The organism is Psychrobacillus sp. NEAU-3TGS (assembly GCF_029955155.1).
Lineage (GTDB): Bacteria > Bacillota > Bacilli > Bacillales_A > Planococcaceae > Psychrobacillus.
Genome location: NZ_JAPNOZ010000011.1, coordinates 57,672 through 288,357 on the forward strand (window position 1 = coordinate 57,672; position 230,686 = coordinate 288,357).

The window sequence follows — 230,686 nt, forward strand, 5'->3', positions numbered from 1 at the left end:
TTCTCTTTATCAAATTGTATTCTTTAACTGTTGGTTGGTAAACAAAAGTGACTTTCTGACTCTATTAATAGAAATGTGTTTATATTATGAAATAAGAGGTACATAAATAATAGGCACAATAACTTTTATAAATGGAAACGGAGGAAATAAACATGAAAAAAAGAATGATTGCTTTGCCTTTTGCACTATCAACAGCTCTTTTATTAGGCGCATGTGGAGATAATGATGATGACTTAGATGATGTGGAAGTAAACGACCCAATGTTAGAAGATGATGGTGAAAATGACATTGGCGTTCCAGATGATGAAAATGAGGAAGAGGTGGATGAGGGTACCGATTCTTCTGAAAGTTCTACACCTTAATAATTTCGTTACTCGAGAGTACACTTTCTCCTTAGTGGGGAAGTGTACTTATTCGTTTACACTAAAAGAAACCAATCATCTTATTCTTTCATTGGTTTACAATACTCTATCTAAAAACCTGTCTTAAGGTTAACGTCTTAGCTTAGTGTGGTTGAGAACGTCAACAACTCAACTATTATAGGGGTTTGTGCACTAATTGTAGAATGGACTGGGGCAATAGTTAAAGACTGGGTATTTACCGTATACAGCCCTCCCTCTTGAATTACACCATTGATATATAGATTGGCGTAGCCATTTGGGTTAAAGCTCATAAAGTTAGTTACTTGGTTTCCATCGTCGTCAGTAAATAGATTGGAAGAAATAGTAGTCCCACTAGCCAAATTCACATTGGCTTCTGGAATATAAAAATACCTTTTGACAGTCGGTATAACATTTACGACAGGGGGAGCTATTATCGTAATTTCATTGAAAGATTTACAGACAAACCTTCTTCTATTCGTATGACAATCGTATACTCGCATTATTTTTGGGGGCTTTTTATGTTTTCCCATCGTATGGACACCTCCTTCCTTTTACTATATGTACATAGTTAGTTTTTTGTTTATCTTTTAACGCTATTCGATATATACGTTATTTTCCATTAACTAACTTTTGCAAAATGATTCATAAAGTGAAACTTCAATCAGTGGGGTTTTCGACGCACAGGACGTGCTAGTGGGGACGTTGCGACATGGACGTCGCGCTTTTAGTCCCCGTCATCCCACACGATGTGGGTCACACAGACGTTGCAAACGCTCTTTTATTTTGCGACGAGCTTTGCGCAGGAGCAACACGATGTTGCGTACTTAGTCTGGGATCATTTCATCGGGCGCATGCCAGCAGTTGATCTCCCACTTATCTTTTCGCTTTTCTTTAATCTTGAAGTGGGAGTCTTACTGCCCGTTAATGCGGGATAAAATGAATTCCCTATCCCAACCATTAACTTACGTATTTCAGAATCGTAAATATTAAAACTGCCAGTGAATTACGTTCTAAATTCTTGATAGAAAATGAACGGGGTTATTCATTTATCCTATACACGCTCTGGATAGATTGGAATTACCCCATTCCTTATTTCAAAAAATTTAGGAAAACTTATTCAGTAACTTTTAGAACTTTTATTTTCATTAAATTACTGTAACTAAATCTACAGCTTCAACAACTAGAGGAGTCCCAGCAGTAATAATTCCATCGACATCATTAAAGGTCAATTCTGTAGCAGAAATTGTATATGCGTCGCCTTCTTGTAGTACACCGTTTACATAAAGATTATAGTATCCATTCGTAATTACTGGAAAAGCAGTTGCTGCCGTTCCACTATCATCTAAAAATGCAGTTGCAGGGATGGTTGTTCCATCAGTTACAACTAATGGTGCAGCCAATACATTAAAGAATCTTGTTGAGGTACCAGAAACATTTACATGAATATTCATCAGGGAAAGTGCCAATTCATTCACCTCCTTCCATATACTTTATAGTAAATGCGAAGTTTCAAAAGTTATTAGGGCTGACCACATAACAAATCTATAAAAACTTTATAAAAGAATTGTTTCTTTTTCATTCTAATATAAAGCAAAAAGCTGGCAGATAAATTACTTCTGCCAGCTTTTTGAGATTATATTTAAAATTCCTAATAATTATGTCGAAAATCTTAATAATCCATCGCTCTTAAAATCTACCCTGCAACTTAAAAACAATCTCCGCAAATAATGTTGCAAATAAGAAGGTTCCTGTGTAAACAACAAGAGAAATGACAACAATTCGCCAACCTAGCTTTTTAAAGCTTTCTAAGTCTTTCCCAAGGGATAGGCCAGCATATGCTAGAATCGGGGTAGCTAAGGCCATAAAATTAATCTCTGCCGTTTTTGCAACAATCCATTCATTCCCAGGAAAAATTGGAGTTGTCGCAATTAATGCTATCAACGAAATCCATACGACCGCTGGCATTTTAGGTATGAGCTTGTTTAAGCCTAAACCGATTACTGTAAACAATACGATAAGTAGCATTCCAGGAAGTGCTTGTACAGGAGATACACCATATCCCACCCAGTTTCCGAGAATTGCGATTACTCCTATTAATACTAATACTTTTGTTTTTTCTAGCATTATTTTGCACCCTCCTTACGTGTACGTCCTATTTTAGGCTCTAGCCATTCATAAAGACGCGCCGTTACAGGAAGTGAGAAAAATACACATAAATACGTTCCTAGAATTGTAGAGATCAAGTTGGCCGCAGCCGCAAACAAAGCGATATCTTCCGCATCATTTGGAAAAGTAACAGCCAGTGCCCCAGAAGCAGCCGCCATCATACTACCTGATCCAACCCCAGCTCCCATCGCCAATGAAATGGGATGGAAAATTCCTAAGCTTCCTAAAAAACCTGCTAAAATAGCCAAATAGATGGCCCCAAATACTGTTCCACAGATATAGACACCTAATGCTCCTCTTCCTTCTGGTGAATCTGCTCCGTACTTTTCTGAAATAATGGCTAAGTTTGGCTCTCGGTCGATCGAGAAGGTAGCTCCGATCGCCTCTCGTTTCATACCAATGAGTAATGCTATTGGCAATCCAATAATAATTGTCCCTAAAACATGTCCAACTTCTTGAACAGCTAATGATACTCCTGCATCGAAAATTTTAGGTAATGATGGGCCTAACATCGATCCAAGCTTTGCTACAAAAAGTAAAAAAGATATTCCTAGTATTCCAGCTGCACGCTTCATTTGTACTTCATTCATTAATTTCAGTTTTGGAAAACTAACTACTCCACCCATCAATAAAACATATAACATTGGAAACAAAGCAATTGTACCTACTCCTAAATTGAACTGTTTCACACCTATAGCTTCACCTATCAGAACGAAAAAAAGAACGATAATATGAAGCTTCCAATCTTTTAACAATAGTTTCTCCTCCTTGAAAATACCCTACCTCTTTTTTATGTAATTTGAAAATCTCTTATCGTTCCTAAATTCCTGCCAATCTACCTCCCCATGCTGTCTAAATCCTTCAAAACTCAATGATGAAAATGGAGACAGATATTTGTTAAAATAAAAAAATCCTTCTTGAAGAATACTTGCTGAACAAGTATTCATAGAAGAGGATTTTTTTTACCTTAACAAATCATAACATCTATGCTAGTTCATTCAAACAACTTTTTAAGTATTTACTAATTACTAAAATGGTCCCCAATTGATCGAAACTGCAATAATTAGCGTAATGACAGCGATAACCATCCAAATAAGGAAAAGAGGAAACATCCATTTGAACCATTTCGTATATGGTATTCCAGCTATCGCAAGACTTGCCATTAATGTTCCTGACGTTGGAATAATACTATTTGTGAACCCATCTCCGAACAAATACGTCTGAACAGCAACCTGTCTTGTTACTCCCAGCATATCCGCTAAAGGAGTCATAATTGGCATAATAAGTACAGCTTGTCCGCTCCCAGAGGGTACGACAATACTAATAATTGTGTTTGCAACGAACATCGCCATTGTAGCCATTATTGGCGAGAGACCGGTAAATAAATTCGATAAAGCATACACAATTGTATCTAATACTTGTCCCTGCTCCAATACGACTAATATGGCACGTGCTGCTCCTACAATGAGTGCTCCATACAATAATTTTTCAGCACCCTTCATAAAATGAACGATAAACTGATTGTAATGGATCTTTCCAATCACTCCAACCAAAATTGCAACACCCAAGAAGTATGCAGACATATGATCAAGTGTCCATTTGAACTGTATCGTACCATACACCATAAAAGCAAAAGCAAGGCCTACAAAAAGGAGAATCCCTTTATGTTTGTTCGTAAATTCACTATGCAGCTCACTTTCATCAAGGTCAGATTCCTCTAAAAATGAATGAGAAAGTATACTATTTTTAGGATCCTTTAACACTTTTTTAGCATAGCGCCATGTATACCAATGGTAATCGTTACAATTACGACAAAAACAATAACACGGAACAGTAGCCCAGAAAATAGTGGCAACTCAGCGATTTTATGTGCTATACCAACTGAGTAAGGATTGATGAAGCCCACATTAAACCCTGCAAAGGTAGCTCCAAAAGTAATCGCAACTGCAATAATCGGATCGAGTCTCAACGCTTTGGAAATAATAAGCCCAATGGAAACAAAAGCGATGACTGAGTTAGCGACAGCACCTACAGCTCCTCCTAAAGCAAAAAGAATCGTAATAACAGCTATTAAAATAAATTCATTTCCTCTTGTTTTATCTATCGCTTTCATTACTGCTGCTTTAATAGACCCAGTCGATTCAATGACCTCCATCAACCCACCGATAAATAACACTAGGAATATAATACTACCAGATTCCACCATACCTTTTGCATGGATAAAAGAATATCCATTACACCAACCCCACTGCTCTCCACACTCTGGTAAGTGCCAGGGACGACCATTGTTAGTCCATCTTTTTCAACTCTTTCAAACTGTCCTGCTGGAACTAGATACGTAGCTATTGCAGCGATCAATAAAATGCCAAAAAGTAAAACGTACGTATCTGGCATTTTCAAAGAAAATCGTTTCTTGTTTTTTGTTGCAGCTTTCATAGGCTCCTCCTTCTGTTAAAAGCAAACTATTTCACTTATCCATCATCAACCTAAAAGCTCTAAGGTTGCATGCACAAACATATTCATCCCTTTTGAAAAAGCATCTTCATCCAGATCAAAACGTGGATGGTGATGCGGGTAGTCAGTTCCCTTTTCTTTATTGCCTGAACCAATGAAAAAATAGGTGCCTGGGGCCTTCCGTAGGAAAGCAGAGAAATCCTCCGCTCCCATATTGGGTTTCACCTTAACTAACGCTTCTTCTCCATAAAGTTCACATACTGTTTCTTTGATTAAACGAGTTATCTCATTATCGTTAATGACTGGAGATGGACCTTCCATATATTCAAATTGATAAGTAGCTCCATGAGCTTCCGTTATCCCTTTTACCACTCGTTCCATCAAGTCCACAACAACTGGTCTAAGTTCCATATTAAAGAGGCGAACAGTCCCCGCAATTTCAACGGATCCTGTAATAATATTCATGGCAGTCCCTCCTGCAAATTTAGTGATAGATAAGACTAGTGTATCTAACGGATCTACATTTCGAGAGACAATATGCTGTAAATTAGATACGACTTGTGCTCCTACAGCAATAGCATCGACCGTTTGATGTGGAAGACCTGCATGTCCGCCTTGCCCCGTAATGGAAATAGTAAAGGTATCAGGAGATGCCATTACAGGACCAGCTGCAACTCCAATTTTTCCGGTTTCTAGTGGTGACCACAGATGAGCTCCAATGACCATATCTACTCCGTCCATAACTCCGGCCCGCACCATTTCTTCCGCTCCACCGGGAGCCAACTCTTCCGCATGCTGAAATAGAAAACGGACCTCGCCTTTCAATTGATCCTGCAAAGTAGAAAGAAGTTTCGCTGTTCCAAGTAAAATTGCCGTATGTCCATCATGACCACAAGCATGCATAACACCTGGATTTTGCGAGGAAAATGATAAAGAAGTTTCTTCTTGAATAGGCAATGCATCAATATCCGCACGAATTGCTATCACTTTACCCGGTCGCTTCCCTATTAGTCGTGCCATAACACTTGTTTTCGTGGGACGTAAAACTTCTAAATTATCGAAAGACTGAAGCGTTTCATAAATAAATTGAGCTGTCTTTTCTTCTTGAAAGGATAATTCTGGATGGGTATGAAGATACCTTCTCCAAGCAATCACTTCATCCTTAATCTCCTCTATTAAAGGAGGAATCGCTGTATTTTCCATCATATTTTCTCCTCACATTCTATGTATTAGCTTGCTGTAAATCATAGAATTCATTTAGGTTCATTTTCGGCTATGACCAAAATTATATATTAATTGAGACATTTGAATCAAGTGTTAATTTTCTAAAATCTATAAATAAACTAAAAAAACAAGACCATTTAAAGATCTTGTTTTAATATAATTTGATAAATTTTTCTTGGTCTACCCCTAGGGTGAGGGTTCTCTTCTCCAATCACTTGTGCAAAACCTTTAGACTCCAGCTCAGTCAAAATTCTTCTAGCACTTCTCGGCATAATACTCATATGTTGTGCTAAATCATGCGCATTGATTTCTATCTTGCCAATCTTTCTTAAAATTGATTCCAATCTACTTAAAGTTGCAATACTTAGTGATGTTTGCTCACTTAATGTTTGTAGATGTTTTGGGGCATATCCATATGTAATCTGCTCAGGTCGACCAAGTGGTCCAATAATTGTTTTATCGTCCAATATAACCATCGATGCGCCTTTGTGAAATTCTTTTGCGTGCAATAAGGCTGTCCCAGCATTAATCTCTGCCTCATAGACAGTTTTTCCAATTCCAATACCACTTGTCACTGCATCTTGTCCTTTCAACTGTAGAATCTCGAAATCTGGGATAATAGTGAAATCTCTTGTCATTTCTTTCAGAAGTCCATGCGTGGTAAATATGACAAACCGGCCTGGTCCCGCAGCTTTAAGGGAACCATTTATTTTTTTTGTATATTCCAATAGCTTTTCGGTCATTTTAATTTCAATTTTATAAATTTCATCTGTGCTAAAAGTATCTTTCGTTAAACTTGAAAAAGAATCGAATTCAATCATTTGCACCGCAATTTGTGTATCTTTAAAATGCATCGTCTCATGTGTTTGAAGAATAAGAGCTAATGTTGAAACGATAGCAGATTGAGTAGGAAGTACTCGAAATGCAGGAACACCAAGTTTACGAAGTTCATGTTGAGCATTTTTTAGACAAGTGACTGCAGCTAAGGTCTTTCCATTTTTCCAAAGTTCATAATGATAGTTTACTATTTCATCTGTAGGAACTTCCCCTTCGTAATATTTTAAATACGGTGGTTTTACAGCTATATTAGATTCTTTAAACACTCGCTCTAATTCATCAGGATGAAACATGTCAAAGCTAATTTGTTCGAATGGTATTTTCTGATTATAAGCAATTTGCAACAACGTTTTAAACAAGCTGGAGCCGGAAGATGGTACATAAAACATTGGTTGTACAATGCCCCCCCACTTCTTAGCAAATCCATATGGAATCTGTCCAGAGAAAAGCCACATATCTACATCGTTCTTATACATGGTCAATTTCTCTATTATCTCCTCATCATGCCAATATGAGATAGAAATATAGCTGAATTCAGGATATTGCCTAACAACTGATTCCATTATTTCAATAGAATCTTCCGCTCCGAACAAACCCAATCGAATTTTAGTCAATTTAACTAATCTGCCTTTCTATTAAAATTTTTCAGTCAATTATTAAATAATTTTAACATAATAATTTGTACTTCTCTTATTAATCTTTCATGGGAATTAGAGTCAGCTAATCTCCTATAATTGTACAGAATTATTTCCTGGTATTAATTTAATCTTTCAATTTAAAAAAACTCAAAACCGTTCCAAAAACGATTTTGAGTCACTTTTATTAATATACAGACGTATTCTCTTTTGTAATATTCTCCAAGATCTCTTTCACTCGTGCTAGGAAACGACCAGCAACTAAACCGTCTAGTACTCGGTGATCAAGTGATAAACATAGGTTTACCATGTCACGAGCTGCAATCATTCCACCGTCCATAATAACTGGACGTTTTACGATGGATTCCACTTGAAGAATGGCTGCTTGAGGGTAGTTGATAATTCCCATAGATTGAACAGAACCAAATGATCCTGTGTTGTTTACAGTGAATGTACCACCTTGCATTTCGTCTGATTTTAACTTCCCAGAGCGAACTTTTGCAGCAAGTTCATTGACCTCACGAGCGATGCCTTTGATTGTTTTCTCATCCGCATTTTTGATGACTGGAACAAAAAGTGCATCCTCAGTCGCAACAGCGATGGAAATATTGATATCTTTTTTCTGTATAATTTTATCTCCAGCCCACATCGAATTCATCATTGGGAATTCTTTCAGAGCTTGTGATACAGCTTTTACAAAGAAAGCGAAGTACGTAACATTAAAGCCTTCTTTTTGTTTGAAGTCATTTTTAATAGAGTCTCGGTATTGAACCATATTCGTTACATCTACTTCAATCATTGTCCAAGCATGTGGAGCTTCATGTTTACTGCGTAGCATATTCGCTGCTATTGCTTTACGAACACCTGTTACTGGTATTTCAATATCTCCAGCTGATACAGGAACATTTACAGGGGCAGCTTTTGGTGGAGCTGTCACTTGAGCTTGTGGTGTTGCTTGTGTTTGCTCAACTACTGGTTCAGCTTGTGCAGCTACTGGAATTTCTCCACTCTCAATGATTTTCAGTAAATCTTTGCGTGTAATTCGTCCTTCGTTGCCTGTTCCACTAACTAACGTAAGGTCAATTCCATGTTCTTGTGATAATTTTAGTACTGCTGGTGAATAGCGAGCTTTTGCTCCTTTTTCACGGTTAACCGGTGTAGCATGCTTTTGTACTTCTGCTGGTTTTACTGTTTCAGCAGTTGGTTGTTCAGGAGCGGCTTCCACTACTTCTTCGGTAACTCCACCTTCTGTTTCTATCGTACAAACGATTTCTCCAACCGCTAGTGTATCTCCTTCGTTTGCAATAAGCTCTTTAATAACTCCTGTAAAAGAAGAAGGTACTTCAGCTGTTACTTTGTCTGTATTTACTTCCGCTAAAGCGTCGTATTTATTGACATGATCGCCTGGTTTTACCAACCACTTTTCAATCGTACCTTCCGTTACACTTTCACCAAGTTGAGGCATTTTGATTTGTTCTAAAGCCATGTATGTTCCTCCTTAATATTCCGCTAGGTCGCGCATCGCTTTTTCGACTTTATCTGGATTGATCATAAAGAATTTTTCCATTGTTGGCGCATACGGCATAGCAGGAACATCTGGTCCAGCAAGACGCATAATCGGTGCATCTAGATCAAATAAGCAGTTTTCTGCAATAATTGCCGCTACTTCACTAATGACACTGCCCTCTTTGTTATCTTCTGTTACCAAAAGAACTTTTCCTGTTTTAGAAGCAGCTTCTATAATCCCCTCTTTATCTAATGGATAAATTGTCCTTAAGTCAAGAATATGTGCAGAAATTCCGTCTTTTTCTAAACGTTCTGCAGCTTGTAGGGCAAAGTGAACAGCAAGACCATACGTAATAACCGTAATGTCTTCGCCTTCACGTTTTACATCAGCTTTTCCGATTTCAATCGTATAATCCTCTTCCGGAACTTCCCCTTTAATAAGACGATATGCTCTTTTATGCTCAAAGAACATAACTGGATCTTCATCGCGAATAGCTGCTTTTAATAATCCTTTTGCGTCGTACGGAGTAGAAGGAATAACAATTTTCAATCCTGGTTGGTTCGCAAAAACAGCTTCCACTGATTGTGAGTGATAAAGAGCACCATGAATCCCTCCGCCAAACGGGGCACGAATAACAATTGGACAAGTCCAGTCATTATTCGAACGATAACGAATACGCGCAGCTTCTGAAATAATTTGATTGACTGCAGGCATGATAAAATCCGCAAACTGCATCTCCGCAATTGGACGAAGCCCGTACATTGCAGCACCAATACCAACACCTGCAATGGCAGATTCAGCAAGAGGTGTATCTAAAACACGGTATTCACCGAATTCATCATATAGGCCATTCGTTGCTTTAAAAACGCCGCCTTTTCTACCTACGTCTTCACCAAGAACGAATACGCGCTCATCGCGAGTCATTTCTTCTTTCATCGCAAGTGTAATTGCATCGATATAAGACATGATTGCCATTATACGATCCCCCCATCTTTTTCTGCATATACATGTTTCAATGCATCTTCTGGAGCAGCATATGGTGCGTTTTCTGCATAATCTGTTGCCTCATTTACTTCCTTCATGATGCGGTCGTTAATTTCTTTTTCTAATTCCGCAGTTAATATATCATTATCTCTTAGATATTTTGCGAACGTGATTAGCGGATCTAATGCTTTTCCTTCTGCAATGTCCTCCGCAGTACGGTACTGACGATCATCATCATCTGAAGAATGCGCCGTTAAACGATAGGTTACCGCTTCGATTAAGCTTGGTCCTTCTCCGTTACGAGCACGATCTGCAGCTTCTTTTACTACTTTATAAACCTCAATCGGATCTTTTCCATCTACCCTCACACCTGGCATTCCGTAACTAGATGCACGGTCTGCAACCGTTTTACTCGCAACTTGTCTTTCGAAAGGCACAGAAATAGCATAATTATTGTTTTCAACCATTGTGATACATGGCAACTGGTGAACTCCCGCAAAGTTTAATCCTTCGTGGAAATCTCCTTGGTTAGAAGAACCTTCTCCTAATGTTACAAACGTAATAAAATCCTTCTTTTCAATTTTTGCAGCTAAAGCAACTCCCACTGCATGTGGTAATTGAGTAGTAACCGGTGAAGAACCAGTTAAAATTCTATTTTTCTTTTGACCAAAATGACCTGGCATTTGTCGACCGCCAGAGTTTGGATCTTCCGCTTTTGCAAAAGCCGATAGCATTAAATCTTTTGCCGTCATACCAAAGTGTAAAACAACACCCATATCACGGTAATACGGTGCAATATAATCTTTTGTATTATCTAAAGCAAATGCTGCTCCTACTTGTGCTGCTTCTTGCCCTTGACAAGAAATAACAAAAGGAATTTTACCTGCCCGGTTTAATAACCACATACGTTCATCGATACGACGTGCCATAAGCATCGTTTCAAACATTTTTAACACATCTTCATTTGTTAACCCTAATTCTGCGTGACGATTTGTTGTCATATAGAACTCCTCCTTATTACATATGAATAGCTTTACCATCTACGGCAAGTGCCGCTTCTCCCATAACTTCACTCAGTGTTGGGTGTGGATGAATCGTATGTGCGATTTCCCAAGGAGTTGCATCCAGAACCATAGCTAGACCTGCCTCTGAAATCATATCTGTTACATGAGGTCCAATCATATGAACACCTAATATATCATCTGTTTTCTTATCTGCAACGATTTTGACAAAACCATCTGATTCGCCATAAACAAGCGCTTTTCCAATCGCTTTAAAAGAGAATTTACCAACTTTCACATCAAATCCTTGCTCTTTTGCTTGTTGCTCTGTAATTCCAACACTAGAGGCTTCTGGATTTGAATAAATACAACGTGAAACTAGTTTGTAGTCAATTGGTGAAATGTCGTTACCCGCGATATGCTCTATAGCTGTAATACCTTCGTGACTTGCCACATGTGCTAGTTGGAGACCTCCGATAACATCGCCAATAGCATAAATATGTGATTCTTTTGTTTGGAATGTTTCAGATACTTGGATAAATCCTTTTTCTACAACGATATCCGTATTTTCAATACCAATACCTTCAACATTTGCTTGGCGACCAACTGAAACAAGCATTTTCTCAGCTGTGAATGTTTTATTTTCCCCATTTATTTCCGCTGAAATGGTAACTTGATCGTTTGCCGTTTCCAATGTTTCTGGAAGGACTTTTGCACTTGTTGCAAAAGTGACTCCTTTTTTAGCAAGTAATTTTTGCATTTCTTTAGAAATATCTTTGTCTTCTGTTGGTATGATACGGTCCGCATACTCTATAACGGTCACTTTGACTCCGAAATCATTTAACATAGAAGCCCACTCAATGCCAATTACACCGCCACCTACTATTAAAATTGATTGTGGCAATTCAGTCATCGCAAGTGCTTCATCTGAACTCATAACAAATGTTCCATCAATTGTTAGCCCCGGTAAAGTACGTGGTCTGGAACCAGTGGCAATCACTACATTTTTAGGGATAAGCATTTCGTTTTCATCACCATTATTCATTTCGACTGAAATTGTTCCTCCTGGTGATGGAGAAAAAATTGAAGGACCAAGCATTCTTCCTGTACCTTCTAACACATCAATTTTACCTTTTTTCATGAGTCCCTGAACGCCTTGATGTAATCCGCTAACAATAGATTCTTTACGAGCCTGCACACGGCTGAAGTCCAGTGTCACTTCTCCTGTGTTTACACCGAAGTCTGCTGCATGATTTTTTGTTGTTGCATATACTTCTGCGCTACGAAGCAATGCTTTACTTGGAATACATCCTTTATGTAAGCATGTACCTCCAAGATTGCCTTTTTCTACAATTGCAGTTTTCAATCCTAATTGAGCTGCCCTAATAGCAGCCACATAACCGCCTGTACCGCCACCAATGATGACTACATCATATTCTTTTGCCACGACTTTGCCTCCTTAATACTGAACAAAACCAATTTAGAACGAAGAAGGCCGCTTTTTTCAAAGTCGGCCCATCATTTGGTTATCATTTATTTTCTATGATCCGTCTATTTAATATTATCGATTGGTAATAATATGTTTGCCATTTTGTAAAAATTGGCTACGAGATTTCCCAACACGCTCAATGCGTTCTTCAGCAAGTCGGTCTGCTGCTACATATGTTGGAATCTCATCTCTTTTAGAAATAGCGAAAATCTTTTCAATTGTATCATATATCCCAGAAACACGTTTCATTGCACGATCGTGATTGTAGCCATATAATTCGTCTGCTACGTTAATCACGCCACCTGAATTGATCACATAATCTGGTGCGTAAACAATGCCCATTTCATGGATGATATCCCCATGTTTTGTGTCTTTTAATTGGTTATTCGCAGAACCTGCAATTACTTTTGCTTTAAGTTGCGGAATTGTGTTGTCATTAATAATTGCACCTAGTGCACATGGTGCGAAAATATCTGCATCTTGAGAGTAAATTTCATCTACTCCAACTTGAACAGCATCAAACGCATTTACAGCTCGGTCAACTGAAGCCTGGTTAATATCAGCAACAATTAGCTTTGCACCTTCTTTGTGTAAATAATCGCATAATGTGTATGCAACATTTCCTACACCTTGAACAGCAACTGTTTTGCCTTCAAGTGAATCAGAACCAAAAGCCTCTTTTGCAGCAGCTTTCATCCCTACATATACTCCATAAGCAGTTACTGGTGATGGGTTACCCGATGAACCGAATGCTTCTGAAATACCGGTTACATAATTTGTTTCCTCATGAATAATATCCATATCTGCTACAGTAGTACCAACATCTTCTGCAGTAATATAACGACCGTTTAGCCCTTGGATGAAACGACCAAATGCGCGGAACATTTCTTCGTTTTTATCTTTTAATGGATCACCAATAATAACTGTTTTCCCACCACCAAGATTTAGACCAGCAGCAGCATTTTTATAAGTCATTCCTTTTGCTAAGCGTAGAGCATCTTCAATCGCCTCTTCTTCAGACGAATAATTCCACATACGAGTTCCACCGAGTGCAGGTCCAAGCGTAGTGTCATGAATTGCAATAATTGCTTTCAATCCTGATGTTTTGTCTTGGCAAAAAACTAATTGCTCATAATCGTAAGTCTCCATATATTTGAAAATTTCCATGTGTAATTCCTCCTAGATAGTAATTTCTGTTATATATATAAATACCCCTTGTTACGTGAAAATAACTCCCATTTTAAACTAACTGATATTTTTCTAACTTATAATATAGTGTGCGAAGAGAAATTTGAAGTTTTTTAGCTGTTTGCGATTTATTTCCCCCGGATGCTTTAAGCGCCCGCGCTAATACTTTCTTTTCCATCTCATCCATTTGTTCTGCTAGCGTGCCAATCGGCTCATCATCGTCATTATTTTCTAACGCAAGCATCGACTTTGGTAGATGCTGTTCTTCGACAAAACGATCGTTCGGCTGCAAGAAAATCATTGAACGACTAATAATGTTTTCAAGTTCTCGCACATTTCCGGGCCAATTATAGTCAAGTAAGCTTTCCATCGCTTCCTTTGTGAACCCTTCCACATTCCGACCAAATTCTTGGTTTAGCTTCACTAGTAAATGTTCTGCTATTATCGGAATATCTTCTTTACGCTCACTTAATGCAGGAATATGGATAGGCATTCGATTTAATTGGAAATAAAAATCTTCTCTAAATGTGCCTTCACGCATTGCTTTTTCTAGATTTAAACTACTAGATGCAATAACCCGTACATCTACAGGAATAGAAGAAGTCCCTCCAACCCGAATGATAATATCCTCTCGTAAAACGCGGAGCAATTTTGCTTGCGTCTTTTTCGTAAGTTCCCCAACTTCGTCCAAGAAAATAGTACCATTTACAGCATTTTCGATTAGTCCTGCTTGACTCAATCCGTTTTCTTCAAATCCAAATAATTCTTTTTCTAATAAATGTTCTTCCAATGCACTGCAATTCACCCGGATAAACGGATGAGACGCTCTGGGACTTTCACTATGAATAGCATGAGCAAATAAATCCTTTCCTGAACCAACCTCTCCCCTTAAGAGGACGGTAACAGGTACGCTTGCTGCTAGTCTTGCTTGATCAATCGCAAAATTTATCTGTTTCGAGGTTCCCGAAATATCCTTTAAAGAATACGATAATTCCAATGTGCGAATAAGCGTTTTTGCACGATCCAACTCTTTCATTAAACCACGCATCTCAGTCATGTCATGGATTACACCGACACTTCCTTTTAGCTCGCTATTTACAATGATCGGTGCAACATTTACAATCACTTCTTTTTTCTGTTTTCCAACTCGAAGATTCACCCCACGAATCGGCTTTTTCGTTTGCAACACTTTTAAATGAATACTTTCCCCTTCAGAAATATCCGCTGTCGCAGGCCTTCCGATTACTTCTTCTTCGCTAAAACCAGTAATTCGAGTATAGGCAGGGTTAATAAGAATCCCTTTTCCTTCTTCATCCACTACGGATATTGCGTCATCACTCGAATGTATAATGGCCTCTAGCATTTTTTGAATTTCTGTTAAATTGGTAATCTCTTCTGCAAGACGAAGCACCTCTGAAATATCCTTAAATACTGCAAATGCACCGATCCTTTTTCCCTCTTCATTAATCATCGGATACCTTGACGTAACAATTTTGGTACCGCTTTCAAGAGTGAGTTCTTTGTTTAATTCGACACTACCAGTCTCGAATATTCTCGGTAATTCACTTAAGCCTATTACTTCATGCACATGCTTCCCAATTGCCTTTTCTCTTGGCATTTTTGTCATTTTTTCTGCACTTTTATTGAAAAAATTGACGATTCCCCGGTCGTCTATCCCAATCATGCCTTCTTCGATGGAGTTAAAAATTAATTCTTGCATCATTTTTTACGATCGATGATTTGAATATAATCATCTTTCTCTTCCAATAACGTAACGATTAAGTTAGCTATTTCACCTGGTATAACAACCGCGGTAGCAGGTCTATTTGCAAGAAGTTCTTGAAAAACCTCTTTTTTTCCTGTTACATCAATGATGATTTGAATATTTCCGCTTAAAAGTGGTTTCCAGTCTGAATAAGTTGGAATCTTATGCTCTTTTGCGTAAATTATTCCAGGAGCTTCTTCGTTGATATCAACAATTGCTGTTACTTGTAAGTAATCCGCCTGTTCCATCAACTTCAGAAGTGCATATCCACCGTTACCTGCACCTACAATGAGTATGTTTTGCAAAAATATGCACACCCCCGTTTTCTTTTTCGCAACTTATTGCACTTCTCATTTATCATAACGTAAGTTTCTTTCGTTGACAATCATATTCTTGCATGTAAAATTAAAAATGTAGGAACAGGAGTGAAGAAAATGGGTCGTTTAGCGGCTTTAATCGTGTTATTAATTCCTGGTATTTTAGCAGCGTTCGGGATTAAATTAATGAGAGATACGTTTTTCGGATTACAGATTCTCCCTATTGGAGGCTTGGCCGTACAATTTATATGCGGAATTATTTTCACTGTTTTAGGGTTAGGCTTCTTTGCCGGATTTTTATTGAACAGGGATCGAAAAAACGGAAAAGTAGCTCCACGATTTCAAAAGAAGAAGGAATCTTGACTTTCTAAGTCAGATTCCTTTTTTGTCGCTGTATAACTTTTTCTGGATAATCTGTAATCCATCCTATGACGGATTCATGTGGATGGACGATATACTTTTCATTCCCTTTTACATTATAAAAGCGAAGTGGGAATCCTTCGTTCCATATTCTATACATTAACTCCGAATCATAAAATCTTTTGTTTAAATGGATTGCATCCCATTTTCTGATAGATAAAATATAATCCCAATCGGAGTTTTTTTTCCCGATAAAAGCTGTTTTGACGTTCAAACCAAGCGCATGAATTGCTTGCAATATACTAAATTCGAAAGAAGAAAAATGTACATCTTCTATCCCTTTTGTTTTTTCTACAACTTCTACAATCTTCTCTATTTTTCCCAAAAACGATTCCTTCAGTTCAATATTCAACTTTATACCGGTAGGAGCTACTAGTTGGATAAACTGATCGAATGTCATTACTCGACTGTACCAAAATTTACGATACAACGGACTTCCTAATTTAAGCTGTAAAATTTCTTCAGCTGTCATATCCGTAATACGTCGACTATTTCCAGCTAATCTAAAAAAGTCAATATCATGCGTAACGAATGCAACACCATCTGCAGAAAGCTGTAAATCAATTTCGATTCCATCTACTCCTAACATTAACACTCGCTTGAAAGCTTTTAAAGAATTCTCTACTGCACGATTTGGAGCTCCACGGTGTGCATATACGGGTATTTTAGACATTTAACTCCCCATTTTCTATTTTAAATTTCCCTTTCTTAGGATTTGATAACACAGAAGATTTGTAGCCTATTTGAATCATTGTCCCAGCATTTGCTTCTTTTGTAATATGAATATAATAATCATTAGACTTTCGTAACGTTCTTAAAATACGCTTAATCTCTGTATCGATTTCTTTTATTTCCACTTGCAATTGATTGTACTTTTGCTTTGTTTGTTCGAAAACAGCTATTTGTTGCACAGTAAAGGCATTTTTTAATTGGTCGATTTGAATTTCCAACTTCGACATTTCCTCTTGTAGTTTTATCATTTCCTGCGCTTTCTCTTTTGCGTTTTCTTTTAATATTTTCCGATCAATCCCTTGGACAATCAGTTCCGTTTTTCTTTCCAAACTATTACCAGAATATGCAGCGGTTATCGAATTGACCGCTATCGTCTTTCCACCAATAATTTTCCCTTTTCGTTCATCGAGGAAGATTTGGTTGGCTAAAATAGTAGAGCCGAGCGCATAAAATCCAATATTAATAGTATCTTTTGCTTCTAAAGTACATTCGTTCGCATGTTTAACAAAAATATTCTTGTATGCTTCGACTTTTGTAACACCACGTCCGAAAATGCCTCCTCTTATAAAGACATCTCCTTCTGCAGATTTTATCAATTCCGCCGCATTTACTCCTACTTTTCCATCAATCGATATGTCTCCTGATGCGATAACTGAATATCCTGCCATCACCGTACCTTTCACCTGTATCGAACCATCAAATGTTAGGTTTCCCGTTTCTAATCCAACATCTCCATCAATGACTAAATGTTTTTGAACGGATAGTACGCCATTTATCTCTCCTATAATACCCTTTGTTTTAGAACGAAGCACTGTTTTTCCGTCTTCCTCTACTTCGTATGCACTTTTTGTATCATATTTTAATTTTATATCATCTCCTGGTTCGGCCGGTACGTTTTCCCCAAATATATTTATGCCATCTACCCCTTTTTTGGGTGAGATTTTTTCTCCCAACCAGGAACCTTCTTTTATTTCGACAATAAAATTCATGTCAAAAAAGTCTGCGTTACCACCCTCTTTAATGACAGGCCTTTTTTCTGCTTGATCCAAATATGTCACTTTCGCATTTTCCCCTTTTTGAGGAGGTAAACCTGTTGCAACTATGTATGTTTTTCCTGACTTAACATTTAGTAAATCGATTGGTTTATGACCATAGATGATTTGTTGTTCCTGCAATACTTTTTGAATGTTTGTATGAATTTCTGCTAAATTTTCTTGGATGTATGCCTGCGATTCATAAATTGTAAGAAGTGCTTCCATTCTATCTGCACTTATTTCTAACTCCATGCTTTCAATCCAACTGCCTATCTCAATAGGATCATCCGTTTTGTGTTCCATTGCATTTTTTAACGCTAAAAAATTTGATACTTTCAGACGGGTGTGCTTGCGTGTCAATTCATCAAATTTCTTCAAGTTATATCCACCATTAGTTATCGCTATGAACACACGTCCATTCTTCTCAGTTAATGTAATTTCATCATTCTGTTCGATAATTTTCAAGTTCACACTTCCTCTCCTGCATTATTATACGTCTAATAATGATTAACGTACGAAAAAAATAGAATGGTAGTTGAATTTCCATAATAATACCTAACTCAGACACAAAATAATGAAAACTCAAAATATAAAACAGTACTTAAGTTATATCTGTCTTAGTTTTAATTAAGACTAAATATATAACCATTCTATCTTCCATATGAATTCGAAGATATTATCCCTATATAAAGTTGAAATTAAATCACTCACTTTAAATTCAACAGTCTATGTTTTATACTGCACTTATGCCCTGCAGCATTATGAGCAAGGACAGAAATCTTCAAAAGATCTAACATACCTGTCGTGTGTGCAATCTAGCTTATGGTAACGATAAAATACCTATTGTTTTTCCGCCCTGCAGTGAAAATTTTAACCCCACTTTATTCATTTCTCTCCCCCGTAGTTTTCCTATACTCATCAATAGGCTATAGAGCTTATAACTTTCTAAGCCATAAAAAAAACCAGCGAATCAATAATTCGTTGGTTTAGGTTATATATAGAATTAGTCCAGTATTACCAACGATTAACTAGCCATGTTCTCCATGCGAATTTTATCTGCAATCATCGCGATAAACTCAGAATTGGTAGGTTTTGACTTTAAATGGTGAACTGTGTATCCAAACATTTTCGAAATAGTTTCGTAGTTTCCACGATTCCATGCGACTTCGATCGCATGTCGAATTGCACGCTCTACACGAGATGGTGTCGTTTGAAATTTTTTAGCGATTTCTGGATATAATACTTTCGTAATGGAGCCAAGTAACTCAACATCCGAGTAAACCATTTGGATCGCCTCGCGTAAATACGAGTATCCTTTAATATGTGCAGGCACTCCAATTTCTTTAATAACGTTTGTAATTGTATGATCAATCATCCGTTTACTTTGTGCTGCTTCTTTTTCTGGATTAGACTTTACTGGAATGTCTTGGACAAATTCTTTTTTGCCTGCCACTTGCTTTATTTGGGTTACAAGGCGATCAAATTCAAAAGGCTTTAACATAAAATAAGATGCCCCTAGATCAACTGCCTGCTTCATAACATCTTCTTGACCAAAAGCAGTTAGCATAATAATTTGGATATCATTTAATTGGTTATTTTTTTGTAAGCTATCCAGTACTGCGATTCCATCCAGATGAGGCATGATAATGTCCAGTAAAAGAACGTCTGGTTTTTTAGATTCTAATAATTCCAAGCAAAGCTTCCCATTACTCGCAGTACCAATAACTTCTATTTCTGGATGTTGTTCAAAATAAGAACCCATTGTCCGTAGTAAGTCTTTGTTGTCGTCTACTATTGCAATTTTAATTTTTTCCATCATACTCATCCACCTTTATGTTTTTTGACTTTAGTACTATTCGCTATTTTTAGACTACTTCCTTTATTTTTGTTAAAAATAAGCCTTTCCTATTACACTTTCTACCTTTTTCGATAATTAAATAATTGTTTCGACAATTTCGTCCATTTCTCTCTAGCTACATTGTAACTTCTCTTCATGAAAAAGGGTAGACCCAATTTCGGTCTACCCTCATAATCATTTTCATGGATTTTTTTTCATCATTTCAGTAATTGCTAGTGCCGCACCATTTTTAGGCTTGTCCACATACATATGTGTTACGACACCGATTAGTTTATCTTTTTGGATGATCGGACTTCCACTCATACCTTGTAAAATTCCGCCTGTCTTTTCTATGAGCGATTTATCGGTAACAGTGAATTGAAAAAGATGTCCATCGACCGAAGAAATATTTATCGAAAAATCTTGTACTTTTTCACCATCGATGGATGTTCGCATAATTGCTTCACCTGACATTATTGTTTCTGCGTCTGCGATTTCTACTTGCTGCAATGGAATATTTTCTAGAGCATTTTCCTCTAACTTACCAAATATGCCATATACATTGTTTTCATCGACACCGCCTATTGGCGATGTATTTGCCTCATGGGATGTGATTTTATAACCTGGTTGACCTGGAATACTTTTCTTTATTTGTTCAATGGTAGATAAATAAATGGATCCTTCTGAAAACTTGGGAGTTACTCCTGTCGCATGGTCGACAATTTGATGTCCAAGTGCTCCAAATTCTTTTGTAGCGGGGTCAAAATACGTCAATGTGCCAATTCCTTCTGTAGCATCACGTAAAAAGGGGAGAAGTTTTAGAGTTTGTTCGGATGTAATTTCTTTTGTATGCATTTTTTTATTGTGCTCATACTGAATAGTAATTTGTTCTTTGTCTTTTACGTGCGTTTTTACATCCTCAACGTTTGATATCTTTTGATCATTAATTTGGTGAATGGAATCACCCGCGCGCAACCATTCTTCATCTGTAAGCATAACATCGTGACTAAGGAAAACAGCACCGTATTGAAGATCAATTTGTATTGATTGACCAAGTGGGACGACCGAGGTTTGCTCTGCAAAAGTAGGATTGCTTGCAAAGAATAATGTAATGAAAAGTATTGGCATTAGCGACCATTTACGATAGGTTTTTTTCATATTTCACCTCCTATACAAATACTATGTCCCGCAGAAAGAACTCTATGTGAGGTAAATAATTGATAAAAAATAAAGTACTGAAGTCACAAAAAATGAAGACCCAATTAAAGGGTCTTCATACATTTCTTAATATTTTTTTTCGATCCTTCGCTAATTTTTAATAGCTCTTTTGAATGTCGTAACGTTGTACTTGTAATTTCAGCACCAGACATCATGCGACTTAGTTCTTCAGCACGCTTATCACCTATTACTTCTTCTAAAACGGTAAATGTGCGATTGCCATTAACTTCTTTTTTAATCATTAAATGTTGGTCAGCCATCGCTGCGACCTGAGGCAAATGGGAAATACATAATACTTGGGAATTTGTAGCAATTCCTGAAATTTTTTCAGCGATTGCCTGTGCAACTCTCCCACTTACTCCAGTATCCACTTCATCAAATATAATCGACGTTATACCCTGATGTTTGGAGAAAATACTTTTCAAAGCAAGCATCATTCGGGATAGCTCGCCGCCTGATGCAATTTTAGTTAATGCTTTTAATGGTTCTCCTACATTTGTGGAAATATAAAAAGACAATTCATCTAATCCATTTTCATTATAGGCCATTTTCTCTGTTTCATGAAACATAACCGAAAAGGTAGCCTTTTCCATATAAAGCTCCTGTAATTGTTCCATTATTGCTTTGCTTAACTGTTTCGCTGCTACTTTTCGCTTCTCTGTTAAATCAGTTGCTTCTAGCTCTAAGTCTTTTTCGATTTGATTGATTTTGTCTGCCATTTTTTGTATTTGTTCATCTCTATTTACAAGTTGTCCTAAACTAAACTCGATTTGATCTTTGTATTGTAAAATTTCTTCTACGGAAGATCCATATTTTCTTTTTAAAGTTTGGATTAAGGCTAACCGATCTTCTACATGTTGTAATTGATTGCTATCGTATTCCATTTCATCTAATTCATTTTTTAATTGGTATGCAGCTTCTTGTAACATATAAAATGCGGTTGATACATTTTCACTTAAGTCATGCATATTTTTATCGACATCCGCAATATCCTGTAATTCAGCCATTGCTGTACCGATATAATCTAATCCTCTCGACTCGGCTAAAATGGCTTCGTAAGCATTCCCCATTTTATCGAAGACTTTATGGAAATTTTGTAGCTTCTTTTTTTCTTCCTGAAGCTGTTCTTCCTCTCCGACAACTAGACCGGCTTCTTCGATCTCGTCCACTTGAAAAGTATATAAATCTATTTTATGGGCAATTTGCTGTTCATTTTCCGTTAAAGTGGCAAGTTCTTTTTTCCATTTTTTATATTTCGTAAATAATTCTTTATACGATTCTTTTATGAGTTTTAAATTTTCTCCTGCAAATTGATCCAACAAATGGATATGCGCTTTGTCATCCATCAACTCCTGGCTTTCATGTTGCCCATGAATATCGATCAAGGAAGCACCGATCTCTCTTAGAATACCTATTGTTACAAGTTTCCCATTTACTCGACAAACACTCTTACCAGAATCATTAATATCTCTTCTTAAAATAATCGACTCTTCGTCTATTTCAATCCCGACATCCAACATTTTTTTGAATACACCATGTTTTGGGTTAGAAATGATAAACAATCCTTCTAATTCTGCTTTTTTTGCTCCATGGCGAATAAATTCTTGAGAGCCTCTTCCACCACATAATAAATGAACGGCATCAATAATTATAGATTTACCTGCCCCTGTCTCTCCGGTTAAAACGGTTAGTCCTTCTTCAAAACTAACCGTTAGTTCATCAATAATCGCAAAGTTTTTTATGGATATTTCCTTTAACAACTGTCCACACCTCTTTTTATCAATTAGGCGTTACCGCAAGGACGCAACGTCCTTAGAGAAGCTCTAGTAATAAACATTCAGTATTTGCTGAGCTATGTTATAGCATCTCCAGTAGTCTGCTTTTAACGATTTCACTATCCGCTTCTTCTCTGCATAAGATTAAGCAAGTATCGTCCCCACAAATTGTTCCAAGTATTTCTGTCCAATCTAAATAATCAATTAACGAACCAATTGCATGAGCATTTCCTGGTAACGTCTTCATGACTAGAAAATGGCTTGCCCCATCAATACTAACAAAAGCATCTGTTAATGCACGACGCAATTTTTGTGTCGGATTAAATCGCTGATCTGCAGGTAAGCTGTACTTATAACTACCGTTTGGAAGTGGCACTTTTACTAAATGTAATTCTTTTATATCTCTAGAAACAGTAGCTTGTATTTTAAAATCGACTAAATCGTCTTGTGTCTCAATTTCGTTATTGGCAATAATATCACGAATTCGTATATGCCTTTGTCCTTTATTCAAATAAGTCACCTCATTGTATATTTATTCGGAGTAACAGGGAATAATATTCTCACCACGACTTTTGTGAAAGAAAATACACTAAATAGTAGGGGAAAAATCACCTTTGCATCCCCGATTGTTTGGATCAACAGAATGTTGGTCACTCAGGCATTTCCGCACGACACGATGTTAAGGCCTGAGTCAATTTAAGCTGTTGGGAAAGAAAAATCTCCGTTGATGGAAGCTTCCATTTATATTAGTTACTTTATACATTAGCACTTCACCTTAAAAGTCACAAGAAAAAACGCGACTCTCGTGTAGAGCCGCGAATTATTTCAACGAATTATGTGCAACATGGACGAGCTTTGTAAAATCTATATCGTGAGGAATAACTTGTCCCTCATCTACGCTTATTAAATGAAAAAGAAACTCGATATTTCCTTCTCCACCGGTTATCGGTGAAAATGAAGCATTTTTCAATTGGAAATTTTGTGTTTCTGCGAAGCTCGCAATTTCATTTAATACATCTACATGTACTGCTGGGTCTCTAACAATACCTTTTTTCCAACTCGTTCCTTCCCCGCTTCAAACTGCGGCTTAACAAGGGCTATTACATCCCCGTTTGGAACCAGAATTGTTTTTAAAGTTGGAAAAATCAATTTCAAAGAAATAAAAGATACGTCAATAGAAGCAAACGAAGGTAGACCTTCTTTAAAATCAGATGGAGTCGAATATCTAAAATTCGTTTTCTCCATGACCGTTACACGAGAATCTTGACGAATTTTCCATGCTAATTGGTTGCTTCCTACATCTAGTGCATATGCATGCTTAACACCATTTTGTAGCCCACAGTCTGTGAATCCACCAGTAGAGGAACCGATATCTAACATGATCTTGTCTTGAACGGTAAGATCGAATTGCTCTAACGCCTTCTCAAGCTTTAGACCGCCTCTGCTTACATATTTCAATACTTGACCCTTAACGGTTAGTAAAGAATCGATTCCTATTTTTTCTCCTGGTTTATCTACGCGTTCTTCTTTGATGTATACAAGTCCCGCCATAATCGCGCGTTTTGCTTTTTCTCTCGTATCGAACAAACCTTGTTCCACTAATAGTATGTCTACACGCTCTTTCGGTACTTTTGTCATGACGAAATATACCTTGAACTTTCAGTTACAGAAGTTCTCACTAGTTTTACTATATCTTCTGTCGTAATATGAATTTCCTCTAACAATTGATCGACATCACCATGTTCGATAAATACGTCCGGAATACCAATGCGTTTAACATTTGCTTGCAAATGTTGCTCGTTGTAAAACTCTAGAACGGCACTTCCAAAACCACCTTGAAGTGCACTTTCCTCCACAGTAATAATGGGAATATTACGTTCCTGCAAGTTCACTAGCATCTGTTCATCCAGTGGCTTAATAAAACGGGCATTCACGACTTCGACAGATATATTTGCTTCTGCCAGTTGTTCTGCAGCTCTCATCGCCATTGGGATTGTCGTACCAAACGTTAAGATAACGGCTTGTGTACCCTCTTTTAATACTTCCCATGAACCAATTGGAATCGTTTTTAAATTCTCATCCATTGGCACACCTAAGCCATTTCCTCTTGGATAACGTATGGCAATCGGGCCATCCTCATATTCGAAGGCTGTTTTTACCATATGTTGACCTTCATTTTCATCTTTTGGCATCATAATAACCATATTAGGCATATGACGTAAAAACGAAATGTCGTAAATTCCTTGATGCGTTTCACCATCTGCTCCTACTAACCCCGAGCGATCAATACCGATTACAACGTTCAAGTTTTGGCGACAGATATCATGAAGCACTTGATCATACGCTCTTTGTAGAAATGTTGAATAAATAACTAAAAAAGGTTTCATCCCATCTGCAGCCATTCCAGCTGCCATTGTGGTTGCATGCTGTTCCGCAATTCCCACATCAAACATGCGATTCGGGAACTCAGAAGCAAATCCTTCTAGTTTAGAACCGACAGGCATAGCAGGTGTAATTGCTACGATACGCTTATCAGTACGTGCAAGTTTCCTAGCAGTTTCCGCAATTAATCCGCTCCAAGAAGGAGCATTAGTTGCAGATTTTACAAAAGCACCTGTTTCTGTTTTATAAGGACCAGTTCCGTGCCAAGTACCAATCTTATCTTGCTCAGCAGGTTTATATCCTTTTCCTTTTTTGGTGATAACATGAAGGAGAACAGGACCTTTCATTTTCTTTGCATTTTTTAAATTTTCTTCTAACGCTTCGAAACTATGCCCATCAATTGGACCTAAATACGTGAAGCCTAATTCTTCAAAAAATACACCGGATACAAGCAAGTATTTCAAACTGTCTTTTACTCGCTCAGCTGTCCCTGCAAGTTTCCCGCCAACTGCTGGAATCTTTTTCAGCAAATATTCTAACTCATCTTTAGCTTTATTGTACTTACCATGGGTACGTAGTTTTCCTAACACATTATGCAATGCGCCTACATTCGGAGCGATCGACATTTCGTTATCATTTAAGATGACTATCATATCCGTTTTTTCGTGACCAATATGATTGAGTGCTTCTAATGCCATTCCGCCTGTTAATGCTCCGTCTCCAATAATTGGTACGACAAAATTCTTTTTGTTTTGTAAATCACGCGCTTTTGCCATTCCCATTGCGGCAGATAGTGATGTGGAGCTATGTCCTGCCTCCCATACATCATGCTCGCTTTCAATTCTTTTAGGAAAGCCACAAAGCCCTTTAAATTGACGTAGCGTATCAAACTGATCTGCTCGCCCTGTTAATATTTTGTGCACATATGCTTGATGTCCAACATCCCACAGAAATTTATCTTCTGGACTATTAAACGCCTTATGAAGTGCAATTGTCAATTCTACAACACCTAAATTGGGTCCAATATGACCACCCGTTATAGATAATTTCTCTATTAGAAACGATCGAATATCTTCACTTAATTCCTTTAATTGTTCATTATCTAAACTTTTTAAAAAGGATGGGCTAGAAATTGAAGTTAGATCCATTGCCATCACACACCTTCTTTTAAGATTTCCTTCTTTACAACTAGTTAATATAATATCAATAAATCCTATTAAAACAAAGTTATACGCTGTCAGTTCGATCTTTTCGTAATATAATTGGCAAATTCTACAAGTATACCATTATGCATATTTACTTGTTCTAATGCAATGATTGCTGACTCATATTGTTTTTGCAACTGCTCTTTCGCACCGATGAGCGTTAATATTGAAGGATATGTATTTTTTTCACTTAATACATCTTTCCCCGCAGTTTTTCCAAGTTGCTCTGAGGTTCCTTCGATATCTAAAATATCATCTTGAATTTGAAAAGCCAAGCCAATATGGAAAGCATAGGTTTGTAATGCTTTCATAATTTCTTCAGAAGCATTGGCAATAATACCGCCGGCTAATATGCTGAAGGATAGAAGTGCCCCTGTTTTATTTATATGAACTTTTTCTAATTCCTCAAGCGTTAACGATTTTCCTTCACCTAATATATCTAGCACTTGCCCACCAACCATGCCTTCCGCTCCCGCTGCATAGCTTAGTCGTTCGATCAATTCTATTTTCTGGCTTGCAGTTAATTCAGGAAGTCGAGCTAGTATTCCAAACGCAAGTGTCAGAAGTCCATCTCCAGCTAAAATAGCGAGTGCTTCTCCAAATACGACATGATTCGTTGGTTTACCTCTTCGTAAATCATCATCATCCATTGCTGGAAGATCATCATGAATAAGGGAATACGTATGAATCATTTCTATCGTACTAGCAACAGTAGAAGCAACTTCGCTTGTTGTATTCAGTTCTTCTAATACAGCAAGTGTATAGAGTGGTCTAATTCTTTTTCCACCTGCTTGAAGTGAATAAATCATTGCTTCTTTTAATTTTTCAGGGGCATGTATCTCTTGTATTAATGTAAATAGCTTTTGTTCGATAATTGGCTGATTGTTTTGGATGAATGCTTGTAATCCATTACTCATTTTCTTTACCAGCTTCCTCTGTCGTTTCTCCCATGAAAGAGACAAGTTGCTTTTCTGCACTTTGTAGTTTTTCACTACAAAGCTTGGATAGCTCCATGCCTTTTTGATACAGTTCGATAGCGTTTTCTAATGGAACATCTCCTTGTTCTAATTGACGCACAATATTCTCTAGTTGTAGCATAGCTTCATCAAATGGAATTTCTTTTTTAGTCATAAAAATTAGTCCCCTCTCTCATTTCTATCTACTTCTTGAATAATCGCTTCGAGTCGGCCGTCTGATAAAGTAACAATGATGGAATCACCTTGCTGTACATCAGCCACTGATTTTACTAACTTACCGTTTTTATACGTAATGCTATATCCACGGTCCATTATTTTTAGTGGATTTAATGCTTCTAACGTACGAATAGAGGAGATAAATTGATGCCGATTTTTTTCAAATGTTGATATAGCTACTTGATTTAGTTGGTTTGTAATTGTTTGTATAGATCTTTGATGTTGGTCTATGACTTTCTGAGGTGAAAGTTGGATAAATCTATTCTGTATTTGCGTGAAAGAACGATTTTTATCTTTATATAAACGACTTGTTTCTCTTTGTAGTTGTTGCTCTACACGTACATATCTTTCTATAAAAGGACGATATAACTTTTCGGGAGTTGCAAGCACAGGCGATTCCATTGCTCGTTTGTATCTATTTTTCTCATCTGCTAATTTTTTTGTTATGAAATGTAAGCAGGCAGATTGATAGGATAAAACATTTTTCATCAAGTTTTCTTTGCTTGGAACAGCCATCTCTGCAGCTGCTGTTGGGGTTGGTGCACGTAAATCAGAGACAAAGTCTGCAATCGTTGTATCTGTTTCATGGCCCACTGCACTAATAATCGGTATATCACTTTTTGCAATGGCTCTAGCCACTACTTCCTCATTGAATGCCCATAAATCCTCAATGGATCCCCCGCCTCGTCCCACAATGAGAACATCTATCGATTGTAGACTATTTGCTTGTTCAATAGATTTTACAATCGACGGGGCTGCTTGAGGGCCTTGAACAATACTCGGAAACACTATTACTTCGCTAAGCGGATATCTACGTTCTAAAGTTGTTAAAATATCTCGAATTGCAGCTCCGGTTTTCGACGTAACTACTCCAATTTTTTTAGGGAAACTAGGAATTGGCTTTTTACGACTTGGATGAAACAATCCTTCTTTTTCTAATTTCTTTTTTAATTGTTCAAAAGCGAGGAAAAGTTCTCCAATGCCGTCCGGTTGCATACTGGATGCGTAGAGTTGATATTGCCCTGCCGCTTCAAAGACGTTGATATCACCGCGAATAAGTACATTCATGCCACTTTCAGGAATGAACTTGAGGGCCCTTGCATTCATCGCAAACATGACAGAAGTGACTCTTGCAGCATCATCTTTCAATGTAAAATAAATATGTCCGCTTGAATGGACTTTCACATTGGAAAGCTCTCCCTTTACATACACATCACGCAAGTGTGTATCTGCATCGAATTTTCTTTTTATGTATTTAGTTAATGCTTTTACCGTTAAGTATGTATGTGATGTCACGAACGAAACAACTCCTCAGACTTTCCACAATGTAAAAGCTGTCTTTCTGTAGAAAAACAGCTTTCCTTAGTATTAGTTGATTAGGGTATTTTCAGCCGATAAGCATGTATTTTCCATAAGCATAGCAATTGTCATTGGTCCTACTCCACCAGGAACTGGCGTGATTTTAGATGCTACTTCTTGTGCTGATGCAAAATCAACATCGCCACAAAGCTTGTTATTTTCATCACGATTTATACCTACATCAATAACAACTGCACCTTCTTTTATATAGCTTGCGTCAATCATTTTCGCACGCCCAGTAGCCACCACTAAAATATCCGCTTGTTTTGTAAATGTATGTAAATCTTTCGTTTTGGAATGGCAATAGGTTACGGTTGCATCTTTTTGTAACAACAATTGTCCCATTGGTTTGCCTACAATATTACTTCTCCCAATAATAACTGCATGTTTTCCTGCTATTTCCACATCACTGTATTCTAACAATTTCATAATGCCAAATGGTGTACAAGAAAGGAAAGTTGGTTGACCAATCATCATTTTACCAACACTTTCAGGATGAAAGCCGTCCACATCTTTAAGAGGAGAAATTGCTGCAATTACACGGTCTTCGTCTATTTGTTTAGGTAAAGGTAACTGCACTAAAATACCGTGAATTTTTGGATCATTATTTAATGTTTCGACATGTTTTAGAAGCTCCTCTTCTGAGATTGTCTCTTCTAATTCAATCATGACAGAATACATACCTAATCTTTCACATGTTTTTGTTTTGTTGTTAACGTAAGTTTGAGAAGCTGGATTATTCCCAACTAACACAACTGCTAAACCAGGTGTGACACCTTGAGCCTTTAAATTTTCCACACGTTCTTTTACTTTTTCTGTTACTTTACCTGCGATTTGTTTTCCATCAATTATATGATTAGTCACGATAAATGCTCCTTCATTGTAAAAAATTATTGCTCTGTATATTTGGATAATACGCCATTTACAAAACGACTAGATTTTTCATCGCCGAATACTTTGCAAATCTCTAAAGCTTCGTTAATAACTACTTTCGCTGGTGTGTCTTCCGTAAATAATAATTCATATACCGCAATACGAAGAACTGTTCGTTCTATTTTTGGTAATCTAGCGAGTGACCAGTTTTCTAACTTGTCTACTAAAGAAGCGTCTATCTCTTCTTTATGATCTATCGTTCCTCTAACTAATTGAGTTAAAAATGGGTCTTGTTTTTCCGTAACATGGCCAATTGCCTCTTCTATGGAAATCTCATGATTGTCTAACTGAAATAGTGCTTGCAATGCTAGCTCTCTTGCTTGTCTTCGTTTCATAAATAAGTTCTCCTTTAAATGTAGCTATCTAAAGAACAATAATAGCATATTTCCCTCCACAATGCGTAGGAGAAGAAAGAAAAAATGAAAAGAGCCACCCTCGGGATGACTCTTTTCCTATTATTCTGCTGTTTCGAATTGCACACCGGTAATATGAACGTTCACTTCTTTAGGAGTAAGACTTGTCATATTCTCGATTGCTTGACGAATTTGGGATTGCACTTCTCTTGCAACAACTGGAACAGAAGCACCGTATTTAACTAAACAATACACATCGATAAATAATCCATCGTTTGTGATTTCTGTTTTAATCCCTTTTCCATGGACTTTTTTTCCTAGCCGTTCTACAACGCCGGCAGCAAAGTTACCGCGAGTTCCGGCAATTCCTTCCACTTCATTCGTTGCAATACCCGCAATTACAGTAATTACTTCAGGAGCAATTTCAATTGTCCCTAAGTTATCTTTTCCTTCAGGAGTCATTTGAACAAATTTTTGTTCGTTATTTTCTGTCATTTAGAACACTCCTTTTATGAATTCATCACATCGTATTTTTCTAAAAACTTCGTATCAAAATCTCCAGATACAAACACTTCATGATTCATAAGTTTCTCATGAAAAGCAATGGTTGTTTCCACGCCTTCTATTGCAAACTCGGATAGTGCACGCTTCATCTTTGCGATAGCTTCCTCTCGTGTTTCTCCGTAAGTAATTAGCTTAGCTACCATGGAATCATAAAACGGTGGAATGCTATAGCCTGGGTAAACAGCCGAGTCTACACGTACGCCTAGCCCACCTGGAGGCAAGTAAAACTCAACTAATCCAGGGGATGGCATAAAGTTTTTGGCAGGATTTTCTGCGTTGATACGGCATTCCATTGCCCATCCGTTAAGTTTAATATCTTCTTGTTTAAATGCTAATTTTTCACCTGAAGCAACTAATAGCATTTGTTTGATCAAATCGATTCCAGTAATCATTTCTGTAACCGGATGTTCTACTTGGATACGGGTATTCATTTCCATGAAGTAGAATTTTTGATGGATGTGATCAAATATAAATTCTACAGTACCGGCACTTTCATAACCAACTGCAAGTGCTGCTTTTACAGCTGCTTCTCCCATTTCAGCACGAAGCTCTGGTGATAATGCTGGAGATGGCGCTTCTTCTACCAGTTTTTGCATACGACGTTGAACAGAGCAATCTCGTTCTCCAAGATGGATAGCGTGGCCGTGGCCGTCTGCAAGTACTTGAATTTCCACATGACGGAATACTTCAATGTATTTTTCTAAGTATACGCCTGGATTGCCAAATGCAGCAGCAGCTTCTTTTTGCGTAATTTTAATGCCTTTAATAAGATCTTCTTCGTCTTTTGCAACGCGAATTCCTTTACCACCACCACCAGCAGTTGCTTTGATAATGACTGGAAATCCGATTTCTCTTGCAACATTAAGTGCATCCTCTTCTGTTTCTACAATCCCTTTTGATCCTGGAACTGTTGGAACACCTGCTTTTTGCATCGTTTCTTTTGCAACGTCTTTAATACCCATACTTCTAATCGCTTGAGATGTCGGCCCGATAAATTTAATATCGCATTCCTCACATAGCTCCGCGAATTCTGCATTTTCAGCTAAAAATCCATAACCAGGGTGAATACCTTCACACCCAGTTAGTTTTGCTACGCTAATAATATTTGAAAAGTTTAAATACGAATCTTTTGATAATCTTGGTCCAATACAATACGCCTCATCCGCAATTTGGACATGAAGGGCTTCACGATCTGCTTCTGAGTAAACTGCAACCGTTTCAATCCCTAACTCCTTGCACGCACGTATAATTCGAACCGCAATTTCACCACGATTGGCGATTAATACTTTTTTCATTCTTTATGCCCCTTTCCTCGTCTATTGTTTTCTTAATTTCCTTTTACGAGGAACAACGGTTGACCATATTCAACTAATTGTCCGTCTTTCACAAGAATTTCTACGATTTCGCCTTCTACTTCCGCTTCAATTTCGTTGAATAGTTTCATTGCCTCTACAATACAAACGATGGAATCTGCATTTATTTTACTGCCAACTTGTACGTATGCATCCGCATCCGGAGAAGAAGATTGATAAAAAGTACCGACCATTGGGGAAGTAATTTTATGTAACGAGCTTTCTTCTACAACAGGTTTTGCTTCTGTCACAACTACCTCTTCCTTGATTTCGCTTACTGGCTCAGCCTTAACTTCTACCATTTTCGGTTCTTCCACTACAGAAGAGCTTTCAAATGATTGTCCACCTGTAGAGATTATACCTTTATCATTCTTCTTTAGTTTAATTTTTGTACCATCTGATTCATATAAAAATTCGTCTAATGAAGATTGATCAATCAATTTAATAATTTCTCTAATTTCTTGGATTTTCATGTGACTTGTCTCCCTTTTATATACATTATTAATACTTACTCTACCCATTTTAGACGTTTTTACGACAATTTGAAATAGCTACGGCGGAAATCTTCACGAAAGAATGAAAAAAAGCGCCCGCTAGAGGCACTTTTTTTATCATAAACCGTTGAATTTTACTTCCACATTGTAAGCTTGTGGCCATTCTCTTTTTACAGCATAAATAATATCTGATGCTTTTTTAGTAGATTGTTCGTTCGCCACAACATCTATTAATACATCATTATCTTCGATTCGAACAAGCGCGTCGTCATATCCTAACGATTTAATAATTAGCTCCAGCATCGCTTCTGTGGAATCTACCTTAACTAATTCTTCAATTTTGTTAAACGCTTCATCTTTTTGTTCTGCAGTAAATTCATTCGAACCGACTTTTGTCTCTAATTGGGCACGAAGCTGGCTACGTTGTTCTTGTACTTCCATTCTCATCTCTTCGAATGCATTATTACTAGAGGCAAATGATTCTTCGTTCGTAGAAGATGTTTCTACTAATTCCACGTCATCTAATGTGTCATTGGAAAAAAGAGCGATTCCATCAAAAGGCGATGGTCGATCTGATAAGTAGAAAACCGTCACTACCGCTGCTAAACTGATTAAAGTTAAAAACCAAACTGATCTCTTTTTTATATTCATATTATTTATCCTCCATTTCCATTTCTTGTATCACAATTCGATGTGGAGCTATTTGCAAAACAGATGAAAGGGTCTTAATCAAATTATTTTGTACGCGTTTATCCCTCGCTCCTTCCGCTACTACTAGTATTCCAATCAGTTCTTCCTTGTCCCCCCTACTGTCACTTGTCCACTGGAAAAATGATACCTCGCTTTCCGTTGTTTTTTCAGTGTTCTCTTTGTAATGAAAATAAACTTCCACGCGACCAACCCCATTGATTTTCTCCAATATGTAGCCTAAATCTTCTGTTGTTTTAGGAGCTAGTTTTGTTTCTTGTTCGTTGCTTTCATCATTCCAAAGGAACATTTCTGAAAAAAGTAGACTGATAATGAGAACAGCAATACTTATGACAACAAAACGAAAAGTGGGCTTTTGTTTAATTGATATAATGTTCACCCTTCTTTTCATGATGGTTACAATACTTTATGCAAGACAAACTATTTATATGAAGAGAAAGGACAAGATCCAGAAGATTATCGCAATTTTTACGAGAAAGTCTATCTTTTCACTGCCCGAACCTTCTAGTAATATCGTTAAAAGTTCACCGACAACGACAATCAGTAGCAATCCAAACAAGAAATTGTTAACGATTTTTCTTATCCTTTCACACTTATGAGTAATTTCGCAAAAAGCATCGTTAGAATAATGGTAAAAAAGAAAGCAAATGCGATTAATACTGAAATCACAGACAACACAAACAATGTTCTACCAATATCGTCTAGTAAACCACTGATATCACCATCGATAAAAGGATCGAGAATCGCTCCCAATAATCTGTATAAAAAAGCAATTAATATCGTCTGAATCGTCGGTATCGATACAAGGACTAGTACAGAAAACAGTACTGCGTTGCCTGTAACAACCGATGCGGATGATGAGTAACTTTTCATCGTACTAATACTTTCTGTTAACAGTGACCCAACAAAGGGAATATTATTGGCGATTAGTCTTTTTGCCGATTCGTTAACCGCCCCACTGACAGACCATGTAAATACACCGTTAACGGTCATAAAAAAACTATACAAAACTAAGATAATAGAGGTAGTCCCAACTAACGTCATGCGAATGAGATCAGACATTTTTGAAAACGAAGTAGCTGGATGTATTCTAGTTATTACATCAAATATGAATGCCGCCATAATGGAGGGGATTAATACTTTTTCAGCTAATATCGTTGTAAAAGAAGCAAACACCATAACCATTGGATTCCACAAGGTGATTAGTAACGCGCCACCAGATAAAGCTATTCCTGCCGTTAGTAATGGATACATCCCTAAAAACAAGGTTACTAATTGTTTGGAGAGCGCTTGGATCATATCTAACGTTCGAATTGCAGGCTCTAAACAATAAAACAAATAATCATGATAAACAAAAACTTTAATAACCGTTTACTAGATGGTATTAACCACTCTAAACATACAAATACCAATCCAAACAGTAAAATATACGTAAATGTTTGGATGACCTCTTTGACCGGCTGCATTAATGTCTGTAACATTTCATCCATCATTCATTGTTCATTCCTTCAAGAAAGTAATCCGAGTACGGAAAAAAACTTTTCGTAAAATTGCTTCATATGTTGCAGCCAAGCGAGAAGGATGATTGCTTTTGTAGTAAACGAAAGTATCGTTGCAAGGCTTGTATACTCATACTCCGAAAGAAGCTCTTCCACAATTTGAGTAATAAAAAGTAATAAGACCGAAAAAAGGAGTAATTTAAATACGGGTAGTAGGGCGACTGGAACTATGGAGAAATAGTGAGTTACAAACGGGATAATAAGGGAAATCACTAAATATGTTAAAAAAAGAAAGATATAAATAGTATAGATAATCGAATGTAAGCGCGGATACGTTTCTTTTACTAATTCCAGCAAGCAAAATGCGAGGATAATCGTCACATATACGATCATTGGCTAACTCGTCATAAGAAGCCATTCTAGAAATGTGGAAATCTCGTAAAAAAATAATCTTAATAAACGCAACAATTCGATTGTCATATATATATATCCAACAAAAAACAAGAAAAAAGCAAATTCTTTTTTACCAGTAGATTCAAAAAACAAGTGCAGAATCGCAATCAATAATCCTATACCCGCAACTCGAAGTACATCGTGAAGTTCCACAATGCCTCCCCCTTCCATACGAATAACATATGAACGGATATACGAGAATATGAAAAAGATTATCGCAAATTAAGGGAAGCTCCATTAAACATTAGAGCAGTGAGTAGAAACATAAATTTCCTTTTACAACTAAAAAGAGGTTTTTTACAACTAAACAGAGCAAAATTCCAACTAAAGCTTTAAATTTTCCAACTAAACCTCCTGTGCGAACATAAAGTTCTGCACATCAGGCTTTTAATATGTGAAAACAACAAAAAAACGAGCCTTCTCTCGAAAAAATCGAGAAAAGACTCCCTACTTATAGTTTTATTTTAAGCTCTTGATACGTATGAACCTTCATCTGTGTTAATGATTAATCTATCCCCAACGTTGATGAAAAGTGGAACTGTTACTACTAAACCAGTTTCAAGTGTTGCTGTTTTAGATCCACCACCAGAAGTGTCTCCTTTAATACCTGGTTCTGTTTCTGTTACTTCTAATTCAACTGATTTTGGTAATTCTACTCCAAGAGTTTCACCTTGATATTGAATAATATGAATTTCCATATTTTCACGTAAATATTTTAATTCTTCTTCGATTTGGTTTTCATTTAACTCTAATTGCTCATATGAATCAGTGTCCATGAATACGTGTTGATCACCACTTGCATATAAGTATTGCATTTTTTTGTTATCAATTTGTGCTTTTTCTACTTTTTCTCCAGCACGGAATGTTTTTTCATTCACCGAACCATTACGTAAATTTCTTAATTTTGAACGAACGAATGCTGCACCTTTTCCTGGTTTTACGTGTTGGAAATCCAATACTCGGTAAAGTACACCATCTACTACAATTGTTAAGCCTGTTTTAAAATCATTTACTGAAATCATCTATTTCCCTCCAAAATTAAGTTAGTATTAAAAGTTCTTTTGTCGAATGCGTAAGCTTTTCTAAACCATTTTCTGTTACTAGTGCATCATCTTCGATTCTTACACCACCGATATTCGGTAAGTAAATACCTGGTTCAATCGTAATAACCATACCTGGTTCTAACACAATATCCGAACGGAATGATAATCCTGGCCCTTCGTGAACCTCTAGACCAATTCCATGACCCAATGAATGTCCAAATGCTTCTCCGTAGCCTTTAGAAGCAATATAATCGCGCGCAATTGCATCTGCCTCTTTACCTGTCATACCCGGTTTAACCTTTTCTAAAGCAAGTAATTGCGAATCTAGGACAATTTGGTAAATTTCTTTCAACTGTTCGCTTGGCTCCCCAACTGCAACTGTTCGAGTCGTGTCAGAAATATAGCCATTATATATTGCACCAAAGTCTAATGTCACGAAGTTGCCTACTTCAATTACTTTATCCGATGCTACACCATGTGGTAGTGCAGAACGAACTCCTGAAGCAACGATTGTATCAAAAGAAGAAGAGGTTGCTCCACGCTTGCGCATGAAAAATTCTAATTCGTTGGACACTTGTAGTTCCGTCATCCCTGGTTTTATGTATGTAACGATATGCTCGTAAGCTTCATCTGCAATGCGACAAGCTGCCTTTATTATACTAATCTCTTCGTCCGTCTTTATCAAGCGAATTTTTTCCACAAGACCAGATAAAGGCACTAAATCTGCCTTGACAGCTTGTTTATACAATTCAAAGCTACTGTATGTCAAATCCTCTTTTTCAAATCCAAGCGATTGAATGCCCATTTCAGCAACTTGTTTAGCTACTTCTTCGATTAAAGTCTTCTCATGTTTTACAATGCGGAAATCTTTAATCTGGCTTGCCGCTTGTTCTGTATAACGAAAATCCGTGATAAAAACTGCATCGTTTTTAGAAACAATGGCAACACCAGCCGTTCCAGTAAATCCTGTCATATAGCGTCTATTGTATCCATTTGTAATTAATAATGCGTCAATTCCTTTTTCTTCTAACGCTGTACGTAACTTCGCAACTTTCATGATTACCCCTCATCTCATTTTCTAATAACTTCTGCCTATTATTTTAGCATACGAAATAAGGATGGTAAATTTTCATTTGCTTAATGGTTTATCTTGCGCATGAAAGATGGCGGATTCCATTAAAAATCGTGTAGCCACGATAATAATACAGATAAAGGGGATAGACATTTTTTTGATCGTTTTATCGATGGTATTAGCATCCAGAATAATCCATTCTAAAATAAAGGCGATTATTAATCCTAGTGCAATACTTGTAATAGCTACCGGGATTTTCATGAACACCAAACTAATATAATATAAAATGATGCTTGCTGCCCACACGACGATAAACAATATTATCCATTTGATAAAAACATTGCTATCCTTTAATACATGAAAAGTATCTGAAAATCCTACTGGATCCCATTTAATGAAATGAAAAAAATCTAATATTTTGAGCATAATTACAGTAATCAATGCCACCGTAAAACTAGTACTGATCGCTAAACCTTTCATGTAAATCTCCTCAACTTTTTTACTCTAGTGTAGGCTTTGAAAGGATTTTTTAAACAAGAAAAAGTAAATACATAAATGCTTATCTCCGATGGCTAAGGGCGACTAATCACTGATTGACAGCAACCAATTCACAAAATTGCAAACTTACATGAGATGAGAGGACAGTATCTGTAACTCTTTTTTAAATTTTGCGCGTAGGTACTACAATATTGCGAGTACCGCTTGAATGTAAGAAATTATTCTCTCCTTCAACTTGACATATCGAAATTTCTAGATATATAATTACCCTCATGAAACCTATTGATGTTTTCAAAGCATTATCTAATGAAACAAGACTCAAGATTTTAGAGTGGTTAAAGGAACCCGAGAAACATTTCCCAAAACAAGGCGCTCACCTACCCAAGGAGGTAAGTTACAAAGGCGGAGTATGTGTTGGAGATATTCAAGAAAAAGCCAAAATTTCTCAATCTACCGTTTCTAGCTACTTAAATATGATGCAAAGAGCTGGTTTACTTGAATCTATTCGTCATGGACAATGGACATACTACAGACGCAATGAAGAATTTATTCAACATTTAGCTGAATATTTTAAAACAGACATCTAATTAATATTGATTTCTGTTTTTTTTTACCACCTTATATCTATTTTTCTAGATATACAATTATACAGAAAAGAGGAATCGATCTATGCGCTTTATATCTTATATGTTAGCCCTACTAGCTGGAGCGGCACTTAGCTTTGAAGGAGCTATCTATGCTGAATTAGGAAAAACAATTGGACAAATAGAGACAAGTTTTTATAACTTCTTTATGGGCTCAATAATCATGAGTCTATTGTGGCTATTTTTTGGAAAAGGAAGAATTTCATATACTTTAGAGGCACCTAAGTGGTCATTACTTGGAGGTGTCTTGGGTGTTATTTATTTAACTTCCATTGTTGTCAGTGTCCCATTCGTTGGTGTTGGCATAACAATGGTTGCTGTTATAATCGGGCAATTAGTAATGAGTATGATTATTGAACATTTTGGATGGTTAGGTAGTCAGAAAAACAAGATTAATAAAGAAAAACTATTTGCAGTTCTTTCCATGATCATGGCACTAATATTAATAAACTAGGAGGTATGACCCTTATGGGTTTATTTATGATTATATTCACATTAATTGGTGGCATCACATTAAGCGCACAATCATCTATCAATGGTACATTTAGTCGAAAAGCTGGAACAATAGAAACAACATTATTAACCTTTCTCACTGGAACAATGTTTTTGACCATTTTTATTTTATTTTTTGGTAGCGGGAATATACTAGCACTTTTAGAAGCACCAAAATGGCAATTAAGTGCAGCATTTTTAGGCACTATGTATTTACTTTTCACTGTTATGGCAGTACCAAGAATTGGAGTAATAGCAACAAATATTGCTGGTATAGCTGGTCAACTAGTAATTGGGCTTATTATTGATCATTTTGAATGGTTCAATAGTTTAATCATAGAATTAGATATAAAACGGGTTTTTGCTTTATTATTTATGGTTATTTCCCTTTATTTTATATATAAAGGAAATAAACGCACTAGCGACGATACAGTTGCATAAATCCTAACAATGTTTACTTCAGAAATAGTATTAAATAATTTGAGATGATCGTTTTCTTTTGGACATAAAAAACACCCCTTTAGATATTTTTTATCCAAAGGGGTGTAACGGTAAAAGTTTATTTTAAATCTATATTTGTTTAATTCTTTATTATATTATAAACCACATTTTAACTGTGCATTACAGTTCGTGCATGTGTTACAGCCGCCCATTTCTTCTACCGTACCTTTTCGGCAAACTGGACAAGTATTTCCTACTTCTGAACCAATCGTTACATTCGTTGAGCGTAAATCTTGGATTGTATCGATTAATACAATAGGACGTTTTTCAAATACTTTTTCTTCTTCCTGCTCCTGATCGTCTAATGTATTTTCCTCCGCTTTTAGCGTTAATACTTGCGCATCACGACTTCCATCCACGTATACAGTGCCGCCTTTTGCTCCGCCATTGTATAAGCGTTCATAAACAGCTTCTACTTGCTCTACTGTGTAGCCACGTGGGGCATTTACTGTTTTCGAGATCGAACTATCAATCCAGCGTTGGATAATACATTGCACATCTGCATGTGCTTCTGGTGGTAATTCCATAGCTGTAACAAACCAGTTCGGAAGATTTTCTTCTTCCGCTGTTTCATTTTTAGCTAAATATTCTTTTACAATATCCGCTTTCACTTCGATAAATTTCCCTAAACGTCCACTTCTGTAATACGTAAACGAATAATAAGGCTCCAGACCTGTCGAAACACCAACCATTGTTCCAGTAGATCCCGTAGGAGCAACTGTTAATAAATGCGAGTTACGAATGCCTGATTCTAAAATAGCATTTCTAATTTCCTCTGGCATTGTTTGCATAAATCCTGTTTCAGTAAAAGCTTTACGAAGTCGATTCGTTTCTTCCTCTGTTTCCCCTGTTAGGAACGGGAAGCTTCCTCGTTCTTTTGCAAGTTCCGCCGAAGTTTCATATGCTGCAATCGCAATGGTTTTAAAGATCTCATCTACTAAAATATTGCCTTCTTCAGAACCGTATTCTTTTTCACAATAAATTAGTAAATCTGCTAATCCCATTACGCCAAGTCCAACACGTCGCTCGCCTAGTGCTTGTACTTTATTTTCTTCTAAGAAATATGGGGTTGCGTCAATAACATTATCTTGCATACGCACACCAACGCGTACCGTTTCTTTTAATGCTTCATAGTTTACTGTTTTTGTTTCTTTATTTGCAAATTGTGCTAGGTTCACAGCAGCTAGGTTACAAACTGAATACGGAGCTAATGGCTGCTCACCACATGGATTGGTTGCAACAACCTTTTGTCCATATGCTTTTGCATTTGTTTTTTCATTCGCATTGTCAATGAAGAAAACACCTGGCTCAGCTGAGTATGTCGCACAAATATTAATCAAATTCCAAAGTTCTTTCGCTTTTACTGTGCGATAAGTTCTTACTGCATAACCCATTTTCTCCCACTCACGAACGTCGCCAATCGTATGCCAATTTTCGTTATAGAATGCCATTTCCTCTTCTGTATATGATTCAGTCGCTGGGAATCGAAGATCAAAATCTTCATCATTTTCTACTGCTTTCATGAAATCATCTGTTAGTGTTACTGAAATGTTGGCACCAGTTAAAAATTCTGGATTATGAACAGTGTATGTACCACCATCACGAAGTTTCGTCTCTGCATCACGAATGATTTCATTGCTGAACCCACCAAGACCAGGGATTGCTTTATAGTTTATAATACCTTGATACATCGCTTCTTCCTGCAATGTCAACGGTTTAAATTTAAGCTTGTCCTTCGCTAATTGTTTAATCGTTTCGTCTTTTGTATTTTCGATTAGGAATCGTAAAATTCGCGGATTTTGCATTTTCGAAATGATGAATTCCGCAATATCCGGATGCCAATCTGCCAGCATTATCATTTGTGCTCCCAATTTTGTTACACCACCATATGTGGGGTTAGGTCATTTCTGCCTAACTCTTATGCTTTCACATAAGTTCAGACTATATCATCAAAGAAAAATCATTATTCTTTGTCTCGTGCCTTATAGAATCATTACTGATAACTATAATTTACTTCTTCCATAGCAATGCGTTAGGAAGTTTCAATAGTCGTTGAACGTTGATCTCCGTTTCCAAAGACCCTTCGCTGCTGATTGTCCAATCTCTCTTCTTTTCAAACCTTCACGCTCACTATTACTAGTCACGTTGTGGTGAAGGGAGCTCTAAGGATGTTCCAGCAATTCACGAGATTACGTCGCCGATATGTTAACGACGTGAACCACCTTGTTCGACAAGATGAGTCAATTTAGCAATATCATCTAACCAAGATACAGAACCGGAAGATTTACCATTTACCCCGCGTGCTAATGTATTACGTGGACGAAGTGTAGAACCATTTGTACCAACTCCACCACCGCGGCTCATAATCTCCATTACTTGTTTACGATGATCACTAATTCCCTCACGAGAATCAGCCACAAACGGCATAACGTAACAGTTAAAATATGTTACATCCGTTCCTGTGCCTGCTCCGTATAATACTCGTCCAGCAGGGATGAATTTTAAAGAAACTAATTGCTGATAAAACTTTTCGAACCATTCAGCTCTTTTTTCTTCCGTCTTCTCCACTGAAGCAAGTCCAGTAGCATTTCGTTTAGCAATTTGTTCATAGAATACTTCTAAAGGCTTTTCAATTACGCTAAGCGGGCGAGTTACAACACCTGATGCAACTTGATTGTTGTCATCAATTGCACTTCGATAATCTTCTTCAATCAATACATCCGCCGTTTTCGCTTCAACATCAATCGACACGATATATCCTAAACCGCGCGCTGGAAACTTTGGATCGTCTTTTACCGTTAATACGACAAAATCTCCTGTTTTTAACGTTTTTTTCTCCGTATCTTTAAAAGAGTAACGGTCAATCATAACTAGTTTAGATACACCTTTATGCGTTAATTTCATGTCCGTAGTAATTGGGTGTACTTGTGGAAATTGCTCAATATCTTTGTTTAATTGTTTAATGTTAATGGTTGCATTTGGGTTTTGAGATGCTAATACCATCATATTGCCTCCCTTTTAATAAAAAATAAAACACACCATATATAGTGTATCGCTGTTAATAAACGATACTATATGTTGTGTTATTTTGCAAATGAATAGATTTGACGCAAACCTAATGATCGCAGTAGTCAATGGACTAAATGACTAAAAAAAAATTATTTTCTAAAGTTCCATTCATCATTAGCATATCGCTTTGCTTCCAAATCTTTTACATACAACTCTTGTTCTTCTGTTAACTTATATTCCACTAATTCAATTTCCAAAGCGTCTTCAAAACCTTTTTTAAATGCCACCTTGCATTCATCGATCGTGACCGGATTTTTACTAATTTTGTTGATGGCAACCGCTTTTTTCGACAAACTCGCTTTTACTCTTTCCCTTAATTCATCAGAGGAAAACTTAAATGTTTGAATTAACTTATCTTCATCTAAATCCAATAAAATAGCTCCGTGCTGCAAAATGACCCCTTTTTGCCTTGTTTGTGCACTACCTGCCACTTTTCTACCCTCTACTACAAGTTCATACCAACTTGGAGAATCAAAACATACAGCAGATTTCGGTTTTTTTAGATCCTCTCTTTTTTGTTCCGTATCTGGAACAGAAAAATAAGCATCTAAACCGAGATTCTGGAAGCCAAGTAACAAACCTTCACTAATGACCCGGTAAGCTTCCGTTACAGTTGCAGGCATATCAGGATAACTTTCTGTCACAATTACGCTATATGTAAGTTCATGTTCATGGAGCACGCCTCTTCCACCGGTAGGTCTTCGAACAAATCCTAGTCCTAATTTTTCAATGGCATCCATGTCTATTTCTTTCTCAACCGATTGAAAATAGCCAATCGATAAAGTAGCGGGATTCCACTCATAAAATCGTATGACTGGTGGGATGAGCCCCTCGCTATGCCAATCTAATAGCGCCTCATCAAGTGCCATATTATATGCTGGACTACAAGGTCCAGAATTAATGAAATACCATTTGTCTTTTCCACGTAAGTCTTCTCCCTTCACAACGATATTCATTTTATCAAATAGATTGAATTGTATCTAGTGAATCTTTTATAATAGATATGGAAACATAGAAAGGGGAAAGACCGTGTCTAATACTTTATACTTTTTAATAGCCGTAATTGTCGTGTTAATAGTTTACGCTATTATTCAAGCATTACGATTAAAAAAAGCAGTTACAAACCTTACGCAAGAACAGTTTATAACGGGTTATCGTAAAGCCCAACTTATCGATGTGAGAGAACCAAAAGAATTCGATGCTGGACATATTCTTGGAGCAAGAAATATTCCTTCGTCACAACTTCGCCAACGTTTCAAAGAAATTCGCCCAGATAAGCCTGTTTACTTATATTGCCAAAGCAGCGCAAGAAGTTCTCGTGCAGCAATGTTTTTAAAGAAAAAAGGCTATTCTGATTTAAACCAACTTCAAGGTGGCTTCAAAACTTGGACAGGTAAGATTAAAACAAAATAATATTAAAAAGTGCTCCTTGTAAAATGAGCTGAAATTCTGAGTCTAGATATACATAAAGGTTCTTCTTTTAAAAGAGGGACCTTTTTCTATAATCATCCCGCTAATGGAGGTATTAGATGCAAAACATGTTTTATTTTCACATAATGAAGATTTCAGAGAAACACATCCAAACTACGAGGACTTTGCCATCGTATCCAAACGCATTATTCATTTGCTAAAAGAACGCAAATATGCTAATTGGCAAACCATCGATATAGGAGAATCTATTTTACAATTAGACGGAAACTTATTAGAAATGATGGAAAATAATCTCGTTACCTATGAAGTGTTAGCATCTATATTTGAAACAAGGGCACAAAGTAAAATTACAAGTAAATCACAATTGTCAGTAGAAAGTAAGCTAGAGATTGTTGATACCTTTGAAAATAATCTAATCTTTTTCCCCGAATATGATGTCGCAATGACATTCTCTTTTAACTACTCTGGCGGGAACAGTTGGCCAGAATACTATTTCTTTTCAATTTCGGCAGAAACAGCACTTACATTCTTGCAAGAAATCAATGAAAAAATGCGTCAGCTGCTTATGCAATCCGTTACCTATTTGGTAGATACCGAGCATGGGGTACAACGCAGAAAGTACGGCGAGCAAGCTGCGGTAAGTCGTGATGATGTATTATTATCTGAAAGCATTAAACAAGACATTTTCCGATCAATCGATGAATTTTTTAAAGAAGATGGACACTTTTTCAAAGATTATGGACTACCCTATAAACGCGGGATATTACTATACGGGTCACCTGGTAATGGTAAAACGACTTTAGTGAAATCGATTACCGGTTCTACCAAGGCTCCGGTCGTCTATTGGCAAATAACTGAATTCACTGGTAGTCATTCGGTACAAGAAGTATTTGGAATTGTCACTCGGCTAGCACCAGCAATTTTAGTAATTGAAGATATCGATTCCATGCCAGAATACACACGTTCCGTCTTTTTAAATACTTTAGACGGCGCTCAATCAAGAGAAGGGTTATTTATCATAGGGACGACAAACTACCCGCAAAAAATCGATCCTGCGCTTATTAATAGGGCTGGTCGTTTTGATCGTGCTTACGAAATCCCTTCCCCATCTGAAAAAGTGCGGGAAAACTATTTACGCAAACTGGATATTAAGCATATTTTCACGGATGATCAATTTGCAGATATGGCGAAACGTTCGAAAGGATTATCTATGTCTCAATTGAACGAGCTGTATATGTCGGTTGCGCTCAATTGGCATTATGATGGAGAACTCGCTTATGAAAAACGAATTGAGGAACTGATCAAGCAAAACAAACGATCCATAAAAAACGATTGGGAGAAAGACGAATCTTCTATAGGATTTTAACCATTTATCTATAAACAAAAAGAATCCGCTGTGATTCTTTTTTTCTTTTCATATAATTCCTGAAACTTCCCTCTTCTATTTTCGTATAACAATCAACATGATGTTTAATTATGAAATCATTTGAATGAGGTGGATTATTTTGGCACTAGGAAATCGCAAGGATTTGTTTTGGATTTTTGCACTTATTTTATTAATAGTAGCACCATTTGCTTGCATCCTCACTCCGGTCATTACGTCGATTACATTTTATAGCGGCCCTGGATCGATTGTTTTTGTACCACTTAGCACGAGTTTTTTGGCGCTTGCATGCTCATTTGTTTTTGCAATTATGCTTCTTTGTGCGTCCTATTTTTTAAAATCTAATATAGTTAGAGCGATAATGATTGTTATCGCAGCAATTGGATTTATACTCATTTTTACGTTAGGTATTCAAAACTATGTTTATCTACATGAAGATAAAATAGAATTTAATCCACTTCTCGGAAAAAAAGTAGAATACGAATGGGGAAACCTTGCGAAGGTAGTACATGTATTAGAGGAACCAGAAGAGAAACAAGATGAAATATATATTTTTGAGTTTACAGATGGGTATGTAATTGAATTTCCTGTATCCGGAGTTGTTAATGGATCAGTGCAAAGTGCAATTTACCAAAAAGCAAGGCAATACGAAATACCATTTGAAGACTGAAAAAGTGCGGACCATTTGAGGACCGCACTTTCTTTTTATGCTTTTGTATAACGTAAAACTGGCTTACGAGCAGCTTTTGTTTCATCTAAACGATTAATAACTGTTGTATGGGGTGCATTTTGAACAATTTCTGGATCCTCTTGCGCTTCTTTGGCAATTTGGATTAATGCATCACAGAATGCGTCTAATGTTTCTTTGGACTCTGTTTCTGTTGGCTCGATCATCATACCCTCTTCTACATTCAGTGGGAAGTAGATTGTTGGTGGATGATATCCAAAATCAAGCAGACGTTTCGCCATATCTAAAGTACGAACGCCAAGTTTCTTTTGACGACGACCACTTAATACGAATTCATGCTTACAATGACGATTGTATGGAAGATCGAAATACTCTTCTAGACGTCTCATCATATAGTTTGCATTTAGTACTGCATATTCAGTAACAGCTTTTAAACCATCCGGACCCATTGAGCGGATATACGTGTAAGCACGAACATTGATACCAAAGTTGCCATAGAACGGTTTTACACGACCAATTGCTTGTGGACGATTGTAATCAAATGTATATTTATCTTCTTCTTTTACCAGTACTGGACTTGGTAGGTATGGAATCAGGTCAGCCTTTACTCCAACCGGACCTGAACCTGGACCACCGCCTCCGTGAGGGCCAGTAAATGTTTTGTGTAAGTTTAAGTGAACACAGTCAAAGCCCATGTCTCCTGGACGTGCTTTAGACATAACCGCATTTAAGTTTGCGCCATCATAGTATAATTTACCACCAACACCATGGATGATTTCAGCCATTTCTAAAATGCTTTCTTCAAATAGACCTAATGTATTTGGGTTTGTTAGCATTAGGGCTGCTGTATCTGGACCAGCAACTCGACGCAAGTCCTCTAAATCTACTAATCCGTTTTCATCTGATTTTACTGTAATAGTTTCAAAGCCAGCTACAGTTGCAGATGCAGGGTTAGTTCCATGAGCAGAGTCTGGAACGATTACTTTTGTACGTTGTAAGTCGCCATTTGCTTCATGGAATGCACGAATCATCATTAAAGCAGTCCATTCACCGTGCGCACCAGCTGCAGGTTGAAGTGTCACTTCGTCCATACCAGTGATTTCGATTAAATGCTCTTGAAGATCATACATTAGCTCCATTGCGCCTTGAACAGAAGATTCATCTTGTAATGGATGAATGTTAGCAAAACCTGGGAAACGTGCAACCGATTCATTAACTTTCGGATTGTATTTCATCGTACAAGATCCAAGTGGGTAGAATCCTGTATCCACACCGTGGTTACGGTTTGATAGAGCAGTATAATGGCGCATAATATCTAGCTCGGAGACCTCTGGTAATTCCGCCTCTTCTTCGCGTAGCATACCTTGTGGTAATAATGACGCTATGTCTACTTCAGGAACATCTAATTCAGGTAGGTTATATCCTACACGACCTTCTCTCGTAATTTCAAAAATTAGTGGTTGGTTATCCTTATGCATGAAGAGCCCCCATTTCTTGCACGAGTGCATCTATTTCTTCTTTTGTACGTTGCTCAGTTACAGCGATTAATACGTGATTTTTAAGATCGGAATTCACTCTACCTAAGTCAAATCCTCCGATAATTCCTTTTTCAAGGAGTGCTTTGTTACTATCCGTAATAGAACCATTTACTTTCACAACGATTTCGTTGAAATGTGCTCCTTGGAAAGGTACTTCAAATCCTGCTTTTTCAAAAGCTTGTTTCGCATAATGTGTTTTTGTGATATTTTGAATCGCTATTTCTTTAACACCTTTTTTCCCAAGTGCTGTCATTGCAACAGAAGCTGCAAGTGCATTTAACGCTTGGTTCGAACAGATGTTAGAAGTCGCTTTGTCACGACGGATATGTTGCTCACGGGCTTGTAATGTTAACACAAATCCACGACGGCCATCTTCATCCGTTGTTTCTCCAACCAAACGTCCTGGAACTTTGCGCATCAATTTAGATGTTACTGCGAAGAAACCACAGTGAGGTCCACCAAAAGCTTCCGCGATTCCAAATGGTTGTGCGTCTCCAACTGTAATATCTGCCCCAAATTTACCAGGTGGCGTCAAAGCTCCAAGTGCAAGTGGGTTTGTAGAAACAACGAATAATGCTTTTTGAGCATGTGTTAGTTGTTCTACTTTTGCTAAATCTTCAATTTGACCAAAGAAGTTTGGGTACTGAACTAAAACGGCTGCTGTTTCTTCATCCACTAATTCTTCTAGTTTCGACAAATCAGTTAAGCCATTTTTTATTGGTACTGTTACCACTTGAACATTTTGCCCTTTAGCATACATTTTCACTACATCAATATATTCAGGATGAACGGCTTCAGAAACAATAATTTTTTTACGGCGAGTGTGCCCTGCAGCTAAGTTTCCAGCTTCAGCAAGCGCTGTACCACCATCATACATAGAAGAGTTTGCGATATCCATACCAGTTAATTCACAAATCATCGTTTGGAATTCAAAAATTGCTTGCAATTCCCCTTGTGAAATTTCTGGCTGATATGGAGTATATGCCGTATAAAATTCAGAACGAGAGATAACATGATCTACAATAATTGGCTTGAAATGATCATAAACTCCAGCACCAAGGAAAGAAGCGTACTTTTTGCTATCCGCATTTTTATCAGCAAGAGCTGCTAATTCTTTCAGTAACTCTGATTCTGCTTTCGCAGGTTTAATATTATACTCACCATTAAAACGTACTTTTTCAGGAATGTCTGCAAACAATTCATCAATAGAAGAAATGCCGATTACATCTAACATCTCTTTTTGATCTTGCTCAGTCATTGGTAAATAACGATGCTTCATGGAAGGACAACCTCTTTCTTGTCTTATTTTTCTCTTTTATAAAATGGAGTAGGTACGGTAACTGCTTTTAGTCGTTTATTTCTAATTTCTACTTCTAGCTCTTTTCCGATTTCCGCAAATTTTGTGTCAATTAACACTAAACCGATATTTTTTTTGAGCGTAGGAGATTGCGTTCCTGTAGTGACAAAACCTACTTGTTTATCCCCTGCATACACCGGATAACCAGTTCGTGGAATCCCTTTATCAATCATTTCAATACCAATACTTTTTCTTGGAACACCGTTTTCTTTTTGATCAGCTAAAATAGTTTTCCCATTGAAATCTTGTTCTTTTTTAAGCTTTACAACAAAGCCCAGACCTGCTTCTAGTGGGGAGATATCTTTTGAAAGTTCTTGACCATATAATGGTAAACATGCTTCAAATCGTAATGTATCACGTGCCCCTAGACCACATGGTAGAAGTCCCTCTTCTTTTCCAGCGTCTAAAATATTGCTCCATAAATCTCTTACATCATTACTAGCTGCATAGATTTCAAATCCATCTTCTCCTGTATAACCGGTACGAGAAACAAGAACTGATTTTCCAGCTACTTCGACATCATCCGAGAAACGGAAGAATCCAATTTCATCTAGGTTTATGGAAGTAAGCTTTTGTAAAATCCCTTGTGCAAGTGGTCCTTGGAGTGCAAGTAAACCGTATTCATCCGATTTATTTACAAGTTCTACATCATCTGTCACGAATTGTTTCATCCAGTCAAAATCTTTTTCAATGTTGCCTGCGTTTACTACTAATAAATAATGGTTATCTTCTACTTTATAGACCAATAGATCATCTACAATGCCACCATCTTCGTAACACATTGCAGTATATTGCGCTTGCCCATTTACTAATTTGGAAACATCATTTGTCATGATCTTTTGTAAAAACGTCTCACTAGCTGAACCTGTAACGATAATTTCTCCCATATGAGAGACATCAAACAATCCTGCTTTTGTCCTTACTGCTTCATGCTCTTCTTTAATACTAGAAAACTGTACAGGTAATTCCCAGCCACCAAAATCAATTGTTTTTCCTCCATATGTTGCATAATCATCAAATAGAGGTGTACGCTTCAACTGTTCTGACAATAAAATCTCCTCCTTAAGTTTTTCACACATGAAAAAGGACAGAGTACCCCCTTTAGATTAACAAGGGGTCTCTGTCCTGGCACCTGAAAGTTTACCAAAATGGCTTTCCTCTTTGGTGGCTTTGCGTGATACTAAACGAAAGCACTCTCCAGAGTTGCGTCCTATACGAGTTCTTTTGCCTGAGAGATTCATAATAGTGATTACTTGCTCCTTCGGCGACGCTACTTACAGCGTTCTCTCCCCGTATACTCAACCGCGATATCTGTATATATGGCTTGCTTTGTCTATATCCTAACATTGAACATTAAAAGACGCAATACTTTTTATAAAATTACTTAAAATACGAACGATACATCTTTTTTTATATCATTCATTCGCCTTTTAGTCGATTTACTTGGTATCCAGCATATTCTGTAACTTGTCGCAATGGACGATTTTCGGTAAGGATTGTAATATGTGTTGCTTTTTTATAGGCTCTTCGTCTCTTATTATACAGTTGCTCTAACTCTTCTTTTGTACTACTTTGCACAATCGGTCTGTTCTTATCATTTTTAATACGCATCCAAATGTCATTGAATGTCGCATCTAAATACAATACTAAACCGGTTTGACGCATAATTCGAACATTTTCTTCATTCATCGCAACACCTCCACCTGTAGAAATAATACAGGACTCCTTACGGAAGTTTTTCAAGAAATCAGTTTCTAATTGTCGAAAGTATGCTTCCCCTTCCTGTTCAAATATTTCGGGTATAGTCCTTTTCTGCTTATTTACGATTTCTTTATCCATGTCGTAATAAGGCATTTTTAACAAATAGCTCAGTCTTCTCCCGACTGCACTTTTTCCGCTTCCCATAAATCCAACTAAATATACTTTGTACATGCTTCACCAACTCGCTACATATCAAGATTATTTTCTCGCTCTTTAAAATTATCTATTTTAATGATAGTACATCGACTTTTCATACTTTTCCATACCACTTCACATGCGTTCTATCTTATAGATAATTTCAATATCACTAACTCGTTTGTTTCATATTTCTTCAGCTACTCACAAAAGAATTGTGATTTAAATGTTATTTTTTACTCATTTTTTATTACCGGTCAAAATTTATTAATTATTCATTAAAGTTATCCTTATTATAGAGACCTGCTTTGAGTATTACAAGGTATTTTAAAAAGCGACAAATTATTTCTATTAATAGAAGAAAAAAACCACCTTCCAAATTAATGGTTGGTGGTTTCTTCATATTTATTAAGGAATTCACACATATTATATAATCCTTGTAATTGCTCTGAATTCATATTTTGAATTTCTTCAATTGCACCGAGAATTACTTCTTTTGGCGCTTTATCCTTCAAGATGTCCGCTAATTCATTTAATTTTTCTTTTTGTTCTTCATTCATCTAAAACACCTCATTCTGTCATCGTCACATCTACTATCGCATCTAACGGCAGCACAAATACTTTATAAATTACTTTTAAAATATTAATACGCACACTCGTTCCCTCCTTTTTTTATTTAGTGTACGAACATTCGTTTGATTTTACAATTAAAATTATGATGTTAATTATTGGGCTAATAAAAAAAGCAACCAACTCGTTTAGGAGAAGATCGATTCTTTTAGAAGAGGAGATATAAAGGTCGTAAATCATCTATCGTTTTAAACTGTCTTACTAATTTTTCAGACCCGAGTAAATTTTTCACATTACCAATATTTTGTACTTGATAACCTGGTAAAAGATAGTAAAATGAGAACTGTCAATAACCTTGTGGGAGAATCATAAGGTTAATCTTGTGGTGTACATAAGGTAAAGTCATTTCCGTTGAGGGCTACCAACCAACAACATTATGGAAATGACTTTTTGTTTGTCTGTTCGTATTAAGTTAGTTCAGCACCTTATTTTAATACACTCATTATCCTGGCATCTTTCTGTTTTTCGTAACAATATAAATAAAAATTTTTGGATAACTATTTAATCGATCATAATGTAAATGAAAAGGTATTAAAAAAAGCCCGCCCAATTGAGCAGGGCAAAATTAAAAGGACCAGGATAAGGTCCTTTTTTGTATTCTTCTTAAACTAAAGCACCCGTTACTTCAATAAGAATGGACTGGTTTTAACTCTCTACCAATAAAGTTAGCAGGTACAGGGCTTAGTTCTAATTCTCTTGCCCAAACAGAAAGTTGACCTATGTGGTGAATTTCGTGAGTAATTATATGGTGTAATATTTCATCAACAGTGTATTTATCTTCATCCCAAGAAACACTAACTAGTTTTTCTTTTAAACCTCCTAAATTTGTTTTAAAAAATTCACCTATTTCATTTCTTGATTTATCTGAAAGAGATTTAACCTTTTCAAGTGTATTATAATCAGTAAACTGAAATACTACATCTTCTTTACCTTGAATACCACGAATCCAACTATATTCCACATCTATTATGTGAAAAAGTGTATATAATATATTTCCTACTCCACCCCTGCGGTCTTTTAACAACTCTTTAACTGTCAGTTGATTGCACCAGTCAAACCATTCATCTCTTACCTGCCAGTTGTATTCAAAGAATTTAATCATTGTAAACACTCCAATTTAGCTTATTACATTTCTAAGTTAACGAAAATGCTCTATTCCGAATATATAAAAAAAGGCCCTCCATTAATGAGAGCCTTTTTAATTTGTAATCAAATTTATACTGTCGAAGGATTTTTTTATTTAATATGTTCTGTCATAATAACACATCACATTAGTACTTTGATAAAATATCAGTCAATACATCTCCATCTATATTACCACCAGATAAAACAAGAGCAATGTTTTTCCCTCCAACTTGCTCTCTATAGTCCATAACAGCAGCTACCGTAGTGCAGCTACCTGCTTCCACAATATACTTTTCCTTTTTTGCCATGAAACTAACTGCTTTAGCAATTGATTCTTCTGATACAGCTATAAAGTCATCTACGTAATCTTTGGCCAAATCATAGCTGAGCTTACCGACCCCTCCAACAAGAGCATCACATAATGATTCCTCACTGTGATATTCTTCATAAAAAATATTGTCTTCATAAGATTTTATCATGGCAGGACATGCTTCTGTTTGTACCCCTATGATACGAATCCCCGGTTTTATAGTTTTAGCGGCAACAGCTATTCCTGTAATTAGCCCGCCTCCCCCTATCGGCACTACGATGGTATCAATGTCACTATTTTGCTCAAGAAGTTCAATCGCAACTGTACCCTGACCTCCATAAATTTGAGGATCACTGTAATAAGCATCAATATAAATTAATTTATGTTCTTTTATAAATTCCATCCCTAATGAATGAGCTTCATCATAATTATTTCCTAATAGTATTACTTCACCTCCAAAATATTGAATTTTGTCTATTTTGCTTTGTGGGGTAGTTTTAGGAACAATGATTTTCACATTATTTATTCGAAGAATCGAAGCTGCATAACTTACGGAACTTCCATGGTTGCCTGATGAAATTGCAGCAACACCATGACTCATTTCCTCCTTAGTTAAAGTCATCATTTTATTTAATGCTCCTCGGATTTTGAAGCTTTTTACTCTTTGTAAAGATTCGAGTTTAAAGAAATATTTTTTACTTTCATCTCCCAAGTAAAAAGATTCCTCAAGTGGTGTTTTTGTTACATAATTTTTGATACGTTCATAAGCGTCTTTAACATGATTATAATTAAAACTCATCATTTATACTCCACCTTCTAAATTTCTGATTTTATCCCAAGCCCTTTTTCTTCTGCTGTCTGTAGTGCAATTTTTGCTGTATAGATATCTAAAAGAGCCATTCCTGTAGCATCAAATACAGTTATTTGTTCATCGTTGGACCTTCCCTTAATTTTCCCCAGTATTAAATCACCAATCTCCCCATTGATATTCCTCTCTGTAATTATGCCTTGCTTAAGAGGTAGTTCAATTTCACCTACTTGTACACAATGTTCTATGTCATCTACATAAATGCTAGCTTTTGACAGGATTTCAGATTCTATTTCCTGCTTACCTACCATATCCGCCCCTATGCAGGAAATATGCGTTCCTTTTTGTACCCACTGATTTTTTATTAACGGTACTCTAGAAGACGTCACAGTGATGATGATGTCACTGTTTTTCACTGCACTTTCCAAACATTCAACTTCTTCAAATATTATTGTTTCTGTATCGATTCCAAATTCATGTTGTAGTCTTTGAGAAATACTGCTAATAAAACTTTCTAGTTTAATTTTATTTCTTGCTGATATCATTACTTTTTTTAGATTTGGCAATGCTGTCAGTGTAGCTGCAATTTGAAAAATTGCCTGGTTTCCGGCTCCAAGAACAAGTAGATTCTTAGAATTTTTTCTAGCTAAGTATTTAGCTCCTATAGCACCAGACGCACCAGTTCGTATTCCTGTAATGAACGAAGCATCCGTTATCCCTAAAGGTTTTCCTGTTTCAGCATCAAATACGACAATCAATCCTATTAAAGTTGGTATGCCCTTTTCTTCATTCTCACCAAACCATGTTACAGTCTTATGTCCAAACAGCTTTTCACTCTTTAAAAAACCCGATTTAATGTCCATATCTGCCTTACCTGGCTCAAAATCATAAAAAATAGTTGGCCATGTTTCAGTTTTACTCTCACTCTTAGATTTATAAACTGTCTCAACTAAATCGATCACTTGATTGACTTTTAATACTTGTTTAACGATTTCATTACTCAAAACTCTAAATTCAAACATTGACTTTACCTCCTTATACTTGTCTAATAACAATGGTTATAAAAAACAAAAAGCATTGAATCTCACCCCGCCTATAAATAGGCCCTAATGGGAATGAGACTCAATGCTTTATTAAATGTTTTTACCCGGGGATAAAAACAGCACCATGTTATTTTATTTACATTAATAATAACATACAAAAGTTCAATGTAAATATTTATTCTTAATGAACTAAACTGCGGCGTTAGTTCAATAAGAAAAATCTTATAATTATTAATATTGTACATGAAAAGGCAATTAAAAAAAGCCCCACTCGAATGAGCAGGGCTTGATATTATTTACTATTTAATTTAGCAAGCGTAGCTTTGGATGGTGTTTCATACTTAATATATCCGTTCATTTTAGTAATTTCATATCTTTCTTAGAGCTACTGAAATGAAATAAGTTCAGTTATAGTTTCCCCATCTGAATCAACAGTTTTGATTATACCGAAGCCAGGAGCAAGGTAATCTCTTAAACCGTTTGAATATCTAATAATAACTACATTTTTAAATGTTCCAGCTTTTACGGTGACTGTACTTGTCGTGCTTTCAACATTTATATATTCAATTGCTTCCTCCCAATCTTCAGTAAAGTAACTATTTATCGTTTCTTTTCCTTCAATGAAAGGATAAGTTAAATCAAAAAATATAAAATCGGATTCATCCATACCAAAACTAATTCCACTGCTATTTTCAGCAAACATGTATTCATATCCATCATTTACTGAAGTTAATTTTGAATATGTTGTAGAATCTAAAGAAGACTTAGTCACAATAAAAGATTGTGTTGTGTCATCGATGAAATTTGGATAATATGTGAGTTTCAAACCCTCTTTTGGAGAAAGACCACTTGTTACTGCGTTTAACAAAGCTAGTTTACTTTTTGATGGTGTCTCATATTTAACTTTGGTAGTCTGTTGAACATAACTACCACCACCTACACCATACAAACCACCATTATTACTTTTATAGCTATAAACTCGGTATTCTTCACCTTTTTTTAAAGTACGAACAGTTGTAAGTGATCCATTCGCATTTAATTTAACTAAATTTGTTGATGCCAAAACTGTAACTTTACCAATTTGACCAATCTTTAGCTCTGTCTTTCCCCACATAACTTTCGAAGCTGCCTCAGCGGTATTTACTTGAAAAGTAAATACAGTTAGAGCAAATATTGCAACTAAGGCGCTCTTAATAAATTTTGAACACATATGACTTCTCCCCTTCCTAATTATTTTAATAGTACATTTTGGAAATAATAATGTCTATATCATTTTAAAACATAAAAAAATACTCAGATGAGCAGGGATTGATGTCATAGAGAACCTTTCGTTTCCAATTTAGTTAATAACGGTGCAAGCATTGTGATTAAACGAATATCGACTGAATCCTTAACTTCATAATCAGCTGCCATTAAACCATGCTTTACTAATTTATCAAACGCATTTTTTTGTCCTGGTGTTAATACGATTTTTTCTTCTGTCACTCCCCCCACCTCTTTCTTTATTAATCCAAATGATTTAACCAAACCATTTACATGACCTTGTGCTAAACCTTCAATAAACGCATCTTGTTTAAGTAATGCAGCATCGGAAGAATTATCGATGAAGCCACACTCGGTTAATATGGATGGCATATTTGACTCACGTAGCATATGATAATTTGCTTGCTTCTTACCACGATTCCCCATTTGACCAATCTTCTTGATAATTTCTGCATGGATAATATTTTGATAAGCGATTGAATTTGTGCTATCTGGATATACATAATCTTCGTAACCATTACCACCTCCAGCGTTAATGTGGATGGACAGTAAGAAATTTGCTCCCCAGTTATTTGCTTCATTTGTGCGGTCGGTTAGAGATGGATAAGTATCGCCAGTACGACTCATTTTTGTTTGTACATTTTGATACTCTTTGAGTAATTCATCTACACGCTTCGCTATTTTTAGAGTAATGTCTTTTTCTTTTAAACCATTTCCAACTGCCCCCGGATCACTGCCTCCGTGTCCTGCATCAATAAATACTTTTACCATTACTTCTCACTCTCCTTTAACTGTTCGTCAACTTTAGAGCCAATAAGTTCTTCCCGTATTTCGGTACTGATTCCTGCTTTTTCATGCTTTGTAGCCTCAATTACTTTTAATTTTTCCGCTAAATTTGTTGGAACAAGAACTTCTAGTTCTGCCATATTCTCTACTATACTTAATCCTTCATTTGCAATATAGAACCATACAGTAGCTAGCGTTAATGCCCCTCCAAGGTTCAACACTTGGTCAATCACATTTGCTGTAATAATAACTAACAATACTAACAGTTTTCTTGAATAGCCAAACAGACTTTTACGACTCCACAAATTCCCGTTTTTTATAGCCTTAAAAATACCTGTAATAATGTCAATTAGCATTAACAACATTAGAAAATGTAAAAATTTTACCCCACCAAATAAATACATATGTGCTACTTCTAAGTGTTCCAAATTGATTCCCTCCATAGAGTCCAGCTCCTTTTAGATTTTTAAAAAACAAAAGAGCACCCATTGTGGATGCCCCGTTTTAAAACAAAAAAATGACGCTAGCTTATGCTGCGTCAATTACTCCTCGCCTAACTAATTCATTTTTTACATCTACTTTTAAAAATGCTGGTACTGCAATTTCACCTTGTTTCGGATTCTCCATTACTCTTAAACCTAATTCTACTAAATCTGCGTACAATGTTACCATTTTACAACACTCCTTTTATAGTTAATGTTTCAATTACTTCGGCTAAGGCGATTTGATTGTTTATCTTGTCGACTTCCTGTTTTTCGATACTTTCAGCTAAAGCAATTTGTAAAAATAATCTTTCTTGTTCTAAAAGTTCTAATCTCTCATCCACCACTGTTACAGAAGGTTTTTCATCTGTAAAAATCAAAAAGTTTCCATCAATTATGTTTTGTTCTTCAATAATTCGTTTGTCTTGATTAAGAGAAATAATCTGTTCGCGACTAGCTTCATCTGTATACTGAAATCTATAAATCAATATTCTCACTCCCTTTTATTAGTTAATAACTGTCGCAATCGGATTTTTCGCTACACAAATTTTGAAGTCTTTTGATCTTGGTTGTCCATTGTTGTTCCCTTTAGCATATAATTGGATGTTATCTCCTTTTGATACTATCATGTCTTCTGCATAGCCAGTATAAGACTCGTACGAACTCCCAGATACAGTTCTCAATACTCCAACAGGGACACCATTTTTATATAACTGATAGTTTCCGCTTCTGTCCGTACTAGAAACATAAGTGGCATATTTAACTCTGACTAAACCGTCAAAATTTACTTCTACGTCATGATGTAACGTCCAACTACTACTCGTTGTGTGGGAAGCTGTAGGGCTTGTAAATAACACTTCATCCCCTGGAGTCGCGACGTATGTCCAATCAAGCGTCCCGATAACTCCGAAAATATCTGTGCCGGCTCTTATGTTTTCCGGAATCAAATCCATATCCCCAATTATAATTATAGGGCTTGAATAATATCCAGCTTCTTTGGTTTGATTGACCGTACTAGGTGTTACCGTCCCACCAGCGCCCCTGTTAGGCATTGTGCCAATAATATCACCTGCATCTGTACTCGCTGTTTTACCAGAGAGAAGGTCAGATGCTAAAGCGTTACCGCTTCCCCCTTCACCCTGTAAGATAAAAGACGTTCCATTATAACGAATAGTATAGATGCTATCAGCTTTTAGATTCCCACTAGTCAAGTCATTTCCATTTGATTTTAAAATGGATTTTACACCTAAACCATTTATATTAATTGTTATTGCACCAGTGTTTTGTAACCTGTTTTTAAAAGCAATAGCCATTCCTTCTTTATAACCTTCAAGTGCCGGATTTAGAGTCACAACCTTTGCATTAGCAGAACCAGTATCTACAGCATATTTAACCGCATTGTCAGCATTCTTTTTTAACTCTTCATCAATAATGTCCCAGTTAGAATTCGTCAATGTAATGTCAGGTGGGCTATCAATTAATTCTCGCTTTTTAAATCCATAATTAGCTGTTTGTAACAATTGCACTCACACTCCTTTCTTAGTCTGTAACATCCACAGTGATAATATAGCTCTGTCCTACATTGACAGGGTTTGGCGCGATGGTGATGCTAGATACTACCGGCGCCACTGTATCTAAAACGACAGTTCTTGTTACGCTGCTTGTTTTACCTGCTGCATCCGTAGCGGTAATAACAATGGTGTTTGTTCCTTCCACAAGTGTTAGAGTCTTGCTAAAGTTACCGTTCCCGTCCACAACTGTGGCAGTAGCAGCACCGGTATTCAATTTCACCGTCACTCCAACTGGACTACTTGTCGCATCATTGGTAGTCCCCAGCACTGTGAGACTGGCAACATTTTGATAGCTTGTAACTTCTGCTGGGCTAGAAACATTCAAAATTGGTGGAACAGTATCTACTGTAAATGTTCTTGAAACAGCAGTAGCTGCATTTCCATCGTTATCCTGTACATTCAGAAGTATCGTATGGCTACCATCGGATAAAGCTGTTTGTGGTGTATAGGTAACGTTATAGCCTCCTGTTACGGAAGTGACTACCACGCCTGGACTTGTATTCGTAAGTGTTGTTCCACTATCCACTTTTATGGTTAACGAACTAATTTTTATTCCGGATCCATTCGTTTCGTCTCTTAACTGAAAGGTAATAGCCGGTTTATTTGTGATGATATATGCACCACTTGCTGGACTTGTTATGAGGATGGTTGGTTTCGTTGTCTCTTTCACAAATAGCTTTAAACTTTCTCCCAGCGCACTATCCGAATCATTAGCACTTGTAACATTCCCTGCTAAATCTTCCGCCTCTACTGTTATGGGATAATAGTGTCCTGCATTCACATTAAAACTTGTCATATTCGGCGCTGCTATCGTACCTTCATACTTTCCAGTACTAGGATTTTTGGTTAGCTCCACACGTGAACCATTAATTACTACGCTCACTTTTTTTAATGCCAATTCGCCTCACCTCTGTCTACCAATTTTTTAGCTCTAACCAATTGCTAAATGCATTTTTTACGTCGTTCCAATTTTTAAAGTTCGACTTAATACCCAACCAGTTCTTTTCAAACACTTCTACCTCGATAAAGACTGTTTCTCCAGTAAATGTAGTTTGTGCCGGGAGTTCGTTTTCTCGATTGGTTATGATCTGTACTTTGGATATTTTTACACTCAATTCATCCACTCCTTTATTGTGGAGCGATATAGTCTTTAACTGCTTGCCAATCTTTCATAGCAGCAACCGCATTCCAATCATGGAAGTTATTTTTGATATCTTCCCAAGTGGAGAAGTATTTAATCACTAACAATTTTATATGGGCAGGAGCCAATGGTTTTAATGCTCGCGCAATATCTGCATAACGATAATCCTTAGAACTATCTGGACTCAGCACTTGTACAAGCAATACCCCTTGACCAGGCTCAGGGTTATTCAATTCATCGGAACCAAAAAAACTCACGATACAATCACTTCCCGTGATAGTTTTCGCAACCTCTTTAATCATTGGCTCATTTAGTTTTTTTCCTTTTTGCATTAGAGCTAGTAGGTACGAGCGTCTTTGTTCTAATGTCCCCTCTCCTTTATACCGAAGGAATGTTTCAAGTCGAGTAATTCTTTCGATACTTGCTGTTCGAATAAATACATCTAGCAACCCTTTTTGTATGCTCGAATTCAAACGATCTATCTCTATATTTTCGGCGTTAAACAAAACTTGGAACTCTAATACATCTTGTAAAAAGTCGGGTAAATGTTGGATTAAATCCGCTGAGCGTTCTGCATCTTGAATAACTTCTAAGAAGAAATTGTAACGACTATCTGTGCTGTCGATATATGTGATGGAACCGCCCTGCTTGATTTCAAGCTTTAAATCGTACAATCCCGCAACTCCAGGAGCTTCTAATTCTTTACTCCATGTTCCGTCCCCATTGTTTACTAAACTGTATGTTTGACCATTGATGGTGTACTTGATATACTCAATCATCCGCTCACCACCGTAAGATTAATGCTATTAATCATAGGGATTTCATCACCAACCAATTCGACGTCCTCTATTCCGCCATTCATTCGAAAATCATTTAAATCTGCAATACTTGGAGTATCTATAATCGTGACAGCCATTCGCATATAGCTAACTTTATTCTTCACGAAAGTAACGCTTGCTAAGTAGTTGCTTATTGCTTGGGCAACTCCCTCCGGCTCCGTATATCCTTCTGCAAGTACAATATTTACGCTAATATTTATATCTTTTTTAACGCCACCAGTTACCGTTACTTTTGAGCCTATTGGTGCAACTCCGTTACCTAAACCAAGACCACCGGGATCCAGGTGATGTTGAAAAGAATCGATCAATAAAGAGTCGGCTACTTGAAAAGATCTGTCCGAAATAGCGACCTTTACAGTGTTTCCGCCATAAAATAGCGGGAATACTTTTACCGCCCCTACACCGTCATATGCATCAGCCCACTCGATATATTGAGCAACATTTCCATCTTGATCTGGATATAGGATTTTTCGCCTTAACTTTTCTCGCAATTGATCATCATTTTCCTCGCCAACTCCATAAGCGATGATGTCAGTAAGAGTAGCACTAGTTAGGCCCTCTAGATAATCGCTAGGAATTATCTCTCCTAGATATTCGTTCCCGACAAGTCCAGGTAATTCTGATTCTAATTTGTAGATACCATCACTAATCTTTTCCCGTACAACAAAGGTGTTTTCAGGAGAGCTAAATGTAAACCCCAAAGGAACATTTATATTAAATTTTCCTCTTAGAATAGCCTTAGTCGCACCTTTTCGAAAGACGCCATTCTGGAATGCTAATTCTGTTAATTCATAGTCAACGGCTGTATCGATAGATACGGTGTCACTCATCGTATTTATCGCAATATAGGCTTGTGTTAATTCAGCTGCAGCTGGTGCAAGGGCATCGTATACTATCGACCCCTCCCGTTTATCTACATCATTTGTCACTCTATCCAGCATTCTTTGTAAAATGAAATCATAAGTCATGTGTTCATACATTTATACAACCACCTCTGACTCTGCTTCAATTTCGCCTTCTGTAGTGCGTGCTGTGAATTTGACTAAAACTTTACTTTTATTTTTCTCAAAAGAAAAAGCATCCACACTTTCAATCCGATCGTCTTGTGTCAATGCTTCTGTTATTAGCCTTTTTAGTTCTGAATACACAAATGGAATTGGTTTCCCAAAAAGTTGCGCTATTTCAGCACCATAATCCCACGAATAAATTATATGGTCATAACGTTCCGTACTCAGTGTTTTGTAGATAAATTGTTCAATCGCTTCACGGCCATCCACATAACCAATAACCCGTTTTCTCTCCAAGTCTAATTTATATGTTTTTGATGGCTGCTGAATAGCTTCCTCAAAATCTGCCATCAGTTCATCATTGATTTTTGGAATCATACATCCACCTCTTTATCCCAAACAATATACTTCTGACCGCCCTGCATTTTGACTAAGAGAACGGTATCGCCTATTTTTAAAGCATTATGCACAGTGAATTTCTTCTTACCTTTGTATTCATGTGTATGCGATTCACTTTCTTCTGTCGAGTGTTCTACCGTCATTTCAATTTCATGGTCCCGAACTTGACGAGTTAATATTAGCTGAGCCGTTGTCAGGGGCTTCTTTTGTTCTACCAATATTTTTAATGGCGCGACACTTGTTACTTCCCCAAATTCAATAGCTGTTGGATCAGCTGCCTCTATCGCTTCTTTTGCAGCTATTTTAAACAGGGTGAGGATATCATTCATATTACGCAACAAAATCACCGCCGATCAGTGTGAGATCCATGAAGTGCTCACTCTCTTTAAACGTGTGTTTCACATTCTCTACAATCATATAATTCATCAGCTTGATATCGCCTAAATTCATTCGAACGACTAACATATTGCCTCCGCGAACATAGATGTTCCCGAACGCCCTTTTCATGCTCAAATTACGTGTTTTTCGATTATACAGAGCTAGCAAAGCATCTGCCTTCGCTTTCCCGTTTGTATTCTCTTTAATCGATTCGAAGTATTGTAAGACACCCCAGTCGTTCATATGATTACCGTCTTGTGCTATATAGATTTCGCGCTTCCCTTTCTTCTCATTTTCATAGGAAAGTTTGATTTTATTGTACGTATTGGAATCGATGGAAGAAGTGTAGTCAAAGTTTTCTCCAGTCTCTTCATCTAGTAAAATATCTAATTTCATCTTTTCGATGTCTCTTAGAGTTAATTTCCCAAAGTTGTCGTACAGGATAAACATTTTCTTTTTATTCTCTAATGTTAAATCAAGAGCATTTTGAAACATATCAAATAAGGTCTTATTGTCTTCTACTCTGCTAGCAATCTTAAAACCTGTATCTTCAATAGTCCCTGTATTTAGACGAAAATCGTGGGCAACCATCCTAATGAATTCTGCTGCAGTCTTATTCGTATAAACATACGTATCTTTATTTTTTAGATAACGCAATTGATCGTATGCAGTCACGTTAATAAGTCCATTCTTATCATGTTTTTTAGTGAACACAAATCCGTAAAAAATGTTTTTACCATCTTTCTTAAAACGGATAGCATTTCCTTCCTCAAACTCTAGCGCTTGATCTTTAATGACTTTAAAAGTGAGTTTGCCTGGCACACCTTTTCGGGAAGTTTCCCAAACAATCCCTTCTTCAACAGAGGGCTGTAATAACTTCGAGCCGTTTTGGATGATTAACTCTATACTCAAAATTTAATCACCTGCCCGGGATAAATAAGATTAGGATTCTTAATGCCGTTTTTAGCGGCCAACTCATCTGTCATAGCTTTAGTTACCTTCCCAAAGGTTTTCTTGCAGATAGCCCATAACGTATCGCCTTTCACCACTTTATGAGATTTAGGGATTTCTTTTGTTGAAGCTCGCGGCTTTTTTACCGAGGCAACCGGTTTAGCTTTTGCATTGCCATTGACGTTAGTAGTTTTTTTGATTTCTATTACCTTTGTTCCAAACTTACGATATTGCTTTAAACTTATAGGGACAATAATGTCAAATCCCTCTTCAGCACGTTCCTTGATCACATAGTCTTCCAATGAAACAGTCAGATTCGTATCAAATAATAAATCGCCACTCGGTTTTAAACGAGAGACGATGAATTGGAAAGGCTTTTGTTCAGTTTTTAATTTCTCAAGTTTGTCTAAAAAATAGCTTGCTGGTTGAAAACCGTCTGGATACACTCCAAAAGGATATTTTGAATTGGGAAGCATCAATTCAAAAGTAATATCAGTTAATCCTGCTTTTTTAAGTAGGTTAACTTCTCCTTCATTCATTAAAGTAATCGTTGTGTTTTGATTGTTAATCTTAGTCTCCATGTCAGAAGGGGCAACAGGTAGCTGTACACCGTCTATGAAAAAACTATATGCCATCTATTGCACCCCTTCCGCTACTGATACTAATGTTTCTTCTAATTTTTCGCCAAAATGGTCGATGATGCCGTCTAAATCCAGTTCATTATTGATATGATTATCGTTTTTCACATTCACTTTCACTTCGGCAGTCGTAAATCGATTGATCACATCACGTTCTGCGATGTCACGAAGGTATTTTAAATCTTCTTCAGTAGCATCCATCGATTTAGCCATTTTTGCAGTATTACCGGCAGTGTCCTTTCCGCTATCCTGAAGAGGTGCCATAGCACCTTGCATTCCATCTAATACTCCTTGTAATGGATCAATATTAGGACTTGGATTGTCCACTCCGTTAAATAAATTTGCTCCCCAATCATATCCGGCATCCCATGCTCCACCTAATGATTTCATTTCAACTTTAGGAGCTTCCCAATAGTTCTCTGGAGTCTCTCCTACCCAATCATCCAATGCCATTCTAGCGTTTCTCATTGAACTTGTAATTGAAGCTGTATGACCAAGTTCACTAACATTACCTAATTGCACGCCTGGTATTTGATTTAAAGCATCAACTATCCAATTTATCGCTTTAATTGCTATGTTTGCGCCATCAATAAAGGCATTTGCGATACTAGTCGCAACGTTATCAAACCCATCTGTCATTGAAATACATAAATCAAGAACAGTTTGAGCTAAACTTGCCCAAAACTTCTTTGCTGCAAAAGTGCCATTACTCATCAAATTGACAAAGTATTCAATAACTGTCCAAATGATATTTGATATGGCGGCGAATATATTGTAAATAAATACTCCTAAAACAGAAAATGCCCCTGCAATTACACCTGTAGCACTAATCGAAGTACCTGCCAAAAAATTAAAAGCCGCTACCGCCAAATACAATACAGAAATTAAGGCAATAATAATCATTACAATCCAAAATATTGGATTGGCGTATAATGCAGCATTCAATCCCCATACTGCACCAGTAGCTGCAAAGGTTGCCATTACACTTGCCCATGTAGTAGCTGTCAGCAGACCTACAGCAAGTGTTTGTAGACCAGTCCATATAGTTGAAGCTATAGTAGCTAGTTTTACTGCTACTAATGCTACGCCATAAGCTGTTAAAGCTGCAGTCGCGCCCCAAAGTACTGGAGCTATAAATGACCAACTATCGTACATAAAGCTTCCGATAGACATCATCGTATCCATTGCCCACATCGCTACTGCTGATAAGGTGTACAACGAATTTACAACGCCATCAACCATCCCCTGAAATTTGTCATTGTTTGCTATCTCATTTATCTTTTGCAGAACATCTTTAAATGCCCATAGCGCTTGATTTTTAAAACTTGTCCAAATATCAGCAAAAGTCATAGGTAATTTCTCAAATGCCGCACTCGTTTCTTCAGCTGCTGCGAACATCGCATTTTTGACGATATCTGCTGTGATCATACCATCCGCTGCCATTTCTCGAATAGTACCTAAAGGAACTTCAAGATAATCAGCGATACTTTGAATAATGTTAGGTGCACTTTCAAATACCGCATTTAACTCTTCACCTCGTAGAACACCTGAACCGAGTCCCTGTGTTAATTGTAATAAAGCGGAACTCATTTCTTCGGATGAAGCACCTGCAATTTTGAATTTTTTATTAAGTTGCTCCGCAAAAGCTACCATCTCAGCCGTACTTTCAAATGCATCTCCTGCATTCGCTCCGACTCGTCCCACGATGTTAGCGGTATCCATATAGGATGCTCTGGCTCGTTCTGCTGAATCAAAAATCATTTGCTGGAGTTCGGCAGTCGTTTGTTGTTGATCATTAATTAATTCTAACCTTGCAGATGACTGAGCTAGCGCATCTGAAAGTCCGAGCACATCTCCTGCGGCTTGAATACCAACAAACGCTGCTACCAATCCTACAATCTTGCCTAATAAATCATCAGCTGCAGAAGCACCTTCATTTATGCTAGCATTAAATTCATTTTGAGCTTCGTTTGCTTGAGTGATTTCTTGTTCTATCTGGTTAAAGGCAATTTCTGCTTGATTCAGTTCATGTCTTGCCGCCTCAATGCTAGCGGTATCAACTGCATTACTGGACGCATCTTGCAATGATTCGAAGCTGTTTATCACAATATTCATTGCATTGTTCATTGATTGAAAGGCACTAGACATTCCATCGTGAATTTGTATTGCTGTTCTGATAGTCGCTATTTCCCTCACCTCCTTTAGAACAAAATAAAAGCCACTCACATAAGTGAGCGACTTTCTTTAACATTTAATTTAAATTTATTAATCCTGATTTAGATCCCCAATTACCTAACTTCACTTGTAAGTCTAATCCAGTTAACCCGCTCGGAACTTCAAATACTATATTTCCTGTAAGTGATAGGCCAGGGTTGATGCCCTCATAAACAAAATATTTATCGTCCGCTACTAAGATTCTAGACGGTGAGTATTTTGCATCATTTTCAGCAATGAGTTTGAAGAACGAAGAATCTGTCTGAATCATTTCGACGTCATCATTTTTCACTGTAACATTTACAATTAAAAATACAGCCCCCTCTGCTTCAGGAGAATATTTAAACATACCATTACCAGCTGTTATTTGTTTAGTTTCTTCTATCGAGTTAACTTTAAAAACTACTTTTCCTACAGATAAATCATCACCGATGCTAATATTCTTAACTTCTGCAGTTGTCTCGATATTTTCCGCAAATTTTTCTTTTTCAGAGCTATCACCATTTTTATTTTGAGAGTCATCACCTAGCAGTGCGCCAATTATTATTAGTAATATGAATAGCACTATTATTCCAAGACAACCAATTTTAAAAAACTTTTTCACGGAATTCCCCCTCTATTACTTTTATACGATTAGCATACATCAGAGAGGGTAAATATTACCACAACTATTTCTTTCCTCTTCCTTTTCCTTTTCGTTTCGTTTCTTTCTCTTGCTTCTTATCATTTTCCATCTTTAGTTGAACCGCAGCTATGACAAAGGCTTTTTCGTATTTTGGAAGTGAGTCGAATTCAGACGGCCACTTATGGAGCTTATGCAAGCAATAGTAAGCTACATTTGCTTCATAGTCACCGTCTTCAATTAGTTTTTTGCTTCTTCTACTGTTTCTTCCATCCCTACATCAAAGGCATTCACTGCTTGTACAATCTTCAGATATTCAGCATATTCCCCAGGTAATAGCATGGTTTTGAGTAATGCTTCTGCACCCATTACACCATATGATTTTTGTAGTTCTGCATCATGTAGATTAGGAAAAATCGTACATTTCACTGCGAGTGACGCTGAATATGCATCAAAGTCGGTTACTGGTTGAAACAAATTCTTTTTACCTGGCACTGGCATACGCTTTGTATGGCTTTTTCGTAATGCTTCATCCTCAACTGAATCAATAGCCCCAACTTCCCACTTAATTGGTTTCTTATTTTCATCGATGAAACGTTTAGATACTACATGTTTTTCTACTTCTGATTTTAATGCGTTTTGAGCTAAAAATGCGGTTAAGTTACTCATTATTTATTCCCCTATCATGATTGTGTTTGATGTTTTTTGTAATGTTATAACTTCGTGAGGGTTTAGACTAATTTCAATTTTCACGTCGCTAGTTAATTCCGTTACATCACTAGCCAAAACCGAAGCGTTATTTACTAAATGTTTACCGATTTCTTCGTATAAAGTCGTGAAATGTTCTGATGGTGTCTTTCCCTTCGGTACTGCTGTGACTAGAACTTTCCTAACTTCTAGTGGCATATCAATACACCCTTCCATAATAAAAAGCCCACCGAAGTGGACTCTTGATTTTAAAGCATAGCTCCAAGAATAGAGAATTTTTCTGGCATTTCCCAATCCTCAAAAGTGAAGCTGATTTCATCTTCTAAGTAGTCCGCGTCTGCATCTAATAAAGCCAATTTACCTCCATCTAGATTACAATCTATCAAGATAGTTGTTTGACGCCCGACAGAAGAAGATTTATCTTCATTCGTTACCTGCATATCAAAATAAATATCTTCTCCAGTTTCTTTATAACGATAAAGAATTTCTCGGAAGATAGACGTATTGAAGTGAAAAGTTGCGCTAGCTTCATACTCAGCACCTGTGGCTTTATTTCCTTTCGAAATTTTACCTAGGATAGGCACTTTCGTTTTTGTTTTTGTCATATCTGCGTCAATATTAATTGCCTGCGCAAATTTGTAACGATTTCCTTCAATAGTTACGTAACATTCTCCTTGCCCGCCATGAATAGCGTCTCTAGCATGCATCGTGTTATCCGCAAAGTATTGAAGATTTAGTTTTAATAATTTCTCTTTCACAGATATCCCTCCTTATGCTACTTCTGTCGTGATATAAAGTTGAGACATGGCAACTGTAGCTTGTACTCTTTCAAAAAGTACTACAGACTTCTTCGTATTTCCTTGCTCAACAGTTAAAACATCTTTATCGTAATTTTCAATCGCTCGAATTCTTTGCATCTCTAATCGATGTGCAACAATGTCTTTCCATAAAGTAATGCGCCCTGCCGGATCATTTGGAACTTCTCCAAGATAACGCGTATTAAATAAATGAGCTGTATCAATTGCAATTTGATCTAACACTCGTATTACTTGATTCATGCTAAAATCTTCGTTTTTATCAGGAGTGAAAGACGTAAAGGTGTTCACATCCTCCAATACTCGTACTTCTGCACCTACCTTGTGGAATACATATTTGCCGCCTTTTAATAATGAAGTAAGCTGAGGCTGTGTCTTTGTTTCTGACATATCAAGCGTATGTTCACCATCATATTTTTTGTTTGTATTCGACTTATTCACCGCAACGCCTGCCTGGGCACCTGCAGTCCAATAAACCGCGCCGAAGATTTCTTCCCCTTCTCCAATAGCGTCATTTTGTACATCGATTACACCTTCATGGTCCGCTGCACCTAACTTGTGGCCAACCAGTTGGAACTTACCACCTACCTGATCACGAATACGTTTTGTATACTCTATATAAAGTGATTTAATTGTTTGATCATCAGAGAGACAACCAAGCGTATTGAAACCATAAGCTTCTAAATCATCCAATGCAGTTTGATGGGCGCCACCGTTCGTTAAAGCCGTTGCTCCGTTTAATCCACCAGTTAAAGGTGTGCCGGCTGTTGCGGATAACGATGCTCCTGTTTTAAATGCCACAAAATCATTTGCAACTAGATCAGCAGCAGAAGAGACTGTTTGCTCATCCACTAATGTATTTTCGATTAGTGTTTGTACATCGAAATTAGTAGGCTCGTCCACATTAGGTTGGATGATAATCTTGATATCGTTCCCTCTAACTCCTTTATATAACGCTTTTGCATAGTCATTTTCAGCAGCAGTACCACCTATATTCAACTTTGCGAAATAAACAGTAATCGCATTTTTAAAAATGTCTCGAATACCTTTTAATTTTGGATGGGTGTAGTCATAACCAAAAATCTTACGAGAATTCTTTTGTAAATCTTCTTGGGTAACAGGAAACACGCCTTCATCTACTCCCCAGTCAAGCGCAATGGGTAGAGCTGAATAACCTCGATCAGATAGATTAACGAATGCTCGAGCTGCTGAAATAAAGTTGTGATACGTACCCGGCAATACTTTATTTTGCGTTAAAAATGTACCTCCACCTAAAGCCATTATTCTTCCACCTTCCCTTCCAGAAATTCTCTTAACTTTTGATCAACCTCATTGAATGTGTAGGACTTACCTTCTTCCAGAAGGACATTCAAGGCGTCTTGTCGATGCGAATACTTTTTACTGGTAACGAGTTGTTGTTTTGTAAACTTAAACGTTGCTACTTCATTTGATTGTTGATTAGCAAAATCGTAGTTAGACTCCTCAAAAGGTTGATCAACCTTTTTACGTTTGACGTCCATATTTTCACTCCTTTGTATCGCTAGGTATTTGTAATTCTCCCATTACAGGTATTGGGTCTGTCATTTTATAAACATGGAAATTGTAATGAACAAAAAAGTGAAGCACGCCATCTACTACTTCACCTTTCATTTTCGTACCGCGTAATAAATCCCCGTTTAATAGTTTGATATACTCCATTTCGTTCATAAGTTTATCTAAGGTGCTATAGGCATCCATATTGCCACGACCGAAATAATGAATATCAAAAGGAAGTGTTTCGTGATACCTATTTCCGATTACCTGATTTTTGTCCGAACTTAATAAAGCAATAAAAAAAGCAGGCTCTTGAAAGCCTTGCTCAATAGATTCAGTATAGATTTCGTAAGATTCCCCAAAGGTCTCATATAATTTAATAGAAATAGCGGTTATTACGTCATTAATCTCCACCAAAAACACCGCCTAGGAACTTCGTTAATTTATTTTCTAAGATTTTAGGAGCTTGAGCTTCTAATTCTTGCTCCGAGATAGTGAGCATGAATCGGCCATTTACCCATCCTGCATGATTAGCTGTTCTGTGCCCGAATTCCACGTAAGAGGCATAGTTTACAGGGTTGATAATTTCCACTTCATAAACGTTTCCTGTTTTCCTTATACTCAAGGATTCAGCATAAGCTGTGACGTTTGTTTTTCCACTGTTCTGGGCATCTGCGTTCGTTGCCGCTGTCCACCCTCTTCTTAATACGCCATCATCTACTGGAGTACGCCTAATAACTTTAGATAGTAAACGTGCAGCCAATTCTTTTGCAGCTTGCTCACAAAACTTTTCGAAATCAACTTGTGCTAATTTCTCCATCTTCTTTTGCATTCGTTTCAATTGTCGAAAGTCAGCACTGCCCCACTTAGCCATTAGGCATACTCCTTAAATAACTCAAGGCGTATCTCCTGATGGTTAGTATATAAAGCAGGCTCACCACTTTGCTGAAATGCTGTAGTTTTTCCGTGTTGTGTAACAATGATTTTGGAACCGGGATTAACAACTATCTCAGGAGCAATAAACAGTTTAATAGATTGAGCAATAATGGCAGGCCCATTAGTTTGATTTGCGGATGCAATTTTCTCGTATGACAACCTACATTTTTGATTTTCTAGAACGATGACTTCTTTTTTTGACGTAATATGAGTGTTAGGATCTTTTACACTCTTAAATTCTTCGATAGTGCAATTACCTTGATATAAGCTTTCAATAGCTTTTCTAACGGCATTCAATCTACCACCTCAATTTCCTAAAACGGTTCATCTGGCTCTGATAATTGAAGAGAAGTGCTTCCATATGAGCTTCTCGTGAACTGGCACGAGTTGCTTCATATGTAACTTGCACATCCCCCTCTTTGATAGATTTAATATCACCAGGGCTATCCGTATCATTACGTTTCGCTTCTCCTGTAATTAAATCAATCACCATATTGGCATGCGTAAATACAAGCTCTTTTGGGATATCCAAACGATTGCAGTAAGTGAGGATGGATTGCCCCACCTCTGCAACGTCCATTGCTAAAGCCGTATCATCTGGAAGTAAATCAACAGGTAATTTTGCTTTGACGATATCAAATACATCCACATCAATCACCTTTACTTTCGACAATACCTGCGCTTAGTAAATCCTCGTATTCTTTCTCCGAAACTTCTAAACTCTCACCTTTTCGGTAAGGCTGACTTCCGTATTTCACGTTGACGGAAAATGTAACGCTTTTCTTTTTAGCGGTTCTAGTAGTCTCTTTCTTTTCAGTAGCCAAGATTAATAGCCTCCTTCCCTGACATTTAGAATCAGTTAGTTAACTTTAGCTGCAAAGATGTTATCGAGTGTTTCGAACGATGGTAAAACAATTTCAGATACGATCGTTTCAACGTTAACTGGATGTGGTTCTTTAATCGTTGCAATTGCTACACCTGTGTTTACGATAGATACATCCGCAACTGATTGACCAGTCAAAAGATCCGATTCTTCAGGAGTTGTCCCATAGAATGTATTTCCTAAATTCCCTTCTGGAATCAAAGTGAAGTAATCATCTGGGTAGAAGTTTTGCAATGCGCCACTTTCATCACGGTATTTTTTGTTATAAATCGCTACAGATAAACCAAATTTAGTTTGCAGATACTGTTTCAATAAAGCATCAGTCATAATCACATTTTGTCCGCCAAGTGGATTCATATCTAAAAGAATACTCTTGTGCTTCATTAGGTAGCCCCATGTTTTTCGAGTTGTAATTGCTTTAGTTGGGCGAGAACCTGTATTATCTTCAACTGTATCCTGCCATCTCATGATATCTTGGATAGGAGTTGAATCTGCAGCACTCCACTCAGCTCCTCCAGCTAAAGTTTCTTGATGATCACCTTGCATTTTATAGTTGTAATCAAGATTTTGACGATTAGCTGTAATAGAGATTTTACCTTTTGAAAGCAATTGCATGATCATACGCTCCGGCTGTACATTAGCCCCGTTTACTAGATTAGTAACATCATCGTAAATATTAGCAATTACTGTACGAGTCATCTCATCTAAATTAGAAGCAAGTAAGCGATTCAACTCTTGACGGTCTTTCTCTCCAATGCGCATTGCTTCTCGGAAGAAAGGCATTTCTGTTTGCACCTTACTGAATCCAATACGGTCGCGAACATTCGCCTTTGCATCGAATGCAGAAGGTTCAAGGGCTACAGGCAATCCTTTTGACCCTTTGATCCAAGATAGGTCCAGTCCCAACTGTTTCTTAGCAGGGAATAGCGTTGCTCCTAAATACGGGATCGAATTAGAAGGGTTGTTTTGGTAATACGTTGCAATGTTTTGTGCATTTACTAAATCATAAATTGTTGGCATTTAATTCATCCTCTCTTATTTCAAAAATGTGATTTGTTTTAGTGCTGTGATTGCTTCTGCTGTTGGTGCTTCCGGAAGCTTGTCTAGTGCAATGAAACCATGGATCAGTGCTGCACCAGATGCAGGACCATAAGTGACATCCGTATCATTGAAAAGAACGCCTTCAGCGCCTGCACCATTTGTTTTAACTGCATGCACAGTTTCGCTTGCTAGGAACCCTCCACCTAAAATAGTGCCAGCAGGAACGATTTTTTTGCCTTCCCCATTAGCTACAACACCTTCATCTGAAACAGTAATCGCTAGATTCACATAGTGATCTGGAAACTTTAAGATTTCTTTTTTATTCGTATAAGTTGTTTCTACAAATTTACTCATTCATGTTTTCCTCCTTAATCAAAATAAGATTTTTGTGCATCTGCTAATTCTTTTGCGCCTTGATTGCTTGTCTCTGCAAGTTGCTTTCCGTAACTTCCTGCTACCGGATTACCATCCTTGTCTTTCTCAACGGGAGTTACTGGGATAACCCCTTTTAACGTTTGAGTCGTTTCTGGGACAAACAAAAAAGGCTTCGATTCTTGCAGTGTTTTTAACTGCTCATCTAAACCTTTGGTAACCTTGCCTTCTGCATCTAATTCAATTAGCTTTTTATCGATTTGACCGATGGCGATATCTGCATCATGTACCTTTCCAGCTAAAGCTAGTTTAATGGCACCGGATAACTGGGTTTCTTTTAATTTGGATTCGTATTCTTGCTTTGCTGTTGCATTTTCACCTTGCAGTTTTTCGATTTGGACCTGTAACCCCTCTACATCTACTTTTTTCAGTTCTTCCAATTGCTTGTCACGTGAAGCTATATCCTTTTCAAGCTGTTTCTTGGCCTCATTTACTTCATCAAAGCGACTTATAGAAATCATTGAACCGAAACCTGTAATTACACTATTTGCTTGCTCTGGCGTTAAACCTAATGCGATTAATTGTTCTTTTGTCATCTATCGTTTCCTCCTTCAAATTACGCTTTTTAACGTGGGTTTCGTCCACGGATTTGTCTTGTTCTTTTACGTCTACAATACCAAAAAGACGGATGCTATTTAACGAATAGCTCCGAGATATTGGATCACTTCCTTTCGTTTTCTAGGTAGTGGATATGAATTTCGGGTTTGTTATCCAGTGAATCAACTACGAATGATATGATGATTAAAATTGCAATCAATAGCAACATTAAGTACACCAAAATTGGAATTTCAATCGTCTTTTTCAACCATTTCACCTACCTTGAAGACATAATAAAAAGCACTCAACCAATTTGTTTGGTCAGGTGCTTCATTCGATAACAACTATTGATTTTATCTCATTTTCTCCAATGGTGATTTCTGGTTCTCCTTCAGGTATAAAGCTAAGTTCATCATAATCATTTTCGGTATCTTCTTGATTTACAAAATCTCGAACAAACCCTGTCATAGTATCACCATCAGTGAATAATACTTTCACTTTCTTTTGTGTATATTTCCAAAGTTCCAATTAAATCACTCCTCATCTACTAAAGTCGGAACTATATGCGTGCCTGTTTTACTATAGTGTATATAAAAGGCTTTTGTAGGTGTTTCTACTCCTGTTCCCTGGTTTACATGAATACCGATAACAGATGAGCTTATTATTAATTCTTTATTGTCCCAAGTTCCGTTTTTCTTTAAAGTAATACTACCAGAGCCCGAATACTTTTTCACTAAATCATTCGTCTCTTCAAAAGAAATAGTTAAATAACTTGGTTTTTGCAATCCTTTAGATTTATTTCTTTCAATGTATTCAGCATACCTCTTATGTCTTGGGTTATGATTATCGTAACGATTTTTACTGTGATTCAGCTTGAATTGACCGTTTCTTATATCATCTTTAATTTGGGCTTTTAATTTTTCTTGTTTCTCTTTCTCTTTACGTTCAGCTAGCTCTTTTGGTTTCAATACATACTCATTATACCATTCCTTGTATGTCATATTACCAGGAACATGATACGTCTTTCCATCCAACCCGCGGGCTAGTCGTTGGCTATAATCATCTTCAAAATAAGGTGCCGTTGTAGTTCTACATCTAGGATGGAAAGGATTTGCCGTGACGCCTGGCTCAAAAACACTCAATTTAAATACCTTTCCGTCCATAGATTGGCATATATCACTTGTTCTACTATCCAAAGTTGCGATTATCTCATATTTTTCTACATCAAGTGCACCAAATGCATCTTTTTGTGCGGCAGCACTAAAAAACGCTGATTCTGTCATTACTAATCGGGCAGCGTTTGAGCGAGAGGTATTCATTTTCTTTTGAACAACCGATATCATCCGATGAGGTGATTCACCACGTGCGATAGATTGGATCAATTCAGTGTGCAACGTATCCAACAACATGTTTTTATCTCGCCATATCTTACCGCTAAACGTTGCTCCATCTGCTGTCCATGGCTTACTAATGATTTTTGTTAGCTGCGCTTCATCCAAAACTTGTAAAGCAAAACCAACTTCAAAGCCTTTTTGAATTTCAATTGCTGCATGATAATACTGATCCTGATAAACTTCTTTAATCAGTCGCTCAAAACCTTCAATTTGCTCTCCATACAGCCTTTCAACATGTTGTTGAAGTTGTAGTTGCAAACTTTCTAAACGGCTTATATGGACGCGTGAAGAAGCATTCTCAAGTTGCTTCATCCACTTTTGATTGAGCGCATTTTCTTGACCGTATTTAATGTATTCTTCTACAGACCATTGTAATTCTTTCAATTCATTCGACTTCAAAAGCTGTTTTGCTTCATCCAAGGAAATTTCATTGTTTGTAGCAAAACGTTGATACCAACGAGTGATATCCTTTTCAAGTTCAGCCATCGTTTGGATATAAGCTTTCTCTAAATCCTTATAGTAAGAGGCGCTTTTGTTGTACTGGGCATCTTCCAAGAGCTCAAATCTTTTTTGCCAATAACTACGTGGTTTCGCCATTCACGTCACCTTGTTTCTTTTTGAAAGTGGTTTCGTAGTTATCGTATTGATCCATTTCCAACTTTTTTTGTTCAGCAAGACGTTCTTCCACATCTTTTGTGTACCATGGATGATTTTCGCGTATCGTCTTGTCATCCAAGATGCCTACAGAGTTTTTAGCATCTGTAATTACCTCCGATTCACTGATAATGATGTCGCGATTAAAAATAAATTCTACTGATTCATTGGAGAAATCGCCTAATCCTTTCATATCCAAATATTCATTCACAAACCACATTAAATGCTCAAGACTTGAATGGAATTCAGATTCTAAGTTGTTACAGTCCATGTCTAAATCAGAATAACGGTAACGTAAGGCTACACCTGATGCATTTCCTAGATTGGAGTCGGATGTATCTACACCCCGCCCAAATTCATAAATGGATTTTCGGTCACGATCTAATTCTTTCTCGTTCGCATCGGTTGCTGGGTTTGCCTCAATTGTGCCGACATCGCCACCATCATCTGTTTTGATAGCCCTATACAAATTTAAATCTGAGATAAACTCCGCTAAATCAACTCCACCGTAATTAATTAATTTATAAACGATTTTCGGAATATCAGCTAGTAAATCTGCATTCGTAGAAGCTTGCAAGTTGTAATTGTCGATAAGGGATTTAATAGAATCAATCAATGGTTGTTCTTCCTCGTTATACTTAAACGGAAGTAACGGGATTCGCTTCCACAAAAACAGCTTATCGTTAATCATGATGTGATAATTCACTGAAATGCCTGCTGCATCATCTGGAACCAATTTATTTCCCTCTAAAATAAAATAGTCGATGCCACCAGGATGGTGATACTCGACTTTTTCAACGGTCTTTTTGATTTTGTTAACGTAAACTTTCTCTTTGTAGCTACGAATAAATGACGAGACTTCTGTATGTTCCGCATCTTTCCAAAATGGCAAAATCTGTTCGGATGGAAGCTTTTTAAAGGCTAATTTTTCTTCCTCGTCTATATAGACATACAGATAACCAATGCCTTTGTTAATCGCTTCTTTACCGATGTTCTTTAACTTTTTCAGGAGATCTCGATTAATGATTTCTTTCAATTGTTCGGCATAAGCTTCATTTTCAGTAGCTAATGTCGGTTCTTTGGATAAAAGATAGCCCACCTTCTGATTGACTAGCTTTTTGGCAAAGCCATGCTCTAGCTTGATATTGGATTTCCATGAAATTTCTTGCGTTTTATTTTTTTGGATATCCGTCGTTTCAAGATAATAAGCTTCACCGACTAACATTTTCCTACGTGTTTCGCTGTTTTGCCAGTCTTTCAACTCTTGTACTATTACCTCGTTGATTGTCATGGACTCGCCAACCATACGCTTGATGATGTCATTCAGATATTCGTAATAGGGTCTCTTAAATACATCTTCTACTAACATTTATCCACCTCATTTCAGTACCATTACTCCACCTTTTTTAAGTACAATCGTATTCACAAAATAACGATCGCCATCCATTTGGTGGTCATTTTGTTTAATTGGTTTATCTTCCCCACGGTCAGCTGCCTTTTCATCCCAAATATAAGAACTAAATTCTCTAAATGTTTCCTTGCAACAGTCGTTGTATAATATTAATCCTTTAATTAACGCATTTCCTACATTTCGAATACCGTCTAAAACATCGTTCTTTGCTTTAACTACTCGCATGCCATTTTTTTTAAGTAAGGCTATAAAAGATGCAGCAGACGGATCGACGATGATTCCTTGAAGATTGCTTTTGCCTTCAACGAATTTTTGCAAGTCCTCCAAGTACTCTTGGTCAGTCTTTTGTTTCGAACTCCTACGACCGTCATAGTGGTATTCTTTCACTTTGTACCATACTCCATTAAAAAAGCCCCACAGACCGAATGTCGTAGGGTTTTGAGTACCATAATCTATGCTGACGTAATGCTTGGTGTATCTTCGTTCGATTGTAGGAACAACATGCTTGTCTTTATCAAACATATCAAAAATGATACCTTCAGCAAGCACCCATAACCCTAAAATGAAACGTTTATAGAATATACCGGTATACAATCTGGTATAGCGTTCTTTCACTTCTGACGATAAAGAGAGATTGTCCTCCATTGTGAAATGCAGCTGAAACAACTTTTTCTCTTTCATCTTGTCGATGAACTCAACCTTAAACCAATGATACGGTCCTTCCGGGTTACAGTTAAACCATAACTTCGAGCCTTCAACCGAGCAACGAGCTGTAGCTTGATTGACAAATGATTGAGGCATTAATGCAACTTCATCAAAAAACATCCCAGCAAGCGTAATCCCTTGAATGAGGTCTTGTGAACTTTCATCCTTCCCTCCAAACACATAAAAGTAATTGGTAACTCCTTTATATGTAATGGAGAGCATGTTATCTGAACGATGGTCCTTTACGATATAACCCCGTGATTTAAGCATGCGTTTTAAGGGAGTAATAACGTTACGTCTGAATGAACCAATCGTTTTACCGGCCATCCCTAAGTTAACATCTTTGAAAGTGTCCATAGCCCACATAACATATGAAAGGGACATAACAACCGTTTTACCGGCACGTACAGACCCATCACAAATGATACCATCCATATCTTTCATTGGTGAACCATCACGCCACCAGGTTAATACTTGCTTTTGTTTCTTAGAAAACGTCTTAAATTTGAATGGTGCAGGCTTCTTTTTGTACTCACTCTTTTCGGTAAAGAACGAAAGATAACGAGTCTTAGGATTCTTCGGTGTTAGTGTCGACATCGCCCCACACCTCCGAAGTTGTTGCGTTTAATGCATCGTTGAAACCATCGTCTTCATACTCTTCTAGCTCATTTGCTCCAAATGCTTTATGGTGAGCGATTTTCAGTTTTTCTTCTTCGACTTCACGTTGGAACTTGTCAGGGAATAGATCGAAGTATAAGGCCAGCTTCTCTAAAGCTTTCATTTTGTCTGCAAGCTTGATAGATACACCATCTTTACCTTGCTTGACCTCAGTAATAATTGAACCATCCACCATCGATGATTCATTGAAATCCACATAATTAACTTCTTTCATTACTGGATTGCCTTGTTCATCAAGGACAGGTCCCATCATACCTATTACAGGGACTTCTTTTTTACCGAAAATTGCATACTCGGTTATGTCTGCAAAAGCTATCTTGATGTATTTGTCCAACACGTCCATTGCATCTATAAACAGGCCTTGTCGCATCTCACCTTTAATTCTGCGAATTTCTTCTGCGACCTTAGGATTCCTTAATAGGACACTTCCTTGTACATGAGCGCTATCTTTTGCATAGCCTGCTTTGATAGCGGACTGTGTTGCATTGAATGATTTAACGTAATAAATGCAGAATAGCTGTTGTTTCTCTGTCATGCTTATGTCGTCAATCAGTTCATCTAATGATGGTAATTCTTCTGCGGATTTAGTTGCATCCTTTTTAGGAATGGTTGCAACCTTTTTCTTTTTAGTTGCATCTTTTCTTGGTGCACTTCTTGACCAAGCATCACGACTTTTCCGGCTCTTTAATGTACCAAGCTTAATATTATGTTTTTCAGCTAATGCAGCCAAAGTGATTTTTGTGGTTTCCCATTCTTGTTTTATTTCATTCCAGTTGATCATGTCACATCACCTGCCACCTCCTGTTTTTAGGTATGAAAAAAGCACCTCTATGGATGCTTATAAATTTTCGATCGTAAGTGTAATACGATTAGTTTTCATATAATTTTTGAGTCGCAGATAGTTTTCGTAGTATAAGTAGAGAGGCTCCGAGATAGCAACACCTTGCATACCAATTTTCTGACCTTTAACCATAGCTGAACCATCAAAACCTCCTAATCGCTTCATTGATTCCATAATTTCATGATACGTTGATTTTTTTATATCATCTAAAATCTCTACAAACTCAATCTCTAAATTAACCGGCAACTTATATATCTCTTCAATATACTCATTCACTCTGGAAATGTGGTGCTCCAGATATTCGCCGTATGTTGCATTTCTATCCAAATCCATATAATACATTGACGAAATATCATTCATCAAATCATAACTTTCGACATTTTTAATAAATAACTCTTTTTCAAAGTCATTAAAGTTTAACTCTTCCTTTGTTTTACTGTTTGTTAAACCAATGAATTGGTCTTTCATATGGTTTAACAATCTACTCAACGGTACAGCTAAACGGTTATACCTTTTCTTCTTTTCTTGGTTTTGTGGTATCCATATGTCTATAATGTAAAATATGAAAGCTGCTATATAACTAATGCAAAGGCCAAATATCACCTCTCCAGTTTCTTCGCCGAAATCCCATTTCTCAGGTGTTTGTCCCCAAAGATATTTAATTATAAAAATGCAAACTAAGCTGACAACTAAAATAAAAGTTAAAATTAACCTTGTTTTCTTCATTACATAAACCTCCCCCTGACAATATTACCAGAATAAGAGGTTATTACCAAGGCAATTACTCGTATGCAACGGGGCTAGTAGGAGGCGTTCATCCCACGAACGCACCCCCTCTTTTTCTCCCCCTCATAAGTAATTACTTCGTAAGACAATCGTAAGACAAGAATATTATGCAATTCTTTCCTTCACCTTTTCTTTCGCTCTTTTGATATACATTTGGACTGTTCCTTTGCTAAGTCCAATCTCTTCTGCAATCTTACTCATACTTAACCCTTGTGAAACATGTAGGATATAGCAATGTCTTTCTCTATGAGATAACGCTGCCAGTATATCCGCAAGAATAATCTTCTCTTCTCTCGTCATATATAATTGCTTTGGTTCTGACTCAAGTTGCTCGGTTATATCTGGTATGCATTCCATACTGCTGATATATTGGCGCTGATAAACCGCTTTTTTATCTACCCCTCGATATGTACCTGGTTGACGTCCTGTGGTCATCCAATCGATGGAGTACGTCATGCTATCAATCATGCTGTTAATCTGTTTAATATCCAGTGCATCAATCGACTTTTCTTTTAATGTATTCAATTCCTTTTTGCCCTCGTTATATTCATGTATCAATCTATCTGCCCAGTTATCCATATTTAATCCCCCTATCGTCTTTTGACCGCACCGCGTACTCTTTTGTAGGTATCTCGATTGCACCCCATCAATTCTTCAATTTCCCTTCGAGTTAACATTTCTTTTCTTTTGTAGCTTGTCTTTATACTCGGATTAACTAACTCGCCCCTAGTAGCCTGTTTTACCCCTTTTTCGATAAGCTCTGTTTGAAGCGTTCTCATGCTCATCTCTCCCTTATGGATGAAATAAAAAAGAGGACAACAAATGACACAGCTAATGCTGCAATCAAGTGTTGTCCTCTGGTTGTCCAGGGGGACTTTTTATTTATTATTTTATCTCTTCTAAATAATGTATGTCATCATTCCAAACAAATTCTTCAAGTAATAAATGATTGTCAAAAAAATTCTTATTTTGTAACTGATCATTAAACTTTTCGCCCTTTTCTGAATACATTACATTATAAAATAACATCATTAATTCAAACGATGATAATTGCGCTCTTAAAATCCCTCTGAATTCCTTCTTCAACTCGTGACTAATCAAGTCTGATTCATTAATATACTTAACTATTCTATATAAATTACGATAATAATGACCAATTAAATATTCATAACTTAAGTAAAATTTTGTGTAAATATTTATTTTTTTATCTTTCCAAGTTTTGTTATCCGATATTATAAAATCATCACTTAAACATACATGAATATCTGATATGAATGTTTTTTCCGGGAAATTTAATATTGCATCACAATAAGAAGTATTCTCTTGTTCGAGATCTGTTATAATTTGTTCAGCTTCAAACAATATGTTGATGTAATAATTATTTTCAGGGTATATACCATCATCAATTTTATCAATTATTTCTTCGTATTCTTCCTTTGTATACCCTTCAAATGAAGACATCTGATATACTTTTTCTTTTAAGCTTTCTTTAAGAATTCTATCATGAGCTTTATGAAAAACCTCTTCCACTTCTTGTTCAGTAAAATATTCCTTAAATTTATATTCTCTGTATCCCTTTATCCCTTCCTTTTTGAATTTATAAAACAATTCCATTATTAGCTCTCTTCCAGATACATCATTCAATTTCATATTTGCTAATATATTATGGTGAAGATTAACCATATTGAAAAAGTACTCTCAAACTGTTGTCTCTTCATAGTTTGGTTTGTAATTCCTGTTTCTTTTCTAGCTTCTTCGGCTTGACTAACAGATGCTTTGGTTTGTTTAACCAGTTCTTTTATGCTTTGTTGACTTATTTTTATCTCCTTACGTTGCATAATGATAGTTGCTAATAGTAGGAAGACACTAGAAGCAGTTAAAAATGTAACTGTTGTACCTCCAATAAAATCTCCAATCCCACCCAAATCAGCTATAGTTTTATAGTTAACTATTAGATTCTTATAATGATTTTTAATAATAAATGGAACCATAATAGCCGTTAATATCAAGACAATTCCTAGAAAACTGAATAAATTTATTAATTTTCTTTGAAACCAGTCTTCATCTTCATCTTCATCTTCATCTTTTTTAAAATTCGATACGCTTTCTTTATCTATATTTTTTGTATCTTCAAAAAGAAGATACGCATAAGGGGTAATTGCAGCTACAAATCCCCCAAAAATATTAACATTAAACAACTTTATTATCTCCAATAGATCTGATTGAGATAGTCTATTAATATTCTCAAATTCCAGCAATCCTATAATTAAAGGTAAAAAACCGAAAACCACTAGAAAAACAGTGAGATATGCAGTTACTATCTTTTTGTTTGTTACGTAATACAATATCACATTATCCCACTTATAATAGTTACCGGCTGATATTAACTTTTTAAGACCTTTAATCGCTAAGGAATAAAAGAAATAGGATATTATCAATATTAATATAATACTAAAAAACAGATTATCTACGTATGTAGTATAAATCTCATTATTGAATGAGTTAAATATTTTATTTACATTTTCGTTTAAATCAAATATTGGAATAAGATGCTCAACTGTAAAACTTGCTAGAAGGAAAGAAGCTATTCCTATAAAAAAAAGAACTGCCGTCAATATGAATTGTTTTAGTCTCAATACAAGTGTATTCGAATTAACAAACACTAATAACAATGAAATTAACGAAAATAAAAGGTAAAAAACTATATCAAACTGTATGTCCATCATTAAAGATAAACAGTATATGATTCCTATAAACATTATGTTTAATATTACAAATAATATTGCTTTTTCTTTCAAAACTCTTCTCCCTCTTCCCTCCGCATTCGCTTCACTTTCCCTTATACGATACAATCTTATGCTCTCTATCTAAAAATGTCCTCTTTGTCAGCTATATTTTTATAAGTCTAATGACACACCATCTATATAGTTCTATTATACCAATAAAAGTTTCCTAGTACAAACATTATTTAACTTTTTTAAACAAAAAAGGACAACAAATGACACAACGGTTGCTGTAATCAAATGTTGTCCTCCAGTTGGCTGACAGTACTAATTAATTTGTTTTAAAACCTAATTCTTTTACTGAAAATTTTTTATTTTCGTTCTGTCGATGTCTCTCAAAAAAATCATTTTCAATTCCAGTTAATAAAGTAAGAAAGCTTTGATCTACCTTGAATTCGTCCATTATTTCTGACACAGTATACAATCCCTTATCAAAGAGTAACTGTAAAATACTTTTTACTTTTGTCGGACGACTGATAGGAATATCTCTATCTAAAGGCTCCACTACTTTATAACCATTTTGATTGATTTTAATATAGAAATAACGGTATTGTTGATAATCAATGATATTTAATTTAAATGCACGCATTGCAATAGCTTGTAAAGAAACTTGCCATTTTTGCTTTATATCGATATAGGCATCAGGATTAGATCTTTTAACAATACTACTGCAATCTTTTCTAAATTGAACTTCTGGCAAAAGGAATGCAGAAGCAAAACTGTTAGCCTCATCCTCAATACTTTTATAAGTTTTTTTATCTTGCATAGTAAATTCAACTTTGTAATGAATAAGTAAATGTCCTAATTCATGAGCTAAATCAAAATTTCTTCTAACTTCTGATTTTTTTATAGTCCCTAACATGATATAGGGTCTTTCTTCTTTGCTCCACAAACTATATGCATCAATTGTCTCACCGATTTCTTTTTCAAATACAAAGATACCAGCTTTCTCTAACAAAAACAGTAAATTTTGATTAGAATTGTTATTAAGTCCTATCTTTTCTCTTGCCATACTAGCTATATAATCAATTTGTACATTTCTATCCATATCATCATTATTTTTTAAAAAAGTAATTGCTTCATTTCTCAATTCTAAAATTATATTTTTTGGATAGTTAATTCTTGTTTCAATCTTCCTTATAAATGCATCGATAAATCTTACATGCATCGATTCACTTTGAGATTTATTTAATGAATTAATTGTTTCAGAACGATATGCAATATTTTCAACCTGTATATTGTCCATACCCACACCATTCAACAAATCGTGGTTGTAAAAATATGTCGATTTCACTCGAAAGATGGTTTTCAATTTATTTACTACTTCCAATTTCGGAGACATATATCCATTTTCATACTGCCAAATAGCTTGTTCAGTTACACCAATTTTTTCTGCTAACTGATTCCTACTCAAGTCATTTAGTATCCGTATGTTAGTCAAACTTTTGCCCATAAACACAGGCTATACCTCCTTATTTAAACATTAACTCTCTTGACCCTTTTCTTCAGAGTCATCATTTAAGCCAATATCAAATTTAAATGCATTATAATCATCATTAGTCTCTACACTATTTGACAACGCATCCTTTAATTCTTCATCAATATCTATATCATGTGAAGGATTAACATATTTTATTAAATCATCAATCAAATAGGCTTTATTGTTTTTGGGATTTGGCATAAGAAGAGAAATTTTTGATATTAACTGGTTTTCATCAATTGCATATGTGACAATATAGAATCGAGTGAATTCAGACTCTATACTCGCAATTGCAATATCGTCTGCTTCACTAAGGCGAAGGTCTTCAAGTAACTCCAGCTGTACAGATCCATTTGATTCTTGAGTTTTGATATTTCCAAAATCAATACCCTCGTTAATTCCCATTAGTTTCTCCATATAGGACATTTTCGATTTTCGTGTCTTTCCATTAGCATCTTTTCCTTGATCAACTTGCTCTTCATCAAAATATCTGGCATTTTTAACAATGAAAAGAATTTTTTCATCATGGTGTTTGAATTGTAAATATTGCCAAGTTAATCCCGCTTTAGCTAGTTTACTTTGCACACCATATGATTCACAAGACGTTGCTACTTGATCATCTATATGGTTCCCCTTAACCCATGCATAAGCTCCGCTAACTCTCATTGTACGAGACTTTTCTCTTCTAACATTAAGATATTCACGATATCCTTCCATTAATCCATCGACTATTTTTTGATTTAATACTTCCGCTAATTTGTAATCATTCATTAACATACACCCCCATATTTTCTTTTAAACATAATAAATCTATTTTATTAAAGAAAATATGATTTGTATACCATTTTTTTAAAGTTTGTATGATTTTTAGAATTCTTCCCCCTCTTCCCTTCTCATCCGTTTGACTTTCCCTTGATGAGTTACAATCTTATACTCCCCATGAGGTGGTAGCTCTCTTAGCTTTACTTTTCCTTCACAAATAACGATTACACAACTTCTAGGTATATCCAAAATGTCAACTGTCAGCTGCATTGTACTTGTATCTATTCTTAAATCTTCTTTATCCACCAAGACCCCTCCTTCATGTTATAATTGAGGTGTGCGAGACAGGAGGAGTCCTGTCTTTTTTGTTATCCAAAAATACTGTGTTTCCTACGTTTTATCTTCCCTATTTCAGCCCTATCCAAAGCCAGTAATAACACTTCTATAGGCTTTCGGTTCATCTTTTTTGCTATTTCTTTGATGTCATAACCTTTATTCCAGTAGACTACAATTTCATCCAATTCAGCAGGTTTATAAACCACATTCACTTTGTGCCCCTCGTCCTCAAACAAATAGTAATTCATGCTATCACCTCACTAGAAAGGAAGATCGTCGTCTGTCACTTCGACAGGACCGCCGCTATTGGCAAACGGATCATCATCCACTCTTGTATAATTTTGTTGCGTTGTTTGTGGTTGCTGATATTCAGCATGGCTTCGTTGATGGTCGTTATTTTGACTTCTAGTACCGTTATTTTGCGATGCTTGTCCATTCTTCGGTTCAAGGAACTGCACGCTATCTGCGACAACATCAGTCGTATAAACACGCTTACCATCTTGCCCCTCGTAACTGCCTGTTTGGATTCTTCCCTCAATACCTGCTAAACTACCTTTCTTCAAGAAGTTTGCTGTGTTCTCAGCTTGTTTTCTCCATACCACAATATTTATAAAATCAGCATCAGGTTGACCTTCTGACTTAAACGTTCTGTTTACTGCTAATGTAAATCTGACCATTGCAACTCCTGAAGGTGTATACCTAAGCTCAGGATCTTTCGTAAGCCTTCCAACTAATACGACGCGGTTAATCATTACTTCACTTCGCTTTCTTTTTCAAATTCTGATTGCCTCTTGTATGCGATGGGTGCTGCACAACATATTGGTGTTCGTTAAACCGAATGAGCGTAGCAACCCCCTTCTTTTCTCTTAAAATTTCTACAATGTTAGGACGAATTAATCTTAAAAACTGAATTTCCTGTTTCTCTGTATACTTTGAAGTAATAATCATTTCTCTACTCCTTTAATTTGTACCGTTTACATCGTGCTTTTTCTCATTTCTAGTTGTAAAGAATAGATATTATTCCTAATAAAAGGACGTATATTTACAAATACATTTCATTTCACATAAATCTATTCCGAATATTTAGACAATATGTGACAATAAACTTACAAGAACTAATTTTTGATGTCTCAACAAGGAGTTGTGCCATGTTCGTAATTACACGAAATATAAACGGAACAGCAGAGGTTTTAAAGTCATCAAACAGCCAAGTGGATAAAACTTTTTCAGATAAAGAAGCAGCATTAAAGTTTGCCGAACTGTTAAACAAAAATATTATTCCATCGATGCGTTGGAGTGTTTCCCCAATAATTAATAAATAATAGAGTAGCAAGTGGGATTATTTCCTACTTGCATTTTTTATATCTCTTTCACATAACTACACCAAATCTACGAAACGTGAAGTATAAATCTAAATTCATTTGCTAATAATGCATACACAGAACCGAAAGTAGTTCTTAGTAAGCTCTGTTAATCTTGCCAATCTAGGTTCTGGTGTTTTTAATTCAAACGAGGTGGAGCTCATGAAAATATTTCTAATAATCGTCGGTATTAGTATTCTATACAGTACCTTTATTTATTTTATTTTTATAAAGGAATACCGTAAGAAGAAATCTTGAACTCCAGTCGGTGTAAATAATCTACAACTGCGTATTGAGCTACCACACGAATCGGACTTTCGTTAGTGTCTGATATGTTTTATATTTTCTACGGTAGATGCCTTTATTTTTAAAAACTATATCAATTCACTTTGCTTTAGTTCATACTGTGAAAAACAGAACTAAACAGAAGGAGATAGCACCGATGAAGTTGGTTGCTCAAGAATTTTACCGTTTAGTAGAAGACTATAACAAATGTCCCCATGCGCATATAAAAGAACAAATTCTTATTGATATTGAATTATTGCAAGACGCATTATTACTGATGAATATTGATTTGGAATTAAAGCCTCTAGATAACATATAATCTTGACCTTCATAAAGAAGGTCTTTTTTTGATGTTTAAAGGCTTCATATAACTACTGGTCTAACTGTTCATTAATAAGACAATTCAATTTGTACAGTAGTGACTTTTTCCCAGTCTATTTCCTCGACATGCCGTTTTGCTATCTATGCAACTAATTTTTGCACAATATGTGTCTCTTCTACACCGATTCTACGAACTGTGAGTTAAATCTTATTTTTGAATAGCATTCAAATATAAAAGCCATAATATTAACATGATGAAAATACATTAATACAGAGGTGCGAAAAATGTCTTCTTGGTTGTACCAACACTTTATAAACACCCCAATCTTTCCTATTCTTTGCTTTCTCATAATCATAATGTTTTTGGCTTATCTGATAATAAAAAAAGATAAATAATACATTGTGGCTATTTTTCATTCTCCTTTTCTAATTCACATAATGGTCGAATTGTATGGTGTTACATTTCATGAATCAATTCCAGCTGCACTTCACTTAATCGTTTTTCAGCAATCTTTATATATTCTGGATTTAACTCTATACCAACAAAATTACGTCCATGTTTTAGTGAAACCACCCCTGTTGTTCCTGAACCAAAGAATGGATCCAATACCACTCCATTAATTGGGCATCCAGCTAATACACATGGCTCAATTAATTCTTGCGGAAACGTAGCAAAGTGTGCTTCCTTCAATGGTTTAGTGGAAACAGTCCATACTGATCGTTTATTCCTTTTATCTCGAATAGCTCGGAATGCCTCTTTTCCATACTTGCCATCGAATGAACCACGAACCTTGCTTTCTCTTCTTTGCTTTTGTGGTTGTCCAAACGCCCCTTGAGAACCTCTAATATCTTGTGTTCCGTAAATGGCCTGTTCTTTAATAATCTCATGATCATAAAAATACTTAGGTGACTTGGATAACAGAAAGATATATTCATCGGATTTGGTTGGCCGATCAGTTACACTCTCAGGCATAGCATTAGGCTTATTCCAAATGATATCTTGTCTTAAATACCAACCATCTTGCTGGAGTGCAAAAGCAACTCTCCAAGGTAAACCAATTAAATCTTTAGGCTTCAAACCATTCATAATCTTAGGTAATTTTACAATCCCCTTAAATTGTCCTTCGCTTTGCATATGGTTATTTCCGGGATTACCTTTACCATCTGCATTTCTGCCTTTTCCACTTCCTGCATAAGCATCGCCAAGGTTCAACCAAAGTGTGCCATCGTCTCGAAGGACTCTTTTAACTTGGCGAAACACTTCCACCAATGCTTGTACATATTCATCAACCGAACTTTCCAATCCAATCTGTTCACCCATTCCATAGTCACGAAGTCCCCAGTATGGAGGACTTGTAACAACCGCATTTACACTTTCGTCTGTAAATGTTTTCAATACATCAAGACAATGGCCTTGATAGATTTTATTAAGTTCCATTGTCGTCATCCTTTCTACTTTGCTTTATCTACGAACTGTGTAGCTAAATAATATTTGAAACCCGTTCACCGAAATCAGTAAGATCAATTTCTTCGTTGTACAAATCATTCGCTTCTTTTCTGATTTGTTCTACCTTCATCATGCAATCCAACGCTTTTCGCATGGCTGATTGTTGTTCATCTGTCCAATTTGCCCAAGCTAATCCTGCATGAATGACTTTTTGCGCTTCTTTAATTTCCACGTTCATTCTCCTTTCCTAGCACACTTTTTCAACAATCTGAATAAGATAAAATTGATTGAAAAAAACTATGTCATCTTCGTAAGGAGGTGAAAGTCATGCCAAAGGATTGGAAGAAAATCTGGAAGAAATTTCTCGAAAAACTAATTATGTTAATTTTCGAGACTTTTATCAGATATTTATTTTCTTAGCTGACTTTCAACAACCAGTGCTCTTGTAATGTAAAGAGTAGTGGTTCGCCTCCAACATAAGTAAGTTATTATAATGATTCGTACATAAAAGTGTTATTTGGTCGTACTGTTCATTAATCGTAATCAGGATTAGATATTTCTAATTCAACATCATCTTCATCAACGATTAACTTTGCACCTCGTGCATACATCTTAAATAAAGTCTCTTCCAAACCACGGAAACCTCTCATAATTGCACGAGCATCAAATTCTCTAACGTCCCTCTTAGTACTAAAACGCCCCTCTTTTATTTCGATGTTTTTAATTTTTCCAGTTTCCTTTTCAACCCAAAAACCATATTTACAATCGTATTTATCCTTACCGGATTCAGAATCAAGGTAGATTATTTTTGCTAAACTAAAAGAATCGTCTATATGCATCGACATTTCGTGATAGTCATCGTAACCTATATCATCAGTGTCAACTTCATCTGCTAATTCTTTGACTAATTCCGATAGTTTATATTCATCTTTAGTTACTGATAACAACTCCTCAAGCGATTCATTTATTCTGGCTACACCTTCTGCAGCAATTTGATCATTTAATTTTTCTTTAACCGCTGATAGGATCGTAGCGTTATACGTTGTAAAATTTAGCTCTTTTAAATTGATTGCAAGTTGTGACTCTACTTGTACTTTTAGGTTTTTAGAGAAATCACTCCAACTTCCAAAAGCATCTTTTACAATCGACTCAACTGTTGATGAAACGTGCTTTTCAACAATTTCTTGTACCTTTCCTTCCGATTCCAATTTCGTTAAACTGTCCATTACCATTTTATTTAAGTTCATTATTTTTCCTCTTTTCATGTTTTATTTACGACGCTTTTGTGTCTACTGCGTAGCATCAATAAGCAACCCTCACAACAACCCTTGGATTCATGCTATAGAACTTACGAACTTTCAACGAAACAACTTGGCTATCATCCTGCCAAATAACTTTGTTCAATCCGTCTTTTACACCCTTAACGTAATTGTCAACATCCGGTTTAGTTGTCGGTCTCAGCTCACCCTTCTCAATAAGTTCCTGTTTTGGCTTCGTCTGATACTTTTTAGGAGTTGCCCTGTAAATATCTATCGATAAATCAATCGGACCTGTAATGAGCTCTATTGGTGCATGTTGACCCGCTACTAACTTCACGTACTGCTTAAAGTCCCTAGACTTCTCAGGATCATAGAGGACAGTTTTACCTGTCCATGATTTCCCTGCTCTCGGACGACCTTGTGCAACTGGTTCGCCCGGTATTTCGAAAAGAATGTTTCTGCCCATCAGTAACCACTTTCCTGTCGTTCGTGATTTATTTTGTTTTTAGCGTAGTAAGCTTCCTCTACTTGCTCCCATGTAAATCCAAGCATTTCGCCAAGGTGAGTAAATGATTCTAGTAATTCGGAGCAATAATCATCTTCTCGTAGACCGATTGTGTAATCTATCACCCTTAAAAATTGAATTGTTATATCACGCTCTTTGAAAGTATGGTTTTGGTTGTAATCAAAGTATTCCTCGCCTATCTCCAATCCGATTGACAAGATGAAATGCAAACAATCTACGTATTCTTCGAGAAGTGGATTTCCAGTTGAACCCTTACCTCCGCACCGGCGACATGTTTTTTTGTGATCCGAAAGTTTTACAGAGCCTAATCCGTTACAAAATGAACACGTTTTTGTTATTCTCGGTTCCTGATCATTACTCCAAAACTTCCAAGAACGTTGTTCGTTCGCTAATTCGCCTAGTTCAACCAGTAAAGATAAAATCTTTTTAGCTAAACGTTCTTCACCTTCCACACGAGGATGTTCTTTCTCGATTCTCGTATCAAGTATTCTTTGTGTTTCGAAAAGTTTAGTTAAATTCATCTCGTACCTCCAACAACCTGTTTTTCACGCAAAATCGTTTGTTTAACGTGTCCGAATGAATCGAATAGACATTTCCCTGAGCAATACAGTTCAGAGCCCTTGTGCCACATTTCTTCTCCTTTTTTGATGACCTTTTCGCAACGATCGCTCTCACATACTGCTACTGGTGTTTTCACGCTGATTTCTCCCTTCTCATCCCAAACTTAATTTCAGCTTCATAGAGCTTTTGTTTCACTAGCTCCAGCTGCCTTTCGTTTTCTGCTTCGTCCATTGGTCCGCTAAGTTGCACGTAGTAAAATCCTTGTCCTGGTATCCATTTAGGCATTCTTTTTCAACCTCCAGTCAATTCCTTCTGTTTCCATCACGTAGTATTCGCCAGCACCGCGCTCTAGCAATCTACTATTTGCTGCATAACCGATACGGTCTGCAAGTGTGTTTTTATCTTCGTTCGTGTTAAAAATGATTGGTTGTTTACGTTTGTAGCGTTCGTTGATGATTGTGTAATAAAGCCCCTCTTTAGCCTCTGTTGGCTTTGCTTTACCAATGTCATCCCAAAGGAGTACATCAGCATTCAACACGCTATTTAGCATCCTGTTGTACGACTCGCCATCATCATTCATGCGCTTAGCGTTCATCATTTCGTCCATGAAAGTGACATCCGATACAACAAAGACGTTAAATCCTTGCTTGATTAACTGTTTTGCCAATGCTATTTGGAGATGAGTTTTGCCTATCCCAAAGTTGTTATGCTTATGTTTAATCTCCGAACGATCTCCGGGATTCAATGCTCTGATACGTTGCTCGCCAATTGTTGCAGTAAAACCAAAGTTTTTAGTGCCTAACTCTTGTAGTTCTTCACGATCAGCAGGGAAGCTCTCTAAATACTTAACCGTTTGTTCAAACATTTTCCGCTGATTCTCGTTTTCTCGTTGATAGTTTTCAAGGTTGGCATGCACAAATTCTTCTGGAATAAGTGCATTCTTGAATCGACGACTCCATTCATTCCGTTCTCTACATTCGCAAGGTTTATGAATGTCGTATGTCATTGTTCCGACTGTTTCTGAATGGCTAAATACCACTTCTGTTCCGTAGCATTTAGGGCATTTAGTCTCCCCAAGCTTGCTTGTCTCGTTCGAGTTGCTTATAGAATTCATCGAGATTTTTTCCTGTAGTTGAGCCATTACTCTTGCCATTGCTTCCATGTTGAGTAGCCTCCCTTGTGCATTTAGTATTTAGTTGTTCAAGGTTAGTGATCATTTCATTTTTCCAGTTGCGCAATATTCCTTCTGCATAGGTATATTTGTTTTTCACATCTGGCTTTAGAATTGCTTCTTTAAGGGCTTCAATGATTAACTCTGCATCCTTGTAATCATCAAGCATGTAACCTAACTTCTCTCCAACGGCTTGAGCAACTGGTTGAATATTGTTATTGGTGAAATCTACTAATTTAGCGAATCCAGAAGAAGGACGAACCGACTGACCAACTTTCTCTTGTTGTTCTTCTTGTTGTTCTTCTTGTTCTTCTTCTCTTTCTTTTTCTTGTTCTTCTTCTTGTTCTTCTTCTTCCCCCAGGTCTATGCATGGACTATCCATAGGGTATTGATACGGTATCGAACCGTTGCTATCACTTGGTTGTATGCCTTTTGTCTCACTTTCACTTATATGTGGTATTGATACGGTATCGATACTGTATCCATACTGCTTTAAAGATGTAAGATAAGCGTGTACAAACGGTATATGTTTAACAGCAATTAACTCTTTTTCAATGCATTTTTTCACTTTCGGAGAGTTAATAAAGTTGTACCTTGCCCAATTATTTATCATGATTTCTTTGGTTGATTCGTTGTAAGTGATTTTTCCATATTCAACAAAACGTTGAAGTAATTTAAGTACCGTTTCCCTGTTGTAACCTGTGTGCATTTCTATTACTCTGTAAGGCAATTCATATATGCCACATTGTGTTGTGTTCCCATTAGTCATTAAATATAGATAGAAGTATTTCTCTTCTGGTGTTAGATCCAATACAAAGCCGTCATCCCAAAATGTTGTGTGTACCTGTCTGTACTTTGCCATTTGGATACCTCATTTCTGTTGTGATTAGAGGGGAAACCCCCTCCTTGCTATTAATCTAGTAAATATTCAATCTCAAACGTGTTGTTTAACACCTTCGTCTGTCTGCAATAAGCACATTTCTCGCATCTAATAGGCTTTTCTTCGCCACTTTTCACCTGTATAAAATTGTTCATCATGGTTTGCACGTACTCTAATTCAAAATCAAATCGTGAATTATCGAAATGCAGCACCGCTTTATCTGGAGGACTTTCCTTCGTAACCGCTACAATGTACGGATTAAAGTACTCACCTGTATTCTGTTTGATCACTTCACGATAAATGGCCATTTGTAGTACATAATCATAGGCTTGTACGAACGAAACATACTTCTGGTACTTATCCGACCAGTAACGACTAGAAAGGCTCTGAGTGGTCTTTAAATCGATAAATGTTTTACGTTCATAATTAATGGAGTCGACTTTAATTTTCCAAGTAGCTCCGAACAATTCAGCGGTGAAGATTCGTTCTTTATCACCTTCTAATGCGAACATTGCAAAAGGATCATTCATAATTGTTTCAATCATCATGTCTGCTTGAACAAATTCAGCGTATTTACCGCCTCGTGCTTTAAATATAGAATCATGCTCGTTTTCAAGAAATTCACTAAATGCTTCATCATCTTCAAATGCTGCATGTGTATATGAACCTACAGTTAATGCTGTAGAAGGAGGACGAGTATATTCGCCCTTCAACTCAGCTAATGTTCTAGCCTGGCAATCCATGAAGCTCTTAAACTGCGATACTGAAAAGTAGTCTTTATTCGCTTGGTTGCTGTGATAGTTCTGGCTGTTCAGCTGGAGTTTCTGCTTTTCCATCTACAGGAACCTCCTTCTTACCCTCTTTGTTAAATGCTTCTGCTAGATCACTAGACTTCTTTTTGCCTGCATCTTTGTCGAACCAGTCTTCTATTTTGCTCATGCCATCTTTTAGAGAAGTGAAAATTTTAATAAGCTCTACATAGTCGTACTCAGTGAAGGATTCAGCGTTATAGCCAAACTTGGCTTCTACCATTTCTTGTGTGACACGATAATTCTCTTTAAATGATTTCAAAGCGTTTGCAATACGGTCTTTAAGTGGACCCTTATTGTTCCCTCGCAAAGTCTGTTCACATTCAGCTACAGCCTTATCTACAATGTCTCCTGGAATAATTCCGAGAACACAAGCACGAACACGACGAGCTCCACTACTTGCAACCAATTCGTAAATATCACGAGGATCCGTTAGTTTCTGTAAGCTACCTTTGGCTTGACGGCTATGCTTTACAGTAAATACTTTTTCTTGTCTAACATTTGTTTCAAGGTCCCAAGCGTACGCCATAGCAACCGATTCACCTTCACGTTGTTCAAGCTCCTTCACACCAAAGGAGATATTCCCCCAGTTTTGAGCTAATACTTCTGCTAACCGAATTGAAGGGCCACTAACTTTCGTTCCTCCACGCGGATACTGATACATAGCAACTTCTGCTAATGAAGGACGTTTGCATGAATCTAATATGCGTTGTTCCGATTGAAAGATGTTTCTAGGAAATTGTTTCGCAAGGAAGATAGCTCCCTTCACTTCCTCCATTTCCCTTGAAGCTGTTGCTTGTCCAATTACTCCACCTTGCTGTTGGTTCTGTTGATATTGCATTGCTAATTCGCTCATGCTATCTTCACTCCATCTTCTTGTAATATTTGTTTTTCAAGTTGCGTATACTGTTTTGTAAGTTCGGGTAGTAGTTCTACCTCTTGGTTAATAACTAACAACTGACATTCGACGGCAAAAGCAATATTTAAAACATCCAATTCACCTTTGCTCATATTATTTTTCTTGGCGAAAAGTGATAAGCTTTGAAATCTTTGAGTTAAATCTGCAACCATACATAAGCCTCCTCTTGATTAATTTGAGGTCTCTCGTTATAATGAAAGTACATATTAATTCGAGAGACCTTGATGATCCGCTACCTCTAATAGCGGATTTTTTTATGCGCTTAAATCGACTGCGGCACCTTCTTCGATAAGGTGTTCACCAATACATCCAGTAGAACAATAAAGGTAACCATCAAACTCGATGCCTTCGCCTTCAAACAACGCTTCGTCGCAATACTTGTAATTGCATTTACCGACTTGTTTCGGAACATGTAACGACTCTTCATATCCATAACCTGCAACCATTCCGTTTTCTAGCATGTTTACGCCTCCTTTTTTGGTACTTGTCGCGTTTCCCAATCTTGGATTAACGTTCGTAATTGAATATGGCATTTCCCACAAAACGAACGATTTTCAATCCATGCATAGTACACGATTTGACCTGGTTTGAAATCCGATTGGCACTCACCGCAATAACTAGATTTTGCTTCTATCAAATAGTTCACCTCTTCCCGACGGTTGAAACCCGTCAAGAAGTCCACGAGCGCGAAGGGAGAGTCCTACGGGTATACCGATTACTCATGGACTTCTTGACGAGAGCCAAGCTCTGCGTCATAATAGAGATACCTGTAGTAAACTGCTGATTAACTTTACCGAGTTAGTCAGCTTTTTTATTTGCTTTTTTCACGATTAACAGATATCTTTCAACTGGTTCTAAAGCTAACCACTCAGATACTTTTATTTTCATGTCTTCTCACCACCATCACATTTATTCCTGCAGCTACTAACCGATCTAACAATTGCTTCATTTCCGTTTCTTTCTTTTGCTTTTCTGCTAATCGTTTTAAAACTTCTAACGATTTATTTATGTCACGAACAAACATAAGTGCTTCTTTTAAATCACCACATCTTACACAATCCTCAATAGCTTTTGAGCAATCCATGATGCTTGCGTGCTCTCGTAGTGCTGCGTGGTAATCTTCTCTTCTGAATAGTTCTGGTTTCATTTTGCTCCTCCTATATATCCAGCTGACGCCAGTGATCGGTAATGTTTGTCCCACACCCCTGTGTAGCTAATTTCCGCTTCTTTACAAACTACTGCTATGAAATGATCTAACGCAGTCATTGCTTCCGCAGCTTCTTGAAGCATCGCTTCAACATTTTGAACCTCGAAGTGTTGAAGTTTTTTTAATGGTTTCGCTAAACCGATACCTACAATTGACTCAAGCGCCTCTTGTAATTCCTCAACTGTTTTTTCTTTAACGCTCGATCTGTGTAGATCAACGTTTGGACCATCCAGCCACTTTGGACCAGTACCGGTATATTCGTTTCGGATTGTCATCGCAAACTTCGGATTATCGTATTTGTTTACGAGAGTTCTAGATATATCAGTTGGCACTTTTGATCTCTCATTCTCGTATTTTGAAATCGTTTCGCGAGTTAAATTGAGCTCTAACCCTAGCGATAATTGCGTTTGCTCACCTCTTATTTCTTTCAACATTTCCCCCACCTTGGTTCTAGTCATTTTTACCAACCTTTCTATTTAATTGAATTCACATTTCATTTCCAAGTTAACTTGTTGTAGACCGTTGCTTGTAGTCAACAAAGTTATAATTAAATTACAGAGAGATAGTTCGAGTTTTCTTCAACCCACTTAGTATTCTTTTCAATCCATTTGAATAAGAGGTCTGTAGGGATTAATAATCCAGCTTCTCGAAACACTGGAAAGTCTGAGCGAGCTAGTAATTCCGATGTTTTGGTTTGACCAATATGAAGTAACTCCATAAGCTCTTTTCTCGTTAAAAGTGGCGGAAGCTCTCTCGCCTTTTGTGTATCAATCACCGCTTCTTGAATTTCCTCGCGGATAATCTGCCGCAATGCTTCTGCATCGAACTGAACGTTTAACATGTTTGTACTCCTCCTGTCATTCGGGCGATTATTCGCCCTTCTCCATTTATGCCGCACGCTTTGGAATCCAAGCTTCAACATATCTAATCGCGAACTGCAAATCTTTGCGTTTAACGTCTTTATATGAAGCAACACCAAATCGGTCTTTTATTTCTCTATAGATTTCACGAAATAACTTTGGACGTAGTTCAGCAACGCTTTCCAATTCGTAAACTCTACTTCCAATAGCTTTTTGCAGTCGACGTTGTTCACCATGATCTATTGTGATTTGGTTTTCGACTTTTTCTTTCAAATCATTCACTTCAACTTTGAGGACCTCGACTTCCTCAGATGTTTCGAGTGATAATTTCATGGAAGCTCGCAATTGTTCTTTTTCGGATAATACTTTTGGTTGGTACAGTGATTGTTCCATTTTGTTAAATGCTTCAATGTACTTTAATTTGAATTGAATCGCTTCTTTGCCTGTGAATCCCATCGCCAGTAAGGTGAATCCATCTCGATTTATTAAATACATACGATAATTTTGTTTATTTTGCGGATGTTGATAAGAAGACTCGTAAAATAGGTCTGCCGAATTTTCGGCTACCCCTTTTAATTCATCAATAGCCTCTAATACATGCTTGTGTTGCTTGTTAAAAGAATCAGCTACTTGCAAGATGTTGTTACCGCCTTCTGATTTTGCATAACCACCAATTGATTCATCTTTATTCCTCCTCTTTTTTCTCCCACACCCACCAACAAGTTTTTAAAGTCTTCGCGTGACCAATCGGCGGCGCTCGATTCCTACAAGGAATGTCTTGGCGAACCTCCGCTCGTTTAAAAGCTTGTTGCTGGGTGCGAGGTGTTTATTTTTTAGGAAACAACCTTATTACTCGTATTGTGTAACTTTTCTTCAAAAAAAAGCTCATCTAAGGATACATCTAACATTTCAGATATCTTAACAGCATTTTCTAAAGAAGGTTTTGTAATACCGTACTCAATGTTTGCATAACCTGAAACACTTTTATACCCCAATTTCTTCGCCATATATGTCATAGAAACACCTTTAGATTTTCGGGCGTTACGTAAAGATTTGTTCATTCCTTTTCACCACCTTTACTCGATGTGTGTAACTCTTGTTTTTATTATAATTACTCGATTCGGGTAAGTCAACTGTTTTCTATTCTTTTTGTGTAACTTTTTACATTACTTGAGTAATTTTTGTTATATTACGTGTAAATGAGGTGTTATTAATGTCGACGTTGGGCTCTAGAATGCAGGAGTTGCGTGAAAAAAGAGGTTGGACTAAAACATATGCAGCAAAACAACTTGGTATAAAGACAATGTCTACATATGCTAATTGGGAATATGATCTAAGACAACCTGATAACGAAATGCTCTTAAAAATCGCAGATCTATATGAAGTAACTACTGACTACCTTTTAGATAATGCCGATATTCAAAAACAATCTACTGAATTAAAGAATGATGAATTCGATAAATGGTTAAATGATCCACGCTCGAAAATATTGTTCAAGGAATTTAATGAAAGTTCCGATGAGCAAAAAGAAGCCTTGCTGAAGATGTGGGAAATTTTAAAGGGTCAAGGAAAGTTATAGAATAGTAATACGAGATGTAGTTTTCTATATCTCTTTTTTTATAAGCTTTCCATAGTCATATTTGCGCAAGTCCTTGAGCATAGAAATATGCTCTCCTTTTTACTTATATACTTCAAATATCATGCAAATAAGGAAAAGAGGAGAAATCGATTATTGGTTATCCAGGAAAAGTTATCAAATATGGGAATCACCATTAATTAAAGTTTTATTAAAGTAATAATTATTCCATAAGAGGTGTATTAAATGACGTTTAAATTTGGAAACTTTATCAAAGATGAAATATCGTACGAAAGTTTGCAACAATTTTTAAAAAAATTTAAGTTGCCTTATTCCTTTAAAAAAGAAGTTTTGTTTGACAATATTGAAGAAGAGCTAACCAAAGAAAGTCCAAAGTTAACTGAAGAAGATGTTTACGAACTAATTAATCATGAAATAAAATACGGTAGACGCAGATACCTTTTTACTTCTATTATAAATAATTCAGATTCTAGAAAAATTGAATCCGATAGAAATATTGGCAATGCCCTAAGAGAATTAACGGGTAGTAAAAATAATACATATATAAATAACCTAAATACACAGGAATCAAATACTTTTTCTGAAGATTTAATTAATGAATTAATTATTGAGTATTTAAATATAAAAAAGATGGCAATGTCATTACTAAAATAGATATTTGTTTTGCATATTTTAATGAAGTTACTATTAAAACTAAAAATGAAAGCGAGACAAAAGTACAAACTAAGGAATACGTTTGGGTTGAAATAAACACTAACAAACGTTATGTTTGTGTCCGTCTCCATCCCCCAAAACAAGATATATTCGGCACAAATCGTTCTGCAATTATTTTATATAACACAATAATTAAAATTATTAATAAATCCTTTGGTATAAGTGAAATTGATATAACGAATTTTAATGAGACACTTTATCATATATTTAAGGACATCACTGATGTTTCTGAAAAGCCATTTAGAGACAAAATAAAGCCACATCTTGATCTTATTGAACCTTTCATTAAGGGAGTTGAAGATAGCGGTGTTTTTGAAAAGACATCATCACATCATTTGTTTAAAGAGCGTGTTGTTGATTTATTAGAAAGAGTTGTTATCCAGGAGAATTTTTCTCAATATCTTGGTTATGCTGAAGGTAAGGACGGAGTTCTAAATAAAATGCAATTTACAGACGAAACTGGAGCTTCGGTCAATGCTAGTTCGGGAACTAAAGAGGGAGATACATTAGAATTAAGCGATGTCTTTTTTGACACAAGAAAGACAATCGAAAAAAAGAAATGTTTGGATACCCTATGGATTGACTGGTTCAAAATAATACAACATAATGAAGAGCAAATACCAGTTAGGATAAGCACAAAATTTGATAGTTCTACATATTATTATTTAATACACTTTCGTCGTATTCATTTGTCTGAGGAGGTGGAAAAATTTGTATTTTCCAAACTTACAAATTATGAAGGTATCAGATGGGAATAATAAGATAAATGAGAAATTGGTAGAGCAACTTGATTTTTGGCTAGCCTCAAGAAGAGTGGCGGTGAGAAATTATTTAAGCCCATATTCATTTAGTCAATTTTCAGATGTTGATAGTACTCTATGTATTGATTTATTTTATTATTGCACTTCAGATAAAGTAAATATTCTAAAAGCAAGGTACGATGTTTTTATTAGAAGTATAGGTTTAAAAATAGGCTCATATTACGATTATAACGATATACCAGAAATTTTCGTCGATTCGGAGAGCAACGAAGAGTTTGAGATATCGGATAACGATATACTTATTTATTTTGAACTATTAGAAGAGCCTGAAGAAGTACCTAATATAAATATTGATGATGGTTCGGGAAAGCCACGAGGGGTTGGAATATTAGAATTCCGAAATGCTGAAAAGAAATATTCATTTGCAATGAGTGATATTTTAAGAAAAAACAATCTATGATTGAATATATAATAAATTCCTTACTTATAATTTTATTCAAACCCCTAATGACAAAATTTTTGCTTCTCATATCAAATGTTTCTATTGTATCTGCGTTCATTGGTGCATTTGGAAGTATATTCGGTGGTATTATAGGTGGTATAGTTGCATTTAAAATTGCAAAGGACCAAATTGAAAACTTGAAAAATGAAAACATGGCTAAGGAACTTCATACCCACCGGCGTTATGAAATACTACTTAAAAATGAAATAGATACAAATCAGATCTTTTTAAAAGAGATATCATTAACATCTGATCCTAATACAATCTCTTCAATTATTAAATACAGTATCTCTGATCAAATGTTTTTAAACCTAAAAACAAATCTAAAAATTGACAAGTTTTTTGAATTGCTTAGTAGATATTATAGAGTCTTATATAGAATACAAAATGATCCTCAATTACTGGATCAAAAAAACATAGATGACCTCATTAAAGAAATAAATTACCTTAATGAGATTCAAAATGAAATCTCCTCTTATTTAAACAAACATTAAAGCCTTACTTTCAATCAGTAAGGTTTTCCTTTATACTAAAAAGAGAACGTATGTTCCGAAAGGAGTTAACTTCATGAGATACACATACAACGTTATGGAAGAATACGTTAAGAAAATGTACAACAGCATCGGCATCTATTGGCCACATCAGTTGGATATGGAATCGATTTCAGCACGTTTAGGTACAACCCTTGTCTATTTACCATACAGCTCCATGACGGTAGGAAATGCTATTTTGATAGATGATAGATTGACTGAATGCGAACAATGGCAAGATTTTGGTCATGAGTTATGCCATATTGAGTGGCACGATGGCAATCAGAGAGTTCTCCCCTCTTCATTTTTGGAGTATCAAGAATTTAAAGCGTCAAATTTCGCCTATCATGCCTGTGTGCCGACTTTTATGCTTGAACGAATAGATTTACCCACCAATCAAAAGAAAGCTGTCTGGGTGCTTCAGAAGACGTTTCGCGTCAACTATGAATTTGCAGAAAAAAGGCTTCACCAGTACTTAAGTAATCGGAAACAATACATCTACAAATGAGCCTGTGAAAGTAATTTTAATGCTTAAGACAAAGCATTAATCCTACGGCTCACATAATGGTGTAAACGCTCACCTAAAGAGACCTATTATCCTGAAAATCTGTGTTAGCGTGATAGTAAGGAGTGATTTTATGTATTGTCGCGAATTAATAAAGGGGAAAAAATGGGTTTGTGTTGCTGATGGTCCGCGTGATCCAGCTACCGGAAGAAGAAAACAAATATCTAGGCGAGGTAAAAGCCAGAAAGAAGCAAAAGCAAAGGTATTAGTTGCTATTGAAGAAATCGACCACAATCTTATATATGACCCTAATATTACTTTTAAAGACTTTGCTTATCAATGGTTTGAACAGTACCTACTTAAAGGTCAAAAAGAATCGACATATGCAATAAGGGAATATTGTATCGAAGTCCTGATAAAGTATATAGGAAGTCTGAAAATGAAAAGCGTCACATTAACGCATTATCAAAAAATCTTAAATGATTTATTTAAAAAGGAACAATCCTTGAATACGATGAAAATGATCCACACTACTGCGAGGATGATTTTTAGATATGCCACTGAAATAAATTTGATAAAATCCAATCCAACGCTAAACGCGGAAATCCCTAAAAAACAAAAGACTGTAGAAGATATTGAAAATGATAACGTCTCAGAAAAATATCTTGAGACAGAAGAATTATGGGAGTTGTTAAATGCTGCGGACAAGTATTATAACTACGTGAATGTGATTGCAATTTATACAATCGCCTTTTCCGGAATGCGCCCCGGCGAAGCAATCGCGTTAAAAGAAAAAGATGTATTGTTCGAATCGAATCAATTAAGTATTACCAAGACGATTTATAGAAAGAAAAATTTAAAGAAAGTATTTAAGCTTACTCCTCCCAAAAATACAACTAGCATAAGGTTAATCGATATGGAAGAAAGAATAATGAATATGATAAAAAATGTGCTGGAATACAAAGAAAAACATCATTTCACTAAAAGTGATCATGTTTTTTCCACACCAGATGGTTATCCTATTAAAGAAGAGTACTTAGCAAAGGCATTAAATGAAATTCGTGCAACAACTCCAATCAAGAAAAAATTGTATCCTTACATTTTAAGGCACACACATATTAGCATGTTAGCAGAAAAAGGATTCAGTCTTCCATTCATCATGAAACAAGTAGGTCATAAAAATTCTGATACCACCACTCAAATTTATATGCATGTAACAAAAGGTATGCGAGAACAAGTTCAAGAAAAAGTTGGAGAACTATTTAACGATTTAATGGATTTTAAGAAGAAATAAAGAGAAATGTGAGTGAAATGTGATTTTTGCATTTTTAACTCGCATTTTTTATTGCTTTAAAGCTTATATGTCAACGTTTCTTGAATTTCATACTACTATTTTAATGATAGTAGCATTAATGTTGCTCAATTCCAACGAATCATATGTTCGATATTTAGATTGATATGCAGCGGTTGTCGTAAATAACGACAAACAAACGACTAATAAGAGTAACATTGCAGCTGGTAAACAATACTCCTTTTTCATTCTGAACGAAACGTAACATAAAAATTATGCTCCTTTTCCATTCCATTCAAAAATTGGACATAAAAGCGTAGAGTTTGTCCTTCTATAGAAATTGAAATAGATTTTACATGTAATAACATATGCTCATGTCCCAAACGATTCTTTTGTTTTCTTATTAAATTTTGGTACAATTCGATGTCATACTCTTCTCCGCCTTTTTTGACTCGTATGCCCGGTTGCTCTTTTTGAATGATCAGAGTGTCTATATCATTTAAATATGTTCCTACGTTTTGAACAAATAACGCCCATTCCGTGTCCAAAGGATTTGTTATACTATCTTCTATTTTATTTGTCCAGCCGACTGTTACGGCAAATACTTGAGAAAATAGCATTAAAACAGATAATTGTATAATCCCATCCACTAGTGTATACCCTTTTTGGTTACTAATGTTCAATCTGAAAAAGTTACGCAATTCGATTTCTCCTCTCGCATTCCTTTGTAGTACACGCAAATTTGATGTTCATGAATCTCATACGTATACGTAACCTTTTCAATATCCATTGATCCATCTTGACTCGTTTCTGTTACATATTTTTTGGCAGCTTCCAGCATAACAATAGAGGCATGATATTTTCGTTTCTTCTCTTCTAATTGAACTTGCATATTATTAAGTAATGGAAGTAAAGTAGTTGCAATGATAAAAGTAATACTTAGTGCCAATATAGTCTCTGGCCAAGAAAACCCATCACTATTCCTCATAATTTAACCTGCCAGTGCCGATATACACTGTAACTGTTTTTGTGACTGTTTTAGTCCCTTTTTCAATCTCAAACAAAAATGTTCCAAATTGGCTCACCATTCCATTGGGATGAAAAGAGACTCTCTTTAAACTACTATCAGCAGAAAGGCGTATATGCTTCGGCACTTTATACTCAAATAGTCGAGTTTTTGCCCATTCCCCCACATATTTAGAGCCATTTTCATCAAAATAAATATGCGTATATTTGGTTTCTCCAATAGCAATAGACTGGATTTTTTGCATATCTAAATGAAACTGTCTAAAAAAACGTTTTTCTTCTGCAGCTTCTATTCTTGAAGTCGTCACATAAACGACGGAGGCTGTAATAACCATCACGATAGATAACACAAGAATTGTTTCAACTAACGTGAAGCCTCGTTCATTTCGTCTGAATTGCTCCATCTATCTATTCCGTTTTTCCTTTTATGACATCAACACTTCCATCTGAGGCAATTTCTATTTTATCTCCATTTGGACACGCATCCATCCCATTTAAAAATTCGCTTTCACTAAGTTCCTCCATGGTTGGTATTTTTTTATTTTCTATTTTATATGCTTGAATCTGTCCTTCCACCATCTTTAAAAAAGCATCGCAGCCTTTCTCATCTATATTGGCAGAATGCTTCGTAACATTTGGGATAGAGATAAGTATCAAAACTGAAATAATAAGTAATACAATCATCATTTCTACTAAAGTGAAACCTCGTTGATTTTTCCATAATTTCTTCATAATAATCTCCCTTATACAATATTTATCATTTCGTAAATTGGTAATAATATCGCTAAATACGCTCCGATAATGAAAACAGCTAATATGAAAAACAATGTTGGTTGGAGGATGCTTAAATACCGAGAAAGCTTTGTTTCAATCCGATCTGATAGAAACTCGCTATATAAGGTTAATTCTCTTCCAAGATACCCACTGTTTTCTCCGTGCACGACAAAATGATGAAAATCTTCCGTAAAGTAGTCTAATAGTAAAACTGATTTAGAAAAACATTCACCGTGCACAATTTTGTTTTTCATTTGTTCCGCCATAAACTGAAGGGCTTTATGTTCTTGTTGACTGATTAATGCATCTAACGATTGTTGCAGCGGCATACCACTTTCGATCAACCCACCTATTTCTCTCGAGAATACTCTAGTCAGCAATAGTCTATACCATCTATTTATAATTGGGATCTTCCGATAAAATCTAAGCTGTTCTTCCACTGTTCGCTTATTCATAAATAGTAGGAAAAGGCTTATAAGAGCTATAGCCACAACCATTAAGATTAAAAAAGTATTCGGCATTTGCAATAATACACTTGTCCAAGCTATAGAATTATCAGAAGTGTTAGACTCTCTCGTGCCGAGCAAGGTTTCCATATTGGGAAGAAAATATATTCTGAAAATGGTAAACAACAAAAAGATAGCGACAAACAAAAAGAGCGGATACATCAATAGATTATTTAATCGTTTTTTCGCTCGTTCATAAACAGCGACATTCACCCCGAGAGTTGCGACTGTCTCCTGTAACTGTCCATGAATCATCGCTAAATTAATTGGAAGAAGTAATCGAGCTGGAAAACCTAATAATTTAAATACTTCGCTCGCATTTAAACCATTTTTTTGGATCTCCGTCACTTGGATGATTACTTTATTCGCATTTTTCACATGGAAAGGCAGTAACATAGAAACAGCCTCATGAAAAGTATATCCCTCTTTCAATAAGTCACTTAGTCTACTTAAAATGGTGATTGCATATGAGAAGGAATTGTTTCATCTTTTTTCATAAAGTACGCTTTAATTTCTTTGAATGACACCTTCTCTTACCCCTCTCTCAATTTGATAGGAAAGAGTAATTGCATGTGGGATATGAAAGTCCTTACCAGTAATAAGAGAGCTTAATGCCTCTATTAAGAATTCATCAGAAATTATTTCGAATATGGCGGAAAGCTCCGGTTGTTTGAAGTTTGATATTGGTACTAGTCTTTGCGTTACTATACCAATTATCGTTTGTTTTAGTTCTTCCGCAGATACTCCTAGGTCCATTAAACGATAGAGAGCACCAATACCATCTTTAGCGTGAATTGTAGACACCACTAAATGACCAGTCAAAGAAGCTTGAATAGCGGCTTTTGCAGTAGCTTCATCACGGATTTCGCCTATCATTATTACATCTGGTGAATGTCTTAGGATGGCTTTTAATCCCGTTGAATAAGTTACTCCCGATCGTTCATTTACTTGAATTTGCAATAAATGAGATTGACTATTTTCTACTGGATCCTCCAAAGAAATAACATGACGATTCAAGTTTTCAGAACAATATTTAGTGAGTGAGTACATGGTCGTTGATTTACCAGAGCCAGTAGGACCTACAAACAGAATTAGTCCTTGTCGATTGTTCGCAAGCTCAACTATTTTTTCGGAGGCATCTCGAAATAATGACAACGCATGGATTATTTTGGCATTATCATGTTGCTGCAATCGAATAACAAGACTTTCTTTTCCGTATACAGATGGTAATGTTGAAACACGAAATGAGAATTTTTGAGAATTGAATGTTTGTTGAAATGAACCACTTTGTGGCTTTCTTTTTTCGCTGATATCAAGAGAGGATAAAAACTTGAAGAATGAAATAATACGTTCACCCAATGGGAGGGGAAGCTTCCCTGCCTCAAACATTTGGGAGTGTTTTTTAAAATAATAGAAATAATTTTCTTCATTAGGGATCATATGCAAATCAGAAGCACCAAACCTATGTGCTTTCCTTAATAATTGGGCACATTTTTGCTCAATCGTATTTTCTAATTGTTGCATGCATCGTTCCTTTCTCCAGATATAAGTTGGGACCGCATCCAACTTATACAAAATAAGTATACTTCCAATCTCCAAATAAATAAAGAGATTTCTTAAAATTTTCTAATTATTAATATTTAGTTTTATTTGTTATTTTATATTTCTACTTTATAATTATAGAAAAGATAGGAAAGGAGAAATTAGTATGAAAGATACATTAAAAATTACAAATACACTAGCTGATGAAACTAGATACTCCATCTATCAATATATAGTGAAAGAAAAGAAACAAGTCACCGTACAGGAAATCGCAGATGAATTTAGCATACATCCAAATGTTGCAAGACTACACTTAACAAAATTAAACGACTCTAAACTAGTTTCCTCCGAATTAGAAAATAATAAAAAAGGTGGTCGACCTGCCAGAATATATTTCCTTGCAGAGGAACCGATCTATTTAAGTTTCCCCAAACAAGAAAATCATTTGTTATTACAATGGTTGTTAGAGTTAGTCGATTCCATGGGAGACGATGCGCTCGCAAAAGCTAAAGACATTAGTTATCAACACGGGCAAACAATTATCAAGCATATTTCTTCTACTACACAAACCTTTGAAGGTAAAATGGAGCTTTTCAAGGAAGCTGCAAATGCGATTGGGTATATACCTCAAATTACGGAAAATGAAGGTAAAAAAGTCATCACTTTTTCTATTTACAATTGTCCATATAAAAACCAGTTACATAAACACCCTGCACTCGTTTGTTCCTTGCATGAATCATTTTTAAAAGGACAATTCGATGCCCTGTTTCCAACGAATAACTTTGTGCAAATAGAAAGTATGCAAAATCATTGTAACAATTGCGTATATCAAATAGAAGTTCTATAATGAAGCTATAGATGAATCATAATTGTGACAATCCGATGTATATTCATAAGTGATGTGCAATAATCAGTTTACAGTTGTCGACATAATCATCTATAATGAATGAGAGAATATTTGTGTCGTTGCAAAAGGAGGGACTACAAATGGGCAATATGTATAAAGTGATGGCTTTCTGGACAGGGATTTTTGCAGTTTTCTTTTATTTAGGTGGTATGTCAGAAGCTTCTCTACTATTTTTAGCAAATACGGGATTATTCCTTCTTTTAGGGTTTTTAAACCTTTCGGAACGTATGTATATGTACATCTTCGGAGCTTACTTAATGTTCTTCTTCGCAGGTTTTACATACTACACTACTTTTATGCACGTACCAGGCGCTGGACATTAATCGTCCAAATGAAAAAGCAGCTCAAGTTGAGCTGCTTTTTTCTTATTCTTAATAGTATGCTTCTTACTCTGGAGCACCAGAGTGTCAGAAACTTATACTATATTCCACTACTGAGCCTGAACTTATTAAAATCCATTTAAAAATGGATTGGATTCCATTTCATCTTCGATTGTTGTTGCTGGCCCATGACCAGGATAAATAATTGTAGACTCTGGTAAAGTTAAAAGCTTCGTATGAATGGATTTCATTAATTCTGCTTGATTTCCACTTGGTAAGTCTGTACGCCCGATACTGTTTTGAAACAGTGTATCTCCGACTATCGCAAATTCTGCTTCTGCAAAGTAATAAGTAATACTTCCAGGAGAATGTCCTGGCGTATGCAATAATTGCATTGCAAAATTACCAATTGTTAAATTTAATTCATTTTCTAATATAATATCAGCTTCCTTGCAAACGATCGAAGGAATTTCTGCATACTTTGAAGAACCATTTTTGGTTGGATCGACCAACCATTTCTTTTCCGCAGTATGAATATACACAGGTATATGAAAAGCATTTCTTACATCCTCTACTGCTCCAATATGATCGAAATGGGCATGTGTTAAAAGAATAGCAAGTGGTTTCAAATTCACCCTGCGGAGTTCACTTACTATTTTTTCTCCTTCCCCTCCTGGATCAAAAATTAAGCATTCTTTTTCCGCATTCGAAATAATGTAACAGTTTGTTTGAATAAATCCTAGTGGATATGTACGTACATTTAACATTTAAATCACCTCATTCTTAGTTTAAACGATAATCCATCTGTTGTTCAACGTTTCGCCACTTTTTTCACTCGACAAATTTAGAGAATACAATTACAATAGAAGAGGAATATGTAAAGCGACATTCATTTTCTGATGTCGAAAGGAGTGTCTTTCATGAACTTATTAATGGTTATTTTTGGACTAGTTACAGTTTTAGCTGTAATCGGCACTTTCCAAGCTTTCAAAGAAAAGAATGTGCTAGGAGTTCTATTTAACTTTGGTACTTTTGCAGTTTTTGGCTTCTTTACAGTCATGACTATTTTGAACCAAGGCTTTCCACCAAGTTTACACTAAAACGCACACGAAAAAAGCTGTCATACTAAAGTATGGCAGCTTTTTTCTATTCTTTTAACTCTAACCAAACCTGTTCTTGGAATGGATCTAATTGAATCCAATTTTCATTTTCATATCCACCAAGACAAACCGCTCCATTCGGAGAACAGTCTATTGGCCCATCACCTAATTCACCAAATTGCTTTGTCTCATCTAGTGAAAAGCTAGAAAGTACACTTTTATCTGTAAACTCATCCTTATTACCAGACTTCTTCGATTGAAGGATCATTAACTTATCTGGCTGAATGATAGACATATTCGGCATAACCCATTCTGAATAATTGCTAACAGCAGGAGAGGTCCATTCATATACCCGATTCTTCTCCTTCTCCTCTAATCGATATTCAAATTGGTTCTGTTTTTCGTTTATAGTTACATAAAGCATGCTTTCCCCTAAATTCTGAACATCTAATAGATGATTCCAATTAGTTGCTTCCAGAACCTCATCCTTTATGGAATATAATAATAATTCACTTCCATCCAGACTACTCTCATTCCATTTAAACACCATTAAACGATTGTCATCATACCATTTGATAAATGGGTTATCCACTTCGATTGTTTTCAAATTTTGGGTTGTTCCGTCATAAATAAACGTATCATATGTCCAATCTTCGTAAAAAGTCGAGAATGCGATTAGATTTGGATTTTCCGGGTTCCAATTCATATAAATTTCGGCAGATTCGAAAAGTAAACTTTGCAATACATACCCATCCTTATGTAATAAAAGAACTTCTGCAGAGGAGGAATTACTTGATGTATGTAAAAGAATCATTTCTTTACCTGGATGAATTTCACCTTGAATAATTGGGGTCTTTGTTGCATAGATACTTTTCCATGTCTCCGTTGATAATGTATAAGATTGAACCGTCCACTCTCCATTTTCCATTAAAATGAAAAGTATTTCATCATCTGACAACCATCCAATAACACTATGGAAGACAGAACGCTCTAATTGTAGGATCGGAATCTTTTTAGAGGGAGCAATTTCAACATCAGATGGAGAAGATTGTGGTGCTTCTACATTACCTGTAGAATCTGGGATTTCAATTTGAATATTTTTTTCTTTACACGCTTGCAAAAAAAATATGCACAAAATTAGTATGACAACCCTCTTCAATATACTCCCCCCTTCACCTATTTCTGTATACTAAAATCATGCTCACATCATTAGACGTCTTAGCTTGCTATTTGTTTCACAAAAAAGCACAGACGACAGATGTCTGTGCTTTTTCTTATGGATTTTTTGGTTCTGTCTGATCTAATAACAGATTACCTGTTTTTAAATCGTAGAATCTGAGTAAATCCCCATTTATAATTTGGTCAGAGTAGCCGAGTTCTTGTGTAGTCCGATCTATATATGGCTGACAGCTATCGATTGCGATTTCTTCCCCAGTTGCATTGTCATAACAAGCATTATTGGCAAATACCAGCTTATCCGTAACAAATCCACCATTTCGGAAAATAACGAAATCTTCATGTTCATCTGAAAATACATCTGCACCTAATTGCATGTCTTTAGCAGTTTCTACACCAAGCAAATGCAAAATAGTCGGTCGAATATCTATTTGACCAGCAGTTTCTATAATTTCTCCGCCTTTTCCACTATTCGGAATATGAACAAAGAATGGTACACGTTGTAACTTTGCAGATTCATATGGTGTAATTTCTTTTTCCAAATATTGAGACATTGCTTTATTATGATTTTCAGAAATACCATAATGATCTCCATACATTACGATAATGGAATTATCATATAACCCTTGTTCTTTCAATTCGTCAAATAATGTTCTCAAAGCCTCATCCATGTAACGAACAGATTGAAAATACTTATTTAGAGTTCGTGAATTAGAATCATATGGAGGTATTAATTGATCCTCTTCATCTAAGTCAAAAGGATAATGGTTCGTTAATGTGATTAAACGTGAATAAAAGGGCTGCGGCATTTCCTTCATATGTGTAACGGATTGCTCAAAGAATGGAATATCTTTCATTCCCCAGTTTACCGCATCTCCTTCGTTTACTACATAACTGTTCACATCATAATACTTTTGAATGGAAAGTGCTTGATACATCATATCACGATTCCAGAAACTCTTATTATTCGGATGCATTACATTCGTAAAATAACCTTGCTCATTCAAGCTCTCAGACATCGAATGAAATTTATTTCCACTATGCGTAAAAAATACAGCTCCCCCACTTAAAGGGTAAAGGGAATTTTCTACAAGGAATTCAGAATCGGATGTTTTTCCCAAACCAGTCTGATGATAGAAATTTGAAAAATAAAATGTATCTTTATCTTGGGTTAATGAATTTAAAAACGGTGTTACTTCATGCCCATTCATATCATTATTAATCACAAAATTTTGTAATGATTCCATAGAAATGACGATTAAATTACGCCCCTTTGCAAGACCGAACATTTCTGCGTTTGGTTCTGCTTGGTTCGAACGAACATAGTTATTTACCTCAACAAGCTCACTTCCATCAGCAAGCGCCCGCTGTGCGTGCGATTTCGATTGGATATACAAGTCATACAGATGATAATTGTAAGAGCCTATGTTTTTCACTAACATTTCACGGTCGAAACTTCTTGTTAATAATTGTGGTCTTTCGATTTCAGATAACCCTAAGTTTAAAAATAATATTGCTGCCGTTAACACAAAGTATGCTCTTCGGACAGTAGGTTTAATAACAGACGTTGCTTCTCTAATTTTTAACCATTTCATTGCAATAATTATTACTACTACATCTGTGAAGTAAAAAATATCCGACCAATAAATGCTTTCTGCTGCCGATGTACCTAGATCTCCAAAATTACTTGTTTGGAATAAGACCGGTAGAGTAATGAAATCTGTAAAGAAACGATAAAATACAGCATTTGCATATAACACTACAGAAAGTATGATACTTGTAACTAAGATATATCTGTTTTTCATTTTAGATTTTAAAAAATAAAGAAATCCCATAAATAAACAATATAAAACTGAGCGGATTTATAAATAGTATTACTTGTTGCATTATATTCTCGATTTTCATATCAAAGCTTGTGTGGTAAACAATATAGGTTTTTATCCATGTGGCCACAATAGCTAATACAAGAATAGAATGTGTTGGCCAGTTTTTCTTTCTCACGCCTACATCCTCCCCTTTTTTCACTCTTAAAAATAAGTAAAAGTCACAGAGTATATCTTAATACTTTCTTCACAATAAATCAACAATAATAGATATGATTGATGTTATTATATAATGTGTCTCTTATTCTTACACTCCTTATATAGACGGTTGTACAATCCAAAAAGTTTCATTTTATTTACAAAAATAAAAAAACGACAGATATCCTACGTATCTGCCGTTGTTATTGCTTATATTTACTTTGCTCTTGCCTTAATAAAAGTAAAGCTAATTGATATTCTTTTACTTCAATCATTTGCATGCGATAAAGCTCTTTTATTTCTTCTTCCATCATTTCTAAATCAGCTAATCGATCTTTTGTGTAGACAAAAATACCAAAACGTTTTAATAATTGCGTAACGTCATATACTGAATTCATCTTATACTTCCTTTATGCGATTCTGTTTACAAGGTATAATTCCTTTATTTGTTATTATTTTATCAACTGGGATATCAAACATCTCTGTTTCCACTTGATCCACTATTTGAAAATCAAATGCTAAAGAGATTGTTTGTCCTGTATAATTTGTTAAAAAGCGGTCATAGTATCCCCCACCGTAGCCAATACGGTAACCTGTTTTACTATACACAACACCGGGTACAATAAGCAAGTCGATATCTTCAGATAAAACACCTACTGTTAAATCAGGATTAGGCTCCAATAGCTTCATATATACAGTTTCTAGTTGGTCATAGCTGTCTATTTTATAAAAAGTCATGGAACGGTCTTTAGGATTGCATTTTGGGACTACAACAGTTTTACCTATTTCCCATACACGCTTTATAATTCCTTCTGTATTTACTTCCGGAAAAGCAGAAATAGTAATTCCAATAATAGAAGCATGCTGCACACTTTCTTCTATTAAAAGACGATTTTCAATTTCTGTTGAGTAGGTAAAATAGGACTCCTGATTTAAAGATGCTAATCGGGTTTTCATATCATTTCTTAGCATTGTTTTTAACAAGTTATTCCCTCCAAACAATAGAAAAAAACCAAAACCGCATTTGGTTTTGGTTTAAGTTATTATTTCGTTTCTCTATGAAGAGTTGATTTCTTTTCACGTGAGCAATATTTTTTAAGTTCAAGACGTTCTGGATTGTTACGCTTGTTTTTCTTAGAAATATAGTTGCGCTCTCCGCAATCTGTACAAGCTAATGTAATATTAACGCGCATGGTTGTCCCTCCCACTCTTTGCCAGGATTAAATATAAAACTTGAGCATGATTTATACGACTAATCAATTATAGCATATTATCCAAGAAAATCTACAATTAACACAATAAATTATTCAAAGTTTTTTTGTATATGGTAGTATTAAATAAGAATTTTAGTATAGAGGTGAATGCAATGGATTTTTCTGTCATTATCATGATTATAGGTATATTATTGATCGTCCTGTCCTTTTTATTGAAGGATTCCAGCAAAAAAGTAGAAGCTGAGGTGGAAGAACTTTCTTTCTCATTGTATCAAGAAACAAGTGCATTAAAACGCAGATTAAAAGTTATCGAAGAAGAATTATTGATCGAATCAACGAAAATCACAAGCCCTAAAAAAAATACAAAAAAACCGGTCGTGCATGAAATTATCAAAAATCAAGTTCTTGAATTATACAAGCAAGGCTATTCATTAAAAGAAATTAGCAGTCGCTCCTCTCTTACCGTAGAAGAAGTACAATCAGTAATTGGTGGTGGTAAAAGATGAATAAGGCAACAATCCGTTTTCTCGGTATTGGATTATTCTTAGCCGGTGCAGCATTTCAAATACAGCTCATGGTAGGTGAGAACGACCAAGCAAAAGATGAAATTACACCTCAAGCATACAAACAAGCACAAACAGAATTAAAAAATGTTAAGAACCAATTAGCCCAACTACAACTCGATTTAGAAAATGCTCAAAACGTACAAACGGCTCCTGAAATTGAAAAAAAGGTAGAAACTATGGACAATCCCTCTCATGAAGCAACAAATACCGTGCTACATATCCAATCAGGTATGACATCAAGAGATATTAGTACATCCTTAGAAGAAGCAGGAATTATTCAAAATAAACAGGATTTCGAAGATTATTTAGTCGCTCAAGATCTATCCAGTAAAATTCAAATCGGGCAATATGAACTTAATCCAACTATGACAATCAAACAAATCGCGGAAATAATCACCAAGTAAAATGAATCTTCTTCAAAGAAAAAATGAAGGCTTATAGTACAACCTGACGAAAGCCACCACCTAGGTGCGAAACTCGTATCGGATACGAGTTTACCTTTTCTTGGATTCAACATTTAAAAAGCACAGGTCCCTTAGACAAGGACTCTGTGCTTTTCTTTTAATTATTTAGCTCGTAATGCTTTCCTTTTAGTAAATACAGTAGACGCTCCGCTAAATTTGTTGCATGATCGGCTGATCTCTCTAAATAACGACAAACAAATGATAGTTGTGTGACTTGACTAAGCTGCTCTGGTTTTTTTACTCCCACATTTAAAAGTGTTCGAATAGCATGCCCGTATAACTCATCCACTTCATCGTCTTGTTTCGCAATTTTCTTAGCATCCTCCATATTTTCATGGATAAACGCATCTAATATTTGCTTTAACATTGAAATTGTCTTAACTCGCATCTCATCCAACAAATGAATCGGCTCAATATGTTCATCTTTTCCAATACGAATTGTTTCTTTTGCTATATTAACTGCATAATCACCAATACGCTCCATATCAGACGCTATTTTTACAAGCACCATCAATCTTCTTAAATCAGTTGCAACTGGTTGCTGCTTTGCAATTAATAAAATGACACGGTCATTAATCTCCTCTTCCATATGGTTAATATGAATATCGTTATTAATGACTGTTAAGGCACCTTCAATATCATTTCCTAATAGATAATCCATCGATTTATCCAATGTATCTATAGCGGTATTACTCAACTCCAATAACAAGTCTTGTACTTTTCGTAACTCTGCATCGAACTTTTCTCTTCCTACCATCTTCCATTTACCCCTTTCCTTATCCGAAACGACCTGAAATATAATCTTCTGTACGCTTATCTTCAGGCGTTGAAAAAATAACATCTGTGTTATCAAATTCTACTACTTCCCCATTTAAAAAGAATGCAGTTTTATCGGAGATACGAGCAGCTTGTTGCATATTATGTGTAACAATTATGATGGAATAATCTGCTTTTAGTTCTTGAATAAGCTCTTCTACTTTTAAAGTTGAAATAGGATCAAGCGCTGATGTAGGTTCATCCATTAGGATAACATCTGGTTCGATTGCCAAGCAACGCGCTATACAAATACGTTGTTGTTGTCCACCGGATAGACTGTAAGCATTTGTCTGAAGGCGATCCTTTACTTCATCCCATATCGCTGCTCCACGCAAGCTTTTTTCCACAATTTGATCTAATATCTTTTTGTTTTTAATTCCATGGATTCTTGGACCATATGCAATATTATCGTAAATAGATTTTGGAAATGGATTTGGCTTCTGGAACACCATCCCTACTTTTGTGCGCAACTCTTCCACACCATAATCAGTATCGAAAATATTTCGTTCACGATATAAAATTTGTCCTGAAGTTTTTACTGTTGGTACTAATTCTACCATACGATTTAGTGTTTTAATATAGGTTGATTTTCCACAGCCTGATGGCCCGATGATCGCAGTTACTTCATTTTCTTTGATTTGCAAGTTAATATCTTTCAATGCATGGTGATTCCCATACCATAAATTTAACTGCTTTGTATTATAAACGATATTGGATGCACCATTTAGCGTATTTGACCCTTTTTCTAACGATTGTACCATTATACTTCCCCCTAGTTAAGTTAATACCTTTTTGAGAATTTGTTACGAATAAATATAGCAATCGAGTTCATGATCAATAAAAAGATCATTAAAACAAGTATTCCTGCAGCAGCTACAAATTGGAAATCCTGCTGCGGACGTTTTGCCCAATCGTATATTTGCATAGGCAATGCGGTGAATTGGCTTAGTAATCCAGTCGGAAGGAACTGAATTATAACAGGAATCCCTATTACAATCAGTGGTGCTGTTTCTCCTACCGCTCTTGAAAGTGCTAAAATTGCACCTGTTAATATCCCAGGAATTGCAGATGGCAATACAATTTTTACAACTGTTTGCCACTTAGTAGCGCCCATTCCATAAGACGCTTCTCTGACATCGTTTGGTACAGCTCTAATTGCTTCTTGGGACGCAACAATAATAACTGGAAGTATTAACAAACTCATTGTAAATCCTGCCGCTAACACACTATTTCCTAGTGACAAAGCACGGACAAAAATTGTCAAACCAAGTAATCCGAATACAACTGAGGGTACACCAGCAAGGTTAGAGATATTCATTCGAATAAAATCACTTAATTTATTTTTCTTCGCATATTCTTCCAAGTAAATAGCAGTTCCAACTCCTAAAATAATAGATACTGGAGCTACTACAAACATTAACCATATAGAACCAATAAGCGCTGCTTTAATTCCTGCTTTTGCAGGAAAACGAGAACTAAAGTTTTGGAAAAATTCTGGTGTTAAATAACCGACACCTTGTGTAATAATTCGATAAAACAATATAGCTAATGTAAGTAACGCAAATAATGTAGCAAAAAAGAAAATTACTTTAAAAACTTTATTAATAGTGAGACGACTTATCATTCTTTTTACAACTGATTCATGATTTATATATTTCATTTTAATATTCCTCCCGATATTTTTTAGAAATAGCGTGAGCAATAAGGTTCATCACCAGTGTAAATAAGAACAATGTAAAACCAACAGAGTAAATTGAATAGTAAATTGTGGTTCCATAGCCCGCATCACCAGAAGAAACCTGCACAATATAGGCAGTCATTGTTTGAATGGATCCTGTTACATCGAAATCAAATTTTGGCGTAGACCCACCAGCAAGCGAAACAATCATTGTTTCTCCAATTGCTCGTGAGATGGCAAGTACAACAGAAGCAACAATTCCTGATAAAGCGGCTGGAACTACTACTTTTAGCGCTACTTCCAATTTAGTTGACCCCATCGCAAGTGCACCTTCACGAATTGAATTTGGTACAGATGACATTGCATCTTCCGATAATGACGCAATCATTGGTAAAATCATTATTCCAACAACAATACCTGGACTTAATGCATTGAATATTTTTAAATCTGGAATAAATTGTTGCAATAACGGCGTTACAAATGTTAATGCAAAGAAACCATAAACAATTGTCGGAATTCCAGCTAATACTTCTAAAATTGGTTTAATAATTCTTCTTGTAGTGTCAGAAGCATATTCACTTAGGAATATAGCGGAACCAATACCAAACGGTACTGCCACTATTACTGCTATAATCGTTACCTTTAATGTTCCAGCGATTAATGGAAGAATTCCAAAAGCAGGTTCCTTATTAGCAAATGGATACCATTCTGTACCGAATAAGAAGCTTAACACAGGAATATCTTTAAAGAAAATTATTGTCTCGACAATCAAAGTTAAAACAATTCCGATTGTCGTTAATACAGAAATAGAAGCAATTATGAACAAAATAATTGGTATTAATTTTTCTACCAGTTGTTTTTGCTTTTTATTGCTTGATTTTGCAATTAGCTCTTGTACTGATGGTTGATCAGTTACTTGTTTTTGAGCCACGGTGAATCCCCCTTTTACCAAAACGTAAGAAAAGAGTAGCAGTTATGCTACTCATTCACTTACACCCGGTTTACCTGTAAACTTATTTTAAACCTTCTAAAGTAGATAGACCTTCTTCATACTTTTCAGCTGGAAGACTTACATATCCAACTGCTTCAGCCATCTCACCTGCATTTTCAAGTGAATATTTCATGAAATCATAGAATGCTGGATTTTCAGAAAGTGCTTTATTACTTGCATAAACGAATAATGGACGTGATAGTGGAGAGTATTCTCCAGATTCAATTGTTTCGTTGTTAGGTTCTATCCCACCAATTTTTACAGCTTTTAAAGTATCTTGGTTAGCTAAGTAGTAAGCATAACCAAAGAATGCGATTGCATTTTTATCAGCTTGTACACCTTGTACTAATACGTTATCATCTTCAGAAAGAGTTGCCGATTTAACAAGATCTTCTCCATCAAGAATTACTTCATCAAAGTAATCATATGTTCCTGAATCTGTACCTGGTGAATAGAATACTACTTCTTCTGCTGGCCATTCTGGGTTAATATCAGACCACTTTTTAGCAGTTCCATCTTCGATCCATAATTTTTTTAGATCTTCTACTGTCATATCTTCCACCCAGTCGTTTTCTTGGCTAACTACTACTGTTAAACCGTCATTCGCTAGTTGAAATTCAGTGAAGTCAATACCTGCATCTGCAAGTGCTGTAGCTTCTTCTTCTTTAATAGGACGTGATGCGTTAGAGAAATCAGTTTCGCCCGCGATAAATTTTTCAAAACCGCCACCAGTTCCAGATACACCAGCTGTTACTTGAACTTTAGGTTGTACTCCTGCATATTCTTCAACAAGTGCTTCTGTAATTGGTGCTACTGTACTTGAACCGTCACCAGATACTGTTCCTTCAATTGCAGCTTCTTCAGCTGCAGGAGTTTCTGTTTCTGTTCCTGCTTCTGATGCTGTTTCTTCAGTAGGAGTTTCTTCCGTTGTCTCTGTGTCAGAGTCATCTCCACATGCCGCAAGCGTAAGCGCTGAGCCAATCATTGTCGTCATCATTAAATACTTCCAGCTTTTCATCAGGTAAATCCCCCTAAAATTATGTTTTTCTTTTCTTTCTTACAAAAACTACTTTAAAGGTTTCATGTTGAGTCGGTATGAATGTAATGTAAAGCTTTTGTAAACTACACGAAAAAATGATTAAAAACTAAAAAACCGGCCAGCCTATTCTGTTAATAGGCTGATCGGTTTTTTTGAATATCATTCGGCATTTTTTTCATCAATTGAATCGTTTGTGTATGGAGCTTTAATGAGTGGTGTTGCTGAAGACTCATTTTCTTTTAATGCATTATTTTTTTGTTTTATCTCAAAATATTTGTCAACTAATTCTCGAGCTATTGGAGTTAGAAAGTTAGTTTTGTAACTAGACTCTAATGAAGCCTGTGGAACGACAATTGCATATGCTATTTCTGGTTTATCAAATGGAGCAAATCCAATATGAGTTAAATTGACAGTATTGAAACTTTTTCTTAATTCAGGATCTGTATAAAAAGATTGTGCTGTCCCTGTTTTACCAGCAGCAGTATAAGGGGCACTGGCAAAAGCAGACCGAGCAGATCCTTTATTACCAAAATATACTCGTTGCATCCCTTGACGGACACGTTCGATTTCTGCTCTTGTATTATCTACTGTATTCAATATATTTGGCGTCATCTCTTTCACAATTTTCCCTAGCTGCACCCCATCAACAGACGGTTCTCTAATTTCTTTCACTACATGAGGCTGAATTCGATTTCCTCCGTTTGCAAGCGTAGCAACAAATTGAGCCAGTTGCAAAGGGGTGTACGTATCATACTGACCAATACTTAAGTCGAGTAGTTTCCCCATTTCTAAACCGCCCACTACTCCTGACACTTCTCCTGGTAAATCAATACCTGTTGGAACACCAAGTCCTAATTGTGCATAGCCGTTACGCATTTTCTGAAATGCTTCTGGTCCAAAATTTATCCCTTGATTTGGTTGATAAGTTCTACCAGCTACACGATACGCAATTTGGAACATATAAGAGTTGGAAGAACGCTCAATTGCTTCTAAATCATTCATTGGGATTCTGCCATATCGGTTAAACACGGAACTTTTTGGGTTAGAGCCTTTTATACGAATGGGTTGATCTACTAATACGTCTCCAGGAGACAATGCATTTTCGCGATACCCTGTAAGTACTGTACCGGGTTTTATAGTAGAACCGACTTCATATGCTGTTGTAAAAGCTGCAAACGCATAATCTCGTACAGTCTGTTTTCCTGTTTCGGAGTCTTTCACAATTTGCTTTCCTACCATTGTCAAGACTTCTCCTGTGTATGGATCTAGCATGACCAAAAATGCTCTGTCTAAATATTTTGTTCCCTTATTTTTATTTTTCATTTCTACTAATTTTTTTTCTAATATTGCCTCCATTTCAGTTTGGAGTTCACTATCTATAGTTAATACGAGATCCTTTCCAGGCTCTCCTTCATAAACAGTTTGGATGTCAACGACACGACCTTTTCCGTCAGTGATATTTTTGACAACACTTTTTTGTCCTTGAAGTACTTCCTCATACTGCTGTTCAATATAACTTTTTCCGACACGATCGTTACGAGAATAGTCTCTCGATAAGAAATAATCTAAACGGTTTTTAGGTATCCCTTCTTTTGGTAAAGTGGTCGTTCCCAATATAGCAAGTGTAGAGTTTTTAACTCTTCTCCAATCTGTTGTGGTATTGACCCCTTTTAAATCTCCTAAACGTTCTGATACTCGTGCAAATTCTTCTACAGTAACTTCTTCTGAAATTTGACCAGGTTTAAGTGCTTTGGTAGTAACGTCTCCCCCTTTAATAATTTGTGGGGATAATGCGTACCCAGAAGCCATTTCTCGGTAAATCGCAATTATTTCTAACTCTTCTGGAGTGAACGAATTCAATTGTTCTTCCGAGATTTTGCTTCGTATCAACCGATTAATCTCAGCATTTTTTTCTTTTTTCGACAAGTCTTCGTCATTTTCAATTTCATTGCGCTCTTTAGTTGTTACTAAATCATTCGCTTCTTCACTATGTTTAAATAACCAAAAATCTTGTAAGTCACTTTTTGTTATTGCATTTATATCCTTTTCGATAAGCAAGCTTAGACCTTCTGCTATTTCATACATATCTTTAGCGGTAGTTGTTTGCATTTTGGTGTATGTAATTGCTTTTTGTGGTTTATTGTCTACTAAAATTCTACCTTCACTATCAAAAATTCGTCCTCGAGGTACACTAGTATTGACAGGGACTTCTTCTGTTCTTTGTAAATCTCTCGAATAATTTTCGCCTTTTACTATTTGTAAATAACCTAGACGCAAAATTAAGATCGTAAAAAGTATGAATATCGAAAAGAAAAGTATATTCATACGAAAAGTAATATTAGCTCTTTGTTTCGCTTTTACACTTTGTGCACGTTTGTTTGGGATTTTCCGCATAAGTTCACCTACTTCATTATTAACCTTTATTGTAACATAAAAAGCACACACTTTTAGACGTAAAAGTGTGTGCTAAGTTTCTTTTTTGTATGAGATTATTTTGTAGCTTCGTAACGTTTTGAAACTTCATCCCAATTTACTACATTCCAGAATGAACCGATGTAGTCAGGACGACGGTTTTGGTAGTTTAAGTAGTAAGCATGCTCCCAAACGTCTAATCCTAATAATGGTGTTTTGCCTTCCATGATTGGTGAATCTTGGTTAGCTGTTGAAGAAACTTCTAATTCTCCATTAGCAACTGATAACCAAGCCCATCCTGATCCGAAACGAGTTGTCGCAGCTTTTGCGAACTCTTCTTTAAAAGCGTCAAAGCTACCGAATTTAGCATCGATTGCTGAAGCTAGTTCACCAGTTGGATTTCCGCCACCGTTTGGTGTAATAACTTCCCAGAATAGTGAGTGGTTAGCATGTCCACCACCATTATTACGTACTGCAGTTTTTATATCTTCTGGAAGAGCATCTAAATCAGCGATTAACTCTTCTACCGATTTGCTTTCTAGGTCAGCTTTGCCTGCTACTGCATTGTTTAAGTTTGTTACATATGTGTTATGGTGTTTCGTATGATGAATATTCATCGTCTCTTTATCAATATGTGGTTCTAGTGCGTCGTACGCGTAAGGTAATTGTGGTAATTCGTATGCCATGTTTGTTTCCTCCTAAAGAATATTTTAGAAAATTCTTTCCGTATAATAGCGTATCAAAATTAATGAAAACCTTCAACGAAAAGAACCTAATATATTCTCATACTTTTGACTGAACTTAGATAAATATTATAAAAATAACAAGCATCGCAATTAAAATGATAATCTTCACCACAGAAGATGTCAGAAAGCCGATCAATGAACCAACTCCAGATTTTACTGCTTGTTTAAAGCCTTCTCTAGTTACAATTAGCTCCGCAAGCACTGCTCCAAGAAATGGTCCAATTAAAATTCCTGCTACCGGTATCACAAAAGGTCCTGCGAGTAAACCGATTGTACTTCCCCATACGCCCGCCTTTGTACCTCCAAACTTCTTTACCCCAAAAGCATTCGCGGCCATGTCTGCACTGAATAGCAATACTACAAATAACACTTGAATGACCCAAAACATCCAATTTAACTCTTCAAAAGTGAAAAACAGTCCATATAAAACAAAGCCAATCAGCATAAAGACTACTGAAGGGATAATCGGATAAAATATACCAACAAATGCAACAATAAAACTAAGAATTATTAAGATCCATCCAAGAATCTCTATCATATTCGTTTACCTAAAATAGCATCCGCAATATTCACAGAGTGATCACCTATCCTTTCAAGATTACTTAATATATCTACAAACATGACTCCTGCATGACCGCTACATAAGCCTTCATTCAATCGAATAATATGGTTCTTTCTAAATTGACGCTCCATTCGATCAATAACATGTTCTTGTTCGGCTACTTCTTGCGCTAAGAAATCATCATTTAAATCTAATGCTTCTACTGCTTTTTTTACCGTGTTAATGGTCAACTCAAACATTACCGAGATATCCTCTAAAGCATCTTGCGTTAAGTGGAAGTGTTGTTCATCTTGATAATCTATTAGTTCTATAATATTTTCAAAATGATCTCCTATTCTTTCGAAGTCTCTAGTTGTGCCTAGTAACATAAAGTGCCTGGTAGAATCTTGGCTTGAAAGAGGTTGAGATGATATTTTCACTAAATAATTTGTTATTTTTGTATCGAGATGATTAATTGCATCTTCTAAATGATAAGCATCTTCTGCATCTTGCTTATTTCCTGTTTTTAAATATTCAAATGTTTTCTCCAATCCCTGAATACTAAAATTCCCCATACGCAATATCTCTTCTTTTGCTTGTCCAATAGCTATCGAAGGAAAATCTTCTATCAAATCTTCTTCTAGATGTTTCGGTTTATATTTAATATTCACATCTTCGCCAGGTAAGAACTTCACTAATAAGTATACCCATGCTCCTATTAAAGGAAACTGTAAAATGACATTGACTACATTAAACGTTCCATGCGCAAAAGCGATTTGCATTTTATTTTCCAATGAAAACACATCGGATATCCATTCCATATATAAAGTAAAAGGCGTTAAGAAAATCAGAAATACAATTGTTCCCACAACATTAAACAGTACATGCGCAGCTGCAGCTCGCCTTGCACTGACTGAGGCTCCTATAGAAGCAAGAATCGCTGTAATAGTAGTACCAATATTATCACCAAACAAAATAGGCAAAGCGCCATGTAAAGTAACTAAGCCCTCGGCATAAATTCCTTGTAAGATTGCCACAGAAGCACTAGAACTTTGAATGAGAATTGTCATAGCTGTCCCTGCTATTACACCCAATAATGGTTGATCACTCATTTGTAAGGTGAAATCAGTAAAGGAGGATAATTTCTGCAGGGGACTCATCCCACTCATCATTAATTCTAATCCTAAAAACAAGCCACCAAATCCAAAAGCAACTTCCCCGATATGCTGTACCATTTTCTTCTTAAATAAAAATATTATAAATGCACCTATCGCCATGATCGGTAAGGCAAAGTCTCCAATTTCAAAGCCAAATAGAAAGGCTTTCATTGTTGTCCCTATATTTGCACCCATGATTACTCCAATTGATTGGCGGAGAGTCATAAAGCCAGCACTGACAAGTCCAATAATAATTACAATAGTCCCAGCACTAGATTGGATCAATACAGTAAAGAGTAGTCCTGCAACAACTCCCATTAGTGGATTCGTTGTATATCGATCAAGTATATCCCGCAACTTATTTCCCGCAGCTTTTTGTAAGCCATCACCCATAAACTTAATGGAGAATAAGAAAATCCCTAATCCACCAAAAAACTCAAAGAGCATCTCTTGCCAATTCAGCTCCACGTTGTAATTCAACTCCTATTTCGACAATTTTCCCATGAAAAGTAAGGTATTATGGATAAAGTATAAAGGAAATATAAAGCTAAAGTATACATAATAATAATTTCTTTACGATTTTCGTGGCTTTTTTTGTCTTCTTCTGTTGTAAAATGCTAATATAAGCAGGAAAGGGTGACATTCGTGAATTTATACCAAATCTTCAAGGCAAGTTTACATAGTCCTAAAAAAATTGCGGCTTTTCGACTCATTCCAATAGGAAAAGTAATGCAATACATATTTATTTATATTTTTATCATGACAATTATCTCATTCATCTTTTTTACAAACGGAATATCTGATCAGCAAACAAGTATGGAAGGTTTGCTTGAGTACTTTTCAGAGATTCAGTGGCTTCTCTATCCTTTTGCATTCCTGTTTTTATTTGTGTTTAATACACTAATAATCTTTGTACAAATTAGTATATTCGCTTATATTGGAACGATTATTCTCTATTTAAGAAAACGGAAAGGAGAATATAGGCATATTTGGCGGACAACTCTCTTTGCTAGTACGGTTCCTATGCTAATAGCTATTTTGGCGACATTGCTACAATGGACGAGCAGTTATGTACAGATTGCCATTTATCTAATCACTTTTATATATTTAGTGTTCGCTACTAAATATTATCCGATAAAGAGATAATCATACGCCCCCTTTCTTATGCATAGATTAGGACAAGGGGTTTTATGATGAAAATATTCTTAGCAACTATCTTACTCTTAATCTCGTTCTATATAGTGAAAGTAGATTTATTCGAAGGTACAATCCCACTTGCATATTACCCTGCTGAGGAAGAATGTATAGAAACACTCGATTATATTGCAGTTGAAATTGTTGGTGGAGATACCATTTATTCGTTATTTTCCATGTATCCAGCAGCAAAATCTGTAACCTTTACAGAGAGATTAAATGATTTCTATACATTGAATCCACACCTTAGCAACCAAAGCTTTCTAGCAGGTGAGCAAGTACTTTTACCCGTGTATATAACACCTGCACAATGTAAAAATTAACAAACAGAGGTTTCTTCCTTGTCAACACCTTCGAAAGACTGATAAAATGGTGGATAGTGATGGCAAAAAGCCTCGAGAAGGAGAGAATTACATGAGTGAAATAATTCATCGTTCCAAAACTCGTCCAGTTCGAGTAGGAAATTTAACTATAGGTGGAAGTGACGAACTATTCATCCAAAGTATGACGACAACAAAAACACATGATGTGGAAGCAACAGTTGCAGAAATTTTGCGACTAGAGGAAGCTGGTTGTCAAGTCGTTCGTGTCGCTTGTCCTGATGAACGCGCCGCGTATTCGATCGGAGAGATAAAAAAACGAATTAATATACCACTAGTCGTGGATATCCATTTTGACTATAAACTAGCGCTAATTGCCATTGAGCAAGGTGCAGATAAAATTCGTATTAATCCAGGTAACATAGGACGTAAAGAAAAAGTAGAAGCCGTTGTAAACGCAGCAAAAGCAAAAGGTATTCCGATTCGTATTGGTGTAAATGCTGGTTCTTTAGAGAAGAAAATTTTAGAGAAATATGGTTACCCTACTGCAGATGGTATGGTAGAAAGCGCACTGCACCATATTAAAATATTAGAAGACTTAGATTTTCATGATATTATCGTTTCGATGAAAGCTTCTGACGTGAACTTAGCAGTGGAAGCATACAAAAAGGCTTCTCAAGCTTTTGACTATCCATTACATCTAGGTATCACAGAATCTGGAACACTTTTTGCTGGATCGATAAAGAGTGCCGCTGGTCTTGGTACCTTATTATCTATGGGTATCGGGAATACGCTTCGTGTTTCACTAAGTGCAGATCCAGTTGAAGAAATAAAAGTTGCACGTGAATTGTTAAAAGTATTTGGCTTATCTTCCAATGCAGCAACATTAATCTCCTGTCCTACATGCGGACGCATTGAGATTGACTTAATATCCATCGCAAATGAAGTTGAAGAATACATCTCCCATATTAAAGCACCGATTAAAGTAGCGGTATTAGGCTGTGCAGTAAATGGTCCTGGTGAAGCTCGTGAAGCAGATATCGGAATTGCCGGAGCACGCGGAGAAGGTCTTCTATTCCGTAAAGGAAAAACGGTACGAAAAGTACCAGAAGAAACAATGGTAGACGAGTTGAAAATTGAAATCGATAAAATTGCTGCAGAATATTTTGCTCAGCAAGAACTAGAACAAAAACAAAAAGAACAAGAAGAAATACAAAAAGCATAAGGGGTCGGGAATATGACGAATATTCGATTCGGAATCGATATAGACGGGACAGTAACATGCCCTACTTCTTTGCTTCCTCATATCAATGAAGCATTTAAATGTAATTTACAGTTAAGTGATATTAAAGAATATGACTTAACAAAAGCTTTTCCTGTCAATGAAATAGAATTTTATGAGTGGTTTAAAAAGTCTGAAGCAACTATCTATGCCACTTCCCCTATTCAACCTGATGCACATGCTGTGTTATCTGCTTGGAAAGAAAAATATGAACTATACTTCATATCAGCTCGAGGGGAAAATGTGATGGATGTAACGCTTAACTGGTTCAAAGAGCAAGAATTGCTTTACGATCATATCGAATTAATCGGTACGCATAACAAAATTGAAACAGCTAGAAAGCATGGCGTCCACGTGTTCTTTGAAGATAAGCACGATAATGCGGTTGAAATAAATGAGGAACTAAAGATTCCCGTGTTATTATTTAACACACCATATAATCAGCAAGCCGCTCCTAAAGGCGTTATACGCGTAAACAATTGGATTGAGGCAAATAACTGGATTGAAAAAGAATTTGCACTTTCTTTGCATAAATAATTTTCAAGAGACCTTGTCAAGCAGACAAGGTCTCTTTTTCAGTTCAACATCATATCAATTGTACTGTATACACTCCTGAAAATTTAGAAAACGTGATAATTTCTTTATGTTATAATAATTTAAGTTTTTATTATAGAAAGGAAGATTTTATGTCAAACGTTTATATACGCCCTCTCACCCTTCCAGATGCAGAAGAGTTATTGAATTTAGAAAAGAAAAATCAATTTTTTTTTGAAAGCTATTCAATTACTCGTCCATCTAATTATTTTACAATTGAAGCCCAAAAAGAATTAATAAATAAATGGCAACAGAATACAGATAAAGACATGGAATATCGTTTCGGAATATTTAGAACTAGTGATGATCTCCTCATCGGAACCATTGGTTTATTTCAAGTTATGCGTGGACCTCGTCAATGTGCGATTCTTGGGTATTCATTAGACCAAGAACACAACGGCAAAGGTTACACAACCGAAGCTGCAAAGTTAGTAGTTATTTATGCTTTTGAGACCCTTCACTTGCATCGAATTGAAGCTGGAGTTATGCCACATAACATCGGTTCGATCCGGGTTTTAGAAAAAGTTGGTTTTCACAAAGAAGGAATAGCAATGAAAAATGTAGAGATAAACGGCCACTGGGAAGATCATCAGATGTTAGCAATACTCAATCCAAGCCACTAATCTTATACTTATTATCCGCTTGTAATCTTGACCTATTCCTGAGAAACTACAATGAGTGAATTCTTATGTCAGTTAATATATAAAGTGATTACATAATTATGTTTATTCAAATAAAAAGTGCTAATGTGCCTGTCTCCTCTTTAACTTAGTTCAGGTGAACAACAATTGGAATGACGCACATAATAGAGAAACTGCGATGTAAGAGATTTTATTTTTTTCCCTTAAGAATTACGCTTTTCGACTGGGTGGGCGATGAGTCTCCTAGGACGCTGCCGATCCACTGCAGGGTCTCACCTTTTTCGATTGATCGCAGGAGTCGCCTCCTTCCGTTTCAATTAATAGGGATTTCCTGCTCGGTTTTACAAACGCTAAAAACTATTAATGATTTTGTTTTTAGCAAGTCGATCCTGAATAAAAATGAAATTACAATTGATTTTCACTGCTGGTGTCGACTCCTGTGGGATGAGTGGGCTAATGAGACATTCCAACGACGCCCTAAGCGGAGGGAATGGCTCATCGCTCACCCCACGGAAAGCGTACGACTGCAGTGAAAATCATAGCGGACACTAACAGAACAACTCACCGCGCAGGTTCCCTATCATTTGAAGTATTTTGGTATAATATTATCCAGTTAATGTCTAAGGTCAATTAATAATATATGGAAAGAAATTAATTCTATGCAAAAAGCAACCAAATTCCAGCTTTAATTAGTGTCTATATCTTCAATAGTTTACTAACCAATTAAAGAAAACCTCGCCAAACATTGATTTGGCGAGGTTTTCTTAATGGCAATTTGGACAATTACCGTATATTTCAAATTTATGATTTTCAATTTCATATCCAGGAATCGCATTTTGCAGGGTCTCCATAGGGCAATAATTAATTTCTTTTATATTCCCACAAGACATGCATATAAAATGATGGTGATGATGGTCTGCTTCACATTGCATTCTAAAATGTTTTTCTCCAGTGAGCTCTGTTTCTTCTAAAATACCTAAATCAACAAAGGTACTTAAGTTTCGATAGATTGTATCATAGCTCATCCCTGGATGCTCTGCCATCATTACATCTAATATATCTCTTGCTGTAATATATTTTTCCGTTTGCGAAAAAATCTCTAATATTTGTTCACGCTTGTCCGTTTTTTTGAAGCCCTCTTTTTTAAGAATCTCCCACGCTTTTTCTATATTCATTATGCAGGAACTCCCCTCTTCATCCATTTTTTAAGATATATCGTCAGAAGTAAGATTATAATAGAAACGACAACAATTGTACCGCCTGGCGCTAAATCCAAATAAAATGCGCTTGCTAGGCCAACAATAACTGCCAGTTCACCAAAAACAATAGAGAAAAAAATTGCTTGTTTAAAACTTTTCGCAATACGCATCGCTGCTGCCACTGGTAACGTGATTAAAGAAGACACAAGCAATATACCAACAATGCGCATGGAGCCTGCAATAACTAATGCTGTTACTATCATAAAGAGCACATGAACCCATTTTGCAGGTAGTCCCGATGCTTTGGCATACTCTTCGTCGAAAGACAAAACAAATAATTCTTTAAAAAAGAAACTCAAAAATACCACAACGATACATGCAATATCACGACAATCCACAAATCTTGTCTACTTACTGCTGAAACAGATCCAAATAAGTAACTAAATAAATCAGAGCTAAATCCTTCTGCTAGTGAGATGAAAATTGCACCAAATCCAAGACCAGCTGACATAATGATTGGAATTGCCAGTTCTTCATAATGCTTATACAATCTGCGAAGACGTTCGATAAATAAGGATCCCGTCACAGAAGCAGTAATACCTAAATATAATGGATTTAATAACCCCAATGCACTAATAGATTGGCTTAAGTACAAACTCCCTGCAATACCTGCAAGTGTCACATGACTAAGTGCATCAGCAATTAGCGATAGCCTACGTACGACGATAAACACTCCTAGAAGTGGTGCAATCACTCCAATGATTAATCCGGCTGCAAAGGCGTTTTGTAGAAACTCATAACGAAGTATCGATTCTATCATACTTGCACCTCACTTCGATGATCTACTTTACGAACTGCATGACCATACCAAGCTTCTAGTTGCTCATCACTCATTGTATCCATATCGTTTTTAAATCCATGGAAGTGAATAGTCCGATTTAAACAGGCTACATGACTAATACTTTTCGATACAGCGTCCACATCATGCGTTACTAAAACAATTGTAATATTATGTTCCCGATTCAAATGAGATAACATAAGATAAAACGAACGAACATTTTTACTGTCTATACCGACGGTCGGCTCATCAAGTATTAATACCTTTGGATTGCTTATCAATGCTCTTGCAATAAATACACGTTGCTGTTGCCCACCGGAAAGTTCCCCAATATTACGATGTGCGAACTCTTCCATTCCTACCGACTTTAGTGCTTGGCGAACTTCAAGATGAACATTTTTAGGAAAGCGGTGAAATAAACCAATTTTTTTCACAAGTCCGCTTCTTACTACCTCAGCTACTGTAGCAGGAAATCCTGTATTAAATGCATTTGATTTTTGAGAAACATAACCGATCTGTTCTTTTTCTTTAAATTGATCAACTGGTTGTCCCAATAATTGGACTTTTCCACTTGTCGGCTTTAATAAACCAAGAATTATTTTTAATAAAGTAGATTTTCCAGATCCATTTGGACCAATAATGGCTAAAAAATCCCCTTCTTCAATGGTTAAATTTATATCTTTTAATGCTTTTGTTTGCTCATATTGATAAGATACGTTATCTAATTGTATTAATGGTGTGGCCATATATTTTCCTCTATTCTAATTCATAATCGTTACGATTTACAATATTCAAGTATAGTGGAAAATTTGTCTTCTGTAAATAAATATTACTTGAAAGGAAGTTTAAATGGATATAGCGAAGTTTATTGTGCAGCTACAAAACTGCTCTAAAAAAGAATTTAAGACAATTTTGAAAGGGTTTGATATTAAATTATCCGATAAAGAATTAGATGGAGTACATCCTTTATTACAGGAGATTTCGTTATCATGGCTTGTATTAGGGGTACCTGTATCCATCCAGCAAAAACTTATTCAATTGCTTGGTGAACAACGCGCAACAGCTTTATATAAAGAGATAATTGAAAAAGCACCCTCTTCTTTTCGCTAAAGAGGGTACTTGTTCTTACTATCTTAATGCATCAATTGCTTCTGAATTAAATGTTTTGGAACGCAGCATGTCAATTTCTACTTTATAAGGAGCTTGTTTTGTTTTCGCATCTACTCCTACAAAAGGGGTTTCCAAAATCTTAGGAATTTCCGTTAACTGCGGATGATGCACAACATTTAGTAAGGCTTCAAATCCAATTTCTCCAAAGCCAATATTCTCATGTCGGTCCTTAGCTGCACCGCATACATTTTTACTATCATTAATATGCAGTACTTTTAAACGATCTAACCCAATGATTTTATCAAACTCGTTTAAAACGCCGTCAAAATCATTTACAACATCATAACCAGCATCATGAATATGGCAAGTATCTAAACAAATAGAGAGTCGATGATTATTTGTAACTCCATCTATAATTTGAGCAAGTTCTTCGAAAGTGCGTCCACATTCAGAACCCTTGCCAGCCATCGTTTCTAATGCAATTTGAACCGGATAATCCTGTGTCAGCACTTCATTTAAGCCTTCCACAATTTTAGCTATTCCAGCTTCTGCTCCTGCGCCCACATGCGCTCCAGGATGCAAAACAATTTGCGTTGCTCCAATAGCGGCAGTCCGTTCCACTTCTTTTTGTAAAAAATCTACTCCTAGTGCGAATGTCTCTGGTTTTGTTGTATTACCAAGATTAATAATATACGGGGCATGTACAACAATATTAGATAATCCATTTTCTTTCATATGTTGTAATCCGGCTTCTATATTCAATTCTTCTATAGGTTTTCTACGAGTATTTTGAGGTGCACCTGTATAAATCATAAATGTGTTTGCACCATATGATGCTGCTTCTTTACTTGATGCAAGCAGCATTTCTTTTCCACTCATCGAAACATGTGACCCTAATAGCATTGGTATGTCCCCCTTATTTCTTACGGTTTTTGATGCGACGTTCTTTTTTCTTTACTTTTTCCATTTCCCATTTCATATTACGTTTATAGCCTGGCTTTACTTTTTTAGGCTTACGTACTAATGCTTTTGCTTTAGCATCTATTTCATTTTCCATTTTTGGACGGTTTTTACGAGCATGTCTTTCTTTTAACTCAGACCATTCGCCGTTTATCACATCTTTATGTTCAAATGTAATTCCCATCTTTTCAATACGATTTAATGCATCTTCATCCGATGGCTCATACAAAGTGATAGCTAAACCGGTAAGACCTGCGCGTGCAGTTCTTCCTACACGATGGATAAAAAACTCTAAATCGTCTGGAATTTCATAGTTAATGACATGACTTACACCAGGAATATCAATCCCACGCGCCGCCAAGTCCGTTGCGACAATATACTGAAATTCTAAATCATGAATTTGCTTCATTACACGTGTGCGTTCACGTGGAGCAATATCCCCGTGCACAACGCCGACTTTAATGCCATTTTCCTGCAAGAAGCTCGCTACTTCATTTGCATTTTGCTTAGTATTAGCGAAAATGATCGCTAAATATGGATTGATCCCTGCCATTACTTCAAGTAAGCGTTTTTTACGTGATTTACTACGAACTGGCACGACAGTAAAATCGATTCCTTCTGCAACTGGACGCTTGTCTCCAATTTTAATATGAACTGGAGCATCCATATATTTTTTCAGGAATGGTTGTAGCTTTTCTGGAATCGTCGCAGAGAATACATACATTTCAAGTTTCTCTGGCATACGGGACGCAAACTGATCGATTTCATTTATAAACCCTAAGTCGAATGCTAGGTCCGCTTCGTCAACTACTAGAATATTCGAAGTATGCACTAGTAATGCTTGTTCTACTGTTAAATCACGAAGTCGTCCTGGTGTACCTACTACGATTTGCGGTTGTGTTTTTAGTTTTTCAATCGCACGTGCTTTATCAGTCCCACCGATAAATAATTTCGTCTGGATTTCTGTACCTTCTACTAGCTTGTTTAACTCATTGTATATTTGAGTTGCAAGCTCTCTTGTTGGTGATGTAATAATTGCTTGTACTTCTTGTTTACTCGCATCTATTTTTTCAACAATTGGGATCAAAAAACTATGTGTTTTTCCTGTTCCAGTATGTGCTTGACCAATCGCGCTTTTACCTTTTAACACTAAAGGAATCATTTCTTTTTGAATTGGCGTTGGTTCTTGGAAGCCTAATTTATCAATTGCTTCTTGTAAAAAAGGCTGAAAATTATAATCTGTATATTTGGACATTTTAGTCCCTCCCTCACATTTCTTTATTGTACCACGATTGTACATAAAACGTATAATTTGCATAGAATAGATTAGACTTTATTTGTTCGAAAGGAGATGAAAACATGCGCTACGAATCTTTTTATCCGTTTTCTCAAGGCGGAAATACTGGAGGAGGTTTTTTTAACTTGACAGGAGCTCCTCAAATCCCACCTTCTTCACCTGCTGGGGGATTTTTTGGCGGAGGTCTAGGTAACTTTTCTGCTCCTACATCCGCTCCTAGCCAAGGTGGAGGCTTTCTCAGTAATCTTGGGAATATAGCTTCGAATATGGGGCCAAATAGTCCTACTGGTAATTTTTTAGGCAATATTGGGAATATGGCTGGTCGGATGCAAGCAAATAACCCATTCGGAGGGATGGCACAAGGAGCACAAGCTGCACAGGCAGCGCAAGGTCCAAGTAAAGCAATGTCCTACTTACAAACAGCCGATAAATTTTTAAATACTGCTCAACAGCTCACCCCTATGGTTAGACAGTACGCTCCTATGATTCAAAATGTGCCTGCATTATTAAAGCTATACCGCGGGTTTCAAAATGTCCCAAATACCGCTGCTGCAACTAATGTCACCGCAAATGCCGCTTCGGCTGCTTCCGCAGCTTCAAATGTAGCAAGAACTGCCGCAGCAAGTACAAATGGAGCTTCTCTTCCACGTATCTTTCAACCACCTTTCTAGAAAAGCGGAAGCGCCTATGTTAGCCCCGACAGGGAAATGGGGACGGGTAGGTCTGCCAAGTGCGCCACATCGTGTGGCAAGGCAGACATAACCCGCATCGTGCGGGCCAAGGAGGCAGCTCCCCAGCCACCACAAGCGTTTTTGTTTGCGACGAGCTTGCACAGGAGCAGCTTTTTCACATTTGACCCCGAGGGGCTGGGCGGTGCAGCTGGATCGATTATAAGTAAAAAGCCGATACTCTGTATAGTGAAAAAAGTTAAACTTTTGTATTCATGTTGGGGCTCCGTTATAATAGATGTATGTTTGCACCAGAAGGGAGTTTCTGAAATGATTGTACAAAAAATTTCGCCAAGAGGGTATTGCTATGGTGTAGTGGATGCAATGATAATTGCCCGCAATGCTGCACTTGATACTTCTCTTCCACGGCCAATATATATATTAGGAATGATTGTCCATAACAAACATGTAACAGATGCTTTTGAACAAGATGGAATAATTACGCTAGATGGTGAAAACCGTTTAGATATTCTATCTAAAGTAGACGAAGGTACCGTTATTTTTACTGCGCATGGGGTGTCTCCTGAAGTAAAGGAACTAGCACGTAAAAAAGGATTAGTATCAATTGATGCAACTTGTCCAGATGTTACTGTCACTCATGATCTGATTAGAGAAAAAACAGCAGAAGGCTATGACATTATTTATATCGGGAAAAAAGGTCATCCCGAGCCAGAAGGTGCGATCGGAGTTGCACCTGATAAAGTGCACCTTGTTCAAACTTTAGAAGATGTTGAAAACTTAAATCTCCAAACAGATAAATTACTCGTTACAAACCAAACTACAATGTCTCAATGGGATGTTGTACATTTAATGGAAAAATTAAAAGAAAAATATCCACATATCGATGTTCATAAAGAAATTTGTCTTGCGACACAAGTTAGACAAGAAGCTGTTGCTGAACAAGCAGGTGGAGCGGAACTATTAATAGTCGTTGGAGATCCAATGAGTAATAACTCTAATAGACTAACACAAGTTTCAGAGGAAATAGCGGGAACCCCTTCTTATCGTATAGGGGACATTTCGGACTTAAAGCTAGAATGGTTAGAGAATATTAACCATGTAGCAGTTACCGCTGGAGCATCTACTCCTACTCCAATTGTAAAAGAAGTTATTCAGTTTCTTGAGAAGTATGATCCTCAAGATCCTACTACTCATGATACAACGAAAAAAGTTATGCCTGAAAAGATACTGCCAAAAATTAAAGTACCAAAACCTGTAGATCGAATTGAACCATATCCAGTGAATAACTAAATAAAAGAAGCTGCTTCTCTTCACCGGAAGCAGCTTCTTTTTATATAAGTTGAAATGGTTCTGTCGAAAGTTTTGATGGAATGAATGAACAAGCAAGTTTCTTTTCGTTGCACGCAGTATTCATATAATCTGCCACACCTGTTTTCATAATAGATTCGATATGATGACCAGGATCAATGACCGCTAAATCGATAGCTTCCGCATCCTGTGCCACATGAAAGTACAGGTCGCCAGTAACGAATACATCTGCCCCTGCTCTTTTTGCAGTTTGTATATATTTATTGCCATCCCCGCCTAATACTGCAACCTTCTGAATCGTTTTATCTAATGGACCAACTACACGAACAAATGGGACCTGTAATTGTTGCTTCACAGTTTGTGCATATTCAGAAAGCGTGACTGGGTTTGGTAATGTTCCAATTCTTCCAAGACCCTTTTCATTTACTTCTACATCCATGAGTAGAAGATCATATGCAGGCTCTTCATACGGATGCGATGTAAGCAGAGCTTTCAGCACACGATTTTTAATAGAAATAGGAAACACTACTTCTACTTTATCTTCCTCCACAACGGCAAGCTCATTCGCTTTACCGATATAAGGATCTGCACTTGCTGACGGCTTAAAACGTCCTTCACCTGGCGAAGTAAAGCTACAATTAGTGTAATCACCAATTTGTCCAGCACCTGCGTTTGCTAAAGCTTCTCTTACTTGTTCCGTCGATTCTTTTGGTGTGAATACCGCTAACTTCATTAACCTTTCAGCAGATGTTTGCTCCATTATTTCGATATTTTTTAAATGTAATGCATCTGCTAACAAATCATTTACTCCACCAGTTGCTATATCGAGATTCGTATGCGCAGCATATACCGCGATATCATGCTTGATCAGTTGTTCAACTAGTCTTCCTTGTGGTAAATCGGTCCGCATATTTTTCATACCACGATATATAGGAGGATGATGCGCAATAATTAACTCACAGGCAAGCTCTACTGCTTCTTGTACAACTTGTGGGTTTACATCAAGTGTAACAAGTACTTTTGAGACTGGCTTATTTAGCGTACCGACTTGTAATCCAATCGAGTCTCCTTCGACAGCCAGTGATTTTGGTGCCCATTGTTCAAAAAGAGAGATGATCTGTTGACCATTTGGTTGCTTCATTTATTACAACGACTCCTTTACTAAAGCAATTTTTCTTTCGAGCTCTTCTTTCTTACTTTGCACTTCCTTTGACGCTACCGTTTTATCTAGCTGATCCATGATACGTTGCCATTCCCGCAGTTCATTTGACCATTTTTTATGAAAAATAGTTGATTTTTCTTTCATTAAATAAGGTCCAACAAGTAGTTCTTGATCAGTAAGTTCCATATTACCTTTTTGAAGAACAACAATTTCATAAATTTTATCATGCTCTTCTAATATAGTTTCGTTAGTAATTTTCCAGTTTTCCTTGATCGCCCATTCACGTATTGCCTTTGCATGAATATTCGGCTGTAAGATTAATGTTTCTACCGTCTCAAGTTTATCTTTTCCAGCTTCTAAAATAGAGGCAATAAGCGGACCACCCATACCAGCTATTGTAATTGTTTGGACATGATCTGACTCATTAATTACTTCTAGTCCATTTCCAAAACGTACTTCTATTTGTTGTTCTAAACCTTCACTTCTCACTTGCTTTTGCGCAGATTCAAATGGGCCTTTTACCACTTCGCCTGCAATTCCTTTTTTAATAATACCTGTATGTACTAAATAACAAGGCAAATAAGCATGATCACTTCCGATGTCCGCCAAAGTTTTATTTTTTTCTACAAAGGAAGCAACTGTTTTTAGTCTTTCCGATAATTTTTTTGCATTCATATTGTAAACACCTCTTCTACATCTCATTATATCAAAAAAGTAAAAAAGACCTCGATTCTTTTGTAGAATCAAAGGTCTTTTTGAAAAAAATATGATACTATTCTAAAGATTTAACCCATGCAGCCATAGCATCGATGTTTTCAGCTGGTACTAAACCACCTGGCATTGCACCTCTACCATTAGCTAATACGTCTTTAACTTCATCTTCTGAAAGAGCAGTCCCTACTAATGATGGGAAATTGCCTTGTCCTTCAAAATTGGCACCGTGACAGCTAATACATTTCCCTTGTGCAAACTCAGCTGGATCAAATTCACCAGCAGTCGCTTCTCCTTCAGCTGCACCGCCTTCAGCAGCTTCTTCTGTAGCAGCAATTTCTTCTTTGTTATTTACACCTTGAATTGATAAGAAGAAAATTAAACCAATACCAAATCCCATAATTAATAAAAACGGAATAATTGGATTCTTTTTCATAATTTACCCTCCCTCTTGCTATATACTTTTCTAAATAGAATTAGTCAACACTAATATTGTACTGCATTCTAACGAAAACGAAAAGTCTTAAAGAGGAAGTTTTATTTCTTTGTGACATTTTAGACATAATTTCGACTTAGCAACCAATATGTCTTGCAATAACCATGCGTTGAACTTCAGATGTTCCTTCTCCAATTTCAAGCAGTTTTGCATCTCTCATAAAACGTTCTACTTCATATTCTTTCATATAGCCATATCCACCATGAATTTGGATTGCTTGATCTGCCACTTCCATTGCAATTTCGGATGCATACAGTTTACACATAGCAGCTTCTTTTCCAAATGCGCGTCCTTGGTCTTTTAGCCATGCCGCTTTATAAACCATTGTTCGAGCCAATTCGATTTTCATCGCCATATCAGCTAACTTAAATTGAGTTACTTGAAATTCAGAAAGTGTTTTTCCAAATTGTTTTCGTTCCTTTGAATAGCGTAATGCACGGTCAAAAGCAGCCTGTGCAATCCCAACTGCCATCGCTCCTATACCAATTCGTCCGCCATCAAGCGTAACTAAAAATTGTCTAAACCCATTTCCACGTTTTCCAAGCAAGTTTTCCTGCGGTACTCGTACATTTTCAAGCACTAATTCTGTTGTATTAGATGCATTTAAACCCATTTTTTCATAATTGTTGATAACTGTAAAACCTTCAGCATCAGTTGGTACAATAATCGCTGATATTTCTTTTTTTCCATCTTTTACAGCTGTTATAGCAGTTAATGCTAGATGCTTTGCATAACTGGCATTTGTGATAAACGATTTATTTCCATTGATAACAAAGTCCCCGCCATCTTCTTTTGCGGTAGTTTGAGTTCCTCCTGCATCCGAGCCAGCGTTAGGTTCTGTTAGTCCAAATGCTCCAAACGACTCTCCTGTACAGATTGGCACTAAATATTTTTGCTTCTGTTCTTCTGTCCCGAACAAATTTAGTGGAGCTCCTCCAAGTGAGATATGTGCAGAATAAGTAATACCTGTTGATGCACATGCACGACTTAGCTCCTCCGTTACGATTGCAAAACTAACTGTATCTGCTCCTGCTCCCTCGTACTCTTCTGCAAACGGCAAGCCCATCATCCCCATGTCGGCTAGCTGTTTAAAGATTTCTTTTGGAAACTCTTTCGTTTTGTCTCGTTCGATTGCACCTGGTGCAACTACTTCATCCGCAAATTCATGAATTGTCTTGCGAATCATTTGTTGTTCTTGTGTTAAATCGAAATTCATTTCTTCATCCCCTTTGTAAATAAAAACGCTTACTTTCATATTATACTGAAAATACGAAAGTTTTGCAGTTTAATATGAAAAAGAATTGGAAATAGTCTCGGGCTAGCATTACAGGAATGAAAAGGTGTATTTTGAAGGAGAATGGCATCCTATTGGAATACGGCTTCATAGAGCACAAAAAAGCGTCCTCTTATCAATAAGGACGCCATCTTTACTAGCTTGTTTTTTAGTCACTCAAATTTTAAATATCAAGATTCTGATATAGTGATCAATGTTTTGTTTGTTCTAAAATTTCCAGCCTGGAAATAAGTACTTACTTCATTAAAAGTGATTTTATTTGTCACATAACTTGATTTAACCTGTCCTTTTTGTAAGCAATTAATCACATATTTAAAGTCTTCTTTCGTTGCATTACGACTTCCAAGAAGGGTTAGTTCTTTTGCATGGAAATCCGGATCGAAGAACGTAATTGTATCTTTTACAAGTCCCACATACACTAGTTTTCCACCATGATTCACATAGTTAAATGCATTCGTCATAGATTGTTTGTTGCCAGTTGCATCCATCACAATCGAAGGAAGGGATCCATTGTTTACCTCTTTCAATTGATCAATTGCGTTCTCAGAAACAGTTACCGTTAAGTCACAGTCTGCCCAATCCTTGGCAAATTGTAAACGCTCTTCGCTTATATCCATCATGATCGTTTTTGCCCCTTGTAATTTTGCAAAACGAGCGGCACCAAGCCCGATCGGTCCTGCACCAATGATCAATACTGTTTCTCCTTCTTGTATAGCTGCTCTACGAACTGCATGTGCACCAATGCTCAAAGGTTCAACCATCGCCGCGTCATCTAACGATAAATCGTTAACCACAAATACATGACTAGCAGGAACTTTCAAATATTCAACCATTCCTCCGTCCACATGTACACCTAACACTTGCATTTCTGTACAGCAATTTGTTTTACCGCTCGTACATGCTAAGCATTTCCCACAGTGTAAATAAGGAATAATCGTTACCGTATCTCCAACTTGCATATTTACTACATCACTTGAAATAGCTTCAACCATACCGGACAATTCATGCCCTAATACTCGTGAATAGCTAAAAAATGGTTGGTTGCCCCCAAACGCATGTATATCCGTACCACAAATACCAACTCGCTTAATCGCAACTAATACTTCTCCATTTGCAAGGATTTCCGGTTTATCTAACGTAATTTCATCCATTTTTCCAGGTTCTGTACAGGTGATTGCTTTCATAATTCACACTCCATCTTCTAATTTTTCTAAAGCTACTTTCATTCCGATCTCTCGGATAATCTGCCATTCTTTTGCTACAGCTATAGATAAGTTTTGTACTTCTTCATTTGTTAGTAGGAAATCTTCTTTTATAATTGACTCTATAAATTTTCCCATTCTTCTAACGAAGGAGTTTGTATACTATTAAATGCTTGAAATTTTTGGATAACTTGCTGATCATCTTTCACTTCATACATACTAGTTATTTTTGCACCTGCAAAGAATTGGAGCAGTGCTGCAAAGGCAAACACTAATCTTTTTGGTGGGTAACCAAAGTCACTATAATATGTATACAAACTTGGCCATATTCTTGCTTTAAATTTAGCATAACTATTTAAACTAATATCCGCTAAGCGGTGATGTATTGTTGGGTTCGCAAACCGATCAAATACTTGTTCCATAAAAGGAATGGCTTTTTCTTTTCCCATTGGAGGTAAAGTCTCTCTTATCTCTTCTGTTAAGGTTCTTTGAATAAATGAAGACATTAAAGGATTTTCCATAGCTTCTTTTACGCTTTCAATTTCTAATAGCAATCCAATAGCAGCTAGCATCGTATGCGGAGCATTAAGTAGCTTGACCTTTAATTCTCGGTAATGTTCTATCTTGTCAAATTGAACATTTAAACCAGCCTCTTTAAAGAGAAGTTTTTGTTGCACAAAATCCGGTCCATCTATTACAAAGAGGTGATACGGTTCTCCAACCGTTAACAGGACATCCTTATAGCCAAATTGTTCAAATAGTAATGTGTCTTCCTGTTTCGGATAGCCTGGTACAATTCGGTCTACAAGTGTATTACAAAAAGTACAAGCCGATGTAATCCAATTTGTAAAATCAGAAGGAAGCTCCCAGTCATCTGCAATCTTCAAGCAAATTCTTTTTAACTGGTCCCCGTTATTTTCAATGAGCTCACACGGGATAATAATCCATCCTTTATTTGCAGCGCCTTGAAAATGGCTATAACGATGGTAAAGAAGCGAAACTACTTTTGCTGGAAATGAAATAGGACAACCTTCTTTAGAAAATGTCTCCTTTTCATATTGAATACCTGCTTCTGTTGTATTAGAAAATAAAAACTCTACCTCGTCTAACTCCGCTACCTTTAATGCTTCTGCCCAGTCTTCGTATGGATTAATCGCTTGCGCAATCGAATCCACCACATGTCTCTCATTCACTTCTTCCCCGTCTTGAATACCTCTTAATAGCAAAGTAAACAAACCATTTTGTTTTTGAAGTTTTGGGACAGTTTTTCCTCTAGGTGTTGCTTGCATCGAAACAATACTTCCTTGAAAGTCTGTTTTTCTATTTAATTCATAAATCATCCAATCTACAAATCCACGTATAAAGTTTCCATCGCCTACTTGTAGCACTCGCATTGGATATTCTTTTTTAACTGAATGACTCATTGACTCTTTATAAGTTGCTAGATTTAAATCAGGCAGTATATTCATCTGTTTGCCCCCCTTTACATAGTAACTCCGTCTTTGAAAATGGCAATTTCTTTGAATCCGAATACTTCATTATTTGTTAATTTCTTTCCAGATGCTACATCGACGATATATTCGAAAAATGAATCTGTCATTTGTTCCATCGAAGCATCTTCTACAAGCTTTCCTGCGTTAAAATCAATCCAGTTTTTCTTTTTCTCTGCTAAAGCTGTATTTGTAGAGATTTTCACAGTTGGTGTTGGTCCCCCGAATGGAGTACCTCTTCCTGTTGTAAAAAGAACAATTTGACATCCTGATGTTGCAAGTGCTGTTACAGATACCAAGTCATTTCCGGGTCCTTGGATCAAGGTTAGTCCATCTTTATTTATACGAGAGCCATAAGGAATCACATTTTGCACGGTAGAAAATCCGCCTTTTTGTACGCAACCTAATGATTTTTCTTCTAGTGTTGTAATTCCACCTTCTTTGTTTCCAGGAGATGGGTTTTCATAAACTGGTTGGTCATATTTGATGAAGTAGTGTTTGAAATCATTGATCAGATGAACGATATCCTGAAATGTTTCTTCATCTCTTGCACGTTCCATTAAAATGGTTTCCGCACCGAACATTTCAGGTACTTCCGTTAGTGCAGTAGAACCACCATAGCTAATGAGACGGTCAGAAAAAGAACCTAATAATGGATTAGCTGTAATACCAGAAAGTCCATCACTTCCCCCACACTTAAGACCGATTCTAAGTGCGGAAACAGGAACTTCCTCACGTTCAAATGAAGTTGCATAGTCAAATACCTCTTGCATTAATTCAAGCCCTTTTTCCATTTCATCTTCTTCCGCTTGAACACTCATAAATTTTACTCGGTTGGGGTTATATTCTCCGATTGCTTCTTTAAACAAATCAATATAATTATTTTCACAACCGAGTCCAAGTACTACTACTCCTCCAGCATTCGGATGATGGATTAAATTTCCCAATATTTTTTTTGTATATTCTAAGTCATCTCCTAACTGCGAGCAGCCGTATGGATGAGCGAAGTACTGCACACCATCGAAATTCGATGCTTTTAGCATGTTGTTACCCATTTTCGCTAAGTTTTCAGCAACTTTATTAATACAACCTACTGTATTAATGAGCCATAATTCATTTCTTACCCCTACATCCCCATTTTCACGTTTATATCCGAGGAATGTTGGGGTCTCTGCAGGAGCATCTATTGAACTAATCTTTTTTGGTTTATAAGAATAATTCAATTCTCCTTCTAAATTTGTCTTTACATTATGAGAATGAACAAATTCACCGATTTCGATATCCTGTGTGGCATGGCCTATCGGAAAACCGTACTTGAGAATATTTTCCCCCTTTTTTATCGGACTAACTGCTATTTTATGTCCTCGACGAACATTCTCTTGAAGTATAATTTTCACCTGTTCTTTTTCTATACTTTCCCCTTTTTCAAAATCTCTTAGCGCAATCCACACATTGTCAGAAGGATGTATTTGGATGATAGATTGGTTAACTGTCATATTGCATACCTCTTTCACTTGTATTTTGTATCAAAGAAAAGGAACAGCTTTGTCGCTGTTCCTTTGAAAAGTTATTACGCAACAGTAGCCTTTTTCATGATTGGCTTAACAAAGAAGATTACCGCAATAGATGCAAATACTGCTAACCCACCAGCTAATAAGAATGCTGCTGTATATGTACCAGTAGTATCGATTAAATATCCTGTTAATGTAGGTCCAATAATTCCAGCTGTGTTTGCCAAGAAGTGCATGAATCCTCCTACAGAACCAACATTGCTTTGGTCAACAACATCTTGTACAACTGCCCAGTAAATTGCTCCTGTTAAGTATAGAAAGAATACTGAAAGAGCAACCAAAGAAACTGCCCCTACTGTTGTAGTAACTAACCCAGCAAAACCAATACATACCGCTGAGACAAACAAACAAGGAACTAAGACAGCTTTACGCGCAAAAAGAACGCCTTTACCAGCAAACTTTTTGAAGAATAGATCGGAAACAAATCCGCCTGCTGCAAGACCGATAAAACCGACAATCCAAGGGATGACCGTAATAATACTCATGTCCTCTACACTTAAACCGCGTGCATCGATTAAGTAACTTGGGAACCACGTTAGGAAGAAAAACAATACATAGTTATAAGCAAAGAAGGCAAATGCAGTAAACAATATTGTGCGACGTTTTAAATAAAAAGTAAGTGGAACTTTTCTCACTGTAGTAGCAGCAATTTCTTTTACTTCTTTTATTTCTTTTTCCTTCGCTTTTGCTGTTGGTTTTTCTTTTGCAAATTTCCACCAGAAAAATGCCCAGATAAGTCCGATTAACATGATGATAACGAATGAAACTCTCCAACCGTACGAAATAGCGATAAATCCAACAATCGGACCTGCAATAGCTCCACCGAGTGGAGTACCACTATTAGTTAAACCAACTGCAGTAGCCCGTTGATCTGCAGGGAACCAGTTGTTTACCATTTTATTAATCGTTGCAGAAAGAGGACCCTCTCCCATACCAAATAAAATACGAATAATGATCAAACTTACAAATCCAACTGCAAGTGCTATAGCACCACTAAAAAGTGACCAAACAATCATTGCTACCAGCAATGTCATTTTTGCACCAAATTTATCGGATGCAACTCCACCTAAAAAGTTAAAGATAGCATACCCGACAGAGAAACTACTAAAAATAATCCCCATTTGCGTAGCAGTTAATGTTAAATCATCTTTAATATATGGTGCTGCAATAGAAAGAGCCGATCTATCTAAATAGTTTATAACTCCTGCTAAAAATAATAGAATAAGCACAGCACGTTTATCTTTAGAAAACATATATTTTGCCCCTTACCATTTGAATGATTTTTAACTAAAACGATTTATCTATACGTGAACATGATTCTCTTTTTATTAAACTCGGTTGTAATCTGATGACACCTGTTTCATTTGTGTTAATTTTGTTGTTTATTTGATCTAACAATAATTTTACAGTCCTATTCGCCATTTCCACCGCGGGCTGTGAAATAGTAGTAACAGGTGGCGAAAAGAAACTTGCAAATTGTACTTCATCAATTCCGATAACCGCAATATCGTCTGGTATTTTTAAATTATTCTCTTTCATATATTTTAATAAAGCTGCTAGTACAATGTCATTCCCTGCAACAATTGCTTCGGGTGGTGTTTCGGTAGTAAAAAGTTCATGTATTACTTGCTGAATATCATGTACATCAGCCGTTTTAATATAAGCTGGATTTACCTGCAATCCATGTCGACTAAGTGCTTTTTTATATCCTTCAATACGCTCCACCCGAGGGCTAATATTCCGAATAATAGACATTGTAACAATTGCAATTCTATCGAAACCGCTTTCAACGAAACGATCAATTGCAAGCGAGGTTGCCATTTCATTATCTAGCATGACCGTGGCAATATTCATACCGTCTATTTTTCTATCCATGAAAACGATGGGTATATGTTGCTTTTTTATACTTTCATATAAATCGAGATTTCCACCTGTAGGAAAAATGATAAAGCCATCTACTTGTTTAGCAAGTAACATTTCAATATACTTTCTTTCCTTTTTTGGTTCATCATCGGCATTACATACGATTATATGAAAATCGTTTTCATGAAAATAGTTTTCAATTGCACGAATTACTTGCGTAGAAAATGAGTGTAAAATATTAGCTACTATTACCCCAACAGTGAAGGTCGATTTCTGCTTTAAGCTTCTCGCTACACTGTTAGGAATATAATTTAATTCTTCAATAGTAGTTTCAATTCTCTTACGTGTTTGTTCACTCATATACTCGTACCGCTTATTTAAATATTGAGAGACGGTACTTTTAGATACTTTTGCATGCTCTGCTACATCTGCGATTGTAATATGTTTCAATTTTCAGAACCCCATTTACTATTCTCTTTGTTGCTTAGATTGCCTTTCATTACTTTACATGAGAAAAGTTTTTTAAGGCTCTATCCACTTGAAAATTATACACCAGAATAAGCCATAAATCCGCCATCAACAGGAATAGTAGTTCCAGTCACAAATCCGGAACATGTTTCATCTACAAGATAGAGTAAAGTTCCTAATAAATCTATTGGTTTACCAAACCGTTTCATCGGTGTCCCAGCAATAATTTTAGATGATCTTGCTGTATAGTTTCCTTCTTCATCCAGAAGTAAATTTCTGTTTTGTGTTGTTAAGAAAAATCCTGGAGCAATTGCATTGACTCTTAATCCTGTTTCGGCAAAATGAACCGCCATCCACATGGTAAAATTATTGATCGATGCTTTTGCTGCACTATAAGCAGGTACCTTTGTCATCGGTGAGTATGAACTCATGGATGACAGATTAATAATAACTGGAGATGTCGATTTCAATAATTCTTTTCCAAACACTTGGCTTGCCAGAAACGTTCCCGTAAAATTCGTTGCAAATACAGTAGAAAACCCTGTTTCCTCTAGGTCAAAAAATGATTTTCCCTCTGTATCTTCCTCAAAAATTTCTCCATCTGTAATAGCATCTGGATGATTTCCACCCGCTCCATTAATAAGCATGTCAATTCGTCCAAAAGCTTTTAACGTTTCCTCTTTTGCTTGCTCTAGAGAAGCTCGATCAAGAACGTCTGCCTGTAAAGCAATTGCAGAGCCACCAGCATCCACTATATCAGCAACTACTTGTTGTCCTTTTTCGGCAGTTCTATTTAAAACGGCTACTTTCACGCCTTGGCGCGCAAGTTCGCGCGCCATTTCTGAACATAAAACACCACTGCCACCAGTAATAACTGCTACCCGGTCTTTTAAATTTTCATGTATTGGAATCATTGAGACTCCTCCGCCTTGTTCGTTTCATATGCATCCCACAACCCAAGTAAGTACATAATCCCTAATCCGCGGTCATATAACCCGTATCCTGGACGGCAAACTTCTCCCCAAATATGTCGACCATGGTCTGGTCTTACGTATCCATCGTAGTTTTGTTTATGTAGCTCTTGTACTACACCTTTTATATCTATTGAGCCATCACTTGTATAGTGAGATGTTTCAACAAAGTCCCCATTATCTGAAATTTTCACATTACGGATATGGGAGAAAGGCGAACGAGAAGCATATTTTCTAGCTACCTGAACCATATCATTTTCAGGATTTGCACCCATTGAACCAGTACACATTGTGAAACCATTTGCAGCAGAATCAGAAATTGCGATTAGCTTTTCATAGCTTGATTCACCAGTAATAATTCTTGGTAGTCCGAAAATTGAATACGGAGGATCATCCGGATGAATAGCCATTTTGATACCTACTGATTCGGCAACCGGCAATATTTCGTTTAAGAAGTAGGCTAAATTTTCCCAAAGCTTTTCTTCATCTACTTCTTTATAAGCCTCAAACAATTCGGCAATACGAGCCATTTTTTCTGGTTCCCAGCCTGGTAAAGTTAAGTCAGATGCCTCACTAACTGTTTTCACAAGTTCTTGTGGATCTAAATTTTCTACTTTTGATTTTTCAAAAAACAAAGCAGTAGAACCATCTTCCAGTGGATGGAACATTTCTGTACGCGTCCAATCAAAAATTGGCATGAAATTGTAGCAAATCACTTTAACACCAAATTCACCAAGATTACGAATCGTTTCTTTATAGTTCTCAATATATTGATCTCGTTCACTATTACCTAATTTAATTGCTTCATGCACATTTACGCTTTCCACAACGTCGGCATGGAAACCAAATGATTGGATATAATCGATTTCCGATTTGATCTCCTCTTTTTCCCATACTTCTCCAACAGGCTTTTGATGTAGGGCCCATACAATTCCTTTTGTACCTGGAATTTGTTTTACTTGATCAAGTGTTACTGTGTCATTGCCTCTACCATACCAGCGAAATGTAATATTCATCTTAACTACCTCTCCTTCTTAGTTTTTACTAGCTTCCATATACTTTTGGCTAGCCTCAACAACAGCCTCGTAGCCACCTGTTTTGTAAGCCTTGTTCAAATCACTGCCTACTCCAACTGCAACTGCTCCAGCATCAATCCATTCCTTCATGTTTCCAGCATTTATTCCACCAGTTGGCATGATTTGTACATGTGGAAGTGGACCTTTGACTGACTTGATGAAAGATGGACTAAAGTTATTTGCAGGGAAAAGTTTTAATATGTCACAGCCAACTTCTAATGCCAGTATCATTTCTCGAATTGTCATACAACCTGGTAAATAAGGAATTCCATATCTGTTACAAACAGTTGCGACTTCTGCATTGAAATGCGGGCTTACGACAAATCTAGCACCGCATAAGATGGCATGTCTTGCCGTTTCCGGATCAAGCACGGTTCCTGCACCTAAAAGCGCATCTGCGTTTTGCAATTCTTCAAACACTTTTTGTACCTGTGGTGTTGTATACGTTAACTCAATTGCACGTATGCCACCTTCTACAGCAGCTTTAGTAAGTTGCACGGCTTCTTCCGCGCTTTCTCCTCTAATAACAGCAACTACTTTGGATTCGGTTAGTTGGTTTAATATTTCATGTTTTTTCATCTGTAGGAACCTCCTTAGTCAAAAACAATGACAGCTTTACGAACTTTATCCGGATTATTTTCAACGAACGTAAATGCTTCTTGAACACTGGCTAATGCAAATGTATGGGTAACTAAGCCGTTATGTCTAAGTTTTCCGGCATTTAAAAATTCAACTACTTCAGCAAACTGGTTAGTTTGTAATCTTGATCCAACAATTGTAATTTCTTTTTTCGTAATAGGCATCTGAGGTATTTGAGATGGTTTTTCATCAAAACCAAGCACAACAACAGTTCCTGCAGGCGAAACAACATCTACGGAAAGTTCAAATGTAGACGGTAGACATACAGCGTCTATTACTTTGTTAACGCCTTCATCATTTGTCCATTTTGCCACTTGCTCTTTCACATTTTCTGTTCCAGCATTCACCGTCACATCTGCTCCATTATCTCGAGCAAATGCTAAACGTTCCTCACTTAAGTCAGAAACCATTACAGTAGCACCGCGCAATTTAGCAAATTTTAATATACATATACCAATTGGTCCTGCACCTTGAATAAGAACTGTATCCCCTTGTTCCACTTGTCCTCTCCAAGTAGCCTGAGCGCCGATTGTATAAGGTTCTGCCATTACTATTTCGTTCCAGTCAATAGAAGAATCTACTGCATGCAGCTGTTTTTCTGGAAGTACAAAGTATTCTCGCATTCCACCATCTTCGTGCACACCAAAAACGGATAAGTTTGCACACACATTCGGGCGTCCTTTACGGCATGCATAACATTCGCCACAGTATCTGATTGGCTCTACTACTACGTGATCTCCAACCTTCAATTTAGTTACCGCATTTCCAACTTCTACTACTTCACCTGCTACTTCGTGTCCAACAACTCTTGGTAAAGTAGCGAGCGGATTCGTTCCATGATAGATATGCATGTCTGAACCACAAATACCAACACGTTTGACTTGCACGAGAACATCTGTATCAGAAGAAATCTGGGGTTTTTCAACTTCATTAATGACTAAGTCATAAGCTTTTCTTACTTGAACCGCTTTCATTGATTCTCCTCATCTCTCAATAATTTTTTCATTTCGAATAAAAGCAAATACTTCATCGAGTTCAGGAAGTCCTTCATTGTCACCTGAAACTGTTGTAACAAGTGCCCCTACTCCATTCGCAAATTGTAAGCTCTCGAGTGGAGAATAATTATGTAGATAAGAATAAATATAACCTGCATCAAAGCCGTCCCCCGCGCCGACCGTATCAATGGGCTGCACTTTAAATGCTTCTTTTTCATGCCACTCACCGTTAATCAATACTTTCGCACCGTTTCCACCATCTTTAATAACTAGATGAGCGATTTTGAATTCTTCAGACAATTCCTCTAACGATTCGTCCGAAGAATCTCCATGTATTAACTCAATTTCATCTTTACCTGTTAGTAAAATATCAACATATGGAAAAACTTTCATATATGCAGCTTTCGCTTCTTCTATCGTCCAAAGCTTCAATCGAATATTTGGATCAAATGAAACCGGAATGTTATTTTTCTTTGCAAGCTTCAACACTTGCATCGTTATATCAAAATTTTTTGGGTCTATTGCTAAGAAAACGCCTGTTAAATGAACAAGATTCACACTTTCAAGTACCGCTTCTGTAATATCGCTTGGTTCCATTGTTAAAATGGGTGATTGATAACGGTAGTAAAATGTTTTTCCGGAACCGTCCTCCCTAATTTCTTTAAAGTTTAAAGAAGTAGGATAACCATCCACGAGCTTCACTTCCGAAACATCAATTCCCTCACCACGTGCAAAATTATAAATTACTCGACCGAATTCATCTCCACCTAATCGGCTCATCCACTTCGAACTAAGTCCTAAGCGTGCACAACCGATTGCAAAGTTCAATTCAGCGCCTCCCACTTTTCGTGAGAAAGTTGAAACATATCTTAGAGGCCCAGTATCAGATGGATTAAATGTAATCAGAGCATCCCCTAGTGTAAAAACACCAAAATTCGAAACCAAAATCATATACTCCTTTCACATGAACAGAACTTTTTCTACTCTAGTTAACAACTAAATTAGTAATAAATTTTTGTATATGTTTGTTTATAAACCGGTTTAGTAAATCGGTTTATATAGATTATAATCTGAAAGGGTTTTCAATTTCAAGTTAAATTTAAAATAGTAAGTCATTTTTTCATATATGATATTTTCAACGTATAAAACAAGTAAATTATAGCTAAAATTGTCGATTGGTATATTTATTTGCAGAATCATAGGTATTGATCAACCGACAAACGACTACTATACGAGTAACTAGAAATGGGGAGGAATGCGATAAATTCACATCCCTCCCTATCAGAAAGTCACGGTAATAATGGACTAATCGTTTCGTTCAGAACTTTCCAAAAGCACCAACTTAAAAACGCCGACAGATTTGTCTGTCGGCATTTGAATATTAAAGATAAAATTTTAAAAAGTAAAATAAAATAAGAGCTGTTCCAACAATACCGGAAATACTAAAATATACGAGTTTCATCAGCAGTCCGGAAAATAACCACAATAAACAATTACCAATCATTAATCCAATTAACACTAATGGGTAATCATTAAAATAAACATCCCATACTTTAAAAGAAATCCCTAATAGTAATAGTGCCGAAAAAACGAACAACAAGGGCATCATCAACGACTTCGTTTTTGCTAGTTTAATAGCTATGTATAAAAATATGCATATCGCAATTCCTGCTGCAATAATTGGGATAAATGCAGCTGTAGTAATGACTATAAGTGATGCTATTAATAGAGCTGTAATAATACCTAGTGTTACATATAAAAAGGTTTTATTCATTTTTTTCTTCGCTAATAACGCTTGGGATGATTTGGATGATTTTTCTTTCCTTTCATCCTCTACCTCTTCACCTTGGGCATAAAGGGCTGTTAGAAAGTCACAATAATGTTCAGGAAGTAATTTGTTTTTCTTCCAAAACGCAATTTCATTTAGGATAATTTGCTTACGTTGAACTGACATGGCTCGTCCTCATTTCATCTAGCAGTCATCCCTAAGTATAAAACAGAAAAAGACACCCTACAAGGATGTCTCTTCTTAAACTTATTCTAAGAAATCTTTTAGACGCTTGCTGCGAGAAGGATGACGAAGTTTACGCAGTGCTTTCGCTTCGATTTGACGAATACGCTCACGTGTAACACCAAACACTTTACCTACTTCCTCCAGCGTTCTCGTGCGGCCATCATCTAACCCGAAACGAAGACGTAGTACATTTTCTTCTCGGTCTGTTAAAGTATCTAATACATCTTCTAATTGTTCTTTTAATAATTCATAAGCAGCATGATCAGAAGGGGATTGAGCATCCGCATCTTCGATAAAATCGCCTAAATGAGAGTCATCTTCTTCTCCAATAGGTGTTTCTAAAGAAACTGGTTCTTGTGCAATTTTTAGGATTTCACGAACTTTTTCTGGCGGCAAATCCATTTCTTCTCCAATTTCTTCTGGAGAAGGTTCACGGCCCAAGTCTTGTAATAGTTGTCTTTGTACACGAATTAATTTATTTATCGTTTCCACCATATGCACCGGGATACGTATTGTACGGGCTTGGTCTGCAATGGCACGAGTAATTGCTTGTCTAATCCACCAAGTAGCATACGTACTAAATTTGAATCCTTTACGGTGATCAAATTTCTCTACCGCTTTGATAAGTCCCATATTTCCTTCTTGGATTAAGTCTAAGAATAGCATTCCACGACCTACATAACGCTTTGCAATACTTACTACTAAACGAAGGTTTGCTTCTGCTAGACGTTTTCTAGCTTCTTCATCCCCTTGTTCTATTCTTTCTGCAAGTGCAATTTCTTCAGATGCTTTTAAAAGATCAACACGTCCGATTTCCTTTAAATACATACGAACAGGGTCATTAATCTTCACACCTGGCGGCACACTTAAATCATTTAAATCGAAGGTTTCTTCTTTCCCTTTCATCAAACGATCTAAATCTTCTTCATCGCCATCTTTCCGGCTTAGTTCAATTTCTTTGCCTTCTAAATGATCGATAAATTCTTCGATTTGATCCGATTCCAATTCAAAATGAGCGAGTTTTTCAGCAATATCGTGATATGTTAACTCTCCATTTTTTTTACCTAATTCGATTAATTGTTTTTTGCCTCTTCTAATGATAATTCAATATCCGTTTCTTTTGTACGTTCAGACTTGTCCGCCATAAGAAATCCTCCTTTTACTACCGGATGTTTATTCAAAAGTTGCTAACGACTTTTTTAACTGAATAGCTTCTTGAGCGAGTTGCAAAGCTTTTGTCATATCCGTCATTTTCTCTGCTTCTTTTGCTTCATGTAACTTCCGCTCAATTTGTTGCTCTATCCGGTATTTTCGAATATGGCGCAAGCAGTCCATGACTTCCTCAGTTTCATGTTCTGGATCACGTTCTGAGAGCGCAGCTTCCATAACTATATTTCTAAGTTGTGCATCATTTAATACTTCTAAAAATCGTTGATAATCTCCGTCTGGATACTGTTCATAAAATCCGGTTAAGCGTACATAAACTGCCTCGTAAGCATCCCTTATAAAACATTGTTCTCCAGCGTTATTTCTTGCTATATCAATTATTTGCGCATTATGCAACATATGAGCAAGTAACATTCGTTCTGCTCTCTCATCTGCTGAAATGGTCCTCTTCTTTTTTGACAATACTTGATTGGTTGGGAGAGGAATGGTTGGTTCGCTTTTAAATTGTTTTGCTTTTTTTCCTTGAAGCTTTCGTAAATGTTGATAGATTGCTTCCTCAGAAACATTTGTTTCTTGTGAAAGTTGTCGAATGTACAAATCACGCTCTACAGAAGAATTTCTCTCACTCAGTATTTCCAATATTTCTTGAATATACTGTAATGTATCATTTTCATTATTAAAATTCTTATCACGTTTAGAAACAATCATCATAAAGGATAAATAAGAATGGGGCTTTTCTATAATTTTTGCGCGAAAAGCTTCTTCTCCGTAGTTTTTAATATAATCATCTGGATCCATAGCATCCGGAATAATTGCTACCTCTGTTTGAATGTTTTGAGCCTGCAAAGCAATTGCTGCTCTTTTAGCTGCTTCCATACCAGCTTTATCCCCGTCATAACATAATGTGACGTTTGATGTCAATCTATTCAGTTTTGTTATATGTTGAGACGTCAAAGCCGTCCCCATTGTTGCAATTCCGTTGGAAATTCCAGCAGTAGATGCTGCAATGACATCTAGAAAGCCTTCGAAGATTAATACATTTCGTTGTTTACGAATTTCTAGACGGGCTTTGTCTAGATTATAAAGTACTTGACTTTTCTGGAATATTGGAGATTCGGGACTATTTAAATATTTTGCTTCATTTTCACTTTTTTCCAGTATCCTTCCTGAAAAGGCTATTACATGTCCCGTTTCATCGAAAACCGGAAACATGATTCTTCCTCTAAATCGGTCAAAATACTTTAATTCATTTTCTTTTCGGATAATAAGCCCAGTTTTCTCTATTTCTTGTAAATCCATACCTTTTCTTGCTAATAATGTTGTTAAAGCATCCCAATTAGGTAAAGACCACCCGATTTTATACTTTTCGATGACTTCAGTAGAAAACCCTCTTTCTTCTAAGTAATGTAATGCATTTTCTCCTTCCTCCGTATGAAGTAACAAATGATGAAAATAATCGCTCGCAAATTCATGCGCCTTTTTCATAATAGATACTTCTTTTGAGACAGGTGCTTTTGCTTCTGAATGATTGGAGGAGCTTTCTTCAATCGAAAGTCCAATCCGGCTTCCAAGTTTACTTACTGCATCTTGGAACGAAAGATTTTCGATATCCATTAAAAATGTAATTACATTTCCACCAGCACCACATCCGAAACAATGAAAAATCTGTTTCTCTTGCGTTACTGAAAAAGATGGTGTTTGTTCTCCGTGAAAAGGGCATAAACCAAAATAATTTCTACCTCTTTTCGTTAGTTGAACATATTCGCTAATAACATCGACAATATCTGTGTTATTCCTAACTTGTTCGATAACTTCTTCTTCTATACGATTTGTCATTATTTCACCATCTTTACTCGCTACTTTATTAATTCGAGATAAACAAGAAAAATCCTGCAAGAAACGACAAAATAATTCATAAAAAAGTTTCATATAGTAATTATTTTTTCCACAATTAACTATTATAAAACATTTCATATTATTAATCTATACTTTATTCGATTCGCAATACAAAAAACCTTTTCACAAATGTGAATCGGTTCATTTTTTTATAATTATTTTTGTTGAATGTGATTGATTACTAGATTGGCCGTTTCTTCTACTGCCCTATTCGTCACTTCAATGACAGTACATCCAATTTTATTTACTACTTTTTCAAAATGAGCAATTTCTTCATTTATCCGTTCTATTTTAGCATAACTAGCGTCATCATTTAAACCAATAGCTATTAATCTTTCTTTTCGAATAGAATTTAATTTTTCCGGTGTGATTACTAGTCCAAAACATTTTGCAGGATCTACCTGAAATAATTCTTCCGGGGGCTCAACTTCCGGTACTAATGGGACGTTTGCAACCTTATATCTTTTATGCGCCAAGTATTGTGACAATGGCGTTTTAGAAGTTCTAGAAACGCCGATTAAGACGATGTCTGCTTGCAACAAACCGCGTGGATCTCTTCCATCATCATATTTTACCGCAAATTCGATTGCTTCAATCTTTTTGAAATAATCTTCATCTAGCTTGCGAACTAAACCAGGCTCTTCAAAAGGTTTTTCATCTAAATTTCTTTCTAAAAGATGAATAACCGGACCAATCAGGTCAACTGAATCTAATCCATATGCTTTACACTTTTCAACCAATGCATCACGCATTTTTGTTTGCACAAGTGTATATAAAATAATAGCATTTTGTTCTTTCGCTAGTTCCGTAATTTCTTTAATATGATCCAATGAATCAATATGAGTAAATCTTTTTAACTTGGTATGCTGTAGACCTGGTCTAAACTGACTTACCGCCGCTTTTGCCACCAGTTCTCCCGTTTCACCGATTGAATCTGAGACAATAAATAGGTTTAACATTTTCATTGTGTCACTCCTTATAAGTCATGGTCATCAGCTAAAGACAAGAAAGCACGTGTAATATTCGTTTTCGTAATTCTTCCAACTACCTCTAAACCATCTTTTCGTTCTTTCACTACAGGTAATGAATCAATCTGACGACTCATTAGTTTATTTGCCACCTCAATAAGCGTATCTTCTTTTCTACAATACGTAATATTAGGCATTCTTGTCATAATCATATGTACTGGCATTTTATTTAAATCCTGATTTCCAATGCTCGTTCGCAAGAAATCTTTTCTTGAAAGTACACCAGACAATAGAGATTGTTTATCCACTACGAATAAAGATCCTACATCTTCTAAAAACATATGACATATAGCATCATATACTGTCATGCTTTCTTCTACAACAACCGGAATAGATTGGAAGTCTTTTACTACCATCTGGGCTATATTATCTGAAATAGCTTGACTCGTTTTCTTACCAGAATAAAAATAACCAACGCGCGGTCTGGCATCTAAAAAGCCAGCCATTGTTAAAATTGCAAGATCGGGTCGTAACGTAGATCTAGTTAACTTTAGACGTTCTGCAATTTGCTCACCCGTAATAGGGCCATTTCCTTTAACAATGTCCAAAATTTCGTTTTGCCGTTTGTTGAGTTCGATTGGAATCACCGCCTCAAATTGTTATGCATATACTAAATTATTATATACTACTTACTCCTTTATTGCGAAGTAAACTGGCTCATGTTACAATAACAACAAATAATAAAGCGTTGAAGAGCATTATAAGTACTGTAACGTAGCGAGTGGTGACGGTGAGAGACCACAAAACAGGAAACGGCAGCTCGGAGCTTATGCTTTTAAAGAGGATTGTTATTATACAATCAATCGGGGTGGAACCGCGGGTTATAAAACTCGTCCCCGGGCTAAATTAGCCCGGAGACGAGTTTTTTCTTTTTGAAAGCACTAATCAATCACGTCTCGACGTGATTGCGCCCAGATTTTGAATTGAGCTTGCTCAATTAACTCCCCTCAAAATCTGTGGCATCTGCCGGAGGCTTTAACTTCATTCAACTAGGGTAATCACCTATGAATAGAAGAAATTATTGCATTATCCAGCATTTGTAGAAGCGAGGGACTTCTGCTGAATAAAGTTAAAATAGGAGGGTTTGTTATGGAATTTTCAATGGAAACAGTCGTAAGTTTAGCAAAACAAAGAGGATTTGTATTCCCAGGATCTGAAATTTATGGCGGACTTGCCAACACATGGGACTACGGTCCACTAGGTGTGGAATTAAAAAACAACGTTAAAAAAGCATGGTGGAAAAAATTCGTTCAAGAATCACCATATAACGTAGGTTTGGATGCAGCTATTTTAATGAACCCAAAAACATGGGTAGCATCTGGCCATATCGGCAATTTTAACGATCCAATGATTGACTGTAAAAAATGTAAATCTCGTCATCGTGTGGATAAAATTATCGAAGATGCACTTGAGAAAAAAGGAATTGAAATGGTTATTGATGGACTTTCATTTGAAAAAATGGAAGAAATCATGAAAGAACATAATGTAGTATGTCCTACTTGCGGAGAATTTGACTATACAGATATTCGTCAGTTCAACTTAATGTTCAAAACTTTTCAAGGGGTAACAGAATCTTCTACGAACGAAATTTTCTTACGTCCTGAAACTGCACAAGGTATCTTCGTTAACTACAAAAATGTACAACGTTCTATGCGTAAGAAAATGCCATTTGGTATCGCACAAGTTGGGAAAAGCTTCCGTAATGAAATAACTCCTGGTAACTTTACATTCCGTACAAGAGAATTCGAACAAATGGAATTAGAATTCTTCTGTAAACCAGGGGAAGATATGGAATGGTTCGAATTCTGGCGTAATTATTGTAAAGATTGGTTATTAAATTTAGGTGTTGCAGAAGATAGCATTCGTTTAAGAGACCATTCTGAAGATGAGCTGTCCCATTATTCGAATGCAACAACAGATATCGAATATAAATTCCCATTTGGTTGGGGTGAGCTATGGGGTATCGCAGACCGTACTGATTTCGACTTAAAACAACATATGGAGCATTCGGGAGAAGACTTTAACTATATCGACCCAGTTACGAATGAACGTTATGTGCCTTATTGTATCGAGCCATCTCTTGGAGCAGACCGAGTTACACTAGCATTCCTTTGCGAGGCCTACGACGAAGAAATGCTTGAAGGTGATGATAAACGTACTGTATTACGCTTCCATCCTGCTCTAGCTCCAGTGAAAGCGGCAATTTTACCATTGTCCAAAAAATTATCAGAAGGCGCAACTGCCTTATTCTCTGATTTAAGTAAACATTTCATGGTTGACTATGACGAGTCACAATCAATTGGTAAACGTTACCGCCGCCAAGACGAAATCGGTACACCATTCTGTATCACATATGATTTCGATTCTGAAACAGATGGCCAAGTAACAGTTCGACACCGCGATTCGATGGAACAAACTAGAATGCCAATTGCTGATGTAAAAGCTTATATTGAAGAACAATTGCAGTTTTAATTTTAAAAAGCCAAATTAGACATTAGTCTAATTTGGTTTTTTTTAGGTTGGATAAGGTTGATATATGTTTGGGTTGATACAATCAAATGTTCGAGGCGGGAATCCTTTGCTCGGATAGCCCCTCTTTAAAATAGTTTTCACAAGCAAAAAGATCCAGGTTCGAAGTTAATCTTCTGAACTTGGATCTTTTTTCGGATTAAAAAATTCAGGGGTCTTTTCCATTTGATCTAAAAACCCTTGGGACTTTAATCGAATCCCTACTTGTTCGTTATAAATAGTCCGTACAATTTTTTGATAAAGCCTTTTGTTTCTTTTTTTAATGTGAGCTTACCAACTTGGCTAATCGGAACGGTATAAAAAGTACGGATTAGCTTTACCTGTGCTGGTGTTAACCTTATTAAATATGGATCGACAGAGAAGCATCTGTGACAAAGAAAACCGATTTGAGCAAATGAAAAAGCAAATTCCCCGTCCGTTGCTCCGCAGTTGGCACATTGATGCAACACCGGGTAAATTCCAGCAATAGGCAGCATCTTCCATTCTACAAATAAACTAATTGCTTCTGGATCATATCCTTCCGAAATTGCCTCCAGCGCTTCTTGCAAAATAGTAAATATATGGGGTTTCGGAGATTCGTCTTCTATTAGTTTATCCACTAGCTCCATGATAAAGCTAGCATATGCAGTAGTAAAAATATCCTCTCGAATGGAGCGCATAGAGTCGATAATTTCCCCTTGCTGTAAAGAACCCATTCCTCTACCTTGCTGAATTAAAAAATAGCCATAGGTGAAAGGCTGAGATATAGAAGACAAACGGCTCGTAGGTTTTTTAGCACCACGAGCCATCGCCGCTCTTTTTCCTAATTCTCGTGAGAATATCGTGACTATTTTATCCGTTTCTCCGTAAGATGAAGTCCGTAAGACGATGCCTTCTACTTTTTGAAGCAAAAGCCTTCCCTTCCTTCTTAGTATCTTGCTTAAGCGCATTGCCTACCTATGGTCTGCACAATGAAGATCATACAGCTGTTGCGAAATGTTTATTTATTTTGTGACGAGCTTTTGCACCACCAATATGTTTTGGACCCAGACTGTATTTCTCTATGATTGACGCTTATGCATTTCTTAATACTCGTCTTCTCTAAATCCGTAATCACGTAAATGAGTTGATTTATTGCGCCAATCTTTTTGGACTTTTACCCATAATTCCAAGAATACTTTCGTACCAAGTAACATTTCAATATCGTGACGAGCTCTCGTGCCTACTTCCTTTAAAAGTGCGCCTCTTTTTCCAATCACAATGCCTTTTTGGGAGTCTCTTTCCACAATAATTGTAGCCATTACACGAATCATATCTTTTTCAGTATCTTCTTCTTTTTTAATCTTATCAATCACAACTGCAATAGAGTGAGGAATTTCTTCACGAGTTAAATGAAGTACTTTTTCACGTATTAATTCAGAAATGATGAAACGTTCTGGATGATCTGTTACTTGATCCGCAGGGTAATATTGAGGTCCTTCTGGCAAATATTTTTGTATTGTTTCGAGCAAGCGATCTACATTGTTTCCTTGTAATGCAGAGATTGGAATTATTTCTGCAAAATCATATTTGTCTTTATACGACTCAATAATAGAGATTAGTTCATCGGGATGTACTTGATCGATTTTGTTAATTACTAAGAAAACAGGCGTTTCGTTTTTCTCAAGCATATCGATAATAAATTCGTCGCCTTTTCCTCTTGGTTCCGTTGCATTCACCATAAATAATATTGCATCCACTTCACGAAGTGTATTTTTTGCCACTTTTAACATGAAATCACCAAGCTTATGCTTCGGCTTATGAATACCTGGTGTATCAATGAAGATCATTTGACTTTCATCTAGTGTTAAGACACCTTGAACTTTATTTCGTGTTGTTTGAGGCTTATCGCTCATAATTGCAATTTTTTGTCCAATTACTCTATTTAAAAATGTGGATTTCCCTACATTTGGACGACCAATGATAGAGATAAATCCTGATTTAAACCCTTTATTATTTTGCTCCATATTCCAAATCCTCCGTTGTAAATGCACCCGGTAATAACTCTGCAACCGTCGTTTCTAATACTTGACCATTCAAGTTCGTTAAGAAAACCGGCATATCTTGGTCACAAAATTCTGCAAGTACTTGTCTGCACGCGCCGCACGGGGAAATAGGCCCTTCTGTATTCCCAGAAACTGCAATCGCAGCAAATTCCTTTTTCCCTTCAGATACTGCTTTAAATATAGCAGTACGTTCTGCACAGTTGGTCAAACCAAAAGATGAATTTTCGATATTACAACCTTGAATCACTTCTCCGTCTTTCGTTAAAAGTGCTGCTCCAACAGGAAATTTTGAGTAAGGTACATACGCTTTTTCTCTCGCTTTAATAGATGCTTCTAATAACATTTTTTTATCCATCTTGTTCACCTCTAAAATAATATTCCCGACCATTTCGGGATAAATATGATCAAACCGACAATTATTGTACAAATGGCATACACCAGGCAAGCCCCTGCCGCTAGATCCTTTGCCTGTTTTGCAAGTGGATGCAACTCAGGGGATGCTAAATCCACAACACGTTCAATTGACGCATTTACTAATTCTATCATGAACATCCCGCAAATTAACATTACAATGATTATCCATTCCCATTTGGACAAACCCATAATAAAACTCGCTAACAAAACTATAACTGCAGCCAGTACATGAAAACGGAAATTTTGTTCACTTTTTACTACTAGTATAATGCCTTGAAAGGCAAATACGAATGACTTAAAAAATTTACGAATGTTCATGGCCTTCACGCTTTAAACCAAAAGCCTGTAAAATCGTTTCTTGTAAACGGAACATTTCTTTCTCTTCTTCCTCTGTTCCGTGATCATAACCGAGTAGATGTAAAAAACCATGGACTGCCAAAAAACAAAGTTCACGTTCGAAAGTATGTCCATAAGATGCCGCTTGTTCCGTCGTACGTTCAACAGAAATGATAATATCGCCAAGTAGTGTCGGCAGATTCGCATCTTTAATCTCGATTTCGCCTTCTCCCATCTCCTCCATTGCGAAAGAAATAACATCCGTGGGCATATCTTTTTTGCGGTATGTTTTATTGATTTCTTGAATAGCGTCATTTGTCACAAATGTAACACTTACTTCACTGCCTTCTTTTACACCTAGCTGCTCTCCTGCAGAAGTTAATACTTTTTCAACAAGTTTTATTGATTCTTCGGATATTGTTTGTGTTTCGTCCATTAAATCTATTTCTAGCATTCTTTTAGCCCCTTACGTCCTTATTTTGGGTATTCTATTCGCGAATGGAATGTACCATTCATCGTCGTACAGAAACTTTCTTCCATTATCTTTATTTCCTTTAAAGATAGATCGCATTCATCAAATTGACCATCTAGTAATTTTCCTTTAATAATGGATTGGATCAGTTCCCTAATCTTTTCTGCATTTGGTTCTTTCATCGAACGGACAGCAGCTTCCACACTATCTGCAACCGAAATAATCGCAATTTCTTTCGTTTGAGGTTTAGGACCCGGATACCTATATTGCCCTTCCGCTATATCGTCTTTCATTTCCTTTGCTTTATAGTAAAAGAATTTAAGCAAGCTAGTCCCGTGGTGTTGCTCCGCGATATCAATTATTTCTTTTGGCATTTTATGTTTCCGTAAAATTTCTGCCCCGTCTACAGCATGTGCAATAATAATATCACGACTAGTTTCTGGTGGTAAATTATCATGCGGGTTGTACCCATTCACTTGATTTTCAATAAAAAATCCAGGTCGTTTCGTTTTTCCAACATCATGATAATAGCTCCCCACCCGCGCTAATAGCCCGTTTGCACCAACCGCTTCACAGGCAGCATCCGCTAAGTTTGCGACCATCAAACTATGATGGTATGTCCCGGGAGTTTCCGTTAATATTTTTTTCAACAATGGATGATTCGGATTAGATAGCTCGATTAACCGCATCGTAGACAATATGCCAAATACCGATTCAAAAAATGGAAGTATTCCAATCGTTAGAGCTCCAGATAGTATACCCGATAATACGGCAACACCAACATAAAACAATATATCGTTAAATTCATATGTCGTTTTTGTCATTAATAAATAAAATAATATAAATAATATATTTACTGCTGAAACGACAAAGCTTCCTCTAAATATTTGAGAGTTATTATGAGTTCGTTGCATCGCAAAAATACCTGCTACACTCCCGAATAATATGTATAACGAAATTTCCATTTGAAATACATTTGTATACCCTTCTTGAAAAATAATGCCCGCATAAGCAGCAACAACAAAACTAGTGATGAGTGCTGCACGTTCATTTACTAATAAGTAAACAAATATGGAAACCAATGCAGTCGGGAATATAAATGCAATGACTACATCAAAATTATATGCAACTGATTGTAACACTTTCATGATTAAGACAGAAACGATTAGACTAAAAGCGACGACAACCAAATTTTTAGCATTTGTAATGGATTTCTCTTTCTTACGAAATGTTTGTGCAAATAAGATCCACATTGTAAGTAGAACGAATAGACCAACACCTATAGGTGGTTTATAAGATGTTTTATCTGTTAACATTCCGAGTAATTCAATCTGTCTATAAACTTCTCGGTCTATTAGTTCTCCTTTTTGCACTAGTATTTGCCCTTGTAAAATTCTAGTCGGTTCAACACTTGCTTTTGCCTGCTCAATCCGTAATTCTGTAAGCTCATCATTTTCGATTTCTGTCGCTACAATTGCACTCCGCGCTATATTGATGAGGATATTCATATACTCCGCGGAAAACCCAAATGAGTTTGTAACCTGTGAAGCAACTTTTTCACGCGCAGAAGGAACATTTTCGGTTCGTATTGGCTCATTTAATGCATTTTCTGCAATGGTGGCCAATTTCTCCTTTGATTCTCGTAAAACAGGAGCTGACTGCTTTAGTAAAATAGTTAACATTTCATCACTTAAAGGAATGACACTTACGTTTTCTGCCAATACGTCCATTTCTTCTTTTAATTTTGCAAGTGATGTAACTGCCCCTTCTTCAGCTAGTTCTTCAGTAGATTTTTTTTTCACTTCGAGAACGCTGTCAAAAATAGAACGGATAATCGCAGCCTGGTTATCTGCAGTTTCGTCTTGAAATTGATATACTGGAAGAACTTCGGAAGCTACTTGTTCTTTTTCTTCTTCCGTTTTTACGGGATCTTCCATTGTTTTAACCGAACGTATCGTATCAGGTGAAAGTTGGAATCGTTCTATATCATATTTACTTTCTTTCACATTACCAATTAATAAAAAGAACATGCAAATCGCTGTTAAGAGAATGATAACAAAAGGGAGATACTTATTATTGCGCCATTCTTTCCATTTTAACAAAATGAATTTCACTCTAAATTCAGCTCCTTCACAGCTTGTCCCCTTATTATACCTTAAAGTCGAAACTAGTCATTACTATTTCCTGAAAATTAACAAAAGCAACAGTCAGCTACTGGACCGTTGCTTTATAGAAATACTATGATTGTTGCTCGTCATATGCCTGAATAATTTTAGCAACTAATGGGTGACGGACGACATCTCCCTGTTCTAGGTATTGAAAATGGATACCAGCAACATGGCCTAAAATTTTCTCCGCCACGATTAATCCAGATTCAGCACCTTTTGGTAAATCTATTTGCGTTTTATCTCCTGTAATAACCATTTTCGAACCAAAACCAAGACGGGTTAAAAACATCTTCATTTGAGCTTTCGTAGTATTTTGCGCTTCATCTAAAATAACAAAAGCGTCATCCAGCGTTCTACCACGCATGTAAGCAAGCGGCGCAATTTCAATTGTACCTCGCTCCATTAAGCGGTCTGTCTGTTCCGTACCTAGCACATCATGTAAGGCATCATATAACGGACGTAAATAAGGGTCTACCTTCTCTTTTAAGTCTCCAGGTAAGAAACCTAGGCTCTCTCCTGCCTCGACAGCAGGACGTGTTAAAATGATTTTTTTCACATGTGCATTTTTTAAAGCCTGTGTGGCCATCACAACTGCAAGGTATGTTTTACCTGTACCTGCTGGACCTATTCCAAACGTTAAATCTGAATGCCTAATCCCTTGTATATATTCTCTTTGACCGATTGTTTTAGCACGAATAGCTTTGCCCTTTGTATTTCTTGCAATTTCTTCATCATATAAGCTTGAGAAGTATTCAATCGTTCCATTCAAGCTCATTTCAATAGCAGACGTAACATCTCTTAGGTTAATATTGATGCCTTTGCGTATAACAGAAAGAAGTTGTATCATTAGCTTTTTCGTTTCTTCTACATTTTTCTCTTCGCCAACAATTTGTATTTGTTCGCCTCTTGTAATTAGTTGTACCTTTAGTTCCGCTTCAATTAGCTTTACATTTTTATCTGATATTCCGAGAAGCATTACTGCTTCTGCTGGGTCCTGCAAATTTATATCGAGTTGTTTTTGTTCGCTCATGCTTCGTCTCCTTGAGGTATAACTTGGGGTGTTGCAATGTCTTCATTTACTAATAATAATACCTTCCCTTTTACTTTATCATTTTGTATAGATACCTGCAAAACTTTATCTTCTAATATTTGTGTGCCCGCAGGCAAATCATTGATTATTTTTTGAAATAGTAATGGACGTATTAATCGTTCCATAGACTTCTCACTTAACTCGTAACTTTCCTCTATATTATTTTGTACATATCCAGCCACAACATATTTTTGTAAGAAAGAAGGAAGAACGATCTCTTTCCAGTAGGGTACATTCGTCTTCCTCTTTTTTTGTATCAGCAACTCTCTTTCATTCGGCTTTACAATCGATACTTTTTTGGGAAGTTCAAACTGAAGTTCAATCCAGTAATTTGCATATACTTTTCCTTCTGCACTCGTTATTATTCGTTTATCTCCTTGCGTCACGAATCCATTCACGAGCGTATCCCCTTTTTTAACCGCCACATTCTTCTGTACAGCTCTTACTCCTTTTACTATTTCAAAATCTGTAATAACTCCACTTCTCTTAGCGATTAAATGGACTGGCGGTGCGTCTTTTATATCTCGTTCGGTTTTTATTGGGGCAAGCATCGGGGATACGATTAGCGTTGAACCCGATTGGGCAAAATGCACCCATGAATACTCTTTGTACTTCAATAAAATTTTCTGCCGTATTTCTTGTTCAGCAGGTAACGAAGAGGTAAGCATTTTTTCTTTAATATTCATCGCCTTTAGTTCTTCATAGAGCAAAATATTATTTTCAGGTGAATCCGATTCGATATGAATTGTCCAAATAAATTGTGCCAGTAAAACAGGTATAATGAAAAATAGAGCGACGCCTATGAGAGAGTATGAATGAGTAGAAATAATTCCTTTTCTGGTTTCATCCACTAACTGTACTGGGATTCTCATCGCTTTTCTTATTTTTCGAAATGCCTTTAAGTCTTTCTTTTTTATAGAAAAGTATAAATAATTTTCTCTGCTATATACGTTGTATACATGGATATTTATAGCAAACAAACGCTGAAATAGAGCATGTTGATCTGTAGCTATCGGAATTTGTACTCGTATAAGGCTTGCCATTACGTACGATCCTTCCTAGTTATATTAAAAAAGTTAAGACGTTCTACTGTTAAATGCAGACGATCCGATGATAGAGATTTTATCTGTAGACTATCTGCATTAATTTCCAGCAAATAATGATCATACGAACATAATACGCTATTTTCATTTAACTTAAGAAGGGTTATTTCGTAATCTAAAATAATGTCATTAAAATTATCAATCATAATACTCGCGTGGAGTGGAAATAATTGTTTTATAAAAAACACCCCTTTACATGAATTTATGCATGTAAAGGGGTGTTCATGAGTTATCTTTTGGATTTTGGTGGAGCTAATATTTCGGACAAAACAATTGCTCGAATAAGCTCATCCTTCGTTTCCGGTAAAACGCTCGCCATCACTGGCTTGGCAGTATTCACAACCGGTCTATTACCTTGGTGAACAGATAGACGACCAGATGATCTTTGTGCACCTTGATCGCGACTGACTTCACGTTGAACTTTTTCTACCGTCATCGGTTTAACAGGTTCTGGCTTTGAATCAGTTGGTCTACGCTCAATTTTAGCTTGTTGTTCTTGTTTAAATTCTTTTGCTAGCTCCCCTAAGTTTTTAAAAGGATTCTCTACAAAAGGTTTTTGTTGCGAATATTTTTTGACCGGTTTAGGAGCATTTTTTGGCTCCGGCTTTTTTTTGCCAAACAATGCACTAATAATACCAATGATAATGAAGATAATTATTGACTCCAAGGAGAAAGACCTCCTTTCCGCGGTTTTAAACTAGTCTTTCAACTCTCCAGTAGAAGGTTTATCTCCTCCGACTTTACTAATGGAATCTCTCATGCTAGTGTCCGCTTGGATATTTTTATAATTCATATAATCCATCACACCGATATTACCTTCTCTTAAAGCTTCTGCCATCGCAAGTGGAACTTCTGCTTCTGCTTCCACTACTTTAGAACGCATTTCTACTACTTTCGCTTTCATCTCTTGCTCAGAGGCAACAGCCATTGCACGGCGTTCTTCCGCTTTTGCTTGCGCAATTTTCTTATCTGCTTCAGCTTGCTCTGTTTGAAGTTCTGCCCCAATATTTTTACCTATATCAACGTCCGCAATATCAATCGATAGAATTTCAAAAGCTGTACCAGAGTCTAATCCTTTAGCCAGTACAGTTTGAGAAATTAAGTCCGGATTCTCAAGTACACGTTCATGACTAGTACTCGACCCGATTGTAGAAATAATACCTTCCCCAACACGGGCAACGATTGTCTCTTCACCCGCACCTCCGACTAGACGGTCGATATTGGCACGTACAGTAATACGCGCTTTCGCTTTTACTTCAATCCCGTTCATCGCAACCCCGGCGATAAATGGTGTTTCAATTACTTTCGGGTTTACAGACATTTGCACGGCTTCTAGTACGTCACGACCAGCTAGATCGATCGCTGCTGCTCGTTCAAATGTAAGCTCAATATTGGCACGGTGTGCGGCAATAAGAGCGTTAACAACACGGTCAACATTACCACCTGCAAGATAGTGGCTCTCTAATTGATTGATAGCCACTTTTAAACCAGCTTTATGTGCTTTAATAAGTGGATTAACAATGCGTGATGGAATTACTCGACGTAACCTCATCCCTACAAGTGTGAAAATACTAATTCTTACGCCAGCTGCAAGCGCTGAAATCCATAGTGTGATTGGAAAAAACGTAAAGAACACAGATAGCACGATAAATGCTAAAACAATCACAATAATTAACGTAATGGTTGATCCAGTGAATAACATTATGTTGCCTCCTCTTCTGCGACTTCTCGTACAACAATACGAGAGCCTTCTACTTTAATAATCATAACTTGTTTATCCTTCGCAACAAAACTTCCATCGGATACTGCATCGATTCGCTCATTGTCGATACGTATAGTTCCGGATGGTCTAAGGGCAGTCATTGTAACGGCCACTTTGCCAATTAAATCAATTCTATTTTCGTTAGATACATATCCTTGCTCCGTTGTTGTTGCATCTGACAAGATAATCTTGTTAAACGCTTTCAACCGCTTTCCAAAGAATTTCATAATAATCACCATTCCCACTATAGCTACTGTTAAAGCAATTAAAACAGCAATACTCATTTGTACAATATTGCCTCCTGCTAGTATTATACTAAAAATAATAGCAGCTGCACCTAATATACCACTAATTCCCCCAGGCAGGAAGAACTCGGCTATTATTAAAAGAACCCCAATGATAAAAATGATCAATGTTTCATAGCCTGCAAGACCAGCAACTAAATGCCCAAAAAAGAACAATCCAATGGAGATAAGCCCCATCGTCCCTGCAACTCCAAATCCTGGAGAATATAGCTCAACTATCAACCCCAAACTTGCAATGGACAATAAAATTGGCACGATAATTGGATGTGTAATAAATCGCGCAACCGATTCCATAAATGTTTCTTCTGATTCAATGACTTTTGCATTTAAAAGATTTGTCTTATCTAACAATTCTTCTAATGATTTTACCGTTCCATTCGAGTAACCTACTTCTAGTGCTTCTCCAGCAGTAAGTGTTAATAATTTTCCAACTGGTGCTCTATATTGAGGTAAATCTACCTGATCGTCAGCCATTGCCTGCGCAAATTTTGGATTTTTTTCCGTAAGCTTTGCAGCATTTATCATTTTCGCCTTCCATGCGCTATTTGCTTTTTCATCTGCTGTATTGCCAATACTATCAATTACAGCAGCTGCTCCGATTGTGCCACTTGGGGACATATAAATTTCATCCATATGCAATGCTATAAAAGCTCCTGCTGATAACGCTTCCGAGTTTATATAGGCTATTTTTCGAATCGAAGTAGAATCAAGTAAATCTGCAATTTTCTGAGCAGAGTCTACAAAGCCACCAGGGGTATTTATTTCGAAGATAATTGCGTTTGCTCCCGCTTCTTCTGCATCATGTATAGAACGCTCTAAAAAGGCATATAAACCCTTTTCCACTTCCTTATGGATGGGAATTTTATAAACACTCGGTGAATCAGCAGTGAATGTAGGAACAACCAGGAAAAATGACAATACCAATAAACAGAAATAAATAATGATCCGTGACAATTTCATCCTTAAACCTCCCTTCATCTATATGTATATTACTTTATACGGATGAGCACCATAAAAGTTTCAAAAATGAAAATAAACCGAGAAAATAAATTTTCTCGGTTTACATAATTGTAAATGTTAATCATACAGTACGTGTTTTGAACGTAGGGATGGTTGGGATTAATTTACCACTTACGTTTACGTGCAGCTTCTGATTTCTTTTTACGTTTCACGCTTGGTTTTAGAAACCAATGCTTCGAAGCTTGGTAAATTTAAATAAATTAGAATTTACGTTTACGGGCAGCTTCTGATTTCTTTTTACGTTTTACGCTTGGTTTTTCATAAAACTCGCGCTTTCTTACCTCTTGAATTGTACCACTTTTAGATACAGTACGTTTGAAGCGGCGAAGAGCATCTTCAAGCGATTCGTTTTTACGAACGACAGTTTTTGACATCTCTTTTTCCCTCCCTCCGAACACACGTCAAGCACATAACCTAGTGTTATGTACTAAAAAATTATACCGTATACTTTACAGTTGGTCAATACTTTCGCCTAAATTAATAATCAGATTTACTTTCCAAGCCTTGAACAATTTCTACACCTGAGCTTGCACCAATTCTAGTTGCACCTGCGTCTACCATCGCTTGCAAATCAGACAAGCTACGGACACCACCAGAAGCCTTAACTCCTAGCTCTGGACCGACTGCTCCGCGCATTAGCTTCACTGCATTTACTGTTGCTCCTCCTGTAGAAAATCCAGTAGAAGTTTTGACAAAATCTGCTCCTGCAAGCTTAGATATTTCACTAGCTCTCAAAATTTCTTCGTCTGTTAACAAGCAAGTTTCTAAAATAACTTTTACAATTGCTTTTCCTTTAGCAGCTTGTACTACAGCCTCGATATCTTTTTGCACAAAATTATAATCACGATCTTTTAACACACCAACGTTTATAACCATGTCGATTTCTTCTGCACCGTTTTGTATAGCATTTGTTGTTTCAAATGCTTTTACTTCTGTGGTGCTTGCACCAAGTGGGAAACCAATTACCGTACAAACCTTTACTGGTGTACCTTGTAATAATTGTGCACTCAAGTTTACCCAAGTCGGATTCACACAAACAGAGGCAAAAGTATAGGTTTTTGCTTCCTCGCAAAGTTTTTCAATTTGGTTTTTAGTAGCATCTTGTTTTAATAATGTATGATCGATTAATGCTGCAATATTTTGAGTCATTATATAATCTCCCTTTCGAGTTGTACGTACCTCTATATCATAATGGAAAAATAAAAAAAAGCCAGTGAGATTATACTCACTGACTTATACAAGTTGTTCCTCTGCATTTTCTAATACACGAACAAATTGACCTTCATTGTATGGATAACCAGCCTTCGTAATTTTGACTCGTACTAGTTTTCCTATTAAATCTTCTGTACCAGGTATAACGACCTTCAAATAATTATCAGTATAACCCTCGTATAAATTAGTATCAGGATCTAATTTGTATTTTTCTTCTGGGATTATCTCTAATACTTCTCCTTCAAAACGAGATGCGTACTGTGCAGCAAGCTGATCATTCAACGTGATTAATCGGTGAACTCGTTCATTTTTTATCTCTTCATCTACTTGGTTGTCCATTCTTGCCGCAGGTGTGCCTGTACGTTTTGAATATGGGAACACATGAAGTTCGGAGAATTTTTGATCACGAATAAAGTTAAACGTTTCCATAAATTCCTCTTCTGTTTCACCTGGGAAACCAACAATCACGTCAGAAGTAATCGCTAAGTCTGGGAGTGCTTCTCTCAGTCTATCTAATCGATTCGCGAAAAACTCCATCGTATATTTTCTACGCATTCTTTTTAATACGGTATTAGATCCAGATTGAATTGGAATGTGTAAATGTCTTACAACAATATTAGAATCTCTTAAAACATCGATTACTTCATCTGTTAATTGGCTTGCTTCAATCGAGCTAATACGAAGACGTTTTAAGCCTTTTACTTTGGATTCGATATCTCTTAAAAGCTGTGCTAAATTATAATCTTTTAAGTCTTCGCCGTATCCTCCTGTGTGGATGCCTGTTAATACGATTTCTAAATAACCTGCATCTACAAGCTGTTGCGCTTGATGAACCACTTCTTCTGGGTCTCTTGAACGCATTAACCCACGAGCCCACGGGATAATACAAAAAGTACAAAAGTTGTTACAGCCTTCTTGGATTTTTAATGACGCGCGCGTACGATCTGTAAAGGCAGGAACATCCAATTCCTCATATACTCGGTTTTTCATAATATTTCCGACTGCATTGATCGGTTGACGCTCTGTTTTATACTGCTCAATATAATCAAGCATTTTTGTGCGCTCTTGTGTTCCTACAACGATATCTACCCCTGGAATTGCCATTATTTCAGCAGGAGATGTTTGTGCATAGCAACCAGTAACACAAATAACAGCATCTGGATTTTGGCGAATAGCACGACGAATCACTTGCCGACTTTTTTTATCACCAGTGTTTGTTACGGTACATGTATTTATCACATATACATCTGATTGTTTTTCAAAATCAGTACGGTCATAGCCATTTTCTTTAAATAATTGCCATATGGCCTCTGTTTCATAGTGGTTAACTTTACAGCCTAATGTATGGAATGCAACGGATGACAAGTCCTCACACCTCTTTCATTCATATTCATAAGAAATTGCAGCAAGCGCATATAACGGTGCAGTTTCTGTTCTTAGAATCCTTGGTCCAAGTGCAATGGGTTGAAACTCATTTTCTAACAGTAGTTGTACTTCCTGACGATCGAGCCCACCTTCTGGGCCAAAAACGATTAGTATCGATTTTTTATCATACACCTTTTTTAGTTGGTCAGCAAACTTTTGTCGCTGTTCAAGCTTTGCGTCTTCTTCATCCGCAACAAATTTCACATCATACGATTTAGAAATTTCCAACAGCTCGGTCAATGAGATTGGTTTATGTATTAGTGGGATAAAGGAGCGATGAGATTGTTCTGCGGCTTCTTTTGCGATTTTTTGTAAACGAGTGATTTTTTTCTCGTTCTTTTGTTTATCCCATTTTACAATGGAGCGTTTCGCCTCAAATGGATAAAGTGTATGCATACCCAGCTCTGTCGCTTTTTGCGTTATTAATTCTAGCTTATCACCTTTTGGAAGTCCACATACGATGGAAACTTTAATCGGCAATTCTGTGGATTGTTCATGTTTTTCTTTTATCTGTAAAAGCACAGATTTAGAAGTACCTTCTAAGATGGTCATTGTATATGTCTGGCTGTTCGCTACTACATATACATCGTCACCAGAAGACATGCGCATCACTTGAATCATATGATGCGCATCTTCGCCTGTAATCGTTACCGTATTATTTTCCTCAATAGGTTCATTTGTAAAATAACGTTGCATGAGCGTCTCCTTATTTCTCAGGCTTTCTTGAAATGATTGTAACCCAGTCTTCCATCATCATTACTTCTTCGATTTCGAATCCCGCTTGCTGCAAGGAATTACGAACATCTTCTTTTTTCGTTGCAATAATACCTGATGTTATAAATAATCCACCATCTTTTACGATGGAATAAGCGTCATTTGTAAATGTCATAATAATTTCAGCTAAAATATTAGCAACCACGATATCTGCTTTTTCGTTCACATTGTCAAGTAAATTACCATGAGTTACTTGAACAACATCACTTACCTTATTTAGAGAGATATTTTCTTTTGCAGATTGAACAGCTACCTCATCTAAATCTAATGCATGGATAGATGCTGCCCCTAATTTTGCTGCCCCTATAGACAGGACACCTGAACCAGTCCCAACATCAATAACGCTAATTCCTTTTTGTACTGTTTTTTCAAGTGCTTGTAAGCACATGACAGTAGTTGGGTGGGTTCCTGTTCCAAACGCCATACCTGGATCTAGTTCAATGATTAATTCATCGGTATTTACACGCTCATAGTCTTCCCATGTTGGTACGATTGTAAAACGATTCGATATTTTAACTGGGTGATAATATTTTTTCCAAGCAGTAGCCCAATCTTCCTCGTCTACTTCTTGTACTGTTACACTATTATGACCAAGATCGATATTAAAGTTTTGTAAGTTGTTAATCGCAAGTTTGATCTCTTCCACTGTTTCTAGTAGAAAACTAGTTTCCGCTAAATAAGCCTTCACTCGTACACCATCTACTGGGAAATCATCCGGATTTAAGTTATAGATTTCACCAAAAACATCTTCTCTTTCTCTTAATAACTCTTCTGAATCTTCGATAACGACTCCACTTGCTCCAGCCTCATGCAGAATATTGCTAATTGCTTCCACTGCCTCATTCGTCGTATGAATGGATAGTTCAGACCATTTCACTTGCGCCACTCCTTTATTCACCTTTTATCGTTCTTTTGATTTTATCAAATAATGAACTGCCTTGCTCTTCCGGAATATCTCCGCTAATTTCTGCAAACTCACGAAGTAACTGCTTTTGTTTTTCCGTTAATTTTTTCGGTGTAATCACTTTTACAACGACATGTTGATCTCCAGTGCCATATCCGTGAACGTTTTTGACACCCTTACCTTTTAAGCGGAATGTTGTTTGAGACTGTGTACCTGCAGGAATTTTTAGTTTCACTTTTCCTTGAACTGTCGGTACCTCTATCTCGTCTCCAAGTGCAGCTTGAGCGAATGTCAATGGAAGTTCATAATAAATATCATCGCCATCTCGTTCAAATCTTGGATCGGCTTTTACACGGAATACAATATATAAGTCTCCTGCTGGTCCACCATTTACACCAGGTTCCCCTTGCCCACTTACACGAAGCTGTTGACCATCATCCACACCTGCTGGAATCGTCACTTTAATTTTTTTGCGTTTATTTACAGTACCTTTACCGTGACATGTAGAACATTTGTCCTTAATGATTTTCCCAGTACCCTCACAATAATGACAAGTCCGTTTCGTTTGAATGCGACCAAAAGGTGTGTCTTGTGCTACATTCACTTGCCCTTGACCATTACAGTGTGAACATTTTTCTGGTTGAGTTCCTGGTTTTGCACCAGTTCCGCTACATGTATCACATGTTTCTTCTTTAGCCACATCTATTTCTGTTTCTTTTCCGAAAACAGCTTCTTCAAATTCAATTGTCATCGTATATTGAAGATCACTGCCTTTTCTAGGTGCGTTAGGGTCACGTCGTCTTGAGCTTCCCCCACCGCCGAAAAACGAACTGAAAATATCTTCGAAGCCAAAGCCGTCTCCGCCACCAAATCCACCAAATCCTTGGTTTGGACCAGCATGACCAAATTGATCATATTGAGCTCTTTTTTGATCATCACTTAATACTTCATATGCTTCAGTAATTTCCTTGAACTTAGCATCAGCGTCTGCCGCTTTGTTAATATCCGGGTGATATTGCTTCGAAAGCTTGCGATACGCTTTTTTTATCTCATCTTGAGAAGCACCTTTAGAAACTCCTAGTACCTCATAATAATCACGTTTTTCCATTGTTCACTCTCCTGCTCTTTACCTACACGTAATGAATATTGTAACACGGAACAATAATCTAGTCTAAACAGTTACAAATGCGGAAGCACCTATCTCTGCCCCGACAGGCAAATGAGAATGTAGGTCTGCCTAGTGAGCCACATCGTGTGGCAAGGCAGACATAACCCGCATCGTGCGGGCCAAGGAGGCAGCTCCTCAGCCACCACAGCTTTTTCACATTTGACCCCGAGGGGCACCGTTCTTCTGCGACGAGCTGTGCGCAGGAGCAAGGCGCTGGAGTCTGGACGTAGAAGTTCTTGTAGAAAGTTATTCCACTTGTTTATAAAATTATCAGTTCCTAAACAGTAAGAAAAGCCAAAGCCGAATACGGTCTTTGACTTTTCCTTACCGACTAACTTACAACTTATTTGTTGTCTTTATCGTCATTTACTTCTTCAAATTCAGCGTCAACAACACCGTCGTCTTTTGCATCAGCTTGTGCGCCACCGTTTGCAGCAGCATCAGCTTGTGCTTGCTCATATAATTTCATTGTAAGCTGTTGTACGATTTCATTTAACGCATCTTTTTTCGCTTTAATATCTTCTAGATTACCAGCTTCAAGAGCAGCTTTTAACGCTTCTTTTGCATCTTCAGCAGATTTTTTCTCTTCTTCTGAAACTTTATCTTCTAAATCTTTTAATGTTTTTTCTGTCATGAATACTAATTGATCTGCTTCGTTTTTCACTTCAGCTTCTTCTTTACGAACTTTATCCGCTTCTGCATTTGCTTCCGCTTCTTTTACCATACGCTCGATTTCTTCGTCAGATAATGAAGAGTTCGATTGAATTGTAATATTTTGTTCTTTTCCAGTTCCAAGATCTTTCGCTTTAACATTTACAATACCGTTTTTATCGATATCAAATGTTACTTCGATTTGTGGTACACCACGTGGAGCTGGTGGAATATCCGCAAGTTGGAAACGACCAAGTGTTTTGTTATCCGCTGACATTGGACGTTCACCTTGTAGAACGTGAATATCTACTGCTGGTTGGTTATCAGCTGCCGTTGAAAATGTTTGAGATTTTGAAGTTGGGATTGTTGTATTACGTTCGATTAGTTTCGTAAATACGCCACCCATTGTTTCAATACCTAAAGAAAGTGGTGTTACGTCAAGTAATACAACGTCTTTCACATCTCCAGTTAATACTCCACCTTGAACTGCAGCACCCATTGCTACTACTTCATCTGGGTTTACACCTTTATGTGGTTCTTTACCAGTTTCTTTTTTAATCGCATCTTGTACTGCAGGAATTCGAGTAGAACCACCAACTAAAATTACTTTATCAATTTGAGAAGCAGATAATCCAGCATCTTTCATTGCTTGACGAGTTGGTACCATTGTACGCTCTACTAGGTGTGCTGTTAAATCATCAAATTTCGCACGAGTCATTGTTACTTCCAAGTGAAGTGGTCCAGCTTCTCCAGCTGTAATGAAAGGAAGTGAAATTTGAGTAGATGTTACACCTGATAGATCTTTTTTCGCTTTTTCAGCTGCATCTTTTAGACGTTGTACAGCCATTTTATCTTGTGATAAATCAATTCCGTTTTCTTTTTTGAATTCTTGTACTAAGTAGTCCATCAATACTTGGTCAAAGTCATCCCCACCAAGACGGTTGTCTCCTGCTGTTGCTAGAACTTCAAATACTCCGTCTCCTAGCTCTAGGATAGATACGTCAAATGTACCTCCACCTAAATCGTAAACCAGAATTTTTTCATCATGATCCATTTTATCTAAACCGTATGCTAAAGCTGCTGCAGTCGGTTCGTTAATAATACGTTCTACTTCAAGACCAGCGATGCGACCAGCATCTTTTGTTGCTTGACGTTCTGCATCGTTAAAGTAAGCAGGAACTGTAATAACTGCTTTTGTTACTTTTTCACCTAAGTATTCTTCTGCGAATCCTTTTAAGTATTGAAGAATCATTGCAGATACTTCTTGTGGTGTATATTCTTTACCTTCTGCTGATACTTTTTCATTTGTACCCATTAAACGTTTTACAGAAGCAATCGTATTTGGGTTTGTAATGGATTGACGTTTTGCTACTTCCCCAACTTGTTTTTCGCCATTTTTGAATGCCACAACAGATGGAGTTGTGCGGTTACCTTCTGGATTTGGAATTACTTTAGGTTCTCCACCTTCTAATACAGATACACATGAGTTTGTTGTTCCTAAGTCAATACCGATAATTTTAGACATAAATAGTTCCTCCTAAATATAAAGTGCATATAATCATCATTAAATGAAATTTTATTCGTTAACTTTTAACCATAGATGGTCTTAAAATTCTATCTTTTAACTTATACCCTTTTTGCAATTCTTGAAGCACGATACCTGAATCTTTCGTATCGTCTTTTTCCTGCATTACTGCTTGATGGAAGTTCGGATCAAAAGGAACGCCTTCCGCTTCAATTTGTTCTAAGCCTTCTTTTTTTACTGCATCTAGTAAAGAACGATACACCATTTCTACGCCTTTTGCTAAAGAAGCAGCTTCTTCACTAGTAGTTTCAATGGCTAATGCACGTTCGAAATTATCTAGCACCGGCAAAATATCTGATAATACAGATTGCGCACGGTATTTATAATCTGCCTCTTTATCTAGTTGAACACGACGTTTATAGTTTTCAAAATCAGCTCTTAAACGAATCGCTTTATTTTGTTCTTCTTCTAACTGTTGTTTAACAAGCGTTAGCTCATCAACTTCTTCTACAGTTTCTTCTACTACGTCTTCTTCTGTTTCAGCTACCTCATCTTCAGCTGGAACGTCTGCTTGTTCATCTAGCTTTTCAGTTTCTAATTCTTCTACAATTTCATCTTTTTGTTCTGACATAACTAGCAACTCTCCTTATCCATGCGGTCCATGTAAAATTTTCGATAATTCTCTCGATAGATCCCCACTCATCACATCTAGTAAAGAAACGACTCGCTTGTAATCCATTCGAGTAGGTCCAATGATTGCAATGGAACCGATTTGTTCCTCCCCAATGTCATAGGAAGCTGTAATAATACTACAATCCTCCATAGCCAGATGGTTGTTTTCAGTACCGATTCGAATTTGAATTCCTTTTTGGTCTAAATGGAATAACCCAGGCATTTGATTTACATGATCCATCCAATACATAATACTTCGTGCTTTTTCTACATCATTAAATTCAGGTTGATTTAGCAGTTGCATTTTCCCGCCGTAGTAAACTTTATCTTCATGTTCAATTGTTAGCGCTTTGTTTAATGATCCTAACAAGTCATTTAAACGACCATTATTTTGTCTTAAAACTGCTAATGTAACAGCTTCTAGTTTAGCTTGGAGCTCATGTAAATGAACACCTACTAAACGCTCATTAATCAAATTGACCATTCTTTCAATATCCGATGCGGTAAAGCTTTCCGGTATGGAAAATACACGATTTTCTACATGTCCGCTATCCGTCACAATAATAGCAACAGCGGAATCATCCGTTAAAGGGACGATAGAAAAGCGTTTGACACGATGTTTTCTCACATCTAAGCCTAGCATTATAGAGGTATAATTCGTTAATTCGGACAAAATAGCCGCAGATTTACGAATTATTTGTTCCGTCTCTACCATACGTTCTTCAAAAATAGAACGAATTTGTTTGATCTCACTTTTCGAGATACGTTGTGGAGTTAGCATATTGTCTACATAGTAACGATAGCCTTTTTGCGAAGGCACGCGACCAGACGAAGTATGTGTTTTTTCTAAATAGCCCATTTCTTCTAAATCTGCCATATCATTTCGAATAGTAGCAGGACTAAATGGAACTTCCTCCTTTTTCGAAAGTTGGCGAGATCCAACTGGTTGAGCGGTTTCGATAAAATCATCTACCGTTACTTGCAATATTAATAATTGCCGATTAGTTAGCATGATTATCACCTCTGTTAGCACTCACTCATATAGAGTGCTAATACTTATATAGAAAATTTATCAAATCTATAGGGAACTGTCAACGATTTAGCTTGTAAGAAAATATTGAAATACTTCGTTCCCAACAAAGCGTCCTCGTTTCGTAAGTTTGATAAAGCCATTTTCGATCGTGACAAACTCTTTTTCCAAAAGTTCATCTATTTCTTTTCCATACACTTGTTGTAACGTTTGATTGTATCTTTGTTCAAAACGAACTAATGAAACTCCTTCGTTTTTACGCAAGCCTAAAAACATTTCTTCTTCCATTTTTTCAACTCGAGTAACTTCTTTTTGCATCATAATAGGTTTTTCCATCGTTTCAATTGTATGCATATACTTTTTTAAAGGACCATGATTGGAATAGCGCATACTGTTTACATACCCATGTGCTCCCGCTCCAAGCCCAATATATTCATCATTATCCCAATAAAGCAATTATGTTTGGATTCCTTTCCTTTATGGGCAAAATTACTAATTTCATATTGATCATATCCATGCAACTTCATTTCATCCATTAAATAGCTATACATGTCCGCCTCTAGGTCTTCTCCAGGAAGTGTAAGCTTTCCTTTTGATAACAGATTATAAAAAATGGTTTTAGGCTCAACAAGTAAAGAATATGCAGAAATATGAGGAATGTTCAAACGAAATGCTTCTTCTAAAGATGCTTTCCATTGGTCCATTGTTTGATTTGGTAAGCCGTACATTAGGTCTATACTGATCGAAGGGAAATCCGTTTGTTTCGCATATTCGATTACTTTATATACGTGATCATTGGAATGCGTTCTTCCAAGGACTTTTAACAGGTCTTGATCGAAAGTTTGCACACCCATACTTAAACGGTTTACCCCAAACTTACGCATCAGTTGCATCTTTTCAAGTGTTAACTCATCTGGATTTGCTTCAGATGTGAATTCTACTAACTTTTCCATTGGGATATGTGTTTCAATAAGTGTAAATAGGCGATCCAATTGCTGAACAGACAATGAAGTCGGCGTGCCTCCACCGATAAAAATTGTTTCGATCGATGCATTTTTTAAATCATCTGCCCATAAAGCCATTTCTTGTCCCAGCGCTTCAATATATTCATCGACTGGCTGATTATGAAAAAAGAATTTATTGAAATCACAATAATTACAAATTTGATGACAAAAAGGTATATGGATATATACTCCTCGTACCATACTGTTTCCAACTCTCTATATAAGAAAAAGAGGGCTATCAAATTCGCGCCCCCTTCTTTCTTGTTATTTATTTGGCTCATCCATTTTAAGAACTGCCATAAACGCCTCTTGAGGAACTTCTACAGAACCTACTTGTTTCATACGTTTTTTACCTTCTTTTTGTTTTTCAAGAAGTTTACGCTTACGGGATATATCTCCACCGTAACATTTTGCTAATACGTTTTTACCGATTGATTTTATCGTTGAACGAGCAACAATTTTTTGACCGATTGCCGCTTGTACCGGCACTTCGAATTGCTGTCTTGGTATTAGCGCTTTTAACTTTTCTACAATTACTTTTCCACGCTCATATGCAAAGTCTTTGTGTACGATAAAGCTTAAAGCATCTACTTTTTCGCTATTAAGCAGAATATCCATTTTCACTAATTTCGATTCTTTATAACCGATTAACTCGTAGTCAAAGGATGCATAGCCCTTCGTACTAGATTTTAGTGCATCAAAGAAATCATATACAATTTCAGAAAGTGGAATTTCATAAATAATATTCACACGTGCAGATGATAAATAATCCATTGTGATAAAGTTTCCGCGTTTACGTTGGCATAGCTCCATGACTGAACCAACATAATCTTCCGGAACCATAATCGAAGCCTTCACATATGGCTCTTCGATTTTATCGACCTTTTGTATTTCAGGCATCATCGATGGGTTATCGACTTTAATCGTTTCCCCACTTGTTAACTTAACATCATAAATAACACTTGGAGCTGTCGTTATTAAATCGATTTTAAATTCACGTTCAATACGCTCTTGAATGATTTCCATATGAAGGAGTCCTAAGAAACCACAACGATAACCAAATCCAAGCGCTTGAGAAGTCTCTGGTTCAAACTCTAAAGCGGAATCATTTAATTCTAATTTTTCAAGCGCATCCCGTAAATCTACATATTTAGAGTTATCGATTGGATATAAACCACAGAATACCATCGGATTCATTTTTCGATATCCTGGTAGCGCTTCTTGTGCTGGGTTGGAAGCTAATGTAATCGTATCCCCTACACTCGAGTCACCCACATGCTTCATGGAGGCAGTTAAAAATCCAACGTCCCCAACAGTTAGTTCTGAACGCATTGTAGCTTTTGGTGTAAATACACCTGTCTCAACAACTTCGAATTCTTTACCAGAAGACATCATTTTTATCTTGTCCCCAGGTTTCACCGTACCTTCCATAATTCGAATATAAACTATTACCCCGCGGTATGGATCGAATAACGAGTCAAATATAAGCGCTTTAAGTGGCGCTGAAGGGTCTCCGGTAGGTGCTGGAACTTTTTCAACTATTTGTTCTAAAATCTCTTCAATACCTATTCCTGCTTTCGCAGATGCGTGCACGGCTTCTGAAGCGTCTAACCCGATTACATCTTCCACTTCTTGTTTCACTCGTTCTGGATCAGCAGCAGGTAAATCGATTTTATTGACAACCGGTAAAATTTCCAAGTCATTATCTAATGCTAAATATACATTTGCAAGCGTTTGAGCTTCGATTCCTTGTGCAGCATCTACTACAAGTATTGCTCCTTCACAGGCAGCTAAACTTCTCGATACTTCGTATGTGAAATCGACATGTCCTGGTGTGTCGATTAAATGGAAAATATATTCTTCTCCATCTTTTGCTGTATATGTCAATTGAACGGCATTCAATTTAATCGTAATTCCACGTTCTCTTTCTAGGTCCATGGAGTCGAGTAATTGGCTTTGCATTTCTCTCGAGGTAACTGTTTGTGTTTTTTCTAAAATACGATCAGCAAGCGTCGATTTACCGTGGTCAATATGCGCGATAATCGAAAAGTTACGTATTTTTTTCTGTCGTGCTAATCTCTCTTCATGATTCATACTTGTTCACTCCTAATTAAACTACTTGCATTATAACAGATAAAGGATTGTTTAAGAAATATTACTGAAATATTTTATGTACACGTCTCATTATTTTCTACAAAAAAGTCAATATAAATAATTTTTTGCCAGATTTTAATCTTATCAAAAACCTGTACATAACACAATCTAGGAGAATATTTTCATACAAAAAGAGATGAAGCAAACGTAAACTGCTTCATCTCTTATTCTCACTTATGATGGCAACTGTTCATTTAACATATTCGATAAAGCTTTCGCTAGAATTGCAATAGAACGATTAATTTCTTCTTCGCTATTATCAATGCCTCCCAATTCAACATTAAGTAAATTTTTTGAAAGGTCTTGATTGTATACTCCATCTACTCCCTTGCCTTCTTTCGGTAATATCCCCCGTGAAATGCCAGGAACTAATTTATTTAATTGGTTAGAGAGGTTTTGTGCAAGTTGTTCATTCCATCTGTAGTTAGGATGCTCTCGGCCAATAACGAATATAAATTTAGCATAACTTGCTTCCCCACTTTTAAGTGTCGTCACTTTTGCTCTTGCGGAATCTCTGTGAATATCTAAAATAATGTCATAATTATTTTGCCCGATTGCTTGTTGTACTAATGGACGTATTGAATTATAGTCATCCATTTCTTTCTTGTTGTAGTTTTCTAAAAAGGTAGTCTCTAGTTGATGAAAAGCAAACTGGGCATTAATCTGGTCTTGAAAAGTCGTGATATTGTTTATGGGATGATAAATTGCTATTTTTTCACCTTGTGCAGCAAGTATCGGTTGATAGGCTTCTTGCGAATGAGTAAAGTAAACAAATGCTTGTTTCGGCTCCACTACTACTTCTTGGACGACTGGTTTTTTTTCCAATTGTGCCGCATAGACTACAGGGATCTCCTCTTTTTCCTTTTCTTCCACTTGTTCCGGTTGTTCCGGTTGAGTTGTAAAAAGAGGTGTTTGGACGGTAGCAATAATGATAGGCGCTAAAAATAAAAGGATTAAGATGCTTGTTAAATTCTTCAGGTATTTAGCCATATATTCCACTCTCCTCACATAATCGTATGTGGAAAAGTGGAATTTTAGAACGATATCATCTGCTAGTGATCCATGTCTCTAAGCTGTTAGAAAGTAAATGAGCATATTGTTCCACCCATGCATCTGTTTCTTTCGGCGTCACAAACAAAGAAGGATTCCTTCCAACAAAAACCTCTTCGAATAATTTTCTTTTTTCTTCAGTTGGCCACGTGACCCATTCCCCAAAGATAGGTTGTAAAATCGCTTTGTCGATCGTTGGTTTTTTGCTAGAAACCATCGGGGTTACGGCTAATGCCGATGAAGGACTTCCCTTTTCTTCTATTTTGGATGCAATATAATGAATAACTTGTTCCATCGCATCCGCGTATAGAACAGGTCCGTCCACAACCATTGGTATTCCAATTGCCGTCACTGGCACACCATATACTTCCTCGGAAACTTCTTTTCGTTGGTTTCCCACACCTGAACCAGGATGTATCCCTGTATTGGTGATTTGGATTGTTTTGCAAAGTCGTTCACTATTTCTAGCTGCAAGCGCATCTAATACAATGATTAGATCTGGTTTAAATGCATTGCTAATTGCTTCTATAAAATCGCTTGTTTCAAAACCTGTTTGACCTGTTACACCTGGTGCGTACATAACAACTTTTATATGTTCTTCAGCAGTCAAAGCAGAACTTTGTAAAATTTCAATTGCTTTTGGACCTATTGCGTCTGGTGTTATAAAAGCATTGCCAAGCCCTATTATTAGTATTTTAGATGACTTCGTCAGTTTAATGTTTTCATGCATTTCCCTAAGTTTATCGACAAATACTCTTTCTAAGTGTTGAAAGCTTCGATCATCATCCGGACTCACTGTTAAGTCTGTTAAGGTAATATATTTCCCTTTTTTCTTCCCTAGTTCCTTTTCTCCGTTTTCGTCTACTTCAATAGACGTGACTAAAACTGCTCCCTCTCTACTTTCGTCAAATTTTATACCCTCTGATTTTTCCAACGTATTCTTATCTTCTTTTGAACGATGTCTTACCATTTCATCTGATTCATCCAATAAATCTGTTCGTCCCCACATAAAATTCACCTCCAAAATAGTTTGGTCGATGTGTCAAGTAAATATTCTTTGCATTTATATATTGCAATTTGTTTTTGCGTTTGTTAAAATAATGCTTGTTGTATTAGACAGTTTCAACAAAGAAATATCATCTCGAGACCATTTTAGGAGGTGAAAGTTATGCCAAATATTAAATCTGCAATCAAACGTGTTAAGAAAAACGCTACATTGAACGCTCAAAACGCAACTGCTAAATCTGCAATGCGTACTGCTGTAAAAAAAGCTGACAATGCTGCACTTAACAACGATGAAAACGCAAAAGAACTTATTAAATCTGCAATCCAACAATTGGAGAAAGCAGCTTCTAAAGGTTTAATTCATAAAAACGCAGCTACTCGTAAGAAAGCTCAATTAATGAAAAAAGCGTAATTTAAATAAGACTGGCCGAATTTATTTCGGTCAGTCTTTATTTATTTTCAAAGTATTAGTTTCATAAATTGCTAATTGTCAAAATACGTTTGGTCCTTATGTAAAAGAGCTGGCAGATTGCTTTGAATGAAACGAATTCTACTCCATGACCGAGATTTCTTGATTTGGGAATGAAAGAATGGCCCACTTTCCTATCTTGATAAAAGCAGCCAAAGATGAAATTTTGGCTGCTCAGTCCTTCTCTATATTATTTCCACCTTTTCATTTTAAGAGAAGTGTCCCAATATAGCTTCACTATTTTTGCTATCCCTACCTTGCAACGGTAAAAAGGACTACCAATTAGTCCAAAGCAAGTAAAAAGCGTTCAAGCGCAAAATGGTTTCTTACCGTCATTTTTATCAACATTAATGCTGGAATGGCTATTCAACTGTCTTTACTTATTTCATCAAAAACAATTCCAATATTCGGTCTCGATTAATATTTAATGTTTTTAACTGCAAATCTACTGTCGCTAGATCATTTAAGGTCTGTAGTAGTTTTTCTTCGTTATACAAAATGGGATTGTCAAAAAGCAATTTCACTCGGTATGGATGAACCTTTAGTTGGCCGGCTATTTGTTGGGCGTGATACCCCTTTTTCTTTAAATGGCCTACTTGCACCATTAACCTTACTTGCGTTGCGATCAATGCGTTTAACTTTAACGGATCTTCTTTTTGCTTTAATAGATCATGATAAATGGCTATCGCTTCGCTCTTGTTCCCCGCAAAATAAGCATTTCCAAGTGTAAAAACGTCCTGCTCCAACGTTCGGACAAGTAATTTTTTTACTGTCTCTGTATCGATTTCTACTGCATCTCCCACATACGTCGCTATTTTCGCTAATTCTGTTTGCAAATGAACTAAATCGGTTCCGCCAAATTCGATGAAACGCTCAATCGTTTCCTCAGACATTGTTTTACCGTGTGTTTTAAGTTCATTAAGTACCCAGCTTTTTAAATCATGTGCTTGCAAGCTAGTTGCCTCGATTACATTAGCTGATTGTTTCATGGCCTTTGTAATTTTTTTACGCTCATCTAATTTCTCATATGGTGCGATAAAAACAACTATCGCTGTTGGAGAAGGGCTTTGTAGCCACTTTTCTAAACTAACTGTATCATGTATTATTTTTTCTTTCCCTTTTTCAGTTGCTTTTAAAAAGAATGCATTTTTGGCAATTACAAGCTTTTTATCTGAGAAAAAAGGAATGGTATCGGCTTCGTATATAACTTCGTCTACGCTTTTTTCTTCTAAATCGAACGTTATTATTTCGGTTTCTCCATGCTCATTTAAGTTCCTTTTCAGTCTTTTTATTGTTTCTTCTATAAAATACGCTTCTGTTCCGTATAATAAATAAACATCCGACAAATCATCGTTTGCTATTTGCATCCACATTTCTGAAATCATTCTAGATCTCCTTACTACTGTATGTTTGTCTTTATTATAGCGTAAAAGTAGTGAATAATTTGTGACATTGTCAGCAGGAATAGAGAAATAAAAGATTCCATGTAGATTTTTAATAGGCTATCCTATATAATTAGGTGGAAATAGGAGGGGTAATAATGAATGAATTTGAACAAAATGTACAGTCGAAGCGTAACGACGCTATTGACTCAGGCGTAGGTTTTGTAGTCTCCTTTGGATTTTTTACAATTATGTTCGCTATTGCAGTAATTGTTGAGTTTGTTTCTCGATAATCACTAAAAAAGGGATTTGTCTATACTAGGCAAACCCTTTTTTAGTTACTAGAAAGTTGTCACTAATAGCTCTCCACTTTTCGTTATCTCCACTTCAATCGTGCCCTCTCTTCCTGTTTGTAAAAAGGGAATCTGAAGTGCGTCTAAACGCTCGACTACCTCTTGGTGTGGGTGACCAAATCTATTTCCAAACCCTGCAGAAATAATTGAAATAGCTGGATTTGTGAGTTCTAAAAAGGATTGCTCACTAGAAGTTTTACTACCATGATGTCCAATTTTCAGTAATGTTATATCTTTTAAAGCTTCCGGGTATTTCTTCACTAATTCCAACTCTCCTTCTTTCTCTATATCCCCCATAAATAACCCATGAAAATAGCGATTTTGCATGGATAGGACAAGCGAATCATTATTTCCTTCGTATGTAGCATCCGTTGGGTAGATATATTGAAATTGAAAATAGCTCGAATCTATTTTTTCTCCCGCGCCTTTTTCTATCATAGGGATATGTTGCTCCCTTACTTCCTCCATCAAATCTCGCATGCCATTTTTATTAGTAGACCCAGGCGTAATATGAATTTCATCTACGCGCACTTCCTGAAGAACTTCCTCTGCACCTTCCATATGGTCCGCATCTGCATGCGTAAGTACCAGAGTATCTATTTTAGTTATACCTTTTCCTTTTAAGAATGGTACAACGATTTGCCTTCCCACTTCATAGTCTTCTTTTGTTTTTTCCATGCATCTTGTTCAAACCGTAAGACTCCACCCGTATCAATCATAATTATTTCTTTTCGGTAAGGCATTTCAATGATGATACAATCCCCCTGCCCTACATTTAAAAAGGTTATTTTCGTCGAAGAATCTAAATATGGAGTAATTTGCATAATACCCATTGGCAATACAAGAAGGAAACTACAAAAAACAAGCTGCTTCTTTCGCTCAATCGAAATTAAAAAGAACATCACTGTTCCATAAGCCAGGAATACAAGCAGCAGGGACGGTTTCATCGGGTTCCACATTTGATATGGTAAACTTCCTAAGTAGATGATCAAATCACCTAATAAAAGTCGTACTGGTTCATATAAATGAAAAAGAAAATCACTAACTGAAGTAGAGATATACGTAAGAAACAGGAAAATGAGATTAATAGGTAGTATGATAAATGAAAACAGCGGTACAAAAACTAAATTTGCGAGGAATGAGGATATGGAAATTTCATAAAACTGATACAGAAGGATAGGATAAACAATTAATTGACACAGGGCAGTAATTACAAAAGACTGCATTACATATGAAGTCCTATTTCTTAAAAACACAGAGGAGTAAATAAGTGAAAACGCAGCCAAATACGATAATTGAAAACCAATTTGAAAAATGACCCACGGAGTAAGCAAGACAAAACCAATCACACTTAATGAAAATGCATCATCGATGGCAATCTTTTTCTTAAACAATAAACTAAGTAAAACTATTTCAGTTACAGAAACAGATCTCCATACAGATGGAGCCCCTCCAGCGATAAATGCATAAAGCGGAAGAGCGATTAGTAGAACTAAGTTTGCAGTTTCTCTTCTGACCCCAATGCGTATCAGTGATTCGTATACCATTAATGCAAGCAAGGCCACATGAAGACCTGAAATCGCAAATAAATGCGTAATTCCTAATGTTTGATAAGCATTTTGTATGTCAGAAGGCATTTGTTCTCTACTTCCGATTAAAAGTGCTTCGGCCTCTGACTGAAGAGATGATGGGAACGTATTTTGTATATGCATTTTCATCGCAAATCGCTTTTCTGCCATATGCGTAAGAAAAGACTCATTTTTCTCGATGATCTGATACGTTTTTACAGCCATCTGACCAACTGCCCCATTACTTTTTATATAGGAATCCATGTTAAAAGCATAGACATGGGATGCAGGACGTTTTTCCACTTCTTCAGGAATCACTTGAAATACCGTCCCTGCAAGAGAAGCTTTCATAAGCGCTGCTTTTTCTGTTTCTGTACCTAACTTAAGCTGGACATACCACTTTTCTCCCTCTTCCGAAATAGCAAACCCTCGGATATACTGTCCATTTATCCGATAAACGTCCGTCCAGGTTATTTCCTTAACATGTATTTCACTTGCTTGCATTGGCATAACTGTTTGCACATAAAAATAACAAACAATACCAATGATGATTGTGCCGATAGTAAAAAATAGATGCTTTTGCTTGTACACTAGCCAACAAAAAAGGAAAACAAATAACACCAGTAGTTTTACTGATTCATACGCACTAATTGTAGCAATTACAACTGATAAAGCTATATAAATAAAATTTCCCTGAACAGTTATACGCCGAATAATTCTGCCACCTTCTTTTCATAAAGCGCCAATTCTTCTATACTTGCCCCTTTCTCACGTAACTTCGTAAGCAACTCCATGTAGAGTGCAACTTTTTCATCGCCTAAAAAGTCAATTTTACGCTCATCAAAAGGTACTTGTATCACTTCTACGTTCGCTTGTCTTAAGAGCTCTATAGCGTATTCATTGTTTTTATAATCCTGTGCATAATAAAGACGTGAAATTCCTGCTTGAATGATTGATTTCGTACATGGCAAACAAGGAAAATGGGTCACATACAAATCTGCTCCATTTACCGATACACCATATTTCGAGCATTGTAATAACGCATTCATTTCTGCATGAATTGTCCGCACACAATGATTATCAACAACGTAACAGCCATGATCGATACAATGATCGCCACCTGAAATTGAGCCATTATAGCCCCCTGCCATAATACGTCGATCACGAACGATTGTTGCCCCTACTGCTAATCTAGTACATGTGCTTCTTAAAGCAAGTAAATGGCTTTGTGCCATGAAAAATTGGTCCCATGTAATTCGCTCCATATAACTACCTCCAATATATATACTTCTTCTAGTGTAGTAGTTTTTATCGTGAACAGTCAATATCACTTCACAGTTATTAGGGGTTCTAATTTTTCAAATGTTTTTTGACCAATGCCTGTTACATTCATTAAATCTTGTTTTTCTTTAAAATTGCCGGTTTCTTCACGGTATGCGAGTATTGCTTCTGCTCTTGCGGGACCAACTCCAGGTAAAGTAGTGAGTATTGTAGCATCCGCTTTATTGATGTTTACTAGAGTGGAATTAGCCGATTGCGTTGTCTCCATCGTTTCTAATTCCCCTATTTCTTCTCCTTCAAGCGGTACGTAAATGACCATCTCATCTACTACTCTCTGTGCATGATTGATATTTTTACTATTAGCCATAGCTAAATAACCTCCAGCAAGCTCAATCGCATTTAATACACGATCGCCTTCCGTGAGTTCATATACTCCAGGGTTATTTACAGCGCCTTTTACTTCTACAAAAATAGCGATATCTTCTACATATTCAATTGTATCTTCTTGGTTTTCTTTAATGGAATCTTCAAATGGGATAGGTTGTACGATTTCAGCTGTGGGAGGTGCTGATTTGAATTGGGATTGAATTATGAAAAATAATATTATCGTGATTACTGTTGTTGGGAGCAACAGCTTTTTCTTGTATTTCTGAACTAATGAACGAAACAGAAATATCATCCTCTCGAAAAAGAGGTAAATTATATGGAGTTATAAAAACTATACTAAATTTACCCCTCTTTGAAAAGTATTATTTGGTAGCATGTATAAAATAACGTTCAATTTCTTTTTCATCCTGTTCATCAAAAATGGATGTGGAAACCACGACAGAAGCAAACCCAATTTGTTTTAAAAGCTCCGTAAATGTTTCTAAAGGATATGTTCGTTGATAATGTGATTCCTCAAATCGCTCATAATAACCTGTTTCATCTCGAACAAAAAAAGTCATGTCATGATAAATAGAATGTGATTCATCGCCTATTTCCGTATGCCATATGTATGCAACTTGTTCGTCTTCATAAGTAAACGGACCGTCGGGAAAAATGGTATCCATTTTATACAAGGAATGCACATCGAAAAATAGCTGTCCATCTGATGTAAGAGCCTTATAAATACGTTCAAATGTTTGTTTCACTTCTTCGAGAGTTTCCAAATAATTGAGCGAATCGATTGCGATTACTGCTACATCTATGTCGTCAATGCCGTCTAATTCAGCCATGGATTGGCACAAGAAAGAAATATCTGTGCCTTGCTCTAAACTACGATTATGTGCAATCGTTAACATCGCTTCCGATAGATCTACACCGATTACATCATAGCCTGCTTTCGCAAATTTCACACTCAGCACACCAGTGCCACACCCTATATCAACTAATCGTTTTCTGCTAGAAACAGGTGCAGTTGCCTGCACCCATTCTGCATATTTATCATATGGTATATCGGACATAAGTGAATCATAAATATAGGCAAATTGGTCGTACATTGCCATTATGCATCTTGCCCTACTTCAATCATTGGTGCGTCTCCCCAAAGGCGCTCTAAATTATAATAAGCACGCTCATCTTTGTGGAATACATGTGCTACTACATCGCCCATATCTACAAGAATCCATCTAGCTTCATCGAAGCCTTCTAAACGCTTTACGTGGAATCCTGCAATCGTTGCTTGCTCTTCTAATTCTTTTGCAATCGCTTGTACTTGGCGATCCGAGTTTGCGTGGCAGATTAAAAAGTAATCTGCTAATAATGATACCCCTTGCATATTTAATACGACGATGTCCTCTGCTCGTTTATCGTCTGCTGCTTTATAAGCAATTTCTACTAATGATTTTGTCGTTGTCATTCGTTCACTTTTCCTTTCTTTTGTATCAAATCATTGTAGCAATGAAATGAATCCGGAAACACCGGCTGTTTTTTTTCGATCAAGAAGGTCATACTATGCTGGATACAACTAATCATTGCATCTTCTAAATCTAGTTCCGCCTTTTCTCTAAGAAGCTCTACTCCAGGAAAATTACGGCTAGGCTCTATCATATCGGAGATGTAAATTATTTTTTCAAGTCGTGACATACCAGCTCGACCTGTAGTATGGTATTTAATCGCATTTAATATATCTTCATCATTTATATTAAATTCATTTTAGCTACATAACTTCCAACTGGGGCGTGCCAAAGTTCATGATGGAACTCCAATAAAATAGGATCCATCTTTTCTGAGATAATTTTCTCTCTCAGCCATTCCTTTTCTGCATATTTCACACTATCATGTAAAATACCAGCAAGCTCTGCTTTTTCGCTATCTTCTCCATATTTTTCGGCAAGATGAACGGCAGTTGTCGCCACTCCTCTAGTGTGAATATAGCGTTTTTCTGGCATCCTATCCTTCATCTGCTCCATTACATGCTCAAATTTCATACAACTTCTCCTTTTGAATGAAATCCTTCACTCGATCGGGAATAAGATATTTTGTCGTTAGCCCATTCATCAATCGATTTCGAATTAGGGAAGAAGATACATCTATTTGAGGAATCGTAATTGTACTAATAGGATATGCAGTTTCTATTGATGTATTTGGTCTAGGAACACCTATAAATTGTACTTTTTCAACGAGTTCATCAATGCGATGCCATTTCGGTAAATACTCCACTTGATCGCCACCAATGATGAAGTAAAACGACGATTCCGGCTCTCGTTCTATTAACATTTCCATCGTATCAATTGTATAGGAAGTACCTCCACGATCTATTTCAATTGTTTCCACTGACATATTCGGAATACCACGAATCGCAAGCTGTAGCATTTTTAATCTTTGAGCTGTCGTTACTTGCTCGTCCTTTTGTTTATGTGGAGGGGTTGCATTAGGCATGAACCTTACTTCATCTAGACGTAGGGCATGCAATACTTCATTGGCGATGATTAAATGACCAATATGAGGCGGATTGAATGTACCGCCCAAAATCCCTATTTTTTTACTCATGCCCGACTCGCTTTTGGAAGCTCGATTCGTTTATTATTTTTCGAAGGTTTATATAATACAACTGTTAAACCGATTAATTGGACAAGCTCAGCTCCGGCACCTTTTGCAAGTGCTTCTGCTACTTCTTGCTTCTCGTCTTCACAGTTTTGTAAAATACTAATTTTGATCAATTCACGAACTTCTAATGCTTCGCCAATCTGTTTAATCATCGCATCATTGACTCCACCTTTTCCAACTTGGAAAATTGGCGATAGGTGATGTGCTTGACTACGTAAAAATCTTTTTTGTTTACCTGTTAACATAATTTCCTCCTAATTGCTCGGTTAGACGTTCTACCATTTGTTCCGTATTTGGTTTTACTCCATTCCAATACGAGAAGGCAATAGCCCCTTGGTGTACGAGCATTCCTAATCCATTTACCGTGCGAACATTGTATTTTTTCGCTTCCTCTAAAAAAGGGGTAACTAAAGGATTATATACAATATCCGCTACAATTGCATGTTCTTTTATTTGGTTGAGCTGAATTGGTAGCGTTGTCGAACTATTTTTCATCCCTTGGGGAGTTGTATGAATGATGATATCGAACTGTTCAAGCGTCTCTTCTGCTACTTCTAATGTGATTGCTTGTCCAAGCTGTAATTCTTCCACAAGACGTTGAGCATTAGCATATGTACGATTAGCAATCGCAATATGCGAAAAACCTAATTGTTTAAAGGCATGGGCGATACCCCTTGCAGCTCCTCCAGCACCAACAATTAGAATATGATTTGTTCGACTAATCGGTCCCAGTGATTCGATAAATCCTAATCCATCTGTATTATATCCAACAAACCGACCATCTTCCGTTTTTACAACTGTATTGACGGCTCCGATGCCTCTTGCTGATTGGTCTATTTCATCTAAATAAGGAATAATTGCTTCTTTATATGGCACAGTTACATTCCAACCGCTACAACCTAGTAGCTTTAGCGAATTCACGGCATCTTGAAGTTTTTCTTCTTCAACGAGAATTGGAATATAGCTAGCATCTATATGTTGCTCCTTAAGCCATGCGCTATGCATAGAAGGAGAAAGTGAATGTGCAATTGGCTTTCCTATAACAGCAAACCATTTTTTCAACTAAAAAACCCCCTATATAAGCGATGGTCGAATTGATACTTCTACACCAGCTGGTGCATGAGCAGCGACAACTACGCCACCTTGTTGGACAGTGATCCAACCTAATCCTGAAAATACAATATCTGTTTTTGCATCTTTAATCTTAAATTCATGACGCACTAAAGGTGGCAATAAATCTGCAAACTCTTCCGATGGAGGAGATAATAACTTCCCTTTATGCTCTTTATATAAGTTGTCCGCATTTTCAAGCTTCGTTCGATGAATCGGAATATCGTTTGCGATATGACAAGTAAATGCTGAACGATCTCCTTTGATAAAATCGAAACGAGATAATCCTCCTAAAAATAATGTTTGCTCGCTGTTCAATTGGAACACTTTTGGCTTAATTTCTTTTTTAGGGGTGATAAATTTCAGCTCTGTTGGATCTAAATAATGTGCCATTTGATGATGATTGATAATACCTGGTGTATCATACAATGCTTTTTTATCGTCCAATGGAATTTCAATCATATCCAGTGTTGTTCCAGGAAAGTGAGAGGTTGTAATAACTGCATCTTCTCCTGTTGCCTGTTTAATAATACGATTGATAAAAGTTGATTTCCCAACGTTTGTACATCCAACAACATAGACATTTTCGCCTTTACGGTAATGCTCGATTGCTTCCATCGCCTCAGGCATACCTGTCCCTTTATGTGCACTCACAAATAATACATCAATTGGAGACAAGCCTAATTTTTTCGCTTCTTGTTTCATCCAGTTAATCACTTTATTTTTCTTCACTGACTTGGTAATAAGTCCGCTTTATTCGCGATTAACAAAATCGGATTATTACCTACAAAACGATGTAGTCCAGGCAGCCAACTACCGTTAAAGTCAAATATATCGACAATCTTAACGATTAATCCTTTTTGCGTTCCTAAACCATTTAAAATTCGTAAAAAATCATCGTCCGTTAAGGAAACAGGTTGTAATTCATTGTAATTTTTTAATCTAAAACAACGCTGACAAATGATGTCTTCTTTTTCCAATGAGGAAACTGGGGCATACCCCGGCTCTCCTAATTTCTCTGTTTGAATAATTGTTCCACAACCGATACATTTTGGTGCTTCTGTCACTCTTCTTCCTCCCATGTTACTTGACCTTTTTTATCAAGATAACTAAAAATTCTACGTTCAACGATACGATTAAATTTAGTTACAAAACCATCTGAATTTGCAACTGGAATGACTAAAATCGTATGAAGCTTTTGTCGATTTCCACCGAACACATCTGTTAAGAGCTGGTCTCCAATGACAACTACTTCTTCCCGATTTACATTCATTTTATTCACCGCTTGTTTGAAAGCTTTCCCTAACGGTTTACGCGCTTTTGATATAAAAGGAATTTCGAGTGGTTCTGCAAAAGACTTAACTCGTAATTCATTGTTATTAGAAACGATCGTAACTTGAATGCCAGCAGCCTTCATGCTAGTAAACCATTCAATTAACTTTGGTGTTGCATTAGGACGATCCCACTCTACTAGTGTGTTATCTAAATCTGTAATAACCGCTTTCACACCTTTTTCTTTTAAAAATTCTGGTGTTATATGAAAGATGCTTCTCACAAATTCACTTGGTATAAAATATGAATACAAAAACGAACACTCCAATTCGACGCTTTTTCTTTTTACGATTATAGCATATTTGCCACAATCTCACCCATTCTTACAAACTTTCCAGCTTTCAAAGTAGCAGAAAACTCCATACTATCCTCTTCAAACAATAAAACAACAGTTGATCCAAAAGAGAAATAACCAACTTCCTCGCCTTTTTTCCATTTGGAAGAAGTATTTGTTAGTTCAATCGAGTTGACGAACATGGCCCCCACTTTAATATGAAAACAATACTTATTGTTTGGCATATATAATTGTGTAAGCAAACGGTAATTTCCACTGATTGCTTCTTTTCCATATTGTAAACCCCATTTATTAACTGGATAAGATTTTTTCCCGAGCATATATTGACGAATTACTTCACCGTCGACCGGTGCATGGATACGATGATACTCAGCTGGACTCAAATATAAAATGATGTACATTCCATTTACAAACTGCTCTGCAATCTTTGACGACCCTAGTAAGTTTTCTAAGGTATACGGTTTGTCTTTCACAAAAAAAATACCATCTTTCGTAATAGGACCGAATGTTTCTACTGTTGCATCAACAGGACTTATTATACTGTTTGTCCCAGCATGTATTTGTCTGCTCTTTGTTGACACTTCACGAATAAAGAACTCATGCAAAGTAGAAAAATCATTTATAGGTCGAGTAACATCTTGTAAAGTTATATTAAAATATTTAATATATGAGGGTATGATCGTTTTACTTAGCTTGGATCGAGCAAAGGATTGAATAATAGTAGAAGACCATTTACCATTCGTTAACTCAATCATCGATTGATATAATTTTTCTCTCATCTCTATCTCCCTATAAACAATTGCTTACATTTTTTACTTATTCAAAGTATAATAAACAAAATAGTTGGTTTGTAAAGGAGTGATTTACAATGTATTTACAAAGTATTATGTCCAATACCCGAAAAAATTGAAATCACATGCAGCAAATATGATTACTATTGCAAATCTTGCATTTGGTGGCGCAGCCATTATGGCAACGATGAATGATGCTCCTGCATACAGTGTGTTATTTATATTTATAGCAGGTTTATTAGACCGTTTCGATGGAATGGTTGCAAGAAAGTTTCATCTTGAATCGGAACTTGGAAAACAACTCGACTCGATGAGTGATATAATATCTTTTGGTGTAGCACCTGCATTATTATTATATTCCCTAGTTTTACAAGAATTTAGTACAGCAGGTATGGCAATAACAATCATTTATATTGCTTGTGGCGCATTTAGACTTGCCCGATTCAATATATCGGAATCAAATGGATTTTTTACAGGGCTCCCTATTACAGTTGCAGGGGTTATATTAACGCTATCTTATTTTGCTATTGATACTATACCTTCTGTTTCTTACATGTTTTTATTTATCATTCTTGCTTTTTTAATGATCAGTACTTTTACGCTGAAAAAAGTATAAAGTGAAACTTCAATCAGCGGGGATTTTTCGACGCACAGGACGTCGCGCTTTTAGTCCCCGTCATCTCCCATTTATCTTTGTCGCTTTTCTTAAATCTTGAAGTAGAGGTCTTACTGCCCGTTAATGCGGGTTAAATACTTTTCCAAGGAATTTGAACGATTGCACTTGCAGTCGTTTTTTTCATATTCCTATGTTTTTCGACATATAGTAATAGTGTATAACTTGATGGAGGTGAATAGTATCTCTGGTCTTTTGACTGCATTTATAAGTGTTGTCTCAGATCTCCCTCTTGTTCTCGGTTACTTAAAGGGTCAGGCGTTTCATCAACCATTTTCGCCAGAAGAAGAAAAAGTAATGATCGATCGTTTTTTGGAAGGTGACTTGTCCGCAAGAGACGAACTAATCGAACGAAATATGCGGCTTGTGGCACATGTCGTCAAAAAATTCCATCCAAAACACGAGCTCTTAGACGATTATATCTCCATTGGTACAATTGGATTGATGAAAGCAGTAAATAGCTATACACCTACTAAAAAACAAAACTAGCAACTTATGCAGCAAGATGTATAGAAAATGAAATTCTTATGTATTTACGTTCATTGAAAAAAGTACAAAAAGACGTTTCACTGCACGAACCAATCGGAATGGATAAAGACGGCCATTCTTTAGAGATAACAGATTTGCTTCAGAATATGGATAAAAGTACCGATGAGCAACTTGTTGATGAAGAAGATACAAACAGATTGTATACACATTTATCTCATTTAGAAAAACGAGAGCTAGATATTGTGATTAGACGATATGGCTTACTTGGGCATGAGCCAATGACCCAAAAAGAAATATCGAAGCAATTGAAAATATCTCGAAGCTACGTTTCACGAATTGAAAAACGTGCACTCGTCAAACTGTACCAGTCTTATATTCATGAAAAAAACTCTTTTGATGTATCAAACACCAAAAGAGCTTAGAAGAACTTAATCCTCACTTGTCTCTGCTATCATAATAAATGCTAAAACAGCCGTAATTAAAATAGACATTCCCATTAAAAAGATCATTCCATTACCCCCTCTAAGAAAATGAAAGCGTTTGTTCCTTTATCATAGCATAGAACGGAAAAATTATTAATATAAAAGTAACTATTCTAGTTTGTCTAATTCATGACAAATTATAACTTCTCTACTACACGCAATACGATTTCAGTCGAATGCTTAGCTGCAACGGGTAAAAATTCATCAAAACTAATAGAAGATTCTTTTCCTGCAATATCTGATAAAGAGCGGATGACAACGAAAGGAACTTCGAATTGATGACAAACTTGTGCTACAGCTGCTGCTTCCATTTCACACGCTTTCATCTGCGGGAAATGACGACGAACCTCTTCTACTTTTTCAGGATTATGCATGAAAATATCACCAGTTGCGATTAACCCAGTAGCCGCTTCATGCTCTCCAATTTCTTTTACTGCAGCTTCTGCTAGTTTCATCAAATGCTCGTCCGATTTAAATGCAGCTGGAAGTTGTGGCACTTGTCCTATCTCATAACCAAAAGCTGTCACATCTACATCATGATGTCGTACTTCATCTGAGATAACAATTGCTCCTACTGAAAGGGTTGGATCATAGCCGCCAGCTGAACCTGTATTAATAACGTAGTCTGGTTTATACTCGTTCAGAAGAATTGCCGTTGTCATTGCGGCATTTACTTTACCTATTCCGCTTTTCAAAAGAATTACTTCATGATTTTTGTATGTACCGATTGTAAACTCGCTATTTGCAATTAATTTTGTTTCTGCATTTTCTATTTCATTTCGTAATAATTCTACCTCTTGCTCCATTGCACCGATAACTGCAATTTTCATCTTTTTTGCTCCTCTCTAAAAAGCACTTCTTTTAAAATAAGACAAAGACGCCCTTGAAGTCAAGAGGCGTCTTCTAATGTTGACAACTTTTCTCTTTTTGTTGGTTTCCATCCTTGGCCATCTACCCATTCTAAATGGATTCGATAAATTTCTTTTCCATCCTTCGAAGTAACGGTTCCAATCGATTTTTGAGGACTTCCACCATTACCTAAAAACTTCACGTACATATTTGAGGAATCTAATCCTGCCGCATATGCAAGTGCTTCTACCTTCTCTGCCCAGTCAACCGATGAACTATCATAGCTAGAGACATGTTCACCAGTTTGTTTTGTGCCAATTGGTTCCCATGAAGGGTCCACTGTTTCATTGTCACTGATTGGACTACTGCTAGGACGTTCAGTAGTACTAGAATCGTTAGTATTCTGGGATTGATCTACTGTTGTATCATCTTCTTCAGCCGATGAAGATTCGTTTGACTCATTTTGCGAAACCGATTCGTTCGCAGAAGTATCATCTTCCTCTTGATTAGTTGGGTTTTCTTCTGAAGTGTCATCCACCGTTTCTTCATTATCGGAAACAGTTTGTTCTACGTTTGCTTCCTCTGAACTATCGTCCGTTACAATATTTACAACAACTACGATAATTAAAAGTAGTACTATACCAATTAATATATTTAGTATTTTATTTGTTTTTTTCTTTCTATTTAGCCTTGAGTTCATACGACGATTATTTTCTTGCATCTAATTCCTCCTCCATAGATTAGAGAATACAATATTATAAGACGTTAATAAAGTATATTTTGTTTCATTTTCCATGAACAAAATTACAGGTACCTTATAGATTAATACCTATTCCTAACGTTTGAGGAAGGCTTTAGACATATTTCTAACTATCAGAAAGTGACATTGGTAACACAACGACTGCCTGACTTGTCCAGTGAAAAATTAATTTCAATAGCTCCATTTGGCAACCACTTACTATTACTCTATTTTTCTTTCTTATGTACCTATGAATTTAATTGATTTACGTTACAGACGTAAAATCCGTTATGTAGAAGATTAAATACTTTCCTTTTCTTTAAAAAAAAGAGGTAAACATTGTCGTTTACCTCTTTCTTCGTTACGAAATCGATTTTATTTCTACGTCCATTTCTCCGCCTGGAGTGACTATTTTCACTTTTTCACCAATTGTTTTACCAAGTAAACCTTTAGCGATAGGTGAATCATTTGAAATTAGACCTTCCAGCGGATCAGCTTCTGCTGAACCAACGATTGTATAAGTTTCTTCATCACCGTCAGGAATTTCGATAAATGTTACCGTTTTCCCTAGTGATACAGTATCATTATTGCCTTCTTCTTCAATAATAACTGCATTTCGAATCATTGACTCAAGAGTAGAAATTCTACCTTCTACGAATGCTTGGTCTTCTTTTGCAGAATCATATTCCGAGTTTTCGGATAAGTCACCGAAGCTTCTTGCAATCTTAATACGTTCTACTACCTCTTTACGTTTAACCGTTTTTAATAACTCTAATTCTTCTTCTAATTTTTGTTTCCCAGCAACGGTCATTGGATATTGTTTCTCTGTTGACACTTCCCATACACTCCTTTAAATACACACTTAAAACATGTTCATGTACCATTCATATGCCGAACTTTAAAATGATATGAATTTCATGAAATTATTGTCAATCACCAATCATCATATTATACAATAACGTCAGTTTCAAGAATTGTTTTTATTTTTGTAACCATTAAATCTATTGCCACTTCATTTTGTCCGCCTTCAGGAATAATGATATCTGCATATTTTTTAGTTGGCTCTATAAATTGGTTATGCATTGGACGAACGACCGTGAGATATTGTTCCACTACCGATTCAACTGTACGACCTCTTTCGTGGATATCGCGCAAAATACGGCGAATAATACGTAAATCTGAATCCGTATCGACAAATAATTTGATGTTCATTAAATTACGAAGACGCTCATCTTCTAACACTAATATTCCTTCTAGGATGATTACATCTTTTGGCTCTATTGTAATTGTTTCAGTAGAACGAGTATGCTGCGCATAATCATACACCGGTTTTTCGATTGCTTTATTGTTTAACAAGTCATGAATATGTTCAATAAGCAAATCATTATCAAACGCAAGTGGATGATCATAGTTTGTGTTTAAACGTTCTTCAAATTTTAAATGGCTTTGGTCTTTATAATAATAATCTTGTTCGATCACGACAACGGAATGGTCTTTGAATACATCACTTATTGCATTTGTTACACTCGTTTTCCCAGAACCAGAACCGCCAGTGATTCCTATGATAAGAGGAGTTCGACTTGACATTATTTTAGCCCCTTTCTCATCATGTTATTTGGGTACAATTTAACAGGACATTTAAACTGTACTATTTCTAAAGGATGTCTTGCTGCATCTAACACTTGTCCTTTTTTATTCGTTATTTCATCTATCTTTATTCGAACGTTTTCAATTTCGGGTCCAAAAAACTCAACTTCATCACCCGGCTTAAAATAATTTCGCTGTTGAAGCGTTACTATTTGCGTTTCCTCGTCATAGTCTAACACGAGTCCTACAAAATCGTAACCGAGCTTTTTATCGTGCACACCGTACATTTGCTGTCCAAAACTAGGTTCACCTTCAAAAAACGCTGTATCCGTTTCACGGTTTGCACATTTCTCAAGCTCTGTTAGCCATGCTTGTTTCATCACAAAGTTTTCTGGATCCGCACAATATGCATCGATTACTTTTCGATAAACACTGACAACTGTCGCAATATAGTGGATGGATTTCATACGCCCTTCGACTTTTAATGAGTCTATCCCCATCTCAATCATTCTTGGAATGGATTCGAGCAGCTTTAAATCTTTTGGACTCATCGCAAATGGAATATCTTTTTCTTTAAATAACGGGAGTTCTTCCCCATTGTTTTGTTCATATAGATCATAATCCCAACGACATGATTGACAGCAGCCACCGCGGTTAGAATCGCGGGCCGTCATATGATTAGAAAGCGTACATCTACCGCTATAGGCAATGCACATAGCCCCATGTACAAAAGTTTCAATTTCAATATCCACTTTTTCTTTCATTAGTTGAATTTCATCGCCAGTCGTTTCACGGGCGAGCACTACCCGATGAAGACCTTCTTCTTTCCAATATTGAACAGACTTCCAGTTGGATAATGATTGTTGTGTACTTAAATGCAACTCTAGCTTAGGAGCAAAAGTACGACAAGTTTCAATAATTAATGGATCCGCTACTATGATTCCGGTTACACCGGCATCTTCTACAGCTTGCAAATAGTTTTTTAACCCGGCCATATTTTCATTATGTGCAAATATATTAGTCGTTACGTATATTTTTGCCCCATATCGGTTTGCAAATTCGACACCTTCCCGCATTTCCTCAATCGAGAAATTTCCTGCGTTTGAACGTAATCCAAATTCTTGACCACCGATAAATACAGCATCAGCCCCATAATGAACAGCAATTTTCAGTTTTTCCAAGCTTCCTGCAGGTGCTAGTAACTCTGGTTTTTTAGTGATAACGCGTTTGCCGTCTACTAGCTCACTTATATCGTCTAATTTAGTAACCGTCACTTATAACCTTCCTTTCTTAATAGACCGTCTCTTTAAAGAAGAAACCAGTGTCTAATGGTCTGAGTGGAGGTTGTATTTCGTTAATTTGGTTGAACAATTCTTTTTTAATCTTTTTATAGTTAGCGGCAGAATCATAGTACGCATCTATTGCTTGACGGTAATAGCCAGTAATGGCTGTTAAATAAGATGGATCATGTAAAATCCCATCTATTTTCAAGCTATCTACTTCCGCATCTAAAAGTTCGTCCAGCTCATCTATCATACATATATCATTTGGGCTGAATATATGGGTACCATTTTGGTCTTCGTAAATCGGATACTTATTCGCTCTTTCTTTATCATGTAAAACATGTTTTTATTGTTAGAACGATTTTCTATTTCCATCGCTGTATCTTGGAACAAAAAGTAATTGCCTAGTAACGAACGTTTCGATTGGAACATACACGTCATTCCGTGAATTTGTACTTCTATTTGTACATCAGCATTTTCTTTTATCTCTACTATTTCTTCTAAGCTCAGCTCACGCGCTAAAACAGCGCGGTTTGCCCCACGCTTGCCCCAATAATTAGCCGTAAAATAGTTTGTTGCCGTTTGCTCGGTGCTCCAGTGCAACGGAATAGTAACTCCTGCTTCACGTCTTGCAATAATAACAGCAGGATCTCCAAATGTTATACCATCCACACCGATTTCCTGTAGTTTTCGCATATAAGGCGCAAGGGCATCCACTTTATCATTATGAAATAACCCGTTTACCGCCACATATAATTTCTTATTATGTTCTTTTGTGCGTTTTCTTGCAACTTTAATGTCCTCTATTGTAAATTCTCCAGCTAAGCGCAAACCATAAAACTGCTCGCCAATTAAAAATGCATCTGCCCCAACGGTGATCAACTCAGCCAAATGTTCCAAACTAGCGGGAGTTACTAATAGCTCTGTCTTCTTCATCTTATCACCTCTTAATACTTACTAACATTCCATCTCCGACTGGGAAGAATGCCGTATCATAATCTGGATGATTCATCAGCCACTCCATAAATTGATGCTGGTTTCGTACCATTGTTCTTTTTCTTCTTGGGACTTCGCTCATTGGTAATTCGGACAAGCCGTTTAACAATAAATTATCACAATAAATAACGCCACCATCATTTAGCAATGGAGCGTACTTCTCAAAAAAGTTTTTATATTGTCCTTTTGCAGCGTCGATGAAAATTGCATCGAATGTTCGGTCAGCCAACTGCTCTTGTGAAATTTCTAAAGCATCCCCAATGATAACTTGTATACGATTTTGCAAATTTGCACGCTCTATATAGCTTTTTGCATGTTCTGCTTTTTGCTCATCTCGTTCTACTGTTACAATTGTTACATCTGTTAGCTTCGTTGCCATTCGCATAGACGAATAGCCAATTGCAGTCCCTAGCTCTAAAATCGATGTCGGTTTTTGCAAGGAAAGAAGTTGTAGTAAGGATTCCATCCCGACTAACTGCATTATTGGCACATGGTTTTCTTTTGCATATTGCTCCATCTCCACAAAAATAGCGGAGCGAGGTTTTATCAAGTCTTTTAAAAATTCATCACTTACGTTCATTACTAGCTAACCCCTTTTAAATTAGATAAGATAGCGTATACTTTTTTATCTAGTAACTGTCTAGCTCCAGCGCCTTACCTGTTAAGTGACAGCAGTATGCAGGTCATACATCCGTGGTTACACGATATCGCGAACTTGGACTATATCCCTATCATAGGCGCATCCGCATTACTTATGTCAAAAACATCTCTTATAATAGCATAGCAGGAGAAGGAATGCGACATCATTCCTTCTCCTGCGGCATATTATTTTAAATATTCGTCTATTTTTTGAAGGTGTTGTTCATACGTTTCGGAAAAGTGATTTTGTCCTTCCTTGTCAGCAAGGAAATAAAAATAATCAGTATCTGTTGGATTTAAAGCTGCTTCAATAGATGATTTTCCTGCATTCGCTATTGGACCTGGTGGCAAGCCTACATTCTGATATGTATTATACGGGTTATCCACTTCCAAATCTTCAAATAATACACGATCTTTATGACTACCTAATGCATATAAAACGGTCGGATCCGTTTGCAATGGCATATCTATTTCCAGTCGATTATAAAAGACGCTTGCAATTGTTTCTCTATCCGTTTGTGCAGTAGCTTCTTCTTCTAGCAGTGAAGCAAATGTCAATAACCAGTGCACTGTTTTTTCCTCTGCTTGCAAGAGATCATAATAGGCTGATACTGTTTTTTCTGTATTCGCAATCATTGTATCGGCTATTACTTCCAATGATGGATCCTCTTCGAAAAAAGGATAAGTTGCAGGATATAAATATCCTTCTAATGCATATCGAACATTTTCTCCTTTAATCTCAGCAGAGAGGAGATTTGGATACTTGGCCATCATTCTATCGACAAATTCATCGCTGGTTACAAGCTTAAAAAATTCGTCAGCAGATTTTCCGGTTTTCTTTTCGACTACTTGTCCTATCTGTTCTAGTGTAAGACCTTCTGGAATTGTCAAAGTAAACAACGGTTCCCTATATACTTTACCATTTTTCAAACTTTTGATAATTTCATCTAAAGTCATCGCTTTTGTTAAGTTATACTTTCCGGCTTGAAAATTAGATTCATTATTGAACTTGGCATAGTATTTAAATATTTTTGCATTTTTAATAATCCCATTCGATTCTAGTGTTGCGGCAATAGTATCTAAACCAGAACCAATTGGTATGTCGACCTCCACTTGCTCTTCCGAAGCTGGATCCATTGGCTCTAATGCACTTTTCACATAACTATAAGCAATAAATCCACCGATTCCACCTACAATAAGAAGAAAAAGTACAATGGCCAACACTATTCTTCTGACAAGTTTCACTTCTTTTTTCTTTTTTTTCATCCGATCAAACATTATCTCTTTTTTTGATTCGTTTCCCACGGGTTTCCCCCCTTATTCCAATTCATTATACTAGATAATGACCAAAAAGAAAAAGGAGGAACGAGGAGAGCCTCTTTCCTTCCTTTTTGGATGATTAATCTTCGTCTTCTTCAGCTAAAAATGTATTTAACATCTCTTCGATCATATCCCATTCAGCATCCGTTTCTACTGGAAGTAAATCTCCATCTTCGCCTGCTTCGTTCGGAGTGAATGAAGATGCGTGAATTTCGATTTCTTCTTCTTCATCTTCTTCAGCACCTACTGGATAATAAAGTACATACGATTTTCCGAATTCTTCTGATTCAAATGTGAATAATACATTGCAAAGCTGCTCATTACCATTTTCATCTACTACTGTAATATTTTCTTGACCATGATCCATTGCAGTCACCTCATCTGTTTTTTCTGTCAAGATAGCCTTGTAAAATCATTACAGCGGCCATCTTGTCAATTACTTGTTTCCGTTTTTTACGGCTAACATCTGCATCTATTAACATACGTTCTGCAGCCATCGTTGTCAATCTTTCATCCCACATTGTAACTGGAAAATGGTATTTATCGGTTAGTAGCTTCGCATAACGTTCAGATGCTTCCGCCCGGGGACCAATAGTGTTATTCATGTTTTTGGGGAAACCAACAACAAATTCTTTCACCTCGTGTTGCTTTACCAACTCATCAATACGGTCCAAACCAAAATTTAGTTCATCTTCGTTAATTTTGATGGTTTCAATACCTTGTGCCGTCCAACCCATTGCGTCACTTATTGCAACGCCAACTGTTCTGGAACCGACGTCTAAACCCATAATTCGCATTTTTAAGCCTCATTATTTCTTTTAATATAAAATTTTACTAATTCCTCTAAAATCTCGTCACGTTCTAGTTTTCGAATCATATTACGTGCATCTTGATGGCGAGGAATATAAGCTGGATCACCAGATAGTAGATAGCCTACAATTTGATTGATAGAATTATACCCTTTTTCTTCTAGTGCAGAGTGCACTTGTAGCATCACATGTTTGACTTCCTGTTCCATCGATTCTTCAGGAAAATTAAATTTCATCGTTTTATCAAATGAACTCATGATCAGCACCTCGCTTTCGATTTTAGTAGGCAACTTTACTTATCTAATATTTTCAGTATAACCGAAATTGGAAATAGTATCAAATATACCTAATTTCTTTAGATAGATTTCATATATTCGTAAACAGAATTTAAAGCTGACTCTAGTTTACTACCGTCTTTTGCACCAGCCATTGCGAAGTCAGGTCGACCGCCGCCTTTACCACCACATTGTTCTGCTACTAGTTTGACGATATTTCCAGCATGATAGTTCCCACCTACTAAATCTTTCGTCACTCCAGCAGAAATCATTACTTTTTCCCCAGCGATTGCTCCAAGGACGATAACCGCTTTATCAAGTTTTTGTTTTAAATCATCCATCATTTGACGTAGCTGATTGTTGTCTTTTGCCTCTACTTTTACGGATAACACGGTAACATCGTTTATCGTTTGAGCAGAAGATAATACAGAAGCCGCTTGGCTATTAGCAATTTTTGCAGAAAGTGATTCATTTTCTTTTTGTGTATTTTTAAGTTCTTGTAATGTTTGTGCTACTTTTGAAACAAAATCTTTTGGTTGAGCTTTCAATAAGCTTGCTGCTTCTTCAAGTACATGTTCTTCTTCTTTAACAAACTCGTAAGCACCTTTACCAGTAACAGCTTCAATACGTCGTGTACCTGCTCCTATCCCACTTTCTGATAGGATTTTGAAGAATCCGATTTCAGAAGTGTTTTGTACGTGAACTCCTCCGCACAGCTCTAGAGAAAATGATCCCATTTGTACAACTCGAACTATATCACCGTATTTTTCACCGAATAATGCCATAGCGCCCATTTTCTTCGCATCATCGATATTGTGATATCCAGTAACTACCGGGATATTATCCCACACTTTTTCGTTTACTATACGTTCAATTTTCTCAAGCTCTTCTTTTGTTACTTGTCCAAAATGAGAAAAGTCAAAACGTAAACGATCAGGACCAACATAAGAACCCGCTTGGTTTACATGAGTTCCTAAAACATCTTTTAGCGCTTGATGCAATAAATGTGTTGCAGAGTGATTTTTAATCGTATGACCACGTAAGGAAGTATCTACACTTGCCATTACAGTTGTATCTGTATTTATCTCACCCGATTCAATTACTACCGTATGCAGGTTTTGTCCATTCGGAGCTTTTTGTACATCTTTTACAAATCCTCTAAAAGACTCATTTTCTATTGTTCCATGGTCCGCAATTTGTCCACCGCTTTCAGCATAGAATGGAGTTTGCGTTAAGATAACCTGTACTTCATCACCTTCACTAGCCGACTTCACTAATGCTTGTCCAAGAATAATCGATGAAACCTTAGTTGATACCGTTAACGACTCATAACCGACAAATTCGCTTTCATCATGAAGATTGCTATATACTTCTGATTGAACTTGCATAGAATCGACATTTTGACGAGCAGCACGAGCACGTGATCTTTGCGCTTCCATTTCTGTTTGGAATCCTTCGTGGTCTACTGTCATATTTGCTTCTTCTGCGTATTCTTCCGTCAATTCAATTGGGAAGCCGTACGTATCATATAGAGTAAAAGTAGTTGTCCCAGGGATAAATGACTCCCCTTTTGCACGCTGCTCTTCAATTACTTTTTCTAAAATTGTTAAACCGTCATGAAGTGTTTCATGGAATCGTTCTTCCTCTGTCTTCATTACACGCATGATAAAATCTTTTTTCGCAGACACTTCCGGATAAAAGCTTTGCATTATTTCTCCGACAACTGGTACAAGCTCATATAAAAATGGTTTCTCGATACCAAGTTGTTTTGCAAAACGTACCGCGCGGCGAAGTAATCTTCTAAGCACATAACCTCTACCTTCATTGGATGGAAGTGCACCATCTCCAATTGCAAAAGCAACTGTACGAACGTGGTCTGCAATTACTTTAAACGCTACATCATCTTCAGCGTTTGAGCGATATGTTTTTCCAGAAATGCTTTCTGTTTGGCGAATAATTGGGATAAACAAATCAGTATCAAAGTTTGTAGGAACGTCTTGTACAACACTTGCCATACGTTCCAGACCCATACCAGTATCAATGTTTTGTTTTGGCAGTGGAGTGTATGTATGATCTGGATTGTGGTTGAATTCAGAAAATACCAAGTTCCAAATTTCTAAATAACGTTCATTTTCTCCGCCTGGATATAACTCCGGATCATTTTCGTCATTATCGTAGCTTTCTCCACGATCATAGAAAATTTCAGAGTTCGGACCACTTGGACCTTCTCCGATATCCCAGAAGTTACCTTCAAGTCGAATAATTCGTTCTTCCGGAATACCAATTTCATTTTTCCAAATATTATATGCCTCTTCATCTTCAGGATGAACCGTGATCGATAATTTTTCTGGTTCAAAAGCAATCCATTTTTCATCCGTTAAGAATTCCCATGCCCATTCAATTGCTTCTCTTTTAAAATATTCACCGATGGAGAAGTTACCGAGCATTTCGAAGAATGTATGATGTCTTGCCGTTTTCCCAACATTTTCAATGTCATTTGTACGAATCGATTTTTGTGCATTCGTAATACGTGGATTTTCTGGTACAACACGACCATCAAAATATTTTTTTAATGTTGCAACTCCACTATTAATCCAAAGTAAAGACGGATCGTTAATCGGTACTAGTGGGGCAGATGGCTCTTGCGTATGTCCTTTTTCGATAAAAAAGTCTAAATACATTTGTCTGATTTGAGCGCCTGTTAATTGTTTCATCTTAATTCCTCCTAAATTTTTGAAATAAAAAAAGCCCTCATCCCAAAAAGGGACGAAAGCTATTATTTCGCGGTACCACCCTAGTTACATATTAGCTTGTAGCCAAAAATGTCTCTTAAAGAAGCTTTAACGCAGCAATACGGCAGGTTTTAACTGCACTCAAGAGTAGCTTTCCTAGTTATTATGCACTGGGGATTCTTCCAGCCTTGGAATCCCTCTCTAGTCAGGTAATAATAGTACTTTCTCCGTCAACATTTTCATTATATGCAATTGATTATAAGAAACAATTGTCCCAATGTCAATTGTCTGCATCCATAAATTGATAAGGCGTAATACCTTTCATGCCGATTAATGGATCAATCAAATGATAGTTATCGGCAGTTAGAAGAGTTGTGTATTCTAAAGTCTCTTCTGGCAAGGTATGTTCTGCTTCCTCTACCGGTTCTTCTTCACTGCCAATCAAGCGGTCTTTCAGCGTTGTTAGACGCTGCAAGTCATCTGTCCGCTCAACCCCATATTTAAAAGTTTGCGGGTCCCCGCATAGTATCAAGAAATTTTTTGCCCTTGTTATTCCTGTGTACAAAAGGTTGCGACGGAGCATTTTCATATAAGTTCTCGTTACTGGCATAATAACGGTTTGAAACTCACTACCCTGGGATTTATGCACGGAACAGCAATAGGCTAAAGTAATTTGGTTCAAGTCATTTTTTTCATACGTCACTTCCGTACCATCAAAAGAAACAACGAGCATTTCTTTTTTTTCAACGGTCTCAGCAGCTTTAAAAATACTCACGACTTCCCCCATATCTCCGTTAAAGACATTACTTTCCGGCTGATTGACAAGTTGAAGCACTTTATCACCGATTCGGTAAATTGTTTCACCAAAGATCATTTCTTTTCGTTTGCCATCAGGATTTGGATTGACCATTTCTTGCATCATTTTATTTAAGGCATCAATACCGGCAGGGCCTCTATACATCGGAGCCAGAACTTGGATATCGCGGATAGAATGGCCTTTAGATAGAGCACTTTTCAATACTTGCTCTACTACTTTTGGTATTTGTTCCGTCGAAGCCTTGATAAATGATCGATCTCTTGTTTTATCCAATAGAGTTTGGGGAACCGTACCTTTTTTCATATCATGGGCCAATTCAATGATGGAAGAACCTTCAGATTGGCGATAAATATCTATTAGTTCAACAGTTGGAATTCGTTTAGAAGCAAGTAAATCTTTTAGCACTTGCCCGGGTCCAACAGGAGGCAATTGATCTTGGTCTCCTACAAAAATCACTTGGGCATCTTTTGGAATCGCTTTTAACAATTGATGTCCGAGCCATGTGTCTAGCATGGATGTCTCATCAATAATGATGAGCTTGCCTTCAATTTCATTTCCTTCAGCATCTTCATCTTCTTGCCCTGTAAATCCTAGCAGTCGGTGAATAGTCATGGCAGGTAATCCCGTGGACTCACTCAACCGTTTTGCGGCCCTACCGGTTGGTGCAGCCAATACAACAGGGAAGGGTTTTTTGTCTTTTGCCCATTCTTTTGGATCGAGTGAAAGACCATGAAGTTCCCCGTACAATTCAACGATTCCTCGGACTACCGTTGTTTTCCCTGTACCCGGTCCCCCTGTTAATAACGTCATACTAGCATTTAAAGCCGTTTCAATTGCTTTTACTTGAGTAGCAGCATATTGAACTCCTAGTCTTTCCTCTATCCCGCCTAAATGCTTTTTCATCTCGGCTAGTGGAAATTTATGATGTGTGTCATTTTCACCAAGCAGCGTTTCAATTTTAGAAGCAATTCCAACTTCCGAGTAATAAAGAGAAGGAATATAAAAACGATTTACTTCCCCAACAATCCGGTTTTCTTCGGCAAGTTCGATGCAACACTTGGAAATCGCTTCAAACGGTATCTCTTCTCTTTGAGCGGTTTCTAATAACTTTTTCACTGACTCTAATAACTGCTCCGCATATAAAAAGACATGCCCCTCACTTAAAGAAGCGGTTTGCAATAAATGATAAATAGCCGCTTTAATACGGTCTGGGTGATTTCCTTGAATACCTAGTTTGTAGCCAAGCTCATCTGCACGGACAAATCCCACACCTTCTACTTCTTCTATTAAACGGTATGGATTTTTCGTTAAAACAGTAATCGTCTCTTCCCGATATGCTTGATATATTTTCATCGCTATTTGAGGTCCAAAACCCCATTCGTTTAGCTGGATCATTACTTTTTCTAACCCTAGGTTTTGTTCTAAAACGGATCGTAGTGTTAGTTTTTTCTCTTCAGCAAGGCGCGGAATCACATCTAACGCTTGTGGATCGTCCAATATTTTATTGATCGCATTTGGCCCGAGTTTTTTCACGATCGTTTCAGCCGTTTTCCGCCCAATTCCAGGAAACATATCACTCGATAAATAATGGACAATACCCTGCTCGGTTGCAGGTACTTCTTTTTGAAAGGTCTCTACTTGGAATTGCACACCGTACTTTGGATGATTTTTGATAAATCCGGTAAATTTATAAGCTTCTTCTAGAACAAGTGAAGGAAAATAACCGGTGACGATTATTTCCTTATCGGTATATGTAGTATTAGTGGATTTAATTTTTAATTTGATAATGGAAAATAGGTTTTGAGGGTTATGAAAGATAGAGACGATAGGACGACCCGATATAAACTGTTTCTCATTGTTCATTTCGTTTGTCATACTATCGCCTCCGGTGTTTTAACTGTTCGATTAATTGCGTAATGAAATCATGTCGTACACATAACGTGCTTGATCATAAGTTGGTTGGATTGTGAATGCTTGTTTCAAATGATGTAGAGCAGCGTCTGTATCTGTAGTAGAAACAGCATATAACACACCTAAATTATAATGTGCATCAGCATTTTCTGCATCTTGAGTTAAAATCTTCTTAAAAATAGGTTCTGCTTGCTCAAACATTTCCATACTTGCTAATGCTATACCGTAGGAAAGAGCAACTTGAATATCATCTGGTGCAAGTTCATAAGCACGTTGTAAATATGGCAAGGAAAGCTTCGTATGTCCTACTTTTTCAAAGCTTTTCCCTAGCATAAAGTATGCATCTGCTCCTTCAATTCCATTTGCAATAGCTTTTTCATAAAGCTTTGCAGCTTCCTCGAAACGGTCCGCATTATAGTATAAATTTGCTAGACTATAATAGGCAGTTGCAGCGTGTTTATCCAGTGTAATTGCTTTTTGAAAAAATCGTTCTGCACGATCATTCTCATTCATCGAAGAAAGCAGATTTCCGAAATTTATATAACCAATGGCTTCGTTTGGATTTTCTTCGATCGCCTTTGTAAATAATTCTACTGCTTTTTCATAATTTTCTTCTTGTATCGCTTGAATGCCTAATTCATTGTAATTCATGTTAAAACCTCCAGTTACCCGACGTAGTCCAATTTCAGTCCATCCTTAAACACTTCATCAATCGTTGCTCCACCTAGGCACTCATCGCCTTGATAAAATACAACTGCTTGTCCTGGTGTAATTGCGCGAACTGGTTGGTCAAATGTTACAAGTACTCTATCTTCAGAAAGTAACTCTACATGAACGCCAACATCTTCTTGACGGTAACGGAATTTTGCTGTGCAATTAAAAGAAGTTGGTTTTTCTATTGTCGTTGTAAACGATAGATTAGTTGCAGTTAAACTTGTAGAAAAAAGTGCATCATTATTAATATTTTGACCTACTAATAATACATTTCGTTCTAAATCTTTTCCAATAACAAACCAAGGGTCTCCAGAGCCACCAATGCCTAAACCATGACGCTGTCCAATCGTATAGTACATCAATCCATCATGATGCCCCATTTGTTTACCATCCATCGTTTCCATAACACCTTTTTGGGCTGGTAAGTATTGACCTAAAAATTCTTTAAAGTTTCTTTCTCCGATAAAACAAATACCAGTAGAATCTTTTTTCGTTGCAGTTGCTAAACCTTGCTCTAATGCAATTTCTCGAACTTTTTTCTTTTCTAAATGGCCAATTGGGAACATAACTTTTTCTAATTGCTCTTGGTTTAATTGGTTTAAGAAATAGGTTTGATCTTTGTTATTGTCTTTACCGCGTAGCATACGAGTTTGTCCATCACGTACTTCAACTTGAGCGTAGTGCCCAGTCGCTAAATAGTCAGCACCTAATGCTAATGCATGCTCTAAAAACGCTTTGAATTTAATTTCTTTGTTGCACATAACGTCCGGATTTGGTGTTCTTCCCGCTTTGTACTCTTCTAAGAAATACGTAAATACTTTATCCCAATATTGTTTTTCAAAATTCACCGCGTAGTAAGGAATTCCAATTTGGTTGCACACTTTAATAACATCTTCATAGTCATCAGTAGCAGTACAAACACCAAATTCATCGGTATCATCCCAGTTTTTCATGAAAATACCGATAACGTCATATCCTTGTTCTTTCAATAAATAAGCAGCAACGGATGAGTCCACTCCACCGGACATTCCGATCACTACTCGTGTATCTTCTATTTTTTTCACTTTTAATCACTCATTTCAACCATTCAATTTATTGAATAATTTTACTTATTTTATTTGCAGCTTCGATTACTTGCTGCTCTGTATTATTTATCCCAAAACTAAAGCGGACAGAGTTACGTAGCTCCGGTGAGTTTTCCCCATACATAGCTACTAAAACATGGGATGGATCGATAGAACCAGCAGTACATGCAGAACCACTCGACGCATCGATTCCAGCTAAATCAAGTTGTACTAAAAATGTTTCTACATCCGTTTTCGGGATGCTAATATTCAATACATGCGGTAACACATTTTCCTGTGGACCGTTTACTGTGAACTGAACACCATTACTTTCGAGTTGCTTTAGGAAGGCTTGTTTCAACTGAACATTTCGGGTAATGCTTTCTTGTAAATTTGCTTGCTTTAGTTCAACTGCTTTTGCAAAAGCTACTACCGCCGGAATATTTTCAGTTCCTGCACGTTTTTTTCGTTCTTGTTGCCCACCATAAAACAAAGGTTTTAATAAGATTCCTTTACGTGCGTATAAAAATCCTATTCCTTTTGGTCCGTTAATCTTATGACTAGACACACTTAGCAAATCGATATGTAATGCATGCACATCTATTTCAAAACTACCGTATGCTTGTACTGCATCTGTATGAAAATAAGCAGGATGATCTTTTAATAATTCCCCAATTGCTTGAATTGGTTGAATCACACCTACCTCATTATTCGCATACATAACAGAAACTAAAATAGTATCCTCTCGCAGCGAATTTTTCAAGTCATTGATCTCGATGACTCCTTCTTTATTCACTGGTAAATACGTTACTTCAAATCCCTCACGTTCTAGTTGCTCACAAGCATGCAGCACTGCATGATGTTCAATTTGCGTTGTAATAATATGCTTACCTTCGTTTTTACGAGCGTACGCAGTACCAAATAGAGCGTAGTTATCCGCTTCTGTCCCGCCGCTTGTTACCGTAATTTCTGTTTCATGAGCACCGATACTAGCTGCAAAAACATTACGTGATTGGTCTAATTTTTTTCGTGCGTTTCTACCTGTTTGGTGAATGCTTGATGCATTTCCATATTCTTCGTTTAGTTCTGTTGTAAATGTTTGTATAACTTCCTCCGCCATTGGGGTAGTAGCAGCATGATCTAAATAAATTCTAGTCATTTGTAAGACTCCTTAAATATAAAACATGTATCCAGTATCATCTGGGTTATCTTCTGTATATTTTGCCAAATCTTCTATTGTCGTTGTATCAAGTACATTTTTTACTGCGTCTCGTATACGCATCCATAATTCGCGTTGTGGTGGTTCTTCCTCTTCAATACCTTCTACTATTTGAATCGGTCCTTCCAAAACGCGAATAACATCACCAGCAGTAATCTCGTTTGGCATACTTGATAGCATATATCCACCGTAAGCACCTCGCACGCTTTTAACAAGTCCTGCATTTCGCAATGGAGAAACGATTTGCTCTAAATATGCCTCTGATAAATTATACTCTGCTGCAATTTGTCGAAGCGCGATCGGTCCCTCACCATACTGTTTTCCTAAAGCGACCATAATCGTTAATCCATATCGTCCTTTTGTTGAAAATTTCAATATATTCCACCTCATTAATTTTATATCAATTACGCCTTGGCGTAATCACATCCAGTTTTTGAATTGTGGCTAACAGGATGTTGGTCATGCTCCTGCGGTTACTCGTCGCAGAAAGACATTGCAGTCGTTGCGACAGGACGTCGCGAAATGAGACTGCCTTCCTTAACTTCTTTCAAAATCTGTAACATCCGCCGGAGGCTTTAATTTTTTCAGCAGAAGCGAAACACTTCTGCTGAAAAAGTTAAAAATACTTTCATAAGTATAGCATAACTAAGGGCTAGAGCGAATTCAAAATGACTTTTCCAAGAAACTTCGCTATAATTAAAGAACAGATGTTTGAACAAGGAGAGATTGTTTTGAGCAACGAACCTTTAGCATATCGTATGAGACCACAAACGATTGATGAAATTGCAGGACAGCAGCATGTTATCGGAAAAGATACTGCTTTATATAAAATGATAAAAAATGGTCACGTCCCTTCTATGCTTTTATATGGAGATCCTGGAGTAGGAAAAACTTCGCTAGCCTTTGCAATTGCAGGAACGACAAAGCTACCTTTGTAGCTCTCAATGCAACGAAAGCCGGGAAAAAAGATGTAGAAGAGGTTGTAGCAGATGCACGCATTAGCGGCAAAGTGATTTTATTTTTAGATGAAATTCACAGATTCAACAAATTGCAACAGGATACCCTTCTTCCACATGTAGAAAATGGATCAATTATTTTGATTGGGGCTACTACCGAAAATCCATTTCATGATGTGAACCCCGCGATCCGCTCACGCTGTGGGGAAATTAAACAGCTAAAACGGCTTACAACCGAAGATGTGGACAAGCTTTTAGAGCGAGCTTTGCTTGATAATGATAAAGGGTTAGGAAAAATGGCCATTGCCATTACTGACGAACAACGAAAAAAAAATAGCGGACGCCGCCAATGGAGATGCTAGAAAAGCATTAACTTTATTAGAATCTACTATTTTTGCAAGCTTTGAAGAAGATGGTGTGACAACAGTTGAAGATAGTATATTGAACAGCTTAGTGGACCGAGTCGGAGTTTTTGGTGATAAGAAAGGATCACATTTCTATAATTTACTATCCGCTTTGCAAAAATCAGTCCGAGGAAGCGACACGGATGCAGCGCTATATTATTTAGCTCATTTACTTGAAAACGGAGATTTAGTTGCAGTTTCTAGAAGGTTACTCGTTATGAGCTACGAAGATATTGGTCTTGCAAATCCTTCCGTTGGGCCACAAGTTCTCGCAGCAATTCAGTCAGCAGAGAGACTTGGATTACCAGAAGCTCGCATCCCATTAGCAAATGCAGTTGTACTGATGTGTTTATCAGAGAAATCCAATTCAGCGTATTCAGCCCTCGATTCTGCAATCGCAAGTATTCACGCTGGGAAAACCGGGGAAATACCAAAACATTTAAAGGATACCCATTATGCTGGAGCAGCTGAACTTGGACACGGTGGCTATATATATCCGCATGACCATAAAATCGGCACTTTTGGTGGTTGGGTAAACCAAACATATTTACCAGATAATTTAGTCGGAACCAGATTTTATGAGCCGGTTGAAGCAGGTGAAGAAAAACGGTTAGCTGCTATCTATAATCGTTTAGAAAAGTTTAAAACAGAAAAATAGTGATTAAACCCAGATTCGTGCTAATCTGGGTTTTTAATTTGTATTTTTTCTTAGAATATAATTTTGGTTGGATTGAGTGCGTACTCGATGTCAGCGAAGATATTTCAAAGTATCACGGATTCTTCCATAAAAATGGATATTACAACTAAGTATAGATTTTTTACAACTAAACAGCTCTATATTCCAACTAAAACTCAAATTATTCCAACTAACTGAATTTCTATCAAAAAAAGCAGCTTACAAGATGCTTTTTATTATGACTGAATGCACTCTATCTATGACAGGATATGTCATTAAAGTTCCATAAAAATGGATATTACAACTAAATATGCATTTTTTACAACTAAAGCGATGTTTTTCCAACTAAACAGCACCATTTTCCAACTAAAACTCAAATTATTCCAACTAACTGAATTTCTCACAAAAAAGCACCGCATGAGATGTTTCTCATGCGGTGCTTTTTGGATATACGATTACACACCCATTTTACGGCGTGTATTGCTTACTTTTTTCGTCATTTGGCTTTTTGCTTTTTGGTTAGCCGACTTGCCATTTGCTTGGGCTTTGCCACCACTCGCTTGGTTTTTCTTTTCTTCTAGCTTTTGTTTCACTGCTTCTTGCAAAGACATTTTCTTTTTAGGTGCTTCTTGATTAGTCGATTCTGTCATTATCTATCCCTCTCATTCCTCAATGTATTAACTTTAGTATAAGGGAAAAGGAAAAAACTGCAACTAATTACTTTACTCGATTAATGGGAATTTCTTTCGTAATATCATTGATAACCCAGCTAGCGCATATTAGCCCTACTGTAGATGGAACGAAAGCATTGGAAGATGGTGGCATTTTTGCTTTACGGATTGCCGCATCTGGTTTTCCTACTGTTCCTACAACATCCTCACGAACAACAATTGGACTTTCATCTGAAAACACGACTGGAATCCCTTTTGTAATATGATCCTCTTTACGTAATTTCGTACGGATTACTCTTGCAATAGGATCTGTATGCGTTTTGGAAATATCGGCAATTTGGAAACGAGTAGGATCTGTTTTGTTAGCTGCTCCCATACTTGAAATTATTTTAATACCACGTTTTAAGCATTCTTTCATCAAATGCACTTTATAAATAATAGTATCAGATGCATCAATAACATAATCTATATCCATCGCAAAAAATTGTTCATACGTTTCTTCTGTATAAAACATATGCATATCAATTACTTCACATTCTGGATTAATATCAGCAATTCGTTCTTTCATCACAGCTGATTTTGAACGACCGATTGTTGACATATATGCTACTAATTGACGATTAATATTTGTAATATCTACATTATCCTTGTCCACTAAAATAATTCGACCGACTCCACTTCTTGCACATGCTTCTGCCGCAAAAGAGCCTACCCCACCGACACCTAAAATAGCGACTGTCGTGTTTCTGATTAAATCTACGCCTTCTTTTCCTACTGATAATTCATTTCTAGAAAATTGATGTAACATATAAACACTCCATCTGTATCAAATTAGTTGGTTTTAACCCAACAAAAACCCTCCAGCAACAATTGCTAGAGGGACATTAGTAATCTAGGACGAATCCCAATCGTGCCGACAATATAAAGCGTATCGTTTTGAACCCGCACTCAGCAGGTGGGTGTCCTCTTTATTAATTTTGACGTCCCTTATATTAGGGCATGTCATTCATAATAAAAGTCAGACTCCCGACGATAGAAATTGTTCGGTCAAAACTGATTGCATGTTGCGAACACATCAGGATTCGTATTACTTGTATAATAGCATACGATTTATGAAACATCAATCATTTTATCATGTTATTTTCTAACTATTCTGAACGATTTGTTTCATGACTTTTTTCATATTTCTAAATGAAATCAATGTGTATTACTTATTTTTAAACTTAACTCTTCCAGTTGTGCTTGTGCTACCGGACTTGGTGCTTGCGTTAATAAGTCACTAGCGCTTGCTGTTTTCGGGAAAGCGATAGTATCACGTAAGTTTGTGCTACCAGAAAGCAACATTACTACACGGTCTAAACCAAATGCTACTCCACCATGAGGAGGTGTTCCATATTCAAAAGCTTCCATTAAGAAGCCAAATTGTGCTTTTGCTTCTTCCTCTGAGAATCCAAGAATTTCAAACATCTTCTCTTGAACCTCTCTCGAATAAATACGTAACGATCCGCCACCAAGCTCATAGCCATTTAATACTAAGTCGTATGCTTGTGCACGCACTTTGCTTGGATCAGTATCCATTAAAGGAAGATCTTCATCAAATGGTCGTGTGAATGGATGGTGTGCAGCGTAATAACGCCCTTCTTTTTCATCGTATTCAAATAATGGCCAGTTCACAACCCATAAAAATTCGAAGCTGTTTTCATCAATTAATCCTAAATCTTTTCCTAATTTTAAACGTAGTGCACCTAAAGCATCTGCTACAACTGATTTTTTATCAGCTACAAATAGTAACAAATCTCCTGCAGAGGCTTCTAAAGTTTGAATCAAGCTAGATGCTGCTTCTCCTTCGAAAAACTTAGCGATTGGCCCTTTAAGCCCTTCTTCGTCCACTTTTAACCAAGCAAGACCTTTTGCACCATAAACAGAAGCAAATTCACCTAACGCATCAATATCTTTGCGTGAATAATTAGCTGCTGCTCCTTTTACATTAATCGCTTTTACTTGTCCGCCAGTTTCAACTGCAGAAGCAAATACTTTAAATGCGCTATTTTTTACAGTTTCCGATAAGTCTACTAACTCTAAACGAAATCGCACATCTGGTTTGTCTGATCCGTAACGAGCCATTGCTTCATCATAATCCATACGTGCAAAAGGAATAGTCACATCTATACCTTTCACTTCTTTCATGATTTTTTTCATCATGCGCTCGTTCATCTCTAAAATTTCATCCATCGATAAGAAACTCATTTCCATATCGATTTGTGTAAATTCAGGCTGACGGTCTGCACGTAAATCTTCATCACGGAAGCATCTTGCAATTTGGTAATAACGTTCAAATCCACCTACCATTAACAATTGCTTGAATAATTGAGGAGACTGCGGTAATGCATAAAACTCTCCATTATGAACACGACTAGGCACTAAATAGTCACGTGCTCCTTCTGGTGTGGATTTCGTTAAAATTGGTGTTTCTACTTCTAAAAATCCTTCATCATCTAGGAAGCGTCTTACCGTTTTTGTAATGTCAGAACGCATTTTAAACGTGTCATACATGGCCGGTCTTCTTAAATCTAAATAACGATATTTTAAACGAACATCTTCACCAGCATCTGTACTGTTTTCGATTGCAAATGGTGGAGTTTTCGCTTCGTTGATTATTTCAATTTCTTGCGCATGTATTTCAATTGCACCAGAAGGAATATTTGGATTCACTTGGTTTTCTGCGCGGGCAATAACTGTCCCTTTTACTTGGATGATGTATTCATTGCGAAGTTTTTCTGCAACTTGAATTGCTGCTTCTGAAATCTCTGGATTAAATACAACTTGCACCAAGCCTGAGCGATCGCGAACATCTACAAATATTAATCCTCCTAAATCTCTCCGTTTTTGTACCCATCCGATTAATTGGACGGACTCTCCAATATGCTGTTCATTTAACTGTCCACTTGTATGCGTTCTGTTCATTGTTCTTCTGCCTCCACTTGGGTAAATATATTACTTTGTACTTGTTCAATCAAAGCACTAAACGGTACAAGATGCTGATCTCCTGTAGCCAAAACTTTTAACATGGCACTTTGTTTTTCAAGTTCATCATCGCCTATAACAAGCACTAATTTTGCTTTTAGACGATCTGCTGATTTCATTTGTGTTTTTATTTTTCTGTCTAAATAATCCATCTCTGCGGTGATATTATTTTGACGTAATTCATAGGTGACCTCGACTGCTTTTTTCTTTGCAGCTTCCCCCATTCCAATTACATATACATCTAAAGAAGATAGATCCGCCCATTGATTATTTTCTGCATTAATCGCAAGTAATAACCGTTCAATACTCATCGCAAATCCGATACCTGGTGAAGCTGGTCCTCCAAGCTCTTCCACTAGCCCGTTATATCTTCCACCACCTGCAAGTGTTGTAATTGCGCCAAAGCCTTCAGCTGCACTCATAATCTCAAAAGCAGTGTGATTATAATAATCCAGTCCACGAACTAAGTTAGGATCTACTTCAAACGGAATATTTAAAAGTGTTAAATACTCTTTTACCTTTTCAAAATAGGTAGCAGATTCTTCGTTTAAATAATCGGTTAATGAAGGAGCAGTTGCCATTAATGGGTGATTTCGATCTACTTTACAATCTAAAATACGAAGTGGATTTTTTTGCAATCTATTTTGACAATCCGAACAAAATTCTGCAATATGCGGTTCAAAATGATTTACTAGTGCTTCTTTGTGCGCAACTCTACTTTCTGTGTCACCAAGCGAATTAATAACAAGCTTCAGCTTTTTCAAGCCAGCTTTTTGATAAACAGACATCGCAAGTGAAATTACTTCAGCATCAATTGCTGGGTCTGCACTTCCGATTGCTTCGATTCCAAATTGAACAAATTGACGGTAGCGTCCTGCTTGTTGTCTTTCATAGCGGAACATAGGACCCATATAATATAACTTCACTGGTTGGTCTGGGTATCCGAACATTTTATGCTCAACAAATGCACGAACTGCAGATGCTGTACCTTCTGGACGAAGCGTAAGGGAACGATCGCCACGATCTTGGAACGTATACATTTCTTTTTGGACGATATCTGTGGTATCTCCAACACTTCTTGTAAATAGTTCCGTATGTTCGAAAATAGGTGTTCTAATTTCTTTATATTGATACATACGGCAAGTTTCTCTTATTAAATCTTCTACCACTTGCCATTTTGCTGTTTCAGAAGGCAAAATGTCTTGTGTTCCTCTTGGCACTTTAATATCCATGGCTGCTGCCCCTTTCTTTTTCAATTTGTCTTTATTCGACAAGTGTTTGGACATCTGTTGAAATAAAGACAAAAAAGCCCTCGTCTCTTGCATATAGCAAGGGACGAGAGCTTATATAAGCTTCCGCGGTTCCACCCTAGTTGGTCAAAAAAACTGACCCTCTCAACTCTGGATAACGGCCAGCTCCGTTTTTGCCTACTAAAGAAAATCTCTTTCGACAAAAATCCTCTCGAATGTTGTTCACTGAGTTCGTTTGTAGGAAAGATTTCAGCCACGTCTTTCCTTCTCTTACCATCCGTTTTAAACAGTTACTTTTTCGGTCATCGGTTTGTTTTAGTTTTTAATTATACTTTATCTTAATAACGTAAGGGAAATAAGTCAACCCTTTTGAAGAAAAGGTAGAAATTTTATATCAGAATATTTACAATGGTAGTGGGAGTGATTCAATGAAAGATAAAATAGTGCAAAAAATGACCATTTTAATCCTTGCTGTCATTCTACTAATACCAACTATTTCAGTAGATGCTCAGGAAAACGAAGTAACCGTTAATGTTCCTTCGTTGAAAGTTCGATCAGGCCCAGGACTTACATACGATACAATTGGTGCCGTTACAAAAAGTGACAAACTAGTTGTGATCGACAAAGAAAATGATTGGATTCAAGTTAAATACGGATCCACGACTGGTTGGGTTGCCAGTTGGTATACATCAAGCGAAGCAATTGAAATGACAAATAAACAAATCGTTTCTAAAGTAAATCGCTTAAATGTACGAACCGAACCATCTACCTCCTCTGCCGTTATCGGGCAGCTTAGCGAGGGAGATCAAACACCTGCCTATAAATCAGAGGGTGAATGGATTGAAATCGATTTTCAAGGTAGAAAAGGCTGGGTAAACACAGCATATATTACAATTGCCGACCAATCATCAAAAGAAAATACGAGCTCTAACATTCAAACTTCGGAGAAGCTTTTTGTTGTATCAGTCGATATATTAAATGTTCGGGCAAAAGCCGACCTATCCTCTAAACAAATTGGGAAAGTGGCCAGAGGAGCTCAATTCGAAGTACTTGATACGGATCATAATTGGGTAAAGGTACAATTAGACAATGGAAAAATCGGATGGATATACAGTTTTTATGGTACATTTTTAAGTGAGCCGAGTTCCACTACATCTACCGCACCAACTAATACTATCACCATTTTATATAATGGAACTAATCTACGCTCAGACAGCTCGACAAATAGTGCTGTAGTAAAGCGAGTAGATGCCGGTGAAACATTTGAAGTAACTGACAAAGTAAACGACTGGTATAAAGTCATTTTAGAGAACCAATCAATAGCCTATGTAGCAAGCTGGTTAGTTTCGTCATCAAATTCTGTTGTAACTACAGATCTACCAGTACAAGAAAAAAAGAAACCTAGAAAAAAAGGTACATTAAAAGGCTTGTCCATTGTTATTGATCCTGGCCATGGAGGTAATGACCGCGGTACTACAGGAGCTCTTGGAACAGATGAAAAGGATATTACATTGTTAACAGCAGAATTGCTTTCATCTAAATTACAAGCAGCCGGTGCTAACGTCATTATGACAAGACAATCCGATGTTTACGTTGATCTACGTAAACGGGTTTCAATAGGTCACCAAGCAGGCGCAGATGCATTTATTAGTTTACATTATGATGCGGTGGAAAATAGTACAGTCCGTGGATATACGACGTATTATATGCATGGTTATCAAAAGAAACTAGCGGAGTATGTACACGCGGGTTTAGGTAATATGATTACACTGAAAGATCGTGGAACACAGCCAGGAAATTACTTAGTTTTACGTGAAAATAAACAAAATGCGATTTTAATAGAGTTAGGGTATTTGAGTAATCCTACCGAAGAACGAAATGTCACAACTAAACAATTTAGAGATCAAGCAACACATGGAATTTATAATGGAATTATTAAATACTTTGATAATGAGTTAGACTAAAAAAGCAAGTGACATATTAAGGTCAAAGCCTGATTCTCTTGCTTCTGGAGGGCTTTGGACAGACTAGTCACTATATCATTACCGAGCGATTTTTTTAGAGAAGCTACTCGTGACTAAAGTCACGAGTAGCTTCTCTTTTTCTGTAATCTTATGGCGATGATCTGTCCTTCCTCCTCCTTCAATTACGAGAATAAAGTTAAAATCTTTTTGATAATTAGTATAAAGATACTTTCCTACCAATAATAGAAGTGCCCGAAGATACAATTTCGGGCACTCGAGTCTCTCTATACAATTACTGCTGCCTATTTTGGATCATATTCTCTTTTACTAAGAGTAGAAAATTAGGGGAGATGCTCTTCTAAATTTGCCTGTGAAGATGGAATGTAGCTTGCACATTTACTTTCATAACAGGAAGTCTCATACTTATTTTTTGAAAAGAAACACTCACTAGCAGAGCAACATTTTTTCGAAAATAGTAAGCGGAAAACCAGTAAAGAAGTGATGAGCTGCCAAAATTGCATCTTTAGCTGCTTTTTAATGTATAAGAAGGTAATCTATTCTCTCATTAACATAAAACTATAGCATTTTGTTTATTAAAGTTTTAGGAGTGTAACAGACGAATGGTAGTAAAGTTTATCGAAAAATACAAGGGAGGCGCTAGCTTAGCTAGCGCCTCCCTCGATTTAAAAAGAGATAATGTTATGCTAATCATTCAAGTCCAAAGTACTCCTTAGACTTAGTTAAACAATTGCCATTAATATTTTATATTTTGAATATTTAACACGCCAATCATGCTTCTAACATAATAGTCACAGGGCCATCGTTTGTGAGAGTTACATCCATCATTGCTCCAAAAACCCCTGTTTCTACAGTAAAACCCTTATCCCGAAGCTTCGCATTAAACAGTTCCCACAATGGTTTCGCTATTTCTGGGCGAGCTGCTTCTATAAAACTCGGTCTTCTACCCTTTCGCGTATCCGCATATAATGTAAATTGGGAAACAGAAAGAATTGAGCCTCCTACTTCTACGATAGAATGATTCATCTTACCTTCATCATCTTCGTATAAACGCAAGCCAGCGATCTTATCTACTAAATAATTTATTTCTTTTTCACTATCCGTTGCCGTAATGCCTACTAATAATACATATCCAAGATCTATTTTTCCCGTCACTTGTCCATCCACAGTAACACTGGCATTTCGACATCGTTGAAGCAACACTTTCATAATACAGTAACTCCTTTAGTTAATAATCCGTTGAACGGAATAGACATCTGGTAACTGTTTAATCCGCTCCGCTACTTTGTGTAAATGGGCAATATTTGAAATCAGGATAGTTAAATGGATACTTGCTATGTCATTGTCCGTTTTGCCATTTACAGCTGCAATATTTGTTTTCGATTCATTTACCACTTGTAAGACTTCGTTTAATAGACCTGGTCGATCAAATCCGGAAACTTCAATGTCTACTTGATACTCTTTTTTCATCGGTATATCCGATTGCTCCCACTCGACCTCAATAATTCTAGAGTGCGCATCATCGCTTTGTAAGTTCGGACAATCTGCACGGTGAACAGACACACCTCTGCCTTTCGTGATAAACCCTACAATTTCATCTCCTGGGACAGGACTACAGCAACGAGACAGACGAATGAGTAAATTCTCGATCCCTTTTACAATAACACCTGATTCAGTCGTTCTCTTCGTAACAGGTGCTTTCATTTCTGTTGTAATTTTTTCAAGTGCTTCTTCTTGATCACGAATTTTTCGCATTTTTTCAGCTAAACGGTTCACTACTTGCTGTGCGGTTATACCATTAAAGCCAACTGCTGCGTATAAATCCTCTTCTCCTGCAAAAGCATATTTTTCACAAACCCGCTTAATATTTTCGGAGGTTAGTACTTCTTTTATATCAAATTCTTGCGCTTTTATTTCTTTCTCTACTTGTTCTTTCCCTTTTATAATGTTTTCATCTCGCAGTTGTTTCTTAAAGAACTGTTTGATTTTGTTTTTTGCTTGGGAGGATTGTGCAATTTTCAACCAATCTTTACTTGGCCCAAAGGATTGCTTGGAAGTCAATACTTCAATAATATCCCCTGTTTTGAGCTTTGTATCGAGTGGAACCATTTTACCATTTACTTTGGTGCCAATTGTTTTATTTCCAACTTCGGAATGTACACGATATGCGAAGTCTATTGGTACTGATCCTGCTGGAAGCTCGACAACATCCCCTTTTGGTGTAAACACATAGACCATATCGGAGAATAGATCGAATTTTAAGGACTCCATAAATTCCTCTGCATTCGAAGATTCTTGCTGGAATTCGAGAATTTCTCTAAACCACGTCAATTTGGAATCAATCGTTTGTTTATTCGCCTCTACTTTTCTTCCTTCTTTATATGCCCAATGAGCTGCAACCCCGTATTCAGCAATATTATGCATCTCTTCTGTACGAATCTGTACTTCTAGTGGATCTCCATTCGGTCCAATAACCGTAGTATGAAGAGACTGGTACAAATTTTGCTTTGGCATTGCAATATAATCTTTGAATCGTCCTGGCATTGGTTTCCATAATGTATGGATCACCCCTAAAACTGCATAGCAGTCTTTTATGCTTTTGACAATAATTCGCATTGCGAGTAAATCATAAATTTCATTGAACTGTTTATGTTGTACAACCATTTTTCGATAAATACTATAAATATGCTTTGGTCGACCTGATACATCTGCGACTACTTCCATCTCATTCAGTTGCTTACGAATATCATTCATAACATCCTTTAAGTAAGCCTCACGCTCCGTACGTTTTTTCTTCATAAAGTTAACGATACGGTAATATTGCTGTGGATTTAAGTAACGTAACGCCGTATCTTCTAATTCCCACTTCACCGCAGAAATTCCTAGACGATGTGCTAATGGTGCGAAAATTTCTAATGTTTCATTGGAAATTCGACGCTGTTTAGCCTCAGGTAAGTGTTTTAACGTACGCATATTATGTAAACGATCCGCAAGCTTTATAAGTATTATTCGGATATCTTGTGCCATGGCGATAAACATTTTACGATGGTTCTCTGCTTGTTGTTCTTCCTTGGACATATATTTAATCTTGCCGAGTTTAGTTACACCATCTACTAGAAGCGCAACTTCTTCATTGAACTCTCGGACAATATCTTCTCGTGTATATTCGGTATCTTCTACCACATCATGTAGAAAACCAGCTGCAACGGTTTCTGGATCCATCTGAAGATCAGCTAAGATTCCGGCTACTTGGATGGGATGTAAAATATACGGTTCACCAGAGTTACGAAACTGTTCTCGATGGGCATGCTCTGCAAGTTCATATGCCTTTTTCACAAAATTCACATGCTCTTCATTCATATAAGTGGAAAGTGTGTCGAAAACATCTTCTGCTGTCTTCACTTGATCTTTTGCCATGCTGTGCTCACCTGATTTCGTTTAAAATTTATCAAATACGCCAATGCGTTTAACTAAAAATGATATATAAGTTATATTCTATAAAAAAAAAGAGGGACTTGTAAAGTCCGCCCTTATTTAGTACTGCATTAATGTACAAATATCGTAATCTTTTAGCTTCTTTCGTCCTTCCAGATATGTAAGTTCGATTAAGAAAGCACATCCTACTACGACTCCACCCAGTTCTTCTACTAAGCGAATTGTTGCGTCAATTGTACCACCAGTTGCTAGTAAATCATCGACAATTAGTACACGTTGTCCCGGTTTTACTGCATCTTTGTGCATAGTTAGAATATCTTTGCCGTATTCTAAACCATATTCTGCACGAATCACTTCTCTTGGAAGCTTTCCTTCTTTTCGGACAGGAGCAAAACCTATTCCAAGTGAATATGCTACCGGGCATCCGATGATAAATCCACGTGCTTCTGGTCCAACGATAATATCAGCATTTACTTTTTTCGCATATTCTACAATTTGGTCGGTTGCATATTTGTATGCTTCCCCGTTATCCATAATTGTAGTAATATCCTTAAAACTAATACCTGGTTTTGGCCAATCTTCAACAGTTGTTACGTATTGCTTTAAATCCATTTTTGCTCCTCCTCAGGAACGGTTTGCCCTGCTCTTCGCTCTTCAAACCATTGTTTCAGTTCAATGTATGGCGCATATAATAGCTTCTGTTCAAGCTCAATTTCATTTGCACGCTGTTGATACGTTGGTGCTTCTGATAAATCTTGTTTAGCAAGATGATCATTCATAACCAACGACCCACCCTCTATTCTAACAAAATTAAGTTCAAAAAACACCTTTGACATGAAATTAATTGTTTTTGGGCTCCAGCCAGTATGCTTAGATAATTCATGTATATGCTGCTTTAATGCAAATGTCTTGCGCTTTGCTAAAAAGGAGAAGTACCACTTAAATTGTTCTCGTGTCGGTAAACCTTCAAAATAAATAGACTCATCTGCATAAAAATGTGCATATATCCTTTGCCATTGTTGGTAATCTAGCAATTGAGTTAGCTCTTTTTCAGTAGAAGGCAAATCTAATATAGTCAGAAACTCAGCATGGACTTGCTGTTCCATCAATTCTGCGCTTAGCCATATATCTTTTGGGATGACAGATCTATAGTGAGCGATCGTCTGTTCATGGAACGCAACAAAAATAGTTTGTTCAAGGGATATCGTAGGCAGCCAACGATTCACTTGACGTATTCCACGAATATCAAAAAGCTGCCATTCATTTGTTTTGGCATCTTGAATCATCAGCTGTGGCTTTTTTCGTCCATTCCATTCATTAATTTGCAAATCGCCTATAAATGATAGTTTGGTCGCAGGAGCAATTTCATCTGCTAGTTCACCTTTACCAAATCCAATCGCATCTAATGACGTAGCTCCTTGTTTCAGCTCCATTTTGATATGGTTTTGAGCAGACCCAATTTTACGTATAGAAGAAACTTCTACATTTTCTATACAATAAACTGGCTTTGTAAAATCCATTCCAAACGGAGCAAGTTGTTTTAACGATTCTATAGATTCCGTTGAAATTTCATCCATTTCTAACGGAACATCTATAGAAACGATTGGAACTAATTGCTCTTCAGTTAGAACTATTTTAGCCTGTTCATTTAGTCGATTACGGAACGTTTCTACGTGTTCCAAGGGTAAAGTCATACCAGCTGCCATTGGGTGTCCGCCGAAATGCGGGACGATGTCGCTGTTTTTTGCAATCTCTTTATACATATGGAAACCTTCAATACTACGAGCTGAACCTTTTGCTATTTGCTTTTCTTCATCAAAGCCAAGGACAATGGCAGGTCGGTAATATTTTTCTACCAGTTTGGAAGCTACAATTCCTAGTACTCCAGGGTTCCATTCTTTTTTTCCGACGACAATCACACTAGGGCCATCTACCACGTTCGCTTCGTCAATCATTTCCACCGCTTCATCAGTAATTTCTTTAACGATTGCTTGTCTTTCTTTATTTTTCTCATTTAACATATTGGCAATCGCTAATGCATAATTCGGTTCTTCCGTTAAAAATAATTCAACACCAGGTGCGGCCTCCCCTAATCTGCCTACTGCATTAATGCGTGGACCAAACATAAAACCAACCGTTTCTTCATTAATCGACGATATATCTGCACCACTCACATTTGCAAGCGCCTCTATTGCAATAGAATCGGTTCTTTGCATTTGTTTTATTCCTTGTTGGACAAAATAGCGGTTTTCTCCAGTCAGTGAAACCAAATCCGCAATTGTTCCGATTGCCACTAAGTAATAGAATTCTTTTGGTATTTCACCAATTAGAGCATGTGCAACTTTAAAAGCAACCCCAACACCAGCCAAATGAGGGAATGGATACAATGTATCTTGTAATCCTGGGTGAATAATAATATCTGCTGCCGGCAACGTTTCTCCTGGTTCGTGGTGATCTGTTACGATTACATCCATTCCTAGATCTTTCGCAAATTGAATGGCTGTATGGCCAGAAATGCCGTTATCTACTGTAATGATTAAAGTAACTCCTTCATCAAATGCCTCTTTGAATAATCTTTCACTAGGACCGTAACCATCAATAAAACGATTTGGAATCTTAAACAATACATCAGCACCTAGTGCCTCCAATGTTTTCATCATAACTGACGTACTTGTAATGCCGTCTGCGTCATAGTCTCCATACACCATAATACGCTCATCTGCATCTATTGCCTGATGAACACGTGCTACTAGTGCATCCATTCCTGTCAGTAAAAATGGATTATGTATCTGTTCTTCCGTTATATATAAAAACTCTTTTGCCTCTTCTACACTTTCAAAACCTCTAGATACTAACACTTTGGCACATACACTCGGGATGGAAAGTTCACGCTCTAGTGCAGAAACTAGTTGTTCGTCTGGTCTCGAAATACTCCACTTTTTTTGAGATTGGATCATATACTCACTTCCTTATAATCTATTATAACTTAAAAAAGAGTTGTCTCCAAAAGAACATTTTGGAACAACTCCTTTACAGATTCAAGTAAGATCATTTTTTACTTCTATTGGTTTTTCTACTACTTCTAGTGATTTCTCTTGATGAACAACAATTTCATTTTGCAAAGCATTAATAGATGCCTCTTTCTTCTCTAGCTCTTTTTCAAGATGTTTTACTTTTCTTGATAGCATAAAAGAACGATAGATTGCAACGGTCCCACTTAAAAGAGCCCCTAGTAGTGCAGAGCCAAGTATTACTAAAATAAGGGGCCAGTCAGCGGTACCAAAAACATAATTGACAGGTACAGCATCGACATTATATACCGCAAATAATGCAATAACCACTGCAAATATTAATCCGAATAATAAAGACCATTGAAACTTCATCTCGACACCCCTTTTGTATTTTACTTTACCATAAAAAAGTGTACACGCCTATCTTCACAAATTTCACAACATAAAAAAGGAACAGAATATATATAACATATACCCTGTTCCCGAAAATAGTTAAACCTTAAACTACAGGCTCATCAGAACCCCATTTTTTCTCTTCTTTCTTTACATCTAGGCCGCCTGTTTTACGTAGTTCTTTCGCTTTCAAATCGTACCATAATTGAGCTGCGATAAAGATGGAAGAATACGTACCTGCGATTAATCCTATTAATAAAGCGATTGAGAAGTTTCGAATTCCTTCTGCGCCAAATATTAGAAGTGCTACTGTTACTAAAATAACAGTTAATACCGTATTTACAGAACGAGTAAGCGTTTGTCTTAATGATTTATTGACAATAATCGCGAGCTCTTCTTCTGTTGTAATTTTTTTACTACGATGCAAGTTCTCACGAATTCGGTCAAATGTAACAATCGTGTCATTAATTGAGTAACCGACTATCGTTAAGACCGCAGCAATAAATGTAATATCTACTTCCAAACGTAAAATACTGAAAATAGAAACCATCAAGAATGCATCATGTAATAAAGAAACTATAGACGCAAAGCCCATTCTCCATTCAAAACGGAATGCTACATATATCACGATCCCTAAAGCTGCAATAAGGAGTGCCTTTATTGCATTTTTAGCAAGTTCTTTACCTACTGTTGGAGATACGCTATTTACATTTGGATCTATACCAAACTGTTCGTTCATTTCCGTTTTCAATGTTTTTATTTCCTCTTGTGAAAAGTCTTGCTTATAACGAATTACTGCAATATTACTTTTTTCTCCGGAAAGAACGATATCTTCCGAAGGTAAACCAATATCAGCAATTTTCCCAGCAACAAACTCTTTCGTTAAGGTCTCGTTCGATTGAAGC

General features: G+C 36.7%; 252 protein-coding genes, 1 other RNA gene, 13 pseudogenes, 1 riboswitch and 2 other annotated features (1 of these 269 running past the window's edge). Of the genes and pseudogenes, 38 read left to right on the forward strand and 228 right to left on the reverse strand.

From position 1 onward, the window contains the following. Positions 1 to 152: 152 nt before the first annotated feature. Entirely contained in the window at positions 153 to 362 is a 210-nt protein-coding gene (locus OR571_RS12870) for a hypothetical protein (protein WP_170206466.1), read from the forward strand. A 137-nt stretch (positions 363 to 499) separates the two neighbouring features. Here the strand turns inward: OR571_RS12870 and OR571_RS12875 are convergent, their stop codons facing one another. Beyond that, entirely contained in the window at positions 500 to 883 is a 384-nt protein-coding gene (locus tag OR571_RS12875) for a DUF4183 domain-containing protein (RefSeq protein WP_282243254.1), read from the reverse strand. A gap of 246 nt (positions 884 to 1,129) precedes the next feature. Here OR571_RS12875 and OR571_RS12880 point away from each other — a divergent pair, with 246 nt between their 5' ends. After that, complete coding sequence (locus tag OR571_RS12880) at positions 1,130 to 1,318, forward strand: hypothetical protein (protein WP_282243255.1); 189 nt, start codon at positions 1,130 to 1,132, stop codon at positions 1,316 to 1,318. Positions 1,319 to 1,528: 210 nt separating this feature from the next. Here OR571_RS12880 and OR571_RS12885 read toward each other — a convergent pair whose 3' ends face one another. From OR571_RS12885 to OR571_RS12950, 13 genes and pseudogenes are all read right to left on the reverse strand, one after another. Next, positions 1,529 to 1,849, reverse strand: a complete 321-nt coding sequence (locus OR571_RS12885) for a DUF4183 domain-containing protein (RefSeq protein WP_481900389.1) — start codon at positions 1,847 to 1,849, stop codon at positions 1,529 to 1,531. Between the two features lie 220 nt (positions 1,850 to 2,069). Continuing rightward, positions 2,070 to 2,507, reverse strand: a complete 438-nt coding sequence (locus tag OR571_RS12890; protein ID WP_282243257.1) for a hypothetical protein — start codon at positions 2,505 to 2,507, stop codon at positions 2,070 to 2,072. Next, positions 2,507 to 3,304 carry a DUF3100 domain-containing protein gene (locus tag OR571_RS12895; RefSeq protein ID WP_229677359.1) on the reverse strand — a complete coding sequence of 266 codons (798 nt, stop codon included), beginning with the start codon at positions 3,302 to 3,304 and terminating at the stop codon, positions 2,507 to 2,509. Before OR571_RS12895 ends, OR571_RS12890 begins: the two co-directional genes overlap by 1 nt. A gap of 273 nt (positions 3,305 to 3,577) precedes the next feature. Further along, positions 3,578 to 4,755: pseudogene (locus OR571_RS22965) on the reverse strand (YfcC family protein). Further along, on the reverse strand, positions 4,725 to 4,985 hold the full coding sequence (locus tag OR571_RS12910) for a hypothetical protein (RefSeq protein ID WP_282243264.1): 261 nt from the start codon (positions 4,983 to 4,985) through the stop codon (positions 4,725 to 4,727). Before OR571_RS12910 ends, OR571_RS22965 begins: the two are co-directional and overlap by 31 nt. 45 nt (positions 4,986 to 5,030) lie before the next feature. After that, on the reverse strand, positions 5,031 to 6,206 hold the full coding sequence (locus OR571_RS12915) for a M20 family metallopeptidase (protein WP_282243266.1): 1,176 nt from the start codon (positions 6,204 to 6,206) through the stop codon (positions 5,031 to 5,033). 158 nt (positions 6,207 to 6,364) lie between these two features. Continuing rightward, positions 6,365 to 7,678, reverse strand: coding sequence for a helix-turn-helix domain-containing protein (locus OR571_RS12920; protein ID WP_282243269.1), 1,314 nt, complete (start codon positions 7,676 to 7,678; stop codon positions 6,365 to 6,367). A 208-nt stretch (positions 7,679 to 7,886) separates the two neighbouring features. After that, positions 7,887 to 9,185, reverse strand: coding sequence for a dihydrolipoamide acetyltransferase family protein (locus tag OR571_RS12925; protein WP_282243272.1), 1,299 nt, complete (start codon positions 9,183 to 9,185; stop codon positions 7,887 to 7,889). 12 nt (positions 9,186 to 9,197) lie between these two features. Further along, a complete protein-coding gene (locus OR571_RS12930) occupies positions 9,198 to 10,181 on the reverse strand; it encodes an alpha-ketoacid dehydrogenase subunit beta (RefSeq protein ID WP_282243274.1) in 984 nt (327 codons plus the stop codon). Then, complete coding sequence (locus OR571_RS12935) at positions 10,181 to 11,191, reverse strand: thiamine pyrophosphate-dependent dehydrogenase E1 component subunit alpha (protein WP_282243275.1); 1,011 nt, start codon at positions 11,189 to 11,191, stop codon at positions 10,181 to 10,183. The genes OR571_RS12930 and OR571_RS12935 overlap by 1 nt, the downstream gene beginning before the upstream one ends. Positions 11,192 to 11,207: 16 nt before the next feature. Beyond that, the gene (lpdA, locus tag OR571_RS12940; protein ID WP_282243276.1) at positions 11,208 to 12,638 is read right to left on the reverse strand and encodes a dihydrolipoyl dehydrogenase; all 1,431 of its coding nucleotides are present in this window, start codon (positions 12,636 to 12,638) and stop codon (positions 11,208 to 11,210) included. 114 nt (positions 12,639 to 12,752) lie between these two features. Further along, positions 12,753 to 13,847 carry a branched-chain amino acid dehydrogenase gene (gene bcd / locus OR571_RS12945; protein WP_282243277.1) on the reverse strand — a complete coding sequence of 365 codons (1,095 nt, stop codon included), beginning with the start codon at positions 13,845 to 13,847 and terminating at the stop codon, positions 12,753 to 12,755. A 73-nt stretch (positions 13,848 to 13,920) separates the two neighbouring features. After that, positions 13,921 to 15,938 (reverse strand): annotated as a pseudogene (locus OR571_RS12950) (sigma-54 interaction domain-containing protein). A gap of 129 nt (positions 15,939 to 16,067) precedes the next feature. Here OR571_RS12950 and OR571_RS12955 point away from each other — a divergent pair. Beyond that, positions 16,068 to 16,313 carry a DUF2627 domain-containing protein gene (locus OR571_RS12955; RefSeq protein WP_282243278.1) on the forward strand — a complete coding sequence of 82 codons (246 nt, stop codon included), beginning with the start codon at positions 16,068 to 16,070 and terminating at the stop codon, positions 16,311 to 16,313. A 4-nt stretch (positions 16,314 to 16,317) separates the two neighbouring features. Here OR571_RS12955 and OR571_RS12960 read toward each other — a convergent pair whose 3' ends face one another. From OR571_RS12960 to OR571_RS13080, 25 genes and pseudogenes are all read right to left on the reverse strand, one after another. Beyond that, on the reverse strand, positions 16,318 to 17,043 hold the full coding sequence (locus OR571_RS12960; RefSeq protein WP_282243279.1) for a glycerophosphodiester phosphodiesterase: 726 nt from the start codon (positions 17,041 to 17,043) through the stop codon (positions 16,318 to 16,320). Beyond that, positions 17,036 to 18,607 carry a DUF342 domain-containing protein gene (locus OR571_RS12965; protein WP_282243280.1) on the reverse strand — a complete coding sequence of 524 codons (1,572 nt, stop codon included), beginning with the start codon at positions 18,605 to 18,607 and terminating at the stop codon, positions 17,036 to 17,038. Before OR571_RS12965 ends, OR571_RS12960 begins: the two co-directional genes overlap by 8 nt. Before the next feature lie 553 nt (positions 18,608 to 19,160). Continuing rightward, the gene (gene spo0A / locus OR571_RS12970; RefSeq protein WP_282243281.1) at positions 19,161 to 19,952 is read right to left on the reverse strand and encodes a sporulation transcription factor Spo0A; all 792 of its coding nucleotides are present in this window, start codon (positions 19,950 to 19,952) and stop codon (positions 19,161 to 19,163) included. A gap of 222 nt (positions 19,953 to 20,174) precedes the next feature. Beyond that, complete coding sequence (locus OR571_RS12975; RefSeq protein WP_282243284.1) at positions 20,175 to 21,131, reverse strand: SpoIVB peptidase S55 domain-containing protein; 957 nt, start codon at positions 21,129 to 21,131, stop codon at positions 20,175 to 20,177. A 104-nt stretch (positions 21,132 to 21,235) separates the two neighbouring features. Further along, positions 21,236 to 22,951 carry a DNA repair protein RecN gene (gene recN, locus OR571_RS12980; protein ID WP_282243285.1) on the reverse strand — a complete coding sequence of 572 codons (1,716 nt, stop codon included), beginning with the start codon at positions 22,949 to 22,951 and terminating at the stop codon, positions 21,236 to 21,238. 97 nt (positions 22,952 to 23,048) lie between these two features. Further along, positions 23,049 to 23,477: a transcriptional regulator AhrC/ArgR gene (gene ahrC / locus OR571_RS12985; RefSeq protein WP_282243286.1), complete on the reverse strand. Its 429-nt coding sequence runs from the start codon at positions 23,475 to 23,477 to the stop codon at positions 23,049 to 23,051. Between the two features lie 309 nt (positions 23,478 to 23,786). After that, a pseudogene (locus tag OR571_RS12990) lies at positions 23,787 to 24,604 on the reverse strand (TlyA family RNA methyltransferase). Continuing rightward, complete coding sequence (gene dxs / locus OR571_RS12995; protein ID WP_282243287.1) at positions 24,601 to 26,496, reverse strand: 1-deoxy-D-xylulose-5-phosphate synthase; 1,896 nt, start codon at positions 26,494 to 26,496, stop codon at positions 24,601 to 24,603. Before dxs ends, OR571_RS12990 begins: the two are co-directional and overlap by 4 nt. Positions 26,497 to 26,585: 89 nt before the next feature. After that, on the reverse strand, positions 26,586 to 27,470 hold the full coding sequence (locus OR571_RS13000) for a polyprenyl synthetase family protein (RefSeq protein ID WP_282243288.1): 885 nt from the start codon (positions 27,468 to 27,470) through the stop codon (positions 26,586 to 26,588). Continuing rightward, positions 27,463 to 27,684, reverse strand: a complete 222-nt coding sequence (gene xseB, locus OR571_RS13005; protein WP_142538500.1) for an exodeoxyribonuclease VII small subunit — start codon at positions 27,682 to 27,684, stop codon at positions 27,463 to 27,465. Before xseB ends, OR571_RS13000 begins: the two co-directional genes overlap by 8 nt. Positions 27,685 to 27,689: 5 nt before the next feature. Next, a complete protein-coding gene (xseA, locus tag OR571_RS13010; protein WP_282243291.1) occupies positions 27,690 to 29,042 on the reverse strand; it encodes an exodeoxyribonuclease VII large subunit in 1,353 nt (450 codons plus the stop codon). Positions 29,043 to 29,114: 72 nt separating this feature from the next. After that, complete coding sequence (gene folD / locus OR571_RS13015) at positions 29,115 to 29,969, reverse strand: bifunctional methylenetetrahydrofolate dehydrogenase/methenyltetrahydrofolate cyclohydrolase FolD (RefSeq protein WP_282243292.1); 855 nt, start codon at positions 29,967 to 29,969, stop codon at positions 29,115 to 29,117. Positions 29,970 to 29,995: 26 nt separating this feature from the next. Next, positions 29,996 to 30,373, reverse strand: coding sequence for a transcription antitermination factor NusB (gene nusB, locus OR571_RS13020; protein WP_142538497.1), 378 nt, complete (start codon positions 30,371 to 30,373; stop codon positions 29,996 to 29,998). A 120-nt stretch (positions 30,374 to 30,493) separates the two neighbouring features. Further along, positions 30,494 to 30,886, reverse strand: coding sequence for an Asp23/Gls24 family envelope stress response protein (locus OR571_RS13025; RefSeq protein WP_142538496.1), 393 nt, complete (start codon positions 30,884 to 30,886; stop codon positions 30,494 to 30,496). A gap of 14 nt (positions 30,887 to 30,900) precedes the next feature. Beyond that, entirely contained in the window at positions 30,901 to 32,250 is a 1,350-nt protein-coding gene (gene accC, locus OR571_RS13030; protein ID WP_282243293.1) for an acetyl-CoA carboxylase biotin carboxylase subunit, read from the reverse strand. 32 nt (positions 32,251 to 32,282) lie between these two features. Further along, positions 32,283 to 32,780, reverse strand: a complete 498-nt coding sequence (accB, locus tag OR571_RS13035) for an acetyl-CoA carboxylase biotin carboxyl carrier protein (RefSeq protein WP_282243294.1) — start codon at positions 32,778 to 32,780, stop codon at positions 32,283 to 32,285. A 138-nt stretch (positions 32,781 to 32,918) separates the two neighbouring features. Beyond that, positions 32,919 to 33,452, reverse strand: coding sequence for a SpoIIIAH-like family protein (locus tag OR571_RS13040; protein WP_142538493.1), 534 nt, complete (start codon positions 33,450 to 33,452; stop codon positions 32,919 to 32,921). A gap of 1 nt (position 33,453) precedes the next feature. Next, positions 33,454 to 33,888 carry a hypothetical protein gene (locus OR571_RS13045; RefSeq protein WP_282243295.1) on the reverse strand — a complete coding sequence of 145 codons (435 nt, stop codon included), beginning with the start codon at positions 33,886 to 33,888 and terminating at the stop codon, positions 33,454 to 33,456. Between the two features lie 200 nt (positions 33,889 to 34,088). After that, on the reverse strand, positions 34,089 to 34,847 hold the full coding sequence (locus OR571_RS13050; RefSeq protein ID WP_282243296.1) for a stage III sporulation protein AE: 759 nt from the start codon (positions 34,845 to 34,847) through the stop codon (positions 34,089 to 34,091). Next, positions 34,832 to 35,002 (reverse strand): hypothetical protein, encoded by a 171-nt coding sequence (locus OR571_RS13055; protein ID WP_282243297.1) that lies wholly within the window; start codon positions 35,000 to 35,002, stop codon positions 34,832 to 34,834. Before OR571_RS13055 ends, OR571_RS13050 begins: the two co-directional genes overlap by 16 nt. Positions 35,003 to 35,017: 15 nt before the next feature. Beyond that, positions 35,018 to 35,401: a hypothetical protein gene (locus tag OR571_RS13060; protein ID WP_282243298.1), complete on the reverse strand. Its 384-nt coding sequence runs from the start codon at positions 35,399 to 35,401 to the stop codon at positions 35,018 to 35,020. Between the two features lie 3 nt (positions 35,402 to 35,404). Beyond that, positions 35,405 to 35,614 carry a SpoIIIAC/SpoIIIAD family protein gene (locus tag OR571_RS13065; protein WP_093265786.1) on the reverse strand — a complete coding sequence of 70 codons (210 nt, stop codon included), beginning with the start codon at positions 35,612 to 35,614 and terminating at the stop codon, positions 35,405 to 35,407. A gap of 311 nt (positions 35,615 to 35,925) precedes the next feature. Next, positions 35,926 to 36,483 carry an elongation factor P gene (gene efp, locus OR571_RS13070; protein ID WP_282243299.1) on the reverse strand — a complete coding sequence of 186 codons (558 nt, stop codon included), beginning with the start codon at positions 36,481 to 36,483 and terminating at the stop codon, positions 35,926 to 35,928. A 16-nt stretch (positions 36,484 to 36,499) separates the two neighbouring features. Continuing rightward, positions 36,500 to 37,564 carry a M24 family metallopeptidase gene (locus OR571_RS13075; RefSeq protein WP_282244170.1) on the reverse strand — a complete coding sequence of 355 codons (1,065 nt, stop codon included), beginning with the start codon at positions 37,562 to 37,564 and terminating at the stop codon, positions 36,500 to 36,502. Positions 37,565 to 37,633: 69 nt separating this feature from the next. Next, positions 37,634 to 38,056, reverse strand: a complete 423-nt coding sequence (locus OR571_RS13080; RefSeq protein WP_282243300.1) for a hypothetical protein — start codon at positions 38,054 to 38,056, stop codon at positions 37,634 to 37,636. Between the two features lie 290 nt (positions 38,057 to 38,346). Here OR571_RS13080 and OR571_RS13085 point away from each other — a divergent pair, with 290 nt between their 5' ends. The 3 genes from OR571_RS13085 to OR571_RS13095 all read left to right on the forward strand — a co-directional run bounded on the left by OR571_RS13085 (position 38,347) and on the right by OR571_RS13095 (position 39,651). Beyond that, a complete protein-coding gene (locus OR571_RS13085) occupies positions 38,347 to 38,661 on the forward strand; it encodes an ArsR/SmtB family transcription factor (RefSeq protein ID WP_142538486.1) in 315 nt (104 codons plus the stop codon). Positions 38,662 to 38,743: 82 nt separating this feature from the next. Continuing rightward, the gene (locus OR571_RS13090) at positions 38,744 to 39,172 is read left to right on the forward strand and encodes a DMT family transporter (RefSeq protein ID WP_282243301.1); all 429 of its coding nucleotides are present in this window, start codon (positions 38,744 to 38,746) and stop codon (positions 39,170 to 39,172) included. Positions 39,173 to 39,186: 14 nt separating this feature from the next. Further along, entirely contained in the window at positions 39,187 to 39,651 is a 465-nt protein-coding gene (locus OR571_RS13095; RefSeq protein ID WP_282243302.1) for a DMT family transporter, read from the forward strand. 155 nt (positions 39,652 to 39,806) lie between these two features. On the opposite strand, the gene OR571_RS13100 is transcribed toward OR571_RS13095, so the two are convergent. From OR571_RS13100 to OR571_RS13110, 3 genes and pseudogenes are all read right to left on the reverse strand, one after another. Beyond that, positions 39,807 to 41,582: a vitamin B12-dependent ribonucleotide reductase gene (locus OR571_RS13100; RefSeq protein ID WP_481900390.1), complete on the reverse strand. Its 1,776-nt coding sequence runs from the start codon at positions 41,580 to 41,582 to the stop codon at positions 39,807 to 39,809. A gap of 337 nt (positions 41,583 to 41,919) precedes the next feature. After that, positions 41,920 to 42,714 (reverse strand): annotated as a pseudogene (locus OR571_RS13105) (ribonucleotide reductase N-terminal alpha domain-containing protein); the annotation flags it as partial. Between the two features lie 155 nt (positions 42,715 to 42,869). After that, positions 42,870 to 43,736: a lipoate--protein ligase family protein gene (locus OR571_RS13110; protein WP_282243303.1), complete on the reverse strand. Its 867-nt coding sequence runs from the start codon at positions 43,734 to 43,736 to the stop codon at positions 42,870 to 42,872. Positions 43,737 to 43,833: 97 nt separating this feature from the next. Here OR571_RS13110 and OR571_RS13115 point away from each other — a divergent pair, with 97 nt between their 5' ends. The 3 genes from OR571_RS13115 (at position 43,834) to OR571_RS13125 (ending at position 46,265) form a co-directional block, all read left to right on the forward strand. Next, positions 43,834 to 44,193, forward strand: coding sequence for a rhodanese-like domain-containing protein (locus tag OR571_RS13115; RefSeq protein WP_400785948.1), 360 nt, complete (start codon positions 43,834 to 43,836; stop codon positions 44,191 to 44,193). A 103-nt stretch (positions 44,194 to 44,296) separates the two neighbouring features. After that, a complete protein-coding gene (locus tag OR571_RS13120; RefSeq protein WP_282243305.1) occupies positions 44,297 to 45,577 on the forward strand; it encodes an AAA family ATPase in 1,281 nt (426 codons plus the stop codon). A gap of 139 nt (positions 45,578 to 45,716) precedes the next feature. After that, positions 45,717 to 46,265, forward strand: a complete 549-nt coding sequence (locus OR571_RS13125) for a hypothetical protein (protein WP_282243306.1) — start codon at positions 45,717 to 45,719, stop codon at positions 46,263 to 46,265. Positions 46,266 to 46,300: 35 nt separating this feature from the next. On the opposite strand, the gene gcvPB is transcribed toward OR571_RS13125, so the two are convergent. The 54 genes from gcvPB to OR571_RS13395 all read right to left on the reverse strand — a co-directional run bounded on the left by gcvPB (position 46,301) and on the right by OR571_RS13395 (position 86,944). Then, positions 46,301 to 47,761, reverse strand: coding sequence for an aminomethyl-transferring glycine dehydrogenase subunit GcvPB (gene gcvPB, locus OR571_RS13130; protein WP_282243307.1), 1,461 nt, complete (start codon positions 47,759 to 47,761; stop codon positions 46,301 to 46,303). Next, positions 47,754 to 49,100, reverse strand: coding sequence for an aminomethyl-transferring glycine dehydrogenase subunit GcvPA (gcvPA, locus tag OR571_RS13135; protein ID WP_282243309.1), 1,347 nt, complete (start codon positions 49,098 to 49,100; stop codon positions 47,754 to 47,756). Before gcvPA ends, gcvPB begins: the two co-directional genes overlap by 8 nt. A 23-nt stretch (positions 49,101 to 49,123) precedes the next feature. After that, a complete protein-coding gene (gene gcvT, locus OR571_RS13140) occupies positions 49,124 to 50,227 on the reverse strand; it encodes a glycine cleavage system aminomethyltransferase GcvT (protein ID WP_481900391.1) in 1,104 nt (367 codons plus the stop codon). A gap of 157 nt (positions 50,228 to 50,384) precedes the next feature. Then, positions 50,385 to 50,480: riboswitch (glycine riboswitch) on the reverse strand. A 117-nt stretch (positions 50,481 to 50,597) separates the two neighbouring features. After that, positions 50,598 to 51,110: a shikimate kinase gene (locus OR571_RS13145; RefSeq protein ID WP_282243311.1), complete on the reverse strand. Its 513-nt coding sequence runs from the start codon at positions 51,108 to 51,110 to the stop codon at positions 50,598 to 50,600. 344 nt (positions 51,111 to 51,454) lie between these two features. Then, positions 51,455 to 51,634 (reverse strand): hypothetical protein, encoded by a 180-nt coding sequence (locus OR571_RS13150; protein ID WP_282243313.1) that lies wholly within the window; start codon positions 51,632 to 51,634, stop codon positions 51,455 to 51,457. Positions 51,635 to 52,329: 695 nt separating this feature from the next. Beyond that, complete coding sequence (locus tag OR571_RS13155; RefSeq protein ID WP_282243315.1) at positions 52,330 to 52,806, reverse strand: DinB family protein; 477 nt, start codon at positions 52,804 to 52,806, stop codon at positions 52,330 to 52,332. 169 nt (positions 52,807 to 52,975) lie between these two features. Beyond that, the gene (locus OR571_RS13160) at positions 52,976 to 53,941 is read right to left on the reverse strand and encodes a threonine ammonia-lyase (RefSeq protein WP_282243317.1); all 966 of its coding nucleotides are present in this window, start codon (positions 53,939 to 53,941) and stop codon (positions 52,976 to 52,978) included. Between the two features lie 14 nt (positions 53,942 to 53,955). Further along, positions 53,956 to 54,969 carry an ornithine cyclodeaminase family protein gene (locus OR571_RS13165; RefSeq protein WP_282243319.1) on the reverse strand — a complete coding sequence of 338 codons (1,014 nt, stop codon included), beginning with the start codon at positions 54,967 to 54,969 and terminating at the stop codon, positions 53,956 to 53,958. A 406-nt stretch (positions 54,970 to 55,375) separates the two neighbouring features. Next, positions 55,376 to 56,200 carry a hypothetical protein gene (locus tag OR571_RS13170; protein ID WP_282243321.1) on the reverse strand — a complete coding sequence of 275 codons (825 nt, stop codon included), beginning with the start codon at positions 56,198 to 56,200 and terminating at the stop codon, positions 55,376 to 55,378. A gap of 104 nt (positions 56,201 to 56,304) precedes the next feature. Next, positions 56,305 to 57,024, reverse strand: coding sequence for an N-acetylmuramoyl-L-alanine amidase family protein (locus OR571_RS13175; RefSeq protein ID WP_282243323.1), 720 nt, complete (start codon positions 57,022 to 57,024; stop codon positions 56,305 to 56,307). Next, positions 57,024 to 57,482 (reverse strand): phage holin family protein, encoded by a 459-nt coding sequence (locus OR571_RS13180; protein ID WP_282243325.1) that lies wholly within the window; start codon positions 57,480 to 57,482, stop codon positions 57,024 to 57,026. The genes OR571_RS13175 and OR571_RS13180 overlap by 1 nt, the downstream gene beginning before the upstream one ends. A gap of 85 nt (positions 57,483 to 57,567) precedes the next feature. Beyond that, positions 57,568 to 57,711: a CD1375 family protein gene (locus tag OR571_RS13185; protein WP_282243327.1), complete on the reverse strand. Its 144-nt coding sequence runs from the start codon at positions 57,709 to 57,711 to the stop codon at positions 57,568 to 57,570. Between the two features lies 1 nt (position 57,712). Continuing rightward, complete coding sequence (locus OR571_RS13190) at positions 57,713 to 58,009, reverse strand: hypothetical protein (RefSeq protein ID WP_282243329.1); 297 nt, start codon at positions 58,007 to 58,009, stop codon at positions 57,713 to 57,715. An 18-nt stretch (positions 58,010 to 58,027) separates the two neighbouring features. Continuing rightward, positions 58,028 to 59,041, reverse strand: coding sequence for a hypothetical protein (locus OR571_RS13195; RefSeq protein WP_282243331.1), 1,014 nt, complete (start codon positions 59,039 to 59,041; stop codon positions 58,028 to 58,030). A 19-nt stretch (positions 59,042 to 59,060) separates the two neighbouring features. Beyond that, positions 59,061 to 59,990, reverse strand: coding sequence for an Ig-like domain-containing protein (locus OR571_RS13200; protein WP_282243333.1), 930 nt, complete (start codon positions 59,988 to 59,990; stop codon positions 59,061 to 59,063). A gap of 16 nt (positions 59,991 to 60,006) precedes the next feature. Continuing rightward, positions 60,007 to 60,207 (reverse strand): hypothetical protein, encoded by a 201-nt coding sequence (locus OR571_RS13205; RefSeq protein WP_282243335.1) that lies wholly within the window; start codon positions 60,205 to 60,207, stop codon positions 60,007 to 60,009. 13 nt (positions 60,208 to 60,220) lie between these two features. Further along, positions 60,221 to 61,012 (reverse strand): putative phage tail protein, encoded by a 792-nt coding sequence (locus OR571_RS13210; RefSeq protein ID WP_282243336.1) that lies wholly within the window; start codon positions 61,010 to 61,012, stop codon positions 60,221 to 60,223. Further along, positions 61,009 to 62,052, reverse strand: coding sequence for a baseplate J/gp47 family protein (locus tag OR571_RS13215; RefSeq protein WP_282243338.1), 1,044 nt, complete (start codon positions 62,050 to 62,052; stop codon positions 61,009 to 61,011). Before OR571_RS13215 ends, OR571_RS13210 begins: the two co-directional genes overlap by 4 nt. After that, positions 62,053 to 62,457 (reverse strand): DUF2634 domain-containing protein, encoded by a 405-nt coding sequence (locus OR571_RS13220; protein ID WP_282243340.1) that lies wholly within the window; start codon positions 62,455 to 62,457, stop codon positions 62,053 to 62,055. Next, positions 62,454 to 62,807 carry a DUF2577 domain-containing protein gene (locus tag OR571_RS13225; RefSeq protein ID WP_282244172.1) on the reverse strand — a complete coding sequence of 118 codons (354 nt, stop codon included), beginning with the start codon at positions 62,805 to 62,807 and terminating at the stop codon, positions 62,454 to 62,456. The genes OR571_RS13220 and OR571_RS13225 overlap by 4 nt, the downstream gene beginning before the upstream one ends. A 1-nt stretch (position 62,808) precedes the next feature. Beyond that, complete coding sequence (locus OR571_RS13230) at positions 62,809 to 63,768, reverse strand: XkdQ/YqbQ family protein (RefSeq protein WP_282243342.1); 960 nt, start codon at positions 63,766 to 63,768, stop codon at positions 62,809 to 62,811. Next, positions 63,765 to 64,442, reverse strand: a complete 678-nt coding sequence (locus tag OR571_RS13235) for a LysM peptidoglycan-binding domain-containing protein (RefSeq protein ID WP_282243344.1) — start codon at positions 64,440 to 64,442, stop codon at positions 63,765 to 63,767. The genes OR571_RS13230 and OR571_RS13235 overlap by 4 nt, the downstream gene beginning before the upstream one ends. After that, positions 64,443 to 66,572 carry a tape measure protein gene (locus OR571_RS13240; protein WP_282243346.1) on the reverse strand — a complete coding sequence of 710 codons (2,130 nt, stop codon included), beginning with the start codon at positions 66,570 to 66,572 and terminating at the stop codon, positions 64,443 to 64,445. 124 nt (positions 66,573 to 66,696) lie between these two features. Next, positions 66,697 to 67,263, reverse strand: coding sequence for a DUF4352 domain-containing protein (locus OR571_RS13245; RefSeq protein WP_282243348.1), 567 nt, complete (start codon positions 67,261 to 67,263; stop codon positions 66,697 to 66,699). A gap of 64 nt (positions 67,264 to 67,327) precedes the next feature. Next, positions 67,328 to 67,480: a hypothetical protein gene (locus OR571_RS13250; RefSeq protein ID WP_282243349.1), complete on the reverse strand. Its 153-nt coding sequence runs from the start codon at positions 67,478 to 67,480 to the stop codon at positions 67,328 to 67,330. Between the two features lie 41 nt (positions 67,481 to 67,521). Next, positions 67,522 to 67,950, reverse strand: coding sequence for a phage tail assembly chaperone (locus tag OR571_RS13255; protein ID WP_282243350.1), 429 nt, complete (start codon positions 67,948 to 67,950; stop codon positions 67,522 to 67,524). 3 nt (positions 67,951 to 67,953) lie between these two features. After that, a complete protein-coding gene (locus OR571_RS13260) occupies positions 67,954 to 68,187 on the reverse strand; it encodes a hypothetical protein (RefSeq protein ID WP_282243352.1) in 234 nt (77 codons plus the stop codon). Positions 68,188 to 68,237: 50 nt separating this feature from the next. Continuing rightward, positions 68,238 to 68,747 carry a phage tail tube protein gene (locus OR571_RS13265; protein WP_282243357.1) on the reverse strand — a complete coding sequence of 170 codons (510 nt, stop codon included), beginning with the start codon at positions 68,745 to 68,747 and terminating at the stop codon, positions 68,238 to 68,240. Between the two features lie 12 nt (positions 68,748 to 68,759). After that, entirely contained in the window at positions 68,760 to 70,085 is a 1,326-nt protein-coding gene (locus tag OR571_RS13270; RefSeq protein ID WP_282243359.1) for a phage tail sheath subtilisin-like domain-containing protein, read from the reverse strand. After that, positions 70,085 to 70,324: a hypothetical protein gene (locus OR571_RS13275; RefSeq protein WP_282243361.1), complete on the reverse strand. Its 240-nt coding sequence runs from the start codon at positions 70,322 to 70,324 to the stop codon at positions 70,085 to 70,087. Before OR571_RS13275 ends, OR571_RS13270 begins: the two co-directional genes overlap by 1 nt. 4 nt (positions 70,325 to 70,328) lie before the next feature. Then, complete coding sequence (locus tag OR571_RS13280; protein WP_282243364.1) at positions 70,329 to 70,751, reverse strand: phage tail terminator family protein; 423 nt, start codon at positions 70,749 to 70,751, stop codon at positions 70,329 to 70,331. Beyond that, positions 70,741 to 71,211 carry an HK97 gp10 family phage protein gene (locus tag OR571_RS13285; RefSeq protein WP_282243366.1) on the reverse strand — a complete coding sequence of 157 codons (471 nt, stop codon included), beginning with the start codon at positions 71,209 to 71,211 and terminating at the stop codon, positions 70,741 to 70,743. The genes OR571_RS13280 and OR571_RS13285 overlap by 11 nt, the downstream gene beginning before the upstream one ends. Beyond that, on the reverse strand, positions 71,211 to 71,570 hold the full coding sequence (locus OR571_RS13290; protein WP_282243368.1) for a hypothetical protein: 360 nt from the start codon (positions 71,568 to 71,570) through the stop codon (positions 71,211 to 71,213). Before OR571_RS13290 ends, OR571_RS13285 begins: the two co-directional genes overlap by 1 nt. Before the next feature lies 1 nt (position 71,571). Then, positions 71,572 to 71,946 (reverse strand): head-tail connector protein, encoded by a 375-nt coding sequence (locus tag OR571_RS13295; RefSeq protein ID WP_282243370.1) that lies wholly within the window; start codon positions 71,944 to 71,946, stop codon positions 71,572 to 71,574. Further along, on the reverse strand, positions 71,924 to 72,097 hold the full coding sequence (locus OR571_RS13300) for a DUF7210 family protein (RefSeq protein WP_282243373.1): 174 nt from the start codon (positions 72,095 to 72,097) through the stop codon (positions 71,924 to 71,926). The genes OR571_RS13295 and OR571_RS13300 overlap by 23 nt, the downstream gene beginning before the upstream one ends. A gap of 35 nt (positions 72,098 to 72,132) precedes the next feature. Continuing rightward, on the reverse strand, positions 72,133 to 73,176 hold the full coding sequence (locus OR571_RS13305) for a major capsid protein (protein ID WP_282243375.1): 1,044 nt from the start codon (positions 73,174 to 73,176) through the stop codon (positions 72,133 to 72,135). A gap of 15 nt (positions 73,177 to 73,191) precedes the next feature. Beyond that, positions 73,192 to 73,551, reverse strand: coding sequence for a hypothetical protein (locus OR571_RS13310; RefSeq protein ID WP_282243377.1), 360 nt, complete (start codon positions 73,549 to 73,551; stop codon positions 73,192 to 73,194). Between the two features lie 14 nt (positions 73,552 to 73,565). Then, positions 73,566 to 74,165, reverse strand: coding sequence for a phage scaffolding protein (locus tag OR571_RS13315; RefSeq protein WP_282243379.1), 600 nt, complete (start codon positions 74,163 to 74,165; stop codon positions 73,566 to 73,568). Positions 74,166 to 74,496: 331 nt separating this feature from the next. Beyond that, positions 74,497 to 74,694, reverse strand: coding sequence for a hypothetical protein (locus OR571_RS13320; protein ID WP_282243381.1), 198 nt, complete (start codon positions 74,692 to 74,694; stop codon positions 74,497 to 74,499). Between the two features lie 5 nt (positions 74,695 to 74,699). After that, positions 74,700 to 76,157 carry a minor capsid protein gene (locus OR571_RS13325; protein ID WP_282243385.1) on the reverse strand — a complete coding sequence of 486 codons (1,458 nt, stop codon included), beginning with the start codon at positions 76,155 to 76,157 and terminating at the stop codon, positions 74,700 to 74,702. After that, positions 76,141 to 77,583, reverse strand: a complete 1,443-nt coding sequence (locus OR571_RS13330) for a phage portal protein (RefSeq protein ID WP_282243387.1) — start codon at positions 77,581 to 77,583, stop codon at positions 76,141 to 76,143. Before OR571_RS13330 ends, OR571_RS13325 begins: the two co-directional genes overlap by 17 nt. Before the next feature lie 9 nt (positions 77,584 to 77,592). Further along, positions 77,593 to 78,927, reverse strand: coding sequence for a PBSX family phage terminase large subunit (locus tag OR571_RS13335; RefSeq protein WP_282243389.1), 1,335 nt, complete (start codon positions 78,925 to 78,927; stop codon positions 77,593 to 77,595). Next, a complete protein-coding gene (locus tag OR571_RS13340) occupies positions 78,899 to 79,789 on the reverse strand; it encodes a terminase small subunit (protein ID WP_282243391.1) in 891 nt (296 codons plus the stop codon). The genes OR571_RS13335 and OR571_RS13340 overlap by 29 nt, the downstream gene beginning before the upstream one ends. Positions 79,790 to 79,846: 57 nt before the next feature. Next, entirely contained in the window at positions 79,847 to 80,575 is a 729-nt protein-coding gene (locus tag OR571_RS13345; protein WP_282243393.1) for a hypothetical protein, read from the reverse strand. Between the two features lie 165 nt (positions 80,576 to 80,740). Further along, positions 80,741 to 81,214 (reverse strand): sigma-70 family RNA polymerase sigma factor, encoded by a 474-nt coding sequence (locus OR571_RS13350; RefSeq protein WP_282243395.1) that lies wholly within the window; start codon positions 81,212 to 81,214, stop codon positions 80,741 to 80,743. An 11-nt stretch (positions 81,215 to 81,225) separates the two neighbouring features. Continuing rightward, entirely contained in the window at positions 81,226 to 81,414 is a 189-nt protein-coding gene (locus OR571_RS13355; RefSeq protein WP_282243397.1) for a hypothetical protein, read from the reverse strand. Between the two features lie 106 nt (positions 81,415 to 81,520). Then, positions 81,521 to 82,249: a putative phage abortive infection protein gene (locus tag OR571_RS13360; protein ID WP_282243399.1), complete on the reverse strand. Its 729-nt coding sequence runs from the start codon at positions 82,247 to 82,249 to the stop codon at positions 81,521 to 81,523. Between the two features lie 41 nt (positions 82,250 to 82,290). After that, complete coding sequence (locus OR571_RS13365; protein ID WP_282243402.1) at positions 82,291 to 83,433, reverse strand: hypothetical protein; 1,143 nt, start codon at positions 83,431 to 83,433, stop codon at positions 82,291 to 82,293. A 256-nt stretch (positions 83,434 to 83,689) separates the two neighbouring features. Then, positions 83,690 to 84,871, reverse strand: a complete 1,182-nt coding sequence (locus tag OR571_RS13370) for a spr1629 family repressor/antitoxin (protein ID WP_282244174.1) — start codon at positions 84,869 to 84,871, stop codon at positions 83,690 to 83,692. 30 nt (positions 84,872 to 84,901) lie between these two features. Further along, positions 84,902 to 85,669, reverse strand: coding sequence for a spr1630 family ClpXP-sensitive toxin (locus tag OR571_RS13375; RefSeq protein ID WP_282243403.1), 768 nt, complete (start codon positions 85,667 to 85,669; stop codon positions 84,902 to 84,904). Between the two features lie 96 nt (positions 85,670 to 85,765). Then, positions 85,766 to 85,930, reverse strand: coding sequence for an XtrA/YqaO family protein (locus tag OR571_RS13380; protein ID WP_481900401.1), 165 nt, complete (start codon positions 85,928 to 85,930; stop codon positions 85,766 to 85,768). A gap of 98 nt (positions 85,931 to 86,028) precedes the next feature. Beyond that, positions 86,029 to 86,244, reverse strand: a complete 216-nt coding sequence (locus OR571_RS13385) for a hypothetical protein (RefSeq protein ID WP_282243407.1) — start codon at positions 86,242 to 86,244, stop codon at positions 86,029 to 86,031. Between the two features lie 12 nt (positions 86,245 to 86,256). Further along, the gene (gene ssb, locus OR571_RS13390; RefSeq protein ID WP_282243408.1) at positions 86,257 to 86,748 is read right to left on the reverse strand and encodes a single-stranded DNA-binding protein; all 492 of its coding nucleotides are present in this window, start codon (positions 86,746 to 86,748) and stop codon (positions 86,257 to 86,259) included. A gap of 4 nt (positions 86,749 to 86,752) precedes the next feature. Continuing rightward, a complete protein-coding gene (locus tag OR571_RS13395; protein WP_282243409.1) occupies positions 86,753 to 86,944 on the reverse strand; it encodes a hypothetical protein in 192 nt (63 codons plus the stop codon). A 200-nt stretch (positions 86,945 to 87,144) separates the two neighbouring features. On the opposite strand from OR571_RS13395, the gene OR571_RS13400 reads away from it, so the two are divergent. Further along, positions 87,145 to 87,318: a hypothetical protein gene (locus OR571_RS13400; RefSeq protein ID WP_282243410.1), complete on the forward strand. Its 174-nt coding sequence runs from the start codon at positions 87,145 to 87,147 to the stop codon at positions 87,316 to 87,318. A 481-nt stretch (positions 87,319 to 87,799) separates the two neighbouring features. Further along, positions 87,800 to 87,961, forward strand: coding sequence for a hypothetical protein (locus OR571_RS13405; RefSeq protein WP_282243411.1), 162 nt, complete (start codon positions 87,800 to 87,802; stop codon positions 87,959 to 87,961). 459 nt (positions 87,962 to 88,420) lie between these two features. Here the strand turns inward: OR571_RS13405 and OR571_RS13410 are convergent, their stop codons facing one another. The 19 genes from OR571_RS13410 to OR571_RS13500 all read right to left on the reverse strand — a co-directional run bounded on the left by OR571_RS13410 (position 88,421) and on the right by OR571_RS13500 (position 98,663). Continuing rightward, entirely contained in the window at positions 88,421 to 89,401 is a 981-nt protein-coding gene (locus OR571_RS13410; RefSeq protein ID WP_282243412.1) for a DNA-methyltransferase, read from the reverse strand. A gap of 43 nt (positions 89,402 to 89,444) precedes the next feature. Next, complete coding sequence (locus tag OR571_RS13415) at positions 89,445 to 89,648, reverse strand: hypothetical protein (protein WP_282243413.1); 204 nt, start codon at positions 89,646 to 89,648, stop codon at positions 89,445 to 89,447. Between the two features lie 295 nt (positions 89,649 to 89,943). Beyond that, positions 89,944 to 90,657 (reverse strand): hypothetical protein, encoded by a 714-nt coding sequence (locus OR571_RS13420; protein ID WP_282243414.1) that lies wholly within the window; start codon positions 90,655 to 90,657, stop codon positions 89,944 to 89,946. Positions 90,658 to 90,712: 55 nt separating this feature from the next. Beyond that, positions 90,713 to 91,135, reverse strand: coding sequence for a RusA family crossover junction endodeoxyribonuclease (locus tag OR571_RS13425; RefSeq protein WP_282243415.1), 423 nt, complete (start codon positions 91,133 to 91,135; stop codon positions 90,713 to 90,715). After that, positions 91,135 to 91,716 (reverse strand): dUTP diphosphatase, encoded by a 582-nt coding sequence (locus OR571_RS13430; RefSeq protein ID WP_282243416.1) that lies wholly within the window; start codon positions 91,714 to 91,716, stop codon positions 91,135 to 91,137. The genes OR571_RS13425 and OR571_RS13430 overlap by 1 nt, the downstream gene beginning before the upstream one ends. Further along, positions 91,713 to 91,892: a hypothetical protein gene (locus OR571_RS13435; protein ID WP_282243418.1), complete on the reverse strand. Its 180-nt coding sequence runs from the start codon at positions 91,890 to 91,892 to the stop codon at positions 91,713 to 91,715. Before OR571_RS13435 ends, OR571_RS13430 begins: the two co-directional genes overlap by 4 nt. Beyond that, on the reverse strand, positions 91,889 to 92,041 hold the full coding sequence (locus OR571_RS13440) for a hypothetical protein (RefSeq protein WP_282243420.1): 153 nt from the start codon (positions 92,039 to 92,041) through the stop codon (positions 91,889 to 91,891). The genes OR571_RS13435 and OR571_RS13440 overlap by 4 nt, the downstream gene beginning before the upstream one ends. Then, complete coding sequence (locus OR571_RS13445; RefSeq protein WP_282243422.1) at positions 92,034 to 92,870, reverse strand: ATP-binding protein; 837 nt, start codon at positions 92,868 to 92,870, stop codon at positions 92,034 to 92,036. Before OR571_RS13445 ends, OR571_RS13440 begins: the two co-directional genes overlap by 8 nt. After that, on the reverse strand, positions 92,821 to 93,789 hold the full coding sequence (locus OR571_RS13450; RefSeq protein ID WP_282243424.1) for a DnaD domain protein: 969 nt from the start codon (positions 93,787 to 93,789) through the stop codon (positions 92,821 to 92,823). The genes OR571_RS13445 and OR571_RS13450 overlap by 50 nt, the downstream gene beginning before the upstream one ends. A gap of 50 nt (positions 93,790 to 93,839) precedes the next feature. Then, positions 93,840 to 94,643, reverse strand: a complete 804-nt coding sequence (locus tag OR571_RS13455) for a PD-(D/E)XK nuclease-like domain-containing protein (RefSeq protein WP_282243426.1) — start codon at positions 94,641 to 94,643, stop codon at positions 93,840 to 93,842. Continuing rightward, positions 94,585 to 95,472, reverse strand: coding sequence for a hypothetical protein (locus OR571_RS13460; protein ID WP_282243427.1), 888 nt, complete (start codon positions 95,470 to 95,472; stop codon positions 94,585 to 94,587). The genes OR571_RS13455 and OR571_RS13460 overlap by 59 nt, the downstream gene beginning before the upstream one ends. Next, positions 95,469 to 95,687 (reverse strand): hypothetical protein, encoded by a 219-nt coding sequence (locus tag OR571_RS13465; protein ID WP_282243428.1) that lies wholly within the window; start codon positions 95,685 to 95,687, stop codon positions 95,469 to 95,471. The genes OR571_RS13460 and OR571_RS13465 overlap by 4 nt, the downstream gene beginning before the upstream one ends. Positions 95,688 to 95,789: 102 nt before the next feature. Continuing rightward, a complete protein-coding gene (locus OR571_RS13470; RefSeq protein ID WP_282243430.1) occupies positions 95,790 to 95,996 on the reverse strand; it encodes a hypothetical protein in 207 nt (68 codons plus the stop codon). A gap of 2 nt (positions 95,997 to 95,998) precedes the next feature. Beyond that, complete coding sequence (locus tag OR571_RS13475; RefSeq protein WP_282243432.1) at positions 95,999 to 96,172, reverse strand: hypothetical protein; 174 nt, start codon at positions 96,170 to 96,172, stop codon at positions 95,999 to 96,001. A gap of 231 nt (positions 96,173 to 96,403) precedes the next feature. Further along, positions 96,404 to 96,682, reverse strand: coding sequence for a hypothetical protein (locus tag OR571_RS13480; RefSeq protein WP_282243434.1), 279 nt, complete (start codon positions 96,680 to 96,682; stop codon positions 96,404 to 96,406). Next, entirely contained in the window at positions 96,679 to 97,176 is a 498-nt protein-coding gene (locus OR571_RS13485) for a helix-turn-helix domain-containing protein (protein WP_282243436.1), read from the reverse strand. The genes OR571_RS13480 and OR571_RS13485 overlap by 4 nt, the downstream gene beginning before the upstream one ends. A gap of 113 nt (positions 97,177 to 97,289) precedes the next feature. Further along, complete coding sequence (locus OR571_RS13490) at positions 97,290 to 97,583, reverse strand: DNA-binding protein (RefSeq protein ID WP_282243440.1); 294 nt, start codon at positions 97,581 to 97,583, stop codon at positions 97,290 to 97,292. Positions 97,584 to 97,629: 46 nt separating this feature from the next. Continuing rightward, the gene (locus OR571_RS13495; RefSeq protein WP_282243442.1) at positions 97,630 to 98,238 is read right to left on the reverse strand and encodes a Rha family transcriptional regulator; all 609 of its coding nucleotides are present in this window, start codon (positions 98,236 to 98,238) and stop codon (positions 97,630 to 97,632) included. A gap of 197 nt (positions 98,239 to 98,435) precedes the next feature. Next, complete coding sequence (locus OR571_RS13500) at positions 98,436 to 98,663, reverse strand: helix-turn-helix transcriptional regulator (protein ID WP_282243443.1); 228 nt, start codon at positions 98,661 to 98,663, stop codon at positions 98,436 to 98,438. 152 nt (positions 98,664 to 98,815) lie between these two features. On the opposite strand from OR571_RS13500, the gene OR571_RS13505 reads away from it, so the two are divergent. The 7 genes from OR571_RS13505 to OR571_RS13535 all read left to right on the forward strand — a co-directional run bounded on the left by OR571_RS13505 (position 98,816) and on the right by OR571_RS13535 (position 103,505). Then, a complete protein-coding gene (locus OR571_RS13505; RefSeq protein WP_282243445.1) occupies positions 98,816 to 99,181 on the forward strand; it encodes a helix-turn-helix domain-containing protein in 366 nt (121 codons plus the stop codon). 243 nt (positions 99,182 to 99,424) lie between these two features. After that, a complete protein-coding gene (locus OR571_RS13510; RefSeq protein WP_282243447.1) occupies positions 99,425 to 99,853 on the forward strand; it encodes a hypothetical protein in 429 nt (142 codons plus the stop codon). Positions 99,854 to 100,248: 395 nt separating this feature from the next. Next, entirely contained in the window at positions 100,249 to 100,671 is a 423-nt protein-coding gene (locus tag OR571_RS13515; protein ID WP_282243449.1) for a hypothetical protein, read from the forward strand. Further along, on the forward strand, positions 100,625 to 101,134 hold the full coding sequence (locus tag OR571_RS13520; RefSeq protein WP_282243451.1) for a hypothetical protein: 510 nt from the start codon (positions 100,625 to 100,627) through the stop codon (positions 101,132 to 101,134). The genes OR571_RS13515 and OR571_RS13520 overlap by 47 nt, the downstream gene beginning before the upstream one ends. A gap of 47 nt (positions 101,135 to 101,181) precedes the next feature. After that, entirely contained in the window at positions 101,182 to 101,670 is a 489-nt protein-coding gene (locus tag OR571_RS13525) for a hypothetical protein (RefSeq protein WP_282243453.1), read from the forward strand. Positions 101,671 to 101,764: 94 nt separating this feature from the next. Then, positions 101,765 to 102,214, forward strand: coding sequence for an ImmA/IrrE family metallo-endopeptidase (locus OR571_RS13530; protein WP_282243455.1), 450 nt, complete (start codon positions 101,765 to 101,767; stop codon positions 102,212 to 102,214). Positions 102,215 to 102,344: 130 nt separating this feature from the next. Then, a complete protein-coding gene (locus OR571_RS13535; protein WP_282243456.1) occupies positions 102,345 to 103,505 on the forward strand; it encodes a tyrosine-type recombinase/integrase in 1,161 nt (386 codons plus the stop codon). Positions 103,506 to 103,592: 87 nt separating this feature from the next. Here OR571_RS13535 and OR571_RS13540 read toward each other — a convergent pair whose 3' ends face one another. From OR571_RS13540 to comGA, 7 genes are all read right to left on the reverse strand, one after another. Further along, positions 103,593 to 103,751, reverse strand: a complete 159-nt coding sequence (locus OR571_RS13540; RefSeq protein WP_282243457.1) for a hypothetical protein — start codon at positions 103,749 to 103,751, stop codon at positions 103,593 to 103,595. Next, positions 103,748 to 104,185 carry a competence type IV pilus minor pilin ComGF gene (comGF, locus tag OR571_RS13545; protein WP_282243458.1) on the reverse strand — a complete coding sequence of 146 codons (438 nt, stop codon included), beginning with the start codon at positions 104,183 to 104,185 and terminating at the stop codon, positions 103,748 to 103,750. The genes OR571_RS13540 and comGF overlap by 4 nt, the downstream gene beginning before the upstream one ends. Beyond that, entirely contained in the window at positions 104,182 to 104,490 is a 309-nt protein-coding gene (locus OR571_RS13550; RefSeq protein WP_282243459.1) for an ATP-grasp domain-containing protein, read from the reverse strand. The genes comGF and OR571_RS13550 overlap by 4 nt, the downstream gene beginning before the upstream one ends. Further along, the gene (gene comGD, locus OR571_RS13555) at positions 104,480 to 104,932 is read right to left on the reverse strand and encodes a competence type IV pilus minor pilin ComGD (RefSeq protein ID WP_282243460.1); all 453 of its coding nucleotides are present in this window, start codon (positions 104,930 to 104,932) and stop codon (positions 104,480 to 104,482) included. Before comGD ends, OR571_RS13550 begins: the two co-directional genes overlap by 11 nt. A gap of 4 nt (positions 104,933 to 104,936) precedes the next feature. Next, positions 104,937 to 105,260, reverse strand: coding sequence for a competence type IV pilus major pilin ComGC (gene comGC / locus OR571_RS13560; protein WP_282243461.1), 324 nt, complete (start codon positions 105,258 to 105,260; stop codon positions 104,937 to 104,939). 11 nt (positions 105,261 to 105,271) lie between these two features. Next, positions 105,272 to 106,240, reverse strand: coding sequence for a competence type IV pilus assembly protein ComGB (gene comGB, locus OR571_RS13565; RefSeq protein ID WP_481900392.1), 969 nt, complete (start codon positions 106,238 to 106,240; stop codon positions 105,272 to 105,274). Between the two features lie 75 nt (positions 106,241 to 106,315). Beyond that, on the reverse strand, positions 106,316 to 107,332 hold the full coding sequence (gene comGA / locus OR571_RS13570; RefSeq protein ID WP_282243462.1) for a competence type IV pilus ATPase ComGA: 1,017 nt from the start codon (positions 107,330 to 107,332) through the stop codon (positions 106,316 to 106,318). A gap of 184 nt (positions 107,333 to 107,516) precedes the next feature. On the opposite strand from comGA, the gene OR571_RS13575 reads away from it, so the two are divergent. Then, positions 107,517 to 108,197: a helix-turn-helix transcriptional regulator gene (locus OR571_RS13575; protein ID WP_282243464.1), complete on the forward strand. Its 681-nt coding sequence runs from the start codon at positions 107,517 to 107,519 to the stop codon at positions 108,195 to 108,197. A 140-nt stretch (positions 108,198 to 108,337) separates the two neighbouring features. Further along, positions 108,338 to 108,580, forward strand: a complete 243-nt coding sequence (locus OR571_RS13580) for a DUF2626 family protein (RefSeq protein WP_142538403.1) — start codon at positions 108,338 to 108,340, stop codon at positions 108,578 to 108,580. A gap of 125 nt (positions 108,581 to 108,705) precedes the next feature. On the opposite strand, the gene OR571_RS13585 is transcribed toward OR571_RS13580, so the two are convergent. Continuing rightward, positions 108,706 to 109,344, reverse strand: a complete 639-nt coding sequence (locus OR571_RS13585; protein ID WP_282243466.1) for an MBL fold metallo-hydrolase — start codon at positions 109,342 to 109,344, stop codon at positions 108,706 to 108,708. 153 nt (positions 109,345 to 109,497) lie between these two features. Here OR571_RS13585 and OR571_RS13590 point away from each other — a divergent pair, with 153 nt between their 5' ends. Beyond that, positions 109,498 to 109,677: a DUF2759 domain-containing protein gene (locus tag OR571_RS13590; RefSeq protein ID WP_142538338.1), complete on the forward strand. Its 180-nt coding sequence runs from the start codon at positions 109,498 to 109,500 to the stop codon at positions 109,675 to 109,677. Positions 109,678 to 109,723: 46 nt separating this feature from the next. Here the strand turns inward: OR571_RS13590 and OR571_RS13595 are convergent, their stop codons facing one another. From OR571_RS13595 to rpmG, 5 genes and pseudogenes are all read right to left on the reverse strand, one after another. Continuing rightward, positions 109,724 to 110,836 (reverse strand): YqgU-like beta propeller domain-containing protein, encoded by a 1,113-nt coding sequence (locus OR571_RS13595; protein ID WP_282243467.1) that lies wholly within the window; start codon positions 110,834 to 110,836, stop codon positions 109,724 to 109,726. A 115-nt stretch (positions 110,837 to 110,951) separates the two neighbouring features. Continuing rightward, a pseudogene (locus tag OR571_RS13600) lies at positions 110,952 to 112,854 on the reverse strand (LTA synthase family protein). Positions 112,855 to 113,077: 223 nt separating this feature from the next. Beyond that, positions 113,078 to 113,272, reverse strand: coding sequence for a YqgQ family protein (locus OR571_RS13605; protein WP_142538335.1), 195 nt, complete (start codon positions 113,270 to 113,272; stop codon positions 113,078 to 113,080). A gap of 1 nt (position 113,273) precedes the next feature. Further along, complete coding sequence (locus tag OR571_RS13610; protein WP_481900402.1) at positions 113,274 to 113,846, reverse strand: 5-formyltetrahydrofolate cyclo-ligase; 573 nt, start codon at positions 113,844 to 113,846, stop codon at positions 113,274 to 113,276. A gap of 71 nt (positions 113,847 to 113,917) precedes the next feature. Further along, on the reverse strand, positions 113,918 to 114,067 hold the full coding sequence (rpmG, locus tag OR571_RS13615; protein WP_093265860.1) for a 50S ribosomal protein L33: 150 nt from the start codon (positions 114,065 to 114,067) through the stop codon (positions 113,918 to 113,920). Between the two features lie 173 nt (positions 114,068 to 114,240). On the opposite strand from rpmG, the gene OR571_RS13620 reads away from it, so the two are divergent. Further along, complete coding sequence (locus OR571_RS13620) at positions 114,241 to 114,594, forward strand: hypothetical protein (protein WP_282243477.1); 354 nt, start codon at positions 114,241 to 114,243, stop codon at positions 114,592 to 114,594. Next, complete coding sequence (locus OR571_RS13625) at positions 114,591 to 115,058, forward strand: endolytic transglycosylase MltG (protein WP_282243480.1); 468 nt, start codon at positions 114,591 to 114,593, stop codon at positions 115,056 to 115,058. The genes OR571_RS13620 and OR571_RS13625 overlap by 4 nt, the downstream gene beginning before the upstream one ends. 157 nt (positions 115,059 to 115,215) lie before the next feature. On the opposite strand, the gene phoU is transcribed toward OR571_RS13625, so the two are convergent. The 9 genes from phoU to OR571_RS13670 all read right to left on the reverse strand — a co-directional run bounded on the left by phoU (position 115,216) and on the right by OR571_RS13670 (position 124,966). Beyond that, the gene (phoU, locus tag OR571_RS13630) at positions 115,216 to 115,875 is read right to left on the reverse strand and encodes a phosphate signaling complex protein PhoU (protein ID WP_142538332.1); all 660 of its coding nucleotides are present in this window, start codon (positions 115,873 to 115,875) and stop codon (positions 115,216 to 115,218) included. A 19-nt stretch (positions 115,876 to 115,894) separates the two neighbouring features. Continuing rightward, positions 115,895 to 116,695 (reverse strand): phosphate ABC transporter ATP-binding protein PstB, encoded by an 801-nt coding sequence (gene pstB, locus OR571_RS13635; RefSeq protein WP_282243482.1) that lies wholly within the window; start codon positions 116,693 to 116,695, stop codon positions 115,895 to 115,897. Between the two features lie 20 nt (positions 116,696 to 116,715). Continuing rightward, the gene (gene pstA, locus OR571_RS13640; RefSeq protein WP_282243484.1) at positions 116,716 to 117,594 is read right to left on the reverse strand and encodes a phosphate ABC transporter permease PstA; all 879 of its coding nucleotides are present in this window, start codon (positions 117,592 to 117,594) and stop codon (positions 116,716 to 116,718) included. A gap of 1 nt (position 117,595) precedes the next feature. Next, positions 117,596 to 118,543, reverse strand: a complete 948-nt coding sequence (gene pstC, locus OR571_RS13645; RefSeq protein WP_282243485.1) for a phosphate ABC transporter permease subunit PstC — start codon at positions 118,541 to 118,543, stop codon at positions 117,596 to 117,598. A gap of 82 nt (positions 118,544 to 118,625) precedes the next feature. After that, the gene (locus tag OR571_RS13650) at positions 118,626 to 119,621 is read right to left on the reverse strand and encodes a PstS family phosphate ABC transporter substrate-binding protein (RefSeq protein WP_282243486.1); all 996 of its coding nucleotides are present in this window, start codon (positions 119,619 to 119,621) and stop codon (positions 118,626 to 118,628) included. A gap of 180 nt (positions 119,622 to 119,801) precedes the next feature. Further along, on the reverse strand, positions 119,802 to 122,036 hold the full coding sequence (locus tag OR571_RS13655) for a peptidoglycan D,D-transpeptidase FtsI family protein (protein WP_282243489.1): 2,235 nt from the start codon (positions 122,034 to 122,036) through the stop codon (positions 119,802 to 119,804). Between the two features lie 95 nt (positions 122,037 to 122,131). Continuing rightward, complete coding sequence (locus tag OR571_RS13660; protein WP_282243491.1) at positions 122,132 to 122,740, reverse strand: superoxide dismutase; 609 nt, start codon at positions 122,738 to 122,740, stop codon at positions 122,132 to 122,134. Between the two features lie 115 nt (positions 122,741 to 122,855). Next, positions 122,856 to 123,335, reverse strand: coding sequence for a DUF456 domain-containing protein (locus tag OR571_RS13665; protein WP_282244178.1), 480 nt, complete (start codon positions 123,333 to 123,335; stop codon positions 122,856 to 122,858). Beyond that, positions 123,335 to 124,966 (reverse strand): Na/Pi cotransporter family protein, encoded by a 1,632-nt coding sequence (locus OR571_RS13670; protein WP_282243492.1) that lies wholly within the window; start codon positions 124,964 to 124,966, stop codon positions 123,335 to 123,337. Before OR571_RS13670 ends, OR571_RS13665 begins: the two co-directional genes overlap by 1 nt. Before the next feature lie 177 nt (positions 124,967 to 125,143). On the opposite strand from OR571_RS13670, the gene OR571_RS13675 reads away from it, so the two are divergent. The 5 genes from OR571_RS13675 to OR571_RS13695 all read left to right on the forward strand — a co-directional run bounded on the left by OR571_RS13675 (position 125,144) and on the right by OR571_RS13695 (position 128,511). Then, on the forward strand, positions 125,144 to 125,644 hold the full coding sequence (locus OR571_RS13675; RefSeq protein WP_282243493.1) for a DUF1189 family protein: 501 nt from the start codon (positions 125,144 to 125,146) through the stop codon (positions 125,642 to 125,644). Between the two features lie 47 nt (positions 125,645 to 125,691). Beyond that, positions 125,692 to 126,015, forward strand: coding sequence for a hypothetical protein (locus OR571_RS13680; protein WP_282243495.1), 324 nt, complete (start codon positions 125,692 to 125,694; stop codon positions 126,013 to 126,015). A 91-nt stretch (positions 126,016 to 126,106) separates the two neighbouring features. Beyond that, positions 126,107 to 127,237, forward strand: a complete 1,131-nt coding sequence (gene ispG, locus OR571_RS13685; RefSeq protein WP_282243497.1) for a flavodoxin-dependent (E)-4-hydroxy-3-methylbut-2-enyl-diphosphate synthase — start codon at positions 126,107 to 126,109, stop codon at positions 127,235 to 127,237. Between the two features lie 12 nt (positions 127,238 to 127,249). Beyond that, a complete protein-coding gene (locus OR571_RS13690; protein ID WP_282243499.1) occupies positions 127,250 to 127,831 on the forward strand; it encodes a 5' nucleotidase, NT5C type in 582 nt (193 codons plus the stop codon). 149 nt (positions 127,832 to 127,980) lie between these two features. Then, positions 127,981 to 128,511, forward strand: coding sequence for a GNAT family N-acetyltransferase (locus OR571_RS13695; RefSeq protein ID WP_282243501.1), 531 nt, complete (start codon positions 127,981 to 127,983; stop codon positions 128,509 to 128,511). A 782-nt stretch (positions 128,512 to 129,293) separates the two neighbouring features. Here the strand turns inward: OR571_RS13695 and OR571_RS13700 are convergent. The 3 genes and pseudogenes from OR571_RS13700 to OR571_RS13710 form a co-directional block, all read right to left on the reverse strand. After that, positions 129,294 to 129,704, reverse strand: coding sequence for a Fur family transcriptional regulator (locus OR571_RS13700; protein WP_142538319.1), 411 nt, complete (start codon positions 129,702 to 129,704; stop codon positions 129,294 to 129,296). Next, positions 129,704 to 130,548, reverse strand: a pseudogene (locus tag OR571_RS13705) (metal ABC transporter permease). The gene OR571_RS13700 and the pseudogene OR571_RS13705 overlap by 1 nt, the downstream one beginning before the upstream one ends. Next, positions 130,545 to 131,312 (reverse strand): metal ABC transporter ATP-binding protein, encoded by a 768-nt coding sequence (locus OR571_RS13710; RefSeq protein WP_282243504.1) that lies wholly within the window; start codon positions 131,310 to 131,312, stop codon positions 130,545 to 130,547. The pseudogene OR571_RS13705 and the gene OR571_RS13710 overlap by 4 nt, the downstream one beginning before the upstream one ends. Positions 131,313 to 131,415: 103 nt before the next feature. Here OR571_RS13710 and OR571_RS13715 point away from each other — a divergent pair, with 103 nt between their 5' ends. Then, positions 131,416 to 131,676, forward strand: a complete 261-nt coding sequence (locus OR571_RS13715) for a hypothetical protein (RefSeq protein WP_282243505.1) — start codon at positions 131,416 to 131,418, stop codon at positions 131,674 to 131,676. Positions 131,677 to 131,694: 18 nt separating this feature from the next. On the opposite strand, the gene OR571_RS13720 is transcribed toward OR571_RS13715, so the two are convergent. Then, complete coding sequence (locus OR571_RS13720) at positions 131,695 to 132,579, reverse strand: deoxyribonuclease IV (RefSeq protein ID WP_282243507.1); 885 nt, start codon at positions 132,577 to 132,579, stop codon at positions 131,695 to 131,697. Between the two features lie 13 nt (positions 132,580 to 132,592). Further along, a complete protein-coding gene (locus OR571_RS13725) occupies positions 132,593 to 133,891 on the reverse strand; it encodes a DEAD/DEAH box helicase (RefSeq protein ID WP_282243509.1) in 1,299 nt (432 codons plus the stop codon). Positions 133,892 to 133,995: 104 nt separating this feature from the next. Here OR571_RS13725 and vrrA point away from each other — a divergent pair, with 104 nt between their 5' ends. Both vrrA and OR571_RS13735 read left to right on the forward strand, forming a co-directional pair. After that, a complete protein-coding gene (gene vrrA, locus OR571_RS13730) occupies positions 133,996 to 134,604 on the forward strand; it encodes a VrrA/YqfQ family protein (protein ID WP_282243511.1) in 609 nt (202 codons plus the stop codon). 327 nt (positions 134,605 to 134,931) lie between these two features. Then, positions 134,932 to 135,912, forward strand: coding sequence for a 4-hydroxy-3-methylbut-2-enyl diphosphate reductase (locus OR571_RS13735; RefSeq protein WP_282243512.1), 981 nt, complete (start codon positions 134,932 to 134,934; stop codon positions 135,910 to 135,912). A gap of 40 nt (positions 135,913 to 135,952) precedes the next feature. Here the strand turns inward: OR571_RS13735 and OR571_RS13740 are convergent, their stop codons facing one another. The 20 genes from OR571_RS13740 to ccpN all read right to left on the reverse strand — a co-directional run bounded on the left by OR571_RS13740 (position 135,953) and on the right by ccpN (position 156,560). Beyond that, complete coding sequence (locus tag OR571_RS13740; protein ID WP_282243513.1) at positions 135,953 to 137,071, reverse strand: Nif3-like dinuclear metal center hexameric protein; 1,119 nt, start codon at positions 137,069 to 137,071, stop codon at positions 135,953 to 135,955. Positions 137,072 to 137,074: 3 nt separating this feature from the next. Then, on the reverse strand, positions 137,075 to 137,767 hold the full coding sequence (locus OR571_RS13745; RefSeq protein WP_282243514.1) for a tRNA (adenine(22)-N(1))-methyltransferase: 693 nt from the start codon (positions 137,765 to 137,767) through the stop codon (positions 137,075 to 137,077). Between the two features lie 97 nt (positions 137,768 to 137,864). Next, the gene (gene cccA / locus OR571_RS13750; protein ID WP_142538309.1) at positions 137,865 to 138,239 is read right to left on the reverse strand and encodes a cytochrome c550; all 375 of its coding nucleotides are present in this window, start codon (positions 138,237 to 138,239) and stop codon (positions 137,865 to 137,867) included. Between the two features lie 136 nt (positions 138,240 to 138,375). After that, positions 138,376 to 139,515 (reverse strand): acyl-CoA dehydrogenase family protein, encoded by a 1,140-nt coding sequence (locus OR571_RS13755; protein WP_282243516.1) that lies wholly within the window; start codon positions 139,513 to 139,515, stop codon positions 138,376 to 138,378. A 248-nt stretch (positions 139,516 to 139,763) separates the two neighbouring features. Next, the gene (locus OR571_RS13760; protein ID WP_282243517.1) at positions 139,764 to 140,777 is read right to left on the reverse strand and encodes a zinc-binding alcohol dehydrogenase family protein; all 1,014 of its coding nucleotides are present in this window, start codon (positions 140,775 to 140,777) and stop codon (positions 139,764 to 139,766) included. Between the two features lie 3 nt (positions 140,778 to 140,780). Beyond that, positions 140,781 to 140,933: a hypothetical protein gene (locus tag OR571_RS13765; protein ID WP_282243518.1), complete on the reverse strand. Its 153-nt coding sequence runs from the start codon at positions 140,931 to 140,933 to the stop codon at positions 140,781 to 140,783. Continuing rightward, positions 140,918 to 142,264, reverse strand: coding sequence for a tagaturonate reductase (locus OR571_RS13770; protein ID WP_282243519.1), 1,347 nt, complete (start codon positions 142,262 to 142,264; stop codon positions 140,918 to 140,920). The genes OR571_RS13765 and OR571_RS13770 overlap by 16 nt, the downstream gene beginning before the upstream one ends. A 14-nt stretch (positions 142,265 to 142,278) precedes the next feature. Next, complete coding sequence (locus OR571_RS13775; protein WP_282243520.1) at positions 142,279 to 143,781, reverse strand: UxaA family hydrolase; 1,503 nt, start codon at positions 143,779 to 143,781, stop codon at positions 142,279 to 142,281. A gap of 74 nt (positions 143,782 to 143,855) precedes the next feature. Then, positions 143,856 to 145,109, reverse strand: coding sequence for an MFS transporter (locus OR571_RS13780; protein ID WP_282243521.1), 1,254 nt, complete (start codon positions 145,107 to 145,109; stop codon positions 143,856 to 143,858). A 34-nt stretch (positions 145,110 to 145,143) separates the two neighbouring features. Next, entirely contained in the window at positions 145,144 to 146,169 is a 1,026-nt protein-coding gene (locus OR571_RS13785; protein WP_282243523.1) for a LacI family DNA-binding transcriptional regulator, read from the reverse strand. 95 nt (positions 146,170 to 146,264) lie between these two features. After that, positions 146,265 to 147,101 (reverse strand): SDR family oxidoreductase, encoded by an 837-nt coding sequence (locus tag OR571_RS13790; RefSeq protein WP_282243525.1) that lies wholly within the window; start codon positions 147,099 to 147,101, stop codon positions 146,265 to 146,267. Next, positions 147,098 to 148,174: a mannonate dehydratase gene (gene uxuA, locus OR571_RS13795; protein ID WP_282243527.1), complete on the reverse strand. Its 1,077-nt coding sequence runs from the start codon at positions 148,172 to 148,174 to the stop codon at positions 147,098 to 147,100. Before uxuA ends, OR571_RS13790 begins: the two co-directional genes overlap by 4 nt. A gap of 18 nt (positions 148,175 to 148,192) precedes the next feature. Further along, positions 148,193 to 148,813: a bifunctional 2-keto-4-hydroxyglutarate aldolase/2-keto-3-deoxy-6-phosphogluconate aldolase gene (locus OR571_RS13800; protein ID WP_282243528.1), complete on the reverse strand. Its 621-nt coding sequence runs from the start codon at positions 148,811 to 148,813 to the stop codon at positions 148,193 to 148,195. A gap of 14 nt (positions 148,814 to 148,827) precedes the next feature. Beyond that, positions 148,828 to 149,847 (reverse strand): zinc-binding alcohol dehydrogenase family protein, encoded by a 1,020-nt coding sequence (locus OR571_RS13805; protein ID WP_282243529.1) that lies wholly within the window; start codon positions 149,845 to 149,847, stop codon positions 148,828 to 148,830. 9 nt (positions 149,848 to 149,856) lie between these two features. Next, positions 149,857 to 150,813, reverse strand: a complete 957-nt coding sequence (locus OR571_RS13810) for a sugar kinase (protein ID WP_282243530.1) — start codon at positions 150,811 to 150,813, stop codon at positions 149,857 to 149,859. 436 nt (positions 150,814 to 151,249) lie between these two features. Next, positions 151,250 to 151,822, reverse strand: a complete 573-nt coding sequence (locus OR571_RS13815) for a hypothetical protein (protein WP_282243532.1) — start codon at positions 151,820 to 151,822, stop codon at positions 151,250 to 151,252. Positions 151,823 to 151,903: 81 nt separating this feature from the next. Then, a complete protein-coding gene (gene rpoD / locus OR571_RS13820; protein ID WP_481900403.1) occupies positions 151,904 to 152,986 on the reverse strand; it encodes an RNA polymerase sigma factor RpoD in 1,083 nt (360 codons plus the stop codon). 69 nt (positions 152,987 to 153,055) lie between these two features. After that, complete coding sequence (gene dnaG / locus OR571_RS13825; RefSeq protein WP_282243534.1) at positions 153,056 to 154,885, reverse strand: DNA primase; 1,830 nt, start codon at positions 154,883 to 154,885, stop codon at positions 153,056 to 153,058. Between the two features lie 215 nt (positions 154,886 to 155,100). Then, positions 155,101 to 155,910, reverse strand: a complete 810-nt coding sequence (locus OR571_RS13830; protein WP_282243536.1) for a pyruvate, water dikinase regulatory protein — start codon at positions 155,908 to 155,910, stop codon at positions 155,101 to 155,103. 11 nt (positions 155,911 to 155,921) lie between these two features. Next, positions 155,922 to 156,560 carry a transcriptional regulator CcpN gene (ccpN, locus tag OR571_RS13835; protein ID WP_282243538.1) on the reverse strand — a complete coding sequence of 213 codons (639 nt, stop codon included), beginning with the start codon at positions 156,558 to 156,560 and terminating at the stop codon, positions 155,922 to 155,924. A gap of 502 nt (positions 156,561 to 157,062) precedes the next feature. On the opposite strand from ccpN, the gene OR571_RS13840 reads away from it, so the two are divergent. After that, positions 157,063 to 158,445 (forward strand): glycine--tRNA ligase, encoded by a 1,383-nt coding sequence (locus OR571_RS13840; RefSeq protein ID WP_282243540.1) that lies wholly within the window; start codon positions 157,063 to 157,065, stop codon positions 158,443 to 158,445. Between the two features lie 165 nt (positions 158,446 to 158,610). Here OR571_RS13840 and recO read toward each other — a convergent pair. The 24 genes and pseudogenes from recO to gpr form a co-directional block, all read right to left on the reverse strand. Beyond that, a pseudogene (recO, locus tag OR571_RS13845) lies at positions 158,611 to 159,392 on the reverse strand (DNA repair protein RecO). 174 nt (positions 159,393 to 159,566) lie between these two features. Beyond that, positions 159,567 to 160,487: a GTPase Era gene (era, locus tag OR571_RS13850; protein WP_282243542.1), complete on the reverse strand. Its 921-nt coding sequence runs from the start codon at positions 160,485 to 160,487 to the stop codon at positions 159,567 to 159,569. After that, complete coding sequence (locus tag OR571_RS13855; RefSeq protein ID WP_282243543.1) at positions 160,474 to 160,881, reverse strand: cytidine deaminase; 408 nt, start codon at positions 160,879 to 160,881, stop codon at positions 160,474 to 160,476. Before OR571_RS13855 ends, era begins: the two co-directional genes overlap by 14 nt. Before the next feature lie 11 nt (positions 160,882 to 160,892). Next, positions 160,893 to 161,258: a diacylglycerol kinase family protein gene (locus OR571_RS13860; protein ID WP_282243544.1), complete on the reverse strand. Its 366-nt coding sequence runs from the start codon at positions 161,256 to 161,258 to the stop codon at positions 160,893 to 160,895. Continuing rightward, the gene (gene ybeY, locus OR571_RS13865; RefSeq protein ID WP_282243545.1) at positions 161,245 to 161,730 is read right to left on the reverse strand and encodes an rRNA maturation RNase YbeY; all 486 of its coding nucleotides are present in this window, start codon (positions 161,728 to 161,730) and stop codon (positions 161,245 to 161,247) included. Before ybeY ends, OR571_RS13860 begins: the two co-directional genes overlap by 14 nt. Positions 161,731 to 161,750: 20 nt before the next feature. Further along, on the reverse strand, positions 161,751 to 163,850 hold the full coding sequence (locus tag OR571_RS13870; RefSeq protein ID WP_282243546.1) for an HD family phosphohydrolase: 2,100 nt from the start codon (positions 163,848 to 163,850) through the stop codon (positions 161,751 to 161,753). A gap of 136 nt (positions 163,851 to 163,986) precedes the next feature. Further along, a complete protein-coding gene (locus OR571_RS13875) occupies positions 163,987 to 164,946 on the reverse strand; it encodes a PhoH family protein (protein ID WP_282243548.1) in 960 nt (319 codons plus the stop codon). Then, positions 164,943 to 166,049: a sporulation protein YqfD gene (locus OR571_RS13880; RefSeq protein WP_282243550.1), complete on the reverse strand. Its 1,107-nt coding sequence runs from the start codon at positions 166,047 to 166,049 to the stop codon at positions 164,943 to 164,945. The genes OR571_RS13875 and OR571_RS13880 overlap by 4 nt, the downstream gene beginning before the upstream one ends. A gap of 289 nt (positions 166,050 to 166,338) precedes the next feature. Continuing rightward, positions 166,339 to 166,776: a hypothetical protein gene (locus tag OR571_RS13885; protein ID WP_282243552.1), complete on the reverse strand. Its 438-nt coding sequence runs from the start codon at positions 166,774 to 166,776 to the stop codon at positions 166,339 to 166,341. 30 nt (positions 166,777 to 166,806) lie between these two features. Beyond that, on the reverse strand, positions 166,807 to 167,811 hold the full coding sequence (gene floA, locus OR571_RS13890; RefSeq protein ID WP_282243554.1) for a flotillin-like protein FloA: 1,005 nt from the start codon (positions 167,809 to 167,811) through the stop codon (positions 166,807 to 166,809). Continuing rightward, the gene (locus OR571_RS13895; protein WP_282243555.1) at positions 167,811 to 169,136 is read right to left on the reverse strand and encodes an NfeD family protein; all 1,326 of its coding nucleotides are present in this window, start codon (positions 169,134 to 169,136) and stop codon (positions 167,811 to 167,813) included. The genes floA and OR571_RS13895 overlap by 1 nt, the downstream gene beginning before the upstream one ends. A 260-nt stretch (positions 169,137 to 169,396) precedes the next feature. Further along, entirely contained in the window at positions 169,397 to 169,570 is a 174-nt protein-coding gene (rpsU, locus tag OR571_RS13905; RefSeq protein WP_016426884.1) for a 30S ribosomal protein S21, read from the reverse strand. A 103-nt stretch (positions 169,571 to 169,673) separates the two neighbouring features. Next, entirely contained in the window at positions 169,674 to 170,345 is a 672-nt protein-coding gene (gene deoC / locus OR571_RS13910) for a deoxyribose-phosphate aldolase (protein WP_282243574.1), read from the reverse strand. Between the two features lie 84 nt (positions 170,346 to 170,429). Beyond that, positions 170,430 to 171,773 (reverse strand): tRNA (N(6)-L-threonylcarbamoyladenosine(37)-C(2))-methylthiotransferase MtaB, encoded by a 1,344-nt coding sequence (gene mtaB, locus OR571_RS13915; protein WP_282243575.1) that lies wholly within the window; start codon positions 171,771 to 171,773, stop codon positions 170,430 to 170,432. A gap of 15 nt (positions 171,774 to 171,788) precedes the next feature. Further along, positions 171,789 to 172,529, reverse strand: coding sequence for a 16S rRNA (uracil(1498)-N(3))-methyltransferase (locus OR571_RS13920; protein WP_282243576.1), 741 nt, complete (start codon positions 172,527 to 172,529; stop codon positions 171,789 to 171,791). A 10-nt stretch (positions 172,530 to 172,539) separates the two neighbouring features. Continuing rightward, positions 172,540 to 173,484 carry a 50S ribosomal protein L11 methyltransferase gene (prmA, locus tag OR571_RS13925; RefSeq protein WP_282243577.1) on the reverse strand — a complete coding sequence of 315 codons (945 nt, stop codon included), beginning with the start codon at positions 173,482 to 173,484 and terminating at the stop codon, positions 172,540 to 172,542. A 13-nt stretch (positions 173,485 to 173,497) separates the two neighbouring features. After that, complete coding sequence (gene dnaJ / locus OR571_RS13930; RefSeq protein WP_282243578.1) at positions 173,498 to 174,619, reverse strand: molecular chaperone DnaJ; 1,122 nt, start codon at positions 174,617 to 174,619, stop codon at positions 173,498 to 173,500. Positions 174,620 to 175,022: 403 nt separating this feature from the next. Continuing rightward, entirely contained in the window at positions 175,023 to 176,855 is a 1,833-nt protein-coding gene (dnaK, locus tag OR571_RS13935; protein ID WP_282243579.1) for a molecular chaperone DnaK, read from the reverse strand. Between the two features lie 58 nt (positions 176,856 to 176,913). Continuing rightward, positions 176,914 to 177,486: a nucleotide exchange factor GrpE gene (grpE, locus tag OR571_RS13940; RefSeq protein WP_282243580.1), complete on the reverse strand. Its 573-nt coding sequence runs from the start codon at positions 177,484 to 177,486 to the stop codon at positions 176,914 to 176,916. Positions 177,487 to 177,501: 15 nt separating this feature from the next. Next, entirely contained in the window at positions 177,502 to 178,539 is a 1,038-nt protein-coding gene (gene hrcA / locus OR571_RS13945; protein ID WP_282243581.1) for a heat-inducible transcriptional repressor HrcA, read from the reverse strand. Positions 178,540 to 178,626: 87 nt separating this feature from the next. Continuing rightward, a pseudogene (gene hemW, locus OR571_RS13950) lies at positions 178,627 to 179,762 on the reverse strand (radical SAM family heme chaperone HemW). 63 nt (positions 179,763 to 179,825) lie between these two features. Continuing rightward, positions 179,826 to 181,655 (reverse strand): translation elongation factor 4, encoded by a 1,830-nt coding sequence (lepA, locus tag OR571_RS13955; RefSeq protein WP_282243583.1) that lies wholly within the window; start codon positions 181,653 to 181,655, stop codon positions 179,826 to 179,828. Positions 181,656 to 181,889: 234 nt separating this feature from the next. Then, positions 181,890 to 182,705, reverse strand: a complete 816-nt coding sequence (gene spoIIP, locus OR571_RS13960; protein WP_282243586.1) for a stage II sporulation protein P — start codon at positions 182,703 to 182,705, stop codon at positions 181,890 to 181,892. Positions 182,706 to 182,760: 55 nt separating this feature from the next. Further along, positions 182,761 to 183,774, reverse strand: a complete 1,014-nt coding sequence (gene gpr / locus OR571_RS13965) for a GPR endopeptidase (protein WP_282243588.1) — start codon at positions 183,772 to 183,774, stop codon at positions 182,761 to 182,763. 159 nt (positions 183,775 to 183,933) lie between these two features. On the opposite strand from gpr, the gene rpsT reads away from it, so the two are divergent. Then, a complete protein-coding gene (rpsT, locus tag OR571_RS13970) occupies positions 183,934 to 184,182 on the forward strand; it encodes a 30S ribosomal protein S20 (RefSeq protein ID WP_142538269.1) in 249 nt (82 codons plus the stop codon). Between the two features lie 437 nt (positions 184,183 to 184,619). On the opposite strand, the gene holA is transcribed toward rpsT, so the two are convergent. Further along, positions 184,620 to 185,624, reverse strand: coding sequence for a DNA polymerase III subunit delta (gene holA / locus OR571_RS13975; protein WP_282243592.1), 1,005 nt, complete (start codon positions 185,622 to 185,624; stop codon positions 184,620 to 184,622). A 155-nt stretch (positions 185,625 to 185,779) separates the two neighbouring features. On the opposite strand from holA, the gene OR571_RS13980 reads away from it, so the two are divergent. Then, positions 185,780 to 185,914 carry a YqzM family protein gene (locus OR571_RS13980; protein WP_093266124.1) on the forward strand — a complete coding sequence of 45 codons (135 nt, stop codon included), beginning with the start codon at positions 185,780 to 185,782 and terminating at the stop codon, positions 185,912 to 185,914. Between the two features lie 48 nt (positions 185,915 to 185,962). Here OR571_RS13980 and OR571_RS13985 read toward each other — a convergent pair whose 3' ends face one another. The 13 genes and pseudogenes from OR571_RS13985 to OR571_RS14045 all read right to left on the reverse strand — a co-directional run bounded on the left by OR571_RS13985 (position 185,963) and on the right by OR571_RS14045 (position 195,369). Continuing rightward, positions 185,963 to 186,652, reverse strand: a complete 690-nt coding sequence (locus OR571_RS13985; RefSeq protein ID WP_282243595.1) for a ComEC/Rec2 family competence protein — start codon at positions 186,650 to 186,652, stop codon at positions 185,963 to 185,965. After that, positions 186,595 to 188,133, reverse strand: coding sequence for a ComEC/Rec2 family competence protein (locus OR571_RS13990; protein WP_282243596.1), 1,539 nt, complete (start codon positions 188,131 to 188,133; stop codon positions 186,595 to 186,597). Before OR571_RS13990 ends, OR571_RS13985 begins: the two co-directional genes overlap by 58 nt. Before the next feature lie 110 nt (positions 188,134 to 188,243). After that, positions 188,244 to 188,807 (reverse strand): ComE operon protein 2, encoded by a 564-nt coding sequence (locus OR571_RS13995; protein WP_282243598.1) that lies wholly within the window; start codon positions 188,805 to 188,807, stop codon positions 188,244 to 188,246. A 62-nt stretch (positions 188,808 to 188,869) separates the two neighbouring features. Then, positions 188,870 to 189,502, reverse strand: a complete 633-nt coding sequence (locus tag OR571_RS14000) for a helix-hairpin-helix domain-containing protein (RefSeq protein WP_282243599.1) — start codon at positions 189,500 to 189,502, stop codon at positions 188,870 to 188,872. A 70-nt stretch (positions 189,503 to 189,572) separates the two neighbouring features. Further along, positions 189,573 to 190,310: a class I SAM-dependent DNA methyltransferase gene (locus OR571_RS14005; RefSeq protein WP_282243602.1), complete on the reverse strand. Its 738-nt coding sequence runs from the start codon at positions 190,308 to 190,310 to the stop codon at positions 189,573 to 189,575. Continuing rightward, entirely contained in the window at positions 190,310 to 190,663 is a 354-nt protein-coding gene (gene rsfS, locus OR571_RS14010) for a ribosome silencing factor (protein ID WP_142538265.1), read from the reverse strand. Before rsfS ends, OR571_RS14005 begins: the two co-directional genes overlap by 1 nt. Continuing rightward, positions 190,660 to 191,234: pseudogene (gene yqeK / locus OR571_RS14015) on the reverse strand (bis(5'-nucleosyl)-tetraphosphatase (symmetrical) YqeK). The gene rsfS and the pseudogene yqeK overlap by 4 nt, the downstream one beginning before the upstream one ends. After that, positions 191,224 to 191,796 carry a nicotinate-nucleotide adenylyltransferase gene (locus tag OR571_RS14020; protein WP_282243604.1) on the reverse strand — a complete coding sequence of 191 codons (573 nt, stop codon included), beginning with the start codon at positions 191,794 to 191,796 and terminating at the stop codon, positions 191,224 to 191,226. Before OR571_RS14020 ends, yqeK begins: the two are co-directional and overlap by 11 nt. Continuing rightward, positions 191,793 to 192,098 carry a ribosome assembly RNA-binding protein YhbY gene (gene yhbY / locus OR571_RS14025; RefSeq protein WP_282243606.1) on the reverse strand — a complete coding sequence of 102 codons (306 nt, stop codon included), beginning with the start codon at positions 192,096 to 192,098 and terminating at the stop codon, positions 191,793 to 191,795. Before yhbY ends, OR571_RS14020 begins: the two co-directional genes overlap by 4 nt. Further along, positions 192,085 to 192,915 carry a shikimate dehydrogenase gene (gene aroE / locus OR571_RS14030; protein ID WP_282243608.1) on the reverse strand — a complete coding sequence of 277 codons (831 nt, stop codon included), beginning with the start codon at positions 192,913 to 192,915 and terminating at the stop codon, positions 192,085 to 192,087. The genes yhbY and aroE overlap by 14 nt, the downstream gene beginning before the upstream one ends. Positions 192,916 to 192,927: 12 nt before the next feature. After that, a pseudogene (gene yqeH / locus OR571_RS14035) lies at positions 192,928 to 194,030 on the reverse strand (ribosome biogenesis GTPase YqeH). Next, a complete protein-coding gene (locus tag OR571_RS14040; RefSeq protein WP_282243610.1) occupies positions 194,027 to 194,548 on the reverse strand; it encodes a YqeG family HAD IIIA-type phosphatase in 522 nt (173 codons plus the stop codon). Before OR571_RS14040 ends, yqeH begins: the two are co-directional and overlap by 4 nt. 38 nt (positions 194,549 to 194,586) lie before the next feature. Next, positions 194,587 to 195,369, reverse strand: coding sequence for a phosphatidylserine decarboxylase (locus OR571_RS14045; RefSeq protein WP_282243612.1), 783 nt, complete (start codon positions 195,367 to 195,369; stop codon positions 194,587 to 194,589). 148 nt (positions 195,370 to 195,517) lie between these two features. Between OR571_RS14045 and pssA the strand changes: the two genes are divergently transcribed. Next, positions 195,518 to 195,997, forward strand: a complete 480-nt coding sequence (gene pssA / locus OR571_RS14050; protein WP_282243615.1) for a CDP-diacylglycerol--serine O-phosphatidyltransferase — start codon at positions 195,518 to 195,520, stop codon at positions 195,995 to 195,997. Positions 195,998 to 196,237: 240 nt separating this feature from the next. Further along, positions 196,238 to 196,965 (forward strand): annotated as a pseudogene (sigK, locus tag OR571_RS14055) (RNA polymerase sporulation sigma factor SigK). Positions 196,966 to 197,162: 197 nt separating this feature from the next. Here sigK and mtnN read toward each other — a convergent pair. The 17 genes and pseudogenes from mtnN to cymR all read right to left on the reverse strand — a co-directional run bounded on the left by mtnN (position 197,163) and on the right by cymR (position 214,354). Beyond that, positions 197,163 to 197,855, reverse strand: coding sequence for a 5'-methylthioadenosine/S-adenosylhomocysteine nucleosidase (gene mtnN / locus OR571_RS14060; RefSeq protein WP_282243617.1), 693 nt, complete (start codon positions 197,853 to 197,855; stop codon positions 197,163 to 197,165). A 59-nt stretch (positions 197,856 to 197,914) separates the two neighbouring features. Continuing rightward, the gene (locus OR571_RS14065; protein ID WP_282243619.1) at positions 197,915 to 198,595 is read right to left on the reverse strand and encodes a YrrS family protein; all 681 of its coding nucleotides are present in this window, start codon (positions 198,593 to 198,595) and stop codon (positions 197,915 to 197,917) included. Between the two features lie 379 nt (positions 198,596 to 198,974). After that, a complete protein-coding gene (greA, locus tag OR571_RS14070; RefSeq protein WP_142538254.1) occupies positions 198,975 to 199,448 on the reverse strand; it encodes a transcription elongation factor GreA in 474 nt (157 codons plus the stop codon). A 113-nt stretch (positions 199,449 to 199,561) separates the two neighbouring features. Further along, entirely contained in the window at positions 199,562 to 200,200 is a 639-nt protein-coding gene (udk, locus tag OR571_RS14075) for a uridine kinase (protein WP_282243623.1), read from the reverse strand. Further along, the gene (locus tag OR571_RS14080; protein WP_282243625.1) at positions 200,200 to 201,474 is read right to left on the reverse strand and encodes a peptidase U32 family protein; all 1,275 of its coding nucleotides are present in this window, start codon (positions 201,472 to 201,474) and stop codon (positions 200,200 to 200,202) included. Before OR571_RS14080 ends, udk begins: the two co-directional genes overlap by 1 nt. A gap of 16 nt (positions 201,475 to 201,490) precedes the next feature. Further along, positions 201,491 to 202,419 (reverse strand): annotated as a pseudogene (locus tag OR571_RS14085) (peptidase U32 family protein). A 4-nt stretch (positions 202,420 to 202,423) separates the two neighbouring features. Further along, positions 202,424 to 203,059 (reverse strand): O-methyltransferase, encoded by a 636-nt coding sequence (locus OR571_RS14090; protein WP_282243627.1) that lies wholly within the window; start codon positions 203,057 to 203,059, stop codon positions 202,424 to 202,426. A 245-nt stretch (positions 203,060 to 203,304) separates the two neighbouring features. Further along, the gene (gene mltG / locus OR571_RS14095; protein WP_282243629.1) at positions 203,305 to 204,423 is read right to left on the reverse strand and encodes an endolytic transglycosylase MltG; all 1,119 of its coding nucleotides are present in this window, start codon (positions 204,421 to 204,423) and stop codon (positions 203,305 to 203,307) included. Between the two features lie 94 nt (positions 204,424 to 204,517). After that, positions 204,518 to 204,805 carry a DUF1292 domain-containing protein gene (locus OR571_RS14100; RefSeq protein ID WP_142538248.1) on the reverse strand — a complete coding sequence of 96 codons (288 nt, stop codon included), beginning with the start codon at positions 204,803 to 204,805 and terminating at the stop codon, positions 204,518 to 204,520. Positions 204,806 to 204,815: 10 nt separating this feature from the next. Next, on the reverse strand, positions 204,816 to 205,235 hold the full coding sequence (gene ruvX, locus OR571_RS14105; protein ID WP_142538247.1) for a Holliday junction resolvase RuvX: 420 nt from the start codon (positions 205,233 to 205,235) through the stop codon (positions 204,816 to 204,818). Between the two features lie 2 nt (positions 205,236 to 205,237). Further along, the gene (locus OR571_RS14110; RefSeq protein WP_093266172.1) at positions 205,238 to 205,504 is read right to left on the reverse strand and encodes an IreB family regulatory phosphoprotein; all 267 of its coding nucleotides are present in this window, start codon (positions 205,502 to 205,504) and stop codon (positions 205,238 to 205,240) included. 98 nt (positions 205,505 to 205,602) lie between these two features. Beyond that, positions 205,603 to 208,236: an alanine--tRNA ligase gene (alaS, locus tag OR571_RS14115; RefSeq protein WP_282243632.1), complete on the reverse strand. Its 2,634-nt coding sequence runs from the start codon at positions 208,234 to 208,236 to the stop codon at positions 205,603 to 205,605. A 45-nt stretch (positions 208,237 to 208,281) separates the two neighbouring features. Continuing rightward, positions 208,282 to 208,497 (reverse strand) — a binding site (T-box leader). Positions 208,498 to 208,534: 37 nt separating this feature from the next. Continuing rightward, positions 208,535 to 210,946 carry an SF1B family DNA helicase RecD2 gene (gene recD2 / locus OR571_RS14120; RefSeq protein WP_282243634.1) on the reverse strand — a complete coding sequence of 804 codons (2,412 nt, stop codon included), beginning with the start codon at positions 210,944 to 210,946 and terminating at the stop codon, positions 208,535 to 208,537. A 30-nt stretch (positions 210,947 to 210,976) separates the two neighbouring features. Next, the gene (locus tag OR571_RS14125; RefSeq protein ID WP_282243636.1) at positions 210,977 to 211,633 is read right to left on the reverse strand and encodes a tetratricopeptide repeat protein; all 657 of its coding nucleotides are present in this window, start codon (positions 211,631 to 211,633) and stop codon (positions 210,977 to 210,979) included. Positions 211,634 to 211,647: 14 nt separating this feature from the next. Next, entirely contained in the window at positions 211,648 to 212,760 is a 1,113-nt protein-coding gene (gene mnmA, locus OR571_RS14130; RefSeq protein WP_282243638.1) for a tRNA 2-thiouridine(34) synthase MnmA, read from the reverse strand. A 28-nt stretch (positions 212,761 to 212,788) separates the two neighbouring features. After that, entirely contained in the window at positions 212,789 to 213,919 is a 1,131-nt protein-coding gene (locus OR571_RS14135) for a cysteine desulfurase family protein (protein ID WP_282243640.1), read from the reverse strand. Positions 213,920 to 213,931: 12 nt separating this feature from the next. Beyond that, positions 213,932 to 214,354, reverse strand: coding sequence for a cysteine metabolism transcriptional regulator CymR (gene cymR, locus OR571_RS14140; RefSeq protein ID WP_282243642.1), 423 nt, complete (start codon positions 214,352 to 214,354; stop codon positions 213,932 to 213,934). Positions 214,355 to 214,710: 356 nt separating this feature from the next. Here cymR and OR571_RS14145 point away from each other — a divergent pair. Continuing rightward, positions 214,711 to 215,997 (forward strand): annotated as a pseudogene (locus OR571_RS14145) (replication-associated recombination protein A). Positions 215,998 to 216,470: 473 nt separating this feature from the next. On the opposite strand, the gene OR571_RS14150 reads toward OR571_RS14145, so the two are convergent. The 5 genes from OR571_RS14150 to hisS form a co-directional block, all read right to left on the reverse strand. Next, positions 216,471 to 216,665 (reverse strand): hypothetical protein, encoded by a 195-nt coding sequence (locus OR571_RS14150; RefSeq protein ID WP_282243644.1) that lies wholly within the window; start codon positions 216,663 to 216,665, stop codon positions 216,471 to 216,473. A gap of 67 nt (positions 216,666 to 216,732) precedes the next feature. After that, entirely contained in the window at positions 216,733 to 217,494 is a 762-nt protein-coding gene (locus OR571_RS14155; protein WP_142538238.1) for a tRNA threonylcarbamoyladenosine dehydratase, read from the reverse strand. Positions 217,495 to 217,583: 89 nt separating this feature from the next. Continuing rightward, a non-coding RNA gene (gene ssrS, locus OR571_RS14160) (6S RNA) lies at positions 217,584 to 217,771 on the reverse strand. A gap of 112 nt (positions 217,772 to 217,883) precedes the next feature. Next, positions 217,884 to 219,650, reverse strand: coding sequence for an aspartate--tRNA ligase (aspS, locus tag OR571_RS14165; RefSeq protein WP_282243646.1), 1,767 nt, complete (start codon positions 219,648 to 219,650; stop codon positions 217,884 to 217,886). Next, on the reverse strand, positions 219,647 to 220,942 hold the full coding sequence (hisS, locus tag OR571_RS14170; RefSeq protein WP_282244180.1) for a histidine--tRNA ligase: 1,296 nt from the start codon (positions 220,940 to 220,942) through the stop codon (positions 219,647 to 219,649). The genes aspS and hisS overlap by 4 nt, the downstream gene beginning before the upstream one ends. Positions 220,943 to 221,038: 96 nt before the next feature. Continuing rightward, positions 221,039 to 221,275, reverse strand: a binding site (T-box leader). 113 nt (positions 221,276 to 221,388) lie between these two features. Here hisS and OR571_RS14175 point away from each other — a divergent pair. Then, the gene (locus OR571_RS14175) at positions 221,389 to 222,924 is read left to right on the forward strand and encodes an N-acetylmuramoyl-L-alanine amidase family protein (RefSeq protein ID WP_282243647.1); all 1,536 of its coding nucleotides are present in this window, start codon (positions 221,389 to 221,391) and stop codon (positions 222,922 to 222,924) included. A gap of 789 nt (positions 222,925 to 223,713) precedes the next feature. Here the strand turns inward: OR571_RS14175 and dtd are convergent. From dtd to secDF, 6 genes are all read right to left on the reverse strand, one after another. Beyond that, on the reverse strand, positions 223,714 to 224,151 hold the full coding sequence (gene dtd / locus OR571_RS14180; protein ID WP_282243649.1) for a D-aminoacyl-tRNA deacylase: 438 nt from the start codon (positions 224,149 to 224,151) through the stop codon (positions 223,714 to 223,716). A 15-nt stretch (positions 224,152 to 224,166) separates the two neighbouring features. Beyond that, positions 224,167 to 226,359, reverse strand: coding sequence for a RelA/SpoT family protein (locus tag OR571_RS14185; protein WP_282243651.1), 2,193 nt, complete (start codon positions 226,357 to 226,359; stop codon positions 224,167 to 224,169). A 117-nt stretch (positions 226,360 to 226,476) separates the two neighbouring features. Next, the gene (locus tag OR571_RS14190) at positions 226,477 to 226,989 is read right to left on the reverse strand and encodes an adenine phosphoribosyltransferase (RefSeq protein ID WP_142538609.1); all 513 of its coding nucleotides are present in this window, start codon (positions 226,987 to 226,989) and stop codon (positions 226,477 to 226,479) included. Next, a complete protein-coding gene (gene recJ, locus OR571_RS14195; RefSeq protein ID WP_282243654.1) occupies positions 226,980 to 229,334 on the reverse strand; it encodes a single-stranded-DNA-specific exonuclease RecJ in 2,355 nt (784 codons plus the stop codon). Before recJ ends, OR571_RS14190 begins: the two co-directional genes overlap by 10 nt. A gap of 81 nt (positions 229,335 to 229,415) precedes the next feature. After that, the gene (locus tag OR571_RS14200; protein WP_282243656.1) at positions 229,416 to 229,760 is read right to left on the reverse strand and encodes a LapA family protein; all 345 of its coding nucleotides are present in this window, start codon (positions 229,758 to 229,760) and stop codon (positions 229,416 to 229,418) included. Positions 229,761 to 229,887: 127 nt separating this feature from the next. Then, positions 229,888 to 230,686, reverse strand: the end of a protein-coding gene (gene secDF / locus OR571_RS14205) for a protein translocase subunit SecDF (RefSeq protein ID WP_282243658.1). Its footprint extends 1,472 nt past the window's final position; the window shows 799 of its 2,271 coding nt (coding positions 1,473-2,271); its start codon lies beyond the right edge, outside the window — the gene reads right to left on this strand; its stop codon occupies positions 229,888 to 229,890.

Bases quoted from the DNA above. Each gene is read 5' to 3' on its own strand.
- OR571_RS12870 (WP_170206466.1), top strand. From the start codon at position 153: ATGAAAAAAAGAATGATTGCTTTGCCTTTTGCACTATCAACAGCTCTT.
- OR571_RS12875 (WP_282243254.1), bottom strand. From the start codon at position 883: ATGCGAGTATACGATTGTCATACGAATAGAAGAAGGTTTGTCTGTAAA.
- OR571_RS12880 (WP_282243255.1), top strand. From the start codon at position 1,130: ATGTGGGTCACACAGACGTTGCAAACGCTCTTTTATTTTGCGACGAGC.
- OR571_RS12890 (WP_282243257.1), bottom strand. From the start codon at position 2,507: ATGCTAGAAAAAACAAAAGTATTAGTATTAATAGGAGTAATCGCAATT.
- OR571_RS12910 (WP_282243264.1), bottom strand. From the start codon at position 4,985: ATGAAAGCTGCAACAAAAAACAAGAAACGATTTTCTTTGAAAATGCCA.
- OR571_RS12915 (WP_282243266.1), bottom strand. From the start codon at position 6,206: ATGGAAAATACAGCGATTCCTCCTTTAATAGAGGAGATTAAGGATGAA.
- OR571_RS12925 (WP_282243272.1), bottom strand. From the start codon at position 9,185: ATGGCTTTAGAACAAATCAAAATGCCTCAACTTGGTGAAAGTGTAACG.
- OR571_RS12930 (WP_282243274.1), bottom strand. From the start codon at position 10,181: ATGGCAATCATGTCTTATATCGATGCAATTACACTTGCGATGAAAGAA.
- OR571_RS12935 (WP_282243275.1), bottom strand. From the start codon at position 11,191: ATGACAACAAATCGTCACGCAGAATTAGGGTTAACAAATGAAGATGTG.
- bcd (WP_282243277.1), bottom strand. From the start codon at position 13,847: ATGGAAATTTTCAAATATATGGAGACTTACGATTATGAGCAATTAGTT.
- OR571_RS12955 (WP_282243278.1), top strand. From the start codon at position 16,068: ATGGGTCGTTTAGCGGCTTTAATCGTGTTATTAATTCCTGGTATTTTA.
- OR571_RS12960 (WP_282243279.1), bottom strand. From the start codon at position 17,043: ATGTCTAAAATACCCGTATATGCACACCGTGGAGCTCCAAATCGTGCA.
- spo0A (WP_282243281.1), bottom strand. From the start codon at position 19,952: ATGGAAAAAATTAAAATTGCAATAGTAGACGACAACAAAGACTTACTA.
- OR571_RS12975 (WP_282243284.1), bottom strand. From the start codon at position 21,131: ATGAAAAAAACCTATCGTAAATGGTCGCTAATGCCAATACTTTTCATT.
- dxs (WP_282243287.1), bottom strand. From the start codon at position 26,496: ATGGATCTAACTTCAATTTCTAGCCCATCCTTTTTAAAAAGTTTAGAT.
- OR571_RS13000 (WP_282243288.1), bottom strand. From the start codon at position 27,470: ATGAGTAATGGATTACAAGCATTCATCCAAAACAATCAGCCAATTATC.
- xseB (WP_142538500.1), bottom strand. From the start codon at position 27,684: ATGACTAAAAAAGAAATTCCATTTGATGAAGCTATGCTACAACTAGAG.
- nusB (WP_142538497.1), bottom strand. From the start codon at position 30,373: ATGAAACGAAGACAAGCAAGAGAGCTAGCATTGCAAGCACTATTTCAG.
- OR571_RS13025 (WP_142538496.1), bottom strand. From the start codon at position 30,886: ATGACAGAAAATAACGAACAAAAATTTGTTCAAATGACTCCTGAAGGA.
- accC (WP_282243293.1), bottom strand. From the start codon at position 32,250: ATGAAAAAAGTATTAATCGCCAATCGTGGTGAAATTGCGGTTCGAATT.
- accB (WP_282243294.1), bottom strand. From the start codon at position 32,780: ATGAAAATCCAAGAAATTAGAGAAATTATTAAATTGATTGATCAATCT.
- OR571_RS13040 (WP_142538493.1), bottom strand. From the start codon at position 33,452: ATGAATATAAAAAAGAGATCAGTTTGGTTTTTAACTTTAATCAGTTTA.
- OR571_RS13055 (WP_282243297.1), bottom strand. From the start codon at position 35,002: ATGATGGATGAAATGTTACAGACATTAATGCAGCCGGTCAAAGAGGTC.
- OR571_RS13060 (WP_282243298.1), bottom strand. From the start codon at position 35,401: ATGATCGTATATGTGACGATTATCCTCGCATTTTGCTTGCTGGAATTA.
- efp (WP_282243299.1), bottom strand. From the start codon at position 36,483: ATGATTTCAGTAAATGATTTTAAAACAGGCTTAACAATTGTAGTAGAT.
- OR571_RS13080 (WP_282243300.1), bottom strand. From the start codon at position 38,056: ATGAAAGGTTTAGCGATCAGTACTAGTTTTACGGTGGCATTGATTACT.
- OR571_RS13085 (WP_142538486.1), top strand. From the start codon at position 38,347: ATGAAACCTATTGATGTTTTCAAAGCATTATCTAATGAAACAAGACTC.
- OR571_RS13090 (WP_282243301.1), top strand. From the start codon at position 38,744: ATGCGCTTTATATCTTATATGTTAGCCCTACTAGCTGGAGCGGCACTT.
- OR571_RS13095 (WP_282243302.1), top strand. From the start codon at position 39,187: ATGGGTTTATTTATGATTATATTCACATTAATTGGTGGCATCACATTA.
- OR571_RS13110 (WP_282243303.1), bottom strand. From the start codon at position 43,736: ATGAATATCGTTGTGAAGGGAGAAGACTTACGTGGAAAAGACAAATGG.
- OR571_RS13120 (WP_282243305.1), top strand. From the start codon at position 44,297: ATGGAGGTATTAGATGCAAAACATGTTTTATTTTCACATAATGAAGAT.
- gcvPB (WP_282243307.1), bottom strand. From the start codon at position 47,761: ATGCATAAGGATAACCAACCACTAATTTTTGAAATTACGAGAGAAGGT.
- gcvPA (WP_282243309.1), bottom strand. From the start codon at position 49,100: ATGAAGCATCGTTATTTACCAATGACTGAGCAAGATCAAAAAGAGATG.
- OR571_RS13145 (WP_282243311.1), bottom strand. From the start codon at position 51,110: ATGTACAAAGTATATTTAGTTGGATTTATGGGAAGCGGAAAAAGTGCA.
- OR571_RS13150 (WP_282243313.1), bottom strand. From the start codon at position 51,634: ATGAATGAAGAACAAAAAGAAAAATTAAATGAATTAGCGGACATCTTG.
- OR571_RS13155 (WP_282243315.1), bottom strand. From the start codon at position 52,806: ATGATTAAATTCTTTGAATACAACTGGCAGGTAAGAGATGAATGGTTT.
- OR571_RS13160 (WP_282243317.1), bottom strand. From the start codon at position 53,941: ATGATGAGTTTTAATTATAATCATGTTAAAGACGCTTATGAACGTATC.
- OR571_RS13165 (WP_282243319.1), bottom strand. From the start codon at position 54,969: ATGTTTGAATTTAGAGTTTTGAGTAATGAAATCGTTAAACAAGTATTA.
- OR571_RS13170 (WP_282243321.1), bottom strand. From the start codon at position 56,200: ATGTGTTCAAAATTTATTAAGAGCGCCTTAGTTGCAATATTTGCTCTA.
- OR571_RS13175 (WP_282243323.1), bottom strand. From the start codon at position 57,024: ATGGTAAAAGTATTTATTGATGCAGGACACGGAGGCAGTGATCCGGGG.
- OR571_RS13180 (WP_282243325.1), bottom strand. From the start codon at position 57,482: ATGGAGGGAATCAATTTGGAACACTTAGAAGTAGCACATATGTATTTA.
- OR571_RS13185 (WP_282243327.1), bottom strand. From the start codon at position 57,711: ATGGTAACATTGTACGCAGATTTAGTAGAATTAGGTTTAAGAGTAATG.
- OR571_RS13210 (WP_282243336.1), bottom strand. From the start codon at position 61,012: ATGATTGAGTATATCAAGTACACCATCAATGGTCAAACATACAGTTTA.
- OR571_RS13215 (WP_282243338.1), bottom strand. From the start codon at position 62,052: ATGTATGAACACATGACTTATGATTTCATTTTACAAAGAATGCTGGAT.
- OR571_RS13220 (WP_282243340.1), bottom strand. From the start codon at position 62,457: ATGATTCCAAAAATCAATGATGAACTGATGGCAGATTTTGAGGAAGCT.
- OR571_RS13225 (WP_282244172.1), bottom strand. From the start codon at position 62,807: ATGAATGATATCCTCACCCTGTTTAAAATAGCTGCAAAAGAAGCGATA.
- OR571_RS13235 (WP_282243344.1), bottom strand. From the start codon at position 64,442: ATGGCATATAGTTTTTTCATAGACGGTGTACAGCTACCTGTTGCCCCT.
- OR571_RS13240 (WP_282243346.1), bottom strand. From the start codon at position 66,572: ATGAACAATGCAATGAATATTGTGATAAACAGCTTCGAATCATTGCAA.
- OR571_RS13255 (WP_282243350.1), bottom strand. From the start codon at position 67,950: ATGAGTAACTTAACCGCATTTTTAGCTCAAAACGCATTAAAATCAGAA.
- OR571_RS13260 (WP_282243352.1), bottom strand. From the start codon at position 68,187: ATGCCACTAGAAGTTAGGAAAGTTCTAGTCACAGCAGTACCGAAGGGA.
- OR571_RS13270 (WP_282243359.1), bottom strand. From the start codon at position 70,085: ATGGCTTTAGGTGGAGGTACATTTTTAACGCAAAATAAAGTATTGCCG.
- OR571_RS13275 (WP_282243361.1), bottom strand. From the start codon at position 70,324: ATGGACGTCAAACGTAAAAAGGTTGATCAACCTTTTGAGGAGTCTAAC.
- OR571_RS13285 (WP_282243366.1), bottom strand. From the start codon at position 71,211: ATGGCTAAGTGGGGCAGTGCTGACTTTCGACAATTGAAACGAATGCAA.
- OR571_RS13305 (WP_282243375.1), bottom strand. From the start codon at position 73,176: ATGCCAACAATTTATGATTTAGTAAATGCACAAAACATTGCAACGTAT.
- OR571_RS13310 (WP_282243377.1), bottom strand. From the start codon at position 73,551: ATGAGTAAATTTGTAGAAACAACTTATACGAATAAAAAAGAAATCTTA.
- OR571_RS13315 (WP_282243379.1), bottom strand. From the start codon at position 74,165: ATGACAAAAGAACAATTAATCGCATTAGGTTTAACGCCAGAGCAAGCA.
- OR571_RS13325 (WP_282243385.1), bottom strand. From the start codon at position 76,157: ATGGCGAAACCACGTAGTTATTGGCAAAAAAGATTTGAGCTCTTGGAA.
- OR571_RS13330 (WP_282243387.1), bottom strand. From the start codon at position 77,583: ATGTTAGTAGAAGATGTATTTAAGAGACCCTATTACGAATATCTGAAT.
- OR571_RS13335 (WP_282243389.1), bottom strand. From the start codon at position 78,927: ATGTCGACACTAACACCGAAGAATCCTAAGACTCGTTATCTTTCGTTC.
- OR571_RS13340 (WP_282243391.1), bottom strand. From the start codon at position 79,789: ATGATCAACTGGAATGAAATAAAACAAGAATGGGAAACCACAAAAATC.
- OR571_RS13345 (WP_282243393.1), bottom strand. From the start codon at position 80,575: ATGAAGAAAACAAGGTTAATTTTAACTTTTATTTTAGTTGTCAGCTTA.
- OR571_RS13350 (WP_282243395.1), bottom strand. From the start codon at position 81,214: ATGGATAACTGGGCAGATAGATTGATACATGAATATAACGAGGGCAAA.
- OR571_RS13355 (WP_282243397.1), bottom strand. From the start codon at position 81,414: ATGAGAACGCTTCAAACAGAGCTTATCGAAAAAGGGGTAAAACAGGCT.
- OR571_RS13360 (WP_282243399.1), bottom strand. From the start codon at position 82,249: ATGGAATTGTTTTATAAATTCAAAAAGGAAGGGATAAAGGGATACAGA.
- OR571_RS13370 (WP_282244174.1), bottom strand. From the start codon at position 84,871: ATGGGCAAAAGTTTGACTAACATACGGATACTAAATGACTTGAGTAGG.
- OR571_RS13375 (WP_282243403.1), bottom strand. From the start codon at position 85,669: ATGAATGATTACAAATTAGCGGAAGTATTAAATCAAAAAATAGTCGAT.
- OR571_RS13380 (WP_481900401.1), bottom strand. From the start codon at position 85,930: ATGCAGCTGACAGTTGACATTTTGGATATACCTAGAAGTTGTGTAATC.
- OR571_RS13385 (WP_282243407.1), bottom strand. From the start codon at position 86,244: ATGAATTACTATTTGTTTGAGGACGAGGGGCACAAAGTGAATGTGGTT.
- ssb (WP_282243408.1), bottom strand. From the start codon at position 86,748: ATGATTAACCGCGTCGTATTAGTTGGAAGGCTTACGAAAGATCCTGAG.
- OR571_RS13395 (WP_282243409.1), bottom strand. From the start codon at position 86,944: ATGATTATTACTTCAAAGTATACAGAGAAACAGGAAATTCAGTTTTTA.
- OR571_RS13400 (WP_282243410.1), top strand. From the start codon at position 87,145: ATGTTCGTAATTACACGAAATATAAACGGAACAGCAGAGGTTTTAAAG.
- OR571_RS13405 (WP_282243411.1), top strand. From the start codon at position 87,800: ATGAAGTTGGTTGCTCAAGAATTTTACCGTTTAGTAGAAGACTATAAC.
- OR571_RS13410 (WP_282243412.1), bottom strand. From the start codon at position 89,401: ATGGAACTTAATAAAATCTATCAAGGCCATTGTCTTGATGTATTGAAA.
- OR571_RS13415 (WP_282243413.1), bottom strand. From the start codon at position 89,648: ATGAACGTGGAAATTAAAGAAGCGCAAAAAGTCATTCATGCAGGATTA.
- OR571_RS13420 (WP_282243414.1), bottom strand. From the start codon at position 90,657: ATGAACTTAAATAAAATGGTAATGGACAGTTTAACGAAATTGGAATCG.
- OR571_RS13425 (WP_282243415.1), bottom strand. From the start codon at position 91,135: ATGGGCAGAAACATTCTTTTCGAAATACCGGGCGAACCAGTTGCACAA.
- OR571_RS13430 (WP_282243416.1), bottom strand. From the start codon at position 91,716: ATGAATTTAACTAAACTTTTCGAAACACAAAGAATACTTGATACGAGA.
- OR571_RS13440 (WP_282243420.1), bottom strand. From the start codon at position 92,041: ATGCCTAAATGGATACCAGGACAAGGATTTTACTACGTGCAACTTAGC.
- OR571_RS13445 (WP_282243422.1), bottom strand. From the start codon at position 92,870: ATGAATTCTATAAGCAACTCGAACGAGACAAGCAAGCTTGGGGAGACT.
- OR571_RS13450 (WP_282243424.1), bottom strand. From the start codon at position 93,789: ATGGCAAAGTACAGACAGGTACACACAACATTTTGGGATGACGGCTTT.
- OR571_RS13455 (WP_282243426.1), bottom strand. From the start codon at position 94,643: ATGGAAAAGCAGAAACTCCAGCTGAACAGCCAGAACTATCACAGCAAC.
- OR571_RS13460 (WP_282243427.1), bottom strand. From the start codon at position 95,472: ATGAGCGAATTAGCAATGCAATATCAACAGAACCAACAGCAAGGTGGA.
- OR571_RS13465 (WP_282243428.1), bottom strand. From the start codon at position 95,687: ATGGTTGCAGATTTAACTCAAAGATTTCAAAGCTTATCACTTTTCGCC.
- OR571_RS13470 (WP_282243430.1), bottom strand. From the start codon at position 95,996: ATGCTAGAAAACGGAATGGTTGCAGGTTATGGATATGAAGAGTCGTTA.
- OR571_RS13480 (WP_282243434.1), bottom strand. From the start codon at position 96,682: ATGAAACCAGAACTATTCAGAAGAGAAGATTACCACGCAGCACTACGA.
- OR571_RS13485 (WP_282243436.1), bottom strand. From the start codon at position 97,176: ATGTTGAAAGAAATAAGAGGTGAGCAAACGCAATTATCGCTAGGGTTA.
- OR571_RS13490 (WP_282243440.1), bottom strand. From the start codon at position 97,583: ATGTTAAACGTTCAGTTCGATGCAGAAGCATTGCGGCAGATTATCCGC.
- OR571_RS13500 (WP_282243443.1), bottom strand. From the start codon at position 98,663: ATGAACAAATCTTTACGTAACGCCCGAAAATCTAAAGGTGTTTCTATG.
- OR571_RS13505 (WP_282243445.1), top strand. From the start codon at position 98,816: ATGTCGACGTTGGGCTCTAGAATGCAGGAGTTGCGTGAAAAAAGAGGT.
- OR571_RS13510 (WP_282243447.1), top strand. From the start codon at position 99,425: ATGACGTTTAAATTTGGAAACTTTATCAAAGATGAAATATCGTACGAA.
- OR571_RS13525 (WP_282243453.1), top strand. From the start codon at position 101,182: ATGACAAAATTTTTGCTTCTCATATCAAATGTTTCTATTGTATCTGCG.
- OR571_RS13530 (WP_282243455.1), top strand. From the start codon at position 101,765: ATGGAAGAATACGTTAAGAAAATGTACAACAGCATCGGCATCTATTGG.
- OR571_RS13535 (WP_282243456.1), top strand. From the start codon at position 102,345: ATGTATTGTCGCGAATTAATAAAGGGGAAAAAATGGGTTTGTGTTGCT.
- OR571_RS13540 (WP_282243457.1), bottom strand. From the start codon at position 103,751: ATGAAAAAGGAGTATTGTTTACCAGCTGCAATGTTACTCTTATTAGTC.
- OR571_RS13550 (WP_282243459.1), bottom strand. From the start codon at position 104,490: ATGAGGAATAGTGATGGGTTTTCTTGGCCAGAGACTATATTGGCACTA.
- comGD (WP_282243460.1), bottom strand. From the start codon at position 104,932: ATGGAGCAATTCAGACGAAATGAACGAGGCTTCACGTTAGTTGAAACA.
- comGC (WP_282243461.1), bottom strand. From the start codon at position 105,260: ATGAAGAAATTATGGAAAAATCAACGAGGTTTCACTTTAGTAGAAATG.
- comGA (WP_282243462.1), bottom strand. From the start codon at position 107,332: ATGCAACAATTAGAAAATACGATTGAGCAAAAATGTGCCCAATTATTA.
- OR571_RS13575 (WP_282243464.1), top strand. From the start codon at position 107,517: ATGAAAGATACATTAAAAATTACAAATACACTAGCTGATGAAACTAGA.
- OR571_RS13580 (WP_142538403.1), top strand. From the start codon at position 108,338: ATGGGCAATATGTATAAAGTGATGGCTTTCTGGACAGGGATTTTTGCA.
- OR571_RS13585 (WP_282243466.1), bottom strand. From the start codon at position 109,344: ATGTTAAATGTACGTACATATCCACTAGGATTTATTCAAACAAACTGT.
- OR571_RS13590 (WP_142538338.1), top strand. From the start codon at position 109,498: ATGAACTTATTAATGGTTATTTTTGGACTAGTTACAGTTTTAGCTGTA.
- OR571_RS13605 (WP_142538335.1), bottom strand. From the start codon at position 113,272: ATGAATTCAGTATATGACGTTACGCAATTATTAAAACGTTTTGGTATT.
- OR571_RS13610 (WP_481900402.1), bottom strand. From the start codon at position 113,846: ATGCTAAGAAATGATATGAAAACCCGATTAGCATCTTTAAATCAGGAG.
- rpmG (WP_093265860.1), bottom strand. From the start codon at position 114,067: ATGCGCGTTAATATTACATTAGCTTGTACAGATTGCGGAGAGCGCAAC.
- OR571_RS13620 (WP_282243477.1), top strand. From the start codon at position 114,241: ATGGATTTTTCTGTCATTATCATGATTATAGGTATATTATTGATCGTC.
- OR571_RS13625 (WP_282243480.1), top strand. From the start codon at position 114,591: ATGAATAAGGCAACAATCCGTTTTCTCGGTATTGGATTATTCTTAGCC.
- phoU (WP_142538332.1), bottom strand. From the start codon at position 115,875: ATGGTAGGAAGAGAAAAGTTCGATGCAGAGTTACGAAAAGTACAAGAC.
- pstB (WP_282243482.1), bottom strand. From the start codon at position 116,695: ATGGTACAATCGTTAGAAAAAGGGTCAAATACGCTAAATGGTGCATCC.
- pstA (WP_282243484.1), bottom strand. From the start codon at position 117,594: ATGAAATATATAAATCATGAATCAGTTGTAAAAAGAATGATAAGTCGT.
- OR571_RS13650 (WP_282243486.1), bottom strand. From the start codon at position 119,621: ATGAAAAGCTGGAAGTATTTAATGATGACGACAATGATTGGCTCAGCG.
- OR571_RS13655 (WP_282243489.1), bottom strand. From the start codon at position 122,036: ATGCGGAAAATCCCAAACAAACGTGCACAAAGTGTAAAAGCGAAACAA.
- OR571_RS13660 (WP_282243491.1), bottom strand. From the start codon at position 122,740: ATGGCATACGAATTACCACAATTACCTTACGCGTACGACGCACTAGAA.
- OR571_RS13680 (WP_282243495.1), top strand. From the start codon at position 125,692: ATGAAAATATTCTTAGCAACTATCTTACTCTTAATCTCGTTCTATATA.
- ispG (WP_282243497.1), top strand. From the start codon at position 126,107: ATGAGTGAAATAATTCATCGTTCCAAAACTCGTCCAGTTCGAGTAGGA.
- OR571_RS13690 (WP_282243499.1), top strand. From the start codon at position 127,250: ATGACGAATATTCGATTCGGAATCGATATAGACGGGACAGTAACATGC.
- OR571_RS13695 (WP_282243501.1), top strand. From the start codon at position 127,981: ATGTCAAACGTTTATATACGCCCTCTCACCCTTCCAGATGCAGAAGAG.
- OR571_RS13700 (WP_142538319.1), bottom strand. From the start codon at position 129,704: ATGAATATAGAAAAAGCGTGGGAGATTCTTAAAAAAGAGGGCTTCAAA.
- OR571_RS13710 (WP_282243504.1), bottom strand. From the start codon at position 131,312: ATGGCCACACCATTAATACAATTAGATAACGTATCTTATCAATATGAG.
- OR571_RS13715 (WP_282243505.1), top strand. From the start codon at position 131,416: ATGGATATAGCGAAGTTTATTGTGCAGCTACAAAACTGCTCTAAAAAA.
- OR571_RS13720 (WP_282243507.1), bottom strand. From the start codon at position 132,579: ATGCTATTAGGGTCACATGTTTCGATGAGTGGAAAAGAAATGCTGCTT.
- OR571_RS13725 (WP_282243509.1), bottom strand. From the start codon at position 133,891: ATGTCCAAATATACAGATTATAATTTTCAGCCTTTTTTACAAGAAGCA.
- vrrA (WP_282243511.1), top strand. From the start codon at position 133,996: ATGCGCTACGAATCTTTTTATCCGTTTTCTCAAGGCGGAAATACTGGA.
- OR571_RS13735 (WP_282243512.1), top strand. From the start codon at position 134,932: ATGATTGTACAAAAAATTTCGCCAAGAGGGTATTGCTATGGTGTAGTG.
- OR571_RS13740 (WP_282243513.1), bottom strand. From the start codon at position 137,071: ATGAAGCAACCAAATGGTCAACAGATCATCTCTCTTTTTGAACAATGG.
- OR571_RS13745 (WP_282243514.1), bottom strand. From the start codon at position 137,767: ATGAATGCAAAAAAATTATCGGAAAGACTAAAAACAGTTGCTTCCTTT.
- cccA (WP_142538309.1), bottom strand. From the start codon at position 138,239: ATGAAAAAGAATCCAATTATTCCGTTTTTATTAATTATGGGATTTGGT.
- OR571_RS13755 (WP_282243516.1), bottom strand. From the start codon at position 139,515: ATGAATTTCGATTTAACACAAGAACAACAAATGATTCGCAAGACAATT.
- OR571_RS13760 (WP_282243517.1), bottom strand. From the start codon at position 140,777: ATGAAAGCAATCACCTGTACAGAACCTGGAAAAATGGATGAAATTACG.
- OR571_RS13765 (WP_282243518.1), bottom strand. From the start codon at position 140,933: ATGGGAAAATTTATAGAGTCAATTATAAAAGAAGATTTCCTACTAACA.
- OR571_RS13770 (WP_282243519.1), bottom strand. From the start codon at position 142,264: ATGAATATACTGCCTGATTTAAATCTAGCAACTTATAAAGAGTCAATG.
- OR571_RS13775 (WP_282243520.1), bottom strand. From the start codon at position 143,781: ATGACAGTTAACCAATCTATCATCCAAATACATCCTTCTGACAATGTG.
- OR571_RS13780 (WP_282243521.1), bottom strand. From the start codon at position 145,109: ATGTTTTCTAAAGATAAACGTGCTGTGCTTATTCTATTATTTTTAGCA.
- OR571_RS13790 (WP_282243525.1), bottom strand. From the start codon at position 147,101: ATGATTCCAATACATGAAAATTTAAAAGACCGGGTAGCAGTTATTACT.
- uxuA (WP_282243527.1), bottom strand. From the start codon at position 148,174: ATGAATATTACATTTCGCTGGTATGGTAGAGGCAATGACACAGTAACA.
- OR571_RS13800 (WP_282243528.1), bottom strand. From the start codon at position 148,813: ATGAAAAAACATGAAATATTAAACCAACTAACCGAATCCAAAGTAGTT.
- OR571_RS13805 (WP_282243529.1), bottom strand. From the start codon at position 149,847: ATGAAAGCGGTTCAAGTAAGAAAAGCTTATGACTTAGTCATTAATGAA.
- OR571_RS13815 (WP_282243532.1), bottom strand. From the start codon at position 151,822: ATGTCAGTTCAACGTAAGCAAATTATCCTAAATGAAATTGCGTTTTGG.
- dnaG (WP_282243534.1), bottom strand. From the start codon at position 154,885: ATGACAAATCGTATAGAAGAAGAAGTTATCGAACAAGTTAGGAATAAC.
- OR571_RS13830 (WP_282243536.1), bottom strand. From the start codon at position 155,910: ATGAAAATGTTAAACCTATTTATTGTCTCAGATTCAATCGGTGAAACG.
- OR571_RS13840 (WP_282243540.1), top strand. From the start codon at position 157,063: ATGGAATTTTCAATGGAAACAGTCGTAAGTTTAGCAAAACAAAGAGGA.
- era (WP_282243542.1), bottom strand. From the start codon at position 160,487: ATGGAGCAAAATAATAAAGGGTTTAAATCAGGATTTATCTCTATCATT.
- OR571_RS13855 (WP_282243543.1), bottom strand. From the start codon at position 160,881: ATGGATAAAAAAATGTTATTAGAAGCATCTATTAAAGCGAGAGAAAAA.
- OR571_RS13860 (WP_282243544.1), bottom strand. From the start codon at position 161,258: ATGAACATTCGTAAATTTTTTAAGTCATTCGTATTTGCCTTTCAAGGC.
- ybeY (WP_282243545.1), bottom strand. From the start codon at position 161,730: ATGCTAGAAATAGATTTAATGGACGAAACACAAACAATATCCGAAGAA.
- OR571_RS13875 (WP_282243548.1), bottom strand. From the start codon at position 164,946: ATGAGCGAACAAAAACAACTCGATATAAATTTGCAGGACCCAGCAGAA.
- OR571_RS13880 (WP_282243550.1), bottom strand. From the start codon at position 166,049: ATGGCAAGCCTTATACGAGTACAAATTCCGATAGCTACAGATCAACAT.
- floA (WP_282243554.1), bottom strand. From the start codon at position 167,811: ATGTTATTCACTGGATCAACCATTACGTTAATTATTGTGATTGTTTTA.
- OR571_RS13895 (WP_282243555.1), bottom strand. From the start codon at position 169,136: ATGAAATTGTCACGGATCATTATTTATTTCTGTTTATTGGTATTGTCA.
- rpsU (WP_016426884.1), bottom strand. From the start codon at position 169,570: ATGTCAAAAACTGTCGTTCGTAAAAACGAATCGCTTGAAGATGCTCTT.
- deoC (WP_282243574.1), bottom strand. From the start codon at position 170,345: ATGACTCAAAATATTGCAGCATTAATCGATCATACATTATTAAAACAA.
- OR571_RS13920 (WP_282243576.1), bottom strand. From the start codon at position 172,529: ATGCAACGTTATTTTACAAATGAACCTATTGAGGAAAATAATACGGTA.
- dnaJ (WP_282243578.1), bottom strand. From the start codon at position 174,619: ATGGAAAAACGTGATTATTATGAGGTACTAGGAGTTTCTAAAGGTGCT.
- dnaK (WP_282243579.1), bottom strand. From the start codon at position 176,855: ATGTCTAAAATTATCGGTATTGACTTAGGAACAACAAACTCATGTGTA.
- grpE (WP_282243580.1), bottom strand. From the start codon at position 177,486: ATGTCAGAACAAAAAGATGAAATTGTAGAAGAATTAGAAACTGAAAAG.
- hrcA (WP_282243581.1), bottom strand. From the start codon at position 178,539: ATGCTAACTAATCGGCAATTATTAATATTGCAAGTAACGGTAGATGAT.
- lepA (WP_282243583.1), bottom strand. From the start codon at position 181,655: ATGAATCATGAAGAGAGATTAGCACGACAGAAAAAAATACGTAACTTT.
- spoIIP (WP_282243586.1), bottom strand. From the start codon at position 182,705: ATGGCTAAATACCTGAAGAATTTAACAAGCATCTTAATCCTTTTATTT.
- gpr (WP_282243588.1), bottom strand. From the start codon at position 183,774: ATGTGGGGACGAACAGATTTATTGGATGAATCAGATGAAATGGTAAGA.
- rpsT (WP_142538269.1), top strand. From the start codon at position 183,934: ATGCCAAATATTAAATCTGCAATCAAACGTGTTAAGAAAAACGCTACA.
- holA (WP_282243592.1), bottom strand. From the start codon at position 185,624: ATGATTTCAGAAATGTGGATGCAAATAGCAAACGATGATTTGTCGGAT.
- OR571_RS13980 (WP_093266124.1), top strand. From the start codon at position 185,780: ATGAATGAATTTGAACAAAATGTACAGTCGAAGCGTAACGACGCTATT.
- OR571_RS13985 (WP_282243595.1), bottom strand. From the start codon at position 186,652: ATGGAAAAAACAAAAGAAGACTATGAAGTGGGAAGGCAAATCGTTGTA.
- OR571_RS13995 (WP_282243598.1), bottom strand. From the start codon at position 188,807: ATGGAGCGAATTACATGGGACCAATTTTTCATGGCACAAAGCCATTTA.
- OR571_RS14000 (WP_282243599.1), bottom strand. From the start codon at position 189,502: ATGATATTTCTGTTTCGTTCATTAGTTCAGAAATACAAGAAAAAGCTG.
- OR571_RS14005 (WP_282243602.1), bottom strand. From the start codon at position 190,310: ATGGCAATGTACGACCAATTTGCCTATATTTATGATTCACTTATGTCC.
- rsfS (WP_142538265.1), bottom strand. From the start codon at position 190,663: ATGACAACGACAAAATCATTAGTAGAAATTGCTTATAAAGCAGCAGAC.
- OR571_RS14020 (WP_282243604.1), bottom strand. From the start codon at position 191,796: ATGAGTAAAAAAATAGGGATTTTGGGCGGTACATTCAATCCGCCTCAT.
- yhbY (WP_282243606.1), bottom strand. From the start codon at position 192,098: ATGTTAACAGGTAAACAAAAAAGATTTTTACGTAGTCAAGCACATCAC.
- OR571_RS14045 (WP_282243612.1), bottom strand. From the start codon at position 195,369: ATGAGAGAAAAATTATATCAATCGATGATTGAGTTAACGAATGGTAAA.
- pssA (WP_282243615.1), top strand. From the start codon at position 195,518: ATGATTACTATTGCAAATCTTGCATTTGGTGGCGCAGCCATTATGGCA.
- mtnN (WP_282243617.1), bottom strand. From the start codon at position 197,855: ATGAAAATTGCAGTTATCGGTGCAATGGAGCAAGAGGTAGAATTATTA.
- OR571_RS14065 (WP_282243619.1), bottom strand. From the start codon at position 198,595: ATGCAAGAAAATAATCGTCGTATGAACTCAAGGCTAAATAGAAAGAAA.
- udk (WP_282243623.1), bottom strand. From the start codon at position 200,200: ATGTCAAGTCGAACTCCTCTTATCATAGGAATCACTGGCGGTTCTGGT.
- OR571_RS14090 (WP_282243627.1), bottom strand. From the start codon at position 203,059: ATGAACGTAAGTGATGAATTTTTAAAAGACTTGATAAAACCTCGCTCC.
- OR571_RS14100 (WP_142538248.1), bottom strand. From the start codon at position 204,805: ATGGATCATGGTCAAGAAAATATTACAGTAGTAGATGAAAATGGTAAT.
- ruvX (WP_142538247.1), bottom strand. From the start codon at position 205,235: ATGCGAATTATGGGTTTAGACGTCGGTTCCAGAACAGTTGGCGTTGCA.
- OR571_RS14110 (WP_093266172.1), bottom strand. From the start codon at position 205,504: ATGAGTTCATTTGATAAAACGATGAAATTTAATTTTCCTGAAGAATCG.
- alaS (WP_282243632.1), bottom strand. From the start codon at position 208,236: ATGAAACAATTAACAGGCGCTCAAATCAGACAAATGTATTTAGACTTT.
- recD2 (WP_282243634.1), bottom strand. From the start codon at position 210,946: ATGACAAACGAAATGAACAATGAGAAACAGTTTATATCGGGTCGTCCT.
- OR571_RS14125 (WP_282243636.1), bottom strand. From the start codon at position 211,633: ATGAATTACAATGAATTAGGCATTCAAGCGATACAAGAAGAAAATTAT.
- OR571_RS14135 (WP_282243640.1), bottom strand. From the start codon at position 213,919: ATGACTAGAATTTATTTAGATCATGCTGCTACTACCCCAATGGCGGAG.
- OR571_RS14150 (WP_282243644.1), bottom strand. From the start codon at position 216,665: ATGACAGAATCGACTAATCAAGAAGCACCTAAAAAGAAAATGTCTTTG.
- OR571_RS14155 (WP_142538238.1), bottom strand. From the start codon at position 217,494: ATGTTACATCAATTTTCTAGAAATGAATTATCAGTAGGAAAAGAAGGC.
- aspS (WP_282243646.1), bottom strand. From the start codon at position 219,650: ATGAACAGAACGCATACAAGTGGACAGTTAAATGAACAGCATATTGGA.
- hisS (WP_282244180.1), bottom strand. From the start codon at position 220,942: ATGGATATTAAAGTGCCAAGAGGAACACAAGACATTTTGCCTTCTGAA.
- OR571_RS14175 (WP_282243647.1), top strand. From the start codon at position 221,389: ATGAAAGATAAAATAGTGCAAAAAATGACCATTTTAATCCTTGCTGTC.
- dtd (WP_282243649.1), bottom strand. From the start codon at position 224,151: ATGAAAGTGTTGCTTCAACGATGTCGAAATGCCAGTGTTACTGTGGAT.
- OR571_RS14185 (WP_282243651.1), bottom strand. From the start codon at position 226,359: ATGGCAAAAGATCAAGTGAAGACAGCAGAAGATGTTTTCGACACACTT.
- OR571_RS14190 (WP_142538609.1), bottom strand. From the start codon at position 226,989: ATGGATTTAAAGCAATACGTAACAACTGTTGAAGATTGGCCAAAACCA.
- recJ (WP_282243654.1), bottom strand. From the start codon at position 229,334: ATGATCCAATCTCAAAAAAAGTGGAGTATTTCGAGACCAGACGAACAA.
- OR571_RS14200 (WP_282243656.1), bottom strand. From the start codon at position 229,760: ATGAAGTTTCAATGGTCTTTATTATTCGGATTAATATTTGCAGTGGTT.